This window comes from Burkholderia vietnamiensis LMG 10929 (assembly GCF_000959445.1).
Lineage (GTDB): Bacteria > Pseudomonadota > Gammaproteobacteria > Burkholderiales > Burkholderiaceae > Burkholderia > Burkholderia vietnamiensis.
The window spans coordinates 2,962,643-3,190,293 of the sequence record NZ_CP009631.1; the positions used below are offsets into that span (position 1 = coordinate 2,962,643).

At 67.6% G+C, this 227,651-nt stretch carries 204 protein-coding genes, 8 tRNA genes, 1 other RNA gene, 1 pseudogene, 1 riboswitch and 1 other annotated feature (1 of these 216 cut by a window edge); of the genes and pseudogenes, 87 read left to right on the top strand and 127 right to left on the bottom strand.

Annotation, left to right across the window (positions count from 1 at the left end; translation table 11 throughout):
- The first annotated feature begins 25 nt into the window (after positions 1-25).
- The 3 genes from AK36_RS23310 (at position 26) to AK36_RS23320 (ending at position 2,840) form a co-directional block, all read left to right on the top strand.
- Entirely contained in the window at positions 26-274 is a 249-nt protein-coding gene (locus AK36_RS23310; RefSeq protein ID WP_045579294.1) for a hypothetical protein, read from the top strand.
- A 129-nt stretch (positions 275-403) separates the two neighbouring features.
- Positions 404-1,330, top strand: a complete 927-nt coding sequence (locus AK36_RS23315; protein WP_034193215.1) for a DMT family transporter — start codon at positions 404-406, stop codon at positions 1,328-1,330.
- A gap of 217 nt (positions 1,331-1,547) precedes the next feature.
- Positions 1,548-2,840, top strand: coding sequence for a sensor domain-containing phosphodiesterase (locus tag AK36_RS23320; protein ID WP_045579295.1), 1,293 nt, complete (start codon positions 1,548-1,550; stop codon positions 2,838-2,840).
- 24 nt (positions 2,841-2,864) lie between these two features.
- On the opposite strand, the gene arfB is transcribed toward AK36_RS23320, so the two are convergent.
- Genes arfB through recC form a run of 4 tightly spaced genes read right to left on the bottom strand, consistent with a single transcriptional unit; the run spans position 2,865 to position 12,653 of the window.
- The gene (gene arfB / locus AK36_RS23325) at positions 2,865-3,269 is read right to left on the bottom strand and encodes an alternative ribosome rescue aminoacyl-tRNA hydrolase ArfB (RefSeq protein ID WP_011884080.1); all 405 of its coding nucleotides are present in this window, start codon (positions 3,267-3,269) and stop codon (positions 2,865-2,867) included.
- Entirely contained in the window at positions 3,266-5,617 is a 2,352-nt protein-coding gene (locus tag AK36_RS23330) for an AAA family ATPase (RefSeq protein ID WP_045579296.1), read from the bottom strand. Before AK36_RS23330 ends, arfB begins: the two co-directional genes overlap by 4 nt.
- Positions 5,614-9,318 carry an exodeoxyribonuclease V subunit beta gene (recB, locus tag AK36_RS23335; protein WP_045579297.1) on the bottom strand — a complete coding sequence of 1,235 codons (3,705 nt, stop codon included), beginning with the start codon at positions 9,316-9,318 and terminating at the stop codon, positions 5,614-5,616. The genes AK36_RS23330 and recB overlap by 4 nt, the downstream gene beginning before the upstream one ends.
- Positions 9,315-12,653, bottom strand: coding sequence for an exodeoxyribonuclease V subunit gamma (gene recC / locus AK36_RS23340; protein WP_045579298.1), 3,339 nt, complete (start codon positions 12,651-12,653; stop codon positions 9,315-9,317). The genes recB and recC overlap by 4 nt, the downstream gene beginning before the upstream one ends.
- Before the next feature lie 181 nt (positions 12,654-12,834).
- Between recC and AK36_RS23345 the strand changes: the two genes are divergently transcribed.
- Complete coding sequence (locus AK36_RS23345) at positions 12,835-15,126, top strand: FUSC family protein (protein ID WP_045579299.1); 2,292 nt, start codon at positions 12,835-12,837, stop codon at positions 15,124-15,126.
- 312 nt (positions 15,127-15,438) lie between these two features.
- Here AK36_RS23345 and AK36_RS34015 read toward each other — a convergent pair whose 3' ends face one another.
- The 5 genes from AK36_RS34015 to AK36_RS23365 all read right to left on the bottom strand — a co-directional run bounded on the left by AK36_RS34015 (position 15,439) and on the right by AK36_RS23365 (position 18,259).
- Complete coding sequence (locus tag AK36_RS34015; RefSeq protein WP_011884072.1) at positions 15,439-15,600, bottom strand: hypothetical protein; 162 nt, start codon at positions 15,598-15,600, stop codon at positions 15,439-15,441.
- A 190-nt stretch (positions 15,601-15,790) separates the two neighbouring features.
- On the bottom strand, positions 15,791-16,261 hold the full coding sequence (locus AK36_RS23350; RefSeq protein ID WP_011884069.1) for an Lrp/AsnC family transcriptional regulator: 471 nt from the start codon (positions 16,259-16,261) through the stop codon (positions 15,791-15,793).
- A gap of 263 nt (positions 16,262-16,524) precedes the next feature.
- The gene (locus tag AK36_RS23355; protein ID WP_014722766.1) at positions 16,525-17,166 is read right to left on the bottom strand and encodes an NAD(P)-dependent oxidoreductase; all 642 of its coding nucleotides are present in this window, start codon (positions 17,164-17,166) and stop codon (positions 16,525-16,527) included.
- Between the two features lie 131 nt (positions 17,167-17,297).
- Positions 17,298-17,738: an Rrf2 family transcriptional regulator gene (locus AK36_RS23360; RefSeq protein ID WP_011884064.1), complete on the bottom strand. Its 441-nt coding sequence runs from the start codon at positions 17,736-17,738 to the stop codon at positions 17,298-17,300.
- A gap of 92 nt (positions 17,739-17,830) precedes the next feature.
- The gene (locus AK36_RS23365) at positions 17,831-18,259 is read right to left on the bottom strand and encodes a BCAL1086 family glycoprotein (RefSeq protein ID WP_011884063.1); all 429 of its coding nucleotides are present in this window, start codon (positions 18,257-18,259) and stop codon (positions 17,831-17,833) included.
- A 191-nt stretch (positions 18,260-18,450) separates the two neighbouring features.
- Between AK36_RS23365 and AK36_RS23370 the strand changes: the two genes are divergently transcribed.
- The 7 genes from AK36_RS23370 to AK36_RS23400 all read left to right on the top strand — a co-directional run bounded on the left by AK36_RS23370 (position 18,451) and on the right by AK36_RS23400 (position 31,946).
- Positions 18,451-18,786 (top strand): hypothetical protein, encoded by a 336-nt coding sequence (locus AK36_RS23370; protein ID WP_011884061.1) that lies wholly within the window; start codon positions 18,451-18,453, stop codon positions 18,784-18,786.
- Between the two features lie 253 nt (positions 18,787-19,039).
- On the top strand, positions 19,040-20,233 hold the full coding sequence (locus AK36_RS23375; protein WP_045579300.1) for an ammonium transporter: 1,194 nt from the start codon (positions 19,040-19,042) through the stop codon (positions 20,231-20,233).
- A 214-nt stretch (positions 20,234-20,447) separates the two neighbouring features.
- Positions 20,448-22,403 carry a PhoX family protein gene (locus tag AK36_RS23380; RefSeq protein ID WP_011884056.1) on the top strand — a complete coding sequence of 652 codons (1,956 nt, stop codon included), beginning with the start codon at positions 20,448-20,450 and terminating at the stop codon, positions 22,401-22,403.
- A 585-nt stretch (positions 22,404-22,988) separates the two neighbouring features.
- Entirely contained in the window at positions 22,989-23,813 is an 825-nt protein-coding gene (locus AK36_RS23385; protein WP_045579301.1) for an IclR family transcriptional regulator, read from the top strand.
- 288 nt (positions 23,814-24,101) lie between these two features.
- A complete protein-coding gene (locus AK36_RS23390) occupies positions 24,102-25,505 on the top strand; it encodes an MdtA/MuxA family multidrug efflux RND transporter periplasmic adaptor subunit (protein WP_045579498.1) in 1,404 nt (467 codons plus the stop codon).
- A 15-nt stretch (positions 25,506-25,520) separates the two neighbouring features.
- A complete protein-coding gene (locus tag AK36_RS23395; protein WP_045579302.1) occupies positions 25,521-28,634 on the top strand; it encodes an MdtB/MuxB family multidrug efflux RND transporter permease subunit in 3,114 nt (1,037 codons plus the stop codon).
- Positions 28,635-28,637: 3 nt separating this feature from the next.
- Positions 28,638-31,946 carry an efflux RND transporter permease subunit gene (locus tag AK36_RS23400; RefSeq protein ID WP_045579303.1) on the top strand — a complete coding sequence of 1,103 codons (3,309 nt, stop codon included), beginning with the start codon at positions 28,638-28,640 and terminating at the stop codon, positions 31,944-31,946.
- A gap of 426 nt (positions 31,947-32,372) precedes the next feature.
- On the opposite strand, the gene AK36_RS23405 is transcribed toward AK36_RS23400, so the two are convergent.
- Positions 32,373-33,896, bottom strand: coding sequence for an NYN domain-containing protein (locus AK36_RS23405; RefSeq protein ID WP_034194200.1), 1,524 nt, complete (start codon positions 33,894-33,896; stop codon positions 32,373-32,375).
- Between the two features lie 239 nt (positions 33,897-34,135).
- Between AK36_RS23405 and AK36_RS23410 the strand changes: the two genes are divergently transcribed.
- A complete protein-coding gene (locus tag AK36_RS23410) occupies positions 34,136-34,765 on the top strand; it encodes an SDR family oxidoreductase (protein ID WP_045579304.1) in 630 nt (209 codons plus the stop codon).
- A 204-nt stretch (positions 34,766-34,969) separates the two neighbouring features.
- On the opposite strand, the gene AK36_RS23415 is transcribed toward AK36_RS23410, so the two are convergent.
- Positions 34,970-35,521, bottom strand: coding sequence for a peroxiredoxin (locus AK36_RS23415; protein WP_045579305.1), 552 nt, complete (start codon positions 35,519-35,521; stop codon positions 34,970-34,972).
- A gap of 279 nt (positions 35,522-35,800) precedes the next feature.
- Here AK36_RS23415 and cdpA point away from each other — a divergent pair, with 279 nt between their 5' ends.
- Together cdpA and AK36_RS23425 are read left to right on the top strand one after the other, a co-directional pair.
- Positions 35,801-37,540 carry a cyclic di-GMP phosphodiesterase CdpA gene (cdpA, locus tag AK36_RS23420; RefSeq protein WP_196480377.1) on the top strand — a complete coding sequence of 580 codons (1,740 nt, stop codon included), beginning with the start codon at positions 35,801-35,803 and terminating at the stop codon, positions 37,538-37,540.
- Between the two features lie 29 nt (positions 37,541-37,569).
- Positions 37,570-39,102: an HDOD domain-containing protein gene (locus AK36_RS23425; RefSeq protein ID WP_045579306.1), complete on the top strand. Its 1,533-nt coding sequence runs from the start codon at positions 37,570-37,572 to the stop codon at positions 39,100-39,102.
- An 87-nt stretch (positions 39,103-39,189) separates the two neighbouring features.
- On the opposite strand, the gene AK36_RS23430 is transcribed toward AK36_RS23425, so the two are convergent.
- From AK36_RS23430 to hpnI, 16 genes are all read right to left on the bottom strand, one after another.
- The gene (locus tag AK36_RS23430; protein ID WP_011884036.1) at positions 39,190-39,984 is read right to left on the bottom strand and encodes an ABC transporter substrate-binding protein; all 795 of its coding nucleotides are present in this window, start codon (positions 39,982-39,984) and stop codon (positions 39,190-39,192) included.
- Positions 39,985-40,253: 269 nt separating this feature from the next.
- The gene (astE, locus tag AK36_RS23435; RefSeq protein ID WP_045579307.1) at positions 40,254-41,339 is read right to left on the bottom strand and encodes a succinylglutamate desuccinylase; all 1,086 of its coding nucleotides are present in this window, start codon (positions 41,337-41,339) and stop codon (positions 40,254-40,256) included.
- A complete protein-coding gene (gene astB / locus AK36_RS23440) occupies positions 41,323-42,663 on the bottom strand; it encodes an N-succinylarginine dihydrolase (protein WP_045579308.1) in 1,341 nt (446 codons plus the stop codon). Before astB ends, astE begins: the two co-directional genes overlap by 17 nt.
- A 14-nt stretch (positions 42,664-42,677) precedes the next feature.
- Positions 42,678-44,141, bottom strand: coding sequence for a succinylglutamate-semialdehyde dehydrogenase (gene astD / locus AK36_RS23445; RefSeq protein ID WP_034194195.1), 1,464 nt, complete (start codon positions 44,139-44,141; stop codon positions 42,678-42,680).
- A 7-nt stretch (positions 44,142-44,148) separates the two neighbouring features.
- Positions 44,149-45,180, bottom strand: coding sequence for an arginine N-succinyltransferase (gene astA, locus AK36_RS23450; protein WP_045579309.1), 1,032 nt, complete (start codon positions 45,178-45,180; stop codon positions 44,149-44,151).
- Complete coding sequence (aruF, locus tag AK36_RS23455) at positions 45,177-46,253, bottom strand: arginine/ornithine succinyltransferase subunit alpha (RefSeq protein ID WP_045579310.1); 1,077 nt, start codon at positions 46,251-46,253, stop codon at positions 45,177-45,179. The genes astA and aruF overlap by 4 nt, the downstream gene beginning before the upstream one ends.
- A gap of 30 nt (positions 46,254-46,283) precedes the next feature.
- The gene (locus AK36_RS23460; RefSeq protein ID WP_011884023.1) at positions 46,284-47,516 is read right to left on the bottom strand and encodes an aspartate aminotransferase family protein; all 1,233 of its coding nucleotides are present in this window, start codon (positions 47,514-47,516) and stop codon (positions 46,284-46,286) included.
- An 890-nt stretch (positions 47,517-48,406) separates the two neighbouring features.
- The gene (locus AK36_RS23465; protein WP_011884021.1) at positions 48,407-49,447 is read right to left on the bottom strand and encodes a GlxA family transcriptional regulator; all 1,041 of its coding nucleotides are present in this window, start codon (positions 49,445-49,447) and stop codon (positions 48,407-48,409) included.
- A gap of 20 nt (positions 49,448-49,467) precedes the next feature.
- On the bottom strand, positions 49,468-50,268 hold the full coding sequence (locus AK36_RS23470; RefSeq protein WP_011884020.1) for an ABC transporter ATP-binding protein: 801 nt from the start codon (positions 50,266-50,268) through the stop codon (positions 49,468-49,470).
- 21 nt (positions 50,269-50,289) lie between these two features.
- A complete protein-coding gene (locus tag AK36_RS23475; RefSeq protein WP_011884019.1) occupies positions 50,290-51,003 on the bottom strand; it encodes an ABC transporter permease in 714 nt (237 codons plus the stop codon).
- Positions 51,000-51,689, bottom strand: coding sequence for an ABC transporter permease (locus AK36_RS23480; RefSeq protein WP_011884017.1), 690 nt, complete (start codon positions 51,687-51,689; stop codon positions 51,000-51,002). Before AK36_RS23480 ends, AK36_RS23475 begins: the two co-directional genes overlap by 4 nt.
- Before the next feature lie 266 nt (positions 51,690-51,955).
- The gene (locus tag AK36_RS23485) at positions 51,956-52,510 is read right to left on the bottom strand and encodes a hypothetical protein (RefSeq protein WP_011884016.1); all 555 of its coding nucleotides are present in this window, start codon (positions 52,508-52,510) and stop codon (positions 51,956-51,958) included.
- Positions 52,511-52,598: 88 nt separating this feature from the next.
- The gene (locus AK36_RS23490; RefSeq protein ID WP_034194202.1) at positions 52,599-53,642 is read right to left on the bottom strand and encodes a lysylphosphatidylglycerol synthase domain-containing protein; all 1,044 of its coding nucleotides are present in this window, start codon (positions 53,640-53,642) and stop codon (positions 52,599-52,601) included.
- Positions 53,639-54,523 (bottom strand): hopanoid biosynthesis-associated protein HpnK, encoded by an 885-nt coding sequence (gene hpnK, locus AK36_RS23495; RefSeq protein WP_045579311.1) that lies wholly within the window; start codon positions 54,521-54,523, stop codon positions 53,639-53,641. The genes AK36_RS23490 and hpnK overlap by 4 nt, the downstream gene beginning before the upstream one ends.
- A 3-nt stretch (positions 54,524-54,526) precedes the next feature.
- A complete protein-coding gene (gene hpnJ / locus AK36_RS23500; RefSeq protein ID WP_306306641.1) occupies positions 54,527-55,972 on the bottom strand; it encodes a hopanoid biosynthesis associated radical SAM protein HpnJ in 1,446 nt (481 codons plus the stop codon).
- 161 nt (positions 55,973-56,133) lie between these two features.
- On the bottom strand, positions 56,134-57,306 hold the full coding sequence (hpnI, locus tag AK36_RS23505; RefSeq protein WP_014722750.1) for a bacteriohopanetetrol glucosamine biosynthesis glycosyltransferase HpnI: 1,173 nt from the start codon (positions 57,304-57,306) through the stop codon (positions 56,134-56,136).
- A gap of 638 nt (positions 57,307-57,944) precedes the next feature.
- On the opposite strand from hpnI, the gene AK36_RS23510 reads away from it, so the two are divergent.
- The gene (locus AK36_RS23510) at positions 57,945-58,943 is read left to right on the top strand and encodes an LLM class flavin-dependent oxidoreductase (protein WP_045579312.1); all 999 of its coding nucleotides are present in this window, start codon (positions 57,945-57,947) and stop codon (positions 58,941-58,943) included.
- A gap of 60 nt (positions 58,944-59,003) precedes the next feature.
- Here the strand turns inward: AK36_RS23510 and AK36_RS23515 are convergent, their stop codons facing one another.
- A complete protein-coding gene (locus tag AK36_RS23515; RefSeq protein ID WP_045579313.1) occupies positions 59,004-60,062 on the bottom strand; it encodes an alpha/beta fold hydrolase in 1,059 nt (352 codons plus the stop codon).
- Positions 60,063-60,237: 175 nt separating this feature from the next.
- On the opposite strand from AK36_RS23515, the gene pdxY reads away from it, so the two are divergent.
- From pdxY to AK36_RS23530, 3 genes are all read left to right on the top strand, one after another.
- Positions 60,238-61,098 (top strand): pyridoxal kinase PdxY, encoded by an 861-nt coding sequence (pdxY, locus tag AK36_RS23520; protein ID WP_011884000.1) that lies wholly within the window; start codon positions 60,238-60,240, stop codon positions 61,096-61,098.
- Positions 61,099-61,382: 284 nt separating this feature from the next.
- The gene (locus tag AK36_RS23525) at positions 61,383-63,527 is read left to right on the top strand and encodes a phosphocholine-specific phospholipase C (RefSeq protein ID WP_045579314.1); all 2,145 of its coding nucleotides are present in this window, start codon (positions 61,383-61,385) and stop codon (positions 63,525-63,527) included.
- A gap of 386 nt (positions 63,528-63,913) precedes the next feature.
- A complete protein-coding gene (locus AK36_RS23530; protein ID WP_011883998.1) occupies positions 63,914-65,062 on the top strand; it encodes a branched-chain amino acid ABC transporter substrate-binding protein in 1,149 nt (382 codons plus the stop codon).
- Between the two features lie 215 nt (positions 65,063-65,277).
- Here AK36_RS23530 and AK36_RS23535 read toward each other — a convergent pair whose 3' ends face one another.
- Complete coding sequence (locus AK36_RS23535; protein WP_034194206.1) at positions 65,278-66,039, bottom strand: FadR/GntR family transcriptional regulator; 762 nt, start codon at positions 66,037-66,039, stop codon at positions 65,278-65,280.
- Between the two features lie 422 nt (positions 66,040-66,461).
- On the opposite strand from AK36_RS23535, the gene gudD reads away from it, so the two are divergent.
- Complete coding sequence (gudD, locus tag AK36_RS23540) at positions 66,462-67,814, top strand: glucarate dehydratase (protein WP_011883996.1); 1,353 nt, start codon at positions 66,462-66,464, stop codon at positions 67,812-67,814.
- 88 nt (positions 67,815-67,902) lie between these two features.
- On the opposite strand, the gene AK36_RS23545 is transcribed toward gudD, so the two are convergent.
- The 3 genes from AK36_RS23545 to AK36_RS23555 all read right to left on the bottom strand — a co-directional run bounded on the left by AK36_RS23545 (position 67,903) and on the right by AK36_RS23555 (position 70,516).
- Complete coding sequence (locus tag AK36_RS23545) at positions 67,903-68,367, bottom strand: DUF2214 family protein (protein ID WP_011883995.1); 465 nt, start codon at positions 68,365-68,367, stop codon at positions 67,903-67,905.
- Between the two features lie 37 nt (positions 68,368-68,404).
- Positions 68,405-69,205, bottom strand: coding sequence for a hypothetical protein (locus AK36_RS23550; RefSeq protein WP_011883994.1), 801 nt, complete (start codon positions 69,203-69,205; stop codon positions 68,405-68,407).
- 246 nt (positions 69,206-69,451) lie between these two features.
- On the bottom strand, positions 69,452-70,516 hold the full coding sequence (locus tag AK36_RS23555; protein ID WP_011883993.1) for a glycosyltransferase family 4 protein: 1,065 nt from the start codon (positions 70,514-70,516) through the stop codon (positions 69,452-69,454).
- A 571-nt stretch (positions 70,517-71,087) separates the two neighbouring features.
- Here AK36_RS23555 and AK36_RS23560 point away from each other — a divergent pair.
- Positions 71,088-72,920 carry an ABC transporter ATP-binding protein gene (locus tag AK36_RS23560; RefSeq protein ID WP_011883992.1) on the top strand — a complete coding sequence of 611 codons (1,833 nt, stop codon included), beginning with the start codon at positions 71,088-71,090 and terminating at the stop codon, positions 72,918-72,920.
- Positions 72,921-73,035: 115 nt separating this feature from the next.
- On the opposite strand, the gene otsA is transcribed toward AK36_RS23560, so the two are convergent.
- Positions 73,036-74,412 carry an alpha,alpha-trehalose-phosphate synthase (UDP-forming) gene (gene otsA / locus AK36_RS23565; protein WP_011883991.1) on the bottom strand — a complete coding sequence of 459 codons (1,377 nt, stop codon included), beginning with the start codon at positions 74,410-74,412 and terminating at the stop codon, positions 73,036-73,038.
- Positions 74,409-75,161 carry a trehalose-phosphatase gene (otsB, locus tag AK36_RS23570; protein ID WP_011883990.1) on the bottom strand — a complete coding sequence of 251 codons (753 nt, stop codon included), beginning with the start codon at positions 75,159-75,161 and terminating at the stop codon, positions 74,409-74,411. Before otsB ends, otsA begins: the two co-directional genes overlap by 4 nt.
- A gap of 271 nt (positions 75,162-75,432) precedes the next feature.
- Here otsB and AK36_RS23575 point away from each other — a divergent pair, with 271 nt between their 5' ends.
- Genes AK36_RS23575 through AK36_RS23585 form a run of 3 tightly spaced genes read left to right on the top strand, consistent with a single transcriptional unit; the run spans position 75,433 to position 77,414 of the window.
- Positions 75,433-76,077, top strand: coding sequence for an SCO family protein (locus AK36_RS23575; protein ID WP_045579315.1), 645 nt, complete (start codon positions 75,433-75,435; stop codon positions 76,075-76,077).
- 7 nt (positions 76,078-76,084) lie between these two features.
- Positions 76,085-76,531 carry a copper chaperone PCu(A)C gene (locus AK36_RS23580; protein WP_011883988.1) on the top strand — a complete coding sequence of 149 codons (447 nt, stop codon included), beginning with the start codon at positions 76,085-76,087 and terminating at the stop codon, positions 76,529-76,531.
- A 10-nt stretch (positions 76,532-76,541) separates the two neighbouring features.
- Complete coding sequence (locus AK36_RS23585) at positions 76,542-77,414, top strand: cytochrome c oxidase assembly protein (RefSeq protein ID WP_011883987.1); 873 nt, start codon at positions 76,542-76,544, stop codon at positions 77,412-77,414.
- 22 nt (positions 77,415-77,436) lie between these two features.
- Here AK36_RS23585 and AK36_RS23590 read toward each other — a convergent pair whose 3' ends face one another.
- Together AK36_RS23590 and AK36_RS23595 are read right to left on the bottom strand one after the other, a co-directional pair.
- Positions 77,437-77,928 carry a GNAT family N-acetyltransferase gene (locus AK36_RS23590; protein ID WP_011883986.1) on the bottom strand — a complete coding sequence of 164 codons (492 nt, stop codon included), beginning with the start codon at positions 77,926-77,928 and terminating at the stop codon, positions 77,437-77,439.
- 131 nt (positions 77,929-78,059) lie between these two features.
- Positions 78,060-78,926 carry a pirin family protein gene (locus tag AK36_RS23595; protein ID WP_045579316.1) on the bottom strand — a complete coding sequence of 289 codons (867 nt, stop codon included), beginning with the start codon at positions 78,924-78,926 and terminating at the stop codon, positions 78,060-78,062.
- Positions 78,927-79,036: 110 nt separating this feature from the next.
- Here AK36_RS23595 and AK36_RS23600 point away from each other — a divergent pair, with 110 nt between their 5' ends.
- Both AK36_RS23600 and AK36_RS23605 read left to right on the top strand, forming a co-directional pair.
- The gene (locus tag AK36_RS23600) at positions 79,037-79,954 is read left to right on the top strand and encodes a LysR family transcriptional regulator (protein ID WP_011883984.1); all 918 of its coding nucleotides are present in this window, start codon (positions 79,037-79,039) and stop codon (positions 79,952-79,954) included.
- 158 nt (positions 79,955-80,112) lie between these two features.
- The gene (locus AK36_RS23605; RefSeq protein WP_034194211.1) at positions 80,113-80,625 is read left to right on the top strand and encodes a GAF domain-containing protein; all 513 of its coding nucleotides are present in this window, start codon (positions 80,113-80,115) and stop codon (positions 80,623-80,625) included.
- A 126-nt stretch (positions 80,626-80,751) separates the two neighbouring features.
- On the opposite strand, the gene map is transcribed toward AK36_RS23605, so the two are convergent.
- Positions 80,752-81,558, bottom strand: a complete 807-nt coding sequence (gene map, locus AK36_RS23610; RefSeq protein ID WP_014722738.1) for a type I methionyl aminopeptidase — start codon at positions 81,556-81,558, stop codon at positions 80,752-80,754.
- Positions 81,558-81,794 (bottom strand): ParD-like family protein, encoded by a 237-nt coding sequence (locus tag AK36_RS23615; RefSeq protein ID WP_014722737.1) that lies wholly within the window; start codon positions 81,792-81,794, stop codon positions 81,558-81,560. The genes map and AK36_RS23615 overlap by 1 nt, the downstream gene beginning before the upstream one ends.
- 149 nt (positions 81,795-81,943) lie before the next feature.
- On the opposite strand from AK36_RS23615, the gene AK36_RS23620 reads away from it, so the two are divergent.
- A complete protein-coding gene (locus tag AK36_RS23620; RefSeq protein WP_045579499.1) occupies positions 81,944-82,609 on the top strand; it encodes a helix-turn-helix domain-containing protein in 666 nt (221 codons plus the stop codon).
- The gene (locus AK36_RS23625; protein WP_011883979.1) at positions 82,606-83,154 is read left to right on the top strand and encodes a GNAT family N-acetyltransferase; all 549 of its coding nucleotides are present in this window, start codon (positions 82,606-82,608) and stop codon (positions 83,152-83,154) included. Before AK36_RS23620 ends, AK36_RS23625 begins: the two co-directional genes overlap by 4 nt.
- Before the next feature lie 91 nt (positions 83,155-83,245).
- Here the strand turns inward: AK36_RS23625 and AK36_RS33610 are convergent.
- A tRNA-Ser gene (locus AK36_RS33610) sits at positions 83,246-83,354 on the bottom strand.
- Positions 83,355-83,433: 79 nt separating this feature from the next.
- Between AK36_RS33610 and AK36_RS33330 the strand changes: the two genes are divergently transcribed.
- Positions 83,434-83,652 carry a hypothetical protein gene (locus AK36_RS33330; protein ID WP_144410675.1) on the top strand — a complete coding sequence of 73 codons (219 nt, stop codon included), beginning with the start codon at positions 83,434-83,436 and terminating at the stop codon, positions 83,650-83,652.
- Here AK36_RS33330 and AK36_RS23630 read toward each other — a convergent pair.
- A protein-coding gene (locus tag AK36_RS23630; RefSeq protein ID WP_106919311.1) for an IS3 family transposase occupies positions 83,644-84,881 on the bottom strand; the annotation gives its coding sequence in 2 pieces (ribosomal slippage) (positions 83,644-84,590 and positions 84,590-84,881; 1,239 coding nt in all). The two genes, AK36_RS33330 and AK36_RS23630, sit on opposite strands and share 9 nt — an antisense overlap.
- Positions 84,484-84,600, bottom strand: a sequence feature (AL1L pseudoknot). (Overlaps the previous gene by 117 nt.)
- A gap of 146 nt (positions 84,882-85,027) precedes the next feature.
- On the opposite strand from AK36_RS23630, the gene AK36_RS23640 reads away from it, so the two are divergent.
- The gene (locus tag AK36_RS23640; protein ID WP_226111650.1) at positions 85,028-85,405 is read left to right on the top strand and encodes a DUF2513 domain-containing protein; all 378 of its coding nucleotides are present in this window, start codon (positions 85,028-85,030) and stop codon (positions 85,403-85,405) included.
- A 379-nt stretch (positions 85,406-85,784) separates the two neighbouring features.
- Here AK36_RS23640 and AK36_RS31735 read toward each other — a convergent pair whose 3' ends face one another.
- Together AK36_RS31735 and AK36_RS33335 are read right to left on the bottom strand one after the other, a co-directional pair.
- Complete coding sequence (locus AK36_RS31735) at positions 85,785-86,585, bottom strand: FkbM family methyltransferase (RefSeq protein ID WP_224383374.1); 801 nt, start codon at positions 86,583-86,585, stop codon at positions 85,785-85,787.
- A gap of 226 nt (positions 86,586-86,811) precedes the next feature.
- Positions 86,812-87,396, bottom strand: a complete 585-nt coding sequence (locus tag AK36_RS33335; protein ID WP_126220090.1) for a hypothetical protein — start codon at positions 87,394-87,396, stop codon at positions 86,812-86,814.
- Positions 87,397-87,637: 241 nt separating this feature from the next.
- Between AK36_RS33335 and AK36_RS31740 the strand changes: the two are divergent.
- Positions 87,638-87,830 (top strand): annotated as a pseudogene (locus AK36_RS31740) (transposase); the annotation flags it as partial.
- Here AK36_RS31740 and AK36_RS33835 read toward each other — a convergent pair.
- The 7 genes from AK36_RS33835 to uvrC form a co-directional block, all read right to left on the bottom strand.
- A complete protein-coding gene (locus AK36_RS33835) occupies positions 87,795-88,076 on the bottom strand; it encodes a hypothetical protein (protein WP_162486634.1) in 282 nt (93 codons plus the stop codon). The pseudogene AK36_RS31740 and the gene AK36_RS33835 sit on opposite strands and share 36 nt — an antisense overlap.
- A 174-nt stretch (positions 88,077-88,250) precedes the next feature.
- Positions 88,251-88,324 (bottom strand) — tRNA-Cys (locus AK36_RS23645).
- A gap of 100 nt (positions 88,325-88,424) precedes the next feature.
- Positions 88,425-88,500, bottom strand: a tRNA-Gly gene (locus tag AK36_RS23650).
- Positions 88,501-88,551: 51 nt separating this feature from the next.
- Positions 88,552-88,627, bottom strand: a tRNA-Gly gene (locus AK36_RS23655).
- Positions 88,628-88,678: 51 nt separating this feature from the next.
- Positions 88,679-88,754, bottom strand: a tRNA-Gly gene (locus AK36_RS23660).
- A 155-nt stretch (positions 88,755-88,909) separates the two neighbouring features.
- On the bottom strand, positions 88,910-89,497 hold the full coding sequence (gene pgsA, locus AK36_RS23665) for a CDP-diacylglycerol--glycerol-3-phosphate 3-phosphatidyltransferase (protein WP_011883978.1): 588 nt from the start codon (positions 89,495-89,497) through the stop codon (positions 88,910-88,912).
- A gap of 111 nt (positions 89,498-89,608) precedes the next feature.
- The gene (gene uvrC / locus AK36_RS23670) at positions 89,609-91,660 is read right to left on the bottom strand and encodes an excinuclease ABC subunit UvrC (protein WP_011883977.1); all 2,052 of its coding nucleotides are present in this window, start codon (positions 91,658-91,660) and stop codon (positions 89,609-89,611) included.
- 75 nt (positions 91,661-91,735) lie between these two features.
- Between uvrC and earP the strand changes: the two genes are divergently transcribed.
- The 3 genes from earP (at position 91,736) to AK36_RS23685 (ending at position 95,299) form a co-directional block, all read left to right on the top strand.
- The gene (gene earP, locus AK36_RS23675; RefSeq protein WP_045579318.1) at positions 91,736-92,947 is read left to right on the top strand and encodes an elongation factor P maturation arginine rhamnosyltransferase EarP; all 1,212 of its coding nucleotides are present in this window, start codon (positions 91,736-91,738) and stop codon (positions 92,945-92,947) included.
- Positions 92,948-93,084: 137 nt separating this feature from the next.
- Positions 93,085-93,642 (top strand): elongation factor P, encoded by a 558-nt coding sequence (gene efp, locus AK36_RS23680; protein ID WP_011883975.1) that lies wholly within the window; start codon positions 93,085-93,087, stop codon positions 93,640-93,642.
- A gap of 271 nt (positions 93,643-93,913) precedes the next feature.
- Complete coding sequence (locus AK36_RS23685; protein WP_014722729.1) at positions 93,914-95,299, top strand: sigma-54-dependent transcriptional regulator; 1,386 nt, start codon at positions 93,914-93,916, stop codon at positions 95,297-95,299.
- 151 nt (positions 95,300-95,450) lie between these two features.
- Here AK36_RS23685 and nagZ read toward each other — a convergent pair whose 3' ends face one another.
- From nagZ to AK36_RS23795, 22 genes are all read right to left on the bottom strand, one after another.
- Positions 95,451-96,479 carry a beta-N-acetylhexosaminidase gene (gene nagZ / locus AK36_RS23690; RefSeq protein WP_045579319.1) on the bottom strand — a complete coding sequence of 343 codons (1,029 nt, stop codon included), beginning with the start codon at positions 96,477-96,479 and terminating at the stop codon, positions 95,451-95,453.
- A 16-nt stretch (positions 96,480-96,495) separates the two neighbouring features.
- Positions 96,496-96,933 (bottom strand): holo-ACP synthase, encoded by a 438-nt coding sequence (acpS, locus tag AK36_RS23695; RefSeq protein WP_045579320.1) that lies wholly within the window; start codon positions 96,931-96,933, stop codon positions 96,496-96,498.
- A gap of 69 nt (positions 96,934-97,002) precedes the next feature.
- Entirely contained in the window at positions 97,003-97,779 is a 777-nt protein-coding gene (pdxJ, locus tag AK36_RS23700; protein WP_011883971.1) for a pyridoxine 5'-phosphate synthase, read from the bottom strand.
- Positions 97,776-98,615 (bottom strand): DNA repair protein RecO, encoded by an 840-nt coding sequence (recO, locus tag AK36_RS23705; protein ID WP_045579321.1) that lies wholly within the window; start codon positions 98,613-98,615, stop codon positions 97,776-97,778. Before recO ends, pdxJ begins: the two co-directional genes overlap by 4 nt.
- The gene (gene era / locus AK36_RS23710) at positions 98,602-99,501 is read right to left on the bottom strand and encodes a GTPase Era (protein ID WP_041493796.1); all 900 of its coding nucleotides are present in this window, start codon (positions 99,499-99,501) and stop codon (positions 98,602-98,604) included. Before era ends, recO begins: the two co-directional genes overlap by 14 nt.
- Positions 99,502-99,561: 60 nt before the next feature.
- Positions 99,562-100,803, bottom strand: coding sequence for a ribonuclease III (gene rnc / locus AK36_RS23715; protein WP_045579322.1), 1,242 nt, complete (start codon positions 100,801-100,803; stop codon positions 99,562-99,564).
- Positions 100,804-100,956: 153 nt separating this feature from the next.
- Positions 100,957-101,850: a signal peptidase I gene (gene lepB, locus AK36_RS23720; protein WP_011883967.1), complete on the bottom strand. Its 894-nt coding sequence runs from the start codon at positions 101,848-101,850 to the stop codon at positions 100,957-100,959.
- A gap of 16 nt (positions 101,851-101,866) precedes the next feature.
- Positions 101,867-103,660: a translation elongation factor 4 gene (lepA, locus tag AK36_RS23725; protein WP_011883966.1), complete on the bottom strand. Its 1,794-nt coding sequence runs from the start codon at positions 103,658-103,660 to the stop codon at positions 101,867-101,869.
- 183 nt (positions 103,661-103,843) lie between these two features.
- Positions 103,844-104,080 carry a glutaredoxin family protein gene (locus tag AK36_RS23730; protein ID WP_011883965.1) on the bottom strand — a complete coding sequence of 79 codons (237 nt, stop codon included), beginning with the start codon at positions 104,078-104,080 and terminating at the stop codon, positions 103,844-103,846.
- A gap of 11 nt (positions 104,081-104,091) precedes the next feature.
- The gene (locus AK36_RS23735) at positions 104,092-105,585 is read right to left on the bottom strand and encodes a DegQ family serine endoprotease (protein WP_014722722.1); all 1,494 of its coding nucleotides are present in this window, start codon (positions 105,583-105,585) and stop codon (positions 104,092-104,094) included.
- A 16-nt stretch (positions 105,586-105,601) separates the two neighbouring features.
- Positions 105,602-106,654, bottom strand: a complete 1,053-nt coding sequence (locus AK36_RS23740; RefSeq protein ID WP_011883963.1) for a MucB/RseB C-terminal domain-containing protein — start codon at positions 106,652-106,654, stop codon at positions 105,602-105,604.
- Positions 106,655-106,659: 5 nt separating this feature from the next.
- Positions 106,660-107,277 carry a sigma-E factor negative regulatory protein gene (locus tag AK36_RS23745; protein ID WP_011883962.1) on the bottom strand — a complete coding sequence of 206 codons (618 nt, stop codon included), beginning with the start codon at positions 107,275-107,277 and terminating at the stop codon, positions 106,660-106,662.
- An 88-nt stretch (positions 107,278-107,365) separates the two neighbouring features.
- Entirely contained in the window at positions 107,366-107,965 is a 600-nt protein-coding gene (gene rpoE, locus AK36_RS23750; protein WP_011883961.1) for an RNA polymerase sigma factor RpoE, read from the bottom strand.
- A 90-nt stretch (positions 107,966-108,055) separates the two neighbouring features.
- Complete coding sequence (locus tag AK36_RS23755; RefSeq protein WP_014722720.1) at positions 108,056-108,520, bottom strand: hypothetical protein; 465 nt, start codon at positions 108,518-108,520, stop codon at positions 108,056-108,058.
- Between the two features lie 11 nt (positions 108,521-108,531).
- Positions 108,532-109,764: a beta-ketoacyl-ACP synthase II gene (gene fabF, locus AK36_RS23760; protein WP_011883959.1), complete on the bottom strand. Its 1,233-nt coding sequence runs from the start codon at positions 109,762-109,764 to the stop codon at positions 108,532-108,534.
- Between the two features lie 164 nt (positions 109,765-109,928).
- A complete protein-coding gene (acpP, locus tag AK36_RS23765; RefSeq protein WP_004197638.1) occupies positions 109,929-110,168 on the bottom strand; it encodes an acyl carrier protein in 240 nt (79 codons plus the stop codon).
- Between the two features lie 144 nt (positions 110,169-110,312).
- Positions 110,313-111,062: a 3-oxoacyl-ACP reductase FabG gene (gene fabG, locus AK36_RS23770; protein ID WP_011883958.1), complete on the bottom strand. Its 750-nt coding sequence runs from the start codon at positions 111,060-111,062 to the stop codon at positions 110,313-110,315.
- A gap of 36 nt (positions 111,063-111,098) precedes the next feature.
- Complete coding sequence (gene fabD, locus AK36_RS23775; RefSeq protein ID WP_011883957.1) at positions 111,099-112,031, bottom strand: ACP S-malonyltransferase; 933 nt, start codon at positions 112,029-112,031, stop codon at positions 111,099-111,101.
- 85 nt (positions 112,032-112,116) lie between these two features.
- A complete protein-coding gene (locus AK36_RS23780) occupies positions 112,117-113,106 on the bottom strand; it encodes a beta-ketoacyl-ACP synthase III (protein ID WP_045579323.1) in 990 nt (329 codons plus the stop codon).
- Positions 113,107-114,213 (bottom strand): phosphate acyltransferase PlsX, encoded by a 1,107-nt coding sequence (gene plsX / locus AK36_RS23785; RefSeq protein WP_011883953.1) that lies wholly within the window; start codon positions 114,211-114,213, stop codon positions 113,107-113,109.
- A gap of 129 nt (positions 114,214-114,342) precedes the next feature.
- Positions 114,343-114,522 carry a 50S ribosomal protein L32 gene (rpmF, locus tag AK36_RS23790; protein WP_006051932.1) on the bottom strand — a complete coding sequence of 60 codons (180 nt, stop codon included), beginning with the start codon at positions 114,520-114,522 and terminating at the stop codon, positions 114,343-114,345.
- Positions 114,523-114,620: 98 nt separating this feature from the next.
- Positions 114,621-115,256 (bottom strand): DUF177 domain-containing protein, encoded by a 636-nt coding sequence (locus AK36_RS23795; RefSeq protein ID WP_011883952.1) that lies wholly within the window; start codon positions 115,254-115,256, stop codon positions 114,621-114,623.
- 260 nt (positions 115,257-115,516) lie between these two features.
- On the opposite strand from AK36_RS23795, the gene AK36_RS23800 reads away from it, so the two are divergent.
- The gene (locus tag AK36_RS23800) at positions 115,517-116,146 is read left to right on the top strand and encodes a Maf-like protein (RefSeq protein ID WP_034194220.1); all 630 of its coding nucleotides are present in this window, start codon (positions 115,517-115,519) and stop codon (positions 116,144-116,146) included.
- A complete protein-coding gene (locus AK36_RS23805) occupies positions 116,143-116,865 on the top strand; it encodes an SAM-dependent methyltransferase (RefSeq protein ID WP_045579324.1) in 723 nt (240 codons plus the stop codon). The genes AK36_RS23800 and AK36_RS23805 overlap by 4 nt, the downstream gene beginning before the upstream one ends.
- An 89-nt stretch (positions 116,866-116,954) precedes the next feature.
- On the opposite strand, the gene AK36_RS23810 is transcribed toward AK36_RS23805, so the two are convergent.
- From AK36_RS23810 to AK36_RS23825, 4 genes are read right to left on the bottom strand one after another with little or no spacing between them, the layout of a single operon-like run.
- Complete coding sequence (locus AK36_RS23810) at positions 116,955-117,944, bottom strand: S49 family peptidase (RefSeq protein ID WP_011883936.1); 990 nt, start codon at positions 117,942-117,944, stop codon at positions 116,955-116,957.
- Positions 117,945-117,968: 24 nt separating this feature from the next.
- On the bottom strand, positions 117,969-118,376 hold the full coding sequence (locus tag AK36_RS23815) for a Rieske (2Fe-2S) protein (RefSeq protein ID WP_011883935.1): 408 nt from the start codon (positions 118,374-118,376) through the stop codon (positions 117,969-117,971).
- A complete protein-coding gene (locus tag AK36_RS23820) occupies positions 118,373-119,032 on the bottom strand; it encodes an HAD-IA family hydrolase (protein ID WP_011883934.1) in 660 nt (219 codons plus the stop codon). The genes AK36_RS23815 and AK36_RS23820 overlap by 4 nt, the downstream gene beginning before the upstream one ends.
- 5 nt (positions 119,033-119,037) lie before the next feature.
- Positions 119,038-120,042, bottom strand: a complete 1,005-nt coding sequence (locus AK36_RS23825; RefSeq protein WP_034194222.1) for an RluA family pseudouridine synthase — start codon at positions 120,040-120,042, stop codon at positions 119,038-119,040.
- A gap of 725 nt (positions 120,043-120,767) precedes the next feature.
- Between AK36_RS23825 and AK36_RS23830 the strand changes: the two genes are divergently transcribed.
- From AK36_RS23830 to AK36_RS23855, 6 genes are all read left to right on the top strand, one after another.
- Positions 120,768-123,992, top strand: a complete 3,225-nt coding sequence (locus AK36_RS23830; protein WP_045579325.1) for an Rne/Rng family ribonuclease — start codon at positions 120,768-120,770, stop codon at positions 123,990-123,992.
- A gap of 125 nt (positions 123,993-124,117) precedes the next feature.
- A complete protein-coding gene (gene moaA / locus AK36_RS23835; RefSeq protein WP_045579326.1) occupies positions 124,118-125,230 on the top strand; it encodes a GTP 3',8-cyclase MoaA in 1,113 nt (370 codons plus the stop codon).
- A 28-nt stretch (positions 125,231-125,258) separates the two neighbouring features.
- The gene (gene mobA / locus AK36_RS23840; protein WP_045579327.1) at positions 125,259-125,876 is read left to right on the top strand and encodes a molybdenum cofactor guanylyltransferase MobA; all 618 of its coding nucleotides are present in this window, start codon (positions 125,259-125,261) and stop codon (positions 125,874-125,876) included.
- Between the two features lie 105 nt (positions 125,877-125,981).
- Positions 125,982-127,286, top strand: a complete 1,305-nt coding sequence (gene moeA, locus AK36_RS23845; protein ID WP_045579328.1) for a molybdopterin molybdotransferase MoeA — start codon at positions 125,982-125,984, stop codon at positions 127,284-127,286.
- Between the two features lie 37 nt (positions 127,287-127,323).
- Positions 127,324-127,599: a hypothetical protein gene (locus AK36_RS23850; protein ID WP_006476519.1), complete on the top strand. Its 276-nt coding sequence runs from the start codon at positions 127,324-127,326 to the stop codon at positions 127,597-127,599.
- The gene (locus tag AK36_RS23855) at positions 127,596-128,081 is read left to right on the top strand and encodes a GNAT family N-acetyltransferase (RefSeq protein ID WP_045579329.1); all 486 of its coding nucleotides are present in this window, start codon (positions 127,596-127,598) and stop codon (positions 128,079-128,081) included. The genes AK36_RS23850 and AK36_RS23855 overlap by 4 nt, the downstream gene beginning before the upstream one ends.
- A gap of 129 nt (positions 128,082-128,210) precedes the next feature.
- Here the strand turns inward: AK36_RS23855 and AK36_RS23860 are convergent, their stop codons facing one another.
- The 5 genes from AK36_RS23860 to pncB form a co-directional block, all read right to left on the bottom strand.
- A complete protein-coding gene (locus AK36_RS23860) occupies positions 128,211-129,686 on the bottom strand; it encodes a DNA recombination protein RmuC (protein WP_011883921.1) in 1,476 nt (491 codons plus the stop codon).
- Positions 129,683-130,672, bottom strand: a complete 990-nt coding sequence (locus tag AK36_RS23865) for a 2-hydroxyacid dehydrogenase (protein WP_045579500.1) — start codon at positions 130,670-130,672, stop codon at positions 129,683-129,685. The genes AK36_RS23860 and AK36_RS23865 overlap by 4 nt, the downstream gene beginning before the upstream one ends.
- 80 nt (positions 130,673-130,752) lie before the next feature.
- On the bottom strand, positions 130,753-132,183 hold the full coding sequence (locus AK36_RS23870; protein WP_045579330.1) for a sodium:proton antiporter: 1,431 nt from the start codon (positions 132,181-132,183) through the stop codon (positions 130,753-130,755).
- Positions 132,184-132,226: 43 nt separating this feature from the next.
- Entirely contained in the window at positions 132,227-132,889 is a 663-nt protein-coding gene (locus AK36_RS23875; RefSeq protein WP_014722705.1) for a LutC/YkgG family protein, read from the bottom strand.
- An 86-nt stretch (positions 132,890-132,975) separates the two neighbouring features.
- Positions 132,976-134,175: a nicotinate phosphoribosyltransferase gene (gene pncB / locus AK36_RS23880; RefSeq protein ID WP_034194229.1), complete on the bottom strand. Its 1,200-nt coding sequence runs from the start codon at positions 134,173-134,175 to the stop codon at positions 132,976-132,978.
- 280 nt (positions 134,176-134,455) lie between these two features.
- On the opposite strand from pncB, the gene fdxA reads away from it, so the two are divergent.
- From fdxA to AK36_RS23920, 8 genes are all read left to right on the top strand, one after another.
- Positions 134,456-134,779: a ferredoxin FdxA gene (gene fdxA / locus AK36_RS23885; protein WP_009688972.1), complete on the top strand. Its 324-nt coding sequence runs from the start codon at positions 134,456-134,458 to the stop codon at positions 134,777-134,779.
- Positions 134,780-134,882: 103 nt separating this feature from the next.
- Positions 134,883-134,958, top strand: a tRNA-Asn gene (locus AK36_RS23890).
- 74 nt (positions 134,959-135,032) lie between these two features.
- Positions 135,033-135,108: transfer RNA gene (locus AK36_RS23895), tRNA-Asn, on the top strand.
- 107 nt (positions 135,109-135,215) lie between these two features.
- Positions 135,216-135,701: a CreA family protein gene (locus tag AK36_RS23900; protein ID WP_011883909.1), complete on the top strand. Its 486-nt coding sequence runs from the start codon at positions 135,216-135,218 to the stop codon at positions 135,699-135,701.
- 60 nt (positions 135,702-135,761) lie between these two features.
- Positions 135,762-136,664: an AraC family transcriptional regulator gene (locus AK36_RS23905; protein ID WP_045579331.1), complete on the top strand. Its 903-nt coding sequence runs from the start codon at positions 135,762-135,764 to the stop codon at positions 136,662-136,664.
- A gap of 254 nt (positions 136,665-136,918) precedes the next feature.
- Complete coding sequence (locus AK36_RS23910; RefSeq protein ID WP_045579332.1) at positions 136,919-137,692, top strand: AzlC family ABC transporter permease; 774 nt, start codon at positions 136,919-136,921, stop codon at positions 137,690-137,692.
- Positions 137,689-138,027 carry an AzlD domain-containing protein gene (locus AK36_RS23915; protein ID WP_011883902.1) on the top strand — a complete coding sequence of 113 codons (339 nt, stop codon included), beginning with the start codon at positions 137,689-137,691 and terminating at the stop codon, positions 138,025-138,027. Before AK36_RS23910 ends, AK36_RS23915 begins: the two co-directional genes overlap by 4 nt.
- Positions 138,028-138,185: 158 nt before the next feature.
- The gene (locus AK36_RS23920; protein ID WP_011883900.1) at positions 138,186-138,962 is read left to right on the top strand and encodes a DUF4088 family protein; all 777 of its coding nucleotides are present in this window, start codon (positions 138,186-138,188) and stop codon (positions 138,960-138,962) included.
- A 133-nt stretch (positions 138,963-139,095) separates the two neighbouring features.
- Here AK36_RS23920 and AK36_RS23925 read toward each other — a convergent pair whose 3' ends face one another.
- Complete coding sequence (locus AK36_RS23925) at positions 139,096-139,452, bottom strand: hypothetical protein (RefSeq protein ID WP_045579333.1); 357 nt, start codon at positions 139,450-139,452, stop codon at positions 139,096-139,098.
- A gap of 260 nt (positions 139,453-139,712) precedes the next feature.
- On the opposite strand from AK36_RS23925, the gene AK36_RS23930 reads away from it, so the two are divergent.
- The 3 genes from AK36_RS23930 (at position 139,713) to fumC (ending at position 143,010) form a co-directional block, all read left to right on the top strand.
- On the top strand, positions 139,713-139,931 hold the full coding sequence (locus AK36_RS23930) for an RNA-binding S4 domain-containing protein (protein WP_006753074.1): 219 nt from the start codon (positions 139,713-139,715) through the stop codon (positions 139,929-139,931).
- A gap of 128 nt (positions 139,932-140,059) precedes the next feature.
- Positions 140,060-141,448 (top strand): multidrug efflux MATE transporter NorM, encoded by a 1,389-nt coding sequence (norM, locus tag AK36_RS23935; protein WP_011883895.1) that lies wholly within the window; start codon positions 140,060-140,062, stop codon positions 141,446-141,448.
- A gap of 167 nt (positions 141,449-141,615) precedes the next feature.
- The gene (fumC, locus tag AK36_RS23940; RefSeq protein WP_014722698.1) at positions 141,616-143,010 is read left to right on the top strand and encodes a class II fumarate hydratase; all 1,395 of its coding nucleotides are present in this window, start codon (positions 141,616-141,618) and stop codon (positions 143,008-143,010) included.
- 66 nt (positions 143,011-143,076) lie between these two features.
- Here the strand turns inward: fumC and AK36_RS23945 are convergent, their stop codons facing one another.
- Together AK36_RS23945 and AK36_RS34020 are read right to left on the bottom strand one after the other, a co-directional pair.
- Positions 143,077-143,589 (bottom strand): acyl-CoA thioesterase, encoded by a 513-nt coding sequence (locus tag AK36_RS23945; RefSeq protein ID WP_011883890.1) that lies wholly within the window; start codon positions 143,587-143,589, stop codon positions 143,077-143,079.
- A gap of 260 nt (positions 143,590-143,849) precedes the next feature.
- Positions 143,850-143,990, bottom strand: a complete 141-nt coding sequence (locus AK36_RS34020) for a hypothetical protein (RefSeq protein ID WP_164715996.1) — start codon at positions 143,988-143,990, stop codon at positions 143,850-143,852.
- 191 nt (positions 143,991-144,181) lie between these two features.
- On the opposite strand from AK36_RS34020, the gene AK36_RS23955 reads away from it, so the two are divergent.
- Positions 144,182-144,889: an ArsR/SmtB family transcription factor gene (locus tag AK36_RS23955; RefSeq protein WP_045579334.1), complete on the top strand. Its 708-nt coding sequence runs from the start codon at positions 144,182-144,184 to the stop codon at positions 144,887-144,889.
- A 162-nt stretch (positions 144,890-145,051) separates the two neighbouring features.
- On the top strand, positions 145,052-147,592 hold the full coding sequence (locus AK36_RS23960) for a DUF6600 domain-containing protein (RefSeq protein WP_045579501.1): 2,541 nt from the start codon (positions 145,052-145,054) through the stop codon (positions 147,590-147,592).
- Between the two features lie 101 nt (positions 147,593-147,693).
- On the opposite strand, the gene AK36_RS23965 is transcribed toward AK36_RS23960, so the two are convergent.
- Both AK36_RS23965 and AK36_RS23970 read right to left on the bottom strand, forming a co-directional pair.
- Positions 147,694-148,665, bottom strand: coding sequence for a thymidylate synthase (locus AK36_RS23965; protein WP_045579335.1), 972 nt, complete (start codon positions 148,663-148,665; stop codon positions 147,694-147,696).
- A 41-nt stretch (positions 148,666-148,706) separates the two neighbouring features.
- The gene (locus AK36_RS23970; RefSeq protein ID WP_011883881.1) at positions 148,707-150,113 is read right to left on the bottom strand and encodes a sigma-54 dependent transcriptional regulator; all 1,407 of its coding nucleotides are present in this window, start codon (positions 150,111-150,113) and stop codon (positions 148,707-148,709) included.
- 499 nt (positions 150,114-150,612) lie between these two features.
- Here AK36_RS23970 and AK36_RS23975 point away from each other — a divergent pair, with 499 nt between their 5' ends.
- Positions 150,613-150,924 (top strand): hypothetical protein, encoded by a 312-nt coding sequence (locus AK36_RS23975; RefSeq protein WP_011883880.1) that lies wholly within the window; start codon positions 150,613-150,615, stop codon positions 150,922-150,924.
- 236 nt (positions 150,925-151,160) lie between these two features.
- Entirely contained in the window at positions 151,161-151,661 is a 501-nt protein-coding gene (locus AK36_RS23980) for a dihydrofolate reductase (RefSeq protein WP_011883878.1), read from the top strand.
- An 82-nt stretch (positions 151,662-151,743) separates the two neighbouring features.
- On the opposite strand, the gene pmbA is transcribed toward AK36_RS23980, so the two are convergent.
- The gene (gene pmbA / locus AK36_RS23985) at positions 151,744-153,114 is read right to left on the bottom strand and encodes a metalloprotease PmbA (protein WP_014722694.1); all 1,371 of its coding nucleotides are present in this window, start codon (positions 153,112-153,114) and stop codon (positions 151,744-151,746) included.
- Positions 153,115-153,242: 128 nt separating this feature from the next.
- Between pmbA and yjgA the strand changes: the two genes are divergently transcribed.
- Entirely contained in the window at positions 153,243-153,854 is a 612-nt protein-coding gene (gene yjgA / locus AK36_RS23990; RefSeq protein ID WP_276525332.1) for a ribosome biogenesis factor YjgA, read from the top strand.
- Complete coding sequence (gene mog / locus AK36_RS23995) at positions 153,838-154,446, top strand: molybdopterin adenylyltransferase (RefSeq protein WP_080938731.1); 609 nt, start codon at positions 153,838-153,840, stop codon at positions 154,444-154,446. Before yjgA ends, mog begins: the two co-directional genes overlap by 17 nt.
- 25 nt (positions 154,447-154,471) lie before the next feature.
- Here the strand turns inward: mog and orn are convergent, their stop codons facing one another.
- The gene (gene orn / locus AK36_RS24000; protein ID WP_011883871.1) at positions 154,472-155,074 is read right to left on the bottom strand and encodes an oligoribonuclease; all 603 of its coding nucleotides are present in this window, start codon (positions 155,072-155,074) and stop codon (positions 154,472-154,474) included.
- Between the two features lie 117 nt (positions 155,075-155,191).
- Between orn and AK36_RS24005 the strand changes: the two genes are divergently transcribed.
- The 3 genes from AK36_RS24005 (at position 155,192) to AK36_RS24015 (ending at position 157,769) form a co-directional block, all read left to right on the top strand.
- Positions 155,192-156,451 carry a M48 family metallopeptidase gene (locus AK36_RS24005; RefSeq protein WP_011883870.1) on the top strand — a complete coding sequence of 420 codons (1,260 nt, stop codon included), beginning with the start codon at positions 155,192-155,194 and terminating at the stop codon, positions 156,449-156,451.
- The gene (rsgA, locus tag AK36_RS24010; RefSeq protein ID WP_045579339.1) at positions 156,448-157,389 is read left to right on the top strand and encodes a ribosome small subunit-dependent GTPase A; all 942 of its coding nucleotides are present in this window, start codon (positions 156,448-156,450) and stop codon (positions 157,387-157,389) included. The genes AK36_RS24005 and rsgA overlap by 4 nt, the downstream gene beginning before the upstream one ends.
- A 62-nt stretch (positions 157,390-157,451) precedes the next feature.
- The gene (locus tag AK36_RS24015; RefSeq protein WP_011883866.1) at positions 157,452-157,769 is read left to right on the top strand and encodes a putative signal transducing protein; all 318 of its coding nucleotides are present in this window, start codon (positions 157,452-157,454) and stop codon (positions 157,767-157,769) included.
- A 74-nt stretch (positions 157,770-157,843) separates the two neighbouring features.
- Here the strand turns inward: AK36_RS24015 and AK36_RS24020 are convergent, their stop codons facing one another.
- The 6 genes from AK36_RS24020 to rpsP all read right to left on the bottom strand — a co-directional run bounded on the left by AK36_RS24020 (position 157,844) and on the right by rpsP (position 161,974).
- A complete protein-coding gene (locus tag AK36_RS24020; RefSeq protein ID WP_011883864.1) occupies positions 157,844-158,782 on the bottom strand; it encodes a CobD/CbiB family protein in 939 nt (312 codons plus the stop codon).
- Positions 158,783-158,902: 120 nt separating this feature from the next.
- Positions 158,903-159,589: a CoA pyrophosphatase gene (locus AK36_RS24025; protein WP_045579340.1), complete on the bottom strand. Its 687-nt coding sequence runs from the start codon at positions 159,587-159,589 to the stop codon at positions 158,903-158,905.
- A gap of 89 nt (positions 159,590-159,678) precedes the next feature.
- Positions 159,679-160,071 (bottom strand): 50S ribosomal protein L19, encoded by a 393-nt coding sequence (gene rplS / locus AK36_RS24030; RefSeq protein WP_011883860.1) that lies wholly within the window; start codon positions 160,069-160,071, stop codon positions 159,679-159,681.
- A gap of 133 nt (positions 160,072-160,204) precedes the next feature.
- Complete coding sequence (gene trmD, locus AK36_RS24035; protein WP_011883859.1) at positions 160,205-160,999, bottom strand: tRNA (guanosine(37)-N1)-methyltransferase TrmD; 795 nt, start codon at positions 160,997-160,999, stop codon at positions 160,205-160,207.
- Positions 161,000-161,677 (bottom strand): ribosome maturation factor RimM, encoded by a 678-nt coding sequence (rimM, locus tag AK36_RS24040; RefSeq protein WP_045579341.1) that lies wholly within the window; start codon positions 161,675-161,677, stop codon positions 161,000-161,002.
- Between the two features lie 42 nt (positions 161,678-161,719).
- The gene (rpsP, locus tag AK36_RS24045) at positions 161,720-161,974 is read right to left on the bottom strand and encodes a 30S ribosomal protein S16 (protein WP_006476550.1); all 255 of its coding nucleotides are present in this window, start codon (positions 161,972-161,974) and stop codon (positions 161,720-161,722) included.
- A 153-nt stretch (positions 161,975-162,127) separates the two neighbouring features.
- Between rpsP and AK36_RS24050 the strand changes: the two genes are divergently transcribed.
- Together AK36_RS24050 and AK36_RS24055 are read left to right on the top strand one after the other, a co-directional pair.
- The gene (locus AK36_RS24050; RefSeq protein ID WP_045579502.1) at positions 162,128-163,267 is read left to right on the top strand and encodes a PQQ-dependent sugar dehydrogenase; all 1,140 of its coding nucleotides are present in this window, start codon (positions 162,128-162,130) and stop codon (positions 163,265-163,267) included.
- A gap of 110 nt (positions 163,268-163,377) precedes the next feature.
- The gene (locus AK36_RS24055; RefSeq protein WP_011883856.1) at positions 163,378-163,845 is read left to right on the top strand and encodes an NINE protein; all 468 of its coding nucleotides are present in this window, start codon (positions 163,378-163,380) and stop codon (positions 163,843-163,845) included.
- 21 nt (positions 163,846-163,866) lie between these two features.
- On the opposite strand, the gene AK36_RS24060 is transcribed toward AK36_RS24055, so the two are convergent.
- Positions 163,867-165,039 carry a PA0069 family radical SAM protein gene (locus AK36_RS24060; protein ID WP_041493794.1) on the bottom strand — a complete coding sequence of 391 codons (1,173 nt, stop codon included), beginning with the start codon at positions 165,037-165,039 and terminating at the stop codon, positions 163,867-163,869.
- Positions 165,040-165,132: 93 nt separating this feature from the next.
- Positions 165,133-165,621, bottom strand: coding sequence for an Lrp/AsnC ligand binding domain-containing protein (locus tag AK36_RS24065; RefSeq protein WP_011883853.1), 489 nt, complete (start codon positions 165,619-165,621; stop codon positions 165,133-165,135).
- A 145-nt stretch (positions 165,622-165,766) separates the two neighbouring features.
- Between AK36_RS24065 and AK36_RS24070 the strand changes: the two genes are divergently transcribed.
- Entirely contained in the window at positions 165,767-167,053 is a 1,287-nt protein-coding gene (locus tag AK36_RS24070) for a D-amino acid dehydrogenase (RefSeq protein WP_011883851.1), read from the top strand.
- A gap of 326 nt (positions 167,054-167,379) precedes the next feature.
- Here the strand turns inward: AK36_RS24070 and AK36_RS24075 are convergent, their stop codons facing one another.
- From AK36_RS24075 to AK36_RS24095, 5 genes are all read right to left on the bottom strand, one after another.
- Positions 167,380-168,315, bottom strand: a complete 936-nt coding sequence (locus AK36_RS24075; protein WP_045579342.1) for an electron transfer flavoprotein subunit alpha/FixB family protein — start codon at positions 168,313-168,315, stop codon at positions 167,380-167,382.
- 16 nt (positions 168,316-168,331) lie between these two features.
- Positions 168,332-169,081 carry an electron transfer flavoprotein subunit beta/FixA family protein gene (locus tag AK36_RS24080; RefSeq protein ID WP_011883847.1) on the bottom strand — a complete coding sequence of 250 codons (750 nt, stop codon included), beginning with the start codon at positions 169,079-169,081 and terminating at the stop codon, positions 168,332-168,334.
- Positions 169,082-169,314: 233 nt separating this feature from the next.
- Entirely contained in the window at positions 169,315-170,109 is a 795-nt protein-coding gene (locus AK36_RS24085; RefSeq protein WP_011883845.1) for a MetQ/NlpA family ABC transporter substrate-binding protein, read from the bottom strand.
- 27 nt (positions 170,110-170,136) lie between these two features.
- The gene (locus AK36_RS24090; protein WP_011883843.1) at positions 170,137-170,790 is read right to left on the bottom strand and encodes a methionine ABC transporter permease; all 654 of its coding nucleotides are present in this window, start codon (positions 170,788-170,790) and stop codon (positions 170,137-170,139) included.
- Positions 170,780-171,814, bottom strand: a complete 1,035-nt coding sequence (locus AK36_RS24095; RefSeq protein ID WP_034194145.1) for a methionine ABC transporter ATP-binding protein — start codon at positions 171,812-171,814, stop codon at positions 170,780-170,782. Before AK36_RS24095 ends, AK36_RS24090 begins: the two co-directional genes overlap by 11 nt.
- Positions 171,815-172,030: 216 nt before the next feature.
- Here AK36_RS24095 and AK36_RS24100 point away from each other — a divergent pair, with 216 nt between their 5' ends.
- A complete protein-coding gene (locus tag AK36_RS24100) occupies positions 172,031-172,960 on the top strand; it encodes an alpha/beta hydrolase (protein WP_011883841.1) in 930 nt (309 codons plus the stop codon).
- A gap of 124 nt (positions 172,961-173,084) precedes the next feature.
- On the opposite strand, the gene AK36_RS24105 is transcribed toward AK36_RS24100, so the two are convergent.
- A complete protein-coding gene (locus AK36_RS24105) occupies positions 173,085-174,008 on the bottom strand; it encodes a histone deacetylase family protein (RefSeq protein WP_011883840.1) in 924 nt (307 codons plus the stop codon).
- A 170-nt stretch (positions 174,009-174,178) separates the two neighbouring features.
- Between AK36_RS24105 and mltB the strand changes: the two genes are divergently transcribed.
- A complete protein-coding gene (gene mltB / locus AK36_RS24110; RefSeq protein ID WP_045579343.1) occupies positions 174,179-175,402 on the top strand; it encodes a lytic murein transglycosylase B in 1,224 nt (407 codons plus the stop codon).
- 81 nt (positions 175,403-175,483) lie between these two features.
- Here the strand turns inward: mltB and cysM are convergent, their stop codons facing one another.
- The 16 genes from cysM to gyrA form a co-directional block, all read right to left on the bottom strand.
- The gene (gene cysM / locus AK36_RS24115; RefSeq protein ID WP_011883837.1) at positions 175,484-176,386 is read right to left on the bottom strand and encodes a cysteine synthase CysM; all 903 of its coding nucleotides are present in this window, start codon (positions 176,384-176,386) and stop codon (positions 175,484-175,486) included.
- A 205-nt stretch (positions 176,387-176,591) separates the two neighbouring features.
- The gene (locus AK36_RS24120) at positions 176,592-176,939 is read right to left on the bottom strand and encodes a ComEA family DNA-binding protein (RefSeq protein WP_045579344.1); all 348 of its coding nucleotides are present in this window, start codon (positions 176,937-176,939) and stop codon (positions 176,592-176,594) included.
- Positions 176,940-177,012: 73 nt separating this feature from the next.
- The gene (gene rfaD, locus AK36_RS24125; RefSeq protein WP_011883833.1) at positions 177,013-178,005 is read right to left on the bottom strand and encodes an ADP-glyceromanno-heptose 6-epimerase; all 993 of its coding nucleotides are present in this window, start codon (positions 178,003-178,005) and stop codon (positions 177,013-177,015) included.
- Between the two features lie 63 nt (positions 178,006-178,068).
- On the bottom strand, positions 178,069-179,019 hold the full coding sequence (gene rfaE1, locus AK36_RS24130; RefSeq protein WP_011883831.1) for a D-glycero-beta-D-manno-heptose-7-phosphate kinase: 951 nt from the start codon (positions 179,017-179,019) through the stop codon (positions 178,069-178,071).
- Positions 179,020-179,026: 7 nt separating this feature from the next.
- Complete coding sequence (locus AK36_RS24135) at positions 179,027-180,427, bottom strand: UDP-glucose dehydrogenase family protein (RefSeq protein ID WP_011883830.1); 1,401 nt, start codon at positions 180,425-180,427, stop codon at positions 179,027-179,029.
- An 89-nt stretch (positions 180,428-180,516) separates the two neighbouring features.
- Positions 180,517-181,689 carry a lipopolysaccharide assembly protein LapB gene (gene lapB / locus AK36_RS24140; RefSeq protein WP_045579345.1) on the bottom strand — a complete coding sequence of 391 codons (1,173 nt, stop codon included), beginning with the start codon at positions 181,687-181,689 and terminating at the stop codon, positions 180,517-180,519.
- A gap of 53 nt (positions 181,690-181,742) precedes the next feature.
- Positions 181,743-182,036 (bottom strand): lipopolysaccharide assembly protein LapA domain-containing protein, encoded by a 294-nt coding sequence (locus tag AK36_RS24145; protein ID WP_011883826.1) that lies wholly within the window; start codon positions 182,034-182,036, stop codon positions 181,743-181,745.
- A gap of 208 nt (positions 182,037-182,244) precedes the next feature.
- Positions 182,245-182,568, bottom strand: a complete 324-nt coding sequence (locus AK36_RS24150; protein WP_006750752.1) for an integration host factor subunit beta — start codon at positions 182,566-182,568, stop codon at positions 182,245-182,247.
- Between the two features lie 22 nt (positions 182,569-182,590).
- Positions 182,591-184,303, bottom strand: a complete 1,713-nt coding sequence (gene rpsA / locus AK36_RS24155; RefSeq protein WP_034176254.1) for a 30S ribosomal protein S1 — start codon at positions 184,301-184,303, stop codon at positions 182,591-182,593.
- Between the two features lie 140 nt (positions 184,304-184,443).
- A complete protein-coding gene (gene cmk, locus AK36_RS24160) occupies positions 184,444-185,130 on the bottom strand; it encodes a (d)CMP kinase (protein WP_014722679.1) in 687 nt (228 codons plus the stop codon).
- Positions 185,131-185,143: 13 nt separating this feature from the next.
- Positions 185,144-186,448: a 3-phosphoshikimate 1-carboxyvinyltransferase gene (aroA, locus tag AK36_RS24165; protein WP_011883818.1), complete on the bottom strand. Its 1,305-nt coding sequence runs from the start codon at positions 186,446-186,448 to the stop codon at positions 185,144-185,146.
- Between the two features lie 13 nt (positions 186,449-186,461).
- Complete coding sequence (locus tag AK36_RS24170) at positions 186,462-187,388, bottom strand: prephenate dehydrogenase (protein ID WP_045579346.1); 927 nt, start codon at positions 187,386-187,388, stop codon at positions 186,462-186,464.
- A 193-nt stretch (positions 187,389-187,581) separates the two neighbouring features.
- A complete protein-coding gene (gene pheA, locus AK36_RS24175; RefSeq protein ID WP_011883815.1) occupies positions 187,582-188,664 on the bottom strand; it encodes a prephenate dehydratase in 1,083 nt (360 codons plus the stop codon).
- Positions 188,665-188,696: 32 nt separating this feature from the next.
- Complete coding sequence (gene serC, locus AK36_RS24180) at positions 188,697-189,779, bottom strand: 3-phosphoserine/phosphohydroxythreonine transaminase (RefSeq protein ID WP_014722677.1); 1,083 nt, start codon at positions 189,777-189,779, stop codon at positions 188,697-188,699.
- A gap of 174 nt (positions 189,780-189,953) precedes the next feature.
- A complete protein-coding gene (locus AK36_RS24185) occupies positions 189,954-190,553 on the bottom strand; it encodes a DUF2059 domain-containing protein (protein ID WP_011883810.1) in 600 nt (199 codons plus the stop codon).
- Positions 190,554-190,637: 84 nt separating this feature from the next.
- Entirely contained in the window at positions 190,638-193,241 is a 2,604-nt protein-coding gene (gyrA, locus tag AK36_RS24190) for a DNA gyrase subunit A (protein ID WP_045579347.1), read from the bottom strand.
- 538 nt (positions 193,242-193,779) lie between these two features.
- Here gyrA and ompA point away from each other — a divergent pair.
- From ompA to ssrA, 4 genes are all read left to right on the top strand, one after another.
- On the top strand, positions 193,780-194,451 hold the full coding sequence (gene ompA, locus AK36_RS24195; protein WP_011883806.1) for an outer membrane protein OmpA: 672 nt from the start codon (positions 193,780-193,782) through the stop codon (positions 194,449-194,451).
- 150 nt (positions 194,452-194,601) lie between these two features.
- Positions 194,602-195,300, top strand: coding sequence for a bifunctional 2-polyprenyl-6-hydroxyphenol methylase/3-demethylubiquinol 3-O-methyltransferase UbiG (gene ubiG, locus AK36_RS24200; RefSeq protein WP_011883804.1), 699 nt, complete (start codon positions 194,602-194,604; stop codon positions 195,298-195,300).
- Positions 195,301-195,313: 13 nt separating this feature from the next.
- Entirely contained in the window at positions 195,314-196,030 is a 717-nt protein-coding gene (locus AK36_RS24205) for an HAD-IA family hydrolase (RefSeq protein ID WP_034194137.1), read from the top strand.
- Positions 196,031-196,047: 17 nt separating this feature from the next.
- Positions 196,048-196,417: a transfer-messenger RNA gene (ssrA, locus tag AK36_RS31760) on the top strand.
- A 539-nt stretch (positions 196,418-196,956) separates the two neighbouring features.
- On the opposite strand, the gene AK36_RS24210 is transcribed toward ssrA, so the two are convergent.
- The 3 genes from AK36_RS24210 to AK36_RS24220 all read right to left on the bottom strand — a co-directional run bounded on the left by AK36_RS24210 (position 196,957) and on the right by AK36_RS24220 (position 199,060).
- Positions 196,957-197,307, bottom strand: coding sequence for a DUF4148 domain-containing protein (locus AK36_RS24210; protein ID WP_011883800.1), 351 nt, complete (start codon positions 197,305-197,307; stop codon positions 196,957-196,959).
- Positions 197,308-197,585: 278 nt separating this feature from the next.
- Positions 197,586-197,855, bottom strand: a complete 270-nt coding sequence (locus AK36_RS24215) for a hypothetical protein (protein WP_011883798.1) — start codon at positions 197,853-197,855, stop codon at positions 197,586-197,588.
- Positions 197,856-197,956: 101 nt separating this feature from the next.
- On the bottom strand, positions 197,957-199,060 hold the full coding sequence (locus AK36_RS24220) for a substrate-binding domain-containing protein (RefSeq protein ID WP_011883797.1): 1,104 nt from the start codon (positions 199,058-199,060) through the stop codon (positions 197,957-197,959).
- Between the two features lie 131 nt (positions 199,061-199,191).
- On the opposite strand from AK36_RS24220, the gene AK36_RS24225 reads away from it, so the two are divergent.
- The 4 genes from AK36_RS24225 to AK36_RS24240 are packed head-to-tail and all read left to right on the top strand — an operon-like array spanning position 199,192 to position 204,494.
- Positions 199,192-199,692, top strand: a complete 501-nt coding sequence (locus AK36_RS24225; protein WP_014722672.1) for an NAD(P)H-dependent oxidoreductase subunit E — start codon at positions 199,192-199,194, stop codon at positions 199,690-199,692.
- Positions 199,689-201,266, top strand: a complete 1,578-nt coding sequence (locus AK36_RS24230) for a formate dehydrogenase beta subunit (protein ID WP_045579348.1) — start codon at positions 199,689-199,691, stop codon at positions 201,264-201,266. The genes AK36_RS24225 and AK36_RS24230 overlap by 4 nt, the downstream gene beginning before the upstream one ends.
- Before the next feature lie 17 nt (positions 201,267-201,283).
- The gene (gene fdhF / locus AK36_RS24235; protein ID WP_045579349.1) at positions 201,284-204,235 is read left to right on the top strand and encodes a formate dehydrogenase subunit alpha; all 2,952 of its coding nucleotides are present in this window, start codon (positions 201,284-201,286) and stop codon (positions 204,233-204,235) included.
- A 7-nt stretch (positions 204,236-204,242) separates the two neighbouring features.
- Entirely contained in the window at positions 204,243-204,494 is a 252-nt protein-coding gene (locus AK36_RS24240) for a formate dehydrogenase subunit delta (RefSeq protein ID WP_011883789.1), read from the top strand.
- Between the two features lie 64 nt (positions 204,495-204,558).
- Here the strand turns inward: AK36_RS24240 and AK36_RS24245 are convergent, their stop codons facing one another.
- A complete protein-coding gene (locus AK36_RS24245; RefSeq protein ID WP_045579350.1) occupies positions 204,559-206,226 on the bottom strand; it encodes an FAD-dependent monooxygenase in 1,668 nt (555 codons plus the stop codon).
- 130 nt (positions 206,227-206,356) lie between these two features.
- Here AK36_RS24245 and AK36_RS24250 point away from each other — a divergent pair, with 130 nt between their 5' ends.
- On the top strand, positions 206,357-208,195 hold the full coding sequence (locus tag AK36_RS24250; protein WP_404841956.1) for a tetratricopeptide repeat protein: 1,839 nt from the start codon (positions 206,357-206,359) through the stop codon (positions 208,193-208,195).
- Positions 208,196-208,266: 71 nt separating this feature from the next.
- Here the strand turns inward: AK36_RS24250 and tcuC are convergent, their stop codons facing one another.
- Complete coding sequence (gene tcuC, locus AK36_RS24255) at positions 208,267-209,562, bottom strand: MFS transporter (RefSeq protein WP_045579351.1); 1,296 nt, start codon at positions 209,560-209,562, stop codon at positions 208,267-208,269.
- 335 nt (positions 209,563-209,897) lie between these two features.
- Between tcuC and AK36_RS24260 the strand changes: the two genes are divergently transcribed.
- Positions 209,898-210,818, top strand: coding sequence for a hypothetical protein (locus AK36_RS24260; RefSeq protein WP_052691572.1), 921 nt, complete (start codon positions 209,898-209,900; stop codon positions 210,816-210,818).
- 79 nt (positions 210,819-210,897) lie between these two features.
- Here the strand turns inward: AK36_RS24260 and AK36_RS24265 are convergent, their stop codons facing one another.
- Positions 210,898-211,605, bottom strand: a complete 708-nt coding sequence (locus AK36_RS24265; protein ID WP_045579353.1) for a DUF2968 domain-containing protein — start codon at positions 211,603-211,605, stop codon at positions 210,898-210,900.
- Between the two features lie 113 nt (positions 211,606-211,718).
- Positions 211,719-212,918, bottom strand: a complete 1,200-nt coding sequence (locus AK36_RS24270) for a gamma-glutamyl-gamma-aminobutyrate hydrolase family protein (protein ID WP_045579354.1) — start codon at positions 212,916-212,918, stop codon at positions 211,719-211,721.
- Between the two features lie 268 nt (positions 212,919-213,186).
- Between AK36_RS24270 and AK36_RS24275 the strand changes: the two genes are divergently transcribed.
- The 7 genes from AK36_RS24275 (at position 213,187) to AK36_RS24310 (ending at position 221,158) form a co-directional block, all read left to right on the top strand.
- Positions 213,187-213,867 carry a GntR family transcriptional regulator gene (locus tag AK36_RS24275; protein WP_034194130.1) on the top strand — a complete coding sequence of 227 codons (681 nt, stop codon included), beginning with the start codon at positions 213,187-213,189 and terminating at the stop codon, positions 213,865-213,867.
- A 7-nt stretch (positions 213,868-213,874) separates the two neighbouring features.
- Positions 213,875-215,251: an amidase gene (locus AK36_RS24280; protein WP_045579355.1), complete on the top strand. Its 1,377-nt coding sequence runs from the start codon at positions 213,875-213,877 to the stop codon at positions 215,249-215,251.
- 149 nt (positions 215,252-215,400) lie between these two features.
- Complete coding sequence (locus tag AK36_RS24285; protein WP_011883773.1) at positions 215,401-215,913, top strand: disulfide bond formation protein B; 513 nt, start codon at positions 215,401-215,403, stop codon at positions 215,911-215,913.
- Between the two features lie 555 nt (positions 215,914-216,468).
- Positions 216,469-217,473, top strand: coding sequence for a xanthine dehydrogenase accessory protein XdhC (gene xdhC / locus AK36_RS24290; RefSeq protein ID WP_045579356.1), 1,005 nt, complete (start codon positions 216,469-216,471; stop codon positions 217,471-217,473).
- 18 nt (positions 217,474-217,491) lie between these two features.
- The gene (locus AK36_RS24295) at positions 217,492-218,517 is read left to right on the top strand and encodes an adenosine deaminase (RefSeq protein WP_045579357.1); all 1,026 of its coding nucleotides are present in this window, start codon (positions 217,492-217,494) and stop codon (positions 218,515-218,517) included.
- A gap of 443 nt (positions 218,518-218,960) precedes the next feature.
- Positions 218,961-220,277, top strand: coding sequence for a guanine deaminase (guaD, locus tag AK36_RS24305; RefSeq protein ID WP_014722658.1), 1,317 nt, complete (start codon positions 218,961-218,963; stop codon positions 220,275-220,277).
- Between the two features lie 92 nt (positions 220,278-220,369).
- Positions 220,370-220,491: riboswitch (yybP-ykoY riboswitch) on the top strand.
- Positions 220,492-220,585: 94 nt separating this feature from the next.
- Positions 220,586-221,158, top strand: a complete 573-nt coding sequence (locus AK36_RS24310) for a TMEM165/GDT1 family protein (RefSeq protein ID WP_014722657.1) — start codon at positions 220,586-220,588, stop codon at positions 221,156-221,158.
- A gap of 64 nt (positions 221,159-221,222) precedes the next feature.
- On the opposite strand, the gene AK36_RS24315 is transcribed toward AK36_RS24310, so the two are convergent.
- Positions 221,223-221,924: a DUF4136 domain-containing protein gene (locus AK36_RS24315; RefSeq protein WP_011883763.1), complete on the bottom strand. Its 702-nt coding sequence runs from the start codon at positions 221,922-221,924 to the stop codon at positions 221,223-221,225.
- A gap of 186 nt (positions 221,925-222,110) precedes the next feature.
- Between AK36_RS24315 and pepN the strand changes: the two genes are divergently transcribed.
- From pepN to AK36_RS24335, 4 genes are all read left to right on the top strand, one after another.
- A complete protein-coding gene (gene pepN / locus AK36_RS24320; protein ID WP_045579359.1) occupies positions 222,111-224,804 on the top strand; it encodes an aminopeptidase N in 2,694 nt (897 codons plus the stop codon).
- A 214-nt stretch (positions 224,805-225,018) separates the two neighbouring features.
- Positions 225,019-226,032: a class 1 fructose-bisphosphatase gene (locus AK36_RS24325; RefSeq protein WP_011883759.1), complete on the top strand. Its 1,014-nt coding sequence runs from the start codon at positions 225,019-225,021 to the stop codon at positions 226,030-226,032.
- Between the two features lie 211 nt (positions 226,033-226,243).
- A tRNA-Thr gene (locus tag AK36_RS24330) sits at positions 226,244-226,319 on the top strand.
- 401 nt (positions 226,320-226,720) lie between these two features.
- Positions 226,721-226,975 carry a GlsB/YeaQ/YmgE family stress response membrane protein gene (locus tag AK36_RS24335; protein ID WP_006476609.1) on the top strand — a complete coding sequence of 85 codons (255 nt, stop codon included), beginning with the start codon at positions 226,721-226,723 and terminating at the stop codon, positions 226,973-226,975.
- 85 nt (positions 226,976-227,060) lie between these two features.
- On the opposite strand, the gene AK36_RS24340 is transcribed toward AK36_RS24335, so the two are convergent.
- Positions 227,061-227,546, bottom strand: a complete 486-nt coding sequence (locus AK36_RS24340) for a TlpA family protein disulfide reductase (protein WP_011883757.1) — start codon at positions 227,544-227,546, stop codon at positions 227,061-227,063.
- Positions 227,543-227,651 carry the end of a sialidase family protein gene (locus tag AK36_RS24345; RefSeq protein ID WP_045579360.1) on the bottom strand. The gene runs 1,169 nt beyond the window's last position, so only the last 109 of its 1,278 coding nucleotides appear in the window; the start codon falls outside the window, past its right edge; it ends in the stop codon at positions 227,543-227,545. The genes AK36_RS24340 and AK36_RS24345 overlap by 4 nt, the downstream gene beginning before the upstream one ends.

Consider the following 227,651-nt stretch of genomic DNA (forward strand, 5'->3'; position numbering starts at 1 on the left):
CATCGGCTCCCGCCGGAGAAACATCATGACCAGGACCCTCGTCGCCACGGCGCTCGCATGCGCAGCCCTCGCCGGTTGCTACTACCCTTACGGCTACTATTCGTCCGGTTATTACGCGGCCACGCCGGTGCAGCCGGCGCCCGTGTATGTCGCGCCCAACCCCGCGTACTACTATCCGGCGCCCGTCTACGGGCCGGCGTGGGGCGGTTACTGGGGGCCGGCCGTGTCGCTGAACTTCGGCTTCGGCGGCCGCGGCGGCTGGCGCCACCATTGATGCACCGCGGCGCGGCCGGGCGGGCGCGCGCGCCGAGGTCCCGTTTCTTGTCGTTTCATCCGATCGTGAAACGAACGCGCGATCCTGCGGTGTAACATCCACCGCATTCCTCCTCTCGCCGGCCGCCCGATGTCGCCCAAGAACGCCCTTCTGCTGACCGTCCTCGCTGCCCTGTGGGGTGCGTCGTTCCTCTTCATCCGGATCGGCGTCGCCGAATTCGGCGTCGCGCCGCTGATGGCGTTGCGCGTGGGCATCGGAGCGCTGTTCCTCACGGGACTCGCGCTCACGCGCTTCAAGCCCGCCGATCTCGGCGCGCGGTTGCGCCGGCATGCGTGGCCGTTGTTCGTCGTCGGCGTGCTGAACTCGGGCGCGCCGTTCTGCCTGTTCGCGTTTGCGGAACTGACGCTGTCGGCCGGCGTGACGTCGGTGATCAATGCGACGACGCCGCTGTGGGGCGCGCTCGTCGCCTACCTGTGGCTGAAGGACAAACTGTCGTTGCCGCGCGCGCTCGGCCTCGTGATCGGTTTTGCCGGCGTGCTGACGCTCGTGTGGGATCAGGTCGCCAGCGCGCGCGGCGCGACCGGCGCCACCGCCACCGTGCTGGCCGCGGCAGCCGCGCTCGGCGCGACGCTGCTGTACGGCATCGCGGCCAACTACACGAAGCGCAAGCTCAGCGGCGTCGATCCGCTCGTCAACGCGACCGGCAGCATGATCGGCTCGACGGTGCTGCTGGTGCCGTTCGCGATCGCGACGTGGCCTGCCGCGGCGATCGGCGTCCATGCGTGGGGCGCGGTGCTCGCGCTCGGCATCGCCTGCACCGGCGTCGCGTATTTCATCTTCTTTTACCTGATCGCGCACATCGGTCCGGCCCGTGCGATCACGGTGACGTTCGTGATCCCCGTCTTCGGCCTGCTGTGGGGTGCGCTGTTCCTCGGCGAACGCGTGTCGATCGTGATGATCGAGGGCTGCGCGATCGTGCTCGTCGGCACCGCGCTCGCGACCGGCGTGATCAGACGGATTCCGGGCTTCGGCCCGCGCGGCGGCGAGGCGGCCTGAGCGGCGTGCGGCTGACGCCTGCGCCGCGCGCCGGTGTAGCGTTTGCGTCTGGAGTTTCCCTGATACGCACGGCGCGCGCTTGCCGTTACACTCGCAGCACTCATCCGCACAAGGCGGTTACGATGCACCGCGTTCTTTTGCGTCCACCCGCGCGTGCGACGGTTTCGGCGCGGCGCGCACGAGACCGTCTCGCCGATCGCCGCAGGGCGTCTTCGCCATGAAGCCTGCCCGCGACCTCCCCCGCGAACTCTCGCTCGACTCCCTGCTCGAACGCCTGACGCCGACGCCCGGCGGCTGGGTGGCAACCTACCGCGACACGACGCTGCGCAGCGTGTTCCAGCCGGTGCTGTCGATCACGCACAAGCGCGTGGTCGGCTACGAAGCGCTGCTGCGCGTCGTCGACGAAAATGGCGCGCTGAGGTCGCCGGCGGCGCTCTTCGACCGCACGCGCGCGGCGGCCGACGTGCTGCTGCTCGACCGGCTCGCGCGCTGCCTGCATACGGCCAACTTCGTCGCGCAACGCATCGGCGACGGCTGGCTGTTTCTGAACGTGACGCCGCGCGTGCTCGATTCGGGCCTCGTGCAGCGCGGTTTCGTCGACGCGCTGTGCCGGCATTTCGGATTGCCACCGAACCGCATCGTGCTCGAAGTCGTCGAGAAGCGGGCGCGCGACGAAGCGGCGCTCGCCCGCACGATCGACATGATTCACCACCGTGACTTCCTGATCGCGATCGACGATTTCGGCACCGGGTTCTCGAATTTCGACCGCGTGTGGCGCGCGCGGCCCGATATCGTGAAGCTCGACCGCTCGCTGGTCGAGCGCGCGAATTCGTCGGCCGACGATCGGCGGATCATGTATCACCTGGTGTCGATGCTGCATCAGGCCGGCGCGATGGTGCTCGCCGAAGGCGTCGAAAGCGACGACGCGCTGCAGACGCTGATGGAAGCCGACATCGATTTCGTGCAGGGCTTCTGGTTCGGCCAGCCGGATGCGTCGATCGCGCAAGCGAGCGCGGCGGCGCCCGCGCTGCTCGACGCCGCATGGCGGCGTTTCATCGCGCAGCGGCATCGGCCCGCCAGCGACGGGCAGCCCGGCTTCGATGCGATCGAGCGGCTGGTGCTCACCGGGGCGGCGACGTTTGCGGCGAGCGGCAGCCTGGAGGAAGCCGCGCAGCGCGTGTTCACGGTGCCGGCGGCGCGGCGCGTGTTCGTCACGGACGAGATCGGCGAACAGTTTCTGCCGTCGATCGGCGCGCGCGTCGACGCCGGTCAGGCTGTCGGCACGCGGCTGTCGCCGCTGTTCCCGGAAACGCACAGCAACTGGTCGCGGCGCCCGTACTTCCAGCGCGCGATCGCCGCGCCGGGCCGCGTTGCGCTGATGGGCCCGCACTTCTCGCTGACCGAAGGCCGCGACTGCTATACGGCAGCCGTCGCGATTCGCGCGGAAGGCCGTCTCGTGGTGTTCTGCGTCGATTTCGTACTCGACCGCGCGGGCACGGTGATGCGGTAGGGGGAGCTGTGGCGCTGCATTTCGTCAGTCGATCACCTTCCCTCTTCCCGACTTCACGACGCTGCGGCGCGACTTGTGCTCGAGGCGCCGCTCCTTCGATGCGCGCGTCGGCCGCGTCGCGACCCGCGCGCGCGGCGTGAACGCGACGCTGCCGATCAGCGCGTCGAGCCGCGCGAGCGCCGCCTCGCGGTTTTTCTCCTGCGTGCGGTACTCCTGCGACTTGATCACGACGATGCCGTCGCGCGTGATGCGCTGGTCGGACAGCGCGAGCAGCCGCTCCTTGAGCACCGGCGGCAGCGACGACGCGCGGATATCGAAACGCAGGTGTATCGCGCTCGACACCTTGTTCACGTTCTGGCCGCCTGCGCCCTGCGCGCGCACGGCCGTCCATTCGACGTCGGCCGGATCGAGCGTGTAGCGGATCATCATCGTGACGTCTCCGTGCGGCGGCGCGCGAGCGCCTCGTCGACGCGGGCCGCCAGCCCCGAGTCGCGCTGCGTGCGCGTCGCAACCGCCTGCGCCAGCACGCGCCGCGGGCCGATCACCTGCACGCGCGTCCGTGCGCGCGTGACGGCCGTATAGACGAGCTCGCGCGTCAGCACGCGGCCGAACGACGCCGGCAGCACCAGTGCGGCCTCGTCGAATTCCGACCCCTGCGACTTGTGGACCGTCAGCGCGAATGCCGTTTCGTGCGGCGGCAACGCGGCCGGCGACACCGCGCGCGCGGTGCCGTCCGCGCGCCGGAACCATACGCGCAGCACGCCCTGCGCGTCGGGCAACGCGATGCCGATGTCGCCGTTGAACAGCCCGAGCGCGTAATCGTTGCGCGTCACCATGATCGGCCGCCCGGTGAACCAGTGTGCGCCGACCGCGAGCGGCACGCGCGCCGCCTGCCGCACATGCGCGGCCACCAGCGCGTTGACGTGCTCGGCGCCACGCGAGCCCGTGCGCGTCGCGCACAGGATCCGGAAACAGTTGAGCGCATCGAACAGCGGCAGCGGATCGGGCACCGTCTCGGACAACGCGGTGCGCAACGCAGCGAGGTACGCGCCGAATCGGCGTGCAAGCCGCTCGACGGTGGACGGCGCGAGCGTGTCGCCGGCGTCGTCATGGAACGACGCGGCGGCCGCGTCGTCGGCGGGCAACGCATCGAGCGCGGCCTGCACGTCGCCGCGACGGATCGCGAGCGACAGCCGTCCGATCGGCGAATCGAGGCCGAAGCGGTAGTTGCGTTCGAGCCACACGACGCAGTCGGCCAGCGGCGCGGGGGCGAGCGCGGGCGGCACGGCGTCGGCACCGGCCGCGAGCGATGCGGCGGCCGATGCGAGCGATGCGGCGGCCGATGCGAGCGCCGCCGTTTCAGCGTCACCCGGTTCGAATGGCGCAAGCTCCACCGCGTCGAGCCACGCGAGCTCGTCGGCCTCGATCCATGCGGGGTCGGCGATCGGGCGTTCGGCAGCGGCTGGCGCGCCAAGTGGTGCGAACGCCGCAGACGGGACGGCCGGATCAGGCACATCCGCTTCGGCCTGTGGCGCGTCGTCGAACAACGACGCCTGTCGCGGATCGGCACTGCGCCGCGTCGACGGCTTGCGTGCGGTACTCGCGGCAGCATGCGGAACGGTTCGGTCTGGAGCGGGAGCTGAAGTCGAAGCCGTTGCCGACGCCGAAGCCGAAGCCACAGCGGCAACCGCATTCGCCGCATCGCCGTCCGGCACCGGCAATGCCGCAGCAAACGCGGCTTCGTCGATGCCGAGCGCCGCCGCGATGCGCGTGCGCGCAGCGGCACTGAAGGTCGGCCGCGCGCTGAGCTCCGCGAATACGGCGCCGGCCTCGACGGCCGCGAGCTGGTCCTTGTCGCCGAGCAGCACGAGCCGCGCGCCCGGTGCAAGCGCGTCGAGCAGATGCGCGGCGAGCGCGACGTCGATCATCGACGCCTCGTCGACCACGATCAGGTCGTACGGCAACGGATTGTCGCGATGATGCCGGAAGCCCGTCGCCCCGCCGCCGCCCAGCAGGCGATGCAGCGTATACGACGTCTCGGGCAGGCGCGCCGCCAGCTCCGGCGGGAGATCGCCCGAGCGCGCGTGCAGCGCTTCCTGCATCCGCTGCGCGGCCTTGCCGGTGGGCGCGGCCAGCGCGATGCGAAGCCCCGGCTGCGCATCGAGCAGACAAGCGAGCACGCCGACCACGGTCGTCGTCTTGCCGGTGCCCGGCCCGCCGCTGACGATCGTCACGCGTCCGGTGAGCGCGACGATCGCCGCGACGCGCTGCCAGTCCACTTCGCCGGTCGCCGGCCCGAAGTAACGCGCGAGGCTCGCACGCAGGCGCTCGGAAGACAGCGCGTCGTCCGGTGCGGCCGCGTCGGCCTGGGCCACCAGCGCCTCGGCGAGACGCCGCTCGTAATCGAAATAGCGCGACAGATACAGCCGGTCGTGCCGGTCGACGATCAGCGGCCGCTCGTCGCCGCGCTCGAGCGTGCCATAGGCAACCAGCCCGCTCGCCGCCAGCGCCGCGCGCACGTCGTCGACGGGCTCGTCGTAGCGATGCGCGAGCGCGCCGAGCGCGACGCACACATGGCCGCCCGCCGTCGCGCGGCTCGCCGCGAACGCGGCACGCGCGGCCCAACGCGCAACCGCGGCCGGCGCGCCCGCACGACGCGACAACTCGCCGATACGGCGCGCGAAACCCTCGGCCAGCGCAATGCCGAAGTCCGCCGGCTCGGGCAGGCGCGCAACCAGGCCGCCGGTGAATTCGAGCGTGTCGTCGGACGCGTTCATGCGCGGCCCCCTTCCATCATCCGGTCGAGCGCGTCGACGAGTTCGCGGCTCGGCCGCCCCGCATGGACGCCGGCCGGCATGCCGTCGCTGCGCCAGCCGGGCCGCACGCCGCGCACGAACAGATACAGATAGCCCGCCATATGCGTGTCGTAGTCGTAGTCGGGCAAGCGCGCGCGCAGGTAACGATGCAGCGCGACGGTATAGAGCAGCGCCTGCAGGTGATACGCGTGATCGGCCATCGCAGCGTCGAGCGCGCGCGGGCCGTACGCGTCCGGCGTATTGCCGAGATGGTTCGACTTCCAGTCGACGATCCAGAAGCGTCCGTCGTGTTCGACGATCATGTCGATGAAACCCTTGATGAAGCCCGCGAGCGCCCCGGCCTCCAGCGCGACGTCCGGATAGCCGTGCGCGACCAGCAGCCGGCGCAAGGCGCCAAGCTCGAGCGACGGCGCCGGAAACAGGAAGCCCATCTCGTCGAGCCGCCTGGCCGGATCGAGATCCGCGAGCCGCATGCCCGGCACGAGTTCCGTGTGCACGACGTCGTCGACGAGCCGCACCATCATCGCCGGCAGCCGCACCGCGAGGTCGGGCTCGGCCTCGACCGGCCGGTCGTGCAACGCGCCGAGCGCGGCCTGGAGCCACGAATCGGGCTGGGTGAAGCGACTCAGTTCGAACAAGCGGTGCAGGCACTCGCCCGCCGCAGCGCCGCGCGGAAACGTCAGGATGTCGTCGTCTGGCGGCGCCGACACGACCGTGTCGGCGCCGACGAGCGCGAGGTCCGCGCTCACCGCGGCAAGTGCATCGTGATCGGGCCGCAACTCGTCGTCCGGCACGCTCGCGACGCCCGCTTCCTCGCGCGCCATCGACGCGGTCAGCGAACTGAAACTCGCGATGCGCCACGCGTCGCGCAACATGCGCGTCGCGCGGCGCGCCGCCAGCGCTTGCGAGTCGTCATGGCCGGCCGCCACGCGTTCGCGGCGCGCGGGCACCGGCAACGGCGCCACGCTGAGCGGCCCGCCCGCGAGCGCCTGCCATGCTGCGCCAAGTTCCGCCTCGTCGGGCGGCTCGTCGAGCCACGCGTCGAACGAGCGGCCCGCGCCGGCCACCAGCCAGTTGAGCACGCTGCGGCGCGCCTCGCGCGTCGAGCGCGACGACAGATACGGCCCGGCGACCAGATAGCAGCGATAGACGGCGCGCGTGAGCGCCACGTAGACGAGCCGCGCGCGCTCCGCCGCCTGCTCGCGCAAAACCTGGCGCGCCGCGTGCGCGGCGGCTTCGTCGTCGCATCCGTAATGCAGCACCGCATCGCCTGCGTCGTCGTGATATTCGCGAGCGTCGGGCAGCGCCGACGTCGGCGGCTCGCGCAGCCCGCCGTCGTTCAGGAACGGACAGAACACGACCGCGTATTCGAGGCCCTTCGATTTGTGGACGGTGACGATCTGCACGAGGTTGCGGTCGGATTCGAGACGCAGCTGCGCCTCCTCGCCGCCGCCGTCGAGCCGTTGCGCGGCGAGCCAGCGCAGCGTCGGAGCGATGCCCGGCTGCGCGGACGCGCGCGCCTGCGTCAGCTCGGCAAGATGGTTGATGTCGGTCACGCGGCGCTCGCCGTCCGCGCCGGCCATCAGCCGCTCGGCGATCCGCAGCTCGCGCGTGAACGTGCGCCACATCACCGCGAAGCCGCGCTCGCGCCACAGCAGCCGGTAACGCGAGAAGCGCTCGACCCAGCTCATCGCATCCGCGCCGTCCGCCGCATCGCGCGATGCGTCGCCATCGCCCTGCTCCATGCGCCACAGCGCATCGGCATCGAGGCCGAACCAGTCGGCGGCGAGCGCGGCACGCAAGCGCCGCAGGTCGCCCGGCGCGTCGATCGCCGCGAGCACGCGCTCGAGCTGCTCCGCGTCACCCGTCGAGAATACCGATGCCTGCGCAAGCTCGACGCTGCCGATGCCCCAGGTGGCGAGCACGCGCTTCACGAGGCTGCCCTGTCGGTGCGTCTGCACCAGCACCGCGATGTCGCCCGGCGACAGCGGCGTATCGCCGAGCCGCGCGTGCCCGTCGCGCGCGCCGCGCATCAGCCGCGCAATCTCGGCCGCGCACGCCTGCGCGGCCTGTGCCTGCGCCTCGCGCTTGTGCAGTGTGCCGTCGCCGCCCGGCAACGCCCAGATCCGGAAATCGCCGGCCGGACCCGGATCTGTCTCGTCGATGAACGGCGCCCGCACGCGCGTGCCGGCACGCACCGCGTAATAGTCGAGCCCGTCGAGCACGAACGCGTGCGGATTCGACATGAAGAAGCGGTTGCACGCGTCGACGATCGCCGGCGTCGAACGCTGGTTGACCGCGAGCGTGTAGCACGCGCTCGCGCGTGCGCGCGCGGCGAGATAAGTGTGCAGATCGGCCGCGCGGAAGCTGTAGATCGCCTGCTTCGGATCGCCGACGAGAAACAGCGGACCGCGCGGCGCGAAGATCCGGTCGAAGATCGCGAACTGCAGCGGGTCGGTATCCTGGAATTCGTCGATCAGCGCGGCCGGATAGCGCGCACGCAGCGTCTCGCCGAGCCACGGGTGCGCCTGCAGCGCCTGATACAGGTTCGCGAGCAGATCGTCGAACGACACGACCCGGCGCGTGCGCTTGCGTTCCGCCAACTCGGCCGGTGCGCTGTCGAGCCAGTCGGCGACCAGCGCGAGCCAGCGGGCGCGCTGCGCGGCGTCGGCTGCCGCGACCGCTGCTTCGAGCGCATCGGCCACGTCGAAGAACGCGTGTTCGGGCGTCGCGCCGCCTTTTTTGGTCGCCTTCACGAGCGCCGTGCGCGTGAGCCTGAGCGCGGCCTTCGGCAGCGCGGCCGCGGCATTGCGCTGCGCGAAGTGCGCAGACCACGCGCCGAACGCATCGGCGATCGCCTCGGGCTTGTGCGAGCGCTGGTTGAGCGCCGGCTGCGCGGCGCGCAGCAGCGCATCGATCGCATCGCGCTCGTCGGCCCACATTTGTGCGGCCTGCTCGAAGCAGGCGGCGGCCGCGGCCTCCGCCGACTCGTCGGGCTCGGCGACGCCGTCCCAGCGCAGCGCGGCCAGCGGCTTCTTCAGCCGACGCGCCAGCTGCGCATCGAGCGCGGCCGGGCCCGCGCCCGAATCGACGAGCCACGTCGCGAAGCGCGGCCAGCGGGCGGCCATCGGTTCGACGCGCGTGCGCCAGAAGTCGGCGGCCAGTTCGAAGCGCAGCGCCGCATCGTCGGCCTGCATGTCGAACGCAAACGGCATCGCGGCGGCGAACGGCGCCTCCTGCAGCGCGCGCTGGCAGAACGCGTGGATCGTGTGGATAGCCGCCTGATCGAACGCGCGAAGCGCGCGCCGGATCCGCTTCGCCGCCGTGTCGGGATCGAGCGCGCCGCCTTCGCCGAGCGTCGTCTCCAGCAGTCGTGCGACGAACGGGTCGCCGCCGTCGTCGCCCGTATCGAGCGCATGCGCGAGTTGCGCCAGCCGGCCGCGAATGCGCTCGTGCAGTTCGGCGGTCGCGGCCTTCGTGAACGTCACCACGAGGATTTCGTCCGCGCCGAGATCCTTTTCGAGCAGCAGCCGCACGTAGAGCGCGCAGATGTTCCACGTCTTGCCGGTACCGGCCGACGCCTCGATCTGGTTGACGCCGTCGAGCGGGCATGCGAACACGTCGAGTTCGAGCGCCGCCGGCGATCTGGATGCGGCGTTCATTCGAGCTCCTTCAGATGTTCGAGCATCGGCTCGAATACGAGCCGCGCGAGCGTGCCGAACGGCTCGTCGAGAGACGGGTGCGCACCGCGCCACGCGATCGCGATGGCCGGATCGTCCGCCTCGCTCGCCACACGTTCGTTGATCCACACGCTCGCGGCCTTCGCGTCGCCGTCGGACACGCACGCCCATGCGCTGCGCGGAAAGAACCGCAGCGGCATGCGCCGGCCCGCGCGAAACAGCGCGGCGAGCGGCGCGAGCCGCTCGAGCGGCGCCGCGACCGGCGTGAGCTCGAATGCCCCGCCGCTGCCGAACCACAGCGAGCGGCGCGGCCCGTCGGGCTCCACCGCGCAGTAGACGAGGTGCGCCAGCCACGCCGACAAGTAATCCCGCGCGCTCGGGCGTGCGTAGCGATAGATCACCTGACCGGCCGGCGTGAGCCGGTTCAGCGTGCCGTGCAACTCGAGCGGCGCGCTCACCGCATCGGCCGACAGCATCGCGTCGTGCACGCCGAACAGTTCATCGGCGGTTTCGGGCCATGCAGGCGCGATCGTGAGCGTGAACGGCCGCCGCGCGACGCCTTCGGCGAGCGCACGACGCACGTTCGACGCGAGCTGCGTCATCGAGCCGAGCGCTTGGTCGCGCCACACGGCGCCCGTCGCGCCGCCCGGCAGTTCGGGGCTCGCGTCGGCGATGCGCAGCGCGTGATCGTGCACGTCGCGCTCGTCGGATTCGATCAGCAGCGGCAGCAGGCGCTCGGCGAGCGCGTCGCTGCCGGCGAAGTCGAGCGCGAACGGCTCGGTGTCGAGCAATTCCGCCTGCGCGTCGGACAACACGATGCCGAGCCGCGCGCGCAACAACGCGCGAGCCGGATGACGCCAGAACCGTTCGAATTCGCCGAATGCGACCGGCTCGACCGGCTCGGCCGCCAGCGGCTGCGCGAAGAACGGCTGCTCCCGCGACGCATCGCGTGCGGCTTCGGCCGCGAGCAGCGACGCCAGCGTCGCGCGCTCGGCGTCGTAAGATGCGAGTTCGCTGCCGGGCCGGAAATACTCGGCCGCGAACGGCTGCAGCGGATGTTCGACGACGAACGCACGGCGCGCAGCGTCGACCGCATCCGGCGCGGCGTCCGCGCCGGCCGTGACGAGCGCGAGGTGATCGAGCAGTTCGTCGACGAGCGCCGCGGGCGGCAACGGCGCGTTGTCGCGGATGCTGCGGCCGGTGTACGCGATCAGCAGCCGGTCGCGCGCGGCGAGCAGCAGGTCGAGGAACAGATTGCGCTCGTCGTCGCGGCGCTGCCGGTCGCCGAGCTTCGGCAGCACGGCCATCAGGTCGAACTCGTCGGCGCGCGCGAGGCTCGGCAGCACGCCGTCGTCCATCCCGAGCAGACATATCACGCGGTACGGCAGCCCGCGCAAGCTCGTCAGCGACGAGAACGTCACGCCGCCCCACGGCACCCCGCCACGCGCCGGATCGTCGAGCGCGGCGGCCAGCCCGGCCCGTACGACCGCAGCGGGCAGCGCCTCGTCCGGCGCACCTTCGGTCATCGCGGCCAGCATCGCGTCGAGCGCGTCGCGCACGCCGGCAAGCGCATCGGCATACGCGGCGCCCGAATCGAAGAAGCGCGCGAGCGTATCGGCGAACAGCTCGCTCCATGCGCGCGGCGTGAGCGCACCGGCAAGCCGCTGCGCGAACCCGTCGAGATCGTCGGTGAAGCGGGCCAGCCGGCCGAGCAGCTCGGCCTCGCTGCCCGTGGCCGCCTCGATCGGCAGCCATGCGCCGATCGGCGCGGCGCCTTCGGGCATCGCATAGCCGAGGAACAGGCGCGCGAGCGCATCGGCGAACGTATGGCGCGGTGCGGGCACCGCCGCATCGTCGCTGACCGCCGGCGACAGCCCGCGTCGCGCGCCCGCGGCCGCGAGCCAGGTCTGCACCGTCTCCAGCGCGGCCGCGTCGATGCCGTAACGGGCTGCGACTGCGTCGACGCGCAACCATTCGACCAGCTCGGGCGCGCCGACCTGCCGGTCCGGCAACGCGAGCCATTCGAGCAGCACGCGCGCGACCGGGTTCGCCTGCGACGGCGGCAGCCCGGTGATCCGGTACGGCACGCGTGCCGCCCCGGCGCCCGCCGTGCCGAACACGGCGTCGATCAGCGGCCCGGCCGCCGCGAGATCGGCAACCGCCACCAGCACGTCGGACGGCTGCAGTGTCGCGTCGGCGTCGAACCATGCCAGCAGGCGATCGTGCAACACCTCGAGCTGGCGCGCGAGGCTGTGGCACACGTGCACCTCGATCCCGCGCTCGGCCGGCGCGTCGCCGAGCTCGGCCTCGGGCTGCAGCCCGAGAATCGCGTTCTGCACGCGCGCGAGCCAGCTGGGCGCCGCGTTCTCGACGAAGCGCGACGCATCGCCCGACGCGGCGCTTTCGGTCAGCTCGTGCAGCATGTGCAGCTGCGCCTGCGTCTGACGGCCCCACTCCGCAAGCAGCGGATGGCCGACCTCCTGATAGTCGAGCCGCCCGGCCGCATCGAGCGCCTCCGCATGCGCGGCCGTGACGATGTCGAACCAGAATTCTCGACAAGGATTGAGCGCGTAAATGCGCACGTCGATCCAGCGCGACAGCTCGCGCAGCAGCGCGACGTGCAGCGGCGGCATCGTGGGCAGCGCGAACACGCAGACCGATTCCGGCCACTCGGCGCGTTCGACCGTCTCGGCATCGAGATTGCGCGCCTCCACGAGAAAGCGATGCGCCGGCGGCGTGCCGCTGTCGCTCAACTCGGCGAGCAGCGCGCGCCACAGCGCCGCCTGCCAGCGCTCGTCGTCGCGCGCCGCGTCGCTGATGCCGCGCGGTGCGGCATCGCCCGCGAGCACCGATTCGCCGGCCTGCCACGCCGCCAGCCATTCCGGCCGATAGGTCAGGTAGTGGTCGAGCACGGTCGCGACACGCTGCGCCAGCTCATAGCGCATCGCGTCGTCCGACGCGCTCAGGTACGCCGCGAGCCGCGGCGACGCGAACCACGGCGCACCGTCCGCAGCCTGCGCAAACAGCCGGTAGCAACGCCACACGAGCCGATCGGGCGCGAACGGCGAGCGCACGGGCACCGGCAACACGCGACCGATCTGCGCCCACAGCCATTGCGCGAGATACGTGAACTCGACGTTCGCGCAGACGCCGTGGCGCGCGGCGATGTCGAGCTCGAGACGGCGGCGCAACGCCGCGCTCGGCACGATCACTTGTTGCGACGCCCACGGGCCGTTGCGGGCCGGGAACGCGGCCAGATCCTCGAGCAGCGCATCGGCCAGCGTTTCGTGACGGTTCGAGTAGAAAAGATGGAGCATGAAGCGGGTGTCGGAGCGTCGCGCCGGCCATGCCGGGCGAACAGGAGCGACAAGGATAGCAAAAGGGGAGGCGCGGCGAAGTTCGGCCGAACGGCTAGGTTTTGCGGGCCGCGAAATACGATAGACTCGTCGCCAGTCAATACGCTGTCCCGGGCGTCTTCGTCTGCCACTACGTTCATCGATGCGCTATTCGGTCGAAATCAGAAAGTTTCTCTACAGCCAGTACTTCTTCGGTGGGCTGAGAATCGCGTTCGGCGTGTCGCTGCCCGCGGTGCTGTGCCTGATCGTGTTTCACAACCGGGAGCTCGGCTTCACGATCTCGACCGGTGCGCTCGGCGCGTGCGTCGTCGACATGCCGGGCCCGCTGAAGTACAAGCACAACGAAATGCTTGCGTGCAGCGTGATCGGCTTTCTGGCCGCGCTCGCGACGGGCCTCGCCACGCCGCACATCTTCGCGCTGTGGCTGACGATCGTCCCGCTCACGTTCGTGCTGTCGCTGATCGTCGTGTACGGCAACCGCTGGCCGCAAATCAGCTTCGCGACGCTGTTCATGATGGTGATGACGCTGGAGGAGAACTTCACGCCGCTGCAGGCGTTCGTCAATGCCGGCTGGATTCTCGCGGGCGGCCTCTGGTACACGTACTGGGCGACCATCGTGTCGCAATGGCAGGCGCGCCGGATCGAGCAGCAGGCGCTCGCGGAGAGCCTGTTCGCGTGCGCGGACTACCTGCAGGCGCGCGCGCAGTTCTACGACCTCGACGCGGATCTCGACGAGTGCTACCGCAATCTCGTCGCCAAGCAGATCACGGCGGTCGAAACGCAGGAAACCGCCCGCGACATCGTGCTGCGCAACCTGCCGAAGCTGCGCCGCGGCAAGCTCGATCCCGGCCGCACGACGATGTACAACCTGTTCATCAACAGCGTCGACCTGCACGAGCTGTTCGTCGGCGCGCATACCGACTATCCGCTCGTGCGCAACACGTTCGGCGGCTCAGACCTGATCATTTTCTATCGCGACCTGATCGGCAAGGCGGCGGCCGATCTCGAGGAAATCGGCCTCGCGGTGCTCGAGAACCGCGCGCCGCATTCGCGCATCAGCGTGAAGGCCGAACTGCGCGCGATCGAGTACGAGATCGAGCTGATGCGCAAGAAGAACTTCGCGGCGGCCAATGCCGAGGCGTACGCGGCCGTGCTCGCGACGTTCCGGCGGATCTGGAGCGCGACGCGGCTGATCGACCGGATGCGCCGCAACCTGTCTGGCCACGCCGATCCGCAGCAGACCGAACTGAAGATCGACAAGGCGCTCGTGCGTTTCCTGCAGCGGCGCCGGATGTCGCCGCTGCTGATCTTCTCGAACCTGAACATGCGCTCGCCGAGCTTTCGCCACGCGCTGCGCGTGACGATCGCGGTCGCGGTCGGCTTTTGGCTCGGCCGGCTGCTGCCGCTCACGAATGCCTACTGGATCGTGATGACGACCATCATCATCCTGAAGCCGGGCTACTCGCTGACCAAGCAGCGCAACGCGCAACGTATCGTCGGAACGCTGATCGGCTGCGCGGCGAGCATCGCGCTGATCTATTCGGTGAAGGAGCCGCACGTGCTCATCGCGATCATGTTCGGATCGATGGTGATGAGCTACAGCCTGCTGCTGTTCAACTATGCGGCGAGCGTCGTGTTCACTTCGTCGTACGTGCTGCTGATGTTCCACCTGCTCGCGCCGGGCAGCATGCGCATCATCGGCGAGCGCGCGATCGACACCGTGGTCGGCTGCATGATTGCGATCGCCGCGAGCCGGCTCTTCCCGTACTGGGAATACCGGCTGATGGGCAAGCTCGTGACCGACATGCTGAGCTCGACCCGCAAGTATTTCGAGGCGGCGTGGCGCGCCGGGCGCGGCGCCTCGGCGCCTGCCGTGCCGGTCGCGGACGGCGCGGCTGCCGTGCCGGTCGTTGCCGCGGCGATCGAAGCGCCGTCCACCGCGCTCGACGACGACTATCGCTACCGCCTCGCGCGCAAGGACGTGCACATCGCATTCGCGAACCTCGGGCAGGCGTTCCAGCGGATGATGATCGAGCCGAAGGCGCACCAGCGCTTCGTCGCCGAACTCAACGACCTGCTGGTACAGGCCCACGTGCTCGGCGCGCAGATCACCGCCGCCGCGCCGCTGATTCGCAGCGCATGCTCAGCCGACGGGCAGCGCGTTCACGACGACGCGCTGCATCGCGGCCTGTCCGCCGTGCTCGACAACCTCGAAAAGGCGGAAGCCGGCGAGCCGCCGCCGGCCGACCATCTCGATACGACCAGACAGATCACGCGCGCGCTCGACGAAATGGTCGTGTCGGCGGAAAAATCGGACGCCGTGGGCGCCGACCTCACGCACGACCTGAAGGTTCTCGCGCACCAGTGCAAGCAGATGCTGGCGTCATCGCTGCTGATCCGCAAGGACGCGAGCGTCATCCGGCTGCCGGCGTGACTAAGCGGGTGCGCAATGGTTCGACCGGCCGATCTTCCCGGCCGCGCGTGCCTCGTGACGCGTGATTCCGCGCGCGATCAACACGGTGCGTGAGCGCATTCTGCTGTTCCACGTGTTGCCGATGCCGTGCTGATGTCGATCGGCCGGTGGACCGGCGTGGGCAGCGACGGCAGCCTTCGGAGGCGAGCGCAGGCTTCGGCGGCCGCGTCGGTCCCGACGCAACAGAGCGCGTCGTCACGCCTCACGCCTCTTAGGCGCACATCGCTCCCGCCCCGTAGAGCACGCGCCTGCGGCTGCGCGCCCGCGCCGACGTCAGTGCGACGCGGCGCTCGCGGCCTCGGCCGGGTGGGCTTCGTCGTACGCGTGCTTCTGCGAGATCGCGTTGTACATGATCGTCCCGATCACCAGGAGTACGGCCACGACGATCAGGATGCTCACGTTGCGGACTGGGTTCTTCTTGCGCTGATCGTTCATGGCCGGTGCGGCTCCGTCGAATTCGTCGAAGCGGGCATTCTACGCGCTTGCGCCCGTTACGACGCGCCGGGTTGCGCCGTCGCACTGCGCCCCTGGTTTTCCGTCGAACATCGTTTCCGTGCGCGGGCGCGCGCCGCTGACGGGCAGGCAACACGCCGCACAGCGCCGACCGATGTGCGCGCGCACCGCGTTACGCCGGTTCGGACACGTCGCGCACCGGCAACGCGGTCGAATACTTGATCTGCTCCATGGCGAACGACGAGCTCACGTCGAACAGCGGCACCATGCGGATCAGCTGCTTGTACACGCGGTCGTAATCGTCGATGCCCGCCACCACGACACGCAGCAGATAGTCGGTTTCGCCGCTCATCCGATAGACCTCGACGACTTCCGGCATGTCGCGCACGACTTGCGTAAAGCGCTGGGCCCACTCCTCGGTGTGCTGGTTCGTGCGGATCGCGACGAACACGGTGGTGCCGACGCCGAGCTTGCGCGGGTCGCACAGCGCGACCTGCGCACGGATCGCGCCGGTTTCCTTCAGTCGCTGCACGCGCTTCCAGCACGGCGTCTGCGACAGGTTCACGCGCTGCGCGAGTTCGGCGATCGGCAATGTGGCGTCCGCCTGCAACAGCTCCAGCAGCTTGCGATCGATGGCATCCATTTATCTGGTCCCTCGTAGATAGAAATTTTTTCTATGCATCCAGCATAACGGGGAACAATATGGAAAGCACTCGCTGCCGTCGACCGGGATAAATACCAATCCGCGCGCATCCAACACCGCCTCACCCCCGGTTCGGGCGCGGGCGGCGCCGAGTTACGCCGCCCGTCAAACGAAACAGGCGACTTCACCCGTTCGGGTGAAATCGCCTGAAGTCACGACAACGGCGGCCGCCGCGCATGGACGGCGCGGCGGCGCGGCAGCGGTCAATACGCGACGGTCGCGATCTCGCGCACGAAGCTGTGCTGCTCGAGCGCATCGACGAACGCGACGGCGTAATCCTCCGCCGAGATCCGGCTGTCGCCGTGCGCGTCGGCGATCAGCGTGCCCGCGCCGGTGCGGAACGTGCCGGTGCGCTCGCCGGGCGCGATCAGTGCGGCGGGCGCGAAGAACGTCCAGTCGAGATCGCCGACCGTTTTCAGATAGTCGAGCGCTTCGCGATGCGCCAGCGCGACCGCCTTGTACGCCTGCGGGAAGCCGTCGGTGTCGACCAGTTGCCGGCCGGGCGCGACTTCGAGCGAACCCGCGCCGCCGACCACGACGAGCCGCTTCAGCCCGGCCTGCCGTGCGCCCGCCACGAGCGCCCGCGCGGCCGCGACGACCTTCGCGGCATCGTCCTGCTGCGGGCCGTATGCGCTCGCGACCACGTCGTGACCCGGCAGCACGGCCGCAATGCTGGCCGGCTCGAACAGGTCGGCCGCCTGCGCGACGATGCCGTCGCCGGCCGCGCCCGGTCGGCGCGACAACGCGGTCACGCGATGGCCGCGGCGGGCCGCTTCAGCGGCGATGCGCGAGCCGATCATCCCGGTGGCGCCGAACAGCGCGATGTTCAATGGATGGTGCGTCATGTCGATTCTCCAGAAATAAAAGTAACTATAGCGATTACATATAAGGCCGAAAAAAAACGGAGCGAACTCCGTTGCGCGAACCACCGCGCGGTCCACCAGGCGCCGCCCCAGCGCCTTCACCAGCCGGCGCCCTACCCCGCGCCGCTGCGTTGCTCCGATGCGAGCACGTCCGCCGTGACGTCGGCGAGCGTGCGCGTGGCGAGCGATGCTTCCATCGCGCGCTGCGCATCGCCGATATAGTCGATCAGCACGCCCTGGATGTGCCGCCCGACCATGCACGCCGGATTCGGCGCCTCGCGATGGAGCGCGAACAATTGCGCATCGTCGACCGCGCGATACACGTCGAGCAGCGAGATGTCGCCCGGCTCGCGCGCGAGCAGCGCCCCGCCGCCCGCGCCGAGCTGCGACGTGGTCAGCCCGGCCGCCGCCAGCATCGACAGCAGCCGCCGGATCAGCGCCGGGTTCGTGTTCACGCTGCCCGCGATGATCTCGGACGACAACGGCACGCCGTCCTGCATCGACAGCAAGGCAAGCACGTGCACGGCAAACGCGAACCGGCTGCTGGTATTCATTCGTCACTCGCTCAACGACGCCGGCCCGAACCGCGACCGGCGACAATGTGTAACCACTATAATTACATTTGACGACTTGCGCAAGCGCACCGTCACTGGCCGCTGGCAGGCTTTGCGCCGGCCGCGTTCTGCTGGCTCCACTGCTGGAGCTTCTTGCCCGCCTCGGCCATCTTCGCGCCGGCTTCGGACGCCGCATGCGCGACGACCGCCGACGCGGCCGCATCGAACTGCGCCTGCGCGGCCGATGCCAGCCCGCTCGCGGAAAGCGGCGGCACCGCAGACGCAGCCGACGCGATGCCGGCCTTCGCGGCATTGAGCTGCTGGCTCACGGTGCTCGCTACCTGGTCGAGCGCCTGGGCCGCATGGTTCGCGGCATCGGCGGCCGCGCTCGCGGCCGTATCGGGTTGGTTCGCCGGTGCGCCGGACTTCTCGCAGCCCGCGAGCAACAGCACCGTAGCGGCGGCCGCAGCCGCCAGCATCGCGCCGGGCGCGCGTCGCGCCGGCCAAGTCTTCATCTTCATCAGCAATCTCCGGCCATGCACGTACGGCCTGGTTGGTTGGACCGGTGTCGATGATACCGCCTGTGTCACCGCAGCCATGAAGCGTCGCGATCGAACATGCCGTGCAATTTCGAATTCGTCTGATTCAAGCGCCTGCGCAACGCCACTAAAGTCGGCAGGCCTACAACCGTTTCGTTCGCCTCCCGCTCCTTATGGCTTTTCTCATCGACTGGTTCATCGCGCTGGCCGCGGCACTCGCCACCAGCCTGTTCGTGTGTCTTCGCGCGCCAGCCGCGCGGCGCTTTCGCGACGACGGCCGCCCGCGCCGCGTCGCATCCGCGCGCCTGCTCGCCCAGGCAGTGATCGGCTTCTGGACGGCGGCGCTGATCGTCGTGCAGGGCATTCTCGGCCCCGACGGCCACGGACAATCGGTCACCGGCTTCGCCTCGCTGGCAATCGCCGCGCTCGGGCTCGCCGCCGTCGCCACCTATTGGACCGCCCGCGCGCTGCGGCTGCGCCGCCCGCGCCACATGTTCACGCGCCACTGACGCACCAGACCGGCGCATCGCACCGCACCACCACGCGCCACACGCGCCAGCACGCGCACCAGTTGCGCACACTCCGCACCGCACGCGTGCGTTTTCTGCCGAAATGACGCCGTCGGCAGCTCGCCCCGTTTTCGTGCAACCCTCACCGGAAAGCCGCGCCGCACGGCACTTCGCACCAACTACACGCACTCACTCACCAACTTGGCTCGAAATTTGCATTCCTTGCCCATTTTTTGCGCAAGGATGTAACGGCATGGATGGTCTGAAATCCGGCGTCGACACACTGTTCCTGTTGATCGGCGCCGTCATGGTGCTCGCGATGCACGCGGGCTTCGCTTTCCTCGAACTCGGCACGGTCCGCAAGAAGAACCAGGTCAACGCGCTGGTGAAGATCCTGGTCGACTTCTCGGTGTCGACGCTCGCGTACTTCTTCATCGGCTACACGATCGCGTACGGCGTCGAATTCTTCGACGACATCGGCTCGCTGTCGCAGCACAACGGCTACGCGCTGGTGCGCTTCTTCTTCCTGCTGACGTTCGCCGCGGCCATCCCGGCAATCGTGTCCGGCGGCATCGCGGAACGCGCGAAATTCAATCCGCAGCTCGTCGCCACGATGATCATCGTCGGCTTCATCTATCCGTTCTTCGAAGGGATCGCATGGCACGAGCGCTTCGGCGTGCAGGCGTGGCTCACGCACGCCTTCGGCGCGCCGTTCCACGATTTCGCGGGCTCGGTCGTCGTCCATGCCTTCGGCGGCTGGGTCGCGCTGCCGGCCGTGCTGCTGCTCGGCGCACGCCACGGCCGCTATGCGAAGGACGGCCGCATCGCCGCGCATCCGCCGTCGAACATTCCGTTCCTCGCGCTCGGCGCGTGGGTGCTGGCGGTCGGCTGGTTCGGCTTCAACGTGATGAGCGCGCAGACGCTCGACAAGATCAGCGGCCTCGTCGCCGTGAACTCGCTGATGGCGATGGTCGGCGGCACGCTCGCCGCGTGGATGGCCGGCCGCAACGACCCGGGCTTCACCTACAACGGCCCGCTCGCCGGCCTCGTCGCGGTGTGCGCGGGCTCCGACGTGATGCACCCGATCGGGGCGCTCATCACCGGCGCCGCGGCCGGCGCGCTGTTCGTCGCGATGTTCACCTGCGTGCAGAACAAGTGGCGCATCGACGACGTGCTCGGCGTGTGGCCGCTGCACGGCATGTGCGGCGCGCTCGGCGGCCTCGCGGCCGGCGTGTTCGGGATGCCCGCGCTCGGCGGCCTCGGCGGCGTGTCGTTCATGTCGCAGCTGATCGGCACGCTGGGCGGCATCGCGATCGCCACCGCGGGCGGCACGCTGGTGTACGGCGCGCTGAAGGCGACCGTCGGCCTGCGGCTCGATCGCGAAGCCGAGTTCGACGGCGCGGATCTGTCGATCCACCGCATCTCGGCGACGCCGGAGCGCGACTGAGCGACGCCCGAGCGCGACTGAGCGTCGTCAGCGCGTGAGGCGGGCGTCGGGCCGCCCGCCTCACGCCGGCCCGCCTCATCATTACGTTTTCAATTCAAAAAACTTTCATCTAGCATCCCTACACTTCCGTCCAGTTTTCACCTTGCCTTCGTCTTGCTTTCCGCTTGCCTGCACGACGAAAGCCATTCTTCCAACATCTGAAACTGGACTCCACATGCCCGCGTTGCCCAATGCTTCCCGTCGTCAGGCCCTGAAGATCCTCGCCGGGGCGCCGATGCTGCCCCTTTCCGGCCTCGCGCTGCCGGCCCTGTTGACCGGCTGCGGCGGCGACGACAATCCGACGGCCACGCCGGCCGCCGCCTATACGTCGGCCGCGTTCGCGGCGATGGCCGCGCCGACGCTCGACAATCCGGGCGCGATGGCCGCCACGACGGTGGGCTCGACGCTGGCGGTGTCGTTCTCGGACGGCTCGTCGCGCAACTTCAAGCTCGCGTACCGGCCGTTCTTCGTGACGGGCGACATGGTGCCGGACGGCAAAGGCGGCACGATCCTCGCGGGCGGCTACTACGACATCAACAACCAGCCGATCATCGACCGCTCGGTGGCCGGCAAGGAGCGCCAGTTCTATTCGGACTGTCCGGACGGCAGCTCGCTGCTCACGCTGAAGAACGCGAACGTGGCGGGCGTGAAAGGCAACACGGTGTTCGCCGTCGTGCAGTTCGAATACACGACGCGCGACCAGGCGAGCGCGTCGCAGTACGGCCAGCTGCCGTCGCCGATCGCGGTCATCACGCTCGACCAGGATCCTGCCACCGGCGCGCTGAAGGTCGTCAAGTATCACAACGTCGACACGTCGAAGGCGCACGGGCTGTGGATCACCTGCGGCGCGAGCCTGTCGCCGTGGGGCACGCACCTGTCGAGCGAGGAATACGAGCCGGACGCGACGAAGGCCGCGACCGACGCGCAGTTCAAGGCGTTCAGCCGCAACACGTTCGGCGACGAGACGAAGGCGAACCCCTACCACTACGGCCATCTGCCCGAGATCACGGTGAATCCGGACGGCACCGGCACGGTGAAGAAGCACTACTGTCTCGGCCGCATCTCGCACGAGCTGATCCAGGTGATGCCGGACCAGCGCACCGTGATGATGGGCGACGACGCGACCAACGGCGGCCTGTTCATGTTCGTCGCCGACAAGGCGGCCGACCTGTCGGCCGGCACGCTGTACGTCGCAAAATGGACGCAGACGACCTCGGCCGGCGCCGGCAGCGCGACGCTCACGTGGATCAGGATCGGCCATGCGACGAGCAGCGAGATCGAGACGCTCGCGAACACGCTGAAGGCGTCGGACATCATGGACGTCGCGACGGTCGATCCGGCCGACGCGAGCTATACGAAGATCCACTTCGGCGGCAAGTTCAACTGGATTCGCGTGAAGCCGGGGATGGAAAAGGCCGCCGCGTTCCTGGAGACGCACCGCTACGCGGCGCTGATCGGCGGCAGCATGGCGTTCACGAAGCTCGAGGGCACGACGGTCAACGCGCGCGACAAGATCGTCTACTCGGCGATGTCGCGGATCGAGACGTCGATGATCAAGGGCAACGCGGTGTCGCGCGACGTCGCGCTCGACAAGAAGATCGCCGCGGGCGCCGTCTACGCGCTGAACCTGAAGGGCAGCCAGCGCGACACGACGGGCGCCGCGATCGACAGCGACTGGGTGCCGGTCGACATGAGCGCGCCGGCCGCGCTGGTCGGTGAGGACCTGGCCGCCGCCGACGCGCTCGGCAACCTCGCGAACCCGGACAAGATCGCGAACCCCGACAACCTGAAGTTCTCGGAAAAGCTGCGCACGCTCTTCATCGGCGAAGACTCGGGCATGCACGTGAACAACTTCCTGTGGGCGTACAACGTCGACACGAAAGTGCTCACGCGCGTGCTGTCGTGCCCGGCGGGCGCCGAATCGACGGGCCTGCACGCGGTGGACGAGATCAACGGCTGGACCTACATCATGAGCAACTTCCAGCACGCGGGCGACTGGGAAACGCCGCTGCACGACAAGGTCAAGCCGACGCTCGATCCGCTCGTGCGCGCGAACTTCAAGGACCGCTTCGGCGCAAGCGTCGGCTATCTGACGGCCGAGCCGACCAGCATCAAGCTCGCGAAGGCCTGAGCGTCAACCGGGGCGCGCGGCGCCCCGCTTCATCGTCACGTTTCATTCGTCGGCGCTCCACGCCGTCTTCTGCGCGATGCCCATTGCGGGCGTCGCGCTTTTTTTTTGCACGGCGATGAAGGCGGTGCGAACGACGACGCGGCCGGGCGATAGACTCGCGGTTGACGCGGTAGACTGCGCTGTCGGGGAAACTGCGGCGTTCGGCCGCAGGTGTCGGCGTTGCGTCGGCGGCGGGCAAAAAAAAGCGCCACGGAGACCGTGGCGCTAAAAAAGTTCTAGCCATTCCGAGGGCCGTGCTAGAACCTGAGAGACTGCGCGAAACACCGTAGCGGGTTAAACTCCTGAAACGATGTTTCGAAAACGTGAGACATTCTTTCCGTTTCCGGCCGCCAAGTCAAGCGGTATTTGCACCGGCCTCTTCACTTTCCGGCAATAGTGAGTTGGCGGTTTCCCCAGTAAACCCAAGGGTGAACCCGTAAAATATCATACGATGAACGATTCACCCATGGAACATGCATGTTTTGACAATCATCGTACAATTCTAACAAAATTGAAATCGAGTTTCGGAAATAGAGAGAACCGCACGTGTCGACATCTGTAACGCCTCCTGCGCCCCGAGATCGCGAATCGTCGCCGGACGAGATCACCGCCCTCGCGCGCGGTCTCGCCGTGCTGCGCCGCATCGCTGCGGCCGACGCCCCGGTCAGCAATCGCGAGCTGACCGAATTGACCGGCATCCCGAAGCCGACGGTGTCGCGCATCACCGCGACGCTCGTCAGCGCCGGCTTCCTGTTCCAGCTGCCGGACAGCGAACGCTTCGTGCTGACGGCGTCCGTCCTCGAGCTGAGCCACGGCTTCCTGCGCAACTTCGACATTCGCGCACGCTCGCGGCCGTTCATGATCGAACTGGCCGAACGCACGTCGCTGTCGGTGCACCTCGCGGTGCGCGACCGGCTCGACATGGTCGCGATCGACGTGATCCGGCCGCGCTCGGCGGTGCTGGTCACGCGTCTGGAAATCGGCTCGCGGATGGACATCGCGCGCACGGCGGTCGGCCGCGCGTATCTCGCGGCGCTCGAGGACGACGAGCGCGACACGCTGCTCGACGCGCTGCGCGCGACGGCCGGCGACGACTGGCCGCTCGTGTCGGCGCGCCTGAAATCCGGCCTCGACGAAGCGCTCCGCGACGGCCATGCGCTCGCGGTCGGCGAGTGGCGCGAAGGGCTGAACGCCGTTGCGGCCGGATTCGTCGGGCCGTCGGGCCAGCGCTATTCGGTGAACTGCGGCGGCGCGTCGAGCCAGTGCGCGCCCGAATGGCTGCAGGAACACGTGGTGCCCGCGCTGCACGAATGCATCGCGAAGATCACGCGCGAAATCGGCGGCTCGCCGGCGCGGCGCAGCGTCGTGTAATCGATTCGTCATCGTCGCGTCGCGTTCTTCGTGTGCTGTAACGGCCGTAACCCGTTGAAAGATGGGCCACTGGACTGTAGCGGGGACGGCACGTAGGATCATGCCCATCGTCGCGCCGCAGCCGCGGCGCACAATGCGCTCTTTCCCGCGCGGATCTGACGGGCCGGACCGAGCCGGCCCCGCCGGCGCTGCATGCGCACGCGCGATCGGCGCGATCGGCGCATTCGCCGCGTTTACCGCGTGTACGGCGCCTACCGGCACGCCGCGCCGCCTTCCCGACAGAACACGATGGACAACCAACCCAAGCCCACGCCCCCTTCGAAGGACCCTGCCCCCACTGCCGCACGGCGCCCGCGCCGCACGCTCGCGATCGGCACGCTCGCGGTCGTCATCATCGGCGGCCTGCTGTGGTGGCATCCGTGGCGGCGCACGCCCGCCGACGCAACCGGCGCCGCCGGCCCGGCGTCCGGCGCGATGGCCGGCGGCGACCATCGCGGCCGCGGCGGCCCCGCTGCGATGGCGAACGTGCCGCAGCCCGTGTCGGTCGCAACCGCGACGCAAGGCGAGATGCCGATCGTGCTGTCCGCGCTCGGCACCGTGACGCCGCTCGCGAACGTCACCGTCAAGAGCCAGTTGTCGGGCTACCTGCAGTCGGTCGCGTTCCAGGAAGGCCAGATCGTGAAGAAAGGCGACCTGCTCGCGCAGATCGACCCGCGCCCGTACCAGGTCTCGCTCGAGAACGCCGAAGGCACGCATGCGCGCGACGCGGCGCTGCTCGCGACCGCGCGTCTCGATCTGAAACGCTATCAGACGCTGCTGTCGCAGGACTCGATCGCATCGCAGACGGTCGACACGCAGGCGTCGCTCGTCAAGCAATATGAAGGCACGGTGAAAACCGACCAGGCCGCGATCGACTCCGCGAAGCTCAATCTCACGTACGCGCGCATCACCGCGCCGGTCGCGGGCCGCGTCGGCCTGCGTCAGGTCGACGCCGGCAACTACGTGACGCCGGGCGACACGAACGGGATCGTCGTCATCACGCAGCTGCAGCCGATCAGCGTGATCTTCACGACCTCGGAAGACAACCTGCCGGCGATCCTCGAGCAGGTGAACGCGGGCCGCAAGCTGTCGGTCACCGCCTACAACCGCAACAACACGGTGCCGCTCGAGACGGGCTCGCTCGAGACGCTCGACAACCAGATCGACACGAGCACCGGCACGGTGAAGCTGCGCGCCACGTTCGCGAACGCCGCGGGGCGGCTGTTCCCGAATCAGTTCGTCAACACGCGGCTGCTCATCGACGTGATCCGCAATGCGACGATCGTGCCGACCTCGGCGGTGCTGACCGGCTCGATCGGCCAGTTCGTGTACGTCGTCAAGCCCGACAACACGGTGACGGTGCGCAAGGTCAAGACCGGCCCGGTCGACGGCGAACGCACGAGCATCGTCAGCGGCGTCGCGCTCGGCGAGCGCGTGGTCACCGACGGCTCCGATCGCCTGCGCGAAGGCTCGAAGATCTCGATCCCCGCCGACAAGCCGAACGGCGCGTCGGGCGCACATGGGGCCGGCGCGGCAGCGGGTGCGTCGGGGGCTTCAGGCACAACCAGTGCATCGGACGCATCGCGCACGGGCGCCCATCGCGGCGGCCACCACACCGGCGCGTCGCACGCAGCGGCCGCGTCGGCCCCGTAACGCACGGGCCGCTCGATGAATCCATCCCGCCTGTTCATTCTCCGGCCGGTCGGCACTGCGCTGCTGATGGCTGCGATCATGCTGGCCGGCCTCGTCGCGTTGCGCTTCCTGCCGCTCGCCGCGCTGCCCGAAGTCGACTATCCGACGATCCAGGTCCAGACCTTCTATCCGGGCGCGAGCCCGGAGGTGATGACGTCGTCGGTCACCGCGCCGCTCGAGCGGCAGTTCGGGCAGATGCCGTCGCTGAACCAGATGTCGTCGCAGAGCTCGGCCGGCGCATCGGTGATCACGCTGCAGTTCTCGCTCGACCTGCCGCTCGACATCGCCGAGCAGGAAGTGCAGGCCGCGATCAACGCGGCCGGCAACCTGCTGCCGTCCGATCTCCCTGCCCCGCCGATCTATGCGAAGGTGAACCCGGCCGACGCGCCGGTGATCACGCTCGCGATCACGTCGAAGACGCTGCCGCTCACGCAGGTGCAGGACCTGACCGACACGCGCCTCGCGATGAAGATCTCGCAGATCGCGGGCGTCGGCCTGGTGAGCCTGTCGGGCGGCAACCGGCCGGCCGTGCGGATCCAGGCGAACCCGACCGCGCTCGCGAAGTACGGGATGAACCTCGACGATCTGCGCACGACGATCTCGAACCTGAACGTCAACACGCCGAAGGGCAATTTCGACGGCCCGACGCGCGCCTACACGATCAACGCGAACGACCAGCTCACGAGCGCCGACCAGTACAACGACGCGGTGGTCGCATACAAGAACGGCCGCCCGGTGATGCTCACCGACGTCGCGCAGATCGTCGCCGGCTCGGAGAACACCAAGCTCGGCGCCTGGGTGAATGCGGAGCCGGCGATCATCCTGAACGTGCAGCGCCAGCCGGGCGCGAACGTGATCGCGACCGTCGACGCGATCAAGGCGCAGTTGCCGAAGCTCCAGGAGACGCTGCCGGCCGCGCTCGACGTGCAGATCGTCACCGACCGCACGACGATGATCCGCGCCGCCGTGCGCGACGTGCAGTTCGAGCTGCTGCTCGCGGTCGCGCTGGTCGTGCTGGTGATGTACCTGTTCCTCGCGAACGTGTACGCGACGCTCATCCCGAGCCTGTCGGTGCCGCTGTCGCTGATCGGTACGCTGGCGGTGATGTACATGGCCGGCTTCTCGCTGAACAACCTGTCGCTGATGGCGCTCACCATCGCGACCGGCTTCGTCGTCGACGATGCGATCGTGATGATCGAGAACATCGCGCGCTACGTCGAGGAAGGCGACTCCGGGCTCGAGGCCGCGCTAAAGGGTTCGAAGCAGATCGGCTTCACGATCATCTCGCTGACGGTGTCGCTGATCGCCGTGCTGATCCCGCTGCTGTTCATGGGCGACGTGGTCGGACGCCTGTTCCACGAATTCGCGATCACGCTCGCGGTGACGATCGTGATCTCGGCGATCGTGTCGCTCACGCTCGTGCCGATGATGTGCGCGACGCTGCTGCGCCATTCGCCGCCGCATGAAAGCCATCGCTTCGAAGCGCGCGTGCACCGCGCGATCGACTGGGTGATCGCCCGCTACGCGGTCGCGCTCGAATGGGTGCTGAACCGCCAGCGCTCGACGCTGGTGGTCGCGCTGCTCACGCTCGCGCTGACCGCGCTGCTCTACGTGTACGTGCCGAAGGGCTTCTTTCCCGCGCAGGACACCGGCGTGATCCAGGCGATCACGCAGGCGCCGCAGTCGATCTCGTACGGCGCGATGGCCGAGCGCCAGCAGGCGCTCGCCGCCGAGATCCTGAAGGATCCGAACGTCGAGAGCCTCACGTCGTTCATCGGCGTCGACGGCACCAACATCACGCTTAACAGCGGCCGCATGCTGATCAACCTGAAGGCGCGCGACGCGCGCAGCGAGTCGGCCGCGCAGATCATTCGCGACCTGCAGCGGCGCGTCGCGAACGTGACCGGCATCTCGCTGTTCATGCAGGCCGTGCAGGATCTGACGATCGACTCGACCGTGAGCCCGACGCAATACCAGTTCATGCTGACGAGCCCGAACCCCGAAGAGTTCGCGACCTGGGTGCCGAAGCTCGTCGCGCGGCTGCAGCAGGAGCCGTCGCTCGCCGACGTCGCGACCGATCTGCAGAGCAACGGGCAGTCGGTCTACGTCGAGATCGACCGCGCGAGCGCCGCGCGTTTCGGCATCACGCCGGCGACCGTCGACAACGCGCTGTACGACGCGTTCGGCCAGCGCATCGTGTCGACCATCTTCACGCAGTCGAACCAGTACCGCGTGATTCTCGAATCGGAGCCCCGCGAGCAGCATTACGCGCAGTCGCTGAACGACATCTATCTGCCGTCGGCCGGCGGCGGCCAGGTGCCGCTCGCGTCGATCGCGACGTTCCACGAACGGCCGTCGCCGCTGCTGGTCGCGCACCTGTCGCAGTTCCCGTCGACCACGATCTCGTTCAACCTCGCGCGGGGCGCGTCGCTCGGCGAGGCCGTGAAGGCGATCGGCGCGGCCGAGCACGACATCGGCCTGCCCGGCTCGTTCCAGACGCGCTTCCAGGGCGCGGCGCTCGCGTTCCAGGCGTCGCTGTCGAACCAGCTGTTCCTGATCCTGGCGGCGATCGTCACGATGTACATCGTGCTCGGCGTGCTGTACGAGAGCTACATCCATCCGATCACGATCCTGTCGACGCTGCCGTCGGCCGGCGTCGGCGCGCTGCTCGCGCTGATGATCACCGGCCACGACCTCGACATCATCGGCATCATCGGCATCGTGCTGCTGATCGGCATCGTCAAGAAGAACGCGATCATGATGATCGACTTCGCGCTCGAAGCCGAGCGCGTCGAAGGCAAGCCGCCGCGCGAGGCGATCTACCAGGCGTGCCTGCTGCGCTTCCGGCCGATCCTGATGACGACGCTCGCCGCGCTGCTCGGCGCGGTGCCGCTGATCGTCGGCGCCGGCGCGGGCTCCGAGCTGCGCCAGCCGCTCGGCATCGCGATCGCGGGCGGCCTGATCGTGTCGCAGGTGCTGACGCTGTTCACGACGCCGGTGATCTATCTCGGCTTCGACAGCCTCGCGCGCCGGACGCGCGGCTGGTTCGAGCGGCACGGCCCCGGCGCCGGCAAGCGGACCGGTGCGTAAGCGATGAACCTGTCGCGCCCGTTCATCACCCGCCCCGTCGCGACGACGCTGCTCGCGCTCGGCGTCGCGCTCGCGGGGCTGTTCGCGTTCATCCGGCTGCCGGTGTCGCCGCTGCCGCAGGTCGACTTCCCGACCATCCTGGTGCAGGCGTCGCTGCCGGGCGCGAGCCCCGAAACCGTCGCGACCAGCGTGACGAGCCCGCTCGAGCGGCATCTCGGCTCGATCGCCGACGTCAGCGAGATGACCTCGACCAGCACCGTCGGCAACGCGCGGATCGTGCTGCAGTTCGGGCTGAACCGCGACATCGACGGCGCCGCGCGCGACGTGCAGGCCGCGATCAACGCGGCGCGCGCCGATCTGCCCACGTCGCTCAAGAGCAATCCGACCTACCGCAAGGTCAACCCGGCCGATTCGCCGATCATGGTCGTGGCGCTGACGTCGGAGACGTCGTCGCCGGCGAAGCTGTACGACGCCGCCTCGACGGTGCTGCAGCAGTCGCTGTCGCAGATCGACGGGGTCGGCCAGGTGGCGATCAGCGGCTCCGCGAATCCGGCCGTGCGCGTCGAGCTCGAACCGCAGGCGCTGTTCCACTACGGGATCGGCCTCGAGGACGTGCGGGCCGCGCTCGCGTCCGCGAACGCGAACAGCCCGAAGGGGGCGATCGAGTTCGGCCCGACGCACTACCAGCTCTATACCAACGACCAGGCGTCGCGCGCGTCGCAGTACAGCGATCTGGTGGTCGCGTACCGCAACGGCGCGGCCGTGCGGCTGTCCGACCTGTCCGACGTCGTCGATTCGGTCGAGGATTTGCGCAACCTCGGGCTGTCGAACGGCAAGCGCGCGGTGCTCGTGATTCTGTACCGCTCGCCCGGCGCGAACATCATCGAGACGATCGACCGCGTGAACGCGGCGCTGCCGCAGCTCACCGCGTCGCTGCCGGCCGACATCACGGTCACGCCGGTGCTCGACCGTTCGACCACGATCCGCGCGTCGCTGAAGGACACCGAGCGCACGCTGCTGATCGCGATCAGCCTGGTCGTGATGGTCGTGTTCCTGTTCCTGCGCAACTGGCGCGCGACGCTGATTCCGAGCGTCGCGGTGCCGATCTCGATCGTCGGCACGTTCGGCGCGATGTACCTGCTCGGCTTCTCGATCGACAACCTGTCGCTGATGGCGCTGATCGTCGCGACCGGCTTCGTCGTCGACGACGCGATCGTCGTGCTCGAGAACATCACGCGCCACATCGAGAACGGCAAGCCGCGCTTGCAGGCGGCGTTCGACGGCGCGCGCGAGGTCGGCTTCACGGTGCTGTCGATGAGCCTGTCGCTGGTCGCGGTGTTCCTGCCGATCCTGCTGATGGGCGGCATCGTCGGGCGGCTGTTCCGCGAATTCGCGCTGACGCTGTCGCTCGCGATCGGCGTGTCGCTCGCGGTGTCGCTCACCGTCACGCCGATGATGTGCGCGCGGCTGCTGCGCGAAGCGCACGACGTGCACGAGGAAGGCCGCATCGGCCGGTTCCTCGAGCGCTGCTTTGCGCGGATGCAGCGCGGCTACGAGCGCACGCTGTCGTGGGCGCTGCGCCGCCCGCTGCTGGTGCTGCTGATCCTGTTCGCGACGGTCGGGCTGAACGTGTATCTGTACATCGTCGTGCCGAAGGGCTTCTTCCCGCAGCAGGACACCGGGCTGATGATCGGCGGCATCCAGGCCGACCAGTCGACGTCGTTCCAGGCGATGAAGCTGAAATTCTCGGAGATGATGCGCATCGTGCAGGGCAACCCGAACGTGAAGAGCGTCGCGGGCTTCACCGGCGGCTCGCAGACCAATTCGGGCTTCATGTTCGTCACGCTGAAGGACCGCACCGAGCGCAAGCTGTCGGCCGATCAGGTGATCCAGCAACTGCGTCAGCCGCTGTCGCACGTCGCGGGCGCGCGCACGTTCCTGCAGGCCGCGCAGGACATTCGCGTGGGCGGCCGGCAGAGCAACGCGCAGTACCAGTTCACGCTGCTCGGCGATTCGAGCGCCGAGCTGTACAAATGGGGGCCGCTGCTGACCGAAGCGCTGCAAAAGCGCCCCGAGCTCACCGACGTGAACTCCGATCAGCAGCAAGGCGGCCTCGAGGCGATGGTGACGATCGACCGGGCGACGGCCGCGCGGCTCGGCATCAAGCCCTCGCAGATCGACAACACGCTGTACGACGCCTTCGGCCAGCGCCAGGTGTCGACGATCTACAACCCGCTGAACCAGTACCACGTCGTGATGGAAGTGGCGCCGAAGTACTGGCAGAGCCCGGAGATGCTCAAGCAGGTGTGGATCAGCACGTCGGGCGGCAGCGCCAACGGTTCGCAGACGACCAACGCGACGGCCGGCACCTTCGTCGCGACGGCGGCCGGCACGTCGAGCGCCAGCACGGCCGCGACCAGCGCCGCGGCGATCGCGGCCGATTCGGCGCGCAACCAGGCGCTGAACGCGATCGCGTCGAGCGGCAAGTCGAGCGCGTCGTCGGGCGCCGCGGTGTCGACGTCCAAGTCGACGATGATCCCGCTGTCGGCGATCGCGACGTTCGGCCCGAGCACGACGCCGCTGTCGGTCAACCATCAGGGCCTGTTCGTCGCGACGACGATTTCGTTCAACCTGCCGCCCGGCGTGTCGCTGTCGCAGGCGACCCAGGCGATCTACGAGACGATGGCGCGGATCGGCGTGCCGCCGACGATCGTCGGCAGCTTCCAGGGCACCGCGCAGGCGTTCCAGCAATCGACGAACAACCAGCCGATCCTGATCCTCGCCGCGCTGCTGGCCGTCTACATCGTGCTCGGCGTGCTGTACGAGAGCTACATCCATCCGATCACGATCCTGTCGACGCTGCCGTCGGCCGGCGTCGGCGCGCTGCTCGCGCTGCTGCTGTGCAAGACCGAGTTCAGCATCATCGCGCTGATCGGCGTGATCCTGCTGATCGGCATCGTGAAGAAGAACGCGATCATGATGGTCGACTTCGCGATCGACCAGACCCGCCACGCCCACAAGTCGTCGTTCGACGCGATCCACGAGGCGTGCCTGCTGCGCTTCCGGCCGATCATGATGACGACGATGGCGGCGCTGCTCGGCGCGCTGCCGCTCGCGTTCGGTCACGGCGACGGCGCCGAGCTGCGCGCGCCGCTCGGGATCGCGATCGCCGGCGGGCTGATCATGTCGCAGGTGCTGACGCTCTATACGACGCCGGTCGTGTATCTGTACATGGACCGGCTGCGCGTGTGGAGCGAGAAGCGGCGCGGACGGCGCGGCGATACGGGTGGGCCGGCGGTGGCTGGGGAGTGAGGGGTGTGGGTGGGTGACTCAGGCGATCGCCGTAAGCCGTCCGCGAAAGGCGTCGTGATCGACGGGGCGATGCAGGTGGGCTGACCGTGGTCGGTGAGTGAGCCGTGCAAGCGGTCGGCTCCTGTGATCGCCGTAGGCCATCCACGAAAGGCGTCGTGATCGACGGGGCGATGCAGGTGGGCCGACCGTGGTCGGTGAGTGAGCCGTGCAAGCGGTCGGCTCCTGTGATCGCCGTAGGCCATCCACGAAAGGCGTCGTGATCGACGGGGCGATGCAGGCGCGCTAACCGTGGCCGGCGAGTGAGCGGCGCAAGCGACCTGTGCCGACGATAGGCGTAGGTGCTCCGCGCGGGGCAACGGTGCGGGAAAACGGCGGCACCGGCACCGACGTTCCCCCGCCGAACTGCCGAACCGCCGCTATTCCCCGTTATTCGCTCGCAGCTGCCGTCTTGCGCGGGCGACGTGCGCGCGGCGCCGTCTTGCGGGCCGGTTTCTTCGGCTTCGCTTCGCTCGATGCTTCACCCGTCGCCTCGGCAGCCGCTTCGGCAACCGGTGCGGCCGCTGACGGTTCACGCGGCGTCGCGCCGCTCGCCGGCGCAACGGGCTCACCCGATGCCTGCGCTACGCGCCGGTCGTCGTCGTGCGCGGCGCGCGCGTGCTGGCGGTCGGCATGCCTGGTATCCGCATGCTCGGGGTTCGCGTGCTGGTCTCGGCCATGCCTGTCGCCGTCGTGCGTCGCGTCGTCGGGCTTCGCTTCGCCATGGCGGGCAGCGCCCTTCGCATCGCCGCCCTTCGCATCACCGCCCTTCTTCGCGCCGGCCTTCTTCGCGGCGCTCTTGCGTGTGCGCTTGCGACCTTCCTTCGCGTCGCCATGCGTATCCACCGCCTCCACCGCTTCGCCGGACGCCGTGCTTTCGGCCGCATCAGCCGCCTGCGCCGCGACGATCGCCGCTTCGTCGACGAACTCGACGGCGGCTGCATCGTCCGCATCCGCGTGCGTGCTCTCCGGCACCCCCGCATGAGCGCCGTGCCCGCGACGGCGCGGCTCGCGCGCGGGCTGTACAGCGTCGCGCCCGCCGTGACCATGGTGCCCGCCCGCCTCGCGCGTGGCCGCCGGCTCCGCCGCAACGGGATGCCGCGGCCGCGACACGAACGCGCCCGACTTGTCGTCGCGCCCCACTTCGAGCAGGCCGCGCGCCTGCGCTTCGTCGAGCAGGTTGCCGAACGCGCGGAAGCCGTAGTACGACTCGTTGAAGTCGGGCTTGCGGCGCTTGATCGCGCTCTTGAGCACCGACGCCCAGATCTTGCCGACGTCGTCGCGCTCCGACGCGAGCGCATCGAACGTCTCGACCGCGAGCGCGATCGCCTCGCTGCGCCGCGCTTCCAACTCCGGCTTGCGCGACGGCTCGTCCGCGCGCTTCGCGCCGCCGTTGCCGGTTCGCTGCTGCTCGCGCTTGGCGAGCGCACGCTGCTGCTCGCGCACCAGGTCGTCGTAGAAAATGAATTCGTCGCAGTTCGCGACGAGCAGGTCCGACGTCGACTTCTTCACGCCGACGCCGATCACCTTCTTCGCGTTCTCGCGCAGCTTCGACACGAGCGGCGAAAAATCCGAGTCGCCGCTGATGATGACGAACGTATCGACATGCGACTTGGTGTAGCAGAGGTCGAGCGCATCGACGACGAGCCGGATGTCGGCCGAATTCTTGCCCGACTGGCGCACGTGCGGGATCTCGATCAGCTCGAAGCTCGCCTCGTGCATCGACGCCTTGAAGCCCTTGTAGCGCTCCCAGTCGCAATAAGCCTTCTTCACGACGATGCTGCCCTTGAGCAGCAAGCGCTCGAGCACGGGCTTGATGTCGAATTTCTCGTACTTCGCGTCGCGCACGCCCAGTGCGACGTTCTCGAAGTCGCAGAACACGGCCATGCTGATGTTGTCCAGGGGTAATGCCATGTGTACTCCAACCGGTTGGCCGCCGCGTTGTACTGCATGGCGGCGAAAAATGCATCGCGCACATGATAGCCGGTCGGCGGCCCGATTCCGCCATTCGCGCGTGCAGCCGCATCGAGCGGCGCGCGGCCAGCGGTACAGCCCCAATTACACGCGCGCCGCCTGCGCAATTCGACATACACTTGAGTAACGGTCGTCCGTCCCTATCTGGAAGGATGACGCATCGAGCAAGGAGCGGTTTCATGACGACGAAGGTACTGCTGATTGGCGCCACCGGCCGCACGGGCCAGGCCTGCGCGGATCTGCTGCTCAAGCAGCCGGAATTCGAGGTGACGGCGCTGGTGCGCCGGCACGGCTATGCGCTGCCGGGCGCGAAGGTCGTCGAGGCCGACCTGACGGGCGATTTCTCGCACGCGTTCCAGGGCATCACGCACGTGATCTACGCGGCCGGCTCGGCCGAAGCGGAAGGCGCGGCCGAAGAGGAGCAGGTCGATCGCGACGCGGTCGCGCGCGCCGCCGACTATGCGCTCGCCTGCAACGTGCAGAAGCTGGTGGTGATCAGCTCGCTGACCGCGTACTGGCCCGAGCGCAGCAGCGACGCCCTGCGCCATTACTCGCAGATGAAGCACGAGGGCGACGAGCGCGTGATCGCGTCGGGCATCGACTACGTGATCCTGCGCCCCGGCCCGCTCGCCGACGGCCCGGGCGTCGGCAAGATCGCGCTGGCCGAGGAGCCGCTCGACTCGCCGCCGCCCGTGTCGCGCCAGGACGTCGCCTGGGCCGCGATCGAAGCGATCAAGCTCGGCATTTCCCGCAAGGTGATCGGTTTCGTCGGCGGCAGCGTGCCGATCGAGCAGGCGCTGCGCGCGTAACGCGCGCCGTGGCCGTGACCGGGTGCGGGCGGGCGCGCAGCCCGTCGCACCGGCGCCCTGCGTCGTGGCCGGGTTTCGCATTGCATCGCGCGTTTCGCGCCGCCCGGACACGCGATTTCCTTCAACAGGCGCTCGCGCTCGCGTGCGGCCGCGACGTCGATTACCGCCGGCCCGCCGCGCCGCCGCACACCTTCGGCGCGATGCCTACTGCTTCGGATGAGCGTCGGCCCACGCCTTCACCGCCGCGAGCGTATTCTCGACGTGCTTGTCCGGCGACAGGCTCGTGTACTCGTAGAGCACCTTCCCTTCCGGCGAAATCACGTACGACACGCGGTTGGCGCGATCGAGCGCGGGCAGCTTCGCGTCGTATTCGCGGATGATCTTCGCGTCCGGATCGGCCGCGACCGGGAATTTGCTGCGGCACTCGCTCACCGAAAACTTCGTCAGCGTGTCGATGTTGTCCGCCGACACGCCGATCACCGTCGCGCCGTAAGCCTTGTAACGATCGACCGCGTCCGCGAACGCGTGCGCCTCGATCGTGCAGCCCTTCGTGAACGCGGCCGGGTAGAAATACAGCACCACCGGCCCACGCTTGAGCGCATCGGCCAGCGTGTACGTGTACGTCTTGCCGCCCAGCGACGCCTGCGTCGTGAAATCCGGCGCCCGTTGGCCCGGTTTCAATTGTGCGTGCGCAACCAGCGCATGGCCGGCCACCAGCGCCGCTGCCGCGGCGCCCAGCAATAGTTTTCGCTTCATCTGCGTCCTCATTTCTTATAAAGTCGGCCTCGATGCAGGCCATGCCGGCGTTCGCCTGCCGAACACCGGAGGTACGACCCGGCGCGGCACGTAGTCTCAGCCCCGGCCGGACGGTTAAAGATTTCGCGCAGGCTGCCGTTATTCCTTCCGGACAACCGGTTCCAGCCCTTCACGTCAGCGAGACACATGGAAGCCAACAGGAAACAGACGCCACTCAAGGGCTCCTGGCGCAACGCCTTGCATACGCTGCGCCGCTTTGCCTGGTCGGGCGGCGCGCTGATGCCTGCGCGCGCCGGCACGCCGCGGCGCGACGATACCGTGCGCGACTGGCTGGAACAGACGGTGGGCACGGTCGATTTCCTGGCGCACGTCGATCGCGAATTGCGCTTCCTGTACGTGTCCGACGCCAGCCTGCGCTTCATCGGCTATCACCGCGACTACCTGCACACGCTGACGCTGCGCGACCTGATCGCCGAACAGGATACCCCGGCGCTCGAAGCGCTGCTCGCCCGCGCCGCGCGCTCGGGCCAGGTCGAGAAGACGACGCTGTGCATCGTCAAGTCGCTCACCTACCCGCTCGACGTCGAGATCCGGGCGTTCAAGAGCCGCCACCACGGCGTCGACGGCTTCGCGATCGCCGCGTTCGACGTATCGGCGTGGCGCGCGCTGGAGGCGCGTCTCACCTACGAGATGCACCACGACCCGATGACGGGGCTCGACAACCTGTCCTCGCTCGTGCCGGCGCTGATGCGCGCGCAGCAGGCCGCCGACGAGTCGGGCACCTGCGCGGCGCTGCTGCTGCTCGACCTCGACGACTACCAGCGCATCAACCGCGCGCTCGGCTACGACGCCGGCGACGTGCTGCTGCGCGAAACGGCGAAGCGGCTGCAGGCGCTGATGTCGCCGGACGAACAGCTCGCACGCGTGGCGAGCGACAAGTTCGCGGTGGTGCTGACCGCCCCCGACCGCGCCCGCGCGAGCAGCGCCGCCGACGCGCTCGCGCGCCGGCTGCAGGCCGCGGTGCGCGAGCCGTACGTGCATCAGGGGCAGACGGTCCACCTGTCCGCGAGCATCGGCATCGCGCTGTACCCGGACGAACGCACGGCATCGCACCGCGCGCAGCATCACAGCCCGCTGCTGCGCCGTGCCGATCACGCGCTGTCGCAGGCGAAGGCGTCGGGCGGCAATGCGCTGTCGTTCCACGCGCCGGTCGACGATCCGGCCGACGCCGAGCGGCTCAAGCTCGAAGCCGACCTGTACGACGGCGTGCGCAACGGCGAATTCTCGCTGCACTTCCAGCCGATCACGCGCAGCCAGTCGGGCGCGGTGGTCGGCGTCGAGGCGCTGATCCGCTGGCGCCATCCGCTGCACGGCCTCGTGCCGCCGGTGACCTTCATTCCGCTCGCCGAATCCATCGGCCTGATCAACTATCTCGGCAACTGGGTGCTCAAGGCCGCGTGCATGCAGCTCGTCGCATGGGACCGCCAGGGGCTTCCGCTGCAGTACGTGGCGGTCAACGTGTCGCCGCAGCAGTTCCGCGACCCGCGCTTCACGCAGAGCGTGCGCGAGGCGATCGCGCTGACGGGCATCGACCCGCGGCGCATCGTGCTCGAGATCACCGAGAGCCTGCTGATGCACGACCCCGCGCAGGCCAAGGGCCTGCTCGAGGAGCTGACCGAACTGGGCATCCGCTTCGCGATCGACGATTTCGGCACCGGCTACTCGAGCCTCGCGTACCTGCAACGCTTCCCGCTCGCGAAGCTGAAGATCGACCGCAGCTTCGTCGAGAACCTGCTGACCTCGCGCAACGACCGCGCGATCGTATCGGCCGTGGTCGGCCTCGCGCAGACGCTCGATCTGGAGCTCGTCGCCGAAGGCGTCGAGACCGAGGCGCAGCGCGAGCTGCTGACCGAGATGGGCTGCAACCATATCCAGGGCTGGCTCGTGTGCCAGGCGCTGCCGTCCGAGGAACTCGCACGGCGCTTCGAGGCGCAGCAACTGCGCCTTCACGCCGCCTGACGCGCACGCCGAACTGGACAGATTCCCGTATGTCACTCACCGCACACCTGCCCCGCACAGCGCTGCTCGACAAGCTGTGGGCCCGGATGAACGAACGCGGCGACTTCCCGCTGCTGTCGGAATCGCTGCGCACGACGATGGCCGCGATGAAGAACGACGAGCTCGACTTCACCGCGCTCGTGCGCGTCGTGCTGTCCGATTTCGCGCTCACGCAGAAAGTGCTGCGGCTCGCGAATTCCGCCATGTACATGGCCTTCGGCGGCAACATCACGACCGTCACCCGAGCGCTGATGGTGCTCGGCATGGACACCGTCGGCCATCTGGTCGTCGGGCTGAAGCTGGTCGACCATTTCCACCAGAGCACGCCGCGTCGCATCGACGCGAAGCTCGAGCTGAACCGCGCGCTGCTGTCCGGCTGCGTCGCGCGCAAGCTGACCGAGCATGCGGAACTGCGCGGCGGCGAGGAAGCCGTCGTCTGCACGCTGATGCGCCAGGTCGGCAAGCTGCTGGTGGTCTGCTATCTCGACAGCGAATGGGACCGGATTCGGCGCCGCGCGGCCGAGCTGGACGGTGACGACGAGCGCGCCTGCGTCGACGTGCTGGGCGTCAGCTTCGAAGCGATCGGCCTCGAGGCGGCGGCCAGCTGGCGGCTGCCCGACGTGATCCGCGCCGGGATGGCCAATGGCGACGACGACGTCGAGCCCGACGAGATGGACGACGACGCCGACGACCTCGACGACGAGCGCCGGTTCGCGCCGGACACGCGCGCCGACGAAGGCGAGGAGCGCGTGCGCTGGCTGCGCGCGGTGAGCCGCTGCTCGACCGACGTCGCCAGCGCGCTCACCACGCCCGCCGGCCCGCAGCGCGACGCGCACATCGCCGCGCTCGCGCAGCGCTACGGCGCGGCGCTCGACATCGAAGCCGACGCGCTGGTCGAAATCGCCGACCGGCTCGCACGCGAGGAAGCGAGCGACACCGTGATGCGCGAGATCGTCGAGCTGCGCGCGAATGCCGACGCGATCGCCCGCGCGCAAGGCCAGCCCAAGGCATGCATCGAAGCCGGCCTCGCGGACCTGCGCGCGCTGCCGTCCGAACACGTGCTCACGCCGGTGCTCGCGCTCGCGTCGGAAAGCCTGCTCGCGGGCCTCGCGTTCACGCGCACGGTGATGTTCGTGCGCCGCGACGACGGCATCTTCGCCGCGCGCCTCGGCTTCGGCCCGGGCGTCGACGCAGCGCTCGACCGGCTGCAGTTCACCGAGCGCTTCGAGCCCGACGTCTTCCATCTGGCGATCACGAACTCGGTCGGCATCTTCATCGAACAGGCGCAGGACCCGAAGATGGCGAAGCGCCTGCCCGCGTGGTACGTCGACGCGCTGCCCGATGCGCGCGCCTTCGTGCTGCTGCCGGTGCGCATCGGCACGACGAGCGTCGCGCTGCTGTACGGCGACTGGGCCGGCGCGCAGACCGCGCGCAAGATCACGCAGCAGGAGATGAGCGTGCTCAACGAACTCGCGCGCGAGCTCGCGCGGTTCTTTCCCACGCAGCCCACACCGGCGACGTGACGCGGGCACGGCGCCCGCAACGCGCCGCGCCCAAAAGCAAACCGGCCGCGAACGCGGCCGGCTGCATCGTGCGACGGATCGAAACGCTTACTTGAGCGTCACCGGCACGCTGAAGTATTTCTTCGCGAGCGTGTCGATCGTGCCGTCGGCCTTCAGCTCCTTGAGCGCCTGATCGAGCGCGGTCTTCAGCGCCGCGTCGTTCTTGCGCAGGCCGAAGCCGACGCCCGAGCCGAGAATCTCGGCATCGCTGACGGTGCCGCCCGCGAATGCGAAGCCCTGGCCTTGCGGCTTCGACAGGAAGCCCTTCGCGCCCGCTTCCGAATCCTGGAACGTCGCGTCGAGACGGCCCGACTTCAGGTCGGCGTATGCGAGGTCCTGGGTCTGGTACGGCACGACTTCGACGCCGGCCGGCGCCCACTTCTTCTTCGCGTAGGCTTCCTGGATCGTGCCCTGCAGCACGCCGACGCGCTTGCCCTTCAGCGCTTGCGGCGTCGGCAGCAGGCCGCTGCCCTGCTTCGCGATCAGCTGGTTCGGGATCGTGTAGATCGGATCGGTGAACGCGACCGCGTGCTTGCGCTGCTCGGTGATCGTCATGTCCGAGTTGATCGCGTCGAACTTGCGCGCCTGCAGCGCCGGAATCAGCCCGTCGAAGTCGTTCTCGACCCACACGCACTTGGTTTTCAGCTTCGCGCACACCGCGTTGCCGATGTCGATGTCGAAGCCGGTCAGCTTGCCGTCGGGCGTCTTGTATTCGAACGGCGCATACGAGGCCTCGACGCCGAACCGGATCTCCTTCAGATCCGCGGCCATCGCGCTGCCTGCCGCCACGACCGATGCTGCCACGACCGCGTGCGCGGCCAACTTACGCCAAACCAACTTCATCAGGTGTTCTCCTCGATACTCGAATGTTCCGGAACCACGGCGCATGCATCATGGCAGCGCCGGACCACTACCACCATCCCGATGCCGCGCGTTGATGCGGCGCAACAGCCGCAAGGCCGCGATTGTACCAATCCGCGCCGCCCGCGACGGCAAAGCGGCGGCGGCCGCGCGGTGCTGCCGCCGCCGGCGCGCGTGCGGCGCGCGGCGCCGGCGAACGCGCAAGACGATGTCGCTGTCGCGCAAGCGCGACACGCGGACGCCGCCGTCGGTCACACGAGCGCGGCGAGCGTGTCGCGCGTCGTGTCGACGACCAGCAGCCCCGCGCGCAAGCCCGGCTTCACCGACGGATTCGGAAACACGAGGCGCTCCTCGTCGTGCCTGACCGTGTAGCGGTAATCGCCGTCCTGCGCGAGCACGGTGCCGCGCGCGAACGCGGTGAAGTTCGCGACGTCGGGCGCGACGAACAGCTCGAGCGCGTCGCTGCGCTTCGTGATCTGGTCGATCACGGTGAACACGCGCGGCAGCGGCGCGTCGCCGCGGGCAGCGCCGGCGTCACCCTTGTCACCCACATCGCCGGCCGCGCGCGACACGAGCTGGCGTACCGCGCGGTCGGCCGCCGCGAAGCGCGACAGGTCGTTCTGCCCGAACGGGCGCACCTTGCCGAGCTCGAGCGTGCATGCGAGCGCGCCGCATTGCTCGGCCGTGAAATGCGAATACGTATTGCCCTTCGCGGTATGCAGCAGCACGGCCGCGATGCGCGCGTCGCCGAGCCATTCGATCATCGCGCGGGTCGGCGGCGTGCCGGTGTGCGGCAGCAGCGCGAACTGCTCGAACACCGATGCGCGGATCGCCGTATGCATGTCGATGTGCCAGCGCGTGCCGCCGGCCGGCGCGGCCGCGAAGAACGCGGCGGCCGCCGCTTCGAGCTGCTGCGCACGCGGCGCCTCGCGGCTCGCCGGCAGTTGTGCGTGACGGCCGCCGAACAGGCGGTTCAGGTCGTCGTCGAGATAGCGCTTGCCCGCGCGCATCGCCGGCACGTTGCCGAGCACGACCAGCAGCCGGCAGCCGAGCGCGGCCCTGCCCGCCGCGAGATCGCGCACGAGCAGCGACAACAGCTCGATCGGCGCGGTCTCGTCGCCGTGCACACCGGCCGACACGAGCACGCTCGCGCGGGCCGCCGCGCCGGCCGCGGCCGGCTCGAGCGCGAGCAGGCCGTCGCCGAGCCAGCGCCAGCGCAGCGCGCCGCCCGCACACACGCCGTCGCGCTCGGCCGGCGTGCGGCCCGCGAGCGTGAACGCGAGGAAATCGTCGAGCAGCCCGGCAGCCGCCACGCGCGACTCAGCGCTGGAAGTCATACAGCGAGCCCACCCGCAGGATCTGCGTGAGTTCGTCGAGCGCCGTGCGCGATTCGTCGAGCAGCGCCGGATCGGCGAGGTCTTCCGGGGCGATACGGTCGCGATAGTGCGTGTCGATCCACGCGTCGAGCGACGCGAACAGCGTGTCGTTCATCCACACGTTCGACGTGACGGCCGCGCGCTCGGCGTCGGTCAGCACGACGCGCAGGCGCAGGCACGCCGGGCCGCCGCCGTTCTTCATGCTTTCGCGCAGGTCGAACACCAGCACGTCGCCAATCGGCCCGTTGGCCGCCGCGAGACGATCGAGATAGGCGGCCACATTCGCGTTCTCGCGGCATTCCTGCGGCACGACGAGCACTTGCGAGCCGTCCGCGCGCGACAGCAGCTGGCTGTTGAACAGATACGACGTCACCGCGTCGTTCACGCTCACGGCCGCGTCGGGCACCTCGATCACGTTCAGCCGCGCGCCGCGCGCGTCGAGCGCGGCCGTCAGCGTGTCGTACACCGCCTGCTTGTTGACGAATGCACGCTCGTGCGTGAACAGCGTGTCGCGGTTGCCGACCGAAATCACGTCGTTGTGGAACACGCCCGCATCGATCACGTCCGGGTCCTGCTGCGCATAGACGGTCGCCGTTTCGTCGAGACCGTGGCGCTGCGCGACCGCGCGGCTCGCCTCGAACGTCTGCCGCGCCGGAAAGCGCTTCGGCTCCGGCCCGCGGCGATATTCGGCGCGGCCGTACACGAAGAACTCGACGCCCGGCTTGCCGTATGCCGCGCAAAAGCGCGTATGGTTCGCCGCGCCTTCGTCGCCGAGCGCCGGCGTGCCCGTCAGCGCGTCGTGCACCACGAAGCGCGCGGGATCGGCGAACAGCGTCGACAGCATGCGGCGCGTCGCCTCGTGTTCGATCGCGCGATGCAGCTTGCTGCACAGGTTGGCCGGCGTGAAGTGGACGCGGCCGTCGGCGGTGTCGGCCGACGGGCTGACGGTCGCCGCGTTCGCGGTCCACATCGCCGACGCCGAGCTCGCCGCGGCGAGTAGCTCGGGCGCCTGCTTCGCGGCCTTCGCGATCACGTCGGCGTCCTTGCCGGAGAAGCCGAGCTCGCGCAACAGGCGCAACGACGGCCGCTCCTGCGGCGGCAGCACGCCTTGCGCGAAGCCGAGATCGGCGAGCTGCTTCATCTTGCGCAGCCCCTGCTTCGCGGCTGCCTTCGGGTTCGCGGCCGATTTTTCGTTGTTGAGCGACGCCACGTTGCCGAACGACAGCCCGGCGTAGTTGTGGGTCGGGCCGACGAGTCCGTCGAAATTGGCTTCTTGTGCGTTCATCGTCGTTCCCTCGTTCAGAAGTGCAGGCCCGGCGACAGGCTCGCGGGCAAGCTCAGTTGCGTGCTTTCGACCGATGCCATCGGATAGGCGCAATAGTCGGCCGCGTAATACGCGCTCGGCCGGTGGTTGCCCGAGCGGCCGGTGCCGCCGAACGGCGCGGCCGACGATGCGCCGTTGGTCGGCCGGTTCCAGTTGACGATCCCAGCGCGGATCGTGCGGCGGAACTGCTCCCATGCGTGCGCGTCGTCACTGAGCAGCCCGGCCGACAGGCCGAACGCCGTGTCGTTCGCGCGCTCGATCGCTTCGTCGAAGCGCGCGTAGCGCACGATTTGCGCGAGCGGGCCGAAGTGCTCCTCGTCGGGCAGGCGGGCGACGTCGGTCACGTCGATGATCGACGCGTTCACGAAGCCCAGGCGCGCATCGCGCTGCGTCATCTCGATGATCGGGCGGGCGCCCTGCTCGATCAGCCGCGCCTGCGCGTCGACCAGCTTCGCGGCCGCGCGCGCCGAGATCACCGCGCCCATGAACGGCTGCGGATCGGCGTCGAACACGTCGGCGGTGATTTTCGACGTGACGTCGACCAGGCGCGCGAGAAAGCGCTCGCCGTGCGCGCCCTGCGGCACGAAGATCCGCCGCGCGCAGGTGCAGCGCTGGCCGGCCGACAGGAACGCCGACTGGATCGTATGGTGCACGGCCGCGTCGATGTCCTCGACTTCGCCGATCACGAGCGGGTTGTTGCCGCCCATCTCGAGCGCCAGCACGATTTCCGGACGGCCGCCGAACTGCTTGTGCAGCAGCGTGCCGGTGTCCGAGCTGCCGGTGAAGAACAGGCCGTCGATCTGTCGATGGTTCGCAAGCGCGATGCCGGTGTCCTTCTCGCCTTGCACGAGGTTCAGCACGCCGGCCGGCAGCCCGGCTTCATGCCACACCTCGACCGTCGCGCGCGCCACGCCCGGCGCGAGCTCGGACGGCTTGAACACGACCGTGTTGCCCGCGATCAGCGCCGGCACGATGTGCCCGTTCGGCAAATGGCCGGGGAAGTTGTACGGGCCGAACACCGCGACGACGCCGTGCGGGCGATGGCGCAGCACCGCGACGCCGTCGGCCATGTCCTGGCGCTTCTCGCCGGTGCGTTCGTGGTAGGCCTGGATCGAGATGGCGACCTTCGCGGCCATCGCCGCGACCTCGGTGCGCGCTTCCCACAGCGGCTTGCCGGTCTCGCGGCCGATCGCGGCTGCGAGCGCTTCCTTGCGTTCGGTGAGCAGCGCCGCGAAGCGCTTGACGATCTCGCAGCGCGCGTCGAAGTCGAGCGCCGACCATCCGGCGAAGGCGCGGCGCGCGCTCGCGACCGCACGCTCGACGTCGGCCGCCGACGCACTGGCGCCTTGCCAGGCGATCGCGTCGGTGCCGGGGTTGCGCGAGGCGAACACGGGGCCCGAGCCTGCGACCCAGGCGCCGTCGATGAAGAGTTCCGTCATGATTCGTTTATCCCTGTTTGGCTTTGAGCGGCAGCACGCGGACCGGATCGCCGGCCTTCACGTCGAGCGCGGCGGCATCGTCGGCCGACAGCACGAACGATCCGTTCGCGACCACGCCCGGCGCGACGCCGACGCGGAAGTCGTGCAGCGACGTGTTCGACACCAGCGAGCGGCTCGCGTCGCCGAGCGCATCGGGCACGCCGATCGCAGCCGGCACGACCACGCTCTCGCGCACGGTGCGCAGGTCGTTGATGTGGCATTCGAGCACCGGGCCGGCATCGAAGATGTCCACGTGGTTCTGATAGCGCAGCCCTTCTGCTTCGAGCATCTTGCGGGCCGGCAGCGTGTCGCGGTGCGTGAGGCCGACCGCGTCCTGCGCGTCCTGCGGCAGCAGGTCGACGTACACCGGATAGCGCGGCATCAGTTCGGCGAGGAACGACTTGCGGCCGTGCGAGCTCAGATAATCGGCCGCGTTGAAGTCGATCTGGTAGAAGTGCGAGCCGACGGCGCGCCAGAACGGCGACGTGCCGTCCTCGTCGAAGTGCCCGCGCAGCTCCGCGCAGATGCGTTCCGGAAAGCGCTCGCGGAACTGCGCGATGAACATGAAGCGCGAGCGCGACAGCAGGCCGCCGACGCCGCCCGTGCGATAGCGCGGGCTCAGGAACAGCGAGCACACTTCCGCGTAGCCGGTCAGGTCGTGCGAGATGTTCAGCGCGTGCATGCGCGTCCACACGCCGAGCTCCTGGCTCGCATGCACGACGGTGCTCACGCGATAGTTGTAGAACGGCTGCTCGAGGCCGACCTGCGACTCGATCCCGCAGACGCCCGCGATGTCGCCCGTCGTCGAATCTTCCATCACGAAGAAGTAGCCGGCTTCGCCCGGTGCGGCGCGGCCGTCGAGCGTGCGGCGCGAGCGTTCGATGCGCGCGGCGAGCGCGTCGCGGTCGGGCTTGAACGTGGTCAGGCCCGGCCCGGTTTCCTGCGCGAGCGACACGAGCGAGTCGACGTCGCCCGTTTGTACGACCCGAACGACGATCATGCTGCGTCTCCCTTCATGTCTTCATCGTCGCGGCGATGCAGCGGCACGCAGCGCACGACATCGCCATCCTTCACACCGAGCGCCGCGCGCACGTCGGCGGCGAGCGGCGCGTCGGCGCCATGTGCGCCGGCCGCATCGGCCGCTTCGGCGGGCAGATCGGCCAGCACGCAGCGGAACGCTTCGCCGCTGCCGCTCGACACCATGTACGCGACGTCGCCCTGCTGACGCGAGGCTTCGCGCACGGTGCGCTCGGCGGCGAACTTCACGCAGGCGGTGCGGTCGACCTGCGCGGTGAGCACCGGGCCCGCGTCGAAGATGTCGACGAAGCGGTCGGGTTCGAAGCCTTCCTCGAGGTGGATGTCGTACGCGAGCAGCGCCGATTCGTTCGGCTCGCCGAGTACGCGCTGCGCGGCTTCGGGCAGCAGCGGCACGTACAGCGGATAGGCCGGCATCACTTCGGCGATGAAGGTGCGGCTGCGGCCGCCCGATGCGATGTCGACGTCGGTGAAGTCGCGGCCGAAGAACTTGCGGCCCACCGCTTCCCAGAACGGCGATGCGCCCGTCGCGTCGCTCACGCCGAGCAGCAGCGTGAACACTTCGGGCGTGAAGCGGCGGCGGTTCGCGGCGATGTACATCATCCGCGCGCGCGAGATCAGGTGCGCGGCCGCGTCGCCGCGCAGCGACGGATCGACGTAGAAGCCGGCGAGCCGGCTCTTGCCGGTGAGCTCGTGCGACATCGTGAGCGCATGGATCTTGCGGTTCACGTGCAGCTCGCGCGACGCATGGATCAACGCGTCGTTGCGGAACGCGTAGAACGGTTCCGAGTAGCCGGCCGCGGCGACGATGCTCGCCGTGCCGAGCAGCTTGCCCGTCGACGCATCTTCGAGCACGAACAGGTAGAACTCTTCGCCGGCGAAGTCGACGTCCGCGCGAAACGAGTCTTCGGAGAGCGCCACGCGCGCTTCGAGCGCTGCGCGGTCGTGCGGCAGCGAGTGCAGGACCGGCTGCGCGGTGCGCGCCATCTGCGCGAGCGCATCGAGATCCGTGAGTTTGCCGGGGCGGACAAATAGCATCGTCGTTCCTGTCTGCGGTGGGTGCGCCGCTCAGCGCGCGGTGGCTTCGTGGGCCGCGAGCACCTGCTCGACCGCCTTTTCGAAGCGCTTCACGCCTTCGTCGAGCAGGTCGAACGGGATCACCAGCGACGGCACGAAGCGCAGCACGTTCGGGCCGGCGATCAGCATGATCAGGCCGTTGTCGGCGGCCGCGTTGACGAAGTCCTTCGCGCGACCGTCGAACGCCGCGGTCAGTTCCGCGCCGACCAGCAGGCCCTTGCCGCGGATGTCCTTGAAGATGCCGAAGCGTGCGTTGATGCGTTCCAGCGCGCCTTTCAGGCGCACGCTGCGTTCGCGCACGCCTTCGAGCAGCGCGGGCTCGGCGATCAGTTCGACGACCTTGTCGGCGATGGCCGACGCGAGCGGGTTGCCGCCGTAGGTGGTGCCGTGGACGCCGACCTTGAAGTGCGCGGCGAGTTCGTTGGTCGTCAGCATGGCGCCGATCGGGAAGCCGTTGCCGAGTGCTTTGGCGGTGGTGAGGATGTCGGGCGTGACGCCCGTATCCATGTACGCGTAGAAATGGCCGGTGCGGCCGACGCCCGTTTGCACTTCGTCGAAGATCAGCAGTGCGTCGTTCGCATCGCATGCGTCGCGCAGGGCTTTCAGGAAGGCCGGATCGGCCGGGATCACGCCGCCTTCGCCCTGCACCGGCTCGACGATCACCGCGCAGGTTTGCGGGCCGATCGCGGCCTTGGCGGCTTCGATGTCGTTGAACGGCAGGTGTTTGATGCCGGCCGGGACGGGGCCGAAGCCTTCGGAGTATTTCGGCTGGCCGCCGACGCTGACCGTGAATAGCGTGCGGCCGTGGAACGACTGGACGAACGAGACGATTTCATATTTGTCGGCGCCGTGGCGATCGAATGCGACGCGGCGGGCGAGCTTGAGGGCGGCTTCGTTCGCTTCGGCGCCCGAGTTCGCGAAGAATGCGCGGTCGGCGAAGGTCAGCGATTCGAGGCGTTTCGCGAGGCGCAGGACCGGTTCGTTCGTGTAGCCGTTGCCGATGTGCCAGAGCTTGCGGCCCTGTTCGTCGAGCACCTTCAGCAGTTCCGGATGGCCGTGGCCTAGCGACGTGACCGCGATGCCGCATGCGAAATCCACGTACTCGCGGCCGGCCGTGTCCCACACGCGCGAGCCCTCTGCACGGTCCGGCACGAACGGCGCGGGGGAGAATACCGGCACCATCACTTCGTCGAATGTCTGGCGGGTCACGGTCGAGGTCGTCATGGTCGTTCCTTTCGGGTTCGTAAGAGGGTTCAACAGGTTCAAGTTTAGGTAAGGGCTGCGCAAGCGTCTTGCGGAATTGCGACGGGTTCTATCGGAAGCGGTTTTGTCGGGCTGACTTGCTGGTGGCGCTGGCGTTGGCGTTGGCGTGAAATACCTGTGATCGTGTCGGTCTATTAGCGTCGCCCCTGCGCGGGGCGGCGGTTACTTTTCTTTGTCTTGCCAAAGAAAAGTAACCAAAAGAAAGGCGCTCAGATAACGCATGACCTCCCGGTGCCATGGCACCCGGAGTGGCCACCGCCTAAGTGTCCGCGCCAGACAGGAACCCGGAGTGGTTCGAGAAATAGTTCTGACATCACTCACCACACCACAGAGCGGTATACCGCCCGCCAGCTCCATCCTCGCTGCGCTCGGCTGCAAGGTACTTCAACCGCAAAATCTGCGCCACGTGCGCGAGCTGGCCATGAAATAAGTGCTCCGGATCAATTAGCCCTTCACGATTACAACCGGACGATTTTCTCCGTGCTGGCGCGATGGGGAACCATTGCGGATACACGGATCGCTCACCTTGAAACCGGGGAGTTGCCCGTCGTCCGAGCGAAGCGAGGACGGAGCTAGCGGGCGGTATACCGCTCTGTGGTGTGGTGAGTGATGTCAGAACTATTTCTCGAACCACTCCGGCTTCGTTACTGGCGCGGACACTTAGGCGGTGGCCACTCCGGTGACCATGGCACCGGGAGGTCACGCGTTATCTGAGCGCCTTTCTTTTGGTTACTTTTCTTTGGCAAGACAAAGAAAAGTAACCGCCGCCCCGCGCAGGGGCGACGCTAATAGACCGACACGATCACAGGTATTTCACGCCAACGCCAAGTCGCACGACAAAACCGCGCTAGCTAATCCCCATGACGCTCGACCAACGCCCCAGCCCGCGGCTCACTCCCACCCCCGGTCTGCTTCTCGAGCCACGCCCGCCGATCCTCCCGCGGCGTCACCCCAAACCGCTCGCGATAAGCATTGGAAAAATGCGCAGCAGAAGAAAACCCACAGGCGAGACTGACCTGCACGACCGACTTGCTGGTCCGCTGCAACTGCGTACGCGCCTTGAGCAACCGAAGATTGAGGTAATACTTCGACGGCATCGCCCCAAGATACTGCCGAAACAACCGCTCGAGCTGCCGCCGCGACACCCCCACCAACCCGGCAATCTCGTCGGTCGTGAGCGGATCCTCGATATTGGCCTCCATCAGCAACAACGCATCGTTGAGCCGCGGATGCCGCTCGCCGGGCGCAGTAACGAACGGAATCCGCTGCCGCTCCTCGCCGCTGCGCAGCGTGCCGGCGCCCAGCGCATCGGCAATCCGCTCCGCCAGATCGGCCCCATGCTCACGGCCGATCATCGCCAGCATGAAATCGACCGTCGCCTGCCCGCCCGCACAGGTCGCCCGATCACGATCGATCTCGAAGATCTGCTGCGTGACGATCGAACGCTCGAACTGCTCGGCAAACTGCTGATACGTCTCCCAGTTCACACTCACGCGATACCCGGACAACTGCCCCGCCATCGCCAGCCACCACACGCCGTGGTGAATCCCGCTGACGACCGGCGTACGCTGCCCGACCCGCGCCAGGCTCGCGAGAAACAACCGATAGTCGGCGAACTGCTGAAACCGCTCCGACACGACGATCAACCAGTCACACGCAATCGCATCGTTGAACGCCGCATCGGCATGCCAGTGCGCACCGCCGGCGAGCGGCACCGGCCGCCCGTCCCACGAACACACCTGCCACCGATACAACAGCCGCCCGTCGATCTCGTTCGCGAGATTCAACGCATCGACGATCGGCCCCACACCCGACATCGACACGGGCGGCAACGCAACGATCGCCACCTGCGTCGTGCGGGTGGCGCCTGCGGGACGAGACACCGGGACCACGATGAAAACCGCCCGTCGCGTTACTTGAGACTGCCCGACAGGAACTGCTTCAGACGCTCGCTCTGCGGACGCACCAGCACTTCCTTCGGATCGCCCTGCTCCTCGGTCCGCCCCTGATGCAGGAACATCACGTGGTTCGACACGTTGCGCGCAAAACCCATCTCGTGCGTGACGACGATCATCGTGCGCCCCTCCTCGGCGAGCTTCTGCATCACCTTCAGCACCTCGCCGACGAGCTCCGGATCGAGCGCCGAAGTCGGCTCGTCGAACAGCATCACGTCCGGATGCATCGCGAGCGCCCGCGCGATCGCGACGCGCTGCTGCTGGCCGCCCGACAGATGCGACGGATACTGCTTCTCGACGCGCGGCGGCAGACCAACCTTCTCCAGATACTCGCGCGCACGCTCCTCGGCCTCTTTCTTCGTGATGCCGAGCACATGCACCGGCGCTTCCATCACGTTCTCGAGCACGTTCATGTGCGCCCACAGATTGAAGTGCTGGAACACCATCGCCAGCTTCGTGCGGATCCGCTGCAACTGCTTGTGATCGGCAACTTCCAGCGCGCCGGCACGGTCGGTCTTGGTACGCACGGTCTCGCCGTCGACGACGATCTGCCCCGCGTTCGGCCGCTCGAGAAAATTGATGCAGCGCAGGAACGTGCTCTTGCCCGAACCGCTCGCGCCGATGATGCTGATGACGTCGCCGGCCTTCGCGTTCAGCGACACGCCCTTGAGCACCTCGTTATCGCCATAGCGCTTGTGAATGTCGACCGCGGCAAGCTTGACGGAAGCGGACGCGCTCGTTTGAGTGATCTCGGCCAACTGGCTCTCCTCGAAGTGAAATCAATGACGTCCGGCCGCGAGATACGCGAGCCAGTGGCGCTCCGCCCGGCGAAATGCCGCGACGAGTGCGAACGATACCGCAAGATAGATCAGCGCGGCGAGGCCGAACGACTGGAACGCCATGTAGGTCGCGGAATTGGCGTCGCGCGCAACTTTCAGAATGTCCGGCACGGTCGCGGTGAACGCGACGGTGGTCGCGTGCAGCATCAGGATCACCTCGTTGCTGTACAGCGGCAGCGCACGCCGCAGCGCCGACGGTACGATCACGCGCCGGTACATCGTGAACGGCGACATCCCGTATGCGCGCGCAGCCTCGACCTCGCCGTGCGGAATCGCACGGATCGCACCGGCGAAGATCTCCGTCGTGTACGCACACGTGTTCAGCGCGAACGCAAGAATCGCGCAGTTGAAGCCGCTGCGGAAAAACGCGTCGAGCAGCGAATGCGAACGGACGAACTCGAGGCTGTACATTCCCGTGTACATCAGCAGCAACTGCACGTAGAGCGGCGTGCCGCGAAACACGTACGTGTAGAGGCGCACCGGCGTCGACACCCAGCGCTTCTTCGACACGCGCGCAACGGCGAGCGGCACCGCGCACACGAAGCCGAGCGAAATCGACGCGACCAGCAGCCACAACGTCACCGCGAGGCCGGACAGCCGCTGGCCGTCCCAGTAAAGAAACGCCTGGCCGAATTCCTGGAGAATCTCGATCATAGTTCTGCGTGCCGCACGCCCATGGAATAACGCTTCTCGAGCTGGATCAGCACGAGATTGGAAACGGTCGTGATCGCAAGATAGATCAGCGCCGCAACGAGAATGAAGAAGAACATGTTGAAGGTGCTCTTGCCGGCGTCCTGCGCGGCCTTCACGACGTCCGCGAGGCCGATGATCGACACCAGTGCGGTCGCCTTCACGAGCACCTGCCAGTTGTTGCCGATGCCCGGCAGTGCGAAGCGCATCATCTGCGGAAACATGATCCGCGCGAACACGCGCGCGCCGCTCATCCCGTAGGCCGCGCCCGCTTCGAGCTGGCCGCGCGGCACCGACAGGAACGCGCCGCGGAACGTCTCGGTGAAGTACGCACCGTAGATGAAGCCGAGCGTCAGCACGCCGGCGACGAACGGATCGATGTCGATCTGGTCCCAGCCCAGCAGGTCGGTGAACTGGTTCAGCCAGATCTGAATGCTGTAGAACAGCAGCAGCATCAGGACGAGATCGGGCACCGAGCGGATCAGCGTCGTATAGCCGGTCGCGATCGCTCGCAGCACCCGGTTGTGCGACAGCTTCGCCACCGCGCCGATCAGCCCCAGCGCCACCGCGGTGGCGAGCGACAGAACCGACAGCTCGATGGTCTGCACGGTGCCGGCCCACAGGACGGGACCAAAGCCGTAAAGGAACACGCGCGTCTCCAGTGTTGACAGGGTTACCGGCGCGCATACCTGTCCCACGCCGGGCTGACGCGGATAGTCGCAAGCGAAAATATTTGTCTCAAATCACCTCGTCCGCCATTGCTGCGTCGCAGCAAACGATGCGGCGATTTGAACGCGCGGGCTACGGCGCTGTTTCAAAAGGAAAAAAGCCGCTCCCTGACAGTCGTACAACACGCAGGGAAGCGGCTTTTTTGCAATTTTCCGGTCGCTTTTTCGATATCGCGACGCGCCGGGAGTCAGCGCCCCTTCAGGATGTCGGAGCGCGAAGTCGTGTAGACGAGCCCGTCCGGGCCGAAATGGACGTTGAAGAACGCGTCGGTGTTCACGCCGTCCTCGAGCCAGCGCCAGCTCCATACCGTCTCGGGCTTGAGCGGATACTGCGCGACGTCGCCCGGCTTGCCGAGCAGGCGCCTAACCTCGTCCTCGTTCATGCCGGGGCGCACCTTCGCGAAATTCTCGGCGGTGAGCACCTGGGTCGCGCCGACGTAATGGCCGCTCGCGTCGAGATCGACGAACCAGGTCTGGTTGCCCATCGGCCCGCGCGGATATTCGAGGCGTTTCGAGCCGTCGGTGAACATGCGCTCGGTGTCGGGCTTGCCCATCGTCTCGCGCACGTCGGCCTCGGTCGACACGCCGACCTTCAGCCCCTTGAGCAGCAGCGGCGCCGGCTTGATCGCGGTGAAGAAATCCCTGATGCGTTGCACGTCGAGATCGCCCTTGTCGTTGCAGCCGGACAGCGCGAGTGCGGCAGCCAGCAGCGTCACGGGAAACAGCCGGAAACGAAAGATCATCGGAAGAATTGCGCGTCGAGAAAACACGCGGCAAGCATACCCGCGCCGCGCCAAAAGCGCGAGACGGGCCGCGCGGCCCGTCACCCGTTCAATGGGTCGATTCGGTCCGACGCTCGCGCTCGCCGCGCAGCGGCTGCGCGACGCGCGCGGCGGCCGGGATCGCGGCGATCCGGCCGCGCGTGCGCACGAGCTCGGCCAGCTGCCACGAGCCGAGCGCGAGACAGCCGAACAGCACCTCGCGGCCGCGCTTGACCAGCGCGAGCGACAGCGCGCTCTCGCGATCGACGCCGAACATCTGCGCGAGCAGCACGACGGTGGCCTCCTGCACGCCGAGGCCGCCCGGCACCATGAACGCCGCATGGCGCACGGCCTGCGTCATCGCCTCGATCGCGACCGCGCCGCCGATCGACACCGGATGGCCGAGCAGCGCGAGCGCCCAGTAGATCTCGAGCGCACCGAGCACGTAGCCGGCCAGCTGCCAGAAGAACGCGCTGAACAGCAGCGCGGTGCGCGACATCAGCGCATCGATGTCGCGATCGAGCCGCCGGCCGTCGACGCCCTGCAGCAAGCGGTGCGAATCGCCGAGCAAGCGCCCGGCGAAGCGCTCGATCGCGTGGAAGACGCCGCCGCGGCGCATCAGCACGACGCCGAGCACCGGCAACGGCAGCGTCAGCACCAGCGCGAGGCCGATCGTGCCGCCGCCCATGTCGTGCGTGGTCGCCAGCAGCAGCACGAGGCCGAGCGCCGCGAACGCATACTGGACGACGATCGTCACCAGCACCTCGACGATCACCGACGCGGTCACGCGGCTCGCGTCGGCCACCTGCCAGCGCGCGAGCCGGATGCCGACCAGCTCGCCGCCGATGCCGACGACCGGCAGCAGCCGGTTCACCGCCTCGCGCACGGTCGCGATCCACCACAGGAACGGCAGCGTCGCGCGACGGTCGAGCAACTGATGCCACGCGTACGCGTCGAGCAGCAGCGGCAGCGCGTGAAACGGCACGAGCCACAGCAGCGCGAAGCCGGCGCGCTCGATCATCCGCGACACGTCGCCGATACCCTCGTGCAGGCCCAGCGCCAGCAGGATCCCGATGCCGATCGGCCAGCCGAGCCATTTGATCCACTTGGTCACGACGGCTGCGCCCCCGCTGCGCGCGCGCGCTGCGCGCCGCGCCGCGCCGCCCGCTGACCGAACACGTCGGCGAACCCGCCGGTCGCGACGCCGGCCGCCTTCAGCGCCGCCGCGACGCGCGGCGACAGCAGCGCGTCGAGCTCGTCGGCCGGACGGTAATCGGCCATCGTCGGCGTGATCGGGCCGTCGCCGGCTTCGGCCGGATGGCAATAGATCTCGCCGACACCGGGCGGCAGCGCGGCGAGCGCGTCGAGCAGCACGCGCTCGTCCATGGCGCCCGTATGCTCGATGCCGACCACGTAATCGTTGTGCGCGAGCCCCGCGCGGTCGAGCCGCGCGCGCACCAGCGCGATCCACGGCTTGAGCAGCGCGCTCGCGCTCGCTTCGTACGGCAGCCGCACGGCGCGCAGCCCGTAGTCGCGACCGATGTCGATGATCATCGACAGCACGGTCGGATGCAGATGGAAATGCTTGTGCGCGTTCACGTGGTCGAGCGGCAGGCCGCTCGCCGCGAACGCCTCGAACTGCGCGCGGATCTCGCGGCGCAGCTGCGCGCGCACGTGCGGCAGGAAGAAGAAGCGGCAGCCGTCCTTCGCCATCGCGTCGCCGAAGCGCCCGTCGCGGCCGACGAGCGCCGGTATCTCATGCGCGGGCAGCGTGGCCGGCCCGTCCGCGAGCACCAGATGCAGACCGACCGCGAGCGACGGCAGCCGCCGCGCGCGCTCGATCGCATCCTGCGCGGCGCTCGCGCCGACCATCAGGCTCGCGGCGTTGAGCACGCCGTCGCGATGCGCGCGCTCGACCGCCGCGTTCACGCGCGGATGCAGCCCGAAGTCGTCCGCGGTGAAGATCAGCGCCCGCGCCGCCCGCTGCGTCGTCACGAATCAGGCCTCGTGCGCGCGCAGGAAGCGGAAGAACTCCACGCCTTCGCGCAGACGGCGCTTCATCATGTCCCAGCTCGTCAGCATCTCGCGGACGATTTCCCAGATCTTCGACGGACGGAAATAGAACTCGCGATAGAACTGCTCGAGATGGTGATAGATCTCGTCGCGCGACAGGTGCGGATAGCCGATCGCGGCCAGCTGCACGCCTTCCTTGCTGACCAGGTTGATCGTCTTGTTCTCTTCCATCCAGCCGTTCTCGACGGCCTGCTTGTACAGCGTCGTGCCCGGATACGGCGCGGCGAGCGACACCTGGATCGTGTGTGGATTGATTTCCTTCGCGTACTCGATCGTCTTCTTGATGGTTTCCGGCGTCTCGCCCGGCAGGCCGAGGATGAAGGTGCCGTGGATCTTGATGCCGAGCTTCTTGCAGTCAGCGCTGAAGCGGCGCGCGAAATCGGTGCGCACGCCCTTCTTGATGTTCACGAGGATCTGGTCGTCGCCGGATTCGAAGCCGACCAGCAGCAGGCGCAGGCCGTTTTCCTTCATGATCTTCAGCGACTTGTACGGCACGTTCGCCTTCGCGTTGCACGACCACGTCATGCCGAGCTTGCCCAGGCCGATCGCGATCGCTTCGGCGCGCGGCAGGTCGTCGGTGAAGGTATCGTCGTCGAACATCAGTTCCTTCACTTCCGGCATGTTGTCGCGGATCCACTTCGCTTCGGCGAGCACGTTCTCGACCGAGCGCGTGCGATAGCGATGGCCGCTGACCGTCTGCGGCCACAGGCAGAACGTGCAGCGCGACTTGCAGCCGCGACCCGTGTAGATCGACACGTACGGATAGTTCAGGTAGCCGATGAAGTAGTTGTCGATCTTCAGGTCGCGCTTGTAGATGGGCGCGACGAACGGCAGCTCGTCCATGTTCTCGAGGATCGGACGCGCTTCGTTGTGCTCGATCGAGCCGTCCTTCGCGCGCCAGCTCAAGCCCTTGATCTCCGGGAACGGCTTGCCTTCGGCGATTTCCTTGCAGGTGTAGTCGAATTCCTCGCGGCACACGAAGTCGATCGCGTCGCTCGCCGTCAGCGAATTGTGCGGATCGACCATCACCTTCGCGCCGACCATGCCGACCAGCAGCGACGGCTTCATCTTCTTCAGGTCCTGCGCGAACATCGCGTCGGTCGGGAACGACGGCGTGCTCGTGTGGATGATCACGAGATCGTAGTCGTTGGCGATCTTCAGCGTCTCCTCGACCGACAGGCCGTCGGCCGGCGCGTCGACGACGCGGCTACCCGGCACGAGCGCGGCCGGCTGCGCGAGCCAGGTCGGGTACCAGAAGGAACGGATTTCGCGCTTCGCCTGATAGCGCGAGCCGGCTCCGCCGTCGAAGCCATCGTACGAAGGGGCCTGCAAGAACAGCGTTTTCATGAATGCTCCGGTAGCCTGCATAATTCGATTCGTTTCAACGATTCAGTTTCAATCAACCGCGGGCCGCGCTGTGGGCGCCCGCCTCTGTCATGTCGCGTCGCGCGGCGTGGCCGCGCGGCGCGTCTCGGCCCTCGGGCCGGATTCGCTCGGGAGCGGGCGCGCGGCCGGCTCCCCCAACATGCTCGTCAGCAGCCGTCGCCGCCTTCCACCGCCGGCGCGCGCTCGCCGCCGACCACCGTCATCCGCGCGCCGCGCCACACGACCTGCGAGCCGTACGCGGCCGCCAGCCATTCGAGCGCGAGCAGCGTGTCGCGTACCGCCACGAGTGGAAGGTCGCGCCAGAACGCACTCCAGCCGTCCTCGCCGCGCGCATGCAGCACGAGCCGCCCGAACGCACCGACGATGGCCGCGCCGCCCGCGAGCGTGCCCGCGACGGTGCCGTCCAGCCGCAGCGCGAGCGCCGCGCCGATCGCGAGCCACGGCACGGTGAACGTGATGAACAGGAACGCGAAGCCCATCGGGTTCAGCGACCGGATCGTGCGCAGCCAGCGCGTCTCGCGATGCCACAGCGGGCCGAACGACGGCTCGATCACGTCGGTCGCGACGTCGACCTCGGACAACACGGTGCGCCGCCCGAGGCGGCGCGGCAGCTCGGCGAGCCAGAAGTCGTCGGCGAGCTCGTCCTTCAGCGCGAGAAAACCGCCGATCCGATCGAGGGTATCGCGCGTGACGGCGAGCGTCGCGCCGAACCCGAAGCGGCTCGAGCGGCCCAGGTGCGTGATCCGCACCGACGGCGCGAACCACGCGTCGACGAACTGCGCGCCGATCCGCGTCCAGAAGCCGCCGACGCTGCGCGCATGATACAGGCACGTGACGACGCCGACCGACGGATCGGCGAGCGGCGCCGTCACGCGCTCCAGATAATCGGGCTGCACCGCGATGTCGCTGTCCGCGATCACGATGCGGCCGTACTTCGCGCGCTCGGCCAGGTTGATCAGGTTGCTGACCTTCAGGTTCTTGCCGTGCACGCGCGCGTCGATCACGAGCGTGATGTCGCATTCCGGATAGTCGGCACGCAGCCGCTCGACCACCGCGATCGCCGGATCGGACGCCGACGCGACGCCGAACAGCACTTCATGGCGCGGGTGGCGCTGTTCGCAGAAGGTCGCGAGGTTCTCGTACAGATGCGGCTCCGCGCCGCACAGCGGCTTGAGCACGCTGACCGGCTCGAAGCCGTCGCGCGCGGCGGTGCGCGGCGTGCGCGGCGCCGGCGCGAAGGCCGCGACGAGCGCATAGCCGGCCGCGGCGAGCGTGAAGGCGACCAGCAGCCAGTCGAGCAGCGTGACGGTCGGCATCATGCGGCATGCCTCCCGGCACCGCGGGCGGCACGTCGATCGTTCGAACCGGGTTGAACGTGATGGGGTATTACGACAGCGACGAACGCGGGCACGACCCGACTCCTTGTTCCAGCAGCGTCTGTATGAGGGGCGGCACGGCTCGCCCCGAAAGCGGCCATGCCCGGCTTCGCGCGGCCGCCCCCTCACGCGAAACCCGGAACGGGATGCGGGAAGACTCGAATGGCTGGCATCGGCAAAACATGGACAGGCGCAGGATTTTAGCAGCCCGCGCACCGTCACGCGCGGAGCAACATGAAACGGACTGGTGCAATTTCGGCAAAGCTGCGCGGCCGGCAAACCATTTCGGCGCCGGCCTGCCGACATTAGCGTAAGCGCTTTGCAGGCGTATTGCCGTCTGCAAAATCAAACATTTCGTTGAGAATTGTGCGTCGGTGCGAAGACACGTGGAATCGCCGTAAAGTTTGGTAATTATTCGTGGATTAGATCGATTTTCGCAACAATGAAATGGGCGTGGCTTGCAGCCCTGTAAGGCGTGTGGGTATCCGTGCGTCGCCAGCGCGCGGCGCGGCCCTTTGGCAGAATCGTCGTCATCTGTTGCGCATGCGCATCACCGCGCCCCTCCTTTCGAAGGCCATCCGATGATTCCGTTTTCCGTACTCGACCTCGCCCCCATCCCCGAAGGCGCCGACGCCGCGCAGGCATTCCGCAACACCGTCGATCTGGCGCAGCATGCGGAACGCCTCGGCTACCGCCGCTACTGGCTCGCCGAGCACCACAACATGCCGGGCATCGCGAGCGCGGCGACCGCCATCGTGATCGGCCACGTGGCGGGCGCGACGCAGACGATCCGCGTCGGCTCGGGCGGGATCATGCTGCCGAACCACGCGCCGCTCGTGATCGCCGAGCAGTTCGGCACGCTGGCGTCGCTGTACCCCGGCCGCATCGACCTCGGGCTCGGCCGCGCGCCCGGCACCGACCAGACCACGTCGCGCGCGCTGCGGCGCGACCTGATCGGCAGCGCCGATTCCTTTCCGGACGACGTCGCCGAGCTGCAGCGCTATTTCGCGGCGCCGGTGCCCGGCCAGCGCGTGCGGGCGGTGCCCGGCGCGGGGCTCGACGTGCCGATCTGGCTGCTCGGCTCGAGCCTGTTCAGCGCGCAGCTCGCCGCGATGCTCGGCTTGCCGTTCGCATTCGCATCGCACTTTGCGCCGGACTATCTGATGCGCGCGCTCGAACTCTATCGCGCGCAATACCGCCCGTCGGCCGCGTGGCCGAAGCCGTATGCGATGGTCGGCGTGAACGTGTTCGCCGCCGATACCGACGAAGAAGCACGGCGCCTCTTCACGTCGCTGCAGCAGCAGTTCATCAACCTGCGCCGCGGCACGCCGGGCAAGCTGCCGCCGCCGGTCGACGCACTCGAGGCCAGCGAATTCGAACTCGCGAACGTCGCGCATGCGCTGTCGTTCGCGGCCGTCGGCTCGCGCGACACGGTGCGCGACCAGTTACGCGACCGGATCGCGCAGACGGGTGCGGACGAGCTGATCGTCACCGCCCAGATCTACGATCACGCGGCGCGGCTGCGCTCGTTCGAGCTGGCCGCGCAGATCCGCGACGAGCTGGCGAGCGAAACGCGCTGACGGTGCGGCCGCGCCGCCGCTCGCGGCGCGCGCCCGCCCGCCCGTCGCTTCGTCACTTCGTCACTGCGGATGGACCGCAGCCATCCCGTCGAGCAGCGCCTTGTGGAACGCGTCCGGATCCTGGATCTGCGGCGCGTGCCCGAGCGCCGGGAATTCGATCAGTTGCGCACCGGGAATCGCCGCCTGCGTGCGCTTCGCAAGCTCCGGATAACGGCCGAGCTTCGCGTGCACGTCCGGCGGCGCGGCGTCCTTGCCGATCGCGGTCGTGTCCTTGTCGCCGATCAGCAGCAGCGTCGGCACGCGAATCACGCCGAGCTCGTAGACCACCGGCTGCGTGAAGATCATGTCGTAGACGAGCGCCGAATTCCACGCGACCGCGTCGCGGCCCGCGCCGCGATACATGCCGGCGAGCATCTGCACCCAGCGCTCGTACGACGGCGCCCACTTGCCCGCGTAGTAGGTCGCCTGCTCGTAGCGGCGGATGCCGTCGGCCGTCGTCTTCAGCTCGCGTGCGTACCAGTAATCGACCGACAGCGGCGGCACGCCGAGCGCCTTCCAGTCCTCGAGGCCGATCGGGTTCACCAGCACCAGCTGGTCGGTCGCCTTCGGATACATCAGCGCGTAGCGTATCGCCAGCATGCCGCCGGTCGAATGGCCGACGAGCGTCGCCGACTTCACGCCGATCGACTCGAGCAGCGCGTGCGTGTTGCGCGCGAGCTGCTGGAAGCTGTACTGATAGCGCTCCGGCTTCGACGACTTGCAGAAGCCGATCTGGTCCGGCGCGACCACGCGATAGCCAGCGTGGCTCAGCACGTCGATCGTGTCCTCCCAGGTCGCCGCGCAGAAGTTCTTGCCGTGCAGCAGGACGACGGTGCGGCCGTTCGGGTGCGCCGGCTGCACGTCCATGTAGTCCATTTCGAGCGTTTCGCGCTGCGACACGAACGCATGGCGATGCACCGGCGCCGGATAGGCGAACCCTTCCAGCCGCGGGCCGTACGCGGGCCCGTCGTTGCCGGCCGCCATCGGGGCGGCGGCCGTGGCGACGCTCGCAGCGGCGGCGATGCCGGCGGCCAGCCACGCGGCGCGCGCGACGGACAAGATCGGGGAAGTCGAAAACATGGCGCTCACGGTAATGGGACGGGCACGCGCGGCGGCCGGGCAGCCACACGCCCCGCGATTCTACGCGGTCGGGCTGACGGCGGCGCGCAACACTCGAAGGCCGCGCGACTTCCGCGCGCGCGACGAACTCGGGTATCTTGTGACGTGACCCTGAAACGCCTGCAGGCGAGCGCCCATGAAAAACGTCCTCAGCATTCAGTCGCACGTGATCTACGGACATGCCGGCAACAGCGCGGCCGTGTTTCCGATGCAACGGCTCGGCGTCAACGTCTGGCCGCTCAACACCGTCCAGCTGTCCAACCACATGCAGTACGGGCACTGGGCCGGCAGCGCGATCGACGCCGCGAAGATGGAGCAGCTGGTCGACGGTGTCGCCGCGATCGGCGGCCTGAAGCGCTGCGACGCGGTGCTGTCCGGCTTCGTCGGCTCGCCGGCGCAGGCGCGCGCCACGGTCGAGATCGTGCGCACGGTGAAGGCGATGAACCCGAACGCGTGGTACTTCTGCGATCCGGCGTTGGGCCAGACCGGCGGAATCCGGCCCGAGCCCGGCGTCGAGGAATACATCGTCGACGAGATGCCGGCGCTCGCCGACGGCATGTCGCCGAACCACACCGAGCTGCAGAAGCTCGCGGGGCGGCGCATCGAGACGGTCGCCGAAGCCGTGGACGCGTGCCGCGCCCTGATCCGCCGCGGCCCGAAGCTCATTCTCGTCAAGCACCTGCACGACCGTAACAGCCCGGCCGACCGCTTCAACATGCTGGCCGTCACCGAAACCGAAGCATGGATCGGCCAGCGTCCGCTCTATGCGTTTCCGCGCCATCCGGTCGGCGTGGGCGACCTCACCAGCGCGATCTTCGTCGCGCGCCGGCTGCGCGGCGATTCCGTGCGCGGCGCGTTCGAGCACACGCTCGCGGCCGTGCACGCGGTGGTCAAGGCGACCTACGACGCACGCCGCTACGAGCTCGAGCTCGTCGCCGCCCAGGATGAAATCGCGCGGCCGAGCGAGTGGTTCGGCGCGTGGGTGACCGACGCCTGACGCAGCCGCAGCGCGGCGTGCGGCGCCGCGTGTCGAAGCCTGCGCGGCGCGCCGCGCGCCGCCCTTCTCCCGCCGTCCACGCGGGCCATCGCTGCCCCAACCGAACCCGCGCCGTACCTGCAAACCGTGCAAACGTTTCCGACTTCACATGAATGACACCGTTTGCTCGCTATGCTCGCGTCCGCACGACCGACGCAGCCGCATCCTGCGTCCGGGCGCGCCAGCCTGTTCCGTTGTTCCGCATGTCCCGCCAACCGGCTCCCCTTTACCCCACGATAACGACCATGACCCGATCGACCCGTCGTGACTTCCTCCGCGTCGCCGCCGGCACCGCCGGCGCCGCCGCGCTGAACCTGTTCCCGCCCGTGATCCGCGATGCGCTCGCCATTCCCGCGAACCGCCGTACCGGCACGATCCGCGACATCGAACACATCGTGATCCTGATGCAGGAGAATCGCTCGTTCGACCATTACTTCGGCACGATGCGCGGCGTGCGCGGCTTCGGCGACCCGCGGCCGCTGCGCCTCGCGAGCGGCAAGTCCGTGTTCCACCAGCCGGCCGGCCCGGCCGAGGTGCTGCCGTTCCATCCGGGCGCCGACAACCTCGGCCTGCAGTTCCTGCAGGATCTGCCGCACGGCTGGCAGGACATGCATGCCGCGTGGAACAAAGGCCGCTACGACCAGTGGGTGCCGAACAAGGGCACCACGACGATGGCGTACCTGAAGCGCGACGACATCCCGTTCCACTATCAGCTCGCCGACGCGTTCACGATCTGCGACGCGTACCACTGCGCGATCCCGAGCTCGACCGACCCGAACCGCTACTACATGTGGACCGGCTACGTCGGCAACGACGGCACGGGCGGCGGCCCGGTGCTCGGCAACGAGGAACAGGGCTACGGCTGGACGACCTATCCGGAAGTGCTCGAGCAGGCCGGCGTGTCGTGGAAGATCTACCAGGACGTCGGCACCGGGCTCGACGCGAAGGGCTCGTGGGGCTGGACGCAGAACCCGTACATCGGCAACTACGGCGACAACGCGCTGCTGTACTTCAACCAGTACCGCAACGCGCTGCCCGGCACGCCGCTGTACGAGAAGGCGCGCACCGGCACCAACATCAGCGCCGGCGGCACGCTGTTCGACGTGCTGGAGCAGGACGTGAAGAACGGCACGCTGCCGCAGGTGTCGTGGATCTGCGCGCCGGAAGCGTACTCCGAGCATCCGAACTGGCCGGCGAACTACGGCGCGTGGTACATCGAGCAAGTGCTGAAGGTGCTGGTGTCGAATCCGGACGTGTGGAGCAAGACCGCGCTCTTCATCACCTACGACGAGAACGACGGCTTCTTCGACCACGTGCCGCCGCCGTTCGCGCCGCAGTCGCGCGATAACGGGCTGTCGACCGTCGCGACGACCAACGAGGTGTTCGCCGGCGACGCGTCGCACATGGCGGGCGCGTACGGGCTCGGGCCGCGCGTGCCGATGCTCGTGGTGTCGCCGTGGACCAAGGGTGGCTGGGTCTGCTCGCAGACCTTCGATCACACGTCGCTGCTGCAATTCATCGAAGCGCGCTTCGGTGCGCAATATCCGATCACGGCCGCGAACGTATCGCCGTGGCGCCGCGCGGTGTGCGGCAACCTGACGTCGGCGTTCGACTTCTCGAACGCCGACGCCGCCTGGCCGACGCTGCCGGACACGAGCGGCTACGCGCCGCCCGACCGCGTGCGCCATCCAGACTACATCCCCGTGCCGCCGGCGCTGCAGACGGTGCCGAAACAGGAAGCCGGGCTGCGTCCGGCGCGCGCGCTGCCGTACGAACTGTTCGTGCACGGCCGCGTCGAGCCCGCGAGCGGCCAGTTCCGGCTGACCTTCGCGAACACGGGCCGCGCCGGTGCGGCGTTCCAGGTGCAGTCGCGCAACCGCGTCGACGGCCCGTGGACGTACACGGTCGAAGCCGGCAAGCGGATCGCCGATACGTGGAGCGCCGCCGCGTCGCTCGGCCTGTACGACCTCGACGTGTACGGCCCGAACGGCTTCTACTGCCATTTCCGCGGCTCGTTCGCGAGCGGCGTCGGCGGCACGAGCGGGAACCCCGAGGTCGTCTACGGCTACGACGTCGCGAACGGCAACATCACGCTGCGTCTGATGAACCGCGGCCACAAGGCGGTGCGGCTCAAGGTGAGCAACGCGTACGGCCACCGCGGCGCACGCACGTTCGAGCTCGCGCCGGGCGCCCACGTCGACGACTACTGGGACCTGCGCGGCAGCCACGGCTGGTATGACCTGACCGTCAGCGACGAGCGGCCGCTCGGCTTCGTGCGCCGCTTCGCGGGGCACGTCGAGACCGGCCGGCCGAGCACCAGCGACCCGGCGATCCGCACGAGCGCGACGCAGGACGTCGTAGAAGCCGCGTCGGACGCGCTGGCCGACTGACGACGGCCAGCGCGACGCAGCCCCGCCGCGGGGCTGCGTCGCCTGCCGCATCCTCCTGCTCTACCCGCCTTCCGCCCTGCCTCCATTCGTCCGTCCGCTCGTGACGGGAAACTCCCGATACCGGCCGCTGCCGCACGCGCGGAAGCTATGCGCAAATCCGCATCGAATGCGCGGCAAATTGCCAAGACCCGCACATATCGGCGACCTATAAATCGAAGCGATCGGGGCTCCTCGCCGAGCCTGCCGGGAGCGTCTTCCCTGGAATGGCAGCACGCCGGACCTACCCGCCCGATCGGAGAAGCGGTTGAACCGCCCGCCCGTCGCGCGCATCCGGCTGCCGGATGCGCGCGGTATCCACCCGCTGGTGTAGAACAAGAGGAACGAACATGAAATTTCGTCATTCCCTGCTGTCGGTATCGGTCGTATCCGCATTGGCACTCCTCTCGCAACAGGCCGCCCGCGCCGCCGACGCAACCGACGTGAAGGTCGGTTTCGCCGCTCCGCTCACGGGCGTGAACGCCGGCTACGGCAAGGATCTACAGAACGGCGTGCAGCTCGCGCTCGACGATGCGGTCGCGCAGAAGGTGCAGATCGCCGGCAAGCCCGCGCATTTCGACCTCGTCGTGCAGGACGACCAGGCCGACCCGCGCATCGGCGTGCAGGCCGCGCAGGCGCTGGTCGACCAGAACGTGTCGGTGGTGATCGGCCACTTCAACTCGGGCACGACGATTCCGGCGTCGGTCGTCTACGACAAGGCCGGCATCCCGGTGATCGACCCGGCCGCCACCAACCCGACGCTCACGTCGCGCGGGCTCGCGAACATGTTCATGGTGATCGCGACCGACGGCCAGAACGCGGGCAACGCAGGCAAGTACGCCGTCGACGTGACGAAGGCGAAACGCATCGCGATCATCGACGACCGCACCGCGTTCGGCCAGGGCGAGGCCGACGAGTTCGAGAAGGCCGTGAAGGCGGCCGGCGGCAACATCATCGGCCGCGAGTTCACCAACAACCAGGCCGTCGACTTCCGCGCGCAGATCACCAGCCTGAAGGGCAAGAATCCCGACCTGATCTTCTTCGGCGGCCTCGATTCGCTGGCCGCGAACTTCATCAAGCAGATGCGCCAGCTCGGGCTGACCGCGCAGTTCGTCGGCGGCGGCGGCGTGAAGGACAACGAGTTCGTGAAGATCGCCGGCCCGGCCGCCGAAGGCGCGATGGCGTGGGAATACGGCCGGCCGCTCGATGAACTGCCGCAAGGCAAGGATTTCGAGAAGCGCTTCAAGAAGCGCTTCGGCGTCGACGTGCTGTCGTACGCGCAGTTCGGCTACGACGCCGCATGGGCCGCGATCAAGGCGATGCAGGCGGCCAATTCGACGGATCCGAAGGTCTATCGCCCGGCGCTGAAGAAAGTGGACTTCGAAGGCGTGACCGGACGCATCTCGTTCGCCAACGACGGCTCGCTGAAGAGCGGGATGTCGACGCTGTACCAGGTGAAGAACGGCACGTGGAAGACCATCGTGACGAAGGGAGGCTGATCGACCGGCAGCACCGCGCCCGGACGACTGTACCGGGCGCCCGGCGCGGGCCGCGACGACGATGCGCGTCGCGACCGCTCCTGACCCGGCGTGCGTGGCGAGCGGTCGCGACGCGCGCCGGCGGCCACTGCGCCGACAAGGTCGCCACCATCTCATACGACGACCGATCTCAATACACTCTGCATGCGGCGCACGTCACCGCGTGGCCATGCGTCTCAGCCGGCTTGCGTATCACGCTCCGCTTCGGCCGCCTCGTGCGCGCGGCGCAGCCGCTCGCGGCTATTGGTGAGGTGCGTGCGCATCGCGGCGCGCGCGGCCTCCGGGTCGTGGCGTGCGATGGCCTCGTAGATGTCCTCGTGCTCGTGATTGAGCCGGCCCACGTAGCGCTCCAGGTCGTCGCCCGCGAAGCGGGCGGAATTCACCCGCGTGCGCGGAATGATCGACGCGCCCAGCTGCGTCATGATGTCGACGAAATAGCGGTTGCCGGTCGACTGCGCGATCTGCAGATGGAACTGGAAGTCGAGCTGCGCGGTGTCGTGACCGCCGCCCGCCCCCGAGGCGATCGCGTCGAGCGCGCGGCGCAGCGCGGCGAGATCCGCGTCGCTCGCGCGTTGCGCGGCAAGGCTCGCGCACTCGCTCTCGAGGCTGATCCGCAGCTCGAGCACCGCGAGCACGTCGCGCAGCGTCGTGATGGTCGCGGGATCGATCCCGAGCGCCCGACGACGCGACGGCTCCAGCACGAAGCTGCCGATCCCGTGGCGCGTTTCGATCAGGCCGCTCGCCTGCATCCGCGAGATCGCTTCGCGCACGACCGTGCGGCTGACGCCCTGCGCCGCCATGACTTCGGTTTCGGTCGGCAGCTTGTCGCCGGGACGCAGCGTGCCGTTTTCGATCTGCGCGGTCAGCGCGTCGACGACATCTTGTGCGAGGCTGCGGGCGCGACGGCGCGGCGCTGCGGGAAGCGTGGGCACGGACATGAGGCCGGTTCCTTTTTGAGTGATCGTAATGTGAGCCGAGGGTTTACGCGGGGTTTGAGCGAACGCCGTGGATTCATTATACTGCGTCACAAGTCATCCGACGACTGATGATGACCACACGGATCTCCTGTCGACCACGGCAGGCGCAGTGCCTGCCCGGTCCCGTGATAGGTCTTCATCGACGTTCGCACCTGCGTGCAGATGCCGGCGTGCGGTTCGGCAGTGGACGAGGCGCACATGCGCGCCTGGCTTCCGTCCGATGCGGCACCGGCATCGGGCGCGCGTCGCTCGCCCCTCGCGGGTTGCTGTCGACGGGCGCGGTTCGTGCGCCGCGCACGTCGGTTGTCGAATGATCGCATCTCGCGCCGCGCGCGGCAAAGCATTTGCCGCACGGCATCGCCTACTCTCTCGTCATCGCCGCCATGAACGCCGTCACCGCCTCGCCTTCCCACGACACGCCGCGCATCGTCGATCTGCAAGCCATTCCGGTCGCCGGCCACGACAGCATGCTGCTGAACCTGAGCGGCGCGCACGGCCCGTTCTTCACGCGCAACCTCGTGATCCTGAAAGACAGCGCGGGCCGCATCGGCGTCGGCGAAGTGCCGGGCGGCGAAAGCATTCGCCGCACGCTCGACGATGCGCGCGCGTGCGTCGTCGGCCAGCCGGTCGGCAATTACCACGCGGTGCTCAACGACGTTCGGCGCACGTTCGCCGATCGCGACGCGGGCGGCCGCGGGCTGCAGACCTTCGACCTGCGCACGACGATCCACGCGGTCACCGCGCTCGAAGCCGCGCTGCTCGACCTGCTCGGCCAGCATCTCGGCGTGCCCGTGGCCGCGCTGCTCGGCGAAGGCCAGCAGCGCGAGCAAGTGGAAATGCTCGGTTACCTGTTCTACGTCGGCGACCGCACCAGGACCGCACTGCCCTACCGCGACGGCCGCGACGCGACCGACGACTGGACGCGCGTGCGCGACGAAGCCGCATTGACGCCCGACGCGGTCGTGCGCCTCGCAGAAGCCGCACATGCCCGCTACGGCTTCAACGACTTCAAGCTGAAGGGCGGCGTGTTCGAAGGCGCGCGCGAAATCGAGGCCGTGACGGCGCTCGCCGAGCGCTTTCCCGACGCGCGCGTGACGCTCGACCCGAACGGCGCGTGGTCGCTGGACGAAGCCGTGCGGCTGTGCCGCGACCAGCATCACGTGCTGGCCTATGCGGAAGACCCCTGCGGCGCAGAGAACGGCTATTCGGGCCGCGAGGTGATGGCCGAGTTCCGCCGCGCGACCGGGCTGCCGACGGCGACCAACATGATCGCGACCGACTGGCGCCAGATGGGCCACGCGATCCAGCTGCAGGCCGTCGACATCCCGCTGGCCGATCCACATTTCTGGACGATGCAGGGCTCGGTGCGCGTCGCGCAGATGTGCCGCGACTGGGGCCTCACGTGGGGCTCGCATTCGAACAACCATTTCGACGTGTCGCTCGCGATGTTCACGCACGTCGCGGCGGCGGCGCCCGGCCAGGTGACCGCGATCGATACGCACTGGATCTGGCAGGACGGTGAGCGGCTGACGCGCGAGCCGCTGAAGATCGCCAACGGGCTCGTGGAAGTGCCGAAGCGGCCGGGCCTCGGCATCGATATCGACATGGACGCGGTCGCGCGCGCGCACGAGCTGTACAAGCAGCACGGGCTCGGCGCCCGCGACGATGCGGCCGCCATGCAATATCTGATTCCCGGATGGACGTTCGACAACAAGCGTCCGAGCCTGGTGCGCTAAAAGGTAAGGCGAAGCCGGGCCGCGCAACGGCCCGGTAGAGACGATGCGCGGCTCGCCGGCCGCGCCCGCGCTTCGACGCCGCGCTACGCTAGCCGGCGAGCCCGATGCCGCGCGCCATGCCCGCCGCGGCGAACACGATCACCATCACGAGCACCGCCTGCCAGTGGCCGATCCGCACATAGGTGCGGGCGCGCCGCAGATCGGGGGTCTGCTGCCGCCGCACGGCGCCGCGCCAGCGCAGCAGCCCGAGCATCGGCACGATTTCGAGCAGCAGGATCAGCACGAGCGCGGTCATCTTGAGGTGGAAGAGCGGCTCGTGAAGGTAGTACGCGGTGCCCTTCTCGAAACCGCCGAAGGCGCGCGCAAGCCCCGTCGCGATCAACACCAGCGCCGACGCGCCCCACACCGCGTCGGCCTTGAACACACCGGGCAGGTCGGCAGCCTGTGCCGACGCGATCACGCGCCGCAGCGCGCGATTGCGTGCCGCGATCCCGGCGAACGCGACGCCGAATGCCATCAGGTGAACCGCTGCGAGCAACCATCGGACGATCATTGAGGCTCCTTGTCGCCCGCGCGCCGCGCGAGCGCGATTAGACGATCTGTTTGAGCGCCGCGTCGAGCGCGAGGACCGCGACGCGGTCGCCTTCGGTCGCGAGCGGCGCGCGCAACACGGTCTGCCGGTTATGGCCGACGGCCGCCGGCGAATCCCACAGCAGCTCCACTTTGGGCCGCCGGAACAGGCTGCCGCGCGGCGGCGCGGCGACGGCCGATGCGGCGAGCCCGTCCGCCGCGGCCGCGGCCGGCCGGCCGGGCCAGCGCACCGACAGCTCGCGCGCGTCGTACTGGCCGACCTTGCGGCTCTCCATCCAGACGATCGCGGTGCGGGTGAGCGTGTCGAGCGAAATCGCATAGCGGCCGATCGCGAAACGGCGCGCGGCGACGTTGGTGCGCCACAGCGGCCGCGGACGGCACATCCACACGATCGCCGCATACAACGCGGGCGCGGCGACGAGCCAGCCGTTGGTCGCCGTCACCGCATGCAGCGCGCGGCGCCAGCCGGCCGCCCACGCGAACGCGCCGATCGACCAGACGGCGAACAGGAAACCGATCAGCGCGAACACGCGCAGCGCCTGGCGCAGCCATTGCGGCAGCGGATGAAACGGACGCTCGGCGCGCGCGGCGGCGCCGGGCAGCGCGAGCAACAGGAAGATCAGCACCAGATAGACGAACGCCCAGGGCGACGACACCATCGCCGACAGCGAGGCGCGATAGCCCATCTGCGACATCGAGAACAGCCAGCGCGCGAGCAGCACGAGACCGATCGCGCGCAATGCGAAGATCACGCCGGCGCCGGGGGCCGGCGCTGCGCGCGTGGTTTTCGTTCTCGCCAAGACTGCTCTCCTATCGATGTTCGTGCGGGGCCGGATTTCGCGGCACGGCCATTATAGGGACATTACCGTCTGGACAGACGGCTCGATCGCGTGCCCGATCGGTTCCCGCGCCGTTCGCGGCGTCGGGCGCGGCGAGAATACAACAGATCGCAACGGCTCGGCACGGCAGATGTGACGACGCCCCGCCGGAAACCCGGACGGGGCGTCGGTGCCGACACCGGCCGCAGCGCGGCCGGCGACTCGGCGTCAGCCTGCGTTGACTTCGCGCAGCACCGTGCGGCGCTTCTGGCGCAGCAGTTCCTCGTACGCCTTCACGTAGTTCTGCGCCATCACCTTCGACGAGAAGCGGGCTTCGAACGCGGCGCGCACCTTCTCGCGCGGCAGCGTATCGAGGCGCTTGAGCGCGGCGACGGCCGACAGCTCGTCTTCGACGACGAAGCCCGACACGCCGTTGTCGATCACTTCCGGCACCGAGCCGCGCTTGAACGCGATCACCGGCGTGCCGCAGGCCATCGCCTCGATCATCACCAGGCCGAAGGGCTCCGGCCAGTCGATCGGGAACAGCAGCGCGTGCGCATTGCCGAGGAATTCGGTCTTTTCGGCTTCACTGATCTCGCCGATGTACTCGACGTGCGGCAGCGCGAACAGCGGCTTGATCTTCTCTTCGTAATACGCGCGGTCGGCCTTGTCGAGCTTCGCGGCGATCTTGATCGGCAGGCCGGCCTGCTCGGCGATGCGGATCGCGGTGTCGACGCGCTTTTCCGGCGAGATGCGGCCCAGGAACGCGAGATAGCTCGGCTTCACGTTCGGGATCGGCGTCAGCAGGTTTTCCGGCAGGCCGTGGTACACGGTCGACAGCCAGTTCGCCTGCGGCAGCGGGATGCGCTGGTTGTCGGAGATCGACACGACCGGCACGTCGCTGAACGCGTTGAAGATCGGCTGCAGTTCGGGCAGGTCGAGACGGCCGTGCATCGTCGTCAGATGCGGGACCGGCTGACGCGAGAACAGCGAGAACGGGTAGTAGTCGATGTGGCAGTGCAGGACGTCGAACTCTTCCGCGCGGCGGCGCACTTGCTCGAGCAGCAGCATGTGCGGGGCCATCACGTCGCGGATCGTCGGATCGAGGCGCAGCGCCTGCGGCCAGCACGCTTCGAGCTTCGCCGACGTTTGCGAATCGCCGCTCGCGAACAGCGTGACGTCATGCCCCATCTCGACGAGTGCTTCGGTCAGATAGGACACCACTCGCTCGGTCCCGCCATAAAGCTTCGGGGGAACCGCTTCGTGCAACGGAGCGATTTGGGCGATTCGCATGCGTAACTCCTAAAAATTCGGCTAAAAACCAGGTATGGGTCGGCAACCTGCCGGCGGTCCGGGCTGGATGCATTTCGTCCTATCATCGGACGAATCAGCCTGCCGGGGGCGTCGAGCCCGCGCTGCACAAGGAGCGTCGGCGACGCGACAGGCTTAGAACGTTTGAAACGAAGACCCGTTGACAGGGGTTCGTAAAAACCTGGGACCGAACCCGGAGCCGATTATCTAGGGTTAATCCCGATACGGCGCCCGCCATTTCAAACTCTTTACTTTGTTACAAAGGCGCAACACTTTGCAACCCGCGGACTCGGACGTCCGTTCTAGAGTGGAAGGCCCGTTCGGCACTCCATGTCCGTCATCGCTGCCGGCATTGCCTTTGCGACACGTAAGGCCCTTGCGGCGAACGGGATGTCGGATTTTATCTCAAAACTGGTCGTGCGCCCCCAGGCTCGCGCAAGATTCGCACAGCGCAACGCACGGCCTTGTTTACAATGCCGGATTATTCAGTCCGGGCGACCGCCGGCTGGGCTCCAGCCGCCCCGCTCAATCACCGAATCACCGCACGCATATTTTGGAATATCTCACCCCTGCCCAGCGCAACGCCCACAACGCGAAGCTGTCGAGCTACGCGCATCGGCCGATCGCGTTCCTGTTCCGCTACATCCGCCTGCACCCTGTCGCGCACCTGATCGTGCTCTGCAGCGTGCTGGCCGCCGTCGGCTGCGCGCTCGGCTCGCAATACGCGATCAAGCATCTGATCGACGTGCTCGCGGCCGGACGCCATCATCCGGGCCCGCTGTGGAGCGCGTTCGCGCTGCTCGTCGGGCTGATCGCGGCCGACAACCTGCTGTGGCGGGTCGGCGGCTGGACCGCCGCGCACACGTTCGTCGCGGTGACCGGCGACCTGCGGCGCGATCTGTTCCAGTATCTGATCGGCCATTCGCCGACGTATTACGCGGAGAAGCAGCCGGGCACGCTCGCGAGCCGCATCACGGCCACGTCGAACGCCGTCTATACGTCGGAGAACACGATGGCGTGGAACGTGCTGCCGCCGTGCATCGCGGTGATCGGCGCGATTCTGATGATCATCGTCGTGAATCCGCTGATGGCCGCCGGCCTGCTCGGCTGTTCGGCGCTGCTCGCGATCGTGCTGTTCAAGCTCGCCGGGCGCGGCTCCGCCCGCCATCACACGTTCGCGGCGAAGGCCGCCGCGGTGGACGGCGAGCTCGTCGACGTGATCGGCAACATGGGGCTCGTGCGCGCATTCGGGATGACGCTGCGCGAACAGAAGCGCTTCAGCGCGACCGTGAAAGCCGAGATGGACGCCCGTCAGCAAAGCCTGCTCTATCTCGAGAAGCTGCGGCTGCTGCACGCGGTGATCACCGCGATGCTGTCGGCCGGGCTTCTCGGCTGGGCGCTGTGGCTGTGGGATCAGGGCCGCGCGACCTCCGGCGACATCGTGCTCGTCAGCTCGCTCGGCTTCACGATCCTGCACGGCACGCGCGATCTGGCCGTCGCGCTGGTCGACGTCACGCAGCACGTCGCACGCCTGTCCGAAGCCGTGAAGACGCTGCTCGAACCGCACGGCATGCCCGATCGCTCCGACGCGCAGCCGCTGTCGGCCAAGGGCGGGCGCGTCGACTTCGAGCGCGTGACGTTCGCGTATCCGCACCGCCGCGCGATCCTCGACCACTTCGACCTGCATATCGAGGCCGGCCAGCGCGTCGGACTGATCGGCAAGTCGGGCGCCGGCAAGTCGACCGTGCTCGCGCTGCTGCAGCGCTTCTACGACACGCAGGACGGCGCGGTGATGGTCGACGGCCAGGACGTCAAGACGATCACGCAGGACAGCCTGCGCCAGGCGATCGCGCTCGTGCCGCAGGACATCTCGCTGCTGCACCGGACCATCTACGACAACATCGCGTACGGCCGCCCCGACGCGACCCGCGAGCAGGTGCTCGCAGCCGCGCGCGACGCACGCTGCGCGGAGTTCATCGAGGCGATGCCGGAAGGCTATGACACGATCGTCGGCGACCGCGGCGTCAAGCTGTCGGGTGGCCAGCGCCAGCGCATCGCGATCGCGCGCGCGATCCTGAAGGACGCGCCCATCCTGCTGCTCGACGAAGCGACCTCGGCGCTCGACAGCGCATCGGAAGAAGCGATCCAGAGCGCGCTCGACCGCCTGATGGTCGGCCGTACGGTGATCGCGATCGCACACCGGCTGTCGACGCTGCGCAACTTCGACCGGATCATCGTGATGAGCAACGGCAAGGTGATCGACGATGGCAGCCCCGACGTGCTGCGCAGCCGCCCCGGGCTGTATCGCGACCTGCTCGCGAAGCAGCACGGCCGGCTGCACGCGCCCGACGGCGCCGCGCCGACCACCGGCGAACGCGTCGCGTGACGCCGCGGCATCGCGCCGCCCGCCGATAGACGATAAAAAGGCCGCCGTGCTCGTAGCACGGCGGCCTTTTTTCAGCGCGGCGCGCGACCAGCGCTCGATGTGCAACCGCCCCAGGCTACGCGCGCTGCAAATCGCGCAGGAAGTTGTCGCGCCACACCGACACGTTGTTCTCGCGCAGCTGCGCGATCATGTCCGCATAACGCGCGCGCCGCTCGGCGAGCGGCATCGTCAGCGCCTGTGACAACGCATCGGCCATGCCGTCGATGTCGATCGGATTGACGATCAGCGCGCCGGTCAGCTCGCGCGCCGCGCCTGCGAAACGCGACAGCACCAGCACGCCCGGATCGTCCGGATTCTGCGCGGACACGTATTCCTTCGCGACGAGGTTCATCCCGTCGCGCAGCGGCGTCACGAAGCCCACGCGCGCGAGGCGATACAGCGCGGCCAGCACCTGCCGGTCGTACTGGCGATGAATGTACAGAATCGGCGCCCAGTCGAGCTCCGCGTAGCGTCCGTTGATGCGCCCCGATTCCGCTTCGAGCTGCAGCCGGATGTCCTGATACGCGCGCAGGTCGGCGCGCGTCGACGGCGCGATCTGCAGGAACGACACGCGATTGCGGATCGACGCCTGGTGCTCCAGCAGCTTCTCGAACGCGCGGAACCGCTCGACGAGGCCCTTCGAATAATCGAGCCGGTCGACGCTCATGATCAGCTGGCGCCCGCGCAGCGACGTGGCCATGCGCGCGGCCTTGCCGTGCTCGCCCGCCTGCGCGAGCGACGCGATCTCGTCCGGATACACGCCGATCGGATAAGCCGCTGCGCGCAGCGTGCTGCCGAACGCGCTCACGCGTACCGTGCGGCCGTCGCGCGTCACTTCGCCGCCGGCTTCGAACTCGACGTAATCGCAGAACGCACGCAGGTCGGGCTCGGTCTGGAAGCCGAGCAGATCGAACGCGCACAGCGACTCGACCAGCTCGCGATGCGGCGGCACGTTCACGAGCACCTGCGCGGCGGGAAACGGGATGTGCAGGAAGAAGCCGATCCGGTTCTTCACGCCCGACGCGCGCAGCGCGCGCGCGAACGGGATCAGGTGATAGTCGTGGACCCAGATCACGTCGTCGTCCTGCAGCAGCGGCACGAGCTGCTGCGCGAGCCACACGTTCACGCGGCCGTAGCCTTCGAACTCGTGACGGTCGTACTGGATCAGGTCCGCGCGGTAGTGGAACGCCGGCCACAGCGTCGCGTTCGAGAAGCCGCGGTAGTACTGGTCGTAATCGCGGCGCGACAGCCCGACGGTCGCGAACGTCACGGGGCCGCGCTCCTCGATGCGGATCTGCGGCGCACCGGACGCGACCACTTCGCCGCTCCAGCCGAACCACATGCCGCCCGTCTCCTTCAGCGCGTCGTACACGCCGATCGCGAGACCGCCCGCCGCCGGCTCGCCTTCCGAAATCGGCGCGACGCGGTTTGAAACGATGATCAGTCGGCTCATGCGCCCGGCAGCTCCAGATCGAGCCAGCGGGCGATCTGCGCGTGCAGCGCGGCGACCGAATCGAGCCGCATGCGCGCCGACGTCTCGCCGGCGCCGACCTTGATCGACAGGCCGCCACGCGCGTTCACCACCGCGAAGCCCTTCTCGTCGGTCAGATCGTCGCCCGCGAACAGCGGCACGCGGCCCGCGAACGGCGGCTCGTCGAGGAACGCGGCCAGCGCGCGCCCCTTGTCGACGCCCTTCGGCTTGATTTCGAACACCATCTTGCCGGGCTGCAGTACGTACGCGTCCGCATATTCGGCGACGAGGCGCTCGGCCGCTTCGCGCGCGACCGGCTCACGGTCGGCCGCGTTGCGGTAGTGCAGCGCGACGGCCGCGCCCTTGATCTCCAGCAGCATGCCCGGATGACGGTCGACCACGGCCGCCAGCTCGCGCTCGATGCGCAGCAGGCGTTCGTCGTTGAAGCCGATGCGCTGCGTGTCACCGTTCGAATCGCGACGCTCGGCACCGTGCAGGCCGGCGATCGGTAGATCCGGCATGCTCAGGAACGTGTCGAGATTGTCGATGCCGCGCCCCGACACCACCGCGACCGCGCCATGCGAGCGCTGCCTGAGCGTATCGAGCAGCGTCAGCAGCGACGGCGGCACGTGAATGCTGTCGGGCGTGGGGGCGAGCTCGACGAGCGTGCCGTCGAAGTCGAAAAAGAACGCGGTATCGGTCAGGGACAGGGAAGCCGGAACGGATTGCATCGATTCGAGAGTCCGAGCGGCGGCCGGCAAACGCCGGGCCGCCGCGACGAGAATGGAATTGTGCGCATCTTACCGCGCCTGCGTACCGAGATGGGCGAAACCGGCCGCCGCGCGCCGCCCGCGCCGCCGCTGCGACATATTGCCCCGCCCCGCGCGACCGCAGGGATTTCGAAAGCGCGCAGGCGCGGGAATTGCGTTACAGTCGGCAACCGCCGGTCGCGCGCCCCAGTGCGGCGCGACCGACGTCATTCCGTCCGATTCGAGTCCCAGGATGTCGCTTGCCCGTCCCGCGCCGCGCCGGCGCCGCCCCAGCTTCAACCGTTTCGCGCGCATGGCCGCGGCAATGGCCGTTGCCGTCGCGCTCGCCGCGTGCACGCGCGACGAGCCGGGCTGGCACCTGGCCAACGTCACCGGCCATCTGCCCGACCTGTCGTTCACGCTGACCGGCGGCGACGGCCGGCCCGTCGACGCGAGCGCGTTCCGCGGCCGCGTCGCGCTCGTCTACTTCGGCTACACGCACTGTCCCGACGTCTGTCCCGAGACGATGGCGCGGCTGATGGAAGTGCTCGCGAAGCTCGGCCCGCGCGCGAACGACGTGCGCATCCTGTTCGTGTCGGTCGATCCCGCGCGCGACACGCCGCAGGCGCTGCAGTCGTACGTCGCCGCGTTCGACGCCGCGCACGCGCGCGGCCTGACCGGCAGCGACGGCCAGATCGAATCGCTCGCGAAGCGCTACCGCGTCGCGTACCAGATGGAACAACGCGATCCGTCCGGCGGCTACGAGGTCACGCACAGCTCGGCCGTCTACATCTTCGACGCCCACGGCCGCGCGCGCCTGCTCGCGACCGACGGCGACTCGCCGGACGCCATCGCCGCCGACGTGCGGCGGATCATCGACACTGCCCCCACCACGTGAACCAGACATGAAGCCGAAAACGATCCTCAAGACGTTCGCCGCCCTCGCCGCGCTGTGCGCCGGCGCACACGCCTATGCGGCCGGTGCGATCACCGCGCAGAACGCATGGGTACGCTGGCTGCCGAACCAGCTGCCCGCCGGCGGCTACGTGACGCTCGTGAACACCGGCGACAAGCCGGTCGATCTCGTCGACGTCGACAGCCCCGACTACGGGATGGCGATGCTGCACCAGACGGTGTCGAACGGCTCGACGCAGAAGATGGAAATGGTCGACAAGCTGACGATCCCCGCGCGCGGCAAGGTCGACATCGCACCGGGCGGCTACCACTTCATGCTCGAGGAGCCGAAGCACGCGATCAAGCCGGGCGACACGGTGCGCCTGCGCCTGAAATTCTCCGACGGCGAAACCGTCGACGCGCCGTTTGCGGTGAAGTCGCCGGCCCAGGCGAAGTGATGCGCGTGCGATGAACGTCCTGTACTGGCTCGATCCGTGGGAACCGTCGCCGACCGTGGTGATCGCGGTGCTGACGGCCGCCGTGCTGTTCGCGCGCGGTGTGAAGAAGGCGAAGGTGTCGCCGCTGCGGCAGTTCTCGTTCTGGCTCGGGCTGACGGCGCTCTACATCGCACTGCATACGCGGCTCGACTATTTCTTCGAGCACGAGTTCTTCATGCACCGCGCGCAGCATCTGGTACTGCATCACCTCGGGCCGTTCTTCATCGCGCTCGCCTATCCGGGCGCGGCGATCCGCGCCGGCATTCCGTTTCGCTGGCGGCAACGCTTCGTGCGCCCCGCGCTCGCATGGGCGCCCGTGCGCGCGGCGCTCGACCTGGTGTTCCATCCGGTCGTGGCCGTCGTGCTGTTCGTCGGGCTGATCTATTTCTGGCTGCTGTCGCCGATCCACTTCGTCGCGATGCTCGACTGGCGTCTGTATCGCGTGATGAACTGGAGCATGGTGATCGACGGGCTGCTGTTCTGGTGGCTCGTCGTCGATCCGCGTCCCGCGCCGCCCGCGCGGCTGTCGCCGGGCCGCCGGATTCTGATCGTCGTCGCCGCCATCCCGCCGCAGATCGCGCTCGGCGCGCTGATCTTCTTCACGCCGCACGAGCTGTATCCGATCTACTCGATCTGCGGGCGCGCCTTCACGTGGCTCAGCCCGTTGCGCGACCAGCAGATCGGCGGCCTGCTGCTGTGGATTCCCGGCTCGATGATGAGCGTGATCGGCGCGCTGATCGCACTGCGGCACTGGATGCGGCTGTCCGCTCGCGGCCGGCTGATCGACGAGCGCGCCGCTGCGCGCAGCGCCGCGCGGCCGGCGGCCACGCGCAACGCCCACTGATCCCGGCACGCCGCGCCGCGCGTCAGCCGCGCGCGCGGGTCATCCACACGTGCGGGATGCCGTCTTCGTCGTGCACGTCGGAGCTCGGCTCAAAGCCGAACGCACCGTAAAAGCGCTGCAGGTGCGCCTGCGCATGCAGGCTCATCTGCGTATCGGGCCACTGCGCGGCGATGTGTTCGAGCGCGCGGGCGAGCAGCGTATTGCCGAGGCCGGCCCCGCGGAACGCGGCGGTCGTCAGTACGCGGCCGATGCGCACGTCGGCATGCTGCGCATCGGGCAGCAGCACGCGCAGATAGCCGGCGACGCGGCCCGCCGCGTCGTACGCGGCCAGGTGCCACGCGGCCTGATCGGCATCGTCGATGTCGCGGTACACGCAGTTCTGCTCGACGACGAACACGGCGCTGCGCGCTTCGAGGATCGAATAGACCTCGCGTGCGCTCAGGGCGTCGAAGGATTTCCAGCGCCAGTCCAGGTCGGCGGCACGCGGGGAGATGGCGGATGCGGAAGCGTTCATGGGCGGTCCTCGGTGCTGTTTCGGGCGCGCCGGTGGGCGCGCGGCAACCGACGATTATGCCGCGAAGCGCGGCCGCTGCGCCCGCGCCGCCGCGCACATGCAAAAAGCCCCGCATTGCGCGGGGCCGTACGTCATGCGGGCATCCGTCCGAAGCGGCCGCTGTTGAAATCGTCGATCGCGGCGCGGATTTCCTCTTGCGAGTTCATCACGAACGGGCCATAGCCGACCACCGGCTCGTCGATCGGCTCGCCGCTGAGGATCAGCAACTTGACGTCGCCGTTCGCCTCGATGTCGACGTCGCTGCCTTCGCGGCCCAATTGCACAAACTGCGCTTCGCGGGCGACCGTCTCGCCGTTCACGAGCACCGTGCCGCTCAGCACGACCACGGCGAGCGTGCGGCCTTCGGCGATCGGGAACCGCGCACGGCCGCCGGCGGCAAGCCGCACGTCCCAGACGTCGATCGGCGTGTGCGTGCCGGCCGGGCCGCGCCGCCCGTCGAACTCGCCGGCGATGATCCGCGCGCGGCCCGCGCCGTCCGGCAACTCGACGACCGGGATGTCCGCGTTCAGCAGCGTTTGATAGCCGGGCTCGCCCATCTTGTCGGCGGCGGGCAGGTTCACCCACAGCTGCACCATCTCGAGCGGGCCGCCGCGCTTCGTGAACGCTTCCGAGTGGAATTCCTCGTGCAGGATCCCGCTCGCGGCCGTCATCCATTGCACGTCGCCGGGGCCGATCACGCCGCCCGCGCCGGTCGAGTCGCGGTGCGCGACTTCGCCGTCGTAGACGATCGTCACCGTTTCGAAGCCGCGGTGCGGATGCTGGCCGACCCCGCGCGGCGCCGCCGCCGGCTCGAAATTCGCGGGGCCCGCATAGTCGAGCAGCAGGAACGGGCTCAGATGGGCGCCGTGCGACTGATAGCTGAACATCGAACGCACCGGGAAACCGTCGCCGACCCAATGGCCGCGCGGCGCGCTGTAGACGCCACGGATCTTCTTCATTTGCCTTCTCCGAATTGCGGCGAAACACGTGTTTCGCATCCTGACGATCAATATAGAGATGGAACGATCGATTCGGTAGACTCGCAAAATCGCACTCAGCGTTCCATTTGATGAACGATCAACAGCGAGATCTCAACGATCTCTATTACTTCGTGCAGGTGGTCGAGCACGGCGGGTTCGCGCCGGCCGGGCGCGCGCTGAACATGCCGAAGTCGAAGCTGAGCCGGCGCGTCGCGCTGCTCGAGGCGCGCCTCGGGATGCGGCTGATTCAGCGCTCGACGCGCCGCTTCACCGTCACCGACGTCGGCCAGACGTACTACGCGCATTGCCGCGCGATGCTCGTCGAGGCCGACGCCGCCGACGAGGCGATCGCATTGCTGCACGAGGAGCCGCGCGGCATCGTGCGGGTCAGCTGCCCCGTCGCGCTGCTCGACTCGCTGGCGGGCGCGATGATCGCCGCGTTCATGGTCGCGTGCCCGCACGTCGAGATTCATCTCGAAGCGACGAACCGGCGCGTCGACGTGGTCGGAGAAGGGATCGACGTCGCGATTCGCGTGCGTCCGCCGCCGCTCGAGGACAGCGATCTCGCGCTGCGCGTGCTGGCCGAGCGCGGGCAATGCCTGGTCGCGAGCCCCGCGTTGTTGCGCGAACACGGCGCGCCGGCCGTTCCGGCCGACCTGACCCGCATGCCGAGCCTCGACCACGGCCTGCCGCAGGCCGCGCACGTGTGGCGGCTGCGCGGCCCGGACCAGGCGCATGCGGAGATCCACCATCAGCCGCGGCTCGTGACGGGCGGCATGCTGGCGTTGCGGGCCGCGGCGGTCGCGGGCGTCGGCGTCGTGCAGTTGCCGACGATGATGGTGCGCGACGAACTCGCGCGCGGCGAACTGGTGAACGTGCTGCCCGACTGGGCGCCGCGCCGCGAGATCGTGCACGCGGTGTTCGCGTCGCGGCGCGGGCTGCTGCCGGGCGTGCGCGCGCTGCTCGACTTCCTGGCTGCGCGGTTCGCGGAGCTAGAACCCGATTGAGCGGGGTTGCCGGTGCACGCGCCGGTTCGACGCGATGGCCGGGAGCGACAGTGACGGCGGCGAATCACGCGCTGCAAATGCGCGGCGCGTGCCGTAGACTGCGGGGCCGGCATCGCGCATCGCGCGTACCCCCTTACTCTTTTCTCTGCACTTCAGCCATGTTCACGCTGTCCACCGACCCTCACGCCTCCAAGGCCGAACTGTATGCGACGCTCGCCGAGCAGGCCCGCTCGCTCGTCGAATCGGAGCCGGACCTGATCGCAAACGCCGCGAATTTCTCCGCGCTCGTCTATCACTCGCTCGATCGTCTGAACTGGGCCGGCTTCTATTTCTTCGACGGGACGGAGCTGGTGGTCGGCCCGTTCCAGGGCAAGCCGGCCTGCGTGCGCATCGCGCTCGGCAAGGGCGTGTGCGGCACGGCGGCGCAGACGCGCCAAACGCAGGTCGTGCGCGACGTGCATGCGTTCCCCGGCCATATCGCGTGCGATGCCGCGTCGGAGTCGGAAATCGTCGTGCCGCTGGTAGCGGCAGACGGCACGCTGATCGGCGTGTGGGACGTCGACAGCCCGGTCGCCGCACGTTTCGACGACGAGGACCGCAGCGGGATGGAGGCGCTGTGCCGCGTGTTCGTCGAACACGCGTGGCAAAAGGCGCGCGAGCGAGCAGCGTGATGCTGCGGGTAGCAACCACGCCGGTGGCGTGAGCAGCGCAAGCGTCAGCCTAGGCGCAAGCGCTAGGCGCAAGCCCAAATGAAACGAGCCCCGGACCGGGGCTCGTCGTCGTTGGCGGCGTGCGCGTCAGGCCGCCTGCGTGCCGGTCAGCGCGGCGAACGCGTGCGGCTTCACGTCGTCGGTCAGCACGTCGACGCCCTGCTCCGTCACCACGACCATGTGCTCCCACTGCGCGGACAGCGAATGGTCCTTCGTGACGACCGTCCAGCCGTCGGCCAGCACGCGCGTGTCGCGCTTGCCCGCGTTGAGCATCGGCTCGATCGTGAAGATCATCCCGGGGCGCAGCGGCACGCCGGTGCCGGGGCGGCCGTAGTGCAGCACCTGCGGCTCGTCGTGATACACGTCGCCGATTCCGTGCCCGCAGTATTCGCGCACAACGCTGAAGCCTTCGCGATGCGCGACCTGCTGGATCGCATAGCCGACGTCGCCGAGCGTCGCGCCCGGACGCACCGCGCGAATGCCCGCGTGCATCGCCTCGTAGGTGGCCGCCACCAGACGCCGCGCGAGTTCGCCGGGCTCGCCGACGAAGTACATGCGGCTCGTGTCGCCGAACCAGCCGTCCTTGATCACCGCGATGTCGAGGTTCACGATGTCGCCGTCGCGCATCGGCCGCGACGACGGGATGCCGTGACAGACCACGTGGTTGACCGACGTGCACAGCGTCTTCGGATAGCCGTGATAGCCGATGTTGGCTGGAATCGCGCGCAGTTCGTCGATGATGTATTCGCGGCAGCGCGCGTCGAGCTCGTCGGTCGTGACGCCCGGCTTCACGTAGTCGGTGATCATCGTCAGCACTTGCGACGCGAGCTTCGCGGCTTCGCGCGACTTCGCGATGTCGGCGGCGCCGCGGATGGGAATGTCGCGCTTCGCCATTACGCCACCTGCTCGATGTCGCGAGCGGCCGGCTGCGCCGTACCGGCGTCGCCGCCGCGCGCCTCGGATTCGATCAGCATCCGGCAGATATCGCCATAGGACAGCGACGGATTGAGTTCCGCGAGCATGCCCACGCGCAGCCAGTGCTCGGCCTGCGCGTTGATCGACCGGCTCAGCGCGGTGCTGGTCGAGCGCAGCCGTTCGTGCATGTGCTCGGAAATCTTGATGATGCCCATATGGCTCCAATTAAACGAAATGTAGTCGTTTCGTATATTACGCTGGCGCTGCGCGCGGAGCAAGTATTCGGGCGGACTGCGAATCGGGAGTCTGGCAGCCCGTGATTTCGTTGACACCATATTCCAGCTTGATGGAGAATCCGTCCATCATGCAAGAAGCGACTACCCTTCCCGCGCCTGATGCAGGCATCAACGAGCGGATCGCCCGCCGCGTGCGAGACTTGCGCACGTTACGAGGCTACACGCTCGATACGCTTGCCGCGCGCTCCGGCGTGAGCCGTTCGATGATCTCGCTCATCGAGCGCGCGTCGGCCAGCCCGACGGCCGTCGTCCTCGACAAGCTCGCGGCCGGGTTGGGCGTGTCGCTGGCGGCGCTGTTCGGCGGCGAGCGCGACGACGCGCCCGCGCAGCCGCTGGTCAAGCGCGCACAGCAAGCGGAATGGCGCGATCCGGCGTCGGGCTATCTGCGGCGCAATCTGTCGCCGCCCGGCTGGCCGTCGCCGCTCCAGCTCGTCGAAGTCGATTTCCCGCCCGGCGCGCGCGTCGCGTACGACACGGGCGGCCGCGACAGCGCGCTGCATCAGCAGGTATGGGTGCTCGGCGGACGCGTCGACGTCACGTTGGGCGACGCGCTCCACGAGCTTCACGAAGGCGACTGTCTCGCGATGCGCGTCGATCAACCGCTGATTTTCAGCAATCCGACGGCGCAAGGCGCGCGCTATGTCGTCGCGATCTGCGATGTCTCCGCCGCGGTCGGCATGCGCGGCGCGGCATCCGTTCAAAGCCGGAGCCGACCGGTGCAGGAGTCCACATGAATTCGCCGAACACGCACGACGACGTGCGCCTGATCGATTGCAACGAGGCCGAGCATGCGGCGGCCATCCTCGAGATCCTGAACGACGCGATCGTCAATTCGACCGCGCTGTACGACTATCGGCCGCGGCCGCCGGAGGCGATGGTCACGTGGTTCGCAACGAAGCGCGCGGGCGGTTTTCCGGTGGTCGGCGCGGTCGACGGTTCCGGCACGCTGCTCGGCTTCGCGAGCTGGGGCACGTTCCGCGCGTTTCCGGCGTTCAAGTACACGGTCGAACACAGTGTGTACGTGCATCGCGATCATCGCGGGCGCGGGCTCGGCGAGTTGCTGCTGCGCGAGTTGATCAAGCGTGCGCGCGATGCCGAGGTACACGTGCTGGTCGGCTGCATCGATGCAACCAACGCGGGCAGCGTCGCGCTGCATACGCGTGTCGGCTTCGTGCATTCGGGGACGATCGCCGAAGCGGGATTCAAGTTCGGGCGCTGGCTCGACGCGGCGTTTTATCAGCTGAAGCTGGACACGCCGATGCAGCCGGTGGATGGGTGAGCGAGGACGCGGATGGTCGCTGAAGATAACGCCGCGCGAGCGCCGGAAAAAGAAAAAGCCCTGATTTCTCAGGGCTTTTTCTCTTCCTACTTGGAGGCGCGAGCCGGAGTCGAACCGGCCTAAACGGCTTTGCAGGCCGTCAGATACTAATATATATCAAACGATTATTGGCAAGGACCACCCAAATTGACCACCGTGTCAATAGCTGACTACCTTGCTCGAAGCCACACCGAGGCAGGTATACGGTAATGTCCTTTACCCGATACAAAGGAGCGACCGATGCTGAACGGCTTGGATAAACTAACACGGCAGCTCGACGAAGCCTCCCGAGCGTTTCAGTCGCTCGATGGTGAGATTGCGAGAGTCCGCGTCGTGCCGGGAGACGAAGAGAGCGTGCAGGCAGCGATTCGTGAAATGGAAGCTGCCGTTGACCAGAAAGCTGCCCAATATCGGGGTGAACCGCACCGGGAATCGTGGAGGCTGGTTGGTTTAAGTTAATGCGGACACGTCAGCGGCATTTCTGAGTTGCCTGTAGTAGTTTGCCTCAGCTTCAGCAGGCGGGATATAGCCGAGCGGTTCCATCAGCCGATGACGGTTGTACCAGGCGACCCATTCCAGCGTTGCCAGTTCGACGGATTCCCTCGTTTTCCAAGGGGCGCGCCGATGAATCAGTTCCGTCTTGTACAGGCCGTTGATCGTCTCGGCCAGCGCATTGTCGTAGCTGTCGCCCCGGCTGCCGACCGACGGCTCGATGCCGGCCTCAGCCAGCCGTTCGCTGTAGCGGATGCTGACGTATTGAGACCCTCTGTCGGAATGATGAATCAAAGTCCCGTCCTCACCCGGTTGGCGGGCGTACAGCGCTTGTTCAAGTGCATCCAGAACGAAGTCCGTGGTCATCGACGAGCTGACGCGCCAGCCAACAATACGGCGGGCAAACACGTCGATCACGAATGCCACGTACAGCCAGCCTTGCCATGTCGAGACATACGTAAAATCCGACACCCAGAGCTGATTCGGTCGGTCAGCCTTGAACTGCCGGTTGACTCGGTCCAGCGGGCGCGGCGCGGTCACCTCGGGAATCGTCGTGCGAACACGCTTACCGCGAACTGCGCCACGCAAGCCCTGCAGTTTCATCAACCGTCCGACCGTGCAGCGTGCCACTGCAATGCCTTCCCGGTTCATCTGCTTCCAGACCTTCGGCACGCCGTAGACCTGCATGTTGGCCTGCCAGACACGCTTGATCTCCGGTTGCAAAAGCTCATCGCGTTTCGCGCGGGCGCAGCGCTTCGACGGATCGCGAAGTTGTGCTGCATGGCGTCGGTAGCCCGACGGGGCAATCCGCAAGACCTTGCAGATCGGCTCGACCCCGAAGGTGTCGCGATGCTGATCAATGAAGGCCTTCAGGACTTGAAACGGCGGTCGAGCTCCGCCTGGGCGAAAAACGCGCTCGCCAGTTTGAGAATCTCATTGGTCCGGCGCAGTTCCTTGACCTCGCGCTCCAAGGCCTTGATGCGTTCACGCTCGGCCGTACTCACGCCATCGCGCTCTCCACGGTCGACCTCGTCGCGCTTAACCCAATCCAACAACGTCTGCGGCGTGCAGCCGATCATCGGCGCAATCGATTCGACTGCCGCCCACATCGACGGGTGCTCGCTACGCTGCTCGCGTACGAGGCGCACTGCGCGCTCTCGGACTTCCGGGGAAAACTTGCTTGGCTTCTTGTTCATGGCTCCATTCTCTCAAGAGTTGGAGCCTCCACAAAACTCGGGGCGGTTCAGGGCAATCGACTGGTGGACCGGGTAGTCGAGCAGCTCAAAGCTAGATATCGCGAACACATCATCGAACGTAGCGAGCGGCAGGCATGAAGCGTGACATGGACCTGATCCGCGAGCTGCTCCTCAAGCTCGAAGCGTTACCCATGCGCATGGGCGGTATCGTCGTCATCCCCCCGGACACCGACGAAATCCAGGTCGATAGCTATACGGTCGAACAGATCGATTACCACCTTTCGTTGATCCGTGAGGCGGGTCTAGTTGAGGCTGGAGGCGCAAGGCCCGCTGTTGGGATCGGCTTTCGCCGCCTAAGCTGGGCCGGGCATGACTTTCTGGATTCGATCCGCAGCCCGGAGGTGTGGGCCAAGACCAAGGCGGGAGCGCTTGCTGCCGGCGGGTTCACGGTTGAATTGCTGGGGGACCTCGCCAAAGGCTTTATCAAGAAGCAGATCGAAGATCGCACGGGGATAAAACTCTGACTTCGCGAAGCCCGATCAGGCCAGAGATGGGTCACAGCTCCCGCAAGGTCACCCCGTAGTTCAGAGGATGGAATGATAAGCGTGATGCTTATCCAGCAAGGATCTCACCCTTTGCTGTAGCGAATCTGTAGCACGTAAAAGGGCCCGCTCGCAGCGGGCTTTCGTGTCTCTGGGCACCCAATCCCACCGTTTGGTTGCAAAGCAACTTGCACCGCCTGATGATGCAGCAGTACCTTCGCCTTATCTGACACGGTCCAGTGCACAAGGCTACGCCGCGAGCTACGCTCACCCTTTTCAGACTCAATCGGTAACTGAGACCAAAGCGACATGACGGATTGGATCGTTTGTGTCTTTTTTACCATCCAAAGCTTCAAAAATATCAATAGCGAACAAATTTCGCAGTACGCCATTGATCGCCATCATCGCATTTCATGTGACCGTCAGATGCCTTGATTTCGTGAAGCCCCTGCATTTCCCCACACTCGGTCGGAACTGCTATCGCATCAAATGACCATAGCCCCTCAAATATATTTTTCTCATTATTTAGGAAATTAAGCCTATTGTACAGAGGCGTAATGTAATACCAAAGTCTATAACCCAACGGGGAAAGCAACTCAAGATATCGCTGCGACTCATCGCCAGTATAGTGATTCAGATATTCGAGATGCAATATTGGTCGATATTTTTCTATGACCTTCAACCCACCACGAAGCACATTTATTTCAAACCCTTCGACATCCGCCTTAAGAAAATCAACACGACAAAAATCAATCGAGTCAAGCCTCTTAAGAGGAATTCTCTCAAACCCGGTGTTCTTCGAATAAACTGAAGTCGCACCAAAATTATTTTGATTTCTCGGATCGATCGCCGGAAAATCAATAGTTCCATCAGTATCGCCAATCGCACATTGATTCGCGCGAACATTTAGGCAGTGATTTATAACCAGATTAGCACAGAGCACTTGAAAAACATGTCGCTGCGGTTCAAACGCAAAAACGACTCCAGAGTCACCAACTGCTTGAGATAACATCACTGTGTGAGAACCTATGTTTGCACCCACCTCAACAACAGTATCTCCTTGCCGGACGATTTGGGAAAACAAAAATGTCTCAGCCTCCGACCATTCTCCATATTTAATCAGGCTTTGCCCAATTGTGTCATCGTTACGATTAAAAATCATCGTACCGTATCGGCATTGCTGAGTAACATATATCATCACAATTCCTTGATTTCTTTACCACACTCAACATGATGGAAACTCCGCGATCAATAGCGGCTGCGCAACATTACCACATCACGACTAAACAAGAAAATGATCGCATGGCGTTAAATTATAGGGAATTTAGCTCACCAATCCAGAAATAAAACCCGAATGACGAGACATCACTCGGGTTCAGATTTAAAATTTACGCAACTTTGATAATTGTCACCGCCCCCTGCAAACTAAGAGTGGCTTTGTTCTGAGCGCCAACCACCTTGGAATAACCAAGCCATACTTTTGTATTGGCTCCCCATCCAAGAGGAGGTATACCCACGAGGTTGATAGTGCCCAAACTCTGGGTTGACTGTGAGCCCAGCACCGGCGATGGAATTGATTGAACCGAATATTGATATACGCCCGGCCATGGATATGCCGTTCCCGCAGCAAATGTGACCTGTGCGGGGATTTGATATGTATCAACCGCACTAGAAACTATGTTTGCGTGTGCAAGGACAACATAGATTCCACCTTGATTGAGCGTAATTGTCCCATCACTATTTGCCGTATACGGAAACCCATTGAAGGCATTACCCAATCGACAATCCACTTGATAGTATGTGCCGTTGTCTATTCCATGCGCCAAATTCGGTTGAGAGGAATTACCAAGCTCGATCGTAAGGCCGGAAACATTCGATGTTGAAGATTGGGCCTTGCTGTCTTTGCTTGCAAGAATACCCAAAGCCAACGGAATTGCCGAAGCAGCAATTAATTTTCTACGATTATTTTCCATGAAAATATAATCTTCTGAAGATTATCAAAACATACCCCGAGATGTGGCCAGCAGAAGTACAGGCGATCGAAATTTCGTGCTCGCTTAATTATCATAAGGATCGGATCACGAAAGTCTGTGAAAGATTGTTAAATTTCAGAGATGATCGGGGACACCGCCCGTTTTGCGCAACTTGTACGATACTGGAGCGGCCCCACGTATCTGAGGACACAAGGACTCTCTTAAAATAAAGGATAGTCTTGTGCCTATCAGTAAGCCTAGTCATTACGTGGAAAGCATCGAAATTCTGACCGAGCCGGAGCGCCGTCGTCGGCGCACGGCGCTAGAAAAAATCGCCATCGTGCAGGAAACATTGGAGCCGGGAGCGTCGGTGTCGGCCGTTGCACGTCGGCACGGCGTCAACGCCAACCAAGTGTTCGGCTGGCGCAAGCGTCGGAATCAGGCACCGATACTCGCCGCAGATACTCGCGAACAGCGTCCAGCGTCGTCGCGATCGCTTCGCGTTGCTCAACAACGTCCGTCGGCACAATGCCGGCATCGAGCAATTGCTCCAGCCGGGCGGCATACGCGTCGCCCTCTTCTTCAGATTGAAACGTCAAGGAAAGCGGCTTTGGGAGAAGCTTCGAACGTCGGATGATGTATTCCCACGTTCCGGAGGGTCGTAGTCGCTTGGTCGCCATGCGCTGACGCGAACCGGCCTATACGGCCAAAGAGCCGACTTAGGCGTGGTTGCGCGTGTTTCTTGAGTGGTTAGAGGCGACTTTGTACCACTCTCGGCGACTTTCTTACAACGATGAAAGTGGAGCGAGAAAAAGAAAAAGCCCTGATTTCTCAGGGCTTTTTCTCTTCCTACTTGGAGGCGCGAGCCGGAGTCGAACCGGCCTAAACGGCTTTGCAGGCCGCTGCATAACCGCTTTGCTATCGCGCCAAAAGCGGACTGTCCGAATACCTGGAAGGCATGCGACAGATTTTTATCCGAGGACCATCGGTCCATCAAATAAAAGGGGAAGCCTTGCTTCCCCGATACCTGGAGCGGGAGACGAGTCTCGAACTCGCGACCTCAACCTTGGCAAGGTTGCGCTCTACCAACTGAGCTACTCCCGCATTGTCCTGCACCAGCAGCGCTTTGCCATTCAACACGCTGCCAGAAAAATCTGGAGCGGGAGACGAGTCTCGAACTCGCGACCTCAACCTTGGCAAGGTTGCGCTCTACCAACTGAGCTACTCCCGCGTTGTCCTGCACCAGCAGCGCTTCGCCATTCAACACGCTGCCGAAAAAATCTGGAGCGGGAGACGAGTCTCGAACTCGCGACCTCAACCTTGGCAAGGTTGCGCTCTACCAACTGAGCTACTCCCGCGTATTGCTGCGCTACTGCTTTCCGTCACACGCTTACTTCGTCGTGCAGCGGAGAAGCGAGATTATGTCGAAGGCACTTTCATGTGTCAAGGGCTTTTCGCGCCCTTTTTCCAAAAACCTTCGGCACCGACACCGCAAGCAGCCGCTACCAAGCCCTTACGCGCCGCCGCGCTCGCGAATCTGCGGCCACGCGAGCTTCATGTAGTACAGCATCGACCAGATCGTCAGCACCGCCGCCAGATACATCAGCCATTCGCCCCACACGCGCGTGTCGATCGTCGCGACGCCGAGCGGCAGCGGCCCGTAGTACAGCAGCATCGGGATCGCGACCATCTGGCATGCGGTCTTGAACTTGCCGAGCTGGTTCACCGCGACGCTCTTCGACGCGCCGATCTGCGCCATCCACTCGCGCAGCGCCGAGATCGCGATCTCGCGGCCGACGATCACCAGCGCGATCGCCGCGTCGACCCGCGCGATCTGCACGAGGATCAGCAGCGCGGCGGTGACCATCAGCTTGTCCGCGACCGGGTCGAGGAACGCGCCGAACGACGACGTCTGGTTCCACTTGCGCGCGAGAAAGCCGTCGAACCAGTCGGTCAGCGCCGCCAGGATGAATATCGCCGCCGCCGCGAGGTTGCGGTGCGCGCCGCCCATCACCGTGTCCGGCAGATAGAACACGCCGACGACGAGCGGAATCAGCACGATCCGGACCCACGTCAGGAAAATCGGGAAGTTGAACGGCATGGCATGCGGGTCAGTAAAGGATTCGCAATTGTGCCGTGTCGACCGGCCTGCCACAAGAACGCGCGATCGCAACGCGGGATCGCAGGCCCGAGCGGCCGGTCGCACGGCCCGTCAATGAAGCTGCTTGTAGATCTGTTCGGCGAGTGCGTGCGAGATCCCGTCGACGCTCGCCAGCTCCTCGACGCTGGCGGCGACCACGCCGCGCAGTCCGCCGAACCGCGCGAGCAGCCGCTGGCGCCGCTTCGCGCCGACGCCGTCGAGCTCCTCGAGCCGCGACGTCTGGCGCGCCTTCGCGCGCTTCGCGCGCATCCCGGTGATCGCGAAGCGGTGCGCCTCGTCGCGGATCTGCGCAACCAGCATCAGCGCCGCGCTCTCCTTGCCGAGCTCGAGCGGCGTGCGGCCGTCCGCGAACACGAGCGTCTCGAGGCCGACCTTGCGCCCTTCCCCTTTCGCGACGCCGACCAGCATCGACGTATCGAGCCCCAGTTCGGTGAACACCTGCCGCGCGATCTCGACCTGCCCCTTGCCGCCGTCGATCAGCACGATGTTCGGCAACAGGCTCGACGCCTCGGCCTGCCGCGTCGATTCGCCGTCGATGCCGGTCGCGGCGTCGGCGGCGGCCGCCTGCGCGGCCAGCTCGACCATCTTCTCGTAGCGGCGCGTCAATACCTGCCGCATGGCCGCATAGTCGTCGCCCGGCGTGATGCCGGCGATGTTGTAGCGACGGTACTCGCCCGACTGCATCTTGTGATGGTGATAGACGACGCACGACGCCTGCGTCGCCTCGCCCATCGTATGGCTGATGTCGAAGCACTCGATGCGCAGCGTCGCGAGATCGTCGCATTCGAGGCCGAGCGTCTCGGCGAGTGCGCGGGTACGCGCCTGCTGCGAGCCCTGCTCGGACAGCAGTCGCGCGAGCGCGATCCGGGCGTTCTGCTCGGCCATCGTCAGCCACGCGCGCCGCTGCCCCTGCGGCTGCCGCACCAGCGATACCTTGTGGCCGGCCTGCTCGGACAGCAGCTCGAGCAGGTCGCGGCTCGCGGGCGCATGGCTGACGACCAGCACCGGCGGCACGCGGTTGCCCAGATAGTGCTGCGAGATGAATGCATCGAGCACCTCCGCCTCGACGGACGCGCCGGCACCGGCGCCGGCGACGCGGGCAGCCGCCCCCCCGTCGCCGTCGCCCTCGCCTTCCACCGGCTGGTCCGGCATCGCGGCGGCGGCATCGTCGACGCCATCGGCCTCGTCGCCTAGCCCGCCTTCCGCGAGCGTCAGCGCGCTTTCGACGTGCGTCGGGAAATACGCCTTGTCGCCAAGATGGCGGCCGCCGCGCACCATCGCGAGGTTCACGCACACGCGCCCGCCCTGCGCGACGACGGCCAGGATGTCGACGTCGCTGTCGCCGCCGACCTCGATCGCCTGCTGGTGCAGCACCGTCGCGAGCGAGCTCATCTGGTTGCGCACGGCCGCCGCCTGCTCGAACTTCAGCTCGGCCGCGAACGCGTGCATCTTCTGCTCGAGTTCGTTCATCACCTCGGACTGCCGCCCGAGCAGGAAGCGCGCGGCGTTCGACACGTCGATCGCGTAGTCGTCCTCGGTGATCGCGCCGACGCACGGCGCCGTGCAACGCCCGATCTGATGCAGCAGACACGGCCGCGTACGGTTGTTGAACACCGAATCCTCGCAGGTGCGCAACTGGAACACGCGCTGCAGGATCTGGATGCTCTCGCGCACCGCCCACGCACTCGGGAACGGCCCGAAATACTGGTTCTGCTTGTCGACCGAGCCGCGGTAATACGCCATGCGCGGAAAGCGGTGCGCGGTGAGCTTCAGGTACGGATACGACTTGTCGTCGCGAAACAGGATGTTGTAGCGCGGCGCGAGCGCCTTGATCAGGTTGTTCTCGAGCAGCAGCGCCTCGGCCTCCGAGCGCGTGACGGTCGTCTCGATGCGCGCGATGCGCGTGACCATCATCGCGATGCGCGGCGACAGCTGCGTTTTCGTGAAGTAGCTCGACACGCGCTTCTTCAGGTCGCGCGCCTTGCCGACGTAAAGCACGGCGCCCGTTGCGTCGTAATAGCGGTAGACGCCCGGCATGTGCGGCAATTGCGCGAGGATCTTCTTCGGTTCGAACGGAGTATCGGCGGCTTCTGGGGATGTCATGCGTGATCCGGTGCCCGCTGGCGCGGAACGGGTCCATTAGAATCGCCAGTTTAGAGCATTCACCGGCCCGCTTCGATGTCCCGCACCACGCCCGCCTCCGGCTCCGACTCCGTCCCCGCCATCGCTTCGCCGCGCTCGACCGGCGAACCGATCGCATGCGACCTCTTCTGCACCGTGATCGACAACTTCGGCGACATCGGCGTGTGCTGGCGCCTCGCGCGCCAGCTCGCGCACGAGCACGGCTGGCAGATGCGCATCTTCGTCGACGATCTGCGCACCTTCGCGCAACTGCTGCCGCAGATCGACCCGCACGCCAACCGGCAAACGCTCGACGGCATCGCGATCGAACACTGGCACGCGGACGTCGGCGACGCGCTGCAGATCGCCGACGTCGTGATCGAAGCGTTCGCGTGCGAACTGCCGGGCGCGTATCTCGCCGCGATGGCGAGACGGGCGCTACGCCCGGTATGGATCAATCTCGAATACCTGAGCGCCGAGGACTGGGTCGCCGATTTCCACCTGCGCCCGTCGCCGCATCCGCGCTACCCGCTGCTGAAGACCTTCTTCTTCCCCGGGCTGTCGGCCGGCACCGGCGGCGTGCTGAAGGAGCGCGACCTCGACGCACGCCGCACCGCATTCGAAACCGACGCGGCCGCGCGCACGGCCTGGTGGCGGCACGCGACCGGCGATGCGCCGCCGGCGTCCGGCACGACGGTCGTGAGCCTGTTCGCATACGAAAATCCGGCCGTCGACGCGTTGCTCGCGCAGTGGCGCGACAGCGCGACGCCGATCGTCGCGCTCGTGCCGGCCGGCCGCATCTCGCCGGCCGTCGCGCGCTTCTTCGGCACCGCCTCGTTCGACGCCGGCGCGCGCGCCACGCTCGGCAATCTGACCGCCTACGGGCTCGCCTTCGTGCCGCAGGCCGACTACGACGCGCTGCTGTGGGCCGCGGACGTCAACTTCGTGCGCGGCGAGGATTCGTTCGTGCGCGCGCAATGGGCGCGCAAGCCGTTCGTCTGGCAGATCTACCCGCAGGCCGACGATGCGCATCTGCCGAAACTCGACGCCGCGCTCGCGCACCTGGCAGCCGGCCTCGCCGACGCGCCGCGCGCGGCGCTCGAGCGCTTCTGGCATGCGTGGAACGGCGTGGGCACGCCCGATTGGGACGATATCCGGCAGCACCGCGCGGCGCTGGACGCCAACGCGACGCGCTGGGCCGACACGCTGGCGGGCGTCGGCGATCTTGCCGGAAAGCTGGCGGAATACGCAAAATCTCAGTTAAAATAAGCGGTTATCCGACGGCTGACCACGCAAGCGCGCACGCTTGGGGCTCTTGGCACCTACCGGAACGCACCGCTTGCGCCGTCAGCCGTTGCGCAACGCTCAGGCACCCATTTATTTGATTGGATCAGGACAGTTTTTTTATGAAGACCGCACAGGAACTCCGCGTAGGCAACGTCGTGCAAATCGGCAGCGACGCATGGGTCATCGCAAAGACGGAATACAACAAGTCGGGCCGTAACGCCGCCGTCGTCAAGATGAAGATGAAGAACCTGCTGACGAACGCAGGCCAGGAAGCGGTCTACAAGGCCGACGACAAGTTCGACGTCGTCGTGCTCGACCGCAAGGAAGTGACGTACTCGTACTTCGCCGACCCGATGTACGTGTTCATGGACGCCGACTACAACCAGTACGAAGTCGAAGCGGAAATGATGGGCGAAGCGCTGAACTACCTCGAAGACGGCATGGCTTGCGAAGTCGTGTTCTACAACGAGAAGGCCATTTCGGTCGAACTGCCGACGATCCTGGTTCGCGAGATCACCTACACGGAACCGGCCGTCAAGGGCGACACGTCGTCGGGCAAGGTGCTGAAGAACGCGAAGCTCGCAACGGGCTTCGAGCTGCAAGTGCCGCTGTTCTGCAACACCGGCGACAAGATCGAAATCGACACGCGTACGAACGAATACCGCAGCCGCGCGTAAGCGCCTGCGAACTTCGCATCGAACAAAGCGCCCTGCGGGGCGCTTTTTGTTTGCCTGCGCGCAACAGCGCGCACATGCCGGCACGATCGGCAACACAAAATCCAGCACTAAAGGTATTCAATTTGTATCATCGGTAACTGTTTTATAGCGGCCGAGAAATAATGCACGTCGGGCGTTCCGGGGGGCATAAAATCAGTTTTTAATCCGACACGCGGCTGCGGCTGGCTCGATGGCCGACAGCCCGCCTCTCTTGACTCGACTCGCGTTCACCATGCCACACGCCCTGATTGTCGAAGACGATCCCAACAGTCTGTCCGGCCTGACCGCGCTGCTCGCCGCAGACGGCTTCTCGGTCGACACGGCCACGTCGCTCGCGGAGGCGCGCACGGCGCTCGGCCGCGCGATCCCCGACGTCGTCCTGGTCGACCTGAACCTGCCGGACGGCAGCGGCTTCGACCTGCTCCAGCACCTGCCGCAGCAGCAGCCGAACGGCTCGCTGCCGGTGATCGTGCTGACCGGCAATGCGACGGTCGAGAGCGCGATCGAAGGCTTGCGTCACGGCATTTGGGACTACCTGCTGAAGCCGATCAACATTCCGCGGCTGCGCAGCCTGCTCGCGCGGATTCCCCGCCCCTACGAACTGATCGACGAAGTGCAGGCGCTGCGCGCGTCGCTGCGTCGCCTCGGCCGCTTCGGCGCACTGGTCGGCCGCAGCGAGGCGATGCAGCACGTGTACGACATGATCGAGCACAACGCGCGCACCGAAACGGCCGTGCTGTTCGCGGGCGAAGCCGGCACCGGCAAGAAGCTCGCGGCGCGCACGCTGCACGATCTGAGCCGCCGCCGCAAGGGGCCGTTCCTGTCGTTCGACTGCCGGATGATCGCGCAGGCGAACCGGCATGGCGCGTCGCTCGACAGCGTGCTGTTCGGCCATGAGCGCGGCGCGTTCGACGGCGCCGAGCGGCGCGAAACCGGCCTGTTCGAACAGGCCGGCGGCGGCACGCTGTTCCTCGACGAAATCACCGCGCTGCCGCTCGTGCTGCAGGAAGCGCTGCTGCATGCGCTCGATTCGCAGAACTTCATGCGGATCGGCGGCACGAGCTCCATCGCGAGCGACTTCCGGCTGATCGCGGCCACGCGCCGGCCGGCGCGCGAGGCCGTTGCCAACGGCACGCTGCGCGAAGATCTGTGGCTGCGCCTCGATGCGGCGTCGATCACGATGCCGCCGCTGCGCGAGCGCGACGGCGACGCGCTCGCGATTGCCGATGCGCTGATCGACGAACTGAACCGCGAGGCCCGCGCGACCGGCCGCAGCACGACCGACAAGCGCGCGGCGCCGGGCTTCGTACGCGAATGCCTGTCCTATGAGTGGCCCGGCAACGTGCGCGAGCTGCACGAGCGTGTGCGCTTCGCATACGACGCATCGGGCGACTTCATCGAAACGCTGCGCGCCGGCGAAGCGAGCTTCGCGGCCGGCGCCGCGCTGAACGGCAGCAGCGTGCAGATCAAGGTCGGCACGCCGCTGTCCGACGTCGAAGACCTGCTGATCCGCGCGACGCTCGACGCGGTCGGCGGCACGCGGCATCGTGCGGCCACGCTGCTCGGCATCAGCCCGAAGACGCTCTACAACAAACTGCAGCGCATGAAGGTCAATTGAGCGGGCGGCAATCGTCGTCGGCGCGGACCGGCACCGACGATTAGTTCGTCGAACAAGTGTTGCCCTCCGCTTCGCGCACCAACGAAAAAGCCACGCAACTTCGCGTGGCTTTTTCGTTTCGGCGACGGCAGCGCGCCGACTGCGTCGCCGCTTATGCGAGCACGCTGGTCAACAGCCCGCGCGCCTGCAGATACTCGGGCTGCGCGATCAGCTTGTCCCACTTGAGCGCCTTGCCGCGCGCACGCATCCGCTTGATGCGCCGCACCGACTCCGCCGACGGCCGCGCGCTCAGTTCGTTCAGCACGACTTCGGCGGCGTCGGGCTGGTTGCAGACGAGCACCATGTCGCAGCCGGCCGCGAGCGCCGCGTCGGCGGCCTGCGTGAGCGTGCCGCCTTCGCGGGCGGCCTCCATCGACAAGTCGTCGCTGAAGATCGCGCCCGTGAAACCGAGCCGCCCGCGCAGGATGTCCTGCAGCCACACGCGCGAGAAGCCGGCGGGCCGCGGGTCGACCTGCGTATAGATCACGTGCCCGGGAATCACCGCCGACAGCGACAGGCCGAGCCAGTCGTACGGCGCGACGTCTCCCTCGAGGATCGCGTCGAGCGGCCGGTCGTCGGTCGGCAGCGCGACGTGCGAATCGGCTTCCGCGAAACCATGCCCGGGGAAATGCTTGCCGCAGTTGGCCATGCCCGCGAGCGACAGCCCGTGGTTCAGGCTCTTCGCGAGCAACGTGACGACGCGCGGGTCGCGATGGAACGCGCGATCGCCGATCACCTTCGAATGCCCGTAGTCGAGATCGAGCACGGGCGTGAAGCTCATGTCGATCCCGCAGGCGCGCAGCTCGGCGGCCAGGATGTAGCCGACCGCGGTGGCGACCTTGGTCGCGAGCAGCACGTCGCGATCCCACAGATCGCCGAGCCGGCGCATCGCCGGCAGCACCGTGAAGCCGTCGGTGCGGAACCGCTGGACGCGGCCGCCTTCGTGATCGACCGCGATCAGGATGTCCTCGCGCACCGCGCGGATCGAGTCGGTCAACGCGCTCAGCTGCGCGCGGTTTTCGAAATGCCGCGCGAACAGGATCACGCCGCCGGTGTTCGGATGCGCAAGGCGCCGCGCATCGTCGCGCGACAGGGCCGTGCCGACGACGTCGAGCATGACCGGGCCGGGAGTCGTTTTCATCGAATCGGAAAATCCGTCAGGGAAGGGTTCGGGGAACGGGTGCGGGCGCAGGCGGCGGCGCGTCGGTTTCGGCGACGACGAACGACACGGCGTAGTCGCGCTCGTCGCTGACCGTCACGCGCGCGGTGATGCCGCGCGCGGCGAGCCAGTCGGCGAGCTCTCCCGACGCGACGACGTACGGCTCGCCGCTGCGCTGGTTGAGGGTCTGCAGCGCGCGCCACGTCATCGGCCAGTGCATGCCGAGCCCGATCGCCTTCGAGAACGCTTCCTTCGCGGAAAAGCGCGTCGCGAGAAACGCGATGCCGCGCGCCTCGGAGCGCGCGCGCCGCGCGTGGAACACGCGCAACTCGTCGGGGCCCAGCACCTTCTCGGCAAACCTGCCATCGGTGCGCTCGAGCACGGCCGCGATGCGGCTCAACTGGACGATGTCGGTGCCGATGCCGTAGATCGCCATGTCAGCGCGCGCCGCGATGTACGGACGATGCGGAGTAGCAGGCCGAGCCCGCGCGCACGGAACGCATCGTCAGCGCGCGCCGCCGTGAAGCGCGGCAACGCGTGCGGCGACCATGATGGCCTTCATCTCGCGCACGGCATTGTCCCAGCCCGCGAAGATCGAATGCGCGACGATCGCATGGCCGATGTTCAGCTCGACGATCCCGTCGATGGCGGCGATCTGTTGCACGTTCGTGTAGTGAAGACCGTGACCGGCGTTGACCTTCAGCCCCAGCTGCGCGCCGGCCTGGACGCCCGCGACGATGCGTTCGTATTCACGCTGCTGCTCGGCTGCGTCGTGCGCGTCGGCATAACGGCCGGTATGCAGCTCGATCACCGGCGCGCCGGCCTCGTGCGCGGCGCGGATCTGCGTCTCGTCCGGATCGATGAACAGCGATACGCGCACGCCGGCGTCCGCGAGCTGCTTGCAGGCCGCGCGCACGACCTCGAAGCGGCCGGCGACGTCGAGGCCGCCTTCGGTCGTCAGCTCCTCGCGCTTCTCCGGCACGAGACACGCGTCATGCGGACGCACTTCGCACGCGATGTCGAGCATCTCGGCCGTCACCGCGCATTCGAGGTTCATCCGCGTCTTCAGCAGCGGGCGCAGCGTGCGCACGTCGGCGTCGACGATGTGGCGGCGATCCTCGCGCAGGTGCAGCGTGATCGCGTCGGCGCCGGCTTCTTCGGCGGCGAGCGCCGCGCGGATTGGATCAGGATAGGCGGTGCCGCGCGCGTTGCGCAGCGTGGCGACGTGGTCGATGTTCACGCCGAGGTCGATGACGGTGGGCGTTGTCAGGAAAAAGCTCATAGGTTTTGCAGGTCGATCAGGATCTGGCGCGTGGCGAGCGGCGTACCGCCGAGATAGGTGTTCAGCAGGAAGCGCATCAGCGTCTTGCTCTGCGCGACCGTCTGGGCTCGATGGTAATCGTCCTGCTCCATGTCGAGCAACGTCTGTCCGGTGACGACCGGCCAGTGCGACGGTACGTCGTCGTCCGCGTTGCGCACGCCGCGCTCGGGATCGAACACGTAGCGGCGCTCGGGCTCGACCGCGCGGCGCGCCACCGTGCGGTTCAGCGCCATCGCGTAGCCGGTCTCGCGCAGCAGCACGCGCTCGAACGAGCGCAGCACCTGCACGGCCGGTTCGCCGTGCGCGAGGCGCGTGAGCGTCAGCACGTAATGGTTGAACAGCGACGGCTGCGGATCTTCGCGCGCGCAGAATTTCACGAGCAGCTCGTTGACGTAGAAGCCGCACAGCAGCCCGTCGCCGCCGAGCGGCAGCATCCCGCCGACCCACTCGGCGCCGGTGAGCGTGCGCACTTCGGATTTGCCGGACCACGACAACAGCAGCGGCTGGAACGTCTGCAGCACGCCGCGCAGCGCGGAATGGGGGCGCTTCGCGCCCTTCGCGACGAGCGCGAGCCGGCCATGGTCGCGCGTGAGCACGTCGATGATCAGGCTCGTTTCTCGGTACGGATAGCTGTGCAGCACGAACGCCGGCTGCTCGGCGATGCGGAAATCGGACGTGCGAGACGTCGCGCGCCGCGCCTTGCGGCGCGGCGGTTCAGGCGGGGCCGGCAGCGGCGCGTCGTTCGCGCCGGCGGCCACCGCGTCTTCGGTCGACGTCAGCGCGTCATTCGTACCCATAGGCACGCAGCCCCGCCTCGTTGTCGGCCCAGCCGCTCTTCACCTTCACGAAGGTCTCGAGATACACGGGGCCGTCGAACAGCTTCTCCATGTCGAGCCGCGCCTCAGTGCTGATCTGCTTGAGCTTCTCGCCCTTCTTGCCGATCACCATCGCCTTGTGCATATCGCGTTCGACGAGGATCGTTGCGAAGATGCGCTTCAGCCGCCCTTCCTCCTCGAACTTGTCGATCAGCACGGTGCTCGTGTACGGCAATTCGTCGCCGGTCCAGCGGAACACCTTCTCGCGCAGGATTTCGGCCGCGAGAAAGCGCGAGCTGCGGTCGGTCAGCTCGTCCTCGCCGTAGATCGGCTGACCTTCCGGCAGGTGCGGCTTGATCGTGTCGAGCAGGTGCTTGATGTCTTCCGGCCGCTGCGCGGACAGCGGCACGAGCTCGGTGAACTCGCGCAGCGCGCTCATCTTTTGCATGAACGGGAACAGCGTCGCCTTGTCGCCCACGCGGTCGATCTTGTTCGCGATCAGGAGCGTCGGCGCGCCGGGCGGAATCAGGTCGAGCACCTTCTGATCGTCGGGCCCGAAGCGGCCGGCCTCGATCACGAACAGGATCAGGTCGACCGACGTGAGCGTCGACGTGACCGCGCGGTTCAGCGAGCGGTTCAGCGCGGTGCTGTGGCGGGTCTGGAAGCCCGGCGTGTCGACGAAGATGAACTGCGCGTCGTCGAACGTGTTGATGCCGGTGATGCGATGGCGGGTCGTTTGCGCCTTGCGCGACGTGATGCTGATCTTCTGGCCGACGAGTGCGTTCATCAACGTCGACTTGCCGACGTTCGGGCGGCCCACGATCGCGATCATGCCGCAGCGGAAACCGGTAGGAGCGGGAGTGTTCATATCGTTTGGGAGACAGGTTCGCAACCGGCCGCGCGGCGCGCGGCACGATCGATGGGCAATTCAGTGGCCGGCATCGGCCGCGCGCGCCTGGGCGGCCGCGAGGCTCGCGCCGCCCGGCGGCGTCTCGGTGTCGGGCGCTGCGCCGTCGCGCGGGCGCGGCGTCGTGCGGGAGGCGGGGTCGGACGCGGCGGCTGATTTGTCGGCGCTCGCCGAGGCCGGATCGGCCGGCTGGACGGCTGCTTGACCGGCCGCTTGGCCGGTCGGCTTGTCAGCGGCGCGCGGTGCGCCTTCCGCGGGCTTGTCGGCCGCATGCAGGGCAGCTTCGCCGCGCTCCGGCGACTTCTCGGCCGGCTTGTCGCCCGACGGCTTCGCCGCGCGGTCGGTCTTGTCCGCCACGGTTTCGACATGCGCGGCACGGATCGCCGCCATCGGCGCCTGAGCCGGCCGCTCGGCCGGCTCGGAAGCGCCGCCGGACGCCTTCACGTCGCGTGCCGCCGCACGTTCCTTCCGTTCCGGCGAGCGCAGGTCCAGCGCTTCCTGAACGCCCTTCACGCCCGGCACGATTTCGGGCTCCGCATGCTTCGATCCACGGGCATTCTTCGAGCGCTTCGGCTTCGAGGCCAGCATCGGCGCGGCGGCCAGCACCTCGTCGAGCGCCTTCTTCGCGGCAGCCTGCTCGGCCGCCCGCCGGCTCGCGCCGGAGCCCGACACCTTCACGTCGAGCTTCGGCACCGTGCATTCGACCTCGAACTGCTGATTGTGCGCCGCACCATGAGTCGCGACGACGGTGTAGGTGGGCAACGCGATCTTGTGCCCCTGCAGATACTCCTGCAGCAGCGTTTTCGCGTCCTTGCCGAGCGTGCGCGGATCGATGTGGTCGAGGATCGGTACGTACAGCCGCTTGATGACCCCTTGGGCGGCTTCGAAGCCGCCATCGAGAAACACGGCCCCGATGATGGCTTCGAATGCGTCCGCGAGAATCGACGGGCGGCGGAACCCGCCGCTGCGCAACTCGCCCTCGCCCAGTCGCAGCCCGTCCGAGATATTCAGGGCCTGAGCGATTTCATACAGCGACTGCTGCTTGACGAGATTGGCGCGCACGCGCGACAGATCGCCTTCGTCCAGCTTGCCGAAGCGCTGGAACAAAAGGGCCGCCACCGCGCAGTTCAGAACGGAGTCGCCGAGAAACTCGAGCCGTTCGTTATGCGTGGCGCTGTGACTGCGATGGGTCAAAGCCTGGCGCAACAATTCCGCATTGCGAAATTCGTAGCGCAGCCGGCTTTCCAACTGGGATAGGGGCATGTGCAGGAGTATAACGCGGGCGCCGGTCGGGCCGAAGCGGCACGGCCGGACGCGAAAAGGCGTGACGAGGCGGTGTTACCGCCGGTTCTTAAAGTAGTTCGGCAATACGCGACGCGGCCCGTGCGTCGCGCATTGCGTGCGAGTCGACTGCGATCAGTTGAAGGAACCGATGCGCTTCAGGTCGCTGAAGTTCATCCAGATGAAGAACGCGCGACCGACGATGTTGTTGTCCGGCACGAACCCCCAGTAGCGGCTGTCCGCGCTGTTGTCGCGGTTGTCGCCCATCATGAAGTAGTGGCCGGGCGGCACCTTGCAGATCACGCCGCGGCTGTTGTACGTGCAGTTGTCGCGATACGGATAGTCGTATGCGCCCATCACGAACGGCGGCACCGCGGGATTGTTCAGGATCGCGTTCTTCTTCGTGCCGAGCGTTTCCTCGAACTGCTTCGCGTAGTTCTGGCGCTCGTCGTCGAAGTAGTCGGGCAGCGGCGTTTCGGGCACCGGCTGGCCGTTGATCGTCAGCTGCTTGTCCTGATAGGCGACCGTGTCGCCCGGCAGGCCGACGACGCGCTTGATGTAGTCGACCGACTCGTCCTTCGGATAACGGAACACGACGACGTCGCCGCGCGACAGCGGCTTGCCCTGCGTGATCTTGGTGTTCGTGACCGGCAGACGCAACCCGTATTCGAACTTGTTGACGAGGATGAAGTCGCCGACGACCAGCGTCGGCACCATCGAGCCCGACGGGATCTTGAACGGCTCGACGACGAACGAACGCACGACGAACACCGCGAGGATCACCGGGAAGAAGCTCGCCGTGTATTCGAGCCACCACGGCTGGCGCAGCTTCTCGTCGCGCAGCTTCGCACGCGTCTGCACCGCATTTTCGTCCGCGAAACGCTTGTCGATGCGCGACTGCTGGCGATCGAACTCGTCGATCGCCACGTCGGCCGCCTTGCGTCGCCGCGGCAGGAACACCAGCTTGTCCAACACCCACGCCACGCCCGTCACGACGACGAGCACAAAAAGAATCAGCGCAAAATTCATAAAAGGATCAGTCCTGTTATTTGTCTTCGACGCGCAAGATCGCGAGGAACGCTTCCTGCGGGATCTCGACCGAACCCACCTGCTTCATGCGTTTCTTACCTTCTTTCTGCTTCTCGAGCAGTTTCTTCTTTCGCGTGATGTCGCCGCCGTAGCACTTCGCCAGCACGTTCTTGCGCAGCGCCTTGATGTTCTCGCGCGCGACGATGTGCGCGCCGATCGCGGCCTGGATCGCCACGTCGTACATCTGGCGCGGAATGATTTCGCGCATCTTCGCGGCCACTTCGCGGCCGCGGTACTGCGACTGCGAGCGGTGCACGATGATCGACAGCGCATCGACCTTGTCGCCGTTGATCAGCATGTCGACCTTCACGACGTCCGACGAACGGTATTCCTTGAACTCGTAGTCCATCGACGCATAGCCGCGCGACACCGACTTCAGGCGATCGAAGAAGTCGAGCACGATCTCGGCCATCGGAATTTCGTACGTGAGCTGCACCTGGCGGCCGTGATACTGCATGTTGATCTGCGAGCCGCGCTTCTGCTCGCACAGCGTGATCACCGAGCCGACGTAGTCCTGCGGCATGTACAGGTTCACGGTGACGATCGGCTCGCGAACCTCGGCGATGCGGCCGGGTTCCGGCATCTTCGCCGGGTTCTCGACCATGATCGTCGAGCCGTCGCTCTGCACCACTTCATAGACGACCGTCGGTGCGGTCGTGATGAGGTCCATGTCGAACTCGCGCTCGAGCCGCTCTTGCACGATTTCCATGTGCAGCAGGCCGAGGAAGCCGCAGCGGAAGCCGAAGCCGAGCGCCTGCGACACTTCCGGCTCGTACTGCAGCGACGCGTCGTTGAGCTTCAGCTTCTCGAGCGATTCGCGCAGCGCGTCGTACTGGTTCGCCTCGACCGGATAGAGGCCCGCGAACACCTGCGGCTTCACTTCCTTGAAGCCCGGCAGCGGCTCGGTGGCAGGCTTCGCCACGTGCGTGACGGTATCGCCGACCTTCGCGGCCGTCAGTTCCTTGATGCCGGCGATGATGAAGCCCACCTGCCCGGCCGACAGCGATTCGAGATTGCGCGACTTCGGCGTGAACACGCCGACGTGCTCGACCGGATACTGCGCGCCGGTCGCCATCATCTTGATCTTGTCCTTCGGACGCAGCGTGCCGTTGACGATGCGCACGAGCATCACGACGCCGACGTAGTTGTCGAACCACGAGTCGATGATCAGCGCCTGCAGCGGCGCGGCCGGATCGCCCTTGGGCGGCGGCACCTTCGCGATCAGCGCTTCGAGCACGTCCTCGACGCCGAGCCCCGTCTTCGCGCTGCAGCGCGTCGCGTCGGTCGCATCGATGCCGATCACGTCCTCGATTTCCTCGATGGCGTTCTCGGGGTTCGCGGCCGGCAGGTCGATCTTGTTCAGCACCGGCACGACTTCGACGCCGAGCTCGATCGCCGTGTAGCAGTTCGCGACCGTCTGCGCCTCGACGCCCTGGCTCGCGTCGACCACGAGCAGCGCGCCCTCGCAGGCGGACAGCGAACGGCTGACTTCATAGGAGAAATCGACGTGCCCCGGCGTATCGATCAGGTTCAGGTTGTAGACCTTGCCGTCGCGCGCGCGATAGGACAGCGCCGCAGTCTGCGCCTTGATGGTGATGCCGCGCTCGCGCTCGATGTCCATCGAGTCGAGCACCTGCGCTTCCATTTCGCGGGCGGCGAGGCCGCCGCATACCTGGATGATGCGATCCGCGAGCGTCGACTTGCCATGGTCGATGTGGGCGATGATCGAGAAATTGCGAATATGATCCATTCAGTGCCGATCAAGCGAAAAAGGCGCGCTCGACGACTGCGGAGCACGCCTTGTAAGTCGGTGAAAAAACGGCTTATTTTAGCCGAAAAGGCCTTTGCCGGGCGGTAATTTGGGGCGGCCGGCGAGCGCGTGCCGACCGCGAGCGTCCGGAGCCGCCGGCCGCCTGCACGCGCCGGGGCCGGGTCAGCGCCGCGCCGCGAACGCGCCGCGCACCGCCGCCTCGTCGAACCGGTGGCGGCACACCTCCACGCCGTCGAGCAACAGCACCGGCACGTCTTCGTCATAGCGGGCGACGAGTGCCGGATCGGCGTCGATGTCGACGTAGTCGAGCGCGACGCCTAACTCGGCCGCCAGCGGCGCCAGCGCGTCGCGCATGTCGTCGCACAGGTGACACCAGCCGCGGCCGTAAAGCGTGAACATCGGCGCGCGACTTACTTCTGGCTCGGGCGCGGACGCACCGGCACGAACTGCGTGTTGTCGCCGCGCCGCACGAGCACCGCGACCGCCTTCTGCGGATCGAGCTGCGCGGTCACGTCGGCGAACTGCTTCGCGCTCGTGATGTCGGTGTCGCCGACGCGCAGCACGATGTCGCCGCGCTGCAGCCCGGCGCGCGCGGCCGGGCCGTCGATGCCGTCGATCTGCACGCCGTTCTTCAGCTTCAGCGATTTCATCTGCTCGGCCGGAATGTCGCTGACCGTCAAGCCGAGCGAATTCGCCTGGCGCGGCTTCTGCGGCGCGCTCTTGCGCTGCTCGGCCTTCGCCGTCGTCTCCGCCGGCGTCTCGGCGATCGTGATCGGCAGCTCGCGCGCCTGGCCCTTGCGCCACACGGTGACGGTCGCCTTCGCGCCGGGCTTCGTGTCGCCGACCATGCGCGGCAGGTCCGACGCCGCGTCGACCGAACGGCCGTTGAACTTCAGGATGATGTCGCCCGGCTGGATGCCCGCCTTGTCGGCCGGGCCGCCCGGCTCGACGCTGCTCACCAGCGCGCCTTCCGCCTTCGGCAGCCCGATCGAATCGGCCACGTCCTTCGTGACCTCGCCGATCGCCACCGCGATGCGGCCGCGCGTGACCTTGCCGGTCGCCTTCAGCTGATCGGCCACGCGCATCGCTTCGTCGATCGGAATCGCGAACGAGATGCCCATGAAGCCGCCGGTGCGGCTGTAGATCTGCGAGTTGATGCCGATCACCTCGCCCTGCATGTTGATCAGCGGGCCGCCCGAGTTGCCGGGGTTCACCGCGACGTCGGTCTGGATGAACGGCAGATAGTCGCCCGTGTTGCGGCTCTTCGAACTGACGATGCCGGCCGTCACGGTGTTGTCGAGGCCGAACGGCGAACCGATCGCGACCACCCACTCGCCGACGCGCACCTTGGTCGAATCGCCGATCGCGACGACCGGCAGATTCGCTGCCTGGATCTTGACCACCGCGACGTCGGTCCGATCGTCGACGCCGATCAGCTTCGCCTTGAATTCACGCTTGTCGGTGAGCGTGACGTAGATGGTGTCCGCATCGTCGACGACGTGCGCGTTCGTCATCACGTAGCCGTCTGCCGACACGATGAAGCCCGAGCCGACCCCACGATTCTGCTCGGTGTCCGGCGGATTGTCGGGCGTCGGCGCGCCCTTCGGGCTGCCGCCGCCGTTGCCGGGCGCCTGCGGCAACGGAATGCCGAAGAAGCGCCGGAAGAATTCCGACATGTCGCCGTTGTCGAAGCCCGGCGGCAGGCTGCCGCGCGGCCCCGGCACCGGCACGTTCGCGGTCGTCCGGATGTTCACGACGGCCGGCCCGACCTTTTCGACCAGATCGGCGAAGTCGGGCAGGCTGCCCGGGGGAGGCGTGACAGCGGACGCGGTTTGCGGGACGAACGGCAGGCAGGCGCACAGCGCCGCCGCCGCGAGCACTTTGCGCAGCGTGATTTTCGTCATGTCGGGAGCCGTAGCGTTACTTGGAAGCCTTGTATTCTATGGCAGACGCGAACTGCTGCAACGTGGCCGGGGGCACTTCGCCGAGCACGGTGATCCAGTAGTCGCCGCGGCGCTTCACGAGCACGTGCGTCGCGCCGGTGCTGCCCGCGCCTTCCTTGCGCGTATTCTTTTCGGCCGGCTCGATGAAGACCGAGATCGTCGCCAGCCCGTCGGTGAAGACGGCCTGGTCGACCGGAATCGGCGGATCGCCTGCGTCGCGCGCGGCCATCGGCCGGCGCACCTCGCGAATCTTGCGAAAGCCGGCGATCGTCGGCGCGATCTGCCAGCCCTGCGCTTCCATGTCGACCGTCGCAACCGGCGGGCGGACCACCGTCCAGCCGCTCAGATTGCGCATGCCGGCCGCGATCGCGGACTTATCGCCGGCGGCACCGCCCGTCTGCAACTGCGAGAACGCGACCTGCTCGAGCACGTGATCACTCGCGTCGAGCGTCTGCGAACGCAGCAGCAACCCGGTGCGCGCATCGGCCCACAGCTTGTACGTGAAGCGGTACGCATCCTTCGGCACGAGCTCGACGACCTGCGCATCGACGCCGGCGACGCGGTCGCGGCCGAGCAGCTTCGCGTCATAAACGGACATCACGTGCTCGCCCGGCGCACCGAGCAGCGCGGGGAACGAATCGCGCGTCTGGCGGCGCTCGACCACGCAGAGCTTGCGCTCGGGGACGAACGTATACAACTCGTCGTTGTGCCGCAGCACCTTGCGCGGCTTGCCGTCGAGTGACTCGATGCGCTCGAATTCGCCGTCACGCGACGCGACGTGCGCAATGCGCGACGATTGCACGTAGCCGCCGCGCTGGTAGACGAACGTGCCTTCGTAGCTCTGCTGCTGCGCCGCCTGCTGGATGCGGTCGAGCCAGTCGGCCGCGCCCTTGCGGGTGGCGACGGGATCGTCCGGTTGCTGGGCGCTGGCGGGAAGGGATTGAACGGACAACAGGGCGGCTGCGCAAAGCAGGAGGGCCGGCAGCCGCTTCCATCCGGAGATGGCGTGATTCAACTGCAATGTCCGCATCGGGTTTATTGGCCTGGCGTGGTGGACACCGCGGCGCGGATCAGCGGCATCGAGCCCGTAACGACGGGCTGCTGCGCAAATTGCTGATGCGCTTCGAGGTATTGATCGAGACTGGCGTCGCGGATGATGTTGACGTCCTGCAGCGCCGGCTGCGTAGACGCCTGAGCGACCGTCACGCGCTGCAGGCCGCCGCTTTGCGGCGCGCCGACCGATGCGACCTGGACTGCGCCCGGCACGCCGGCCGTCTGCATCTGCGGCACGACGATCCACGTCAGCGTGGCGGCCGCGGCGGCCACCGCGAACGCCGGCACGACCCTGCGGCGCAGCGACAGCAGCTTGCGCGCAGCCGGCGCGGCGGCCGGCGCCAGCAGGTGCGGCTCGCTGTCGAGCGCAGCCGCCATGCGCGCGGTGAACGCGACGCTGCGAGCCGGCGACAGCGTGAGCTCGTCCGAGCGCAGCGCATCGCCGATCAGATGGTACTGGGCCCACGTCGCGCGATCCGCGCCGTTCAGCTCAGCCAGAAACTGCCCGTGATCCGGACCGTCGAACAGTTCCCCGTCGACCAGAGCGGAAAGGCGCTCGCCGCGCGAGCACGCTTGCGACTGCGTATTGACCGACCCCATGATGCTCCCCATCTTGCACACACCCCGTCGTGATTTCACGACCCTATCCGTAACTAGACCCCGACCCGCGTCGTTGCACCCATCGCGCTTACCAGCGCTTGCCTTCGGGCGTATCGAGCAGCGGACGCAATTTTGCAGCGATTGCCTCGCGAGCCCGGAAGATCCGCGATCGAACCGTCCCGATCGGGCAGTTCATCATTTCCGCGATTTCTTCGTAGCTCAGGCCCTCGATCTCGCGCAGCGTAATCGCCTGACGCAATTCTTCGGGCAGGACGGCCATTGCAGCGTTGACCGTCTCGGCAATCTGCTTGCTCATCAACATCGACTCTGGCGTGTTGATATCCCTTAGTTGGTCTGCGTCGGAGAAAGTTTCCGCCTCCTCGGCATCGGCCTCGGTGGAGGTCGGCGCCCGACGGCCTTGCGTCGCAAGGTAGTTCTTCGCCGTGTTGACGGCAATCCGGTACAACCACGTGTAGAACGCGGACTCACCGCGAAATTGCGGCAGCGCACGATACGCCTTGATGAACGCGTCCTGGGCCACGTCCTCGACCTCGGCGGGATCCCGCACGAGGCGCGAGATCAGCCGAATGATCTTGCGGTGGTATTTGGAGACCAGGAGTTCGAACGCCGCCTTGTCGCCTTTCTGTACGCGCTCGACCAGAGCCTGATCGATTTCTTTTTCACTCACCTGACAAATCCGTTAACTAGGGATGCAACGCGGAGCGTTATTGTAGCGTTCCGCCGCCGGCCGCTGGTTACGGTACGTAACGAGCCGCGATCATGCCCGCCCCGTCGTGCGCGCGGTACGCGCGAGCACGGACAGCGCGCTGAACGACGCGGCGTCGAGCGCGTCGGCCGGGATCAGCAACGGCCGCGCGCGGCGGGCGCCTTGCCCGACCGACAGCACGAGCAGCAGGCTGCTCCAGTGTGCATGGCCGGTCACCCGGCCGCGGGCCAGCAAGCGCCCGCCGCGGCTGAACGCCGCGATCTCCCCGAATGCATCGATGCGCAGCTCCGCCGGCAGGCGGTGCGCAAAGGCCCGCACCGCGCACGACGTCAGCAGCGCTGCCGTCGCCGCGGCCATGCCCGCGCCGGCGGCAGCACCCGCGCGCGGGGCCCAGAACAGGTACACGGACGCGGCGCACGCCGCGACGAACGCTGCCAGCACGACATACGACACGGCCGAGGCCCGCAACGCAAAGCGCTGCGGACGCCCGGCCGGAGCATCGAATGGACTCGTCAAGCGATTCGACGTCAGACGCGCTTGAATACCAGCGTGCCGTTGGTGCCGCCGAAGCCGAAGTTGTTCTTCACGGCCACGTCGATCTTCAGGTCACGCGCGGTGTTCGCGCAGTAATCGAGATCGCACTCCGGGTCCTGGTTGAAGATGTTGATGGTCGGCGGCGACACGTTGTTGTGCAACGCCAGCACCGTGAACACCGACTCGAGGCCGCCCGCGCCACCGAGCAGGTGACCCGTCATCGACTTCGTCGAGTTCACGGCGAGCTTGTACGCGTGCTCGCCGAACGCCGCCTTCACCGCGTCCGACTCGTTCTTGTCGCCCAGCTGCGTCGACGTGCCGTGCGCGTTCAGGTACTGCACCTCGTCCGGATTCACGCCGGCATCGCGCAGCGCCGCGACCATGCAGCGGCGCGGACCGTCCATGTTCGGCGCGGTCATGTGGTACGCATCGCCGGTCATGCCGAAGCCGGAGACTTCCGCATAGATCTTCGCGCCGCGCGCCTTCGCCGCCTCGTACTCTTCCAGCACCATCACGCCCGAACCCTCGCCCAGCACGAAGCCGTCGCGGTCCTTGTCCCACGGGCGCGACGCGGTTGCCGGGTCGTCGTTGCGGGTCGACAGCGCGCGCGCGGCCGCGAAACCGCCGATGCCGAGCGGCGACACCGTCGATTCGGCGCCACCCGCGACCATCACGTCGGCGTCGCCGGCCTGGATCAGGCGCGCCGCGAGGCCGATGCTGTGCAGACCGGTCGTGCAGGCCGTGACGGCCGCGAGGTTCGGGCCCTTCAGGCCGAACATGATGCTCAGGTGGCCCGAGATCATGTTGATGATCGAACCCGGCACGAAGAACGGCGAAATCCGGCGCGGGCCGCGATCGACGTAGGTCTGGTGCGTGTCTTCGATCATCGGCAGGCCGCCGATGCCGGAGCCGACCAGCACGCCGATGCGCTCCGCATTGGCTTCGTTCACTTCGAGGCCGCTGTCCCGGATAGCCTGGACACCGGCTGCGATGCCGTAATGGATGAACGTATCCATGCCGCGGGCTTCCTTCGCCGGGATGTACTCCTCGACGTTGAAACCCTTCACTTCGCCCGCGAAATGGCAAGCGAGGTTCGACGCATCGAACTTCGTGACGGTGGCGATACCGGACTTGCCGGCGACGAGATTGGCCCAGCCGTCGGCAACATTATTGCCAACAGGCGAAATCAGCCCCAGGCCTGTAACAACAACACGACGGCGGCTCACGGTAACCTCTTTTCCATTATTGGATGACAAAAACAAAAGCCACAGTGGCCACAGGAACCAGCCCTGCGAGCCCTGTGGCTGTTAGTCCGTCCGGCGCGAAGCCGGCAGGATGGCGCGTCAATCGCGAAGATCGCGGCGACGTGGCGGACGAGCGCGAAAGGCGCTTACGCCTTGACGTTTGCGCGAGCGTAGTCGATCGCTTGCTGAACCGTCGTGATCTTCTCTGCTTCTTCGTCCGGGATTTCCATGCCGAACTCGTCTTCCAGAGCCATCACCAGTTCGACCGTGTCGAGCGAGTCTGCACCCAGATCGTTCACGAACGATGCTTCGTTCTTGATCTCGGCTTCCGCGACGCCCAGTTGCTCAGCGACGATCTTCTTGACACGTTGTTCGATGTTATCCATTACCCCTCCGAGGGAAAGTTCAGATTTACAAGTGCGCGCATTTTATCAGGTTTGCTGACGCCAAAACGCGCGTTGGCTTGATGGTCGATCAAGCGCCGATCCGCCTGAAAAACGGGATACGGCGCGGATGGTAAACGAAAACCGTTACGACATGTACATGCCGCCGTTCACGTGCAGCGTCGTGCCGGTGATGTAACCGGCCTGCGGCGACGCGAGAAACGCGACGGCATGGGCGATGTCCTCCGGACTGCCGAGGCGGCCGAGCGGAATCTGGGTCTTGAGCGCGGCCTGCTGTTCTTCCGGCAGCGTCTTGGTCATGTCGGTGTCGATGAAGCCCGGCGCCACGCAGTTGACCGTGATGCCGCGGCTGCCGATTTCGCGAGCCAGCGCGCGCGTCATGCCCGCCACGCCGGCCTTCGCGGCCGCGTAGTTGGCCTGCCCCGGATTGCCGGCCGAGCCGACCACCGACGTGATGTTGATGATGCGCCCGCCGCGGGCCTTCATCATCGGGCGCAGCACCGCGCGCGACAGCCGGAACACCGACTTCAGGTTGGTGTCGATCACCGCGTCCCAGTCCTCGTCCTTCATCCGCATCGCGAGCTGGTCCTGCGTGATCCCGGCGTTGTTGACGAGCACGTTCAGCGCGCCGAATTCCTTCACGGTCGCGTCGATCAACGCTTCGGCCGCAGCCGCGTCGTTGACGTTCAGCACCGCGCCGCGACCCGTCACGCCCGCTTCCGCGAACCCGGCGCTAATCGCGGCCGCGCCCGATTCGCTCGTCGCCGTGCCGATCACCGTCGCGCCCAGGCGCGCGAGTTCGAGCGCGATCGCACGGCCGATGCCGCGCGATGCGCCGGTCACAATCGCGACCTGTTTGTCGAGAGTCTTTTCCATGAATCGAATATCCGTCTCTTGAGGAAAGGCGCCGCGTCAGGCGGTCGCCAGCTTCAGCGCTTCGTCGAGCGACGCCGGATCGAACACCGACGCGCCGACCAGATTGCCGTCGATGCGCTTCGTCAGCCCCGCCAGCACCTTGCCCGGCCCGCACTCGATCACGTGCGTGACGCCCGTGGCGGCGATGTGCTGCACGCACTCGACCCAGCGCACCGGGCCGGCGGCCTGGCGCACCAGCGCATCCTTGATCGCGGCCGGATCGCTGACCACCGCGACGTCGATGTTGTTGACCACCGGAATCTGCGGAGCCTTCACGTCGATGTTCGCCAGATAGTCGCGCAGCTGGTCCGACGCCGGCTTGAGCAGCGACGAATGGAACGGCGCCGACACCGGCAGCGGCAGCGCGCGCTTCGCACCCTTCGCCTTCGCGATCTCGCACGCCTTTTCGACGGCCGCCTTCGCGCCCGCGATCACGACCTGCGCCGGCGCGTTGAAGTTCACGGCTTCGACGACGCCCGCTTGCGCCGCTTCCGCGCACACCGCGCGCACCGTGTCGTCGTCGAGGCCGAGGATCGCGGCCATGCCGCCCTGGCCGACCGGCACCGCGGTCTGCATCGCCTGCGCACGGAAGCGCACGAGCGGCACCGCGTCCTTGAACGCGAGCGCGCCTGCGGCGACGAGCGCCGTGTATTCGCCGAGGCTGTGGCCCGCGACGATCGACGGCGCCGGGCCGCCGGCCTGCTGCCATGCGCGATAGCACGCGTATGCGGCCGTCAGCATCACCGGCTGCGTGTTGGTCGTGAGATTCAGTTCTTCAGCCGGGCCTTCGGCGATCAGCTTGCCGAGATCCTGGCCGAGTGCATCGGATGCTTCCGCGAGCGTCTCGCGCACGACGGCCAGATCGGCGAATGCGTTCAGCATGCCGACCGACTGCGAGCCCTGCCCCGGAAAAACGAATGCAAATTTCATATCGTCCCCAATTGAATCGATTCGGACGGCGCGCGCGAACGGCGCGCCGGTTCGGGATCCGCGCGCAGCAGTCGCGCGCTGCGGATCAGAAGCGGAAGACCGACGCGCCCCAGGTGAAGCCGCCGCCGACGCCTTCGATCAGCACGTGCTGACCGCGCTGGATGCGGCCGTCGCGGACCGCGACGTCGAGCGCCATCGGGATCGACGCAGCCGACGTGTTGCCGTGCTGGTCGACCGTCACGACCATGCGCTCCTGCGGCAGGCCGAGCTTGCGGCAGGTGCTGGTCATGATGCGGATGTTGGCCTGGTGCGGAATCAGCCAGTCGATCTGCTCGGGCGCGAGGTTCGCCTTCGCGAGCGCTTCGACCGCGACCTTTTCCAGCACGTTGACCGCGAGCTTGAACACCGCCTGCCCGTCCATGTGCAGGAACGCGCTGCCTTCGATCACGCCGCGATTGACGTTGCCCGGCGTGCACAGGATGTTCGAATAGCTGCCGTCCGCGTGCAGCGCGCTGCCGAGCACGCCCGGCTCTTCCGATGCGGACAGGATCACCGCGCCCGCGCCGTCGCCGAACAGCACGCAGGTCGTGCGGTCCTTGAAATCGAGAATCCGCGAGAACGTCTCCGCGCCGACGACGAGCGCCGTGCGGTGCTGGCCGCCGCGGATGAAGCTGTCGGCCATCGCCATCGCGTACGCGAAGCCGGAACACACGGCCTGCACGTCGAATGCCGCGCCGCCGCTCTTGATGCCGAGCTTGTTCTGCAGCAGGCAGGCCGTACTCGGGAACACGAAATCGGGAGTCGACGTCGCGACGATGATCAGGTCGATCGATTGCGGGTCGATGTCGGCCGCCTCGATCGCACGGCGCGCGGCTTGGTACGAGAGATCGCTGGTCGTGACGTCGGGTGCGGCGAAATGGCGCGCGTGGATGCCCGTGCGCGCCACGATCCATTCATCGCTCGTCTCGATGCCTTCCTTCGCGAGACGATCGGCAAGCTGCTGGTTCGTGACGCGGTCGGGCGGCAAATAGCTGCCCGTGCCGAGCACGCGGGAATAGAGAGTCGATTGGGCCATTTATGCTTTAGAGGATTGCGCAGCGGGAGGTTCGGCGTGTTGGCCTGCGGCCGGGCCCGTGTGGCCTGCGCCGCCTGCGTCGTGTTCGCCGTCGCCGAGCGACACCGAATTATCCGCCATCGCGCGCGTAAGGCGCTCCAGCACGCCGTTTTTGACGGCATCATACCCGCGTTTGATCGCCCACTCAAACGCGTAGGCATCGGCCGAACCGTGGCTTTTGATCACGAGACTCTTCAGCCCCAGCAACGCCGCGCCGTTGTACTGGCGATGGTCGACGCGCTTCTTGAAACGCATCAGCACGGGCAGCGCGAGCAGCGCCATCAGCTTCGACATCAGCGAACGGCCGAACTCCTCGCGGATGATGTCGGACAGCATCTGCGCGAGCCCTTCGGACGTCTTCAGCGCGACGTTGCCGACGAAGCCGTCGCAGACGATCACGTCGACCGTGCCCTTGTAGATGTCGTTGCCTTCGACGTTGCCGCGGAAATTCAGCGTGCTGGCGCGCAGCAGTTCGCCGGCGCGCTTGATCGTCTCGTTGCCCTTGATGACTTCTTCGCCGATGTTCAACAGGCCGATCGTGGGGCGCTCCTTGCCTTCGAGCGCCGCGACGAGCGCATGGCCCATCTCCGCGAACTGCAGCAGGTGCTGCGGCTCGCAGTCGACGTTCGCGCCGAGGTCGAGCATCATCGTGTAGCCGGTCGGGTTCGGCAGCGCGAACGCGATCGCGGGCCGCTCGATGCCGGGCAGCGTCTTCAGCACGTAACGGGAAACGGCCATCAGCGCGCCGGTGTTGCCGGCGGAAATACAGGCCTGGGCCGCGCCTTCCTTCACGTGATTCAGCGCGACGCGCATCGAAGAATCTTTCTTCTTGCGCAGCGCGACTTCGACAGGATCGTCCATCGCCACGACTTCGGTGGCGGGCACGATGGTCAGCGCGGGATCGTCGAGGGCTTTCAGCTTTTTCAGCTGCGCGCGAATCGCGCTTTCGATGCCGACGAGCATCAGGTGCGCATCGGGATGCGCGCGGACGAACTTGACTGCGGCGGGAACGGTCACGGACGGGCCGTGGTCGCCTCCCATGCAATCGATTGTGAGCTTTACGGTCATGGAATGCGACGAATTTCAGGCACAAAAAAGCGGCAGTTGAATGCCGCCTTTTTGTTGAGCCAGGAAAGTGTCAAGCGAACCAGTTGTCACGCGAACGGCGAACGTAGCGCGCAACGCGTGACTTGACGCTTAGTCGTTCTTCGTCTTGACGACTTTCTTGCCGCGATAGTAGCCGTTCGGGCTGACGTGGTGACGCAGATGCACTTCACCCGTGCTCGGCTCGACTGCCAGCGGCGCTGCCGTCAGGAAATCGTGCGAACGATGCATGCCGCGCTTCGACGGCGACTTCTTGTTTTGCTGGACTGCCATGACTAACTCCTAATTGATTTTCCGGATTCTAACACAGCCCGATCCGGCGCTTAACTACCCTGGCCCAAAGCCCTTACGCCTTCCCGCGCCACAACTGCTTAGTGTTTGTTGCCGCCGTCCCCGTCCTTCTTCAGCGCTTGCAGCGCTGCGAACGGATTCGGCCGTTTGCCTTCGTCCTCGTCTTCCGCGGACGCTTCATCCGCATCTTCCGAAGGACCGCTCACACCCGACACGAGGCTTTCGTGAACTGCCGGGCAAACCTCGTGCTTGGGCACGAGCGGCAGCGAAAGCAGCAACTCCTCTTCGATCAAGTCGACGAGATCGAACTGGCGCGAGCCCACGATCACATCGGCTTCATCGTCGTCGAGCGGAAATTCTTCAGCTTCTTCTTCGGTCGCCACGACGCGGTACGTCATGTCGACGTCGAACGTCTGGTCGTACGGCGCCATGCAGCGCTGGCACGTGAGCCACGCATGGCCGTGCACCGCGAGACGCAGGTACGGCTGCTGGCCGTCGCTGCCGTCGTCCTGCAGCTCCTTCTGGGTGAACCCTTCGGCCTGCCACGTGAACACCGTGTCGCGATCGGACGCGTCCGCCGGCACTTCGTTCAGCATGCGCGCCAGCTGGGACAGCCGCGTCGCACCTGCCGCCTGCCGCCCGCTGCGGGCGAATTCGAACAGGTCGACTGCGTGCGGATCCAGCGCTGCCGCCGGCTTGCCAGAAGAAGTGTTCATGTTGCGCTCCTGTCCACGGGCTGACTTGCGGGATCCGGCTCGGCCGACGTCACACGTTGGGCGCCGCTCTCTTTCATGCGCGACACGAGCCGCACACGGTTGACGTACTGTATTCCGAAGACCCGACAGGCGCCACCACAGCGCAAGCCTGTCGACGAAAAGCGGGAAAGCATACCTGTTTTACCTTTTGCGGTCAATCACTTATGCTTGCGTCCGCGCAACGCCGCATCACACCTGACGATTCACCGACCCAACCGACCATGCCGGATACCGTTTGCCGCCCGCCGCGGCTGATTCTCGCCTCCAGTTCCCGCTATCGCCGCGCGCTCCTCGAGCGCCTCGGCATACCGTTCGACACCGTGTCGCCGGACCTCGACGAAACCCCGCTCGCGGGCGAAACGCCGGCCGCGACGGCGCTGCGGCTCGCCGCCGCGAAGGCGCGCGCGGTCGCCGCGACGATCGACGCGCCCGACGGCGTGCTCGTGATCGGCTCCGATCAGGTCGCGACGTTCGACGGCCTCCAGATCGGCAAGCCGGGCACGCACGAGCGCGCGCTCGCGCAGCTTCTGTCGATGCAGGGCCGCGACGTCGAATTCCACAGCGCGCTGAGCCTGTACGACAGCCGTACCGGCAACACGCAGAGCGAGGACGTGGTGACGCGCGTGCGCTTCCGCTCGCTGCCCGAAGCCGAGCTCGACGCATATCTGCGCGCCGAGACGCCGTATGACGTGGCCGGCAGCGCGAAATCCGAAGGGCTCGGCATCGCGCTGCTCGATGCAATCGATTCCGACGACCCGACCGCGCTCGTCGGCCTGCCGCTGATCGCGCTCACGCGGATGCTGCGCGTCGCCGGCTACCCGCTGTTCGCCCACCACGGAGACCGCGCATGACGGCCGGCACGCTCTATCTCGTCCCCAACACGCTCGGCGAAGGCGACGCCGCGATGCTCGCCGCGGTGCTGCCGGCTGCCGTGCAGGCGCGCGCCGGCACGCTCGGCTATTACATCGGCGAGAACGCGAAAACGACGCGCGCGTTCCTGAAGAAGATCGGCACGACGCGGCCGATCCAGGAAATCGACATTCAGGAACTGAACGTCAATACGCCGGCCGGCGCAATCGACCGGCTGCTCGCGCCGGTGCTGGCGGGCGCCGATGCCGGGCTCGTGTCCGAGGCCGGCTGCCCCGCGGTGGCCGACCCCGGCGCGCTGCTGGTGCGCCGCGCGCACGAGCGCGGCGTGAAGGTCGTGCCGCTGGTCGGGCCGAGCTCGATCCTGCTCGCACTGATGGCATCGGGCCTGAACGGCCAAAGCTTCGCGTTCAACGGCTATCTGCCGGTCGACGCGGCCGCGCGCGCGAAGCGCCTGCGCGAGCTCGAGCAACTGTCACGCAAGGCCCGGCAGACGCAGATCTTCATCGAGACGCCATACCGCAACCAGGCGATGCTCGACACACTCGTGGCGACCTGTGCGCCGTCGACGCAGATCTGCGTCGCGGCCGATCTGACGCTCAAAACCGAGACGATCGCGAGCCGCACCGCGGCGGACTGGAAAAAGGCGGCCGCGCCGAATCTGCAGAAGCGCCCGGCGATCTTCCTGCTGCTCGCGAACTGACGGCGCACGTGGCGCGCGCCGCCGCTCGGCGGGCGGCGCGGGCGGCTCGGGCGGCTCGGGCGCGCTTGCAGCGCGCCGCGTACCGCCGTTCAGCGCAGGCTGAACGACGTGCCGGCCGCGCCGAGCGCCTTCATCGCCGCCCCGCCGGCCGCCGCGCCGAACTTGCGGGCGACGCGGTTCGTGATGCTTTCCTTCACCGTGTAGTCGACCAGATCCGGCGCCTTCAGCACGTCGCGCGCGACCGTGTCGGTCGTGCCGTAGCCGTCGGCGAGGCCGAGTTCGACGCTCTTCTCGCCGGTCCAGAACAGGCCCGAGAACATGTCGGGCGTCTCGTGCAGCCGCTTGCCGCGGCCGTCCTTCACGGCCTTGATGAACTGCGCATGGACCTGATCGAGCAGCGCCTGCGCATGGGCGTCCATCTTCGGCGTCTCGGGCGAGAACGGATCGTAGAAGCCCTTGTTTTCGCCCGACGTATGCAGGCGGCGCTCGACGCCGAGCTTGCTCATCAGCCCGGTGAAGCCGAAACCGTCCATCAGCACGCCGATCGAGCCGACGATGCTCGCCTTGTCGACGAAGATCTTGTCGGCGGCGGACGCAATGTAATAGCCGCCCGATGCGCAGATGTCGGTCACGACCACGTACAGCGGCTTGTCCGGATACGTCTTGCGCAGCCGGCGGATCTCGTCGTAAACCATCCCGGCCTGCACCGGGCTGCCGCCCGGGCTGTTGATCCGCAGCACGACGCCGGCCGTGCCGTCGTCGTCGAACGCGGCATCCAGCGCGGTGTTGATGTCTTCGGCGTTCGCATTGGTGCCGGCCGCGATTTCGCCGTCGATCGTCACCAGCGCCGTGTGGCGCCCGCTGGAGAACTTCGAGTCGCCCGAGAAATCGATCAGCGCGAACGCGAGCAGCGCGAACACGCCGAGGAACGCGAACCGGAAGAAGATCTTCCAGCGCCGCGCCGCGCGCTGTTCCTTGACGGCCGCCAGCGCGATCCGCTCGAGGGCCGCGCGCTCCCAGTTGGGCTCGCGGGAGTCGGGACGGGACGAGGAATCGGGAGTAGTCGGTTGGTCGGCCATGAAGTGGTGTCTGAAGTGGTGTCGTCAGTCGGTCGTGGCGGAAGGCGGCGCAGCGGGCACCAGGTCGGCATCCGGCACCCAGAAAACCGCGCGCCCGTCGGGCGTGTCGCGCTCGTCGACCTCGACCGGCCGCAGCCGAGCGCCGCGGCACGGGCCGCCCACGCACTTGCCCGTATCGGGCGCATAAATGGCGCCGTGCGTCGCGCACATCAGATAGAGCCCGGACGATTCGAAGAACTGCCCTTCGGCCCAGTCGAGCTCCATCGGCACGTGCGCGCAGCGGTTCAGGTAACCGTAGGCACGGCCCTCGTAGCGGACGAAGAACACGACCGCCTGCTCGCCGCGCAGCGTCGCGTCGACGCGCACGCCGGTGCCGCCGTCGGCGAGCGCGTCCGATGCGCAGACGCGCACGGCGGCCGGCGCCGCACTCATGCGTGCTCCCGCAGCCACGCCGCGAGCGCGACGACGTCCGGCGCGACGAAGCGCGGCGCCAGCGCGGCCAGCGCGTCGGCCGTATGCGCACCGTACGACACGCCGACGCCGGCCGCCCCGGCACTTGCCGCCATCTGCAGGTCGTGCGTCGTGTCGCCGATCATCACGGTGCGCGCCAGATCCTGCCCCAGTTCGCGGGACAGTTCGTGCAGCATCGCCGGGTGCGGCTTCGAGAACGTTTCGTCCGCGCAGCGGGTCGCGTCGAACAGGCTCGTCAGCTTCGACTGGTCGAGCACGCGGTTCAGGCCCACCCGCCCCTTGCCGGTCGCGACCGCGAGCAGGTAGCCCACGTCGCGCAATTCCGCGAGCAGTTCGCGCACGCCGGCAAACAGCTCGATGCGCTGGTCGTCCAGCAGGTAGTGATAGCGGTAGCGTTCGGCGAGCCGCGGATAGTCGGACGGATCGAGGCTCGGCGCGGCGATCTGCAGCGCATCGCGCAGGCCGAGGCCGATCACGTAGCGGGACGCTTCGTCGGACGGCGCGGGCAGGCCGAGATCGCGGCACGCGGCCTGGATGCTGTACGCGATGTGCGCAGTCGAATCCATCAGCGTGCCGTCCCAGTCGAAGACGATCAGATCAAATTGCTGTCGGGCCATGCGAGTCACGCGGTATCGCGCAGAGCGCTGAGTTGATCGAGAAAGCGCCGGCATTCGTCCGGCAGCGGCGCATCGAACTGCAGCGGCTCGCCGCTCAGCGGATGTGCGAGCTTCAGGCGGTACGCGTGCAGGAACATCCGTTTGAGCGACGGCTGCGCGTTCGCGCGCGCCAGCGCCTTGTTCAGGGCGAAATCGCCATACTTGGCGTCGCCCGCGATGGGCAAGCCGAGATGCGCGAGATGCACACGGATCTGATGGGTCCGACCCGTTTTGAGTTCCGCTTCGACGAGCGCGTAGTCGGGCCAGCGCTCGATCAGGTTGAACACCGTGTGCGACGGCAGGCCGTCGTCCTGCACGCGCACGCGCCGCTCGCCTTCCGCGGTCGAATACTTGAAGAGCGGCGCCTTCACCACCCGGCGACGCCCCCAGTCGGGCTGCCACTGGCCGTGTCCGCAGGCGAAATAGCGCTTGTCCATCCGGTTTTCGCGGATCTGCTCGTGCAGCCCCACCAGCGCCGTGCGCTTCTTCGCGAGCATCAGGATCCCGGACGTCTCGCGATCGAGCCGGTGCACCAGTTCGAGGAACTTCGCGCGCGGGCGCGCCTGCCGCATCTGTTCGATCACGCCGAACGCGACGCCGCTGCCGCCGTGCACGGCGACGCCGGCCGGCTTGTTGATGACGAGCATCGCGTCGTCCTCGTACAGCACGTCGAACTGCGCGGGCGGGACGATCGGCGTTTCGGCGCGGGCCAGATCGGCCGCCGCCACCCGCACGGGCGGCACGCGCACGAGATCGCCGAGCGCGAGCCGGTACTGGGCGTCGACCCGGCCCTTGTTCACGCGCACTTCGCCGCTGCGCAGGATCCGGTAGACATGGCTCTTGGGCACGCCCTTACAGACGCGCAACAGGAAGTTGTCGATCCGCTGACCGGCCGAGTTTTCGTCGATCTCGATCATCGATACCTGACCGCTTGCGACCGAATTCTGGGATATTTTGCCTAACTCATTCATACTGAATATAATTTTGCCCAGCCTGACGTTGAGGGTGGCCTGACAGGCCGGCCCCGGCTGAATCGGGCAAGGCGCAAGCGCAAACCGCTATTTTACTTGCGCCGGGGGTCTGCTGCTCGCCCTTAACCAAAGAGATGCAGCAAGTTGCACGCACGGCGCCGCTCGTCGGCAAGGATCGCGCCCACAGGCGAATTCGGTCGGCAAGGCGCCGCGGTAACGGAAAGTTGGTTGAAAAGAATTTGATCGGCAGCCCGACGGCGCGAAGTGCGTCCGCAGGCTGCCGGTTGCGAAAATTACGGCGTTGCGCCCGATTTGGCCCCGCGAAGCGTGCGGGGCTTGGCGACGTCAAACCAGGGAAGTACACCCCAGGCGGGAAAGTCGGGCTGGATTCGATACTCCCCGCTGCGGCCCAAGCCGCAGCATCTGCCGCCCGTCGGCGCGCGCGACGCATTGCGCGCGCCCCGTGGCAGTGCCCCGGCCTCAGGCTTAGCGCGCTTGTGCAGCGTGCGGTGTGTGGACGCCTGCTTTGAAGCCGTGTTCGCAGGTGCCCTATGGCCGCCGGCCCCATGTTTCGGGCCCAAGCGCCTCTTCAGGCAATTCTCCCCGCCATCCTTCCCGCTCCAGCGTGCTCGTGACAACACAACAAGGTGCGGCCTGCCGTCGTCCCCGCTCTCGCGACTGACAAAACCGCGAGGCGCCGGCAGTAGAGCCGCCTGGAGTCGTTCATGAAACGCATGCTGTTCAATGCGACGCAGCAGGAGGAGCTGCGCGTCGCCATCGTCGATGGGCAAAAGCTCATCGACATCGACATCGAGACAGCCGGGCGCGAACAGCGCAAAGGCAATATCTACAAAGGTGTCGTCACCCGTATCGAGCCGTCGCTCGAAGCGTGCTTCGTCAACTACGGCGAAGACCGCCACGGCTTCCTGCCGTTCAAGGAAGTCGCCCGCCAGTACTTCAAGGAAGGCATCGACATGCGCTCCGCGCGCATCCAGGATGCGCTGCGCGAGGGCCAGGAGCTGATCGTCCAGGTCGAGAAGGAGGAGCGCGGCAACAAGGGCGCGGCGCTCACGACCTTCATCTCGCTCGCCGGCCGCTACCTGGTGCTGATGCCGAACAACCCGCGCGGCGGCGGCGTGTCGCGCCGGATCGAAGGCGACGAGCGTCAGGAACTGCGCGAAACCATGGCGCAGCTGCAGATTCCGGACGGCATGAGCATGATCGCCCGTACCGCGGGCATCGGCCGCAGCGCCGAGGAACTGCAATGGGACCTGAACTACCTGCTGCAGCTGTGGCGCGCGATCGAAGCGGCGTCGCAAAGCGGTAACTCGGGTCAGCCGATGCTGATCTATCTGGAATCGAGCCTCGTGATCCGCGCGATCCGCGACTATTTCCAGCCCGATATCGGCGAAATCCTGATCGACACGACCGAGATCTACGATCAGGCCCGTGCGTTCATGGACATCGTGATGCCGGACAACGTGTCGAAGGTGAAGCGCTACCACGACGACGTGCCGCTGTTCTCGCGCTTCCAGATCGAGCACCAGATCGAAACGGCCTACTCGCGCACGGTGCCGCTGCCGTCGGGCGGCGCGATCGTGATCGACCACACCGAGGCGCTCGTCGCGATCGACGTGAACTCGGCGCGCGCCACCAAGGGCGCCGACATCGAGGAAACGGCGACGCGCACGAACCTGGAAGCCGCCGACGAAGTGGCCCGCCAGCTGCGCCTGCGCGACCTCGGTGGCCTGATCGTGATCGACTTCATCGACATGGAGTCGGCCAAGAGCCAGCGCGAAGTCGAGCAGCGCCTGAAAGACGCGCTCAAGCACGACCGTGCGCGCGTGCAGATGGGCAAGATCTCCCGCTTCGGCCTGATGGAGCTGTCGCGTCAGCGCCTGCGTCCGGCGCTGTCGGAAGGCAGCCACGTGACGTGCCCGCGTTGCAACGGCACGGGCCACATCCGCGACACCGAATCGTCCGCGCTGCAGGTGCTGCGGATCATTCAGGAAGAAGCGATGAAGGAAAACACCGCGGCGATCCACTGCCAGGTGCCGGTCGAAGTGACCGCCTTCCTGCTCAACGAAAAGCGTCAGGAAATCAACAAGATCGAGTCGCGCTTCAAGGTCGGCATCGTGCTGATCCCGAACAAGCACCTCGATACGCCGCACTACAAGCTCGAACGCCTGCGTCACGACGACGCGCGCCTCGACGACCCGCGTGCGTCGTGGAAGATGGCCGAGGAAGCGGCGCGCGAGCTGGAGTCGGAAACCGGCTACAGCAAGCGCACGGCCGACGTGAAGCCGAAGCAGGAAGCGGCGGTCAAGGGCATCACGCCCGAACGTCCGGCGCCGAGCCCTGCAGCGCCGCGCCCGGCCGAGCCGGTCGCGGCCGCACCGGCGCCCGCCCCGGCTCCGGTCGCGCCGGCGAGCGGCGGCTTCATCGGCTGGCTGAAGGGCCTGTTCGGCATGGCGCCGGCGGCCGCACCGGCGCCCGCGCCGGTCGCACCGGCCCCGGTCAGCGAACCGGCTGCCCGTCCGGCCCGCGAGCGCACCGAGAAGTCGGAGCAGCGCGGCGGCGATCGCAACCGTAACCGTCGTGGCGGCCCGCAGGCTCAGGGCGGACGCGACCAGGCAGCGGCAGGCCGCGGCCCGCGCCTCGAGCGCGAAGGCAAGGAAGCGCGCGAGCCGCGTGAACCGCGCGAAGGTCGTGAACCGCGCGAGGCTCGCGAGCCGCGTGAAGGCCGCGAACCGCGCGAGAACCGCGAAGGTCGTGAGGGCCGCGAAGGTCGCGAAGGCCGAGGCCCGCGCGAAGGTCGCGAGCCGCGTGAAAACCGCGAGGCACGCGAGGCCCGCGAGCCCCGTGAACCGCGCGAGCGCGCCGAGCAGCTGGAAGCCGGCGACGCAGCCGGGCGCGGCGAGCGCCAGGAACGCGGCGAACGTCGCGAGCGTGGTGAACGCGGCGAGCGCGGTGAGCGCCGTAAGCCGACCCAACACGCGGCGACGCTCGAGACGGTCAACCGTGGCGAGAACCATCCGGACGAGGAAGCCGACCAGGCCGCCGCAGTTGCGCTGCCCGGCGCAGATGCCGCAGCCGACGCGGAAGCCAGTGGCGAGGAACGTCGTCGCCGCCGCCGCGGCCGCCGTGGCGGTCGTCGCGAGCGCGAGGAAGAAGGCGCAGTCGCTGAGCACGGCGTCGGCGATGAAGCCGCCGTGCAGGAAGTAGCGACCGAGTCGAGCGCAGCAGCACCGGCTCATACGGCCGCAGCGACTGCACCGGCCGCCGTGGCTGCCGTCGCGGCAGCAGGCGCCGTCGTGGCCGAAACCGCGGTCGAGCAGCACGCAGAAGCGGCCGCACCGGCCGCAGTCGAGCCGCAACCGGCACCGGTACGCGTCGAAGCGACGCCGGTCGCGCCGCTGGAGCCGGCCGTCGCCGCTCCGGCAGCCGCAACGGCATCGGTCGCCCCGGCCGCCGCTGTGGAAGCAGGCCCGGCGCCGGTCGCGGTTTCGCCGACCGACGCATTCGAAGTGCCGGCCGAGCCGGCTGCCGTCGAAGCGCCGCAGTCCGCGCCCGTCGAGCAAGCCGCGCCGGCAGCAATCGCCCCGGCACCGGTCGTCGCAGTCGAAGCCGCACCGGCCCCGGCCGAACCGGCTCGCGTCGAAGCGGCACCGGTCGAAGCTGCTCGTGTCGAAGCTGCCCCGGTCGAAGCCGTTGCAGCGCCGGCACCCGCGACGCCGGCTCCTGCGGCTGCTGCGCCCGTTTCGGCCGGCCTCGAGGTCGTACTGGAACAGGCCGGTCTGGTGTGGGTGAACACCGACGCCGACAAGTTCCGCGCCGCCCAGGAAGCCGCATCGCGCCTGCCGCGCCCGGCCCGCGTGCCGCGGGAACGCAAGCCGCTGCCGCCGGCCGATTCGACCCCGATGCAGCAGGTCGAGACGTCGCAGCGTTAAGCGCGTCGCAGCCCGAGAAAGCCCGCTTCGGCGGGCTTTTTCTTTTTCGTACCACGGGTTTGCGCTCACCAGCCCGAAACACCGCTTGCGGCTAGAATACAAGCCCGGCTCGCACTTCTTTAGATATGTCCCGACGCATCATTCCCCTCGCCGACGTCAGCGCGATGCCCGATATCTCCGGCGTCGCGCACATGCCCGACGGCGCGCTGACCGACAGGTTCGCCAGGCCGCTGCGCGACCTGCGCATCTCGGTGACGGACCGCTGCAACTTCCGGTGCGTCTACTGCATGCCGCGCGACGTGTTCGACAAGGACTACCCGTTCCTGCCGCACAGCGCGCTGCTCACGCACGAAGAGATCGAGCGCGTGGCGCGGCTGTTCGTCGCACACGGCGTCGAGAAGATCCGGATCACCGGCGGCGAGCCGCTGCTGCGCAAGAACCTCGAATTCCTGATCGAACGCCTCGCGCGCCTCACCACGCACGACGGCCGCCCGCTCGACGTCACGCTGACCACCAACGGCTCGCTGCTCGCGCGCAAGGCGCGCGCGCTGAAGGATGCCGGCCTCACGCGCGTGACGGTCAGCCTCGACGCGCTCGACGACGCGCTGTTCAAGCGCATGAACGACGCCGACTTCGCCAGCGCCGACGTGCTCGACGGCATCTTCGCCGCCCAGGCCGTGGGCCTCGCGCCGGTCAAGGTCAACATGGTCGTGAAGCGCGGCACCAACGACACGGAGATCGTGCCGATGGCCGAGCGTTTTCGCGGCACCGGCGTGATCCTGCGCTTCATCGAATACATGGACGTCGGCACGTCGAACGGCTGGAACATGACCGAAGTGCTGCCGTCGGCGGAGGTGGTCGCGCGCATCGCCGAGCACTTTCCGCTCGTGCCGCTCGAGCCTCACACGGCCGCCGAGACGGCGCAGCGCTGGGGCTATGCGGACGGCCGCGGCGAGATCGGCGTGATCTCCAGCGTCACGCAGGCCTTCTGCGGCGACTGCACGCGCGCGCGGCTGTCGACCGAAGGCAAGCTGTACCTGTGCCTGTTCGCATCGAGCGGCCACGACCTGCGCGCGCTGGTGCGCGGCGGCGCGAGCGACGCGGAGATCGCGACTGCGATCGCCCGCATCTGGCAGGCCCGCACCGACCGCTATTCGCAGCTGCGCGGCAGCGCCGCCGGCAGCGCCGCGCCCGACAGCGCGGGCAAGCGCGTCGAAATGTCGTACATCGGCGGCTGACGCGCCGCGCCCCGCCTCCCCCGTCACGATGCCCGCTTCCGTCACGCCTTCGATCACCGGCCTGCTGCTCGCCGGCGGACGCGCGACGCGCATGGACGGGGCCGACAAGGGCCTCCAGCTGCTCGACGGCACGCCGCTCGCCTTGCACGTGCTGCGCCGGCTCGCCGGCCAGGTCGACGAGATGGTGATCAGCGCGAATCGCAACGCCGCTCGCTATGCCGAACTCGGCGCGCCGTTCGGAGCGCGCGTCGTGCCGGACGAAACCCCGGACTTCGCGGGCCCGCTCGCCGGGCTGCTCGCCGGCATGCGCGCGGCGCGCGCGCCGCTCGTCGTCTGTGCGCCATGCGATACGCCCTACCTGCCGACCGACCTCGTCGCGCGACTGCACGCAGCCTTCGACGCGCATCGGGCCGACATCGCGATGGCCGTGACCGTCGACGCCCAGCACGCGCGCTCGCCGCAGCCGACCTTCGCGCTGCTGCGCACGTCGCTCGCCGACGACCTCGCCGCCGCGCTCGCAGCCGGCGAGCGCAAGGTGCGTGCGTGGTACGCACGCCACAAGACGGTCGAAGTCGAGTTTCGCGACGAGCGTGCGTTTTACAATGCCAACTCCTGGCAGGAACTCGCCGCGCTGGCCCGCCGCTGACGGCATCGGCCGCGTTTTCCGCCCGCCGCATGCGCGTCCGCGCTCAGGCGCTCCTTTCGCGCCACCGGCCACGAACCCGATACGCCTTGCGGCGCAGTCCGACCGATGATCACGCAACCCTCGTCCGCCTCCCCACCCGCACCCGCTTCCGCTGCTCCGCTGTCGCTCGCCGATGCGCAGGCGCTCGCGTGCCGCTTCGCGGTGCCGGTCGACGCGTGCGACATCGTGTCGCTACACGATGCGCTCGACCGCGTGCTCGCGGCCGACGTGAACGCGCCGTTCGACATTCCCGCTTACGACAATTCCGCGATGGACGGCTATGCGTTCGACGGCGGCGCGAGCATGGCCGCCGCATCGGCCGCATCGGCCGAGATCGCGCTGACGGTCGCCGGCACGGCGCTCGCCGGCCATCCGTTCGACGGCGTCGTCGCACCCGGCGCCTGCATCCGCATCATGACCGGCGCGCCGATGCCGGCCGGCTGCGACACCGTCATTCCGCAGGAACGCGTGCGCGTGGCGGGCGACGTCGTCCGCTTCGCCGCGCACGACGTCGCGCGCGGCGCGAATTGCCGCAAGGCCGGCGAGGATCTCGCGCGCGGCGCATGCGCGCTGGCCGCCGGCCGCATCCTGCGTCCGTCCGATCTCGGCCTGCTCGCGTCGTTCGGGCTGCGCGAGGTCACGGTGCGCCGCCGCGTGCGGGTCGCCGTGTTCTCGACCGGCGACGAGCTGCGCGAACCGGGCCAGCCGCGCGCGGACGGCACGCTGTACGACAGCAACCGCGCCATGCTGGTCGCGATGCTCGAACGGCTGCACCTCGACGCGCTCGATCTCGGCATCGTTCGCGACGATCCGGCGGCGCTCGAACGCGCGCTGCGCGATGCGGTCGCCGCAGGCGCCGACGCGGTGATCACGTCGGGCGGCGTATCGGTCGGCGAAGCGGACTTCACGCGGGACGTGATGACGCGGCTCGGCGACGTGACGTTCGCGAGCCTCGCACTGCGGCCCGGCCGGCCGCTCGCGTGCGGCACGCTCGCACGCGCCGCCGGCGATGCCGGCCATACGCTGTTCTTCGGGCTGCCCGGCAACCCGGTCGCGTCCGCCGTGACGTTCTACGCGATCGTGCGCCCGGCGCTGCTCGCGCTGGCCGGCGCGCAGACACCGCCGCCGGCGATGTACGCCGCATTCAGCACGCAGCGGCTGAACAAGCGGCCGGGCCGCACCGAATACCTGCGCGCCATCGCGACGCGTGCGGCCGACGGCCGCTGGCACGTCGCACCGGCCGGCTCGCAAAGCTCCGCATCGCTGAGCGGCCTCGCGGCCGCGAACTGTTTCATCGTCCTGGGCCACGACTGCGCGGCGGTCGACGCGGGCGCCCCGGTCGACATCCTGCCGCTCGACGGCCTGATCTGAATTCCAATCGGTATATCTCTACGGGGGCAATCCACACATGAAGAAACAAATCTCGTCGATCGCCGCGGGGCAGACCGCGAAGGCGCTGATCCTCGTCTACCTGACGTTCAGCGTGCCGATCGTGCTGCTCGGCATCCTGGTCGCATACATCCGCTACGGGATGGTCGAGCTCAGCACGATCCTCAGCGCGCTGCTGCTGAACGCGATCCTCGGCTTCGTGCTGCTGTGGATCGCATGCCACGCGTACAACTGGGTCGCGTCGCGTTTCGGCGGCATCGAGATCGTGCTGTCCGACCCGCCGGAGGAAGCGTGAGCGGCGCAGCGGCGATCCGCCCGGCAGAAGCGCGCGATGTCGGCGCGATCGTCGCGCTGATGCGCGAGCTCGCCGAGTTCGAGAAGCTCACGCACCTGTTCGTCGCGACCGAGGCCGATCTGGCCGACGCGCTGTTCGGCGAACGGCCGGCCGCCGAGGCGCTGGTCGCCGAACTGGACGGCGCGATCGTCGCGTATGCGCTGTTCTTCCACAACTATTCGACGTTCGTCGGCCGTCGCGGCCTGTATCTCGAGGATCTGTACGTGCAGCCGGCGCAACGCGGCACGGGGCTCGGCACCGCGCTGTTGCGGCACCTCGCCGCGCTCGCCGTCGAGCGCCGCTGCGCGCGCTTCGAATGGTCGGTACTCGACTGGAACCGCCCCGCGATCGACTTCTACGAGAAGATGGGCGCGACCGTGCTGCCCGACTGGCGCATCGTGCGCATGACCGGCGACGCGCTTCACGCGCTCGCCGCACGCTGAACGCGCAGCGATAGCCGCCACGCAGCCACGCGCGCCATCGCTGCCGCAAAAAGAAGACGGGCGCCACGGCGCCCGTCGTTCGTTTCAGCCCGCTTCAACCCGCTTCAGCCGCGCGCGTGGGGCTTCGCTCTACGCATCGTCGGCATCGGCGCCGTCGGCGGCCTGCGCGCCGAGCAGGCCAGCGGCCGTCTCATCGGGCAACGCCTCGACCTGCTTCAGCTTGCGGCCCATCACGCGCGTGCGCTGCTCGGCCGCCTCGATCGAGCGCGTGACCGTTTCGAGCTGCGCCTTCGTGCGCGCGAGCACATCGCCGAACTTGCCGAACTCGCTCTTCACCGCGCCGAGCACCTGCCACACCTCGCTCGAACGCTGCTCGATCGCGAGCGTGCGGAACCCCATCTGCAGGCTGTTGAGCAGCGCCGTCAACGTCGTCGGCCCGGCCACCGTCACGCGGTAGTCGCGCTGCAGCAGGTCGGTCAGCCCCGGCCGGCGCAGGATCTCCGCATAGAGCCCCTCGGTCGGCAGGAACAGCAGCGCGAAATCGGTGGTGTGCGGCGGTGCGACGTATTTCTCGGCAATCGTGCGCGCTTCCATCCGCACCCGCGCTTCGAGCGCACGCCCCGCTTCTTCGACGGCCGCCGCATCGGCGCGCTCCTGCGCGTCGATCAGCCGCTCGTAGTCCTCGCGCGGGAATTTCGCGTCGATCGGCAGCCATACCGGCGCCGCATCGCGCGTGCCGGCGTCGCGGCCGGGCAGCCGGATCGCGAATTCGACGCGTTCGCTGCTCTTCGGCACGGTCGCGACGTTCTTCGCGTACTGGTCGGGCGTGAGCATCTGCTCGAGCAACGCCTCGAGCTGCACCTCGCCCCACGTGCCGCGCGTCTTCACGTTGGTCAGCACCTTCTTCAGGTCGCCGACGCCGGCCGCCAGCGTCTGCATTTCGCCGAGCCCGCGGTGCACCTGCTCGAGACGGTCCGAGACGAGCTTGAACGATTCGCCGAGCCGCTGTTCGAGCGTCGCATGCAACTTCTCGTCGACGGTGCGGCGCATCTCCTCGAGCTTCGCCGCGTTGTTCGTCTCGATTTCCTTCAGCCGCTGCTCGAGCGTCGCGCGCACTTCGCCGATCCGGCGGTCGTTGGCCTCGGTCAGTTGCGTGAGCTGCCGGTTCAGCGTGTCGCCGAACAGCCGCAGCGCGACCGTCTGCTCCTCGCGCGCCTGCTGCGCCTGGCGCTGCACGCTTTCGCGCATCGCGTCGAACTGCTGCGCGTTGCCGGCGACGAGCTTAGCGAGCTGTTGCGCGAAGCCGTCGATCTGGTTGTTCTGCACGGTCGCGATGCTCGTGAGCTGCGTCGCGAGCGTCTGCTGCAGCTGCGAGAAACTGCCGGCCAGCTCGGTGCGCGAGCCGCGCGCGTTGTCGACGATCTCGCCGCGCAGCTCGCGTTCGAGCCGCTCGATTGCGAGCGCCTGCGCATGCGCGGCGTCCTCGATCTGATCGCCGAGCACGACCGCATCGTCGCGGCCGCCGCCGCGCAGCATCGCGAACACCGCCACCGACAGCGCGACGGCCAGCACGACGATCGCCGCCAACAACAACGTCGTGGTCATGCGCGCGGCTTCCCGATCACGTCAGGGTTGATCGGATTCGGCGGCTGGCCGGCGCGCGGCCCTTCGCCGAGCGCGGCGATCAGGTTGTCGGCGGCGAGGTTCGCCATCGCGCGGCGCGTCTTTTCGGTGGCGCTCGCGATGTGCGGCGTCAGCACGACGTTCGGCACTTCCAGCAACGCCGGGTGCACGCTCGGCTCGCCTTCGAACACGTCGAGGCCGGCCGCGGCGATGGTGCCGTCGCGCAGCGCGACGGCCAGCGCCGCGTCGTCGACGATGCCGCCGCGCGCGATGTTGGTGAGCGTCGCGGTGCGCTTCATCTTCGCCAGCTCGGCCGCGCCGATCGTGTGGTGGTTCTCCTTCGTGTACGGCAGCACCAGCACGACGTGATCGGCGCGCGCCAGCAGCTCGTCCTTCGATACGTACTGCGCGGCGAGCTCCGCCTCGATTTCCGGCGCGACGCGCGAGCGGTTGTGATAGATCACCTGCATCCCGAAGCCGCGCGCGCGGCGCGCGAGCGCCTGGCCGATGCGCCCCATCCCGATCACGCCGAGCGTCGACCCGTAGATGTCGCTGCCGAGAAAGCCGTCGTACGCCCATTTGCGCCAGAGCCCGGCGCGCAGCCAGTGTTCGGATTCGGCGATCCGGCGCGCGGCGGCCATCATCAGCGCCCAGCCGAAATCGGCGGTGGACTCGTTCAGCACGTCCGGCGTGTTGGTGCCGAGCACGTTCGCCGCGTTGAACGCGGCCATGTCGAAGTTGTTGTAGCCGACCGCCATGTTCGACACGACGCGCAGCCGCGGCGCCGCCGCGAGCGCGGCCGCGCCGATCGGGTCGCCGGCCGTCAGCGCGCCGTCCTTGTCGGCGAGCCGGGCGGCGAGCGCATCGGGCGCGAGCGCGTCGCCGTTGTTCCAGTCGACTTCAAAATACTGTTCGAGCCGTTCGATCACGTCCGGAAAAATCGGGCGTGCGACCAGGATCTTCTGCATCGCCATCTCCGCATGCCGCGGCCGGCACGCGGCGCGTCGCGCGCCGCCGTGCCGTGCACGCTGGGTTGAAATTTGCCCGCCTACGCCGTGAAGAAGATCCACGACGTCAGCAGGAACACGGGCACCAGTACCGCGAACGCCCAGCCGAGATACGCGAAGAAGCTCGGCATCCTCACGCCGCGCGACTCCGCGATCGCCTTCACCATGAAGTTCGGCGCATTGCCGATGTAGCTGTTCGCGCCCATGAACACCGCGCCCGCCGAAATCGCGGCGAGCGTCGTCGCGCCGGTCGTCATCAGCGCCTGCGCGTCGCCGCCGGCGAGGTTGAAGAACACGAGGTAGGTCGGCGCGTTGTCGAGGAACGACGACAGCAAGCCCGTTGCCCAGAAGTACATCACGTCGATCGGCTTGCCGTCGGCGCCCGTGACGAGATGGACGATCTGCGCGAACGCGCCGTCGGCGCCGGCGCGCAGGATCACGATCACCGGCGCGATCGTTACGAAGATCCCCGCGAACAGCTTCGCGACTTCCTCGATCGGCGCCCAGTTGAACGCATTGCCCTCGCGTGCCGAGCGCGGCGTCAGCGCGAGCGACGCGAGCGCCACGACGATCAGCGCGACGTCGCGCACGAGGTTCTGCAGCGCGACGTGCGTGCCCCACACGTCGAACGCGACGTCGGGCTTCCAGATGCCGCTCATCAGCACGAGGCCGATCACCGCCGCGAGCAGCACGAAGTTGATCTTGCCGTCGATCGACAGCGCGACGTCGTCGGGCGTCGGATCGAGCGCGGCCGGCCGCTCTTCGCAGCCCTTCCGGTAGAAGTACGTGTCGAGCACGAAGAACAGCGTCAGCAGCAGCGCGCAGATGAACAGCATCGGCAGCGCCAGATGGGTGGTCGTCCAGAAGAAGCTCACGCCGTTCAGAAAGCCGAGGAACAGCGGCGGATCGCCGAGCGGCGACAGCGAGCCGCCCGCATTCGCGACCAGGAAGATGAAGAAGATCACGACGTGCACGACGTGCTTGCGGTTGTCGTTCGCGCGCAGCAGCGGGCGGATCAGCAGCATCGCCGCGCCGGTCGTGCCCATCACGCTCGCGAGCAGCGTGCCGAGCGCGAGGATCGCGGTGTTCAGCTTCGGCGTGCCGTGCAGGTTGCCGTTCACGCAGATGCCGCCGGCCACCGTGTACAGCGCGGTCAGCAGCACGATGAACGGGATGTACTCCTCGAGCAGCGCGTGCACGAGCGTACCGAACGCGGTGCCGGCGCCGAACACAACGGCGAACGGCGCCAGGAACGCAACCGCCCACGCGGCGGCGATCTTGCCGAAATGGTGATGCCAGAACACGGGCGCGATCAGCGGGAACACCGCGATCGACAGCAGAATCCCGGCGAACGGGATGCCCCACAGCGCGGACAGCGTGGCACCGTCGAGCGTGGCGGCCGATGCGAGCGCCGGAACCGCGCCAAGCGCGGCGCCCGACGCCATGCCCGCCCAGGCGGCATGTCGTTTCATGCAGAACGTCCTTCTACGAGTGAGGTGAGATGCGGCCGGCGCGTCATGCGCCGCGCACGATGATCGCGTGCACGCGGTACGGGCCGTGTGCGCCGAGCACGATGGTCTGCTCGATGTCGCCGGTGCGCGACGGCCCCGAGATGAAGTTGACCGCGCGAGGCAACTCGCCGCGCTCCGCACGGATCAGCGCGAACGCATCTTCGTGACCGGCGACGATGCGCGAAGCCGGCACGATCGCGATGTGCGTCTCCGGCAGCAGGCCGGCCGATGCATAGGTGTCGGGGCCGGACAGCAGCACCAGCGAGCCCGTTTCGGCGGTCGCGCAGAAGCAGCCGGTCAGGCCGACCAGATCGCCGTCGCGCGGCTTGCGGCATTCGACCGACAGGCCGGCGCCGGCCCAGTCGAGTTCGGCGAGCGTGCGCCAGGCGACGGCCTGCAGCGGCAGCCCGTGCGCGCCGAGATAGCGTGCGGCGGCGGCCGGTGCGTCGGCGAGCGTCGCGACTTCGTCGACGGTGGTGGACAGGCGCGCCGCTTCGGCGACGAACGCGGCGACGAGGTCGGCCGGCGGCGCCGGGCGCGGGCCTTCGGGATGACGGGCGAGATAGTCGGCGACGCCGTCGCGCTCCGCTGCATCGGGTTCGGGCGCGCGTCCTTGCGCCGCGCGGATGCGTGCGAGGATCTGGCGACGGGCAGCGGAAGTGTCCATGAACGGTCCTCGTGACGTTGGCGTGCGATACCGTCGGATTATACCGGCCGCCCCCGCCGCGCCGCACGTCGCCGTGCGGCGAACGCCTACTGCGAAGCGTCGTCGCCGACCGGCTGCGCGATCCCGAATACCTGACGCAGGTACGCGAGATACGCCTTGTCGTCGCACATGCTCTTGCCCGGCGAATCGGACAGCTTGGCGACCGGCTGGCCGTTGCAGCGGACCATCTTGATCACGATCTGCAGCGGCACGTAGCCGAGATCGTTCGTCAGGTTGGTGCCGACGCCGAACGCGAGCTTGCAGCGGCCGCGGAACCGTTCGTACAGCTGCATGACCTTCGGGATGTCGAGCGCGTCCGAGAACACGAGCACCTTGGTGCGCGGGTCGCAGCGGTTCGCCTCGTAGTGGCGCAGCATGCGCTCGCCCCAGTCGAACGGATCGCCCGAATCGTGGCGCGCGCCGTCGAACAGCTTGCAGAAGTACATGTCGAAGTCGTTCAGGAACGCGTCCATCCCGTAGACGTCCGACAGCGCGATCCCGAGGTCGCCGCGATACTCCTTCGCCCACATCTCGAAACCGTAGGTCTGCGAATCGCGCAGCCGCGGCCCGAGCGCCTGACACGCCTGCAGGTATTCGTGCGCCATCGTGCCGAGCGGCGTGAGGTCGTGCTTCATCGCGTAGAACACGTTGCTCGTGCCGGCGAATTGCGGGCCGAGCCCGTCGCGCAGCGTCAGCGCGACTTCCTCGTGCCACACCTTCGAGAAGCGGCGGCGCGTGCCGTAGTCGGCGATCTTGCAGTCGGCGAACTCGGGCTTCGCGCCGAGCAGCTTGATCTTGTCGCGCAGCCGCTCGCGGCCTTCGCGGTAGTCGGGCTCGCGCTGCGTGTTGCGGAAATAGACTTCGTTGACGATCGCGAGCACCGGGATCTCGAACAGGATCGTATGCAGCCACGGCCCTTCGATCACGATGTCGATCTCGCCGTTGCCCTTCGGCGAAGGCGTGATCGAAATGTACTTTTCGTTGAGGTGGAACAGCGCGAGGAAATCGACGAAGTCGCTCTTGATGAAGCGCATGCGCCGCAGGTAGTCGAGCTCGACGTCGGTGAAGCGCAGCGCGCAGAGGCCGCGCACCTCGTCGCGGATCTCGTCGATGTACGGCACGAGATCGACGCCGCGCGTGCGACACCGGAAGCGGTACTCGACCGTTGCGGCAGGAAAGTGATGCAGGACGACCTGCATCATCGTGAACTTGTAGAGATCCGTGTCGAGCAGCGAAGTAATGATCATGTTTGCGGCACCGCCAATATCGTGACAAGGCCCCGGCGCACGGCGCGCCGCCCGGTCTGCCGGCCATGTTACCCGAATGCGGGACGGACCATCGTGAAGCCGTCCGGCGCGCGCGTGCGGCGGCGCCGTCGCCGCGCAGGTCCGCCATCGCCCCATAAACTAATCACGAAACGATATAAGCCGGAAAGTCGAGCACGCGATGCGGGTTTTGCGCTTCAGTTACAATGCCGCTTTTGGCGCAAACGCCACCCCATATATACCGCCAAGCAGGAGCGTTTTAATGACTCACGTTGTGACCGAAGGCTGCATCAAGTGCAAATACACGGATTGCGTGGATGTATGCCCGGTGGATTGCTTCCGTGAAGGTCCCAACTTTCTCGCCATCGATCCGGACGAGTGCATCGACTGCGCAGTGTGCGTCGCCGAATGCCCGACCAACGCGATCTATGCCGAAGAAGACGTTCCGGGCGACCAGCAGCAGTTCACCGCGCTGAACGCCGAACTGGCGAAGAACTGGCCGTCGATCACCAAGACCAAACCGGCACCGGCCGACGCGGACGAGTGGAAGGACGTGCAGGACAAGCTGCACCTGCTCGAGCGCTGATCCAGCAGCGGCGCCGCAAAAAATTTTGCATGTCGCCGCCCAAAGGTATTGACAGGTCAGAAGCCACTCCATAAAATCTCGTTTCTCTGCTGTTGATGTTTGTTCCCCGATAGCTCAGTCGGTAGAGCGCCGGACTGTTAATCCGTAGGTCCCTGGTTCGAGCCCAGGTCGGGGAGCCAAAAAGCAAAGGCCCGTTGAAAGTGGACGGGTTTTTTGTTGGTCACCGAACACACATGCAGATGTACCGATTTATTCCCCGATAGCTCAGTCGGTAGAGCGCCGGACTGTTAATCCGTAGGTCCCTGGTTCGAGCCCAGGTCGGGGAGCCAGACAATGAAAGGCCCGTCATTCGACGGGCCTTTTGTCTTTCCGGCGCCCGTTCGCCGCGGCGGCGCATGCTAGAGTCTCTGTCTCCCATTTGCATCCGGCCACGTCGATGAAGCATCGCCTCCTTTACGCCGCTCGTTCCGCCCTGCTGCTATCCGCCGTTGCCGCCGCGCCGCTCGCGCACGCGGAGGAAGTCGGCAGCGTCAACACCCACTTTCGCGTGACGGGCTCCGATCGCGTGGTCGTCGAAGCGTACGACGATCCGCTCGTGACCGGCGTCACCTGCTACGTGTCGCGCGCGCGCACCGGCGGGATCAAGGGCACGCTGGGCGTCGCCGAAGATCCGACCGAAGCGTCGATCGCGTGCCGGCAAGTCGGGCCGCTCAGCTTCAAGGAACCGCTCAAGCAGCAGACCGACGTGTTCAGCGAGCGCATGTCGTTCATCTTCAAGACGCTGCACGTCGTGCGCGTCGTCGATACGAAGCGCAACACGCTCGTCTACCTGACCTACAGCGATCGCGTCGTCAGCGGCAGCCCGAAGAACGCCGTCACCGCGGTGCCGATGCCGGCCGGCACGACGATTCCGGTCAAGTAGGCGCACGCGGGCCGCGCGCACGAACGATACACTGTCGGATCGACCGCTTCGCGCCCCACCATGCCCGCTGCCCGCCTTCCCGATTCCGCCCGCTACTGGCGCACGCCGCTGCTGCCGGACGCGGACCTGCTCACGGCCACCTATCGCAACCACACGTTCGCGCCGCACTGGCACGACGCGTACACGATTCCCGTGATCCTGGAAGGCGCCGAGCGCTACATGTGCCGCGGCAGCGGCCATGTCGCCGAAACCGGCACGGTGCCGGTGATCAATCCCGGCGAAGTCCACACGGGCTCGCGCGCGACCGACGAAGGGTGGTGCTATCGCGTCAGCTACGTGCCGGTTGCTTACCTGCGCACGCTGGCCAGCACGATCGTCGGCCGGCCGCAGGACGCGCCGTGGTTCCCGAACGGCGTGATCCGCGACACCGATCTCGCGGCACGACTCGCGCGCGCGCACCGAATGATGGAGGCCGGGAGCGAGTGCGTGGCGGGTGAACGCGTGGATTCGGCGGATGCCCTGCATTCCGCGCACGCCGGCGCGCTCCCGGTCTACGATCCGCTCGCCGCCGAAACGGCGCTGCTCGATGCGCTGTCGACGCTGATCGCGCGTCATGCCGACGTGCGGCTGCAACCGCACGCGCTCGCGGCCGACGAGCCGCGCGTCGACGCCATGCGCGAACGGCTCGCCGCCGATCTCACGTGCAGCGTCACGCTCGACGACGTCGCGCAGGCCGTCGGCCTGTCGCCGTTTCACGCGGCGCGCTTGTTCACGCGCACGATCGGGATGCCGCCGCACGCATGGCGCAACCAGTTGCGGCTGCAGCGCGCGCTTGCGCCGTTGCGCGCGGGCGCATCGGTCGCCGACGTCGCCGCGGCCACCGGCTTCGTCGATCAAAGCCACTTCACACGGCACTTCAAGCGGATGTTCGGCGTCCCGCCGGGGCGCTGGCAGGCGCGCTGAGGCATACGCCTCGTTCGCCTACGGCGCCGGTTTCGCCTCGGATTCCGGTTTCGCTTCCAGTTCCAGTTCAGGTTCGCTTCGGCGTCCACCACTACCGCCGACTGCGCCTCCACCGCAACCGAACCAAGCACAACCAAACCCCCATCCTACTCGGCACGCGTCTTGCGCCGCCCACCGGCGCCCGCGCCAGCGCCCCGCGCCGCCGCAAGAACGTACAAGCCGCGACACGCCTCGCCCCGCTATCCTCCGTCGTCATGGAGACGCGCACTTTGAACCCGACACCCACTTCCTCCGCACCGCCGCGCCGTGCGTTGACCGAATCGCTCGACGGCGCGCGCGACACGATCCCGATGATGATCGGCGCCGCCCCGTTCGGCGTGATCTTCGGCACGCTGGTCGCCGGCGGCCCGCTCGCCGCGTGGCACGGCGCGCTGATGTCGCTCACGGTGTTCGCGGGCTCCGCGCAATTCATCGCGCTCGGCCTGATCGCCGGCAGCGCGAGCTTCGTCGTCGTGCTCGCGACCACGCTGATCGTGAACCTGCGCCACCTGCTGTACAGCGCGACGCTCGCGCCCTATGTCGCCCACCTGCCGCTGCGCTGGCGCGCGACGCTCGGCGCGCTGATGACCGACGAAGTGTTCGCGGTCGCGTACGCCCACTACCGGCACTTCAAGCCCGGCACGATCGGCCCCCACTACTTCTTCGGCTCGGGCCTCGCGATGTACCTGAACTGGCAGGTCTGGACGCTCGCGGGCATCGGCTTCGGCGCGGCGTTCCCCGGCCTGCAGTCGCTCGGCCTCGACTTCGCGATGGCGGCCACCTTCATCTCGATCGTCGTCCCGCAGCTGCGCACGCTGCGCTACTTCGCGGCCGCCGCGACGGCCGGCACGCTCGCGTACTTCTGGCAGGGCTGGCCGTACAAGCTCGGGCTGCTGGGCGCGGTTGCCGCCGGCGTCGCGGTCGGCGTCGCGCTCACGCTCGCGCGCGAGCGCGCGCGGCCCGATTCGCGCACGGAGGCCGCATCGTGAGCTACGCGCTGCTGATCCTCGGCATGGCCGCCATCACCTATGCGATCCGCACGACGCTGTTCCTGTTCGGCGAGCGGCTGACCTTCCCGCCGCTGGTGCGGACCGCGCTCGGCTTCGTCCCCGTCACCGTGCTGACCGCGATCATCGTGCCGATGACCGTCGCCCCGCACGGCGGCACGGCCGAGCTCACCTGGCGCAACCCGCAGCTCGTCGGCGCGCTCGCGGCCGTGCTCGTGTCCGCGACGACCCGCCGGCCGCTCGTGACGATCGCGGTCGGGCTCGCGGTGTTCTTCTTCTGGCAAGGGGTCGTAATCCCCCACTGGCTGCCGGCCTGACGAGCGTCGCCGGCGGTGCTCAAGTTTTCGTCGTACGGGCCGATATAGCGGATGAAGACCCGCCATCGGCCTCGGCGTGAACCGGTCCGCCGACGCCGCACCCGTACCGGCGGACAGTGGCGGCCACCGGTCCGCACGGGCCGCCATCGAGACCATTCATGGGCCAGATCACTCTTTCCCTCAAGGACGACACGCTTGCGTCCCTGCGCAAGGACTACGACGCATTCGTGCGCGTGTCGCTGAAACTCGACCCGCAATTCGCGACGCCGTCGTTCGAGGACTTCCTGCGCGCCAAGCTGCTCGACAACATGGTGCCGCTGACCGAGCACGCGGTGCAGCGGATGCTCGAAGGCGGTCAGTACGCGTGGGCGAAACGCACGCTCGACAAGGAATTCCCGGACGTCGTCGCGATCCTGATGCGGCAGGCCGGCGAGTTCGGCTTCGGCTTCGCGTCGCGCGCCGAATGGACGCCCGACGAACTCGCGAAGGCGTGCCGCGACTGGGCCAAGGCGATCGTCGCCGAGGCGCAGGGCGATGCGTCGCTGGTCGATCCGATGGCCGCGCAGATCAAGAGCGCGGTGCAGGACATCCAGGCGCTCGAGGAAATGATGCAGACGCCCGCGTGGCGACTCGCCGAATCGCTGCGGCAGCGCATCTACGAGGCCAAGCTCGCGTGCGAGATGAGCGTCGGCAGCGCGGCGCGCGACAAGCTCGGCGAACTGCGCGGGCTGCTGCGGCTCGCGCTGTCGCACGGATCGTTCCAGAAACAGGAAGCGCAGCAGCTGATGGAATATCTGCGGCTCCTGAAGCCGGAGATCTTCGTCGAAGAGCCGTACGACGTGTTCGCGCGGCTCGCCGCGTGGCTGCGCAGCGTCTTCGCGCCGGTCGCCGCGCGCCCGGCACCGGGGCCGGGGCCGGAACAGCGGCGGCCCTGAGCGCCGGTCTGCCCGAATGAAGCGCGGCCCGGCTCGCATCAAGCAAACCGGGCCGCGCGAGTGTCGCCGCCACGTCGTCACATCGTCACGCCGCGCCGTCCGGGGCGAGCGGCGAGCGGCGGCCCGACACCGCTTACTGCGTCCCGCCGGCAGCCGAAGCGCCGCCTTCCACGGCTTCGTCGCCGACCTTCGACTTGGTCGTGCCGGCACGATGCTTGGCCGACTTCGTCGTGTGCTTCATGTGCTTCTTGGTCGAATGGACCGACGAAGCCGCCGTATCGGTCGCGCCGTCGCCGACCGCGTTGCCCGACGCGTTCGCGCCGGCACCGCCCTGCATGCCCGCACCGGCGCCCTCGCCCGCGCCCGGCGCCTGGGTCTGCACGCCGGCACCGGCCGTGCCCTGCGCGGCCGTGCCCGTCTGGGCAAACGCGGCCGAAGTGGCAAACACCGTCAGCGCGGCACCGATCAGCATCGTATGAATCTTGGACATGACTATCCTCCTCGAGAAGTTGCGGGCGCGGAACGCATCGATGCGCTCCGTCGCGTGACCTGCCGCAACACGCAGCAGGCACGATGAAAGACCCGCGCCCGGCGGCACCGGTTCTCGAATCTCTCAGACTGTTACCCACCGTTTCATTTGCTGACGTCTCGCTCACAGACGCTAACAACAGGCCGGCGCACTCGCGCGGCCCGCGTTGCTGCCGTATGATGCGGGGCGATTCCTCCCGCGCAGCCCGCGCCACCTTCGTCATGCCCAATCTGGATTTCACGCTGACCGGCGAATACGTCGAGTTGCACAACCTGCTCAAGATCACCGGTCTCGCGGACAGCGGCGGAACGGCGAAGATGTTCGTCGCGTCCGGCGCGGTGAAGGTCGACGGCGTGGTCGAACTGCGCAAGACCTGCAAGATTCGCGCGGGCCAGGTCGTGCTGTTCGGCGACACGCGCATCGCGGTCCACGACGCGTAGCGGTGCCCCTGAGCCCGACATGGCCATCGGCGCGCGCGTTCGACACCATTCGAAGAAAGCCGTAAGCTAGGCGTCTCTCAAAATAAATACGGACAGCGCCGGCCTGTCGCCGCGCGAGCGCCCATCCCATGTCGCATTCCGGTCTCACGCGGACGGCCGCCGCGCCGCCGTCGCTCTCCCGCCATGCCGTCGATACCGCGCGCCTCGCCGCACCGCTGGCGATCGCGCAGCTCTCGCAGATGGCGATGAGCGTCACCGACACCGTGCTGCTCGGCTCGCTCGGCCCCGATTCGCTGGCGGCCGGCGGCCTCGGCGCGAATTTCTTCTTCGTCATCGTGACCGTGCTGCAGGGCGTGCTGTCGTCCGTCAGCGTGAGCGTCGCGCATGCGCGCGGCGCGCAGGCCGAACATCGCGTGCCGCACATCTACTGGACCGGCTTCGTGCTGTCGGTGCTGCTCGCGATTCCGGCGGTCGTCGCGCTGTCGCTGTCGGAACCGCTCCTGCTGATGTTCCACGAGCCGCCGACGCTCGCGCAGCACGTCGGCGAATACACCGGCATCCTGCGCTTCGCGGCGCTCGGCAGCCTGATCGGCGTCGGGCTGATGCGGGCCTTCCTGCCGGCGATCGGCGCCGCGCGGCGGCTGCTGTGGGTGTCGATCGGCGGCATCGGCGTCAATGCCGTGCTGAACTACGGCCTGATCCACGGCGCATACGGCCTGCCGAGGCTCGGCTTCCTCGGCTCCGCGGTCGCGACCACCATCACGATCTGGCTCACCGCGTTCGCGCTGATCTGGCTGCTGCACGGCCGCGCGCGGTTCCGCCACTTCGTGAGCGCCGCGCGCCCGAAGCTGCCGATGATGGGCGAGCTGATCGGCATCGGCTGGCCGGTCGCGATCACGTACGGCGTCGAATCGACGCTCTTTCTCGCGACCGGGCTGACCGTCGGCGTGCTCGGCGCGACGGCGCTTGCGGCGCACCAGATCGCGCTGAACGTCGCGTCGGTGGCGTTCATGGTGCCGCTCGCGATCGGCCAGGCGGCCAACGTGCGGGTCGGCTACTGGATCGGCGCCGGCGACCCGGTCGCCGCGCGGCATGCGGGCTTCGTCGCGCTCGGCCTCGGCGTCGCGTTCATGTCGCTGTCGGGGCTCGTGCTGATCCTCGCGCCGCACGCGATCGTCGGCCTGTATCTGCACCTCGACGACCCGGCCAACGCGGCGACCGTGTCGCTCGCCGCGTCGCTGCTCGGCATCGCCGCGGTGTTCCAGATCGTCGACGGGATGCAGACGGTGGGCTCCGGCGCGCTGCGCGGGCTGCGCGATACGCGCATCCCGATGCTCGCGGCGACCTTCGGCTACTGGGGCATCGGCTTTCCGACCGGGTACTGGCTCGCCTTTCACGCGGGGCTCGGCGCACGCGGCCTGTGGTGGGGCCTCGCGGCCGGCCTCGCGAGCGTCGCCGTGCTGATGGCGTGGCGCTTCCATCTGAAGACGTCGTCGCTGATCGCCGCGCCGCGCTGAAGCGCGACACGACGCGAAATCGCGGCCGGCGCTATGCTTGTCCGCTGGCGCATCCGCGACGCCGCGCCGGCGGCGCGGCTGCCCGATGCCATGCCGCATCACGCCACACCACGCCATGCCCGACGCCGCGCGACGCGCGGCCCTTCCCTTTCCGACAGGAGTGCATCATGAACGAAGCAGTTCGGATGGAACGCGACACGTTCGGCGAGATCGCCGTGCCCGCCGACCGGCTCTGGGGCGCGCAGACCGAGCGCTCGCTGCAGAATTTCCGGATCTCGACGGAGAAGCAGTCGCCCGAGCTGATCCACGCGCTCGCGATCGTGAAGCGCGCCGCGGCCGCCGTGAACCAGGCGCTCGGCGTCCTCGCCGACGACAAGGCGCGCGCGATCATCGATGCGGCCGACGAGATCATCGCGGGCAAGCATCCGCGTGAATTCCCGCTCGCCGTGTGGCAGACGGGCTCCGGCACGCAGACCAACATGAACCTGAACGAAGTGATCGCGAACCGCGCGAGCGAGCTGCTCGGCGGCGAGCGCGGCGAAGCGCGCAAGGTTCATCCGAACGACGACGTGAACCGCGGCCAGTCGTCGAACGACGTGTTCCCGACCGCGATGCACGTCGCGGCCGCCTACGCGATCGTCAACCACCTGCTGCCCGCGCTGCGCACGCTGCGCACGACGCTCGACGCAAAGTCGAAGGCGTTCGCCGATATCGTGAAGATCGGCCGCACGCACCTGCAGGACGCGACGCCGCTCACGCTCGGCCAGGAGTTCTCCGGTTATGTCGCGCAACTCGATCAGGGCATCCGGCACGTCGAATCGGCGCTGCCGCACCTGTACGAGCTCGCGCTCGGCGGCACCGCGGTCGGCACCGGGCTGAACGCGCATCCGGAATTCGCGGTGCGCGTGGCCGACGAGATCGGGCGCCTGACCAAGCTGCCGTTCGTCACCGCGCCGAGCAAGTTCGAGGTGATGGCGGCCGCCGACGCGCTGGTGTTCGCACACGGCGCGCTCAAGACGGTCGCGGCCGGGCTGATGAAGATCGCGAACGACGTGCGCTGGCTCGCGAGCGGGCCGCGCTGCGGGCTCGGCGAGCTGTCGATTCCGGAAAACGAGCCGGGCAGCTCGATCATGCCGGGCAAGGTGAACCCGACGCAGTCGGAAGCCGTGACGATGCTGTGCTGCCAGGTGTTCGGCAACGACGTCGCGGTAAACGTCGGCGGCGCGAGCGGCAACTTCGAGCTGAACGTGTTCCGGCCGATGATCGCGCACAACGTGCTGCAGTCGGTGCGCCTGCTCGCCGACGGCGCGCAGAGCTTCAACGACCACTGCGCGGTCGGCATCGAGCCGAACCGGGCGCGCATCGACCTGCTGTTGAACGAATCGCTGATGCTCGTGACCGCGCTCAATCCGCACATCGGCTACGACAAGTCCGCGCAGATCGCGAAGAAGGCGCACAAGGAAGGCACGACGCTGAAGGCGGCCGCGCTCGCGCTCGGCTACCTCACCGAAGCGGAATTCGACGAATGGGTGCGGCCCGAGCAGATGATCGGTTCGCGCTGATCGCGGGTTTCGCGCGATGTGGCGACGGGCGCGGCGGGCGCGGCGCGACGGCTGCGCCCGCAGCCGTCAGACCGTGCCGTTCGCCACTTCCTCGGGCTTCATCTCGATGATCTTGTCGAGCGCGGCGCGCACGTCGCTCGCATACTTCGCGAGCACCTTCTGCTCGGCGGTCTCGGGGACGAACGGCGGCACCGGCACCGGGTTGCCGTTTTCGTCGACGGCGACGAACACGACGAGGCAGTCCGTCGTCTGACGCAGCACGCCGCCCTTCGGATCGCCGGCGTGCACGGACACGTGAATGTGCATGCTGGTGCGGCCCGTCGCGACGACGCGCGCCTTCAGCTCGACCAGATTGCCGACCAGAATCGGCCGCTGGAACCGGATGTTGCCGACGCTCACCGTCACGCAATAGCGGCTCGACCACACGGCCGCGCACGCATACGCGACCTCGTCGATCCACTTCATCAGCGCGCCGCCGTGCACCTTGCCGCCGAAGTTCACGGACGACGGCTCGGCCAGGAAGCGGAACACGGTTTCGGTGCGGTCGAGGGCGGCGGGTACGGGGGAAGATTGCGACATCGTGGGGGCTCCAGGCTACGGGGTGCTGCGGTCGGCGCATTATACGTTGCACTGCGGCAATGCGTCGCGGGCGGGCTGGGGGCGTCGGCATCGTGGCAGTGTGCGCTGTGCAGGTGCGCATCGGGTGCGCATCAGGGGACACGTTGGGTCTCACATCAGCCCCTCGCATCTGGCCTCGTGTCGGGCTTCCCATCAAACCTCCCACCCAGCCGCGCACCGGCCCGAAAGCGGCTTCGCGAGCGGCATCGACAGCCTCCGCATCAGTGGCGCAGCGTGACTCCCTGATCGATCGTCCCGTACATCTCGATGCTGCCGCCCCGCCCGCCTGCGGCATCGCTGCCGCCCTGCGCACAGGCGGCGCAGAGGAGCGCGGCCGCCACCAGGCAAAAAATCGTCTTCATCGTCAGATCGCATCCCATGCGGCGGCCCACTGCCGCCGCGTGCGGCCATTCTACGCGGGCGCGGCCGGCGGCCGCCGCGGTACACGGCGGTACGTCAGCCGTCGCATCCGACATTTCAGCCGAGCCCGAAACATCGAATCGATGCTGCCACTACACTGCAGTGACTCCACCCGCTCCGACGAGGCACGACGATGACCGATCAGGACGATCACCACTTTCCCGGCCTGAGCCGGATCGGCGCATTGCTCGCCGATCCCGGGCGCGCGGCGATGCTGTGGGTGCTGATGGACGGCAGCGCGCGGCCGGCCGGCGAATTGACGATGATCGCGGGGCTGTCGCCGTCCGCGGCAAGCGCGCATCTGGCGCGCCTGACCGACAGCGGGCTGCTCGCGCTCGACGTCCGCGGCCGACATCGTTATTACCGGCTCGCGTCGTCCGACGTCGCGGCGTCGCTCGAGGCGCTCGCGAACGTGGCGCGCGCCGCCGCGCCGAACCGTCCGGTGCCGCCGCCGTCGCGTACGGTGCCGGCCGAGCTGCGCTACGCGCGCACCTGCTATGACCACATGGCCGGCGAGCTCGCGGTCCGCATCTTCGACGGCCTGACTGCCCGCGGCTGGCTGCACGCGACCGGCGACGCGATCGAGACCACCGACGTCGGCGCCCACGCGCTCGCGCGCTGGGGCATCGACGTTGCGCAGCAGCGCGCGCGCCGGCGCCGCTTCGCCTGCGGCTGCCTCGACTGGAGCGAGCGCCGCGCGCATCTCGGCGGCGCGCTCGGCGCGGCACTGCTCGACAGCTTCTGCGCACACGGCTGGATCGAGCGCACCGCGCGGCCGCGCGTGCTGCGCGTCACCGTGTCCGGCCAGCGCGTTTTCGACGACTGGCTTACGTCCGCTTGACGCGCACATTGCGCGCAGACGACAACCGCGGCCGCTGGACAGGTTTTGTTACATCGGATGCGGTCGGACTTACAAAACACCGAGCACTGAAACAGCCCGAGCGGATATCGTGAGCTGGACGGCACGAATCGACGCGCCGAGACAACGACGATGACGCTCATGATGGACTCCCTGTTCACGCTCAGGCGTACCGCCCGCTGCGCCCTGCTCGCGTTCGCCGCACTGGCGAGCCTGCCCGCCGCGTTTGCGCAATCCACCGCCGCGCCGCCGTATGCGGCCGCCGCGCGGCAAGCGGGCGGCGATCCGCCCGGCCGCGTCGCGCGGCTCGATTATTTGTCCGGCGCCGTGACGACCGAGCCGGCCGGCACCGATACGTGGTCGTATGCGGCCGTGAACCGGCCGCTGACGACCGGCGACCAGCTGTGGAACGACGCCGGCGCGCGCTCGGAGCTGCATATCGGCTCGACGGCGGTGCGTCTCGGCGAATCGACGAGCCTGTCGGTACTGAACCTCGACGACACGACCACGCAGCTGAAAGTCGGGCTCGGCACGGTGTCGACGCACGTGCGCAATCTGCCGCCCGGCGGCTCGTACGAGATCGACACGCCGAACCTCGCATTGGGCATCGCCGGCCCCGGCGACTATCGCGTCGACGTCGCGCCGGACGGTGCGAGCACGACGGTCACCGTGCGCAGCGGCAACGCAACCGTCTACGGCAGCAACGGCCAGTACCCGCTGTCGCCCGGACAGCAGGTCGTGTTCACCGGCACCGACCTGCAGGTCGCCCAGCAAGCGGCCGCGCCGGCGCCGGACCCGCTCGACCAGTGGGCCGCGAGCCGCGACGCGGCCGAGCAACGCTCGGTGTCGGCCCGCTACGTGTCGCGCGACATTCCGGGCTACCAGGATCTCGACGCGAACGGCACGTGGCGCGAAACGCCGAACTACGGTGCGGTATGGGTGCCGAACGACACGCCGGCCGACTGGGCGCCGTATCACGACGGGCACTGGATCTGGCAGGCGCCGTGGGGCTGGACCTGGGTCGACGATGCGCCGTGGGGCTTCGCGCCGTACCACTACGGCCGCTGGGCCTACGTCGACGACAGCTGGGCCTGGGTGCCCGGCCCGATGGTCGTCAGCCAGCCGCCCGCCTATGCGCCGGCGCTCGTCGCGTTCGTGGGCGGCGGCGGCGGGCCCGACTGGAGCGTCGCATTGACGGTCGGCGGCATCGCGGCGGCCGGCTGCGCGTGGTTCGCGCTGGGGCCGGGCGAACCGTGGCATCCCGGCTGGGGCGGCTGGAGCCCGCACTACTACGAGCGCGTGAACCGCAACATCGTCGTGAACAACGTGACGGTCAACAAGACGGTGAACATCACGAACATCAACAAGACCTACGTGAACTTCCGCGCGCCGCATGCGATCACCGCCGTGCCGGCCGCCGCGTTCGTCCACGGTCAGCCGGTCGCGCGCGTCGCACAGCACGTCGACCCGCGGCAATGGCGCAACGCACACGTGATGCCGGGTACGCCGGGCATTGCGCCGGTGCGGCAGAGCTTCACCGGCGGTCTGCGCACGGCCGCCTACCGGCCGCCGGCGGCGCTCGGACAACACCCGTTCGTCGCGACGCGCAATCCGGCCGTGCCGCCCGCCTATCGCGACCAGGCGGCCGCGCAGCTCGCGCGCCAGGGAGCGCGCGTGCCCGGTGCGGGTGCGCCGGTCGTGAAGACCAGCGTGCCGGCCGACTACACGCCGCGGCCGGTCCACGTGCCGGGCAACCCGGCCGGCGGCGCGTGGGCGATGCGCAACGTGCAGCTCGTGAATCCGCACGGGCCGGTCGTGCAGCCCGCGCATGGGGCGACTGCCGGCCAGCCGGCTGCGGGGATGGCACAAGCGGCCCGGCCCGGCGTGCCGACGCCGAACGCACGTATGCCGGGCGCGCCTGAACCGGGCGCACGGAGCGAACCTGCGCCGGGCATGCCCAACGGCGAGCGGACGCCGAACGCAGCAGCGCCGAACGCCGCGCACTTCGCGAACGGCGCCGCGGCCCAAGCGCCCGGCCCCGCTCAGCATCAGGCCGTGGGCGCCGGCAATGGCGTCCCGCATCCGCCGACGGCCGGCAACAGCCCGGCCGCGCACGACGGCGCGCATGCCGCAGCTGCGCCTGCGCCCGTCTGGATGCAGCCGCATACTCCGATGGACCGGCAGCGCCCGAACCCGCCGACGGCGCTGCACGCTGCCGGACAGAACGCGCTGCCGCCGGTCCGCGCTGCAGCGCCGACGCCGCGTCCGCAAACCCCGGCCGGCGCGCAACCGGGCGAGCGGCAGCCCACGCCGCACGAAGCACCGCAGCCCCGCTTCGACACGTCCGCGCAGATGCAGCAGCCGCGTCCGCACGCCGATTTCGCGGCGCCGGCCCAGCATGGGCAACCGCGCGCCGAACGCCCGGCGCCCGCGCCGCAGCCGCGCGCCGACTTCGCGCAGCCCGCGCCGCACCGCGAAGTCGCGCCGCCGCATGTGAGCGAGTACCGGCCGCCGGCGCCCGTCGTGCATGAGATGCCGCGGCCGCAACCGGCGCCGCGCATGGAGCCGCGACCGTCGATGCCCGCGCCGCACGTGGAGCCTCGCCCGCAGCCGGCGCCGCACGTCGAAGCGCCGCATCCGAGCAACCCACCGCCCGCCGCCCACGAGGAGCGACACCGCCAGTAACCGGCGGCGCAGCAAACGAAAAGGCCCGACCGTTCCCGGTCGGGCCTTCGTCATTCCGTCGTGCGCGCCGCGCTACGCGGCGTACGGCCTTGCGTCGCCGCTCAGACCGCCATCGGCGCGCTCAGCGGCTCATGATGCCGATAGCCGACGAGCGAGAAGTCCGACGGCTCGATCAGCTCGAGCCACTCCGGCGCATAGACGCCCGTCTTCGCGTAGTCGGGCACGCGCTCGGCGATCTCGAGCCGCGGGCTGTCGTACGGCTCGCGCGTGAGCTGCTGCTGCAGCATGTCGAGCTGGTTCTCGTAGATGTGCGCGTCGCCGATGAAGTACGTGAACCAGCGCGGCGTATAGCCGGTCAGCCGCCCCACCAGCGACAGCAGCGCGGCGCCTTCGGTCAGGTTGAACGGCGTGCCGAGCCCGACGTCGTTGCTGCGGATGTACAGGCACAGCGAGATCTCGCGCTTCGCGGCGTTCGGCAGGAACTGATACAGCAGATGGCAGGCGGGCAATGCGATCTGGTCGAGCACGGCCGGGTTCCATGCGTGAAACAGGATGCGACGGTCGGACGGGTTCTCGATGATCGTGTCAAGGCACTGGCGCAGCTGGTCGATCGCCTTGTACAGCAACACCTTCGGCGCACCGTCTTCGTCGAACTGCGTGACGACGCGGAAGCCGCGGCGCGTCGCGTCGGCGATCTGCGCGTCGGCGCTCGCGTCCAGCACCTTGTAGCCGGGCCATTGCCGCCATTGCACGCCGTACACGTCGCCGAGATCGTCGACGCCGCGACGGTAAGGATTCGCGAGCCACTGCGCATTGTCGTTCGCGTTCGCGTCCCACACCTTGCAGCCGAGCGCACGGAAATCGGCCGCGCTGCGCGATGCACGCAGGAACCCGACCAGCTCGCCGATCGCCGACTTGAACGCGAGCTTCTTCGTCGTCACGGCCGGAAAGCCTTGCTGCAGGTCGAAGCGCAGCATCGCGCCGGGCATGCTGATGGTACGGATTCCCGTGCGGTTCTCCTGCCAGGTGCCGGTGTCGAGGATGGTGCGAACGAGGTCGAGGTACTGTTTCATGCGGGTTCCTTCGGCCGCGGGGGCGGCCGTACCCGCCAATTTTAGCAAGCGTGGCGAGAAACCTCCGGCAGCGGCGGCGTGAAGCCGCCGAGCGGGTCGCCGCGGTCGCGCATCCCGTGCGCGCACATCAGCCGGTACAGCGTGACGCGCGACACGCCGAGCTCGCGCGCCGCGTCCGCAAAACGGCCGCGGTGACGCAGCAGCGCCTGCTCGATCGCCTGCCGCTCGGCGGCCTCCCGCGCCTCGTTCAGCGACACGGGCGCGAGCACCGCGAACTCGTTCAGCTCGAGATCGGCCGCGGTGATCATCCGCCCCTCCGACATCACGATCGCCCTGCGCACGCGATTGATCAGCTCGCGCACGTTGCCCGGCCACGCGTAGCCGTACAGCGCGGCGATCGCATCCGGCGAGAAGCCGCGCAGCCGGCGGTGCGCATCGCCCTTGAAACGTTCGAGCATGTGACGCGCGAGCAACTCGATGTCCTTGCCGCGCGCGCGCAGCGGCGGCTCCTCGATCTTCAGCACGCACAGACGATGGTAGAGGTCCTCGCGAAAGCGCCCTTCGCGCAACGCCGCTTCCATGTCCACGTGCGTCGCGCAAATCACGCGCACGTCGACCGGCACCGACACGTGCGCGCCGAGCCGCTCGATCTTGCCCTCCTGCAGAAACCGCAACAGGCTCGCCTGACTCTCGAACGGCAGGTCGCCGATCTCGTCGAGGAACAGGGTGCCGCCGTTCGCGGCCTCCACGCGGCCGACCTTGCGCTGGGTCGCACCGGTGAACGCGCCGCGCTCGTAGCCGAACAGTTCGGCCTGCAGCAGCGTCGACGGAATCGCGCCGCAGTTGATCGCGACGAACGGCCCCGGCGCGCGCGTCGAGCGCTCGTGAATTGCCGCGGCAGTCAGCTCCTTGCCGGTGCCCGATTCGCCGGAGATGAACACGGGCGCATCGGTGGTGGCCACACGGCGGATCGTCCTGAACAACCCGAGCATCGCGTCGCAGGTGCCGACCATTTCGCCTTCGGAACGCCCGGCGCCCACCGGCGCCGCCGCCGTTGCCGCCGCGTCCGCCAGCGCGATCATCCCGTGCGCATGGCCGACGGTCTCGACGATACGCGCCGTCTCGTACGGCATCGTCACGTAGTCGAAGCAATAGTCGCGGATCAGATGTCGCAGCGTGGCGTCCTGCAACTGGCCGCGCCGGGTCGCCGCGATCCAGCCGATGTGCTGGATGCTCAGGCACGCCTCGAGCTCGCGCAGCTCGGCGGGCTTGAAGCCCGGCGAGAAATCGAGCAGGCCGGCCGTCGCAACGCCGTGCTGCACGACCCGGCGGACGTCGCGCACCGATTCCGCGAGATCGACGCGCCAGCCGCGTTCGTCGAAATAGCCGCGCAATGCATCGTCCGGCTCGCGCGAGAAATAGATTACGTGCCGCTGCTCGGCTTCCATGTGCTCACCCCGTTCATCAACCGTCTAACGATTGCCGCACACGTCAAGCGACGTGCGAAAAGGATCGAATCGGGGCAGCCGAAGCAGCTCGATTCGCCATGCCGATACGCGACCACGTCGGGCCGCGCATGATGGCGCTTATCTCGCGTCCACTATTTTTCTGATCAACACAGCTTGTTATAGGCGCTGAATACGACAGGTCGGTTGCAGCGCGAAGCGGCGAACGGCCAAATCGCTCGATGGTCGATGCAAGTCAATCCTCTGCATAAAACCGCTACGCGGCGGCCATCCAATGCATCGACACACGCACTGATTTTCATCCGTGAAGCGAGTCGATTGAATCCGCAGTATTCCCGAGCCCCGCCGTTTCACGACTGAAACATTTCCCGGCATTTTCGCGCGCCATTCACGATGCATATCGCTCAATCGCAGGCGCGACAACCGATCGCGTTCGATGGCATGCATTTCGCTGAATCATTACGAAGCGGAGAAGGTGGCCATGCGAACACGTTTTTCATTGCCTTGCGTGCGGCTCGTGATTGCGTTCGCGCTCGCGTGCCCGTTCACATCGGTGTGCGCGCAACAACGCGCGATGCACGAGCGCGCGGTGCCGGCCGGCGACGGCCTGCGGCACGACGGCGCGGGTGGCTTCGAGCTGGTCGCCGCCGTCGAAGCGCGGTCGACCGACGCGCTGTCGGTGACGTTGTGGGACGAACTCGCGCGGCCGACGCCACCGCCCGCTCCGTTGCCGCTGCCCGTCGATACGCAGCACGCGATGGCCGGCGGCACGACGCATCGCACGCATCAATAGCCGGTACACGACCTCGCATGCCGGCCACTCGATGAGCATCCCGTATCGAACGCCCGCTGCAGACCGTGCGACCCGCGTCGCCGTCGCGACGCGCAGCTTTTCTGTGTCCGTCCCCCGGCGGGCACTCTTTTTATTCGACGCGCGGCGGCGCCGATGCGCGTGCATCGGCACGGCGCTGACGGCGCCGCCGTTCCGGTAGAATCGGCGCCATTCCGCTTCACTTCTCCCCGACCTTCATGACGACGTTGACCCTGATCGTCGCGCGTGCCCGCAACGGCATCATCGGCCGCGACAACCAGTTGCCCTGGAAACTTCCCGAAGACCTCGCGTTCTTCAAGCGCACGACGATGGGCGCGCCGATCGTGATGGGCCGCAAGACCCACGAGTCGATCGGCCGCCCGCTGCCGGGCCGTCGCAACATCGTCGTGACGCGCGATCCCGCGCGCCGCTTCGACGGCTGCGACACCGTCACGTCGCTCGCCGACGCGCTCGCGCTCGCGTCGCGCGACGGCGCCGCCGAAGCGTTCCTGATCGGCGGTGCGCAGCTTTATGCGGAAGGCCTGATGCTCGCGGACAAGCTGATCGTCACCGAGATCGATGCGGATTTCGACGGCGACGCGGCGTTCCCGGCGCCCGACCCCGCGCACTGGCGCGAAGTCTCGCGCGACCCGCATCAGGCCGCCGCGCCGAACACGTTCGGCTACGCGTTCGTCGTCTACGCGCGCAAGCGCGACTGACGCGCGGCACACGACAAAAAGCCCGACCGGTGCATGCGCGCCGGTCGGGCTTTTCATTTGGTCGCGGCCGACGCCGCGCCGCTTACTGCCCTGCGATCGTCATCTGCTCGATCAGCACCGAGCCGGTTTCCTTCGTGCCGCGCACGAGCGAATCCGCACCGATCGCGACGATGTGGCGGAACATCTCCTGCAGCGTGCTCGCGACCGTGATTTCCTCGACCGGATACTGGATCACGCCGTTCTCGACCCAGAAGCCGGCCGCGCCGCGCGAATAATCGCCGGTGACGTAGTTCACGCCCTGCCCCATCAGTTCGGTCAGCAGCAGACCGGTGCCGAGCTTCTTGAGCATCGCGTCGAAATCGTCGCCCGGCTGCGTGTTCGAGCTGCGCAGCGCGAGGTTGTGCGAGCCGCCTGCGTTGCCGGTCGTCTGCGTGCCGAGCTTGCGCGCCGAATAGGTCGACAGGAAATACCCCTCGACGACGCCGTCCTTGACGACGCTGCGCGCGCGCGTGCGCACGCCTTCCTCGTCGAACGGCGCGCTGCCCATCGCGCGCGGCACGTGCGGATCCTCGACGACCTGCACGTGCGGCGCGAACACCGGCTTGCCGAGGCTGTCGACCAGGAACGACGTCTTGCGGTACAGCGCGCCGCCGCTCACCGCCTGCACGAAGGCGCCGAGCAGGCCGGCCGCGAGCGGCGCCTCGAACAGCACCGGAACCTTGCGCGTGTCGAGACGGCGCGCGCCCATCCGCGCGAGCGCACGCTCGGCCGCGTAGCGCCCGACGGCTTCGGGCGCCGCGAGATCGACGGCGCTGCGCTTCGACGTGTACCAGTCGTCGCGCTGCATGTGCCGGCCGCTGCCGGCGATCGGCGCGCAGGCGATGTAGTGGCGCGAGTACGGATAGCCGGCGAGGAAGCCGCGCGACGTCGCGAGCACGAACTGCGAATGCTGCGCCGATACGCTCGCGCCTTCCGAGTTGCGGATCTGCGGGCTGACCGCGAACGCGGCGTCTTCCGCGCGGCGCGCGAGCTCGACGGCTTCGTCGGCCGTCAGCGCCCACGGGTGATAGAGATCGAGATCGCGCGGGTCGGTCTCGAGCAGCTCGGCTTCGGCGAGGCCGGCCGCATCGTCCTCGGCCGTGAAGCGCGCGATGTTGTACGCGGCGGCGACCGTGTCCTTGATCGCGGCCGGCGAGAAGTCCGACGTGCTCGCGTTGCCGCGCTTCTTGCCGATGAACACCGTCACGCCGACCATCTTGTCGCGGTTGTGCTCGATCGTCTCGACCTCGCCGCGGCGCACCGACACCGACAGGCCGTCGCCTTCGGAGATTTCGGTCGCGGCGTCGGTCGCGCCGAGAGCCTTCGCATGGCGAAGGATGTCCGAGGCAATTTCTTTGAGCTGGTCCTGCGTGTGCGGGAAATAGCGCGCTTGTACGTCGAGATTGGCTGCCATCGTCGTGATATCCGGTGGCGGGCGACACGCCCGCATGATCAAAATGTTGCGTATCCCGCGATCATAGCAAGGTCCGCGGCCGCGCACCGACAAGCTTGGGGCATGCGCGCCGCGATACAATGCCGCCCATGACACGCAAAACCCGAATCCAGCCGATCGAGCATGCCGACGACGACGTCGACAACGGCTACGATCGCCCCAGCAAATCCCAGTTGAAACGCGAGATGCACGCGCTGCAGGAGCTCGGCCAGGCGCTGGTCGACCTGCCGAAGGACGCGCTCAAGCGGATGCCGATGCCGGAAGCCCTCGCGGACGCCGTGCGCGAGGCGCGCCGGATCACCGATCACGAAGGCAAGCGCCGCCAGCTTCAGTACGTCGGCCGCGTGATGCGCTCGCTGACCGACGACGAAACGGCGGCGCTGCGCACCGCGCTCGACGCGCAGCGCGGCGTCAACAAGGCTGCCACCGCGCGCCTGCACTGGATCGAGCGCACGCGCGAGCAGCTGCTCGTGAACGACGACGCGCTCACCGAATTCCTGCGCCAGCACCCGGAAGCCGACATCCAGGAAGGCCGCACGCTGATCCGCAATGCCCGCAAGGAAGCGCAGCAAGGCAAGCCGCCGCGCTATTTCCGCGAGTTGTTCCAGTGGATCAAGACCGCGAGCGGGTCGGACGACGCCGACGCCGATGCGGACGAAGCGGCCGGCGAAGCCGGAGACGACCATGACGACGAAGCGTAATCACCCGGACGAGCTCGTGGTCGGCCTCGTGTCGATCAGCGACCGCGCGAGCGCGGGCGTCTACGAGGACAAGGGGATTCCGGCGCTGCAGGAATGGCTCGCGGCCGCGCTGCGCTCGCCGTGGCGCGCCGAGACGCGGCTGATCCAGGACGACGCGCCGACGATCTCCGCGACGCTCGCCGAGCTGGTCGACGTCGCCGGCTGCGATCTGGTGCTGACGACCGGCGGCACCGGCCCCGCGCGCCGCGACGTGACGCCGGAAGCCACGCTGACCGTCGCGACGAAGGAAATGCCGGGGTTCGGCGAACAGATGCGGCAGATCAGCCTGAACTTCGTGCCGACTGCGATTCTGTCGCGGCAGGTCGCGGTGATCCGCGAGACCGCCGACCACGCCGCACTGATCATCAATCTGCCCGGTCAGCCGAAGTCGATCCGGGAAACGCTCGAAGGGCTGCGCGATGCCGACGGCAAGTCGACCGTGCCCGGCATCTTTGCGGCGGTGCCCTATTGCATCGACCTGATCGGCGGCCCGTACGTCGAGACCGACGACGCGGTGGTCGCCGCGTTCCGGCCGAAAAGCGCACGGCGCTGAACGCGCGCCGCGTGCGCGGCGCCGTTCAGGCGGCCGATGCGGGCGCGGCCGGAATCAGGAAGTGCTCGCGGTAGTACTTCAGCTCGTCGATCGACTCGTGGATGTCGGCGAGCGCCGTGTGCATCGCACGCTTCTGGAAGCCCTTGTAGATCGCGGGCTGCCAGCGGCGGCACAGCTCCTTGAGCGTGCTGACGTCGAGGTTGCGGTAGTGGAAGAAGCGCTCGAATTCCGGCATCCAGCGCGCCATGAAGCGGCGGTCTTGACAGATCGAGTTACCGCACATCGGCGATTTGCCGGGCGACACGTAGTCGGCCAGAAACGCCTGCAGTTGCGCGGCGGCTTGCGCCTCGGTCACGGTCGACGCGCGCACGCGATCGATCAGCCCCGAACGGCCATGCGTGGACTTGTTCCAGTCGTCCATCTTCGCGAGCGTTTCGTCGCTCTGGTGGATCGCGAACACGGGCCCTTCCACCGCGATGTCGAGCGTGGAATTGGTCACGACGACGGCGATCTCGATGATGCGGTCGTTATCCGGATCGAGGCCGGTCATCTCCATGTCGAGCCAGACGAGGTTCAGTTCGTTGCGCACGAGCGCGGGCTGGCTGGCGGAAGCGGCGATATCGGTCATGAGTCATCCTGGCAAATGGCGGACGGCGCATGGCGCCGCCCGGGCGGCCGGCATCGCGTGAGCGGCCCCGGTCCGCAAGAACATATAATTCTCGCATAGAACCCTTTGGCGCCTTCGATGTCACCCTTTTCGTTCACCCTGCTGTTCGCGATCGCCGTGCTCGCGATGGTCGTCACCAAGCTGTGGCTCGCGTCGCGGCAGATCCGCTTCGTCGCCGCGCACCGCAACGGCGTACCCGTGCAATTCAGCGCGACCATCGCGCTGAGCGCCCACCAGCGTGCGGCCGATTACACGGTCGAGCGCACGCGGCTCGCGATGGCCGAGATCGTCGTCAGCGCGGCCGTGCTGGTCGGGCTGACGCTGCTCGGCGGCGTCGGCGCGCTCGACACGCTGCTGACCGGCTGGTTCGGTCGCGGCTACGGCCAGCAGGTCGCGCTCGTCGCCGCGGTGCTCGCGATCACGAGCGTCATCGACGTGCCGTTCGAGTACTACCGCCAGTTCGGCATCGAGCAGCGCTTCGGCTTCAACCGGATGACGCGGCGCCTGTTCTTCACCGACATGCTGAAAAACACGCTGCTCGGCGCCGTGCTCGGCCTGCCGCTGCTGTTCGTCGTGCTGTGGCTGATGAACCAGGCCGGCAGCCTGTGGTGGCTGTGGACCTGGGTCGTCTGGGTCGCGTTCCAGATGCTCGTGCTGCTGATCTACCCGACCTTCATCGCGCCGCTCTTCAACAAGTTCGAACCGCTGAAGGACGACGCGCTGCGCACCCGCATCGAAGCGCTGATGAAGCGTTGCGGCTTCGCGGCCAAGGGGCTGTTCGTGATGGACGGCAGCCGCCGCTCGGCGCACGGCAATGCGTACTTCACCGGCTTCGGCGCCTCGAAGCGGATCGTGTTCTTCGACACGCTGCTCGCGCGGCTGTCCGGACAGGAAATCGAAGCGGTGCTGGCGCACGAGCTCGGCCACTTCAAGCGTCGCCACGTGATGAAGCGCATGCTCGTGTCGTTCGTGCTGAGCCTCGTGCTGCTCGCCCTGCTCGGCTGGCTCGCGCAGCGCGCGTGGTTCTATACGGGGCTCGGCGTCACGCCGTCGCTCGACTCGAGCAACGCAGGCGCCGCGCTCGTGCTGTTCTTCCTCGCGATTCCGGTGTTCCTGTTCTTCGCGACGCCGTTCAGCAGCCTCACGTCGCGCAAGCACGAGTTCGAAGCCGACGCGTTCGCGGCGAGCCAGACCGACGCGCAGGATCTCGTCAGCGCGCTCGTGAAGCTCTACGAGGACAATGCGTCGACGCTGACGCCCGACCCCGTCTACACGGCCTTCTATTATTCGCATCCGCCGGCTTCGCAGCGGATCGATCGCCTGATGCGACACGCATGAGCCGACCGACTTCCCGCAAGCCCGCCGCGCGCGCGTCCGGCGCAGCGCGCGTCGAAGGCCGCGTGATCGCCGCACACGGGCGCCATTACATCGTCGCCCCCGACGACGGCGGCCCGATGCTCCAGTGTTTCCCGCGCGGCAAGAAGAGCGAGATCGCGGTCGGCGACCGCGTCGTGTACGAGCATGCGTCGGCCGATCAGGGCGTGATCGTCGAGATCGGCGAGCGGCGCAACCTGCTGTACCGCTCCGACCAGTTCAAGTCGAAGCTGTTCGCCGCGAACCTCGACCAGTTGCTGATCGTGCTCGCGACCGAACCGTACTTCAGCGAGGACTTGCTCGGCCGCGCGCTGATCGCGGCCGAAGCGAACGAACTGAAGCCGCTCGTCGTGCTGAACAAGATCGACGTCGAGGCGGCGCTGCCGGTCGCGCGCGAGCGCCTCGCGCCCTATCGCGCGCTCGGCTACGACGTGCTCGAGCTGTCGGTCAAGGGCGCGCCCGACGAGGCGCGCGCGCAGCTGATGCCGCACCTGGCCGGACATTCGACGATCCTGCTCGGCCAGTCGGGGATGGGCAAGTCGACGCTGGTGAACCTGCTCGTGCCGGATGCCGAAGCCGCGACGCGCGAGATCTCGGCGGCGCTGAACAGCGGTCGCCACACGACGACGTTCACGCGCCTCTATCCGCTCGACGGCGGCGGCGCGCTGATCGACTCGCCCGGTTTCCAGGAATTCGGCCTGTACCATCTGACCGAAGGGCGCCTCGAGCGCGCGTTCCCGGAATTCCGGCCGTTGCTCGGCGATTGCCGTTTCTATAATTGTCATCATCTGCACGAGCCCGGATGCGCGATTCTCGCCGCGGTGTCCGACGGCCACATTGCTCCGTCGCGCCATGCGCTGTACGCGCAGCTGGTGCACGAGGCAAGCCAGATCGTCCGCTGACGTCGCGGCGGACGGGAAGACGTCCGGCCCGGAAAGGCCGGCCTTTACCGACAGGAGCCGCGATGCGTTTCAAGGCCCCCGATCTCGCGACCGCGCAGCACTGGGCCAACGTGCTGCAGGCAGCCGGCATCGGCTGCGAACTGCACAACCGCTATGCGACCGGCGCGCTGGGCGGCTTGCCCGCCGACGCGTGCGCGCCCGAGCTGTGGCTCGACGACGAACGCGACGACGCGCTCGCGCGGCGGCTGCTCGACGCGGCCGCCGATGGCCCGCCCGCCGACGCCGCGCCGTGGCGTTGCCGCCAATGCGGCGAAACGCTCGGCGCGCAGTTCACCGCGTGCTGGCAATGCGGCGCCGCCCGCGATCCGCTCGCCGACTGAACGCACCGCACCGCGCCACAGCGAAAAAGCCGGCATCGAGCCGGCCTTGGTTCATCGCGCAGCGGGGATTACTGTCACGAAACCCACACGGCCAGCGTCAGCATCAGCAGCAGGATCATCCACAGGATCACCGCGCGCCACACGAGGCCGACCGCCGATTGCAACGTGCGCGGCGTGCAGTCGTCGCCGACCGTCACCGGACCGCTGTCGCCGACCGCGAGCGCGTCGAGGCTCGACGGCTCCGCGAGCGGCCCGGCCAGACGCGCGCCCAGCGCGCCGCTGCCGGCGGCGAGCAGGACGCCGTCGTTCGCATCGGGCCACTGGCGCGTGTGATTGCGCCACGCGTAGATCGCATCCTCGAAGTTGCCGACGATCGCGAAGCCGAGCGCGGTCAGCCGCGACGGAATCCAGTCGATCACGAAGAACGCGCGTTGCGCGAAGGTCGAGAACGCAGCCGTGCGTTCGTCGCCCGGCGTCGACCAGCTGCGCGCGAGATATTCGGAGATCCGGTACAGCACGGCGCCCGCGGGACCGAGCGGCAGCACGTACCAGAAGAACACGCCGAACACGTGCCGATGCGATGCAACGACCGCATGGATCAGCGTGTGCCGGACGATTTCGCTGACCGGCATGTCGACCGTATCGAGGCCCGTCCACTCGTGCAGGATCTCACGCGCGCGCGGCACGTCATCGTTGTTGAGCGCGAGATGGATGTCGGTGAAGTAATGGCTGAACTGGCGAAAGCCGAGCGTGAAATAGACGACGGCGACGTTCCAGATGAAGGCGAGCACGAAGCTCACCTTGTACAACAGGAAGTAGACCAGCGCGACGATCAGCACCCACGGCAGCACGACTGCGAGCCATGCGAGCACGCCGTGTTTCTGCTTGCCGGCGTCGAGGCCATGTGCGACGGTTTCCGCATGAAACTGGAACAGCGCGAACACCGGATTGCTCGGCGACAACGCGCGTACCTGTTCGATGATGAGAGCGAGGAGAACCGAAAAGAAAGTCATGCGTGCGCCGTCTTCGGAGTTATGTCACTTTTTTGCATAACGATAGCACAGCGTAAGCTGCAGCATGCTGTCGGCGCGGGCTCGCGACGGCGGTGCACGGGCGCGCGGCTAGGCGCGACGCTAGCCGGCGGCCAAGAAGCGGTACAGATTGCGCAACATGCCGGCAGTTGCGCCCCAGATGAAGTAATGCCCGGCCGCTTCGACGCTCGGATAAGGCATCGCAAAAAAACGACGCTCGCCGCCTTCCCATCGGAACACGCGCACCTGGTGGTTCGCGGGGCTCATCAGGAACGCCAGCGGCACCTCGAAGATCTCGGCGACCTCGAGCGTGTCGGCCTGCACGGTAAACGGCGGATGCACGAGCCCGACAATGGGCGTCACGCAGAAGCCGGTGCCGGTCAGGTAGTCGGGCAGCGCACCGAGGATCTCGACCGGCTCGGCGGCCAGCCCGATTTCTTCGTTGGCCTCGCGCAATGCAGTGGCGACCGCATCGCGGTCGTACGGCTCGCGACGCCCGCCGGGAAAGCTGATCTGTCCGGCATGATCGTTCAGGTGATCGGCACGCTGGGTCAGCAGCACGGTGAGGCCGGTTTCGCGCGCCACGAGCGGCACGAGGACGGCGGCGCTACGCGGGTCGACGCCTTCCTGCAGCCGCGCCTCGCCCGGCTCGACGCTCCATTCGAGCGTACGCGCGAATCGTTCGCGCAGGCCGGACGGCGTCAGCAACCGTGAATCGATGGACGGCAAGCCGGCGCCGGTGCCTTCGACCGGCAGCACTTCGGGATCAATGATGGGGCGGCGATTCAATGGGACTCTCGGGTTCGCGTGTCGTATCGAGCATATTGTCGCGCCAGAATGAAAAAAGCACCCGGTTGGGTGCTTTTTCCTTACAGCTCTTACTCTTGGGAAGCGGCTGCCGTGCGATCCTTCGACACCAGCTTTTCCTTGATTCGAGCCGACTTGCCCGAACGCTCGCGCAGGTAGTACAGCTTCGCACGACGCACATCACCGCGACGCTTCACGACGATGCTCGCCAGCAGCGGCGAGTAGGTCTGGAACGTACGCTCGACGCCTTCGCCCGACGAGATCTTGCGGACGATGAAGTTCGAGTTCAGGCCGCGGTTGCGAATCGCGATCACGACGCCTTCGTAAGCCTGAACGCGCTTGCGGTTACCTTCAACCACGTTCACGTTCACGATCACCGTGTCGCCCGGGGCGAATTCGGGGATCGTCTTGCCGGCGAGCGCGCGCTCGATCTCTTCCTGCTCAAGTTTTGCAATCAGATTCATCACTGACTCCTAAAGCCATCTTGTCGGCGTTTGCGCCCGCCTGCTTCCAGGCCTGGCCCCGATAGAGGATGGATTCACATCAGGTGCCGCGCACGCATGCCCGGCACCGCCATTTCCCGCCCGCGAAACCGCCTCAGGAGGCGTTTTTCGCTTCGCGTGCGAGGTTCGCAAGCCACGCCTCGTCGGCGCGGCTCAGCAACTTCTCGCGGCGCGCCCGGACGATCAGGTCCGGCCGCTTCCGCAACGTGTTTCTCAATGCTTCCTGGCGCCGCCACTTCTCGATCTCGGCATGATGCCCGCCGAGCAGCACGTCCGGCACGCGCATCCCCTCGTATTCCTCGGGGCGCGTGTAATGCGGACAATCGAGCAAGCCGTCGACGAAGCTGTCCTGCACGGCCGACTGCGCATCGTTCAGCACGCCGGGCAGCAGACGCACGACCGCATCCATCATCGCCATCGCCGGCAACTCGCCGCCGGACAGCACGAAATCGCCGAGACTGATCTCCTCGTCCACACATCGGTCGAGCAGACGCTGATCGATCGCCTCGTAACGGCCGCACAGCACGACGACGCCCGGCTCCTGCGCCATGCGCACCGCACGTTCGTGCGTGAAAGGCGCGCCCTGCGGCGACATCATCACCACGCGCGTGCTCGCGATGCCCTGCTCCGCCTGCGCCGCCTTCGCGGCGCCGATCGCAGCCTCGAGCGGCTTTGCGAGCATCACCATGCCCGGACCGCCGCCGTACGGACGATCGTCGATCGTGCGGTAGTTGTCCGTCGTGAAATCACGCGGATTCCAGGTGCGCAGCCCGAAGCGCTCCTGCTTCACGGCCCGGCTGGTGATACCCCAGTCGGTCAGCGCACGGAACATCTCGGGAAAGAGCGTGACGACATCGAACTGCACCGCGCGCTCCGTAGCCTGGTTCATTTAGTAATCGGCTTCCCAGTCGACGACGATGCGACGGGCCGCCTGATCCACCGTTTTGACATATACGCCGACGAACGGAATCAGCCGCTCGTCGGTGGCCGGCGCACCATCCTTGCCGATCGTCGGATACTCGACGCGCAGAATCGAATGCACGCCGTTGTCGATCATTCCGCTGACCTTCCCGAGTGACACCGATTGCTCGTTGACCACCTCGAGGCCGATCAGGTCGACCCAATAGAATTCGTCCGCGGCCAACGCCGGGAAATCTTCCCGGCGCACGAACACGCGAAAGCCGCGCATAGCCAGCGCGGCATCGCGGTCGTCGACACCCGCGGGTTGCGCGACGACCGTGTCGCCGTGCGTCTTCGACTGCAGAATGCGGACGGACAACCGCTCTCCGCCGCGTTCGAGCCACCAGCGACGCGCGCTGAGCAGCGCATCGCCGCCGCGACCGGCGTCGGCATGCGCCGCCACCTTGATCCAGCCTTTCAGGCCGTACGCGTCGACCACGGCGCCGACCTCGACTGCATCGTCGGGCCAGTCCTGCGCCGCTTCGAGGCTACCTTGCTCGGCAGCCGCACCGGTGCTCGCGGCAGCGCCGCGCTCGACCGGCTTGCGGACGAATGCGCCAAACGACGCTCGCCCGCGCCTTGCATTACCGGAATCGCGACCGGACATCAATGCTCCTTGCAGCCGGTACGACCGGTACGCCGCGCCATGTTAGGCAGCCGGCTGCGCCTTTTGCGCTTCCTTCACGAGACGCTGGACGGTCGGCGACAGTTGCGCGCCAACACCTTGCCAGTACGTCAGACGATCCTGAGCGATACGCAGCGATTCGCCCTTCGTGGCGACCGGGTTGTAGAAGCCGACGCGCTCGATGAAGCGACCGTCACGACGGTTGCGCGAATCGGTAGCGACGATGTTGTAGAACGGGCGCTTCTTCGAGCCGCCACGAGCCAGACGGATGATAACCATATGAAATCCTTCGGGAAAACCGGGTTCGAAACTACTGAAACGTGCGATTATAGCCGGAAACCAACGCCACAACAAACACTTACGCGCAAAAATTCGACGGACGCGTTGTGGGGCCGGCATACAATCGTCGTGTCCGTGACGCCGCCCGATGCCATGCCGCCCCTTCGCGCCATCCCGGCACACCGCACGCAGCCCCATCTCGCCGGCTTGCTGGCCGGTCTCGTGCTGTGCGTCGCGTCTGCGACGGCCTGCGCCGCGCCGCCGGTGCGCGAACTGGTCGCGCCGCCCGGTTTTCGCGTCGAGCTGCTGACCGACGCGGTCCCGGCCGCCCGCGAAATGGCGTGGTCGCCGCGCGGCATTCTATATGTCGGTACGCGGGAAGGCCGCGTGCATGCATTCGTGATGCGCGACGGCCGGATCGTCGCCCGCCACGTGGTCGCCACCGGCCTCGACATGCCGGTGGGCGTCGCCTATCGGGACGGCACGCTGTTCATCTCCGCTGTGTCGCGCATCCTGCGCATCGAACACATCGACGACCGCCTCGCCGCGCCACCCGCGCCGGCGGTCGTGACCGACGCACTGCCGACCGATCACCATCACGGCTGGAAATTCATCGCGTTCGGGCCCGACGGCAAGCTCTACGTGCCGGTCGGCGCGCCGTGCAACGTGTGCGCCGCCGATCGCAACCGATACGCGCTCATCGCCCGCATGAACGCCGACGGCAGCGGCCGCGAGGTATTTGCGCGCGGCGTGCGCAATACGGTCGGCTTCGCGTGGCATCCCGATTCGGGCGACCTGTGGTTCACCGACAACGGCCGCGACCTGATGGGCGACGACCTGCCGGACGATGAACTGAATCGTGCGCCCCGCGCAGGCCTCGACTTCGGTTTTCCATACTGCCACGGCGGCGACACCCCCGACCCCGAATTCGGCGGCCCCGACGTGTGCCGCCGCTACGTGCCGCCGGTGCTGAAACTCGGCGCGCATGTCGCGGCGCTCGGGATGCGCTTCTACACGGGGCCGATGTTTCCCGCGTCGTACCGCAACAACATCTTCATTGCCGAACACGGTTCGTGGAATCGCAGCACGAAGGCCGGCTACCGCGTGATGCGCGTGGTGGTGTCGGCCGACGACAGCCACGCGCGTCAGACTCCGTTCGTCACCGGCTGGCTGCGCGCGGACGGCTCCGTATGGGGACGCCCGACCGATGTGCTGCCGCTGCCCGACGGCTCGCTGCTCATCAGCGACGATTACGCGGGCGCCATCTACCGCGTCACCTATGCGGCACCTTGACGCAGGCAACCAGTGACCGCACCCGATCGCGCATCGTAGAATGCGTGCCGGGCCGCGCGCCCAGGCCGGTACGCCGGCCACCGATCCCCACGATAATTCCGCCGCCGCCCATGTCCAGCAGCACCGCCCCGTCCCGCCGCTTTCGCTCGAAGACGCTCACCGCCGCCCTCGCGTTCCTGTTCGGCTCGCTCGGCGCGCACCGCTTCTATCTGTACGGCTTTCGCGACGTGTACGGCTGGGCGCATCTGCTCGCGACGATCATCGGAATCCCGGGGTTCATGCTGCTCGCCGCGACTCAGCGCAGCGCGGGCCTCGGCTGGTGGCTCGCCGTGCCCGGCGCGATCTCGCTGCTGGCCGCGTTTCTCGCCGCGCTGGTATACGGCTTGCGCCCCGACGAAAAGTGGGACGCGCAATTCAATGCCGATACGGGCAAGCACAGCCGCTCCGGCTGGACGGTGATCTTCGTCGTGATCTTCTCGCTGCTGATCGGCGCGTTCCTGCTGATGACCGCACTCGCCCTGTCGTTCCAGACGTACTTCGAGTCGCAAGTCGAAGCCGCCAAGCAGATTTCGCAATAAGCGCCGCCGCGCGCGTTCAGTTCAGAACAGATTCAGCTGCGTATCGTCGCGCGGCTTCGCGCGGCTCGCCGCCGCCAGCTGCGCGCTCACGCGCGCGGGCGCCGCAGCGCGAAACCGCGACATGTCGAGAACGCCGTTCCCGCGCTCATTCAGCCCGAGCCGCTTGACGGCCTGGCGGAAGCGCTGACGCAACAGATCGGCCCAGATACCCTCGCCCTTCATCCGCTTCGAGAAATCCGAGTCGTACTCCTTCCCGCCGCGCATGTCGCGCACGCGATTCATCACGCGCTCGGCGCGGTCCGGGAAATGCGCGGCCAGCCAGTTCTTGAACAACGGCGCGACTTCCCACGGCAGCCGCAGCACAATGTAGCTCGCATGTGTCGCGCCGGCATCCGCACAGGCCTCGAGGACGCGTTCCATGTCGGGCTCGGTGACGAACGGAATCATCGGTGCAATGCTGACGCCCACCGGCACCCCGGCGTCGCGCAACGCGCGAATCGTGCGCAGGCGGCGCGCCGGCGTCGCCGCCCGCGGCTCGAGCGTGCGCGCGAGATCGGCGTCGAGCGTCGTGATGGTGACTGCGGCCATGACCTGACCGCGCTCGGCCATTGGCCCGAGCAGATCGAGATCGCGCTCGATCAGCGACGACTTCGTGATCGCGGCAAACGGCAGCCCGTGATCGTGCATCACCTCGATCACGCTGCGCGTGATGCGCAGATCGCGTTCGACCGGCTGATACGCATCGGTGTTGACGCCGAGCGCGATCGGCTCGGGCACAAAACGCTTGCGCGCGATCTCGCGCTCGAGCAATTCGGCGGCATTGACCTTCGCGTAGATGCGGCTCTCGAAATCGAGACCGGGCGACAGGCCGAGATAGCTATGCGTGGGCCGCGCGAAGCAGTAGATGCAGCCGTGCTCGCAGCCGCGATACGGATTGAGCGACACGCTGAACGGAATGTCCGGCGACTGATTGCGCGTGAGGATGCTCTTGGCCCGCTCCTCGAACACCTGCGTGCGCAACGGCGCGGGGAGATCGGCATCGTCCGCTTCGTGCGTCCAGCCATCGTCCACCGCCTCGCGCAGCGCCGTCTCGTACCGCCCTTGCAGGTTGTCGACCGCGCCGCGCCCCTTGCGGGGCACGGGCGGCGCGATCGGAAATTCGTTGTCGGATCGACCGTCCATGCGCTCACCCATTCGCCTTCACCCAATACTGTACATTTATACAGTATTGGGTGAAGCATGCCAAGGAGGAGCCGAACGGAACCGACTACGCCGGCGCGGCCGCGGTCATTCGCCGACCGGAATCGTCATCGTCTCCTTGATCTCCTCCATCACGACATAGCTCTTCGACTGCACGGCGCCGGGCAGTTGCAGCAGGATGTCGCCGAGCAGCTTGCGATAGTCGGCCATCTCGCCGATGCGCGCCTTGATCAGGTAATCGAAGTCGCCCGACACGAGATGGCACTCGAGCACCTCGTCGATCTTCATCACTTCGCGGCGGAACTGCTCGAACATGTTGCCGCCCTTGTGGCCGAGCGTGATCTCGACGAACACCAGCAGCGCCGCGCCGAGCTGGCTCGGATCGACGCGCGCGTGATAACCGGTGATGACGCCGTCGCGCTCCATGCGCCGCACGCGCTCGATGCACGGCGTCACGGTCAGTCCGACCTGCTCCGCGAGGTCCTTCATCGCCATCCGGCCGTCGTTCTGGAGCAGTTTGAGGATGCGCCGGTCGAGCTTGTCGAGCGTGCGTACCGGCTGACGTTGCGTTCTCATGTGTTTGTGCTGAAAATCTGAAAAATACAATAACAAAACCTACATATTCAACAATACCATAGCGCAAACAACTAGATCAGCTAGAGGTTACACGGAGCCGCAGGTGCGCCCGGCCTCGACCTGATTCCTTCCATCTGGAGCAGCTATGCGAGTCGTCATTCTGGGCAGCGGTGTGGTGGGCGTGGCGAGCGCGTATTACCTTGCGCGCGCCGGTCATGAAGTCACGGTGATCGACCGGGAGGCCGGCCCGGCGCTCGATACGAGCTTCGCAAACGCGGGCCAGATCTCGCCCGGCTATGCGGCGCCGTGGGCCGCGCCCGGCGTGCCGCTGAAGGCGGTCAAGTGGATGTTCGAAAAGCATGCGCCGCTCGCGATCCGCCTCGACGGCACGCGCTTCCAGCTGCAATGGATGTGGCAGATGCTGCGCAACTGCACGCCCGAGCGCTATGCAGTCAACAAGGGCCGCATGGTGCGTCTCGCCGAATACAGCCGCGATTGCCTGCAGGCGCTGCGCGCCGATACGGGCATCGAGTACGAAGGCCGCACGGGCGGCACGCTGCAGTTGTTCCGCTCGCAGCAGCAACTCGACGGCGCGGCGAAGGACATCGCGGTGCTGCGCGAAGCGAACGTGCCGTTCGAACTGCTGTCGCCGGCCGAGTTGAAGAATGCCGAACCGGCCCTCGCCGCCGTATCGCACAAACTCACCGGCGGCCTGCGCCTGCCGGGTGACGAAACGGGCGATTGCCAGTTGTTCACGACGCGCCTCGCGGCGCTCGCGGAATCGCTCGGCGTGAAGTTCCGCTACAACACGCCGATCGACGCGCTCGCGATCGCAGGCGGCAAGATCGCCGGCGTGCAATGCGGCAGCGAGACGGTGCGCGCCGACGCATACGTCGTCGCGCTGGGTTCGTACTCGACCAACTTCGTGTCGAAGCTGATGAAGATCCCGGTCTATCCGCTGAAGGGTTATTCGATCACCGCGCCGATCGTCAACGAGGCGGCCGCGCCGGTGTCGACGGTGCTCGACGAGACCTACAAGATCGCGATCACGCGCTTCGACCAGCGCATTCGCGTCGGCGGGATGGCCGAGATCGTCGGCTTCGACAAGAAGCTGCGCGCCGCGCGCCGCGAAACGCTCGAAATGTGCGTGAACGACCTGTTCCCCGGCGGCGGCGACACGTCGAAGGCGACGTTCTGGACGGGCCTGCGCCCGATGACGCCGGACGGCACGCCGATCGTCGGCCGCACGCCGGTGTCGAACCTGTTCATGAATACCGGCCACGGCACGCTCGGCTGGACGATGTCGTGCGGTTCGGGCCAGCTGCTCGCCGACCTGATCTCGGGCAAGAAGCCGGCGATCCAGGCCGACGACCTGTCGGTGCATCGCTACCTGAACGAAGTGGCCGGCCAGACGCGTCCCGCATACGCGTAAGCCGGAACGGCCCGTGGCGATACGGGCCCGCTGCATCGGCAAGAAAGGCGCCCTCGGGCGCCTTTCTCGTTTCGGCGAGCGAAAATGGCGGTGCGAGCGGCGACCCGCCACGAGGCTACAGCCAACCGGCGCATGCGCTCGTCGCCCGTCGAGCGCGTCGACGCCGCCAATTGCGCGTGCACGACGATCCGTTCCACACGGCACCATACGATCGCGGTCCTGCCCGGCCAACGACAACCGCTCGTCTCGAGCGACACCACAACAAAAAAGGGGCGCTCATCGCGCCCCCTCTTCGAACATGCACACCGCCGCAGCGGCGCGCAGCATCAGCCCAGCGCGCTCACGAGCTCCGGCACGAGCGTGAACAGATCGCCGACGAGGCCGTAGTCGGCCACGCTGAAGATCGGCGCTTCCGGATCCTTGTTGATCGCGACGATCACCTTCGAATCCTTCATGCCGGCCAAGTGCTGGATCGCACCCGAGATGCCGACCGCGATGTACAGCTGCGGCGCGACGATCTTGCCGGTCTGGCCGACCTGATAGTCGTTCGGCACGTAGCCGGCGTCGACCGCCGCGCGCGAAGCGCCGAGTGCTGCCGACAGCTTGTCCGCCAGCGGCTCCAGCACCTTCGTGTAGTTCTCGCCGCTGCCCAGACCGCGGCCGCCCGACACGATGATCTTCGCGCTGGTGAGCTCCGGACGGTCCAGCTTCGTCACTTCACGGCTCACGAACTGTGACTTGCCGGCGTCTGCCGCCGCGTCGATCTTCTCGACCGCTGCGCTGCCGCCTTCGGCCGCCACCGGGTCGAAACCGGTCGCACGCACCGTGATGACCTTGATCGGATCGCTCGACTGCACCGTCGCGATCGCATTGCCTGCGTAGATCGGACGCTCGAACGTATCGGCCGAATCGACGGCCGTGATGTCCGAGATCTGCGCGACGTCCAGCTTCGCGGCGATACGCGGCGCGACGTTCTTGCCGTACGCGGTCGCCGGCGCCAGGATGTGCGAGTAATCCTTCGCGATGTTCAGCGCGGTGGCTTCGACGTTTTCCGCCAGGCCAGCTTCCAGCTGCGGCGCGTCGGCCAGCAGCACCTTCGACACGCCTGCGATCTTCGCTGCCGCGTCCGCCGCGCCCTGCGCGTTGTGGCCTGCGACCAGCACGTGGATGTCACCGCCGATCTTCGCTGCCGCTGCGACCGTGTTCAGCGTCGCGGCCTTGATCGACGCGTTGTCGTGTTCTGCAATCACCAGAATCGTCATTTCTTTCCGCTCCCTCTTACAGCACCTTGGCTTCGGTCTTCAGCTTCTCGACCAGCGTCTTCACGTCCGGCACCTTCACACCGGCCGCGCGCTTCGGCGGCTCGGCCACCTTCAGCGTCTTCAGACGCGGCGTCACGTCCACGCCGAGGTCTTCCGGCTTGACCGTTTCCAGCGGCTTCTTCTTCGCCTTCATGATGTTCGGCAGCGTCACGTAACGCGGCTCGTTCAGACGCAGGTCGGTCGTGACGACCGCCGGCAGCGTCAGCGACAGCGTTTCCGCACCGCCGTCGACTTCACGTGCGACCGTGGCCTTGCCATCGGCGACCGTGACCTTCGAAGCGAACGTCGCCTGCGGCAGACCTGCCAGCGCAGCCAGCATCTGGCCCGTCTGGTTCGAGTCGTCGTCGATCGCCTGCTTGCCGAGGATCACCAGCTGCGGCTGCTCCTTGTCGACCAGCGCCTTCAGGATCTTCGCGACGGCCAGCGGCTCGACGCCGTCGGTCGACTCGACCAGGATCGCGCGGTCCGCGCCGATCGCCAGCGCCGTGCGCAGCGTTTCCTGCGCCTGCGTCACGCCCACCGAAACCGCGACCACTTCGGTCGCCACGCCCGCTTCCTTCAGGCGCACCGCCTCTTCAACGGCGATTTCGTCGAACGGGTTCATCGACATCTTCACGTTCGCGATGTCGACGCCCGTGTTGTCCGACTTCACGCGGACCTTCACGTTGTAATCGACCACTCTTTTCACTGGCACCAGGATTTTCATGCACACGCTCCAAAGTTACGAATACGACCAGAGGCCATTCTATAGCGAGGCCCCGTGATTGCGCGGCCAAGCGGGCCCATCATGGCCGCCGAGGATAGCGCTCCTCGACGGCGCGCCGGTAATAGCGAACGATCGTTCTATTTTAAAAGAGAAAAAACCCGGGCGCAAAGCCCGGGATTTGGATCATCGACTCTAATCGGCACCGGGCGCGCCCTGCATCTCGCGCTGACTGCTTACCAGGCGGCGATCACCGCGCCGCCGAACTTCTGTTCGATGAATTGCTTCACTTCCGGGCTCCGATAGGCCGCGACGAGCTTCGCCACCCACGGTCGCGCGCGGTCGGCTTCGCGAATCGCGAGGACGTTCGCGTACGGACCGTTCGGGCCCTCGATCGCGATCGCGTCCTGCTTCGGCTTCAACCCGGCTTCCATCGCGTAGTTGGTGTTGATCGCGGCCGCGTCGACGTCGCCGAGCGAGCGCGGGATCTGCGCCGCATCGAGCTCGACGATCTTCAGCTTGCGCGGATTGTCGACGATGTCGAGCGGCGTCGCCTTCAGCCCCGCATCCGCGCGCAGCTTCAGCAGCCCCTGCTTCTGCAGCAGCAGCAGCGCGCGGCCGCCGTTGGTCGGATCGTTCGGTACCGCGACGCGCGCACCGGGCGCCAGCTCGGCCAGCGACTTCACGCGCTTCGAGTAGATGCCCATCGGGAACGTGACGGTATCCGCGACCTTGATCAGCTTGTAGCCACGGTCCTTCACCTGCGCCTGCAGATACGGGTCGTGCTGATAGCTGTTCGCGTCGAGGTCGCCCGCGGCGAGCGCCGCGTTCGGCTGCACGTAGTCGGAGAATTCGACGATGCGGATGTCGAGGCCGCTTCGCGCCGCGACCTTCTTCACGTATTCCATGATCTGCGCGTGCGGGCCGCCCGTCACGCCGACCTTGATCGTTTCGGCCTGCGCATGCGCGCTCGCGAACAGTGCAGCCGCGCTAATGGCGGCCGCGAACTTGAGCATGAAGCGTCGTTGCATCGTCTCCCCCGAAGGATGAAGGTCTTTTTACTTGTGGCTCAGCCGGCGTACGAGCCAGTCGCCGAACGATTGCACGATCTGCACGAACACGATGAGGATCGCGACCACCGTCCACATCACTTCCGGCAGATAGCGCTGGTAGCCGTAGCGGATCCCGAGATCGCCGAGCCCGCCGCCGCCGATCGCGCCGGCCATCGCCGAATAGCCGACCAGCGACACGAACGTGATCGTCAGACCCGCGACAATGCCCGGCAGCGACTCGGGCAGCAGCACCTTGAAGACGATCTGCGACGTCGTCGCGCCCATCGACTGCGCGGCCTCGATCAGCCCGCGATCGACTTCGCGCAACGCCGTCTCGACGAGCCGCGCAATGAACGGCGCCGCCGCGAGCGTCAGCGGGACGACGGCCGCGGCCGTGCCGATCGACGAGCCGGTGACGAGCCGCGTAAATGGAATGACCGCGACCAGCAGAATGATGAACGGCGTCGAGCGCACCGCGTTGACGAGGCCGCCGAGCACGCGATTCACGCCGAGGTTCTGCAGCACGCCCTGGCGGTCGGTCAGATAGAGCAGCACGCCGAGCGGCAGCCCGACGAGCGCACCGACCGCCCCGGAGATGCCGACCATGATCAGCGTCTCCCAGAACGACTGCACGAACATATCGAACATCTCACTCAACATACGAAAGCTCCTCTACCACGACACCTTGCTCGCGCAGGAACGCGAGCGCCTGCCCGACCTTGCCCGGCTCGCCGCCGGCGAGCACCGCGAGCGACCCGAACGCCTGACCCTGGATCTCGTCGATCTGGCCGTGCAGGATGTTGAAATCGAGCTCGTAGCGGCGGATCGTTTCCGACAGGATCGGCTGGTCGACGCCCGTGCCGGTGAACGCGAGCCGCAACAGATGCCCGCTGCCGGTCTTCATCCGCTCGGCCACGCGCGCCTTCAGCGCCGGCGGCAGCTCCTGCGCGATCACGTCGCCGATCAGCGCGCGCGTCACTTCGTGATGCGGTTGCAGGAACACGTCGATCACGCGCCCCTGCTCGACCACGCGGCCCGCGTCGAGCACCGCGACGCGATCGCATACCTGCTTGATCACTTCCATCTGGTGCGTGATCAGCACGATCGTGAGGCCCAGCTCGCGGTTGATGCGCTTGAGCAGATCGAGGATCGAACGCGTGGTTTCGGGATCGAGCGCCGACGTCGCTTCGTCCGACAGCAGCACCTTCGGCTTGCTCGCGAGCGCGCGCGCGATGCCGACACGCTGCTTCTGGCCGCCGCTGATCTGGGCCGGATAGCGGTCTTTCTGCGCGGACAGCCCGACGAGCTCGAGCAGCGGCAGCACGGCGGCTTCGATCTCGGCACGGCTCGCGCCGGCCAGTTCGAGCGGCAGCGCGACGTTGTCGAACACCGTGCGCGACGACAGCAGGTTGAAGTGCTGGAAGATCATGCCGATTTCGCGGCGCGCCTCGCGCAGTGCGCCGGCCGGCAGCACCGTGAGATCGCGCCCGCCGACGACGACGTTGCCTTCGGTGGGCCGCGTGAGCAGGTTGATGGTGCGCACGAGCGTGCTCTTGCCGGCGCCGCTGCGGCCGATGATGCCGAACACCTCGCCCTGCGGAATCGACAGGTTGACGTTGTGCAATGCGTCCACCCAGCCGGACGGCCCGGGAAAACGCTGCGACAGATTGCGTAATTCGATCATGTAAACAAAACGGCGGCCGGCAGGCGAGGGTCGCCGGTCAGCCGCCAGATGCATCTGGAATAGCCGGCGATTTTACCGCAAACACCTCATTCCCCTTAATAATCAATTTCGCTCTTTTCATAACCCAGTGAAATTAGAGGCGCGCCGCGGCTCCCGCGCGCGAAGGCCGCGACTATGATCCGGAACACCAATATCAATCGACAAGGAGACCGCCAGATGAGCGCCATCACGCCGCCCGACGCTGCAGCCGCCGCAGCCGCCATCGCAGCCGGGGATCCGGCCGCGTGTCCCCCGGCGCGAATGGGCCGGCTGCGCACCGCGGACGGGCTCGAACTGGCGTCGTACCGCTGGCCGGCCGCGGACGGCAGCGCGCCGCCGCGCGCGTCGGTCGCGCTCGTACACGGCCTCGCCGAACATGCGGGGCGCTACGAGCGGCTGGCAGCACGGCTGAACGCGGCGGGCATCTCGGTGCTGGCGATCGACCTGCGCGGGCACGGCCGGTCGCCGGGCAAGCGCGCGTGGGTCGAGCGCTTCGACGATTACCTGAACGACGCGGATGCGCTGGTTGCCGAAGCCGCGCGCGGCAATACGCCGCTCTTCCTGATGGGGCACAGCATGGGCGGCGCCATTGCGGCGCTGTATGCGATCGAACGCCTGCCGGCCAGTGGCCACACGCTCGCTGGCCTCGTGCTGTCGAGCCCGGCGCTCGCGCCAGGGCGCGACGTGCCGCGCTGGATGCTGGCGATGAGCCGCTTCATCAGCCGCGTGTGGCCGAGCTTCCCCGCGATCAGGATCGATGCGGCGCTGCTGTCGCGCGATCCGGCGATCGTCGCGGCCAATCGGGCCGACCCGCTCGTGCACCACGACGCGGTGCCCGCGCGCACCGGCGCCGAACTCCTCGACGCGATGGCGCGCATCGAACGCGGCCGCGGCTCGCTGCGCGTGCCGGTGCTCATCTATCACGGCACCAGTGACAAGCTGACGGAACCCGACGGCAGCCGCGCGTTCGGCGCGCACGTCGGCTCGCCCGATCGCACGCTGACGCTCTACGAAGGCGGATTCCACGAAACGATGAATGATCTCGAGCGCGAGCGCGTGATCGATGCGCTGATCGCGTGGATTCACGCGCACGCGCCGGCCGGCTGAGGTCGCGCGGGCTGCGTGGACGCGCTGCGCCCGCCGGTAGCCGCGCAGGTCGCGCGGCGCGGTCGCGGCCGGCAAGCTGCGCAGCCGCGACCGCTTGCCGATGCGCGGCAGCTCGCCGCGCGCGTCAGACGCCGGCGAGCGCGCGCAGATGCGCGACGACGCTGCGCCCGAGCGCCGACAGGTTGTAGCCGCCCTCGAGGCAGCTGACGATGCGGCCCTGCGCGTGCCGGCGCGCGACCTCGACGATCTGCGCGGTCAGCCATTCGAAATCGGCCTCGACGAGCCCGAGATTGCCGATGTCGTCCTCGCGATGCGCGTCGAAGCCGGCCGACACGAACACCATCTGCGGCTTGAACGCATCGAGCCGCGGCAACCAGAACATGTCGACCGCTTCGCGCACCGCCATCCCGTTGCTGCGCGCGGGCATCGGCAGGTTGACCATGTTCGGCGCCTGATGGTCGGCGCCCGAGAACGGGTACAACGGATGCTGGAAGAAGCTGCACATCAGCACGCGCTCGTCGTTCGCGAACGCCGCTTCGGTGCCGTTGCCATGATGCACGTCGAAATCGATGATCGCGACGCGTTCGAGGCCGTGGACGTCGAGCGCGTGCCGCGCGGCGATCGCCACGTTGTTGAAGAAGCAAAAGCCCATCGCGCGCGCAGGCTCCGCGTGATGACCGGGCGGCCGCACGCTGCAGAACGCATTCGCGTAGCGGCCCTCGATCACCGCATCGGTCGCCGCGATCGCGGCGCCGGCCGCGCGCAACGCGGCGCGCCAGGTGTCGCGATTCATCAGCGTGTCGGGATCGATTTCGACGTAGCCGTCGACCGGCGTCATGCTGCGGATATAGTCGATATGAGCCTGCGTATGCACGCGACCCAACGCGACCTCGCTCGCGAACGGCGCGGATTCGTGCACGATCAGGTCGTCGATGCGGCTCGCGATCAGCTGATCCTGGATCGCCGACAATCGGGCCGGGCATTCCGGATGCCACTCTCCCATCTCGTGCAGCATGCAGTCGGGGTGCGTATAGAAGGCGGTTGCCATAAGCTGTCATCCGCGGCGTCGGGTGCGCCGCAGGTCTCCATCAATGATGTCCATCGTCTTGCCGCGAATTCGCCGCTAACTTACCACAACGCTGCGCCGCCACGTCCCGGCGCGCGGGATGCGTCGGGTATACTGCACCGTACCCCACCGCCCTGTCCGCCCGCTTCGACATGAATTCCAGCAAGCCCGCCGCCCTTCTCTCCACGCTGTTGCACGTTCGCGCTCCACTCGTCGCCGCTGCGCTCGCCGCCGCGGCCGCGGTCTCGCCCGCGCACGCGCAGACGCAGCCGACGAAGCCCGCCGGCATGCTCGTCGCGCAGGCCCAACCGCAGCAGCCGGCGCCGCAAGGCCAGACCTTCGAAGAAGAAATCGTTCCGCAGCGCTACGCGAACAACGCGAAGGTCGATGCATTCATCGACGAGATGGTGAGCCGCAACGGCTTCGACGCCGCGAGCCTGCATGCGCTGTTCTCGCGCGTCAGCTATTCGGCGACCGCCGTGAAGCTCGTGAAGCCCGCGCCCACGCCGTCGGTGAAGAATTGGCGCGTTTATCGTTCGCGCTTCATCGAGCCGATCCGCATCAATGCCGGCGTGAAATTCTGGAAGGCGAACCGTGCGACGCTGCAGCGCGCGTCGCAAGAGTTCGGCGTGCCGCCCGAAGTGATCGTCGGCATCATCGGCGTCGAAACGATCTACGGGCGCTACATGGGCAACTTCCGCGTGCTCGATGCGCTGACGACGCTCACGTTCGATTATCCCGACACGCCGAATCGCGACAGCCGCCAGGCGACGTTCCGCAAGAACCTCGAGGACTTCCTCGTCTGGACGCGCGACAGCCAGCTCGACCCGACCACCGTGCTCGGCTCGTACACGGGCGCGATCGGCATTCCGCAGTTCCTGCCGAGCAGCATCCGCGAATACGCGGTCGACTACGACGGCGGCGGCCACGTCGATCTGCGCAGTAGTCCTGCCGACGCGATCGGCAGCGTCGCGAACTACCTGAAGCAGCACGGCTGGGAAACCGATCGCCCGGTGGTCTGGCGGATCACGCCGGACACCGGCAGCCTCGGCATCGCGCAAGCCGCCGCCGACGGTCAGCCCGAACCGCACTGGGCGCTGTCGCAGTTGCTGCGCGCCGGCATGACGCTCAACGAGCCGACCGTCAACATCACGACCGAAGCCGGTACGCCGGTCACCGTGGTCGACCTGCCGTCGCCGGGACACGCGACCGAGTACATGCTCGGGCTGAAGAACTTCTACGTGCTGACGCGCTACAACCGCAGCTTCTTCTACGCGCTCAGCGTGTATCAGCTCGGCGAAGCGGTGAAAGCGCAAATGGAGGCGAGCGGCGCACTGCCGCTGCCGCCCGCCGACACGGACCCGTCTGCGCAATAAGCAGCGTTCGCACAAACGAAAAGCGCCGCTCGATGCGGCGCTTTTTTCATCGGCTCGACGGCGTGCGGCCGTGGGCCGCGATCACGCAGGAAACACGCCGGTCGACAGGTAACGGTCGCCGCGGTCGCAGACGATGAACACGATCGTCGCGTTCTCGACCTGCCGCGCGATGCGCATCGCGACTTCGCAGGCGCCGCCCGACGAGATCCCGGCAAAAATGCCTTCGACGGCCGCGAGCCGGCGCGCCATCGTTTCGGACGCGGCCTGGCTCACGTTCTCGACGCGATCGACGCGGCTGCGATCGAAGATCGTCGGCATGTAGGCTTCCGGCCACTTGCGAATGCCCGGAATGCGCGAGCCGTCTTCCGGTTGCGCGCCGATGATCTCGATCGCCGGATTCTGCTCCTTCAGATAGCGCGACGTGCCCATGATCGTGCCCGTCGTGCCCATCGCGGACACGAAGTGCGTGACGCGTCCTTCGGTGTCGCGCCAGATCTCCGGACCGGTCGACTCGTAATGCGCGACGGGGTTGTCCGGGTTGCCGAACTGGTCGAGGATCACGCCCTTGCCTTCGCGCTGCATCTGCTCGGCGAGGTCGCGCGCCAGTTCCATGCCGCCCTTCACCGGCGTCAGGATGATTTCCGCGCCGTACGCGGCCATGCTCTGGCGGCGCTCGACCGACAGATCCTCCGGCATGACCAGCACCATCTTGTAGCCGCGGATCGCAGCGGCCATCGCGAGCGCGATGCCCGTGTTGCCGCTCGTCGCCTCGATCAGCGTGTCGCCCGGCTTGATACGGCCGCGCGCTTCCGCCTTGCTGATCATCGACAGCGCCGGACGATCCTTCACGGAGCCGGCCGGGTTGTTGCCTTCGAGCTTCGCGAGCACGACGTTGTTGCGCGCGCGAATCTCGTCGTCCGGCAGGCGGACCAGTTGCACGAGCGGGGTGTTGCCGATCGTGTCTTCAATCGTTTTGTAAGCCATGGGATACCGTGAGTGCGAGGCCGATCAATCGATCGATTGTAAACCAGCACCGACGCTCGCGCGGGCAACCCCTTCGCGGCGATGGAATACCGGTGCGATGCGATGCGCGATCGCGCACGCGCGACGGGCCACGCAAAAAACCCGCGGCATGCCGCGGGAAGCCGTCCAACGACGGCGCCTGAAGGATCTTGTGGTGGCGCGTGCGCTACTTCTGTGGGGTGCGGGCGGCCGCGGCGGCCGGCTTCGGTGCTGCCGGCTTGCCGGCAGCAGCCGTGCCCGCAACGGCCGCGCCTGCCGCGCCGATGGTCAAGCCCTCCTGTTGAAGACGCTCGACCGTATGGCCGCCCATTCCCTTCACGCGCGATGCGAGGTCGTCCGCGCTCTTGAACGGGCCACGTGCGCTGCGTTCGTCCAGAATCGCCTTGGCCCGCGCCGGGCCGATTCCCCTGATGCCGACGAGCGCGCTTTCGTTCGCGGTGTTGACGTCGACGGCCGCCCAGGCCGACGCGATCACGCCGGACAGCGCCGCGGCGGCCAACCATTTCCTGATCATGTGCTGGATCTCCGATGAAAGCGGCCGGCGGCTGCCGACCGTGAGACCCAGTCTAGCGATGCGACGCGCGCGCTTAAACCTGGCCGGACAGCCAACGCACGTAGCGATCGACACCTTCCTGCACCGTCAGGAACGGCGCGTCGTAGCCGGCCGCGCGCAGCTTCGTCTGGTCGGCCTGCGTGAAGCACTGGTACTTGCCGCGCAGCGCATCGGGGAACGCCACGTATTCGATCAAGCCCTGCTCGACCTGCTGCGCGAGCGTGAGCGGCGGCAGGTTGTCGAGCGCACGCAGCGTATTGACGACCGTCGACGCGATGTCGTTGAACGGCTGCGCGCGGCCCGTGCCGAGATTGAAGATGCCCGACTTCTCCGGATGATCGAAGAAGAACAGGTTGACCTTCGCGACGTCTTCCACCGACACGAAGTCGCGCGTCTGCTCGCCCGGCGCGTAACCGTTGTACTCGCCGAACAGCTTGACCTTGCCTTCCGCGCGGAACTGGTTGAAGTTGTGGAACGCCACCGACGCCATGCGCCCCTTGTGCGTCTCGCGCGGACCGTACACGTTGAAGTAGCGGAACCCGGCGATCTGGCTCCTGGCGCTCGGCAGCACGCGGCGGATCACCTGGTCGAACAGGAACTTCGAGTAGCCGTACACGTTCAGCGGCGCCTCGACCTCGCGCTCTTCGACGAAGCGCGTCGAGCCGCCGTAGATCGCCGCCGACGACGCGTACAGGAACTGCGCGCCCTGCGCGAGGCACGCATCGAGCACCGCGCGGCTGTAGCGGAAGTTGTTGTCCATCATGTAGCGGCCGTCGGTTTCCATCGTGTCCGAACAGGCGCCTTCGTGGAACACCGCGCGCACCTTGCCGAAATCGCCGCGCGCGAAGCGTTCGACGAATTCGGTCTTGTCGAGATAGTCGTCGATCTCGCAATCGACGAGGTTACGGAACTTGTCCGCGCGCGTCAGATTGTCGACCGCGATGATGCGCGACTCGCCGCGCTCGTTGAGCGCCTTGACGATGTTCGCGCCGATGAAACCGGCTGCACCGGTGACGATGAGGGTCATGGTCATCCTGCCTGAAAAATGACGAGACGATCGCGCGGCGCTCGGTCGGGCCGCGGCGATCGCTCAATGAAACAGTTCGTCGTAGTCGACGGTGGCCGTGCCGAGCTTGCCGACCACGATCCCCGCCGCGCGGTTCGCGAGCACCACGGCGTCGACGAGCGGCACGCCGGCGCCGAGCATCGTCGCGACCGTCGCGATCACGGTGTCGCCCGCACCCGATACGTCGTACACCTCGCGCGCGAGCGCCGGCGCATGCAGCTCGCCCGCCGCCGAGAAGAGCGTCATCCCCTCCTCGGAACGCGTGAGCAGCAGCGCGTCGATGTCGAGCTCCGCGCGCAGCTTCGCGACCCGCTCGCGCAGATCGTCCTCCGACTTCCAGTGCCCGATCACTTCGCGCAGCTCCGCGCGATTCGGCGTGATCAGCGATGCGCCGCGATAGCGCGCCCAGTCGTCGCCCTTCGGATCGACGAGCACCGGTTTGCCGCCCGCGCGCGCGCGCTCGATCATCGTCGTCACGTGAGTCAGACCGCCCTTCGCGTAGTCCGACATCAGCACGACGTTGTGCTGCGGCAGCAACGTGTCGAAATGGGCGAGGCCCGCGAGCAGCACTTCGTGCGTCGGCGTCGCCTCGAAGTCGACGCGCAGCAGCTGCTGCTGGCGTGCCAGCACGCGCAGCTTGATGGTCGTCGGCAGCGCCGCGTCGCGTTCGAGATGCGGCGTGACGCCGCTGCTGGCCAGCAGTTCGACGATCCGCTCGCCCGGTTCGTCGCAGCCGACCACGCACAGCAGCCCCGCCTGCGCGCCGAGCGTCACGACGTTGCGCGCGACGTTGGCCGCGCCGCCGAGCCGCTCTTCCTGACGCTGCACGTGCACGACGGGCACCGGCGCTTCCGGCGAAATGCGGTCGACGTTGCCGAACCAGTAGCGGTCGAGCATCACGTCGCCGACGACGAGCACGCGCGACTTCGCCAGCTGCGCGCGCGGGACCGGCACCACTTCGCGAAGAGAACTCATCGTGCGCTCACCCACGGGAAACGGTTTGGGGATCGACATACGGGCGTCCGATCGCGTAGTAGTCGATGCCGATCTCGGCCATCGCATCCGGCTCGTACAGATTGCGCCCGTCGAAGATCACCGGCGCCTTCAGCTCCGCTTTCAGGCGCGTGAAATCCGGGCTGCGGAATTCCTTCCACTCGGTGACGATCACGAGCGCATCCGCGCCGGCGACCGCCGCATCCTGCGTATCGACGAAGTGCAGACGCGCGAGCGCGTCGGCGCCTGCTTCGAAATCGAGCGCGAACACGCGGCGCGCCTCGTCGATCGCGACCGGGTCATACGCGCGCACGGTCGCGCCGCGCGCGAGCAGCGCGGCGATGAGCCGGCGGCTCGGCGCCTCGCGCATGTCGTCGGTATTCGGCTTGAACGCGAGGCCCCACACCGCGAACGTGCGGCCGCTCAGATCCGCGCCGAAGCGCTGTTCGATCTTGCCGATCAGCACGTCCTTCTGCGCCGAGTTGGCCGCCTCGACGGCCTCCAGGATGCGCAGCGGCTGGCCGTTCTCGCCGGCCGTGCGGATCAGCGCCTGCACGTCCTTCGGGAAGCACGAGCCGCCATAGCCGACGCCTGCATACAGGAAGTGATAGCCGATCCGCGGATCGGAGCCGATCCCGCGCCGCACCGCTTCGATGTCGGCGCCGACCTTGTCGGCCAGATTCGACATCTCGTTCATGAACGAGATGCGCGTCGCGAGCATCGCGTTCGCCGCGTACTTCGCGAATTCGGCCGAGCGCACGTCCATGTAGATCGTGCGCTCGTGATTGCGGTTGAACGGCGCGTAGAGCTTCTTCATCTTCTCGCGCGCCACGCTTCCCGTCTCGTCGTGGTCGACGCCGATGATGATCCGGTCCGGCCGCATGAAATCTTCGACGGCCGCGCCTTCCTTCAGGAATTCCGGATTGGAGACGACCGAGAAGCGATGCGCGACGCTGCCGCCGAGCCCGCGGGCCGCGAGCGCGTCGTCGACCACCGCGCGCACGCGCTGCGCGGTGCCGACCGGCACCGTCGACTTGTCGACGATCACCTTGAAGCCCGTCATGTGGCGGCCGATGTTGCGCGCGGCCTCGAGCACGTATTGCAGGTCGGCCGAGCCGTCCTCGTCGGGCGGCGTGCCGACCGCGATGAACTGGATCTCGCCGTGGGCGACACTCGCCTCGATGTCGGTCGAGAAACGCAGCCGCCCTGCCGCGCGATTGCGCGCGATGATGTCGAGCAGGCCCGGTTCGTGAATCGGCATCCCGCCGTTGTTCAGGATCTCGATCTTGCGCGGATCGACATCGAGACAGAAGACGTCGTGGCCGATCTCCGCGAGACAGGAACCCGTGACAAGACCGACATAGCCGGTGCCGATGATGGTGATTTTCATAGATGTTCCGGTACGTCCCGGTAATTGACTAACTTGGCCGCCCGGCCGAAGCCGGCGGCAACCGCCACGCGTCGCGCCGCTCGCCGGGATCAGCCCGGCATCGCAGGTTCGACGCGCCGCGGCGCATAGGTTTCCCAGCCGCTGCAACCGGGGCACTGCCAGTAGAAGAGCCGTGCCCGGAAACCGCAATTCTGGCACGTATAGCGCGGCAGATTCTTGGTGCGCTGCCGGATCAGCGCGCGCATCATTTCAAGCTCCTTACGGCGCGGCTCGTCGGCCGCGGCGATCTGCGCATCCAGCAGGTGCAGCATGCCCGACAGGTTCGGCGACTTCTCCATCTGCGCGCGCGCGAGTGCGTGCGCAGCGTCCTGGCCGCGCATGCCCGCGATGTGCTGATACGCGATGTCGAGCAGATCGTTCGACGGATAGCGATCGACATAGCCCATCAGCAGCTCCGCGCCGTCGACCGGCTTGCCGAGCGCGATGTACGCCTTCATCAGTTTGTCGGCGACGAGCGGCAGGTAGGCGGGGTTCTGCGTTTCGACGCGCTTCCAGTGACCGATCGCGGCGGCGGGATCGCCGGCCGCTTCGGCCGCGTCGCCCGACAGGATCGTCGCGCGCACGTTCTGCGGGTTCGCCGCGAGCGCGAGCTTCAACTGCTCGGCCGCCGCCGCGGTGTTCTTGCGCTGCAGCGCATCCTGCGCGATTTCGCAGTGGAACTGCGCGATTTCGATGCCGAGCGGCTTGTCGCTCATCGACTCGATGCGTCGCGCGGTGTCGATCGACTTGTTCCAGTCCTTTTCGATCTCGTAGATCGTCAGCAACGCCCGCTGCGCACCGAGCGCGTAGTCGCCGTCGGCGAGGCGGTGGAACGCCTCCTCCGCCCGGTCGAGCAGGCCGGCCTTCAGGAAGTCCTGGCCGAGCTCGTACAGCGCGTGGTCGCGCTCGTTCACCGGCAGGTCCGTGCGGCTCAGCAGGTTCTGGTGGACGCGGATCGCGCGGTCCGTCTCGCCGCGGCGGCGAAACAGGTTGCCGAGCGCGAAGTGCAGCTCGACCGTCTCGGGGTCGAGCTTGGCGACCTCGATGAACGCGTCGATCGCCTTGTCCGGTTGTTCGTTCAACAGAAAATTCAGGCCGCGAAAATACGAGCGCGGCAGGTTGGCGCTCTCCGACAGGAGATTCTTCAGGTCATAGCGTGACGCCGCCCATCCGAGCGCGAACGCGACAGGAATCGCGAGCAACCACCAGAAATCCAGATCCATGCGAGATATCGAAGCAGAGACGAAAACCGCGCAAAATTCGCGCGGCGTCGGTGTTAAATGACGGGCGGCATCGGCGGCTGGTCGACGACCGCCGGGGTTTCACGCGCGGCGCGCAGATCCCGCTTGAGACGTCCGTTCTCCAGACGCAGCCGGAAGATCGACGGCAGCGCAGACAGCAGACCGGCCAGCAGACCGACGACGAAGAACGCGAGACCGATCAGGATCAGCGGCGCCTGCCACGCGTAGCCGGCAACGAAATTCAGCGTCGCGGTTTGCGTATTGGCCAGCGCGAGCACCAGCAGCAGCACGAACACCAATACCCGGATCAGCCAGACGATAAACTTCATGTAGCCCTCTCTTTGTTGAGGTTTGCCGCGGCGCGCGACTCCCCTTCGCGTCGCCGAATCGACCCGTATTGTAAAGGATGCGTTTCGGCGTCAGCGCAGATCGTTCGGAGTGCGTCGTCCTGCCGCCGCCGGAAATGAAAAAAGCGCCCGCTAGGGGCGCTTTCTTTTCAGCCTTCGCCGGACAGGTTCCGGGCAAACCGCACGACGCTCAACGCTCGTCGTCCGGATCGTCAGCTTTCAGCGGCTCACCGGCGCGACCGTCGACGCGCTCACGCAATTCCTTGCCGGGCTTGAAGTGCGGCACGAACTTCTCGGGCACCTGCACTTTCTCCCCCGACTTCGGGTTGCGTCCGACGCGCGCCGGGCGACGGTTGAGGCCGAAGCTGCCGAAACCGCGAATTTCGATGCGATGCCCTTTCGACAGAGCGTCGGACATCGCATCGAGCATCGTTTTCACCGCGAAATCCGCATCCTTGAGGACAAGTTGCGGAAATCGCAGTGCCAGCTGTGCGACCAACTCGGATTTGGTCATACTTCAGCAGACCTCGCGAGGCTTACTGGTTCTGGCCGTCGAGCTTCGCCTTCAGCAGCGCGCCGAGGTTGGTCGTACCGGTCGCAGCAGCGCTCGAGTCCGACTGCAGGCCGCGGATCGCTTCCTGTTGTTCAGCCGAGTCCTTCGCCTTGATCGACAGGTTGATGCCGCGCGACTTGCGATCGATGTTGATCACCATCGCGTTGACCTTGTCGCCTTCCTTCAGCACGTTGCGTGCGTCTTCGACGCGATCCTGCGAGATTTCCGAAGCGCGCAGGTAGCCTTCGATGTCGCCCGTCAGCGTGATCACGGCGCCCTTCGCATCGACCGACTTCACCACGCCGTCGACGATCGAACCCTTGTCGTTCATTGCAACGTAGTTGCTGAACGGGTCGCCTTCGAGCTGCTTGATGCCGAGCGAAATACGCTCCTTCTCGACGTCGATACCGAGCACGATCGCTTCGACTTCGTCGCCCTTCTTGTACTTGCGAACGGCTTCTTCGCCGGCTTCGCTCCACGACAGGTCCGACAGGTGGACCAGGCCGTCGATGCCGCCCGGCAAACCGATGAACACGCCGAAGTCGGTGATCGACTTGATTGCGCCCGTGATCTTGTCGCCCTTCTTGAAGTTGCGGCTGAAGTCATCCCACGGATTCGGCTTGCACTGCTTCATGCCGAGGCTGATACGACGACGGTCTTCGTCGATCTCGAGGACCATGACTTCGACTTCGTCGCCCAGCTGGACAACCTTCGACGGTGCGACGTTCTTGTTGGTCCAGTCCATTTCCGACACGTGGACCAGGCCTTCGATGCCCGATTCCACTTCGACGAATGCGCCGTAGTCGGTGATGTTCGTGACCTTGCCGAACAGGCGCGTGCCCGACGGGTAACGGCGCGAGATGCCTTCCCACGGATCGTCGCCCAGTTGCTTGATGCCCAGCGAGACGCGGTTCTTCTCTTGGTCGAACTTGAGGATCTTCGCGGTGACTTCCTGGCCAACCGACAGGACTTCGCTCGGGTGACGCACGCGACGCCATGCGATGTCGGTGATGTGCAGCAGGCCGTCGATGCCGCCGAGGTCGACGAACGCGCCGTAGTCGGTGATGTTCTTGACCACGCCGTTGACGATCGCGCCTTCCTTCAGCGTCTCGAGCAGCTTCGCGCGCTCTTCGCCTTGCGTTGCCTCGATCACGGCACGACGCGACAGCACGACGTTGTTACGCTTGCGATCGAGCTTGATCACGCGGAACTCGAGCGTCTTGCCTTCGTACGGGGTCGTGTCCTTGACCGGACGCGTATCGACCAGCGAACCCGGCAGGAACGCGCGGATGCCGTTGACCATCACGGTCATGCCGCCCTTCACCTTGCCGGTGATGGTGCCGGTGACGAGTTCGTTGTTGTCGAGGGCCTTTTCCAGCGACAGCCACGATGCAAGGCGCTTCGCCTTGTCGCGCGACAGGATCGTGTCGCCGTAGCCGTTTTCGAGTGCGTCGATCGCGACGGACACGAAATCGCCCGACTGCACCTCAACCTCGCCCTGATCGTTCAGGAATTCCTCGATCGGAATGTAAGCCTCGGACTTCAGGCCTGCATTGACGACCACGAAGTTGTGGTCGACGCGCACGACTTCGGCGGAAATCACTTCGCCGGCGCGCATGTCTTGGCGGGTCAGCGACTCTTCGAACAGAGCCGCAAAGGATTCGGTATTCGGGGTGGAGGTTTGCAGGTCGGACATAAAAATCGGATTGTGCATGGATCGCTGTGCCACGCCGGCCGGAATGGCAGGCTGAAAGAGCCAGATCGAAACCATACGGGGTTAAGGGTTTGAAACACGCTGAGCGCTCGCGCGCCCAGCACCTACTGCTGCCCGCCTTTTCAGGCCGGCTGGCCGAGCGCCCGGTACCACTGCAGCACCTGATCGACCGCTTGATCGACCGAAAGCGCCGACGTATCGAGCAGCTTGGCATCTGCCGCGGGCTTCAGCGGCGCGGCCGCGCGATTGCTGTCACGCGCGTCACGCTCACGCAAATCCCGGAGCAAGTCATCTATATTAGCAGAAAATCCTTTTTGCATCAATTGCTTATGCCGCCTCGCCGCGCGAGCCTCGGCGCTGGCCGTCAGAAACACCTTGAGCACGGCGTCCGGGAAGATCACGGTGCCCATGTCGCGGCCGTCCGCAACCAGGCCCGGCGTCTTGCGGAAGGCCCGCTGGCGCGCCACCAGCGCCACGCGCACCGGCCCGTGCACGGCGATCGCCGACGCGCGGTTGCCGACCGCCTCCGCGCGGATGTCGTTCGACACATCGACGCCGTCGAGCTGCGCGCAGCCCTCGCGAAACGTGATGTGGAGGTCGTCGATCAGCTTCACGAGCGCGTCGATGTCCTGCGCGTCGATCCCGTAGCGCACGCTCGCGAGCGCAGCGAGCCGGTACAGCGCGCCGCTGTCGAGCAGGTGAAAGCCGAGGTGCGCGGCGACGAGCGCCGCGACGGTGCCCTTGCCGGAAGCGGTCGGGCCGTCGATCGTGATGACGGGGGTCGGGTGAAAGGGTCGGGTCGATTTCATCGGGTACGGTCGGTCAGGCCTTGGCGAGCGCGGCGAAGCGGTCGAAATAGTCGGGGAACGTCTTGCCGACGCACTTCGGGTCGTTGATCCGCACGGGCACGCCGCCCAGGCTGACGAGCGAGAAGCACATCGCCATCCGGTGATCGTCGTAGGTGTCGATCGTCGCGTTCGGCGTGAGCCGCTGCGGCGGCGTGACGACCAGATAGTCGGGCCCCTCCTCGACCACCGCGCCGAGCTTGCGCAATTCGGTCGCCATCGCCGCGATGCGGTCGGTTTCCTTCACGCGCCAGCTCGCGATGTTGCGCAGCGTGCTCGTGCCGCTCGCAAAGAGCGCCGCGACCGCGATCGTCATCGCGGCGTCCGGAATCAGGTTGAAATCCATGTCGATCGGATCGAGCTTGCCGTGATCGTGGCCGATGCCGCGCACCTCGATCCAGTCGTCGCCCATCGACACGTTCGCGCCCATCTGCATCAGCGCGTTCGCGAAGCCGACGTCGCCCTGGATGCTCGCCCGGCCGACGCCCTCGACGCGCAGCGGGCCGCCGCCGAGCGCGCCGGCCGCGAGGAAATACGACGCCGACGACGCGTCGCCCTCGACCATGATGCGCCCCGGCGAGCGGTAACGGACCCCGGCCGGCACGACGAAGCGCTGCCAGCCGTCGCGCTCGACGGTCACGCCGAAGCGTTCCATCAGTCGAATGGTGATGTCGATGTACGGCTTCGAGATCAGTTCGCCGTCGACTTCGACGACGATCTTGCCGTCCTTCGCCTTCACGAGCGGCAAGGTCATCAGTAGCGCGGTCAGGAACTGGCTCGACACGTCGCCGCGCACGCGGATCGGCGCGTCGACCGTGATCGCCGCCGGCTTGATCCGCAGCGGCGGAAAGCCTTCGTTCTGTTCGTAATCGATCTGCGCGCCGATTTGCCGCAGGCCGTCGACGAGATCGCCGATCGGCCGCTCGTGCATGCGCGGCACGCCGTGCACGCGGTAGTCGCCGCCGTTGACCGCAAGCGCCGCCGTCAGCGGGCGCACCGCGGTGCCGGCGTTGCCGAGGAACAGATCGGCCGTCCTCGCGGTGAACGCGCCGCGCGTGCCGGCGACGACGCAGGTGTCGGCGTCGCGCGTGAGACGCACGCCCAGCTTGCCGAGCGCGTCGAGCATCACGCGCGTGTCGTCGGAATCGAGCAGGTTCGTGATCGTCGTTTCGCCTTCGGCGAGCGCCGCGAGCAACAGCACGCGGTTCGAAATGCTCTTGGAGCCGGGAAGTCGCACGGTGCCGGAGGCACTGGAGTACGGGCCGAGATCGAGATAGTCCATGTGAATCGTCCTGTTATTTCTTGACCGGTTCTGCAGCGGGCTGCGCGCCGCGCTCCTGCCACGCCTTGCGCGCGGCGCGCGAGCGCGTGAATACGGCCTCGAGCGCGGCGCCGTCGCCGGCGTCGATCGCCGCGCGCAGCCGTGCGAGCACGCGCGTGTAGCCGTCGAGTTCGTCGAGCAGCGCCGCGCGGTTGGCGACGCACACGTCGCGCCACATTTCGGGGCTCGACGCCGCGATCCGCGTGAAGTCGCGGAAGCCGCCGGCCGCATATGAGAATTTCAGCTCCGCATCGGCCTCGCCGAGGATCTGCTCGACGAGCGCGAACGACAGCACGTGCGGCAAATGGCTGATCGAGGCGAATACGCGATCGTGCTGGGCCGCGCTCATCGTGCGCACGTCGGCGCCGGTCGCCTGCCACATCGCGTCGATCCGCGCGACGGTCTCGGGCGCGTTCTCCGCGAGCGGGCACAGCACGACGTTGCGGCCGACGTACAGGTCCGGCAACGCGGCTTCGACACCGCTCGACTCGCGGCCGGCGATCGGATGGCCCGGCACGAACCGGGCGATCCGATCACCGAGCGCCGCGCGCGCGGCCGCGACGACGTCGGACTTGGTGCTGCCCGCATCGGTGACGATCGTCGCGGCGTCCAGCCACGGCGCGATGCGCGCGAGCAACGGCTCCGTCTGCGCGACCGGCGCGGCGAGCAGCACCAGATCGGCGCCGGCCAGCGCGTCGCGCAGTTGCGCGTCGTCGTCGAGCGCCGCCGCGCGGTCGATCACGCCGAGCGCCAGCGCGCGCTCGACCGACGCACGCGACCGGCCCACGCCGACGATCTCGCCCGCCCCGCCCGAGGCACGCTCGCGCAACGCGCGCGCCAGCGATCCGCCGATCAGGCCGACGCCGAAAATGACCAGTTTGTTGAATGCAAAGCCTGACACGACATGAGCCAAGTGACGCGCGCGGAACGATGCCCGCGCACGGAAGTCCAGATCCCGGGCACCGGGCGCACACCCGGCGCGACCTGCGCCGGATACCGCCCGAACCCGCCGTCGGCAGCGCGGCCCGGCCGGCGCTGCCCCTTCGCCGCCTCGCCGCGTCGCCCGCGCGAGGCAGGCGACGGGCCGCCGCGCATCAGCGCGCGCGCGGATACGAACCGAGTATCTTCAGGAACGCGGCTTTCTGGCCGAGCTCCGCGAGCGCGGCGGCCACCGCCGCGTCGTCCCGGTGCCCTTCGATGTCGATGTAGAAGTAGTACTCCCACGTGCCGACCCGCGCCGGCCGCGATTCGAAGCGCGTCATCGACACGCCGTGCCGCGCGAGCGGCTCGAGCAGCTTGAACACCGCGCCCGGCTCGTTCTTCACCGAGACGATCAGCGACGTCTGGTCGTGACCGCTCTGCCCCGCCGGCTGCTTGCCGACGATCACGAAGCGCGTGCGGTTGTGCGGATCGTCCTGGATCAATGAGAACGCGACCTGCAGCCCGTAGTGCGCGGCCGCACGATCGCCGGCGATCGCCGCGACGCTCGGGTCGGCCGCCGCGAGACGGGCTGCCTCGGCGTTGCTCGACACCGCTTGCCGCTCGAGCTGCGGCGCGTTCGCCGCGAGCCACTGCTGGCATTGGGCGAGCGCCTGAGCGTGCGCGCAGACGCGCGTCACGCCGGCGAGCGTGCCGCTTTGCGTGAGCAGGTTGTGATGGATCGGCAGCGCGAGTTCGCCGCTGATCAGCAACTGTGTCTGCAGCAGCAGGTCGAGCGTGCGCGACACCGCGCCCTCGGTCGAATTCTCGACCGGCGCGATCCCGAAGGCGGCCGCGCCCGCCTCGACCGAGCGGAATACTTCGTCGATCGACGGGCACGGCAGTCCTTCGATCGACTGGCCGAAATACTCGAACATCGCCTGTTCGCTGTACGTGCCCACCGGCCCGAGGAACGCGACGTGGATCGTCTGCTCGAGCGCGCGGCTCGCGGCCATGATCTCGCGCCAGATCGCGCTGATGTGCTCGCCCGCGAGCGGCCCGGCGCTCATGTCCTGCAGGCGCGCGATGACCTGCAGCTCGCGCTCCGGCCGGAACACCGGCGCGTTGAAGTGCTTCTTGACCTCGCCCACCTCGAGCGCCACCGCAGCGCGCTGGTTGAGGAGCGCGATCAGCTGCGCGTCGATCGCATCGATGCGGTCGCGCAGCGGTTTCAGGCGGGAATTCAGTTCGTCGTCCATGCGTTTTGCCGTGCTGTTTGAACAGCGCGCCGTCAGGCGTCGCGCCGTTCGAAGTCCTTCATGTACTCGACGAGCGCCTTCACGCCCTCGAGCGGCACCGCGTTGTAGATCGACGCCCGCATGCCGCCGACGGACTTGTGGCCCTTCAGCTGCAGCAGCCCGCGCGCCTTTGCGCCGGCGAGGAAGTCTTCATTGCGCGTTTCGTCGGCCAGGAAAAACGGCACGTTCATCCGCGAACGCACCGCCGGCTCGACCTTGTTCAGATAGAAGCCGCTCGCGTCGATCGTGTCGTAGAGCAGCTTCGCCTTCTCGATGTTGCGGGCCTCGATCGCCGCGAGACCGCCCTGCCGCTTCAGCCACTGGAACACGAGGCCCGCGATGTAGATCGCGTAGGTGGGCGGCGTGTTGTACAGCGAGTTGTTCTCGGCGACGGTCTTCCATTCGAATGCCGACGGGCAGATCGACAGCGCGCGGTCGAGCAGGTCCTCGCGAACGATCACGACGGTCACGCCGGCCATCCCGATGTTCTTCTGCGCGCCGCCGAACAGCACGCCGTACTTCGCGACGTCCATCGGGCGCGACAGGATGTGCGACGACACGTCGGCCACGAGCGGCACGTCGCCGAGGTCGGGAATCTCGAACGTCTCGACGCCGTCGATCGTTTCGTTGGTGCACAGATGCACGTAGGCCGGATCGTCCGACAGCTGCCATTCGGCGCGCGCGGGGGCGCGCGTGAAACCGTCGGCCGTCTTGCCCGAGGCCGCCAGATGCGGCGTGCAGTACTTCTTGGCTTCGTTGAACGACTTCTGCGACCACGAACCGGTGACGACGAAGTCGGCGCTCTTGCGCGAACCGAGCAGGTTCATCGGCACGATCGCGTTCTCGGCGATGCCGCCGCCCTGCAGGAACAGGATCCGGTGGCTGGCCGGCACGTCGAGCAGATCGCGCAGGTCGGCCAGCGCGGTTTCGTGGATCGACATGAATTCCTTGCCGCGATGGCTCATCTCCATCACGCTCATGCCGCTGCCGTGCCAGTCGAGCATTTCGTCGGCGGCTTGCCGCAGCACTTCCTCGGGGAGCGCCGCTGGGCCGGCGGAGAAATTAAAGACGCGCATCGTGAATAACCTCGGGACGGACGCGGACCGGCTTGCGGCCGGCTCGCTGCCGGCAGAAAGACCGCGCCACAAAAAGGAATGGCCGTTTGCGCTCGCGCGCAAACGGCCATTATCGCACTGTCATCAGGCTCCCGCCAAACCCGACCGGACGGCCGGGCGGCGCGCCCGGACCGCTCACTTGCCCGGCTTGACCGCGGCGACTTCCTTGTCAGCCTGCGTGCGCGTTGCCTGGATCGCTTGCGGCATGTACTTCTGCATCAGGCCGTTGACGACGTCGCGGCCAACCTGATCCTGAACCTGGATGAACTTGCGGCCCGTCGGGCTCTTGTAGAACGTCGTCAGATCCTTGATCTCCGACGTGCTGTAGTACTTCGCGTACGCGTCGTACTGAGCCGACATCGCATCGTTCTGGAACTGCTGCGTGCCGAACACCTTGCCCGCGCCGTCGACCAGCTTCGGCACTGCGTTCTTTTGCAGCGTCGGCACGGCGGCCTGCTTCTGCTTGTCGTTCAGCGTCTTGTTTTCCGACAGCGCGTCCGACAGGATCGCCGGAACGAGTTGCTTGGCCTGCATCTCGGCGCTGTTGCCGATTGCCGACACGAGCTTCGGCGCGTCGATCGCGTCGAGCAGATCCTTGATCGCCGCCTTCTTGTCGGCGTCGATCGGCGCAGCTGCCGCGGTCGCAGCCGGTGCGGAATTCGACAGCGCTTGCGCCATCGCGAACGTCGGCACCAGTGCAGCCAGCAGAACCAGTTGCTTGAATTGCTTTTGCATCATCACTCCCTTGTGGAAATATGAATGGTTGCTCGCCAACCGCGGCGCTTCACGCCCGCGGCGGCTCGAGTCTCATCCCGTTGTTCAGGCTTCGCCGTCCGACGCCTCGTCGGCTTCGCCCTCACCCTCTTCGGCTTCAGCGATCTGCTGCAGGCCGGAGAGCTTCGTGCCCTCATCAAGACTGATGAGTGTAACACCTTGCGTAGCCCGTCCCATCTCGCGGATCTCGGACACACGGGTGCGGATCAATACGCCGGCAGTCGTGATCAGCATGATCTGATCTTCGGCGTCGACGAGCGTCGCGGCGACCACCTTGCCGTTGCGCTCGGACGTCTGGATCGCGATCATCCCCTTCGTGCCGCGGCCGTGACGCGTGTACTCGGTGATCGGGGTGCGCTTGCCGTAGCCGTTCTCGGTCGCGGTGAGCACCGTCTGCTCCTCGCTGCCCGCGACCAGCATCGCGATGACCTGCTGGCCGTCCTCGAGCTGCATGCCGCGCACGCCGCGCGCTTCGCGGCCCATCGGACGCACGTCGTTCTCGTCGAAGCGCACGGCCTTGCCGGCATCGGAGAACAGCATCACGTCGTGGGCGCCGTCGGTGATCGACGCGCCGATCAGGAAATCGCCGTCATCGAGACCGACCGCGATGATGCCCTTCTTCATCGGGCGGCTGAATGCTTCCAGCGGCGTCTTCTTCACGGTGCCGAGCGACGTCGCCATGAACACGAACTTGTCGGCCGAGAATTCCTTGACCGGCAGCACCACGTTGATCTTCTCGCCTTCCTGCAGCGGGAACATGTTGACGATCGGGCGGCCGCGCGAGTTGCGCGAGCCCTGCGGCACTTCATACACCTTGACCCAGTACACGCGGCCGCGGTTCGAGAAGCACAGGATGTAATCGTGCGTGTTCGCGATGAACAGCGTCTCGATCCAGTCGTCTTCCTTCATCTGCGTCGCCTGCTTGCCGCGGCCGCCGCGCTTCTGCGCGCGGTACTCGGACAGCGGCTGCGACTTCACGTAGCCCGCATGCGACATCGTGACGACCATGTCCTGCGGCGTGATCAGGTCTTCGGTGTTCAGCTCGGTGGCGTTCAGCTCGATCTTCGAGCGGCGCGCATCGCCGAACTCGGCCTTCACCGACGTCAGCTCCTCGCCGATCATCGTCGTGATCCGCTCCGGGCGCGCGAGGATGTCCAGCAGGTCGGCGATCTGCGCCATCACTTCGCGGTACTCGCCGATGATCTTGTCCTGCTCGAGACCGGTCAGGCGTTGCAGGCGCATCTGCAGGATTTCCTGCGCCTGCGTGTCGGACAGGCGGTACAGCCCGTCGCCCTGCATCCCGAACGCCGGGTTCAGCCCTTCCGGACGATACGCGGCGCGACCGCCGGCCGCGGCGTTCTCCGTCTCGGCGCGCGCGAGCATCTCGCGCACGAGCGACGAATCCCACGACCGCTCCATCAGCCCCTGCTTCGCGATCGGCGGCGTCGGCGCGGCCTTGATGATCTCGATGAATTCGTCGATGTTGGCGAGCGCGACTGCGAGACCTTCGAGCACGTGGCCGCGTTCGCGAGCCTTGCGCAGTTCGTAGATCGTGCGGCGCGTCAGCACTTCGCGTCGGTGCGACAGGAAGCACTGCAGGATTTCCTTCAGGTTCAGCAGCTTCGGCTGGCCGTCGACGAGCGCGACCATGTTCATGCCGAACGTGTCCTGCAGCTGCGTCGCCTTGTACAGGTTGTTCAGCACGACCTCGGGCACTTCGCCGCGCTTCAGTTCGATCACGACACGCATGCCGCTCTTGTCGGACTCGTCGCGGATGTCCGAGATGCCTTCGAGCTTCTTCTCGTTGACGAGCTCGGCGATACGCTCGAGCAGCGAGCGCTTGTTCACCTGGTACGGGAGCTCGTCGACGATGATCGCCATCCGCTGGCCACGGTCGATCTCCTCGAAGTGCGTGGCCGCGCGCATCACGACGCGGCCGCGCCCGGTGCGATAGCCGTCGCGTACGCCGGCCACGCCGTAGATGATGCCGGCCGTCGGGAAGTCCGGCGCCGGGATGATCTCGATCAGCTCGTCGATCGTCGCCCCCGGGTTGTTCAGCAGATGCTGGCACGCGTCGACGACTTCGTTCAGGTTGTGCGGCGGAATGTTGGTCGCCATGCCGACCGCGATGCCCGACGAGCCGTTGATCAGCAGGTTCGGAATGCGCGACGGCAGGACCGACGGCTGCGTTTCGTTGCCGTCGTAGTTCGGCTCGAAGTCGACCGTTTCCTTGTCGATGTCGGCCAGCAGCTCATGCCCGATCTTCGCCATGCGAATTTCGGTGTAACGCATCGCCGCGGCGTTGTCGCCGTCGATCGAGCCGAAGTTGCCCTGCCCGTCGATCAGCATGTAGCGCAGCGAGAAGTCCTGCGCCATCCGCACGATCGTGTCGTACACCGCCGTATCGCCGTGCGGGTGGTACTTACCGATCACGTCACCGACGATACGCGCCGACTTCTTGTACGCGCGGTTCCAGTCGTTGTTCAGTTCGTGCATCGCGAACAGTACGCGCCGGTGCACGGGCTTCAGGCCATCGCGGACATCCGGGAGGGCACGTCCGACGATCACGCTCATCGCGTAATCGAGATACGAACGGCGCATTTCCTCCTCTAGGGAGGTGGGCAGGGTCTCTTTGGCGAATTGATCCATGTATCCGTATCGTTTCGGAGCGAAGACGGCGAACGCCTTTCGCGTGGGCGCTGCATGCGCAACGCAACGCGAGATTCTAACATGCGCCCATCCGCAGCCAATTCGCGCCCCCCCAACTATATGTAAACAGCAAAAATCGGAGCTGCGGTGCGATGCCCGCCCCGGCCGCGATCGCGCCCTCCTTTGGTGCGCGGGCGAGTCCTGCGACGTGGCGTCGCGGCAGCGGGTAAACATAGGCGTCGTTTCCCGCAATTTGCCCGCTCCACTCTTGACAATTTCTTAAAGTTGCGGCAGGCGAGTGTTGCGCATGCACCACAAAGTGGGGGTGATCTTGGGGTGGGGAGGATTTTTTTTCGTAGGAAGGGAACGATATGGCAAAATGCCAACGCACTGAAAGTTAGACGCTGCTCGAAGTCTACACAGAGCGGTGCCGCGTTTTTTGTGCCGCACCAATGTTATACTTCGAGCAATGTATGACTTGTCACCGTCAACAGGCTCGCAGTAAACCTGCGGTAATCTCAATTTCGAGAGGAGAAATATGAATAAACTTTCAAAGCTCGCGTTCATTGCAGCTACCGCAGTTATGGCTGCATCCGCTTCGGCACAGTCGGTGCCGGCGTCGCGTCAAGCCGTCAACGACAACTGGGTGAACGGTACGGGCGAATGGGTGTGGATGAACGGCACGAACGAGCTCTGCTGGCGTGACGCGTTCTGGACGCCGGCCACCGCCAACGCAAAGTGCGATGGCGCACTGGTCGCCCAGGCACCGCAACCGCCGGTCGCTCCGGCTGCTGCACCGGCAATTTCGAGCCAGAAGATCACGTACCAAGCCGACGCGCTGTTCGACTTCGACAAGGCAACGCTCAAGCCGCTGGGCAAGCAGAAGCTGGACGAACTGGCATCGAAGATCGAGGGCATGAACACGGAAGTGGTCGTCGCCACCGGCTACACGGACCGCATCGGTTCGGACAAGTACAACGACCGTCTGTCGCTGCGCCGTGCGCAAGCAGTCAAGTCGTACCTGGTCAGCAAGGGCATCCCGGCCAACAAGATCTACACGGAAGGCAAGGGCAAGCGCAATCCGGTTACGACGGGCTGCAACCAGAAGAACCGCAAGCAACTGATCGCCTGCCTCGCACCGGACCGCCGCGTGGAAGTCGAAGTGGTCGGTACGCAGCAAGTGCAGAAGACGACCGTTCCGGCGCAGTAAGCCGCGGTTTCGACTGCTCCAAAGCCCCGCTCCGGCGGGGCTTTTTCATTGATGCCCGTCCAGGCGCTTGCTGGCCTCGTTGTCCGCCCGCTTATATACTTGCGGCTGACGTACCGACGCACCGCCCTCCTTCCGTACCCGTTTGCCGACATGACCAACGCCGATCCGCACGAACTCCAGAAATTCAGCGACCTCGCCCATCGGTGGTGGGATCCGAACGCCGAATTCAAGCCCTTGCACGACCTGAACCCGGTCCGGCTCGGCTGGATCGACTCGCATGCGCATCTGGCCGGCAAGCGCGCGCTCGATATCGGTTGCGGCGGCGGCATCCTGTCCGAATCGATGGCGGGGCTCGGCGCGCAGGTCAAAGGCATCGACCTGTCGAACGAAGCGCTCGGCGTCGCCGATCTGCACAGCCTAGAAAGCGGCATCACCGTCGATTACGAGGCGATCGCCGCCGAAGCGATCGCCGAGCGCGAGCCCGGCAGCTACGACGTCGTCACCTGCATGGAAATGCTCGAGCACGTGCCGTCGCCGGCCGGCGTCGTCTCTGCCTGCGCGAAGCTCGTGAAGCCCGGCGGCTGGGTGTTCTTCTCGACGCTGAACCGCAACCTCAAGTCGTACCTGTTCGCGGTGATCGGCGCCGAGTACATCGCGCAGATGCTGCCGAAGGGCACGCACGACTACGCGCGCTTCATCCGCCCGTCGGAACTGGCCGGTTTCGTGCGCGCGACCGATCTGCACATCGTCGAGCTCAAGGGCATCACCTATCACCCGATCGGCAAGCGCTTTGCGCTGTCGAACGACACCGACATCAACTATCTCGTCGCGTGCCGCCGCGGCGCGTAATCCTCGACCCGGCATGACGACCTCCCTTTCGACCGAGCGCACGACGCTCGACGCACCGCGACTGACGCAGTGCGACGCCGTGCTGTTCGATCTCGACGGCACGCTCGCCGATACGGCGCCCGATCTCGCCGCCGCCGTCCACAAGATGCAGCGCGTGCGCGGCCTGCCCGAGACGCCGCTCGACGTGCTGCGGCCGCTCGCGTCGGCCGGCGCCCGCGGCCTGCTCGGCGGCGCGTTCGGCATCGATCCGCAGACGCCCGGCTACGACGCGATGCGCGACGAGTTCCTCGCCAACTATGCGACGGACATCTGCGTGCACACCGCGCTGTTTCCGGGGATCGGCGACGTGCTGGACGAACTGGACGCGCGCCGCGTGCGCTGGGGCATCGTCACCAACAAGGTGATGCGCCTCACCGCACCGCTCGCCGACCTGCTCGGCCTCGCGGCACGCGCGGCCTGCATCGTCGGAGGCGACACGACGCCGCACTCGAAGCCCCATCCGGCCCCGCTGCTGCACGCAGCCGCACAACTGACGCTCGCGCCCGAACGGATCGTCTATGTCGGCGACGACCTGCGCGACATTCAGGCCGGCACCGCGGCCGGCATGGCGACGGTCGCAGCCGCGTATGGCTACTGCGGCGACGGCGCTGCGCCGGCCGACTGGCAGGCGCAGCATCTCGTCGACACGACGCTGCAACTGCGCGAACTGCTGCGCGATGTTGGGCTATAATGGTCGATCTTATCCGCGGGGGCGACCTGGTTTCGACAGGGGTTGTGAAGCGGCTAGGGCATGTCGAGGACCCGTCACCTCGTTAATCAATGGGAAAAACGTAACTGCAAACGACGATACGTTCGCACTGGCAGCCTAACGGCCGCCGTCCTCTGCCTAGTTCACTGACGGGCTAGTGTCGCAAGACCGGTAGCAATACCGACAGAGGTCATATACGTCAGTTAAGCCTTGGCGGCGTCGCGACGTCCGGGTCGAAAACTTAGCGAATCGCCGTAGTGCAGCGTGTTCGTCCGCGTCGCTGCGGTTAAATCAAATGACTGAACTAAACATGTAGAACTAGTCGTGGAGCGCTTCTGGACGCGGGTTCGATTCCCGCCGCCTCCACCAAATACACGGCAACGCAGTTCGGCGCGTTGCCAGGAAAAACCCGCGACAGCGTCACGCTTCGCGGGTTTTTTATTGCCGTTCGGCTGGTCCGAGCGCCCGCAATCACACGTGCGGAACGAAATTTCGCCGCGCGGCGATTTCCGTGTCGTGCCCCTGTCCTGCCGGATGTGTCTCGAACTCTTCCAATGCGGGAAGGCGCTCTGCCCGATCGCGGCCCGCGTTGAAACACAGCTGCCCTAGTACAGCCAGCCCGCAGCGCCCCGCAAACTTCCCGTCCAGACGAACAAAACCCCGCACGACACGCGTCTGCGGGGTTGCTTGTTGCCAACGAACGATACGTCACGCGCCATTTGAAAAAGCGCCCAGCCCCGGACGGGCCGGGCAGAATACCGCCGGTACGCCGGCGGCAGGAGGTGACGGACGTCCGCAGCCGCTCGCGCGGCGATCGACCGCGCCGAACGGCGTCTGCCCGACGGCGCGGGCCGGGAGCACGACACCTCGTCGCTCCCGGCCCGCGCTTTCGTCGGGCAGTGCGCAGCTTAGCTGCCGCGATACAGCGACTTCATTTCTTCAACGCTGGCCGGACGCACGCCGATCGCGCGCGAACCCGATGCCGACGCACCCTGCACTTGCGCACCGTAGCCGCTCGCATCGGCGCCTTGCGCCTGCGCGACTGCGCGCTGCTGCTCGGCGACGCGGGCGGTCGCAGCCTGGATCGCTTCCGGATAATGCGGATCTTCGCCGCGGGCGGTGTTGTAACCGGCCTGCTGCAGTTGCACCAGTTCCGCACGAACCTGGGCGCGGGTGAGTGCCGAGCCGGACTGAGCGAACGACACGACCGGGGCGACGAGAGCGGCAGCAACGACAACAGCTTGAACGAGCGACTTCATGATGACCTACCTCCGTATTTGTCTGATCTTGCGATGAACACCCGTTCATCGCCGACAAATGGAAGTGTATGTAGGCAACTGCTTAAGAATAAGGCACGTTTCTGGAAGACATTCTTTCAGGATTACGGGTTAACCCTATAGTCCATTAGTGCGCCGGCACCCGCCCGGCAGCGCCGCATAAACGCGAGCCCCGCGAAGCGGCAGGCTTCGCGGGGCTCGGCAGACCGGCGCGCTGCGCGGCCATTGTGGCTACGCGCGCTGCGATCGGGAAGCGGTGGTTACTGCGTATCCATCGGGCACTTCAGGTTGCAGCCGTTCGGATCGCCGATGTCGCCCTTGCGACGCAGCGCAGACTTCTTGCCGCTCTGATATTTCTGCGACGGCGCCGACGCCGCGAACGGCATCTGCGGATGCTCGTTCAGGCGGAACTGATCGCTCAGAATCCCGCCGGGCACGCCCGGGGAGTTCTGCGCGAACGCAAACGGCGTGGCGGCGATCAGAAGCCCCGCGGTCAACGCTGCCGCGGAGAGAGGAACGGAAAGTTTCATGGCGGGATGACGCCTGAACGGCGTGCTTGTTGGAACGTTGATCAAGCGGCAAGCGTAGCGCAAATCCCCTGCTGCTGCAGCGCGCGCCGCACGCGCGTGCATTACCTTCCGTTGCCGCCCGGCACGGTGGCAGCGTCCCCGTCGAGCCCCGCCGCAACGCCGATCAGCGTGCCGCATGCTGCTGGATCGTAGCCGTCGAGATGCGCGACGCGCTCGACGAACGCCGAATCGCGCAGCAACGCGAGCACGTCGGCGAGCGGCCGCGACGCCAGCCGCGCGCGCTCGCATGCGAAGTAGTAATCCTCGTCGACGACCGGAATGAAATCGAGCCCGAAGTGATGGGCGGCCGGCTCGACGCCGAAGCCGAGATCCGCCATCCCGCTCGCGACGAACGCCGCGATCGCCGAGTGCGTGAGCTCGGCCGACGCATAGCCGTCGATCCGCTCCGGATCGACGCCGATCGAGCGCAGCGCGAGATCGAGCAGCATTCGCGTACCGGACCCCGGCTGCCGATTGACGAAGCGGATATCGTTGCGCGCCAGATCGGCCAGCCCGCGCACCTGCTTCGGGTTGCCGCGCGGCACGAACAATCCTTGCTGACGGCGCGTCAGATGAATCAGCACATGGCGCGTGTCGTCGAGCCACGGCCGGTAGATCTGCGCGCATTGTTCGCGAAACGCGCCACGCGGCAGATGAAAGCCGGCCAGCTCGCATTCGCCGCGTGCAAGCGCGCGGACGGCCTCGACGCTCTCGCGGTACTTGATGTCGACGGCCGCGTGCGCGTCGACCAGCGCGGCCACCAGCGCCGCGACCGCATAGCCGTGCGACGCGTGGATGCGCACCGCACCGTCGCGCTGCGCGAGCCGGCGGTTCAGGTCGCTCGCCACCTCGGCGGCGAGCGACCGCAGATTCCCGTCGAGGCGCGTGTGCGCGAGGCGCTGCGCGTCGACGACGGCCCGCCCCAGTTCCGACAACGTCGAGCCCTTGCCGCGCGCCGTCTCGATCAGCTCGCCGCCGATGCACGCCTCGAGCGCGCGCAGCATGCCCCACGCGTGCCGGTAGGACAGCCCTTTCGCCTGCGCCGCCTGCGCGATGCTGCCCGTCTCGGCCACCAGCTCGAGCAACGGCGCGACGTCCGACAGGCTCGCCGAACGGCCCGCCGTGTCGCGCACGGTCAAATACGCGTCGCATTCGATTCGAATCATTTATGTACTCCGATTTCCTATTGCGGCCACGAAATCTTCCGCTTATCGTTGTTGGAAATCAATCAGAACGAAGTCACGGTGTGCGTTATATGAATTACCGGCACATATGAGACTTTGGAGGAGCACAAGCGATGTCCCCGAATTCCCCTGCGCCCGACGCGCTGGTCGAGCGTCACGCGCGCGCCGGCCGCTCGCTCGTCGCGATCCTGCATGCGATCCAGGACGATGCGGGCTACGTGCCGGCCGGCTGCGTCGCGCCGCTGGCGAAGGCGCTCAACCTGTCGCGCGCCGAAGTGCATGGCGTGCTCACCTACTATCACCACTTCCGCACCGCGCCGCCCGCCCGCGTGACGATCCAGATGTGCCGCGCCGAAGCGTGCCGCAGCATGGGTTGCGAAGCGCTGGCCGAGCATGCGCAGGCGCGCACCGGTTGCCGGTTCGACGCGGCGCACGGCGATGCTGCCGACGCACACGCGCCGCCCGACGTCGCCCTCGAATCGGTGTACTGCCTCGGGCTGTGCGCGCAATCGCCGTCGATGACGATCAACGGCGTGCTGCACGCGAAGGTCACGCCGGAGAAATTCGACGCGCTGCTCGCGCAGGCCGCCGCCCACACGCCGGAGGCCGCATGACGACCCGCATCTACGTGCCGCGCGATTCGTCCGCGCTCGCACTCGGCGCCGACGCACTCGCCGCCGCGATCGTCGCGCACGCGCAGCAGCGCGGCATCGACATCGAGCTGATTCGCAACGGCTCGCGCGGCTTGCTGTGGCTCGAGCCGCTGGTCGAAGTCGGCACGCCTGCCGGACGCGTCGGCTACGCGAACCTGTCGGCGGCCGACGTGCCCGCACTGTTCGATGCGAACTGGCTCGACGGCGGCGCGCATCCGAGCGGCGTCGGCCTCGTCGACGCACTGCCGTATCTCGCGCGCCAGCAGCGCCTCACGTTCGCCCGCATCGGCCTGACCGATCCGCTGTCGATCGACGACTACCTCGCGCACGACGGCCTCGCCGGCTTGAAAAACGCGCTCGCGATGGACGGCGATGCCGCGTGCGACACGCTGATCGAATCGGGGCTGCGCGGCCGCGGCGGCGCGGCCTTTCCGGCCGGCATCAAGTGGCGCACCGTCCGGCAGGCGGCCGCGACGCAGAAGTACATCGTCTGCAACGCGGACGAAGGCGACTCGGGCACGTTCTCCGATCGTCTGATCATGGAAAGCGACCCGTATTGCCTGATCGAAGGGATGATCATCGCGGGCATCGCGACGGGCGCGACGCTCGGCTACATCTACGTGCGCAGCGAGTATCCGCACGCGATCAAGACGCTCGAAACCGCGCTCGAGCGCGCCCGCGAAGCCGGCTGGCTCGGCGCGCACGTGCTCGGCTCCGCGCATGCGTTCGACCTGCACGTCGCGAAAGGCGCCGGCTCGTACGTGTGCGGCGAGGAAACGGCGCTGCTCGAATCGCTCGAAGGCAAGCGCGGCGTGGTGCGCGCGAAGCCGCCGCTGCCCGCGCTCGCCGGTCTGTACGGCAAGCCGACCGTGATCAACAACGTCATCACGCTCGCCACCGCGCCGGTGATCTTCGCGCGCGGCGCGGCGTTCTATCGCGACTACGGAATGGGCCGCTCGCGCGGCACGCTGCCGTTCCAGCTCGCGGGCAACATCCGTCACGGCGGCCTCGTCGAGCTGGCGTTCGGCGTCACGCTGCGCGAGCTGCTGTTCGATTACGGTGGCGGCACGGCGAGCGGCCGGCCCGCGCGCGCCGCGCAGGTCGGCGGCCCGCTCGGCACCTACCTGCCCGAGCATCAGTGGGACGTGCCGCTCGACTACGAGGCGTACGCGGCGATCGGCGCGGTCGTCGGTCACGGCGGCATCGTGCTGCACGACGACACGTCGAATCTCGCGGAACTCGCCGAGTACGCGATGAAGTTCTGCGCGATCGAATCGTGCGGCAAGTGCACGCCGTGCCGGATCGGCTCGACGCGCGGCGTGGAGACGATCGCGCGGATCCGCAACGGCGATACGTCCGAACGGCAGATCACGCTGCTGCGCGACCTCTGCGACACGATGCTCGCAGGCTCGCTGTGCGCGATGGGCGGGATGACGCCGTATCCGGTGCTGTCCGCGCTCGACCATTTCCCCGAAGATTTTGGGCTCGCCGCCGGCCAGCCGGCCGCGTCGGGTCCGGTCAAGGCTGCGGCCTGACCCAGAAGGAGCCCTGCATGTCCCTCGACACTCAGAACGTCCGCCAAGGCGGCTGCGGCTCGGGCCAATGCGCGTGCAAGAGCGCCGCAGCGGCGCGCGCGCGCGATCCGTTCGACGAAACCGACTATGGCACGCCGCAACGCCATGCCGACACCGACGTCACGCTCGAAATCGACGGTCAGGCGGTCACGGTGCCGGCCGGCACGTCGGTGATGCGCGCCGCGATCGAAGCCGGCGTCAACGTACCGAAGCTGTGCGCGACCGATTCGCTCGAGCCGTTCGGCTCGTGCCGGCTGTGCCTGGTGGAGATCGAAGGCCGGCGCGGCTATCCGGCGTCGTGCACGACGCCCGCCGAGGCCGGGATGAAGGTACGCACGCAATCGGACCGGCTGCAGAAGCTGCGCCGCAACGTGATGGAGCTGTACATCTCCGACCATCCGCTCGACTGCCTCACCTGCCCCGCCAACGGCGACTGCGAACTGCAGGACATGGCGGGCGTCGTCGGGCTGCGCGAAGTGCGTTACGGCTTCGACGGCGCGAATCACCTGCGCGACCGGAAGGACGAGTCGAATCCGTACTTCACGTACGACCCGTCGAAGTGCATCGTCTGCAACCGCTGCGTGCGCGCATGCGAGGAGACGCAGGGCACGTTCGCGCTGACGATCGCCGCACGCGGCTTCGAGTCGCGCGTCGCCGCCGGCGCAAGCGAATCGTTCATGGCGTCGGAATGCGTGTCGTGCGGCGCGTGCGTCGCAGCGTGCCCGACCGCTACGCTGCAGGAGAAAAGCGTCGTGCAGCTCGGCCAGGCCGAACACTCGGTGGTCACCACCTGCGCATACTGCGGCGTCGGCTGCTCGTTCAAGGCGGAGATGAAGGGCACGCAGGTCGTGCGGATGACGCCGCACAAGAACGGCCTCGCGAACGAAGGCCATGCATGCGTGAAGGGCCGCTTCGCGTGGGGCTATGCGACGCACAAGGACCGCATCACGAAGCCGATGATCCGCGAGAAGATCACCGACCCGTGGCGCGAAGTCAGCTGGGAAGAGGCGCTCACCTACGCGGCGACGCAATTCCGCAAGCTGCAGCAGAAGTACGGCCGCGATTCGATCGGCGGCATCACGTCGTCGCGCTGCACGAACGAGGAAACCTACCTCGTGCAGAAGCTGGTGCGCGCGGCGTTCGGCAACAACAACGTCGACACCTGCGCGCGCGTGTGCCATTCGCCGACCGGCTATGGCCTGAAGACGACGCTCGGCGAATCGGCCGGCACGCAGACCTTCGCATCGATCGGCCAAGCCGACGTGATCGTCGTGATGGGCGCCAACCCGACCGACGGCCATCCGGTGTTCGGCTCGCGGCTGAAGCGGCGCGTGCGCGAAGGCGCAAAGCTGATCGTGATCGACCCGCGCCGCATCGACGTGGTCGACGGCCCGCACGTGAAGGCGACGCACCACCTGCAGCTGCGCCCCGGCACGAACGTCGCGATGATCAATGCGCTCGCGCACGTGATCGTCACCGAAGGGCTGGTCGCGGACGCGTTCGTCGCCGAGCGCTGCGACACGCGCGCGTTCGAGCAATGGCGCGACTTCGTGTCGCGCGCGGAGAACTCGCCGGAGGCGACCGCCGAAGTGACCGGCGTGCCGGCCGAACAGGTGCGCGAAGCCGCGCGCCTTTATGCCGCCGGCGGCAACGCGGCGATCTACTACGGTCTCGGCGTGACCGAACATGCGCAAGGCTCGACGACGGTGATGGGCATCGCGAACCTCGCGATGGCGACCGGCAACATCGGCCGCGAAGGCGTGGGCGTCAATCCGCTGCGCGGCCAGAACAACGTGCAGGGCTCGTGCGACATGGGCTCGTTTCCGCACGAGCTGCCCGGTTACCGCCACATCGGCGACGCGAGCGTGCGCAGCCAGTTCGAACACGCATGGTCGGCCACGCTGCAGCCGGAACCGGGGCTGCGCATTCCGAACATGTTCGACGCGGCGCTCGACGGCAGCTTCAAGGGGCTCTATTGCCAGGGCGAGGACATCGTCCAGTCGGACCCGAACACGCAGCACGTCGCGGCCGCGCTGTCGGCGATGGAATGCATCGTCGTGCAGGACATCTTCCTGAACGAGACGGCCAAATACGCGCACGTGCTGCTGCCGGGCTCGACGTTCCTCGAGAAGGACGGCACGTTCACGAACGCGGAGCGGCGCATCTCGCGCGTGCGCAAGGTGATGCCGCCACTCGCCGGCTACGCGGACTGGGAAGTGACGCTGATGCTGTCGCAGGCGCTCGGCTACGACATGCACTACACGCACCCGTCGGAAATCATGGACGAGATCGCGCGGCTCACGCCGACTTTCTCCGGCGTGTCGTACGAGAAGCTCGACGCGCTCGGCAGCATCCAGTGGCCTTGCAACGACGAGGCGCCGGAAGGCACGCCGACGATGCACATCGACACCTTCGTGCGCGGCAAGGGCCGCTTCGTGATCACGCAGTTCATCCCGACGCCGGAGAAGGTCACGCAGCGCTATCCGCTGATCCTGACTACCGGGCGCATCCTGTCGCAATACAACGTCGGCGCGCAGACGCGCCGGACCGAGAACGTGCAGTGGCACGAAGAGGACCGCCTCGAGATCCATCCGCACGACGCGGAGGACCGCGGGATCCACAGCGGCGACTGGGTCGGCATCGAGTCGCGTGCGGGCCAGACGGTGCTACGTGCGCTCGTGTCCGATCGCATGCAGCCGGGTGTGGTCTACACGACGTTCCACTTCCCCGAATCGGGCGCGAACGTGATCACGACCGACAGCTCCGACTGGGCGACGAACTGCCCGGAATACAAGGTCACAGCCGTGCAGGTGATGCCGGTTGCGCAGCCGTCCGACTGGCAACGCTCGTACGCACGCTTCAACTCGGAGCAGCTCGAGCTGCTCGAGCGCCGCGCCAGCGCGCCGGGCGTTGCGACGACGGGCAAGTGAGAACGCCATGGACCACGCACACCTGATCGAGATGGCGAACCAGATCGGCGCCTTTTTCGAGTCGATGCCCGATCGTGACGAAGCGCTGACCGGGATCGCCGACCATATCCGGCGCTTCTGGGAACCGCGGATGCGCCGCGCGCTACTCGCCGCGCTCGACGATCCGTCGAGCGAAGCCGGACGCCGCGCCGCGCCGATCGTGCGCGACGCGATCGCCGCGCATCGCGCGTCGCTCGTGCCGGCAGACGTTCACGCGTGACGGACGCGTGACGCGCCCGTTACGCAACCATGACGCGCGTTTGACGCAGGTCTGACGCGCGTCGCTACGCGGGCTGCGGCATGCCCGCGAACCAGCTTTCGCAATGGCGCAGCAGCGCGTTCGCGTCGGTGGCGGTGCGCCCGCGCGCCGCGATGTAGCCGTCGGGGCGCAGCAGATAGAACGACGGCCGCGAGCGACCGTACGCTTGCGCGAGCGCGTCCGCGCCGTCGGCTTCGGCATCGGCGATGCGCCACGCACGCACGGCGCCCGGCATGATCCGCTCCAATCCCTGCGCGAGCGCCTGTGCATCCGCCGACGGCGGCCGCACTGCGCCAGCGTCGACGTCGACATCTGCCATGTCCATACCGGGCGGCTCCTCGAGCAACAGCAGCGTAAAGCTAGCCGGATCGTGCAGGTCGTAGAGCCGCGCGGTCCCCGGCGCGCGGCCGAGCGGCCCGTCGATCACATGCACGAGCGCATCGGGCGCACGCTCGCCCGCCCGCGGCCCGCCGTCGAGCACGCGCTCGAGCGTGAGCGGGCTTTTCCGGTACTGGACGCCCAGCTCGCTGAACGAGCGGCGCACCGCGTCGCGCACCGGCCCGAACGACGCGAGCAGCGGCACGACGTGATCGCGCAGCAGCTTGACCGCGCCGTGGTCGGCTTCGACCATCTGCGTGATGAAACCGGTCTGCCGCAACACGTCGCGCTCGATCGGATGGCGCTCCGCGTGATAGGTGTCGAGCAGCCGCTCGGGCGTGCCGGCGGCGAGCACGCGCGCGAGCTTCCAGCCGAGATTGAACGCTTCCTGCATCCCCGTATTCATCCCCTGCGCACCGGCCGGGCTGTGAATGTGCGCGGCATCGCCCGCGAAAAACACGCGGCCGTGGCGTAGCCGCTCGACCATCCTGCTGTGCAGATGAAAGTACGACGACCACGTGAGGTCGCTCGGCGCGATCGATATACCCATCCGCGCGCGCACGATCGCGTCGCACTCGTCGAGCGACGGTGCCGGTGCGTCGGGCGACGGGTCGCCGCCGGGCGGGCGATCGGCCACGAGCCGGTAGCGGCCGCCGCCCATCGGGAACAGGCCGGCAATGCCGTCGGGCGTCGTAAACAGGTGGATCTCTTCGTCGGACCAGTCGGGAATCGCGGCGAAATCGGCGAGCAGGAACGTCTGCTCGAACGCACGCCCCGCGAAGCCCACGCGCAGCAGACGCCGCACCGTGCTGTGGGCGCCGTCGGCGGCGATCAGGTAGGACGGCGCGCAGCGCGCTTCGCGGCCGTCGGCGCCGCGCAGCGTCACGTCGAGCGACGTGCCGTCCGCCTCGCACGCGACGAGCGCGACGCCTCGCTCGACCGTCACGCCGAAGCCGGCGAGATGCTCGGTGAGCCAGCGCTCGGTGACGCTCTGGTCGAGCAGCAGCAGGTACGGATAGCTCGTGTGCAGCGGGTCGAAATCGAGCCGTGCGATCACGCGGCCATCGGCATGCAGCGCGGCCGCATGCACCCGGTGGCCGAGCGCGAGGAACGGTTCGACCGCGCGATGCTGCTCGAGCAGCTCGAGCGTGCGCGCCTGGATGCCGATCGCGCGGGAATGCGCGGCGGGCACCGCGAGGCGGTCGATGATGCGCACCGGCACGCGGGCACGCGCGAGGCTCATCGCCGCGGCGAGGCCGGTGGGACCCGCGCCGACGATCAGCACGGGTGGAATATCGAGCAGTGTGTCAGCCATGAGACCCTCGATGACACGCGACCCTGCCAGTCTACGCCGCTCCGCGTGACGGGGCCATATGCCGATCGGCCGATCTGGGGCCGCCATGCGCAGTGTGGGAAAATACGCGCTTTCCGTCAGTTCTAGCGTCATGGATTCCGCATTCGACCGAGCGTATGCCGCGCACCGCGCGGGCCGCCTCGCCGAGGCCGAGCACGGCTATCGCGCCGCGCTCGCCACCAATCCCGCCGATGCCGACGCGCTCCATCTGTTTGGCGTGCTGCGGCATCAGCAGGGGCAGCATGCCGAAGCGGCCGACCTCGTCGGCCGCGCCGTCGAGTTGCGCCCGGGCGACGCCGCGCTGCAGCTCAACCTGGGCAACGCGCTGAAGGCGCTCGGCCGGCTCGACGAGGCGATCGACCGCTTTCGCAACGCGCTGACGCTCGCGCCCGAATTTCCGCTCGCGCACTACAACCTCGGCAATGCGTATGCGGCGCTGCAGCGCCACGAGGATGCGGTCGACGCGTTCGGCCGCGCGCTGCGGCTCACGCCCGACGACGCCTCGATCCACAACAATCTCGGCAACGCGCTGAATGCGCTCGGCCGGCACGACGACGCGCTCGCCGCATTCCATCGCGCACTCGAGCTGCGCCCCGGACACGCCGGCGCGCACAACAATCTCGCGATGGCGCTGAACGCGATGGGGCGCGCAAACGACGCGATCGCGCACTTCCAGGCCGCGCTCGCCGCCGAGCCGCGCTTCGTGGCCGCGCATTTCAACCTCGGCAACACGTTCGAAGCGCTCGGCCGCCATGCCGAGGCCGCCGCCGCATTCGAAGCGGCCCTCGCGCTGCACCCGCCGTTTCCGCTCGCCCTGTTCGGGCTCGCGAACGCACTGAGCGCGCAGGGCCGCCACCGCGACGCGCTGCCCTGTTACGAGCGCGCGGTCGGCCTCGATCCGTCGTTCAGCCTCGCGTGGCTGAACCTCGGCAACGCGCATCACGCGCTCGGCGCGCACGAGATGGCGCTGCGCGCGTTCGACCAGGCGCTGCGCGTCGCGCCTGACCTCACGCTCGCACGGCTGCACCGCGCCGTCACGCTGCTCACGCTCGGCGACTTCACGCGCGGGCTGCCCGCCTACGAAGCGCGTCACGACACGCCCGGCGCAACGCCGCTCGGCACGCTGCCGCGCTGGCAAGGCGAGCCGATCGCGTCGCGTACGCTGCTGATTCGCGCCGAGCAGGGTTTCGGCGACACGCTGCAGTTCGTCCGCTTCGTACCGCTCGCCCGCGCGCGCTGCGCGCGCGTCGTGCTCGAAGTGCAGCGCGAGCTCGTCGCGCTGCTCGCCCCTGCCGCCGCGCGCTGGCGCGTCACGCTGGTCGCGCAGGACGCCGCGAAAACGCCCGCTGCGGACCTCGGATGCACGCTGATGAGCTTGCCGTTCCTGCTCGGCCTGCAACCGGGCGACATCGCCGCGGGCGCGCGCTATCTCGACGCGCCGGACAGCGCGCGCCGGCGCTTTCGCGGCTCGCTCGGCGGGCAGTCGAGGCGCAAGTTCGGGCTCGCATGGTCCGGGCGCCGACAGGCGCAGGAAAACCGCTCGATGCCGTTCGATGCGCTCGCGCCGCTGCTCGCGCTGCCCGACATCGACTGGATCGTGCTGCAGCCCGCCCTGGACGCCGACGAGCGCGCGCGCGTCGACGCGCATCCGCGCGTGCATCACCTCGACGGCCGGCTGAACGACTTCGGCGATACGGCGGCGTTGATCGAGCGGCTCGACGGCGTCGTCACGATCGACACGGCCGTCGCCCATCTCGCGGGCGCGCTCGGCAAGCCGCTGTGGGTGATGCTGCCTTTCGCGGCCGACTGGCGCTGGTTCACCGGCGACGACTGTCCGTGGTACGCGCATGCACGGCTCGTCCGCCAGCCTGCGCCGGGGCAATGGCTCGACGTCGCGGCGAAAGTCGCCGACGCGCTACGCGCGGCCTGACGGCCGAGCTCACAGTAAAAACGGAGCGGCAAGGCGCTCCGTTGTTCGTTCGGCGTGTCACACGCGAGGCATCAGGCCGCCTTGTACTGGTTGCGCGCCTCCGGCGTGCGGTACAGCACGAGCGTCGCGATCAGCCCGCAAATCGCCGCGACGCTCAACCACAGGCCCGGCGCGGCCTTGTTGCCGGTCTCGTGGATCAGCAGCGTCGAGATCGCCGGCGTGAAGCCGCCGATCGTCGTCGCGAGGCTGTATGCGAGCGAGAAGCCGGCGGTACGCACGTCGGCCGGCATCACTTCGGTGAGCGCGACGACCATCGCGCCGTTGTACGAGCCGTACAGGAACGACAGCCACAGCTCGACCGCGAGCAGCCGCAGGAACGACGGTTCCCCCACGAGCCACTGCACGGCCGGATAGGCCGACAGCAGCGTGAGCAGCGTGAACGCGATCAGCACCGGGCGGCGGCCGATGCGGTCCGACAGCGCGCCCGACAACGGCAGCCATACGAGATTGGACAGGCCGACGCACACGGTCACGACGAGCGCATCGAACGACGACAGGTGCAGCACTTCCTTGCCGAAGGTCGGCGTGTACGCGGTGATCATGTAGAACGACACCGTCGTCATGATCACCATCCCCATCCCGGCGATCACGATGCCCCAGTTCTCGAGCATCGAGCGCATGATCTCGCCCATCGTCGGACGATGATGCTTGGCGAGGAATTCGTCGGTTTCCTTCAGCGAGCGCCGGATCAGGAACAGGAACGGCACGATCAGGCAGCCGATCAGAAACGGAATACGCCAGCCCCATGCCGTCATCTGGTCGGCGGGCAGCATGCGGTTCAGCAGCACGCCGACGAACGCGGCGAACACGACCGCCACCTGCTGGCTGCCCGATTGCCACGACGTATAGAAGCCCTTGTGCCCCTTCGTCGCGATCTCCGACAGATAGACCGACACGCCGCCGAGCTCGACGCCCGCCGAAAAACCCTGCAGCAACCGGCCGAGCAGCACGAGCGCCGGCGCGAGCACGCCGATCGTCGCGTAGCCGGGGACCGCGGCCACCGTCAGCGTGCCGAGCGCCATCAGCCCCAGCGTCAGGATCAGCCCCTTGCGGCGGCCGTGATGGTCGATATATGCGCCGAGCACGATCGCGCCGACGGGCCGCATCAGAAAGCCCGCGCCGAACACCGACAGCGACAGCATCAGCGATGCGAACGCGTTGCCGCTCGGGAAGTACGTTTTGGCGATGGCCGACGCGTAATAGCCGTAGACCATGAAGTCGTACATTTCGAGGAAGTTGCCGCTGACGACACGGAATACGGTGCGGACCTTCGATTCCGTCGCGACGGCAGGCGTGGTGGTGGACATGTTTTTCTCTCGACTCGAATGGGGCGGCGTTCGCGCCGTGGCGATGCAGCGATGTGGCAAGGCCGCGATGGGCGACGCACCGGCCCGGCGCGCACGGACGTCGCCGGCGTGGTCTGAAAATAATGCCATGCGAAGCCGACAATTGCCTTGTGCCCGCGGTGCCGGCCGTGCGGCATGCGTCGCTGCGTACGGGTCGTACCAGACGGGGCGGTCGGCACGCCAAAATCAGATCGGTCTGATCGACCGATCGCGATCGGCTCACCACAATGTCAGAATTTGCGCGGCGATCCGCGCCGGGTCCGGCGCGGTGGTCGCTTCGCACTGCGTATCCGTCCATGATCCAGCCGCCCGCCGTTCCCGTCGAAGGCAAACTCGCCCTCCCCCGCGTCGCGCCGCTCGGCGGCGTGCCGTCGTTCGGCCGCGAATGGACGTTCCGTCCCGCGTCCGGCGCCGGACGCCGCACGCGCTGCGTCGCCACGCTGACGACCTCATGCGTCGACATCGACGCGCCGCATCGCGCGTGCCGCTGGCTACCGCTGACCGTTGAGCCGCCGTCTGTCGCTCCCACCGCCGATCGGTCCATCGTTCGTCCTGCCGGACGCCCGCGCGATCGGCGGGCGTTACACGCCGCGTGCTGGAGCATCGGCGCGCTCGGCATCATCGGCGCGTTGATCGCCACGCATGAACCGTTCCCGCGTTTCGCGCCGGAGCCCGCACGTGAGCACGCCGCCGTCATGCAGCCCCACGCCGCGCCAGCGGCGGCTGCCGTGCGCGTCGCGACGACCGAGCCGATCGCGCCGAATGCCTCGGTCGTCGTCCCGGCTCATCCGCGCGCCGCAGCGCAGCCCGTGCCGACATCATCGGAAGCAGCGCGCCGCGCGCGCGCCGCGGCCACCGCGCCCGCACCATCGCCGCTCGCGTCGGTCGCGGCAGCGGACACGCCGCCGCATCGATCGAACATCGTGCGCACGCTATCTGCGCCACGCTACGCGTCGGCCACTACGCGACCTGCGGCCACATGGCCGATCACAGGCCACACGTCGCAGACGGCATCGCTCGACCACCCGCACCGCTTGCCCCATCCCGACGCATCGCACGATGCAGCCGACGATCTGCTCACGCTGATCGCGCTGGCCGATGCGTTGCAGGCGGAACTCCCCGCGCGTCGGGCCACGATGCCCGCCACCGGTTTCGACTGGACCGCCCGGTTGTCGCACCGCCGCCTGACCGACGCACCCGACCGGTACACCCGCTGACTGACCCGCAAACAAAAAAACCGGCGAAGCATGCTTCGCCGGGTTTCGTTCGTACGTCGATCCACGGACCGGCGCGTCGTCACTTGTGCGCGGGCAACCCCGTCTCGGCCTGACGCTCGAGTTGCCGCACCTCCTCCTGCAGATCGCGCAACTGCAACTGCGCCGCGCGCTTCTCCACCTGCAGCGCCTGCGCCTGTTCGCGTGCCGAGCGTTGCCGCTGCGCGACCTCTGCCTGCTGGCTGCGCGCGATGCTCAGATCGGCCTGCAGTTGCTGCGCGCGATTCGCCTGCAGTGCGATCACGCGTTCGAGGAACGCCTTCTGCGCCTGCAGTTCGGTGCGGCGCAGTTCGACGTCCGCGAGCTGCACCGTCTGCTGGACGAAGTTCTCGTACACCATCTGCGCGCGGCTCTTGTCCTGCGACTTGATCACGCGCCACAGCTGCTTGTCCTGAAACAGCGCGACGTAGTAGGTCATCTCGCGCGAATCGAACATCAGGCTCGCGCCATAGCTGCCGTTGTAGGTCGTGCGCATCTCGACCATTCGCCCGTCGTGCAGCAATTGCGTGAGTTCGGCGACGTTGCCTTGCGCGATCGCATCGGCCGCCGCCGTGGGCGACGTGGCCGGTCCGGCGGAGGCCGCGTCGCCGCTCAGGCTCGTCACCGCCGGGCGCGTGCCGGCGACGGGCGCGCTCGCATCGTCGGACCACGCCGCACCGGCGTACGCGCAAGCGGCGATTGCAACGACCCACGTGGCGCAACGCGCAGGGGAAAAATCTCGAGAGGCCAACGTCAGACTCCGGCGAACGAATCGGGACTCGCGATTATCGTGCAAAACCGGACGGCCGCATCTCGAATTGATCGTCCCGCGGCCGGCTTGCTGCCGGCCATCCCGACGCGGGCTTACAGGCGGGTATCGCGTGCGGCGCGCAGGAACGCGTCGAGCAGCGGCGTGCAGTCGAGCAGCTCGGCGCCGCCCGCGCGATGAAACTCCGGATGCCACTGCACGCCGACGACGAACGGCGCGCGGCGATAGCGGATGCCCTCGATGATGCCGTCGCCGGCCGACACGGCCTCGATGCTCAGGTCGCGGCCGAGATCGCGGATCGCCTGATGGTGGATCGAATTGACGATCGCCTCGCTGCGCCCGGGAAACATGCTCGCGAGCGTCGACGAATCGGGAAAGCGGATCGCGTGCCGATGCTGGTCGTAATGCTCGCTCACGTGCGCGTTCGCGGTCGGCACGTCGCTGGCGATGTCCTGATACAGCGACCCGCCGAACGCCACGTTGATCAGCTGGCAGCCGCGGCATACGCCGAGCACCGGCTTGCCGGACTCGACGAACTCGTGGAACAGCTCGAGCTCGTACATGTCGCGCACGCGGTCGCCCGGCCATTCGGGGCGCGCATCGGACGCCGCGTAGGTTTGCGGCGACACGTCGGCGCCGCCTTGCAGCAGCAGGCCGTCGAGATGCTTCGCGTAGTCGCGCAGGCGGATGTTGCTCGGGTGCAGCATGCCCTGATGCCCGACGGTCGGAATCATGAACACCAGCACGTCGCGCGACATCACCCAATGCGCGATCGATTCCTCGAGATACTGCAGCGTCTTGCCGCGCAGCCCCTTGGCGCCCGGCTCGGGATGGAAGATCCGCGCAGACACGCCGATGCGCAGCGTGCGCTGCGTGATGCGCTGGCCGGCGCGGTCGAACAGCCGGCGCGCGCGCGCCGCGATGATCCGGCCGACCACCGACCACGGCGTGTCGCTTTGTTTCAGGTACGCGGGCGGCGCATTCTGCGCGTTCTGCGCGCTCGCGGGCGGCGGCCGCGGCGTGTCGAAATCCGGCTGCGCGCCGAAACCGGGCGGCGCCGCGCCGGGCTTCGGCGGCGCCGCTTCGCCAGCGGTGCCCGGCGTGCCGGCGGCACCCGGCTCAGACGCAGCCGTCACGGGCGAGGCGCCGTCGTCGGCCACGTCGTGGGCGGCAGCGGCCTGGGCAGCGGGAGCGGCGGGAACATCGGCTGCTCGCGGCGGCTCGGAACGGCGGGAATCGGGGGAAGCGGAAAAGGTGCCGGGCAGACCGGCCGGGGAAGGCGTGGTTTCGCTCATGACGATGGTCTGGTACGTCGCTCGCGCGTATTGGATTGACGAGGATTCATTATGCGTCAGCGTACGATCGCGCGGTAAACCAGCAACATCCTGTCGATACTGTTGCAAGTCGTCGCATTCCGCGCAGAACCCGCGAAGCGCCCGCCTTCGGCACGATCCCGGCACGGTGGACAGCAGTGATATATCACAATACTATCCACCGATCGTCCTCGCCGTCGGCGGCCCGCGCGATGACCGCGTCCGGCCGGCCGATCAACGCCGCTCTCGCATGAACACCGTACCCGATGCCGGCCGCGGCAGATCCGCGCCACCGGCTGCCAGCCTCGCCGAGCGCGCATATGCGCTGATCCAGCGGGACATCGTCACGATGCGCCTGCCGCCCGGTGCCGCGCTGAACGAAGCCGAACTCGTCGCCCGCACCGGCATCGGCCGCACGCCCGTCCATCAGGCCGTGCACCGGCTGGTGCTCGAGGGGCTGCTGTCGGTAAGGCCGCGCAAGGGGCTGCTGGTGCAGCCGCTGTCGCTCGACGAAATCGTCGCGGTGGTCGACGTGCGGCGCATCAACGAAGCGCATTGCGTCGAACTCGCCGCCCGCCATGCGACGCCCGACGATCTCGCCTGCCTCGCCGCGCTGCTCGCCGACGGACAGGCGTGCGTCGACACGCACGACGTCGAACGGATGATGGAGCTCGACCGCGCGTTCCATCAGACGATCGCCGCCGCCGCGCGCAACAGCGTGCTCGCGGAAATCCTGCGCGCGCTGCACGAGCGCTCGCTGCGCTTCTGGTTCGTCACGCTGTCGCAGCCGCAGCATCTGTCGGCCGTCCAGCGCGAACACCGCGAACTGTTCGAGCGCCTGTCCGCGCGCGATGCCGCGGGCGCGCGTGCGGCCGTCGAGCACCACATCGATTCGTTTCGCGCCACGCTTGTCCAACATCTTCGTCCCTGAGCCGCCCATGACCACCTTCACGCCGTTTCCCCCGCTCGCCCAGCTTGCCGACGATCTCGCCGCCGGCAGGACCACCAGCCGCGCGCTCGTCGACATCGCGCTCGAGCGGATCGCCGACCCGTCGGGCCAGGGCGCCGTCGTGTTCACCGAAGTCGATGCCGACCACGCGCGCACGGCCGCCGACGCGCACGACCGGCTGCGCGCCGCGGGCACCGTGCTGTCGCCGCTCGCCGGCATCCCGGTGTCGGTGAAGGATCTGTTCGACGTCGCGGGCCAGGTGACCCGCGCCGGCTCGCGCGTGCTCGACGGCGCGCCGCCCGCGCAGGCCGATGCGGCCGCCGTCGCGCGGCTCAGGCGGGCCGGCGCGGTGCTGGTGGGCCGCACCAACATGAGCGAATTCGCGTTTTCCGGTCTCGGCCTGAACCCGCATTTCGGCACGCCGCGCTCGCCGTACCGCCGCGACGTGCCGGGCGACGCGCGGATCGCCGGCGGCTCGTCGTCCGGCGCGGCGGCCTCCGTGGCCGACGGGATGGCGGCCGTCGCGCTCGGCACCGACACCGGCGGGTCGATCCGCATCCCGGCCGCGCTGTGCGGGCTCACGGGCTTCAAGCCGACCGCGAACCGGATCCCGACCGGCGGCGCCGTGCCGCTGTCGACCACGCTCGACTCGTTCGGCCCGATCGGGCTCACGGTGGCCTGCTGCGCGCTCGTCGACCGGGTGCTGGCCGGCCTCGAGCCGCATGTGCCGGCCGCGCGTCCGCTCGAAGGCATGCGGCTCGGCGTGCTGACGAACTATGTGACCGACGGCGTCGACGCCGACGTCGCCGCGGCGCTCGACGCGTCGCTCAAGCATCTCGAAGCGGCCGGCGCGATCGTCTCGGACGTGCGCTTTCGGGCGCTGGACACGCTGCCCGACGTCAACCGGTTCGGCTTCTCGCCGATCGAGGCATACGCCTGGCACCGCCCGCTGCTCGCGCAGCACCGCGACCGGTACGACCCGCGCGTGCTCGCGCGCATCCTGAAGGGCGAGCCGGCGAGCGCGGCCGACTATCTCGACCTGCTCGCCGCGCGCGCCGCGATGCTCGACGAAGCGGCGCGCACCGTGTGGTCGCGCTTCGACGCGCTCGTCGCGCCGACGGTGCCGATCGTGCCGCCGCGCATCGCCGACCTCGAGGCCGACGACGCCGCGTTCGCGCACACCAACGCACTGGTCCTGCGCAACCCCGCCGCGTTCAACTTCCTCGATGCGTGCGCGCTGTCGCTGCCGTGCCAGCCGCGCGGCGCGGCGCCGGTCGGGCTGATGCTCGCGGCCGCGCCGCACCGCGACGATGCGCTGCTCGCGATCGGCCAGGCCGTCGAGGCCGTGCTGAACACGATCCGGTGAGCGCGCAACGGTCGTGACGGCGCACGCCGTGCCGGACCCAACGTCGGCGACGAGCCGCCGCGAACGATCTGTCAGTTTCGTGCCAGATCGTTCGCGCTAAAATCGCGCGATTGTTTATCGGACCGACCAACGACAGGAACCCCGCCGACATGAACGATTACACGCTCGCACTCCGCCGTGAACGCCGCCTGCTGATGCTGCTCGGCTGGGTGTGCATCGCGCTGCTGGCCGGCGCGCTCTATCTGCAGTACGTGAAGAACGAAGACCCGTGCCCGCTCTGCATCATCCAGCGCTACTTCTTCGCGGCGATCGGGATCTTCGCATTCCTTGCCGCAGGGATGCGCCACTGGCGCGGCATCTGGGTGCTCGAGCTGCTGATCGCGATCGCCGCGGCCGGCGGCGTCGGCACCGCGGCCCGGCATCTGTCGATCCAGCTGAATCCGGGCTTCAGCTGCGGCTTCGACACGCTGCAGCCGATCGTCGACAGCCTGCCGCCCGCGCAATGGTTCCCCGGCATGTTCAAGGTCGCGGGCCTGTGCGAGACGGTCTACCCGCCGATCTTCGGCATCCTGCTGCCGGGCTGGGCGCTGATCGCGTTCGCGGTGATGCTGATTGCCGCCGTGTCGAGCCTCTGGCGCCATCGCCGCAAACTCGCACGCTGAAGCGACGCGGCCGAGCCGCACCGGCCGCGTCCATCGGGCGCGAGACAGCCGGCGCGGCGCCGCTCCACCTGCGCGCTCGAACCCTCAACGCCTCCCGCGCCGATTCCCCGGCTCGCTCGCGCAACCCCTCTGCACGCGCGTTTCCGCCCGCGCCGCGCACCTCGGCGCCCTGCCCGTGCGCAGCCGGCCTATGATCGACATGATCGCCGTCTGATAGCCCGGATCACCGCGCCGCCATGTTGCCGGCGCGTCGCGGTGTTATCTTCCCGACTGGATGGCGATCTACGTGCGCGAGGCCAAGCGGTCACACCCCTGCGTAACGCGCGCCCGATCCGCAATGTCGACTGGATTCATCATGACAACGCACACCATCCGCATCCGTCACCCTCATCGCGCCCGCACCTCGTGCGGCGTCGTTTCCACGCGCATTCGATGCTGCGCCGTCGACCGGCACCGGCCGTGCGACAGGCGCGCCCCGCTCTCGTCCGCACCGCTTGCCGCGCCGGTCGACACGCGCCGCGTGTCACGCCGTGTCGTCCCGAACGGAGCGTGCTGATGGAAGCCTGGCTCGGCGATCTGCAGCAACTGCTCGCGCACGGCGAAGCAGTCGTGCTCGTGACGGTCGCGCACACCGACGGCTCCGCGCCGCGCGAAGCCGGCACCAAGATGCTCGTCACGCGCGACGGCGCGCGCCACACGATCGGCGGTGGACACCTCGAATGGAAAGCGATCGAACTCGCAAGGCAGTTGCTGAAGAACGGCGCGCACACCGCGCATGCGCGCCGGCTCGAGCGGCTCGCGCTCGGCCCGAGCCTCGGGCAGTGCTGCGGCGGTGCGGTCGTGCTCGCGTTCGAGCGGCTCGACGTCGGCGATCTCGGCTGGATCATGTCGCTCGCGAAGCGCGTCGCGGCCGGCGCGGCGACCGTGCGTAGCGTATCATTCGGCCCCTCGCCAGGTGCGCCGCTGCTGAGCGAGCCCGAGGCGGCCGGCGCCCGCGCCGATTGCCTGCTGTGGGAAACCGGCGGCGTGTCGCTGATGACCGAAACGATCGCGCCGCATGCGTTCCCCGTCGTGCTGTTCGGCGCCGGCCCGATCGGCGCCGCGCTCGTCAAGGTGCTTGCGACGCTGCCGTGTCAGGTGCGCTGGATCGACGGGCCCGATGCGGCATTTCCGCCGGCCGCGACACTGGCCGGCATCGGCAATCTCGCGATCGACGCGCTGGCCAGCCCGGCCGACGCCGTCGACGCCGCGCCGCCGCACGCGTACTTCATCGTCACGACGCACGACCACGCGCTCGATTTCGTGCTGGCCGAGCGCATCCTGCGACGCGCCGACTATGCGTACTTCGGGATGACCGGCTCGCGCACCAAGCGCGCGCAGTTCGATCATCGACTCGCGGCGATCGGCATCGATCCGGCCCAGCTCGCCCGGATGCACTGCCCGATCGGCGTCGAAGGCATCGTCGACAAGGCGCCCGAAGTGATCGCGATCGCGGTGGCCGCGCAGTTGCTGCAGGCCGTCGACGCGAACGCGGCCGCGCACGCTTCCCCAACATTCTGACCGACCAAGAACGACGCCATGACCCCGACATTCAAGGACAAGATCGCACGCGCTCCGAAAGCGGAGCTGCACATCCATATCGAAGGCTCGCTCGAGCCCGAGCTGATCTTCGCGCTCGCGCAGCGCAACGGCGTGAAGCTCGCCTACGAGTCGATCGACGCGCTGCGGGCCGCGTACGCGTTCACCGACCTTCAGTCGTTCCTCGACATCTACTATGCGGGCGCGAGCGTGCTGCTCACCGAGCAGGACTTCTACGACATGACGGCCGCGTACTGCGAACGCGCGCTCGCCGACAACGTCGTGCACACCGAGCTGTTCTTCGATCCGCAGACGCATACCGAACGCGGCGTGCCGATCGAGACGGTGGTTGCAGGCATCGACCGCGCGCTCACCGATGCCGAGCAGCGCGGGCTGTCGAGCAAGCTGATCCTGTGCTTCCTGCGCCATCTGTCCGAGGACGATGCGCTCGCGACGTTCGAAGCGGCGCTGCCGCTGTTCGAGCGCTATCGGCACCGGCTGATCGGCGTCGGCCTCGACTCGTCCGAACTCGGCCATCCGCCGACGAAGTTCGCGCGCGTGTTCGAGAAGGCGCGCGCGCTGGGCCTCAAGCTCGTCGCGCATGCGGGCGAGGAAGGCCCGCCCGCTTACATCCACGAAGCGCTCGACGTGCTCAAGGTCGACCGCATCGACCACGGCGTGCGCAGCATCGAAGATGCGGCGCTCGTCGAACGGCTCGCGCGCACGCGCGTCGCGCTGACCGTGTGCCCGCTGTCGAACCTGAAGCTGTGCGTGTTCGACGACATGGCCAAGCACACGCTGAAGGCGCTGCTCGATCGCGGCGTCGCGGTGACCATCAATTCCGACGATCCGGCCTACTTCGGCGGTTACGTCAACGACAACTACTTCGCGACGGTCGACGGCCTGCAGCTGACGGACGCCGAGGTCTACGCGGTGATCCGCAACGGCTTCGAAGCGTCGTTCGTCGATGCCGCGCAGCGCGACGCGCTGATCGCGCGGCTCGACGCGTACTGGCACGCCGGATGACGGCCCGCATCGAGGTTCGCTAGACAGATGAAACGCCGCAACGACATCCGCTTCGCGATGCACGGCTCGGCGCTCAGTCGGGCGCACGGAGCGCAAGAAGCGCACGCGACGCGCCCGGCGGGCATGAGCCCGGACCTCGCCGCATGCGTCGGCCGGACGGAAACCGCCGCGCGCGCCGATGCGCACCGAAGGTCGCCGGCGCGGTGCGTCGTGCGGCCCGCTGCGGCGGCGCGAGCAACAGCGGGCACGCCGCCGGCTGCGGGCAGCACGGCGCTATCCGCGGCGCCCTTCCCGCGCGTACGCGTCATCGCGGCCTGCGTGCATGCTCGTCGTCGCGACACGCATGCGCATGCGCATGCACATGCACGCGCGGCCGACCGATGCCGTCGGCCGCACCGACCGTTTTCTTCTGTTCGCCTTACCTTGATGCAGGACCATTCGTGATGACGCAAACCGCTTTCCGTTCCCAGCTGCTGACCTTCAACGGCGACCCGGCGCAGTCGAGCCAGGCCGCCCGTTACGAGACCGACGGCCTACTGATCGTCGACGACGGCAAGGTCGTCGCGCATGGCGCACATGCGCAACTCGCGCCGACGCTCGCGCGCGACGCGATCGTCCATGACCTGCGCGACAAGCTGATCGTGCCCGGCTTCATCGACACGCACATCCACTACCCGCAGACGGACATGATCGCGTCGCCGGCGCCCGGCCTGCTGCCGTGGCTCGACACGTACACGTTCCCGACCGAGCGCCGCTTCGCCGATCCGGACCATGCGCGCGAGGTCGCCGAGTTCTTCCTCGACGAGCTGCTCGCGTGCGGCACGACGAGCGCGCTCGTCTACTGCACGGTGCACAAGCAGTCGGCCGACGCGCTGTTCGCGGCGAGCGACGCGCGCGACTTGCGGATGATCGCCGGCAAGGTGCTGATGGATCGCAACTGCCCAGAGTTCCTGCGCGACACCGCGCAGTCGGGCTACGACGACAGCGCCGAGCTGATCGGCCGCTGGCACGGCAACGGGCGGCAAATGTATGCGCTCACGCCGCGCTTCGCGCCGACCTCGACCGAAGCGCAGCTCGAAGCCTGCGGCGAACTCGCGCGCCGCCATCCGGACGTGTTCGTGCAAAGCCACGTCGCCGAGAACGTCGATGAAGTGAAATGGGCGGCCGAGCTGTTCCCCGGCCATCGCAGCTATCTGGACATCTACGACCATTACGGCTTGCTGCGCCCGCGCGCCGTGTACGGCCACTGCATCCACCTCGACGACGAGGACCGCCGGCGGATGGCCGACACGCGCACGGTGGTCGCGCACTGCCCCACGTCGAACTTCTTCCTCGGCAGCGGGCTGTTCGATTTCGACAAGGCCGGCGAATTCGACGTGCCCGTCACGCTCGCCACCGACGTCGGCGGCGGCACGTCGTTCTCGATGCTGCAGACGATGAACGAGGCGCACAAGGTCGCGCGTCTGTCCGGCCATCACTTGACCGCGACGCGCATGTTCTGGCTCGCGACGGCCGGCGCCGCGCAGGCGCTCGATCTCGCCGACACGGTCGGCACGCTCGCGCCGCGCAGCGAAGCCGATTTCATCATGCTCGACCCACAGGCCACGCCGCTGCTCGCGCGCCGCACGCAGCGCGCGGAATCGCTCGAGGAGCTGCTGTTCGCGTTCGCGCTGCTCGGCGACGATCGCGCGGTGTACCGCACCTACGCGGCCGGCCGGCTCGTGCACGAGCGCGGCGCCGCACGTCGCGCTGCCGCCTGACGCATCGGCCACCGGCACCGACGCGGCCCACGCGGCAGCCGGCGCCGGCGCAGCCGCAGGCGCGCCGCACGCGCGCGTTGCCGTGCTAGAATTCGCCGCTCATTGGGGAGTAGCCGCTCCGCTCGATGTCCCGCGCCACCGGCGCGCATCGTGACGGAGGCGTCCGTCAACAGACTTGGCCGTTCGGCCATGGCGGACGCAGCCACCGTGGCCTGGCGAGACCGATGGTTCACTGCGCGCCGCATCAGGGCCCGGCGCGCGGCGAATCGTCGCTCGCACGCACAACCTCGGCCCGTGGAACCCCATACGTGTCTCAAGCCTTCCTGATCTCCACCGGCGCCGTCGCTCTCGCTGAAATCGGCGACAAGACCCAACTGCTGTCGCTCGTCCTGGCCGCGCGCTATCGCAAGCCCGTGCCGATCATTCTCGGCGTGCTAGCCGCGACGCTCGTGAACCACGGCCTCGCCGGCGCGCTCGGCGAATGGCTCGGCGCGCTCGTCACGCCGTCGATCATGCGCTGGGCGCTCGCGTTCTCGTTCATCGCGATGGGCTTGTGGATTCTCGTACCGGACAAGCTCGACGAGGACGAAGCGAGCGCAACGCGCTCGCGGCTCGGCGTGTTCGGCGCGACGCTCGTTGCATTCTTTCTCGCGGAGATGGGCGACAAGACGCAGATCGCGACCGTCGCACTCGCCGCGCGCTTCCACGATTACATCGGCGTGGTGGCCGGCACGACGTTCGGGATGATGCTCGCCAACGTGCCGGCGATCCTGCTGGGCGACCGCTTCGCGCACCGGCTGCCGACCAAGCTGGTACACGGCATCGCGGCCGTGCTGTTCGTCGTGCTCGGCGCGCTGGCGTTGCTGGGCGTCGGCTCCTGAAGCAAGCGGGCCGCGGCGCGGCGCCTCGGCCGCGCTCGTGTGGGCCGCGCGGCGCGCGCGTTATTTACTTCGCGACCGCCGCAGCCGAGGCCGGCACCGCCGGCACCGCGCGCTCGTTGGCAGCCGGCGCGGCCGGCCCGCCATGCTTGTCGACCGGTAGCCGCACCGTGCGGATCGCGCCGTTCGACAGCGGGAAATCGGCGAGCGCGCTGCGCGCGAGGAACGGCATCGCGTACAGCAGCGCACCGTTGTCGCCGGTGGTGCGCGCGGTCACGTTATAGACTTCCTTGCCGGTCGCACGCTCGGTGATGCGGATGCCGAGCGTGTAGTCGTAGACCTGATAGGTCTGCGCGACGTAGCCGGCCGGCATCGGTCCCCACGGGCCCCATGGCCCCCAGGGCCCGCCGCGCCAGTACGGCCCGGGACCGATGAACCACGGGTCGTAATAGACGGGTTGCGGCACCGTCACCAGATCGCTGCCGACGCCATAGCTGAGCCCCACCAGGTAGCGCGCCTGCGCGGCCGGCACCTGCCGGAACGCATAGGCGGACAGTTCGTTCGCGACGATCGGCTCGTACGTCGACTGCTCGATGCTCTGCTTCTGCGCGTCGGTGCGCGTGAACGCATAGGTGCGTGTCGCGTCGCTGCCGCTCCAGTCGGAGAAGGCCGTGACCTGCGTCGTCACGTAGCTGGTGCAGCCGGTCAGCAGCGCCACGGCCAGCGCAGCCGCCCAGCCCGCACCGCGTCGTATCCATTCGCGTTTCATGTCGATCCTCGTCGATCCGTCACCCGCACGTCGCACCGCGCGAAGCGCACGGGATGCCGATGATACGCGGACTCCCCGAGCCGGCAAAAAGTTCGCGCGGCACGCGGGCGCAAGCCTTTGTACAATGACCCGACTCGCCCGGCCCGCGCCGCGGGCCCGATCCCCATTCCACCCACCTCGACGACCATGTCCGACAACGCTTCCTCCACCGTGATCCGCCGCGCCGACTACACGCCGCCGGCCTTCCTCATCGACTCCGTCGCACTCGAATTCGATCTCGCACCGGCTCGCACGGTCGTCAGGAATACGATGCGCGTGCGCCGCAACCCGGACGCCGCGCCCGCACCGCATCTCGAGCTGATGGGCGAAGCGCTCGACTTCCTCGGCGCACGGCTCGACGGCGCGCCGTACGGCGCGGTGCGCGCGCACGAACACGGGCTGACGGTCGAAAACGTGCCCGACGCGTTCGAGCTCACGCTCGACAGCGCATGTGCGCCGGACCAGAACACCACGCTGTCGGGCCTGTACGTCTCGAGCGGCAACTTCTTCACGCAGTGCGAAGCCGAAGGCTTTCGCCGCATCACCTACTTCGTCGACCGGCCGGACGTGATGGCGTCGTACGTCGTCACGCTGCGCGCCGACAAGGCCGCGTACCCGGTGCTGCTGTCGAACGGCAACCTCGTCGACTCGGGCGAGCTGCCGGACGGCCGCCACTTCGCGAAATGGGAAGACCCGTTCCGCAAGCCGAGCTATCTGTTCGCGCTCGTCGCGGGCAAGCTCGTCGCGATCGAGGAGAAGATCACGACCGGCTCGGGCAAGGAAAAACTGCTGCAGGTGTGGGTCGAACCGGCCGATCTCGACAAGACGCGCCATGCGATGGATTCGCTGATCCATTCGATCCGCTGGGACGAGCGGCGCTTCGGCCTCGAGCTCGATCTGGACCGCTTCATGATCGTCGCGGTCGGCGACTTCAACATGGGCGCGATGGAGAACAAGGGGCTCAACATCTTCAACACGAAGTACGTGCTGGCGAACCCCGAGACCGCGACCGACACCGACTTCGCGAACATCGAATCGGTGGTCGGCCACGAGTACTTCCACAACTGGACCGGCAATCGCGTGACCTGCCGCGACTGGTTCCAGCTGAGCCTGAAGGAAGGCCTGACCGTGTTCCGCGACCAGGAGTTCTCGGCCGACATGGCCGCGGGCGACGACGTCGAATCGGCGGCCCGCGCGGTCAAGCGCATCGAGGACGTGCGCGTGCTGCGCCAGCTGCAGTTCGCCGAGGACGCCGGCCCGATGGCGCATCCGGTGCGCCCGGAAAGCTATGTCGAGATCAACAACTTCTACACGATGACCGTCTACGAGAAAGGCTCGGAAGTCGTGCGGATGTACCAGACGCTGTTCGGCCGCGACGGCTTCCGCAAGGGGATGGACCTGTACTTCAAGCGCCACGACGGTCACGCGGTCACCTGCGACGACTTCCGGCATGCGATGGCCGACGCGAACGGGCGCGACCTCGCGCAATTCGAGCGCTGGTACAGCCAGGCCGGCACGCCGCGCGTGTCGGTCCGCACCGCCTACGACGCGGCCGCGCGACGCTATACGATCACGCTCGCGCAGGGCTACGGCGACGCGTCGCCGGCCGCGCGCGCGACCCAGCAAGGGCCGCTGCTGATTCCGTTCGCGCTCGGCCTGATCGGCCGCGACGGCCGCGATCTGCCGTTGCGCCTCGACGGCGAAGCCGCGGCGTCGGGCACGACGCGCGTGCTCGAATTCACGGCCGCCGAGCAGACCTTCACGTTCGTCGACGTGGCGGAAGAGCCGCTGCCGTCGCTTCTGCGCAACTTCTCGGCGCCGGTCATCGTCGAGTACGACTACAGCGACGACGATCTCGCGTTCCTGCTCGCGCACGACAGCGATCCGTTCAACCGCTGGGAAGCCGGCCAGCGTCTCGCGACGCGCGCGCTGCTCACGCTCGCCGCGCGCGCCGCGGCGAACGAGCCGCTCGCGCTCGGCGAGAACTTCATCGCCGCGTTCCGCCGCGTGCTGACCGACGACAGCCTGTCGCCCGCGTTCCGCGAGCTCGCGCTGACGCTGCCGTCGGAAACCTATCTGGCCGACCAGATGGCCGAAGCCGACCCGGCCGCCGTGCACCGCGCGCGCCAGTTCGTGCGCCGCCAGCTCGCGACCGCGCTGCGCGCCGAGTGGCTGGCCGCATACGAGCAGCATCAGACGCCCGGCGCGTACGAACCGACGCCCGACGCGGCCGGCCGCCGCGCGCTGAAGAACCTCGCGCTCGCGTATCTCGCCGAACTCGAGGATCCGGCCGAAGCCGTGCGCATCGCCACCGCGCAGTACGACGCGGCGAACAACATGACCGATCGCGCCGCCGCGCTCGGCGCGCTGCTGGCGGGCGCTGCGGCCGGTGCGACGGACGCGGCCGAGCGCGCGCTCGGCGACTTCTACCGCCGCTTCGAGAACGAGGCGCTCGTGATCGACAAGTGGTTCGCGATGCAGGCCGCGCAGCGCGGCACGCCGGCGCGGCCGACGCTCGCGCAGGTCCGCAACCTGATGGCGCATCCCGCGTTCAATCTGAAGAATCCGAACCGCGCACGCTCGCTGATCTTCAGCTTCTGCGCGGCGAACCCGGCGCAGTTCCACGCGGCGGACGGCTCGGGTTATGCGTTCTGGGCCGAGCAGGTGCTCGCGCTCGACGCGATCAATCCGCAGGTCGCCGCGCGCCTCGCCCGCTCGCTCGAGCTGTGGCGCCGCTTCACGCCGACGCTGCGCGACCGGATGCGCGAAGCGTTGGAGCAGGTCGCGGCCGGCGCGAAATCGCGCGACGTGCGCGAGATCGTCGAGAAGGCGCTCGCATAACGCGCGCGACGCATCGCCTGCCGCTGCGACCAAGCCGGCGCCGCCTCGTTGCGGCGCCGGCTTTTTTATCGGCTCCACACCGGCCAGGCTCGGGCGGGGCCGCCGCACGGGCGCGTCGCGTCCATGTAACCGGACGAAAAAAGGCGGCGGCGCGACGGGCGTGCCGGGTAAAATTGCGGCAATTCAAGGATTCTTTGGCCTTTCGGAGTCTGTCATGTCCATTGCCCGCCGCACCACGCTGTCCAAGTTCCTGATCGAGCAGCAGCGTGAGACCAACAACCTGCCCGCCGACCTGCGGCTGCTGATCGAAGTCGTCGCCCGCGCGTGCAAGGCGATCAGCTACAACGTGTCGAAGGGCGCGCTCGGCGACGCACTCGGCACCGCCGGCAGCGAGAACGTCCAGGGCGAAGTGCAGAAGAAGCTCGACATCCTGTCGAACGAGATCCTGCTCGACGCGAACGAATGGGGCGGCAACCTCGCCGCGATGGCGTCGGAGGAAATGGAAACGTTCTTCCCGATCCCCGCGAACTACCCGCGCGGCGAATACCTGCTCGTGTTCGATCCGCTCGACGGCTCGTCGAACATCGACGTGAACGTGTCGATCGGCACGATCTTCTCGGTGCTGCGCTGCCCGCACGGCAAGCAGGCCACCGAGGAATCGTTCCTGCAACCGGGCACCGAACAGGTCGCGGCCGGCTACGCGGTGTACGGCCCGCAGTCGGTGTTCGTGCTGACGACCGGCAACGGCGTGAACTGCTTCACGCTCGACCGCGAAGTCGGATCGTGGGTGCTCACGCAAAGCAACATGCAGATCCCGGCCGACACGCGCGAGTACGCGATCAACGCATCGAACGCGCGCCACTGGTACGAGCCGGTGCAGCGCTACGTCTCCGAACTGAACGCCGGCAAGGAAGGCCCGCGCGGCGACAACTTCAACATGCGCTGGATCGCGTCGATGGTGGCCGACGTGCACCGCATCCTGAACCGCGGCGGCATCTTCATGTACCCGGCCGACAAGCGCACGCCCGATCGTCCGGGCAAGCTGCGCCTGATGTACGAAGCGAACCCGATGTCGTTCATCGTCGAGCAGGCAGGCGGCGCGGCGACCACGGGCACGCAGCGCATCATGGAAGTGCAGCCGACCGGCCTGCACCAGCGCGTGCCGGTGTTCCTCGGCTCGAAGAACGAAGTCGAGCGCGTGACCGCCTATCACAACGAAGGCAAATAAATTTGCACCGAAGCACTGGACGAAGGCGCGCGACCTCAGTAGAATTGCGCCTTCGCGATGCGGCCCTCACAAGCCGCATCGTAGTGAAGTGAAAGCGGCAAGCCCGCCGGATCGACGGTTTCGCGAAGTAGAAGCAGCAGCAAGCTGAAAAAATTTCGCAAAACCTATTGCCAAGATCTCGGACTTGACCATATAATTTCATTTCTCTGCTGCCGGTGTAGCTCAGTTGGTAGAGCAGCGCATTCGTAATGCGAAGGTCGTAGGTTCGACTCCTATCTCCGGCACCAAGACATAAAGGCCTGACGAGTAATGCTCGTCAGGCCTTTTCTTTTTTCCGACCCACGTTCGTGCAACACCGCGTGCGCCCGTTCTCCCTCTCATTCAGCCTGCTCTACGCAGCCGCGTGATTGCCGCTGCGACACCTTGCCGTGCGCCACGTTGCGGCAGCCGCCGCTCAGCCGGCATCGCTCCCGACACCGCTCTCCTCTCCCACGCACCACGCCCGGTGAGCCGGCGAATCTGCTGGAAAAAGCGTTTAAGCGTGCATAACATTACTTAACGATTCCGACCCGTCTATCGCGTTACATTGCGAAGGCGGCGCGGCGGGTCGCACTGTCGCCTTCAAGCAGCATGCGGCAGAACAGCCGGCGTCCGGTCATTTCGACTCAAACACAAGGAGAGGATCACCATGACTCATGGCTTGATTATGTGGCTCATCATCGGCGCGATCGCCGGCTGGCTCGCCGGCCTGCTGGTCAAGGGCGGCGGGTTCGGGCTGATCGTCGACATCATCGTCGGCATCGTCGGCGCGGTGATCGGCGGCTGGCTTGCCGGGCTGCTCGGCATCAGCATCGGCAGCGGCTTCATCGGCTCGGTGATCGTCGCGGTGATCGGCGCCGTGATCCTGCTGTTCGTGATCCGGCTATTCAGGCGCGCGGCCTGACGATCTTCTCGCGCGCCTTCGGGCGCGTTTTCGTTTCTGGCCCACCGAGACGCGGCGCGCAGCCCTTCGCGCGCCGCCGTCCTCGTCAGCGGCCGTTGCCGTGCCGCAGCCAGCCGTCCAGCACGTCGGACGTCAGCAAGCCGCTGCGCGCGTCGCGCACACCGTCGCGGCCGATCCAGACGGTACGCGGCATTTCTCCTCGCCATCCTGCATCGAGCGCCGCGCGCAGCCGCTCGGGCATCGGCTCTGCGTTCGCGTATTGCGCCACTTGCGGCGGCAGGTTCATTTGCGCGAGCGCGTGGGCGAGCGCGGCAGCGCTGTCGTCGTAAGCATCGAGCGCGACCATCGCGAGCCGCACGTCCGGATGCCGGCGCTGCCACGCCACCAGATGCGCGGCGTTCTCGCGACAGTATCCGCAGTCCAGCGACCAGATCTCGACCGCGAGCGGCCGCTCATGCGCACTCGCGTACAGCTTAGCGACCTCGGCCGCACGCAGCGGCTGCAGCTCGCCGGCCCATGCCGGCACGCTCGCGAGCAGCGCGCCGAGCGCCACGATCCACCCTCGCTTCATTGGACGCCCTCCACCGGAATCAGACGATAGCCGTCGTTACGCGTGCGCCACGACACGTAGATGCGGCCCGCATCGTCGAGCAGCTGCGGGTTGTCGCTCGCGCCG

What these genes read in the sequence shown, in the direction of transcription:
- AK36_RS23475 (WP_011884019.1), bottom strand. Translation starts at nt 51,003, where the DNA reads ATGATCGAGATTCTCCAGGAATTCGGCCAGGCGTTTCTTTACTGGGAC.
- orn (WP_011883871.1), bottom strand. Translation starts at nt 155,074, where the DNA reads ATGACCGATATCGCCGCTTCCGCCAGCCAGCCCGCGCTCGTGCGCAAC.
- guaD (WP_014722658.1), top strand. Translation starts at nt 218,961, where the DNA reads ATGACGCAAACCGCTTTCCGTTCCCAGCTGCTGACCTTCAACGGCGAC.
- AK36_RS24325 (WP_011883759.1), top strand. Translation starts at nt 225,019, where the DNA reads ATGTCCATTGCCCGCCGCACCACGCTGTCCAAGTTCCTGATCGAGCAG.
- AK36_RS23850 (WP_006476519.1), top strand. Translation starts at nt 127,324, where the DNA reads ATGAAGAAACAAATCTCGTCGATCGCCGCGGGGCAGACCGCGAAGGCG.
- AK36_RS24285 (WP_011883773.1), top strand. Translation starts at nt 215,401, where the DNA reads ATGAACGATTACACGCTCGCACTCCGCCGTGAACGCCGCCTGCTGATG.
- nagZ (WP_045579319.1), bottom strand. Translation starts at nt 96,479, where the DNA reads ATGAAAACGACTCCCGGCCCGGTCATGCTCGACGTCGTCGGCACGGCC.
- AK36_RS24150 (WP_006750752.1), bottom strand. Translation starts at nt 182,568, where the DNA reads ATGACCAAATCCGAGTTGGTCGCACAGCTGGCACTGCGATTTCCGCAA.
- rpsA (WP_034176254.1), bottom strand. Translation starts at nt 184,303, where the DNA reads ATGTCCGACCTGCAAACCTCCACCCCGAATACCGAATCCTTTGCGGCT.
- AK36_RS24185 (WP_011883810.1), bottom strand. Translation starts at nt 190,553, where the DNA reads ATGCAAAAGCAATTCAAGCAACTGGTTCTGCTGGCTGCACTGGTGCCG.
- AK36_RS23960 (WP_045579501.1), top strand. Translation starts at nt 145,052, where the DNA reads ATGGACTCCCTGTTCACGCTCAGGCGTACCGCCCGCTGCGCCCTGCTC.
- AK36_RS24065 (WP_011883853.1), bottom strand. Translation starts at nt 165,621, where the DNA reads ATGAGAACGCAACGTCAGCCGGTACGCACGCTCGACAAGCTCGACCGG.
- AK36_RS24135 (WP_011883830.1), bottom strand. Translation starts at nt 180,427, where the DNA reads ATGAAAATCACCATCATCGGCACCGGCTATGTCGGTCTTGTCACGGGT.
- AK36_RS24315 (WP_011883763.1), bottom strand. Translation starts at nt 221,924, where the DNA reads ATGAAACGCGAATGGATACGACGCGGTGCGGGCTGGGCGGCTGCGCTG.
- pdxJ (WP_011883971.1), bottom strand. Translation starts at nt 97,779, where the DNA reads ATGAGCTTTTTCCTGACAACGCCCACCGTCATCGACCTCGGCGTGAAC.
- AK36_RS23795 (WP_011883952.1), bottom strand. Translation starts at nt 115,256, where the DNA reads ATGAACACTTCTTCTGGCAAGCCGGCGGCAGCGCTGGATCCGCACGCA.
- era (WP_041493796.1), bottom strand. Translation starts at nt 99,501, where the DNA reads ATGAACACTCCCGCTCCTACCGGTTTCCGCTGCGGCATGATCGCGATC.
- AK36_RS23405 (WP_034194200.1), bottom strand. Translation starts at nt 33,896, where the DNA reads ATGGCATTACCCCTGGACAACATCAGCATGGCCGTGTTCTGCGACTTC.
- pepN (WP_045579359.1), top strand. Translation starts at nt 222,111, where the DNA reads ATGTCCGACAACGCTTCCTCCACCGTGATCCGCCGCGCCGACTACACG.
- AK36_RS23640 (WP_226111650.1), top strand. Translation starts at nt 85,028, where the DNA reads ATGGACCTGATCCGCGAGCTGCTCCTCAAGCTCGAAGCGTTACCCATG.
- AK36_RS23735 (WP_014722722.1), bottom strand. Translation starts at nt 105,585, where the DNA reads ATGACGAAAATCACGCTGCGCAAAGTGCTCGCGGCGGCGGCGCTGTGC.
- AK36_RS23510 (WP_045579312.1), top strand. Translation starts at nt 57,945, where the DNA reads ATGATTCCGTTTTCCGTACTCGACCTCGCCCCCATCCCCGAAGGCGCC.
- AK36_RS24250 (WP_404841956.1), top strand. Translation starts at nt 206,357, where the DNA reads ATGGATTCCGCATTCGACCGAGCGTATGCCGCGCACCGCGCGGGCCGC.
- ompA (WP_011883806.1), top strand. Translation starts at nt 193,780, where the DNA reads ATGAATAAACTTTCAAAGCTCGCGTTCATTGCAGCTACCGCAGTTATG.
- uvrC (WP_011883977.1), bottom strand. Translation starts at nt 91,660, where the DNA reads ATGACATCCCCAGAAGCCGCCGATACTCCGTTCGAACCGAAGAAGATC.
- AK36_RS23575 (WP_045579315.1), top strand. Translation starts at nt 75,433, where the DNA reads ATGTCGCTTGCCCGTCCCGCGCCGCGCCGGCGCCGCCCCAGCTTCAAC.
- AK36_RS23625 (WP_011883979.1), top strand. Translation starts at nt 82,606, where the DNA reads ATGAATTCGCCGAACACGCACGACGACGTGCGCCTGATCGATTGCAAC.
- rfaD (WP_011883833.1), bottom strand. Translation starts at nt 178,005, where the DNA reads ATGACCCTCATCGTCACCGGTGCAGCCGGTTTCATCGGCGCGAACATC.
- AK36_RS23830 (WP_045579325.1), top strand. Translation starts at nt 120,768, where the DNA reads ATGAAACGCATGCTGTTCAATGCGACGCAGCAGGAGGAGCTGCGCGTC.
- AK36_RS23585 (WP_011883987.1), top strand. Translation starts at nt 76,542, where the DNA reads ATGAACGTCCTGTACTGGCTCGATCCGTGGGAACCGTCGCCGACCGTG.
- AK36_RS24095 (WP_034194145.1), bottom strand. Translation starts at nt 171,814, where the DNA reads ATGATCGAATTACGCAATCTGTCGCAGCGTTTTCCCGGGCCGTCCGGC.
- moeA (WP_045579328.1), top strand. Translation starts at nt 125,982, where the DNA reads ATGATCACGCAACCCTCGTCCGCCTCCCCACCCGCACCCGCTTCCGCT.
- AK36_RS23530 (WP_011883998.1), top strand. Translation starts at nt 63,914, where the DNA reads ATGAAATTTCGTCATTCCCTGCTGTCGGTATCGGTCGTATCCGCATTG.
- AK36_RS23920 (WP_011883900.1), top strand. Translation starts at nt 138,186, where the DNA reads ATGGGCCAGATCACTCTTTCCCTCAAGGACGACACGCTTGCGTCCCTG.
- AK36_RS23955 (WP_045579334.1), top strand. Translation starts at nt 144,182, where the DNA reads ATGACCGATCAGGACGATCACCACTTTCCCGGCCTGAGCCGGATCGGC.
- AK36_RS23805 (WP_045579324.1), top strand. Translation starts at nt 116,143, where the DNA reads ATGACGGCCGGCACGCTCTATCTCGTCCCCAACACGCTCGGCGAAGGC.
- rimM (WP_045579341.1), bottom strand. Translation starts at nt 161,677, where the DNA reads ATGTCCGGTCGCGATTCCGGTAATGCAAGGCGCGGGCGAGCGTCGTTT.
- map (WP_014722738.1), bottom strand. Translation starts at nt 81,558, where the DNA reads ATGGCGAAGCGCGACATTCCCATCCGCGGCGCCGCCGACATCGCGAAG.
- AK36_RS24335 (WP_006476609.1), top strand. Translation starts at nt 226,721, where the DNA reads ATGACTCATGGCTTGATTATGTGGCTCATCATCGGCGCGATCGCCGGC.
- acpS (WP_045579320.1), bottom strand. Translation starts at nt 96,933, where the DNA reads ATGGCGATCTACGGCATCGGCACCGACATCGTCCAGTTGAGCCGCATC.
- gyrA (WP_045579347.1), bottom strand. Translation starts at nt 193,241, where the DNA reads ATGGATCAATTCGCCAAAGAGACCCTGCCCACCTCCCTAGAGGAGGAA.
- rnc (WP_045579322.1), bottom strand. Translation starts at nt 100,803, where the DNA reads ATGCCCCTATCCCAGTTGGAAAGCCGGCTGCGCTACGAATTTCGCAAT.
- AK36_RS24100 (WP_011883841.1), top strand. Translation starts at nt 172,031, where the DNA reads ATGAGCGCCATCACGCCGCCCGACGCTGCAGCCGCCGCAGCCGCCATC.
- AK36_RS23425 (WP_045579306.1), top strand. Translation starts at nt 37,570, where the DNA reads ATGTCACTCACCGCACACCTGCCCCGCACAGCGCTGCTCGACAAGCTG.
- AK36_RS23545 (WP_011883995.1), bottom strand. Translation starts at nt 68,367, where the DNA reads ATGATCGTCCGATGGTTGCTCGCAGCGGTTCACCTGATGGCATTCGGC.
- AK36_RS23870 (WP_045579330.1), bottom strand. Translation starts at nt 132,183, where the DNA reads ATGAAACGACATGCCGCCTGGGCGGGCATGGCGTCGGGCGCCGCGCTT.
- astB (WP_045579308.1), bottom strand. Translation starts at nt 42,663, where the DNA reads ATGAACGCACAAGAAGCCAATTTCGACGGACTCGTCGGCCCGACCCAC.
- AK36_RS23865 (WP_045579500.1), bottom strand. Translation starts at nt 130,672, where the DNA reads ATGCAGAAGATCCTGGTCGCACGCCCGATTTTTCCGGACGTGATCGAA.
- astA (WP_045579309.1), bottom strand. Translation starts at nt 45,180, where the DNA reads ATGATCGTCGTTCGGGTCGTACAAACGGGCGACGTCGACTCGCTCGTG.
- hpnI (WP_014722750.1), bottom strand. Translation starts at nt 57,306, where the DNA reads ATGATGCCGACCGTCACGCTGCTCGACTGGCTGCTGGTCGCCTTCACG.
- AK36_RS23595 (WP_045579316.1), bottom strand. Translation starts at nt 78,926, where the DNA reads ATGAAGAAGATCCGTGGCGTCTACAGCGCGCCGCGCGGCCATTGGGTC.
- trmD (WP_011883859.1), bottom strand. Translation starts at nt 160,999, where the DNA reads ATGAACCAGGCTACGGAGCGCGCGGTGCAGTTCGATGTCGTCACGCTC.
- AK36_RS23430 (WP_011884036.1), bottom strand. Translation starts at nt 39,984, where the DNA reads ATGAAGTTGGTTTGGCGTAAGTTGGCCGCGCACGCGGTCGTGGCAGCA.
- lepB (WP_011883967.1), bottom strand. Translation starts at nt 101,850, where the DNA reads ATGAATTTTGCGCTGATTCTTTTTGTGCTCGTCGTCGTGACGGGCGTG.
- rsgA (WP_045579339.1), top strand. Translation starts at nt 156,448, where the DNA reads ATGAGCCGACCGACTTCCCGCAAGCCCGCCGCGCGCGCGTCCGGCGCA.
- pncB (WP_034194229.1), bottom strand. Translation starts at nt 134,175, where the DNA reads ATGATCATTACTTCGCTGCTCGACACGGATCTCTACAAGTTCACGATG.
- AK36_RS23800 (WP_034194220.1), top strand. Translation starts at nt 115,517, where the DNA reads ATGCCGGATACCGTTTGCCGCCCGCCGCGGCTGATTCTCGCCTCCAGT.
- AK36_RS23355 (WP_014722766.1), bottom strand. Translation starts at nt 17,166, where the DNA reads ATGACGCACCATCCATTGAACATCGCGCTGTTCGGCGCCACCGGGATG.
- AK36_RS24055 (WP_011883856.1), top strand. Translation starts at nt 163,378, where the DNA reads ATGTCCAGCAGCACCGCCCCGTCCCGCCGCTTTCGCTCGAAGACGCTC.
- AK36_RS24050 (WP_045579502.1), top strand. Translation starts at nt 162,128, where the DNA reads ATGCCGCCCCTTCGCGCCATCCCGGCACACCGCACGCAGCCCCATCTC.
- AK36_RS23780 (WP_045579323.1), bottom strand. Translation starts at nt 113,106, where the DNA reads ATGGCCCAATCGACTCTCTATTCCCGCGTGCTCGGCACGGGCAGCTAT.
- AK36_RS23555 (WP_011883993.1), bottom strand. Translation starts at nt 70,516, where the DNA reads ATGCGAATCGCCCAAATCGCTCCGTTGCACGAAGCGGTTCCCCCGAAG.
- AK36_RS23310 (WP_045579294.1), top strand. Translation starts at nt 26, where the DNA reads ATGACCAGGACCCTCGTCGCCACGGCGCTCGCATGCGCAGCCCTCGCC.
- mltB (WP_045579343.1), top strand. Translation starts at nt 174,179, where the DNA reads ATGAATTCCAGCAAGCCCGCCGCCCTTCTCTCCACGCTGTTGCACGTT.
- efp (WP_011883975.1), top strand. Translation starts at nt 93,085, where the DNA reads ATGAAGACCGCACAGGAACTCCGCGTAGGCAACGTCGTGCAAATCGGC.
- pmbA (WP_014722694.1), bottom strand. Translation starts at nt 153,114, where the DNA reads ATGGCAGCCAATCTCGACGTACAAGCGCGCTATTTCCCGCACACGCAG.
- cysM (WP_011883837.1), bottom strand. Translation starts at nt 176,386, where the DNA reads ATGGCTTACAAAACGATTGAAGACACGATCGGCAACACCCCGCTCGTG.
- norM (WP_011883895.1), top strand. Translation starts at nt 140,060, where the DNA reads ATGTCGCATTCCGGTCTCACGCGGACGGCCGCCGCGCCGCCGTCGCTC.
- fumC (WP_014722698.1), top strand. Translation starts at nt 141,616, where the DNA reads ATGAACGAAGCAGTTCGGATGGAACGCGACACGTTCGGCGAGATCGCC.
- AK36_RS23380 (WP_011884056.1), top strand. Translation starts at nt 20,448, where the DNA reads ATGCCCGCGTTGCCCAATGCTTCCCGTCGTCAGGCCCTGAAGATCCTC.
- AK36_RS24295 (WP_045579357.1), top strand. Translation starts at nt 217,492, where the DNA reads ATGACCCCGACATTCAAGGACAAGATCGCACGCGCTCCGAAAGCGGAG.
- AK36_RS24105 (WP_011883840.1), bottom strand. Translation starts at nt 174,008, where the DNA reads ATGGCAACCGCCTTCTATACGCACCCCGACTGCATGCTGCACGAGATG.
- AK36_RS23965 (WP_045579335.1), bottom strand. Translation starts at nt 148,665, where the DNA reads ATGAAACAGTACCTCGACCTCGTTCGCACCATCCTCGACACCGGCACC.
- AK36_RS23580 (WP_011883988.1), top strand. Translation starts at nt 76,085, where the DNA reads ATGAAGCCGAAAACGATCCTCAAGACGTTCGCCGCCCTCGCCGCGCTG.
- lapB (WP_045579345.1), bottom strand. Translation starts at nt 181,689, where the DNA reads ATGGATCTGGATTTCTGGTGGTTGCTCGCGATTCCTGTCGCGTTCGCG.
- AK36_RS23460 (WP_011884023.1), bottom strand. Translation starts at nt 47,516, where the DNA reads ATGACGACCTCGACCGTGACCCGCCAGACATTCGACGAAGTGATGGTG.
- AK36_RS24270 (WP_045579354.1), bottom strand. Translation starts at nt 212,918, where the DNA reads ATGAGCGAAACCACGCCTTCCCCGGCCGGTCTGCCCGGCACCTTTTCC.
- recO (WP_045579321.1), bottom strand. Translation starts at nt 98,615, where the DNA reads ATGGGTACGAATGACGCGCTGACGTCGACCGAAGACGCGGTGGCCGCC.
- AK36_RS23375 (WP_045579300.1), top strand. Translation starts at nt 19,040, where the DNA reads ATGGATGGTCTGAAATCCGGCGTCGACACACTGTTCCTGTTGATCGGC.
- rplS (WP_011883860.1), bottom strand. Translation starts at nt 160,071, where the DNA reads ATGAATCTGATTGCAAAACTTGAGCAGGAAGAGATCGAGCGCGCGCTC.
- rfaE1 (WP_011883831.1), bottom strand. Translation starts at nt 179,019, where the DNA reads ATGAGTTCTCTTCGCGAAGTGGTGCCGGTCCCGCGCGCGCAGCTGGCG.
- AK36_RS23930 (WP_006753074.1), top strand. Translation starts at nt 139,713, where the DNA reads ATGCCCAATCTGGATTTCACGCTGACCGGCGAATACGTCGAGTTGCAC.
- AK36_RS23905 (WP_045579331.1), top strand. Translation starts at nt 135,762, where the DNA reads ATGCCCGCTGCCCGCCTTCCCGATTCCGCCCGCTACTGGCGCACGCCG.
- AK36_RS24020 (WP_011883864.1), bottom strand. Translation starts at nt 158,782, where the DNA reads ATGACTTTCTTTTCGGTTCTCCTCGCTCTCATCATCGAACAGGTACGC.
- AK36_RS24120 (WP_045579344.1), bottom strand. Translation starts at nt 176,939, where the DNA reads ATGATCAGGAAATGGTTGGCCGCCGCGGCGCTGTCCGGCGTGATCGCG.
- mog (WP_080938731.1), top strand. Translation starts at nt 153,838, where the DNA reads ATGACGACGAAGCGTAATCACCCGGACGAGCTCGTGGTCGGCCTCGTG.
- AK36_RS23515 (WP_045579313.1), bottom strand. Translation starts at nt 60,062, where the DNA reads ATGTTTTCGACTTCCCCGATCTTGTCCGTCGCGCGCGCCGCGTGGCTG.
- AK36_RS23810 (WP_011883936.1), bottom strand. Translation starts at nt 117,944, where the DNA reads ATGGCCGACCAACCGACTACTCCCGATTCCTCGTCCCGTCCCGACTCC.
- rpsP (WP_006476550.1), bottom strand. Translation starts at nt 161,974, where the DNA reads ATGGTTATCATCCGTCTGGCTCGTGGCGGCTCGAAGAAGCGCCCGTTC.
- AK36_RS23615 (WP_014722737.1), bottom strand. Translation starts at nt 81,794, where the DNA reads ATGGGCATCATCAAGATTTCCGAGCACATGCACGAACGGCTGCGCTCG.
- AK36_RS31735 (WP_224383374.1), bottom strand. Translation starts at nt 86,585, where the DNA reads ATGATTTTTAATCGTAACGATGACACAATTGGGCAAAGCCTGATTAAA.
- cmk (WP_014722679.1), bottom strand. Translation starts at nt 185,130, where the DNA reads ATGAAATCGACCCGACCCTTTCACCCGACCCCCGTCATCACGATCGAC.
- fabD (WP_011883957.1), bottom strand. Translation starts at nt 112,031, where the DNA reads ATGAAATTTGCATTCGTTTTTCCGGGGCAGGGCTCGCAGTCGGTCGGC.
- AK36_RS24225 (WP_014722672.1), top strand. Translation starts at nt 199,192, where the DNA reads ATGTCCCCGAATTCCCCTGCGCCCGACGCGCTGGTCGAGCGTCACGCG.
- AK36_RS23360 (WP_011884064.1), bottom strand. Translation starts at nt 17,738, where the DNA reads ATGAATACCAGCAGCCGGTTCGCGTTTGCCGTGCACGTGCTTGCCTTG.
- AK36_RS23730 (WP_011883965.1), bottom strand. Translation starts at nt 104,080, where the DNA reads ATGTTCACGCTTTACGGCCGCGGCTGGTGTCACCTGTGCGACGACATG.
- otsA (WP_011883991.1), bottom strand. Translation starts at nt 74,412, where the DNA reads ATGAGCCGACTGATCATCGTTTCAAACCGCGTCGCGCCGATTTCGGAA.
- AK36_RS24085 (WP_011883845.1), bottom strand. Translation starts at nt 170,109, where the DNA reads ATGCAACGACGCTTCATGCTCAAGTTCGCGGCCGCCATTAGCGCGGCT.
- AK36_RS23415 (WP_045579305.1), bottom strand. Translation starts at nt 35,521, where the DNA reads ATGAAGCGAAAACTATTGCTGGGCGCCGCGGCAGCGGCGCTGGTGGCC.
- fabG (WP_011883958.1), bottom strand. Translation starts at nt 111,062, where the DNA reads ATGGAAAAGACTCTCGACAAACAGGTCGCGATTGTGACCGGCGCATCG.
- AK36_RS23345 (WP_045579299.1), top strand. Translation starts at nt 12,835, where the DNA reads ATGCGCTATTCGGTCGAAATCAGAAAGTTTCTCTACAGCCAGTACTTC.
- astE (WP_045579307.1), bottom strand. Translation starts at nt 41,339, where the DNA reads ATGACTTCCAGCGCTGAGTCGCGCGTGGCGGCTGCCGGGCTGCTCGAC.
- AK36_RS24090 (WP_011883843.1), bottom strand. Translation starts at nt 170,790, where the DNA reads ATGTTGAGTGAGATGTTCGATATGTTCGTGCAGTCGTTCTGGGAGACG.
- arfB (WP_011884080.1), bottom strand. Translation starts at nt 3,269, where the DNA reads ATGATGATCCGCTACACGCTCGATCCGGCCGACGTCGAATGGACGGCC.
- AK36_RS23875 (WP_014722705.1), bottom strand. Translation starts at nt 132,889, where the DNA reads ATGGACACTTCCGCTGCCCGTCGCCAGATCCTCGCACGCATCCGCGCG.
- mobA (WP_045579327.1), top strand. Translation starts at nt 125,259, where the DNA reads ATGCCCGCTTCCGTCACGCCTTCGATCACCGGCCTGCTGCTCGCCGGC.
- AK36_RS24280 (WP_045579355.1), top strand. Translation starts at nt 213,875, where the DNA reads ATGACCACCTTCACGCCGTTTCCCCCGCTCGCCCAGCTTGCCGACGAT.
- AK36_RS23900 (WP_011883909.1), top strand. Translation starts at nt 135,216, where the DNA reads ATGAAGCATCGCCTCCTTTACGCCGCTCGTTCCGCCCTGCTGCTATCC.
- acpP (WP_004197638.1), bottom strand. Translation starts at nt 110,168, where the DNA reads ATGGATAACATCGAACAACGTGTCAAGAAGATCGTCGCTGAGCAACTG.
- gudD (WP_011883996.1), top strand. Translation starts at nt 66,462, where the DNA reads ATGAACGCCGTCACCGCCTCGCCTTCCCACGACACGCCGCGCATCGTC.
- AK36_RS23390 (WP_045579498.1), top strand. Translation starts at nt 24,102, where the DNA reads ATGGACAACCAACCCAAGCCCACGCCCCCTTCGAAGGACCCTGCCCCC.
- AK36_RS24015 (WP_011883866.1), top strand. Translation starts at nt 157,452, where the DNA reads ATGCGTTTCAAGGCCCCCGATCTCGCGACCGCGCAGCACTGGGCCAAC.
- recC (WP_045579298.1), bottom strand. Translation starts at nt 12,653, where the DNA reads ATGCTCCATCTTTTCTACTCGAACCGTCACGAAACGCTGGCCGATGCG.
- AK36_RS23745 (WP_011883962.1), bottom strand. Translation starts at nt 107,277, where the DNA reads ATGGGGTCGGTCAATACGCAGTCGCAAGCGTGCTCGCGCGGCGAGCGC.
- astD (WP_034194195.1), bottom strand. Translation starts at nt 44,141, where the DNA reads ATGACGGAACTCTTCATCGACGGCGCCTGGGTCGCAGGCTCGGGCCCC.
- serC (WP_014722677.1), bottom strand. Translation starts at nt 189,779, where the DNA reads ATGCGCGTCTTTAATTTCTCCGCCGGCCCAGCGGCGCTCCCCGAGGAA.
- AK36_RS23820 (WP_011883934.1), bottom strand. Translation starts at nt 119,032, where the DNA reads ATGGCCCGACAGCAATTTGATCTGATCGTCTTCGACTGGGACGGCACG.
- AK36_RS23400 (WP_045579303.1), top strand. Translation starts at nt 28,638, where the DNA reads ATGAACCTGTCGCGCCCGTTCATCACCCGCCCCGTCGCGACGACGCTG.
- pheA (WP_011883815.1), bottom strand. Translation starts at nt 188,664, where the DNA reads ATGGACGACGAACTGAATTCCCGCCTGAAACCGCTGCGCGACCGCATC.
- otsB (WP_011883990.1), bottom strand. Translation starts at nt 75,161, where the DNA reads ATGCAATCCGTTCCGGCTTCCCTGTCCCTGACCGATACCGCGTTCTTT.
- AK36_RS24245 (WP_045579350.1), bottom strand. Translation starts at nt 206,226, where the DNA reads ATGGCTGACACACTGCTCGATATTCCACCCGTGCTGATCGTCGGCGCG.
- ubiG (WP_011883804.1), top strand. Translation starts at nt 194,602, where the DNA reads ATGACCAACGCCGATCCGCACGAACTCCAGAAATTCAGCGACCTCGCC.
- cdpA (WP_196480377.1), top strand. Translation starts at nt 35,801, where the DNA reads ATGCCTGCGCGCGCCGGCACGCCGCGGCGCGACGATACCGTGCGCGAC.
- AK36_RS33330 (WP_144410675.1), top strand. Translation starts at nt 83,434, where the DNA reads ATGCTGAACGGCTTGGATAAACTAACACGGCAGCTCGACGAAGCCTCC.
- AK36_RS23925 (WP_045579333.1), bottom strand. Translation starts at nt 139,452, where the DNA reads ATGTCCAAGATTCATACGATGCTGATCGGTGCCGCGCTGACGGTGTTT.
- AK36_RS24260 (WP_052691572.1), top strand. Translation starts at nt 209,898, where the DNA reads ATGATCCAGCCGCCCGCCGTTCCCGTCGAAGGCAAACTCGCCCTCCCC.
- AK36_RS23825 (WP_034194222.1), bottom strand. Translation starts at nt 120,042, where the DNA reads ATGAATGAGTTAGGCAAAATATCCCAGAATTCGGTCGCAAGCGGTCAG.
- AK36_RS24080 (WP_011883847.1), bottom strand. Translation starts at nt 169,081, where the DNA reads ATGAAAATCCTGGTGCCAGTGAAAAGAGTGGTCGATTACAACGTGAAG.
- pgsA (WP_011883978.1), bottom strand. Translation starts at nt 89,497, where the DNA reads ATGCCGTTCAACTTCCCGATTTTCCTGACGTGGGTCCGGATCGTGCTG.
- AK36_RS33335 (WP_126220090.1), bottom strand. Translation starts at nt 87,396, where the DNA reads ATGGAAAATAATCGTAGAAAATTAATTGCTGCTTCGGCAATTCCGTTG.
- AK36_RS24230 (WP_045579348.1), top strand. Translation starts at nt 199,689, where the DNA reads ATGACGACCCGCATCTACGTGCCGCGCGATTCGTCCGCGCTCGCACTC.
- rpmF (WP_006051932.1), bottom strand. Translation starts at nt 114,522, where the DNA reads ATGGCAGTCCAGCAAAACAAGAAGTCGCCGTCGAAGCGCGGCATGCAT.
- AK36_RS24340 (WP_011883757.1), bottom strand. Translation starts at nt 227,546, where the DNA reads ATGAAGCGAGGGTGGATCGTGGCGCTCGGCGCGCTGCTCGCGAGCGTG.
- AK36_RS23395 (WP_045579302.1), top strand. Translation starts at nt 25,521, where the DNA reads ATGAATCCATCCCGCCTGTTCATTCTCCGGCCGGTCGGCACTGCGCTG.
- AK36_RS23485 (WP_011884016.1), bottom strand. Translation starts at nt 52,510, where the DNA reads ATGATCTTTCGTTTCCGGCTGTTTCCCGTGACGCTGCTGGCTGCCGCA.
- plsX (WP_011883953.1), bottom strand. Translation starts at nt 114,213, where the DNA reads ATGACCGTAAAGCTCACAATCGATTGCATGGGAGGCGACCACGGCCCG.
- AK36_RS33835 (WP_162486634.1), bottom strand. Translation starts at nt 88,076, where the DNA reads ATGGCGACCAAGCGACTACGACCCTCCGGAACGTGGGAATACATCATC.
- AK36_RS24210 (WP_011883800.1), bottom strand. Translation starts at nt 197,307, where the DNA reads ATGAAGTCGCTCGTTCAAGCTGTTGTCGTTGCTGCCGCTCTCGTCGCC.
- aroA (WP_011883818.1), bottom strand. Translation starts at nt 186,448, where the DNA reads ATGGACTATCTCGATCTCGGCCCGTACTCCAGTGCCTCCGGCACCGTG.
- aruF (WP_045579310.1), bottom strand. Translation starts at nt 46,253, where the DNA reads ATGCTATTTGTCCGCCCCGGCAAACTCACGGATCTCGATGCGCTCGCG.
- AK36_RS23410 (WP_045579304.1), top strand. Translation starts at nt 34,136, where the DNA reads ATGACGACGAAGGTACTGCTGATTGGCGCCACCGGCCGCACGGGCCAG.
- AK36_RS24215 (WP_011883798.1), bottom strand. Translation starts at nt 197,855, where the DNA reads ATGAAACTTTCCGTTCCTCTCTCCGCGGCAGCGTTGACCGCGGGGCTT.
- AK36_RS24240 (WP_011883789.1), top strand. Translation starts at nt 204,243, where the DNA reads ATGGACCACGCACACCTGATCGAGATGGCGAACCAGATCGGCGCCTTT.
- AK36_RS23860 (WP_011883921.1), bottom strand. Translation starts at nt 129,686, where the DNA reads ATGACCACGACGTTGTTGTTGGCGGCGATCGTCGTGCTGGCCGTCGCG.
- AK36_RS23320 (WP_045579295.1), top strand. Translation starts at nt 1,548, where the DNA reads ATGAAGCCTGCCCGCGACCTCCCCCGCGAACTCTCGCTCGACTCCCTG.
- AK36_RS23315 (WP_034193215.1), top strand. Translation starts at nt 404, where the DNA reads ATGTCGCCCAAGAACGCCCTTCTGCTGACCGTCCTCGCTGCCCTGTGG.
- fdxA (WP_009688972.1), top strand. Translation starts at nt 134,456, where the DNA reads ATGACTCACGTTGTGACCGAAGGCTGCATCAAGTGCAAATACACGGAT.
- earP (WP_045579318.1), top strand. Translation starts at nt 91,736, where the DNA reads ATGTCCCGCACCACGCCCGCCTCCGGCTCCGACTCCGTCCCCGCCATC.
- AK36_RS23525 (WP_045579314.1), top strand. Translation starts at nt 61,383, where the DNA reads ATGACCCGATCGACCCGTCGTGACTTCCTCCGCGTCGCCGCCGGCACC.
- AK36_RS23605 (WP_034194211.1), top strand. Translation starts at nt 80,113, where the DNA reads ATGTTCACGCTGTCCACCGACCCTCACGCCTCCAAGGCCGAACTGTAT.
- AK36_RS24070 (WP_011883851.1), top strand. Translation starts at nt 165,767, where the DNA reads ATGCGAGTCGTCATTCTGGGCAGCGGTGTGGTGGGCGTGGCGAGCGCG.
- AK36_RS23350 (WP_011884069.1), bottom strand. Translation starts at nt 16,261, where the DNA reads ATGGATGCCATCGATCGCAAGCTGCTGGAGCTGTTGCAGGCGGACGCC.
- tcuC (WP_045579351.1), bottom strand. Translation starts at nt 209,562, where the DNA reads ATGTCCACCACCACGCCTGCCGTCGCGACGGAATCGAAGGTCCGCACC.
- AK36_RS23970 (WP_011883881.1), bottom strand. Translation starts at nt 150,113, where the DNA reads ATGGAAGCCGAGCAGCGGCACGTAATCTATTTCTCGCGCGAGCCGGAC.
- AK36_RS23370 (WP_011884061.1), top strand. Translation starts at nt 18,451, where the DNA reads ATGGCTTTTCTCATCGACTGGTTCATCGCGCTGGCCGCGGCACTCGCC.
- AK36_RS23620 (WP_045579499.1), top strand. Translation starts at nt 81,944, where the DNA reads ATGCAAGAAGCGACTACCCTTCCCGCGCCTGATGCAGGCATCAACGAG.
- AK36_RS23740 (WP_011883963.1), bottom strand. Translation starts at nt 106,654, where the DNA reads ATGCGGACATTGCAGTTGAATCACGCCATCTCCGGATGGAAGCGGCTG.
- moaA (WP_045579326.1), top strand. Translation starts at nt 124,118, where the DNA reads ATGTCCCGACGCATCATTCCCCTCGCCGACGTCAGCGCGATGCCCGAT.
- AK36_RS23910 (WP_045579332.1), top strand. Translation starts at nt 136,919, where the DNA reads ATGGAGACGCGCACTTTGAACCCGACACCCACTTCCTCCGCACCGCCG.
- AK36_RS34015 (WP_011884072.1), bottom strand. Translation starts at nt 15,600, where the DNA reads ATGAACGATCAGCGCAAGAAGAACCCAGTCCGCAACGTGAGCATCCTG.
- AK36_RS23535 (WP_034194206.1), bottom strand. Translation starts at nt 66,039, where the DNA reads ATGTCCGTGCCCACGCTTCCCGCAGCGCCGCGCCGTCGCGCCCGCAGC.
- xdhC (WP_045579356.1), top strand. Translation starts at nt 216,469, where the DNA reads ATGGAAGCCTGGCTCGGCGATCTGCAGCAACTGCTCGCGCACGGCGAA.
- lepA (WP_011883966.1), bottom strand. Translation starts at nt 103,660, where the DNA reads ATGGATCATATTCGCAATTTCTCGATCATCGCCCACATCGACCATGGC.
- AK36_RS24220 (WP_011883797.1), bottom strand. Translation starts at nt 199,060, where the DNA reads ATGATTCGAATCGAATGCGACGCGTATTTGACCGTGCGCGACACGGCG.
- yjgA (WP_276525332.1), top strand. Translation starts at nt 153,243, where the DNA reads ATGACACGCAAAACCCGAATCCAGCCGATCGAGCATGCCGACGACGAC.
- AK36_RS24145 (WP_011883826.1), bottom strand. Translation starts at nt 182,036, where the DNA reads ATGAAGTTTATCGTCTGGCTGATCCGGGTATTGGTGTTCGTGCTGCTG.
- AK36_RS24205 (WP_034194137.1), top strand. Translation starts at nt 195,314, where the DNA reads ATGACGACCTCCCTTTCGACCGAGCGCACGACGCTCGACGCACCGCGA.
- AK36_RS23980 (WP_011883878.1), top strand. Translation starts at nt 151,161, where the DNA reads ATGACGACGTTGACCCTGATCGTCGCGCGTGCCCGCAACGGCATCATC.
- fdhF (WP_045579349.1), top strand. Translation starts at nt 201,284, where the DNA reads ATGTCCCTCGACACTCAGAACGTCCGCCAAGGCGGCTGCGGCTCGGGC.
- pdxY (WP_011884000.1), top strand. Translation starts at nt 60,238, where the DNA reads ATGAAAAACGTCCTCAGCATTCAGTCGCACGTGATCTACGGACATGCC.
- AK36_RS23685 (WP_014722729.1), top strand. Translation starts at nt 93,914, where the DNA reads ATGCCACACGCCCTGATTGTCGAAGACGATCCCAACAGTCTGTCCGGC.
- AK36_RS23365 (WP_011884063.1), bottom strand. Translation starts at nt 18,259, where the DNA reads ATGAAGATGAAGACTTGGCCGGCGCGACGCGCGCCCGGCGCGATGCTG.
- AK36_RS23945 (WP_011883890.1), bottom strand. Translation starts at nt 143,589, where the DNA reads ATGTCGCAATCTTCCCCCGTACCCGCCGCCCTCGACCGCACCGAAACC.
- AK36_RS24060 (WP_041493794.1), bottom strand. Translation starts at nt 165,039, where the DNA reads ATGGGTGAGCGCATGGACGGTCGATCCGACAACGAATTTCCGATCGCG.
- AK36_RS24075 (WP_045579342.1), bottom strand. Translation starts at nt 168,315, where the DNA reads ATGACGATTCTGGTGATTGCAGAACACGACAACGCGTCGATCAAGGCC.
- AK36_RS23330 (WP_045579296.1), bottom strand. Translation starts at nt 5,617, where the DNA reads ATGAACGCGTCCGACGACACGCTCGAATTCACCGGCGGCCTGGTTGCG.
- AK36_RS24275 (WP_034194130.1), top strand. Translation starts at nt 213,187, where the DNA reads ATGAACACCGTACCCGATGCCGGCCGCGGCAGATCCGCGCCACCGGCT.
- recB (WP_045579297.1), bottom strand. Translation starts at nt 9,318, where the DNA reads ATGAACGCCGCATCCAGATCGCCGGCGGCGCTCGAACTCGACGTGTTC.
- AK36_RS23600 (WP_011883984.1), top strand. Translation starts at nt 79,037, where the DNA reads ATGAACGATCAACAGCGAGATCTCAACGATCTCTATTACTTCGTGCAG.
- AK36_RS24005 (WP_011883870.1), top strand. Translation starts at nt 155,192, where the DNA reads ATGTCACCCTTTTCGTTCACCCTGCTGTTCGCGATCGCCGTGCTCGCG.
- AK36_RS23815 (WP_011883935.1), bottom strand. Translation starts at nt 118,376, where the DNA reads ATGAGTGCGGCGCCGGCCGCCGTGCGCGTCTGCGCATCGGACGCGCTC.
- AK36_RS23590 (WP_011883986.1), bottom strand. Translation starts at nt 77,928, where the DNA reads ATGAACGCTTCCGCATCCGCCATCTCCCCGCGTGCCGCCGACCTGGAC.
- AK36_RS23975 (WP_011883880.1), top strand. Translation starts at nt 150,613, where the DNA reads ATGCGAACACGTTTTTCATTGCCTTGCGTGCGGCTCGTGATTGCGTTC.
- AK36_RS34020 (WP_164715996.1), bottom strand. Translation starts at nt 143,990, where the DNA reads ATGAAGACGATTTTTTGCCTGGTGGCGGCCGCGCTCCTCTGCGCCGCC.